The 229,581-nt window shown below is 70.1% G+C and carries 199 protein-coding genes, 1 tRNA gene and 2 pseudogenes (2 of these 202 running past the window's edge); 105 read left to right on the top strand and 97 right to left on the bottom strand.

Translation table 11 applies throughout. The features are described from left to right. Nucleotides 1-93: the 3' end of a hypothetical protein gene (locus Q9R33_RS01435; protein WP_311292630.1), read on the top strand. The gene continues 282 nt to the left of window position 1, outside the view; the window shows 93 of its 375 coding nt (coding positions 283-375); its start codon lies beyond the left edge, outside the window; the stop codon is at nt 91-93. Nucleotides 94-333: 240 nt separating this feature from the next. On the opposite strand, the gene Q9R33_RS01430 is transcribed toward Q9R33_RS01435, so the two are convergent. Then, complete coding sequence (locus Q9R33_RS01430; RefSeq protein WP_056370607.1) at nt 334-918, bottom strand: GNAT family N-acetyltransferase; 585 nt, start codon at nt 916-918, stop codon at nt 334-336. A 207-nt stretch (nt 919-1,125) separates the two neighbouring features. Here Q9R33_RS01430 and Q9R33_RS01425 point away from each other — a divergent pair, with 207 nt between their 5' ends. From Q9R33_RS01425 to Q9R33_RS01405, 5 genes are all read left to right on the top strand, one after another. After that, complete coding sequence (locus Q9R33_RS01425) at nt 1,126-2,691, top strand: ABC transporter substrate-binding protein (protein WP_311292629.1); 1,566 nt, start codon at nt 1,126-1,128, stop codon at nt 2,689-2,691. A 104-nt stretch (nt 2,692-2,795) separates the two neighbouring features. Further along, complete coding sequence (locus Q9R33_RS01420) at nt 2,796-3,755, top strand: ABC transporter permease (RefSeq protein ID WP_311292628.1); 960 nt, start codon at nt 2,796-2,798, stop codon at nt 3,753-3,755. After that, nucleotides 3,752-4,627, top strand: coding sequence for an ABC transporter permease (locus Q9R33_RS01415; protein ID WP_311292627.1), 876 nt, complete (start codon nt 3,752-3,754; stop codon nt 4,625-4,627). Before Q9R33_RS01420 ends, Q9R33_RS01415 begins: the two co-directional genes overlap by 4 nt. Beyond that, complete coding sequence (locus tag Q9R33_RS01410; RefSeq protein WP_311292626.1) at nt 4,624-5,445, top strand: ABC transporter ATP-binding protein; 822 nt, start codon at nt 4,624-4,626, stop codon at nt 5,443-5,445. Before Q9R33_RS01415 ends, Q9R33_RS01410 begins: the two co-directional genes overlap by 4 nt. Beyond that, a complete protein-coding gene (locus Q9R33_RS01405; protein WP_311292625.1) occupies nt 5,442-6,359 on the top strand; it encodes an ATP-binding cassette domain-containing protein in 918 nt (305 codons plus the stop codon). The genes Q9R33_RS01410 and Q9R33_RS01405 overlap by 4 nt, the downstream gene beginning before the upstream one ends. A gap of 163 nt (nt 6,360-6,522) precedes the next feature. Here the strand turns inward: Q9R33_RS01405 and Q9R33_RS01400 are convergent, their stop codons facing one another. Together Q9R33_RS01400 and Q9R33_RS01395 are read right to left on the bottom strand one after the other, a co-directional pair. Beyond that, nucleotides 6,523-8,679, bottom strand: a complete 2,157-nt coding sequence (locus Q9R33_RS01400) for a phospho-sugar mutase (RefSeq protein ID WP_396654054.1) — start codon at nt 8,677-8,679, stop codon at nt 6,523-6,525. Next, the gene (locus tag Q9R33_RS01395; RefSeq protein WP_056370599.1) at nt 8,676-9,509 is read right to left on the bottom strand and encodes a purine-nucleoside phosphorylase; all 834 of its coding nucleotides are present in this window, start codon (nt 9,507-9,509) and stop codon (nt 8,676-8,678) included. The genes Q9R33_RS01400 and Q9R33_RS01395 overlap by 4 nt, the downstream gene beginning before the upstream one ends. Before the next feature lie 103 nt (nt 9,510-9,612). Between Q9R33_RS01395 and Q9R33_RS01390 the strand changes: the two genes are divergently transcribed. Beyond that, nucleotides 9,613-11,070 carry an NAD(P)H-quinone dehydrogenase gene (locus Q9R33_RS01390; RefSeq protein ID WP_056370597.1) on the top strand — a complete coding sequence of 486 codons (1,458 nt, stop codon included), beginning with the start codon at nt 9,613-9,615 and terminating at the stop codon, nt 11,068-11,070. Between the two features lie 367 nt (nt 11,071-11,437). Here Q9R33_RS01390 and Q9R33_RS01385 read toward each other — a convergent pair whose 3' ends face one another. The 3 genes from Q9R33_RS01385 to Q9R33_RS01375 all read right to left on the bottom strand — a co-directional run bounded on the left by Q9R33_RS01385 (nt 11,438) and on the right by Q9R33_RS01375 (nt 14,553). Next, entirely contained in the window at nt 11,438-11,737 is a 300-nt protein-coding gene (locus Q9R33_RS01385) for a hypothetical protein (RefSeq protein WP_310247868.1), read from the bottom strand. 178 nt (nt 11,738-11,915) lie between these two features. Beyond that, on the bottom strand, nt 11,916-13,682 hold the full coding sequence (locus Q9R33_RS01380) for a biotin carboxylase N-terminal domain-containing protein (protein WP_310247870.1): 1,767 nt from the start codon (nt 13,680-13,682) through the stop codon (nt 11,916-11,918). Between the two features lie 163 nt (nt 13,683-13,845). Next, nucleotides 13,846-14,553: a nucleoside triphosphate pyrophosphatase gene (locus Q9R33_RS01375; RefSeq protein ID WP_311292624.1), complete on the bottom strand. Its 708-nt coding sequence runs from the start codon at nt 14,551-14,553 to the stop codon at nt 13,846-13,848. A gap of 37 nt (nt 14,554-14,590) precedes the next feature. Here Q9R33_RS01375 and Q9R33_RS01370 point away from each other — a divergent pair, with 37 nt between their 5' ends. The 4 genes from Q9R33_RS01370 to Q9R33_RS01355 are packed head-to-tail and all read left to right on the top strand — an operon-like array spanning nt 14,591 to nt 18,992. Beyond that, the gene (locus Q9R33_RS01370) at nt 14,591-15,937 is read left to right on the top strand and encodes a TRAM domain-containing protein (RefSeq protein WP_311292623.1); all 1,347 of its coding nucleotides are present in this window, start codon (nt 14,591-14,593) and stop codon (nt 15,935-15,937) included. Between the two features lie 22 nt (nt 15,938-15,959). Continuing rightward, a complete protein-coding gene (locus Q9R33_RS01365) occupies nt 15,960-16,637 on the top strand; it encodes a response regulator transcription factor (protein WP_056370586.1) in 678 nt (225 codons plus the stop codon). Further along, on the top strand, nt 16,627-17,877 hold the full coding sequence (locus Q9R33_RS01360) for a sensor histidine kinase (protein WP_200919500.1): 1,251 nt from the start codon (nt 16,627-16,629) through the stop codon (nt 17,875-17,877). Before Q9R33_RS01365 ends, Q9R33_RS01360 begins: the two co-directional genes overlap by 11 nt. Next, entirely contained in the window at nt 17,874-18,992 is a 1,119-nt protein-coding gene (locus Q9R33_RS01355; protein ID WP_311292622.1) for a hypothetical protein, read from the top strand. The genes Q9R33_RS01360 and Q9R33_RS01355 overlap by 4 nt, the downstream gene beginning before the upstream one ends. Before the next feature lie 369 nt (nt 18,993-19,361). Here the strand turns inward: Q9R33_RS01355 and Q9R33_RS01350 are convergent, their stop codons facing one another. Both Q9R33_RS01350 and Q9R33_RS01345 read right to left on the bottom strand, forming a co-directional pair. Then, entirely contained in the window at nt 19,362-19,613 is a 252-nt protein-coding gene (locus Q9R33_RS01350; RefSeq protein ID WP_235560255.1) for an acyl-CoA carboxylase subunit epsilon, read from the bottom strand. Next, nucleotides 19,610-21,217: an acyl-CoA carboxylase subunit beta gene (locus Q9R33_RS01345; protein WP_056370581.1), complete on the bottom strand. Its 1,608-nt coding sequence runs from the start codon at nt 21,215-21,217 to the stop codon at nt 19,610-19,612. The genes Q9R33_RS01350 and Q9R33_RS01345 overlap by 4 nt, the downstream gene beginning before the upstream one ends. 96 nt (nt 21,218-21,313) lie before the next feature. On the opposite strand from Q9R33_RS01345, the gene Q9R33_RS01340 reads away from it, so the two are divergent. From Q9R33_RS01340 to Q9R33_RS01310, 7 genes are all read left to right on the top strand, one after another. After that, nucleotides 21,314-22,123, top strand: a complete 810-nt coding sequence (locus tag Q9R33_RS01340; RefSeq protein WP_311292621.1) for a biotin--[acetyl-CoA-carboxylase] ligase — start codon at nt 21,314-21,316, stop codon at nt 22,121-22,123. Nucleotides 22,124-22,375: 252 nt separating this feature from the next. Next, a complete protein-coding gene (locus tag Q9R33_RS01335; protein WP_310247880.1) occupies nt 22,376-22,960 on the top strand; it encodes a PH domain-containing protein in 585 nt (194 codons plus the stop codon). A 64-nt stretch (nt 22,961-23,024) separates the two neighbouring features. Further along, nucleotides 23,025-24,161 carry a 5-(carboxyamino)imidazole ribonucleotide synthase gene (locus Q9R33_RS01330; RefSeq protein ID WP_056370578.1) on the top strand — a complete coding sequence of 379 codons (1,137 nt, stop codon included), beginning with the start codon at nt 23,025-23,027 and terminating at the stop codon, nt 24,159-24,161. Between the two features lie 106 nt (nt 24,162-24,267). Continuing rightward, a complete protein-coding gene (purE, locus tag Q9R33_RS01325; RefSeq protein WP_056370576.1) occupies nt 24,268-24,735 on the top strand; it encodes a 5-(carboxyamino)imidazole ribonucleotide mutase in 468 nt (155 codons plus the stop codon). Continuing rightward, nucleotides 24,732-26,210 (top strand): LCP family protein, encoded by a 1,479-nt coding sequence (locus Q9R33_RS01320; protein WP_311292620.1) that lies wholly within the window; start codon nt 24,732-24,734, stop codon nt 26,208-26,210. The genes purE and Q9R33_RS01320 overlap by 4 nt, the downstream gene beginning before the upstream one ends. Before the next feature lie 3 nt (nt 26,211-26,213). Further along, the gene (locus Q9R33_RS01315) at nt 26,214-27,344 is read left to right on the top strand and encodes a glycosyltransferase (RefSeq protein WP_311292619.1); all 1,131 of its coding nucleotides are present in this window, start codon (nt 26,214-26,216) and stop codon (nt 27,342-27,344) included. 147 nt (nt 27,345-27,491) lie between these two features. Further along, a complete protein-coding gene (locus tag Q9R33_RS01310; protein WP_311292618.1) occupies nt 27,492-29,870 on the top strand; it encodes an SH3 domain-containing protein in 2,379 nt (792 codons plus the stop codon). Between the two features lie 27 nt (nt 29,871-29,897). Here Q9R33_RS01310 and Q9R33_RS01305 read toward each other — a convergent pair. Continuing rightward, a pseudogene (locus tag Q9R33_RS01305) lies at nt 29,898-30,452 on the bottom strand (dTDP-4-dehydrorhamnose 3,5-epimerase family protein); the annotation flags it as partial. Next, entirely contained in the window at nt 30,449-31,447 is a 999-nt protein-coding gene (gene rfbB / locus Q9R33_RS01300; protein ID WP_311292617.1) for a dTDP-glucose 4,6-dehydratase, read from the bottom strand. The gene rfbB and the pseudogene Q9R33_RS01305, both read right to left, overlap by 4 nt. 69 nt (nt 31,448-31,516) lie before the next feature. On the opposite strand from rfbB, the gene rfbA reads away from it, so the two are divergent. From rfbA to Q9R33_RS01285, 3 genes are all read left to right on the top strand, one after another. Then, nucleotides 31,517-32,392, top strand: coding sequence for a glucose-1-phosphate thymidylyltransferase RfbA (gene rfbA, locus Q9R33_RS01295; protein WP_311292616.1), 876 nt, complete (start codon nt 31,517-31,519; stop codon nt 32,390-32,392). Nucleotides 32,393-32,481: 89 nt separating this feature from the next. Continuing rightward, nucleotides 32,482-34,509 carry a rhamnan synthesis F family protein gene (locus Q9R33_RS01290; protein ID WP_311292615.1) on the top strand — a complete coding sequence of 676 codons (2,028 nt, stop codon included), beginning with the start codon at nt 32,482-32,484 and terminating at the stop codon, nt 34,507-34,509. Beyond that, nucleotides 34,506-35,855 (top strand): hypothetical protein, encoded by a 1,350-nt coding sequence (locus Q9R33_RS01285; protein ID WP_311292614.1) that lies wholly within the window; start codon nt 34,506-34,508, stop codon nt 35,853-35,855. The genes Q9R33_RS01290 and Q9R33_RS01285 overlap by 4 nt, the downstream gene beginning before the upstream one ends. Before the next feature lie 5 nt (nt 35,856-35,860). Here Q9R33_RS01285 and Q9R33_RS01280 read toward each other — a convergent pair whose 3' ends face one another. Together Q9R33_RS01280 and Q9R33_RS01275 are read right to left on the bottom strand one after the other, a co-directional pair. Continuing rightward, nucleotides 35,861-37,705, bottom strand: a complete 1,845-nt coding sequence (locus tag Q9R33_RS01280) for a hypothetical protein (RefSeq protein WP_311292613.1) — start codon at nt 37,703-37,705, stop codon at nt 35,861-35,863. Nucleotides 37,706-37,818: 113 nt separating this feature from the next. Then, complete coding sequence (locus Q9R33_RS01275) at nt 37,819-38,670, bottom strand: NAD(P)-dependent oxidoreductase (protein WP_311292612.1); 852 nt, start codon at nt 38,668-38,670, stop codon at nt 37,819-37,821. 300 nt (nt 38,671-38,970) lie between these two features. On the opposite strand from Q9R33_RS01275, the gene Q9R33_RS01270 reads away from it, so the two are divergent. Together Q9R33_RS01270 and Q9R33_RS01265 are read left to right on the top strand one after the other, a co-directional pair. Then, a complete protein-coding gene (locus Q9R33_RS01270; RefSeq protein ID WP_311292611.1) occupies nt 38,971-39,756 on the top strand; it encodes an ABC transporter permease in 786 nt (261 codons plus the stop codon). Further along, nucleotides 39,756-40,949: an ABC transporter ATP-binding protein gene (locus tag Q9R33_RS01265; RefSeq protein ID WP_311292610.1), complete on the top strand. Its 1,194-nt coding sequence runs from the start codon at nt 39,756-39,758 to the stop codon at nt 40,947-40,949. Before Q9R33_RS01270 ends, Q9R33_RS01265 begins: the two co-directional genes overlap by 1 nt. Nucleotides 40,950-40,999: 50 nt before the next feature. Here the strand turns inward: Q9R33_RS01265 and Q9R33_RS01260 are convergent, their stop codons facing one another. Next, nucleotides 41,000-41,932, bottom strand: coding sequence for a glycosyltransferase (locus tag Q9R33_RS01260; RefSeq protein WP_311292609.1), 933 nt, complete (start codon nt 41,930-41,932; stop codon nt 41,000-41,002). Nucleotides 41,933-42,038: 106 nt separating this feature from the next. Here Q9R33_RS01260 and Q9R33_RS01255 point away from each other — a divergent pair, with 106 nt between their 5' ends. Next, nucleotides 42,039-42,515 carry a GtrA family protein gene (locus Q9R33_RS01255; protein WP_311292608.1) on the top strand — a complete coding sequence of 159 codons (477 nt, stop codon included), beginning with the start codon at nt 42,039-42,041 and terminating at the stop codon, nt 42,513-42,515. Nucleotides 42,516-42,538: 23 nt separating this feature from the next. On the opposite strand, the gene Q9R33_RS01250 is transcribed toward Q9R33_RS01255, so the two are convergent. From Q9R33_RS01250 to Q9R33_RS01235, 4 genes are all read right to left on the bottom strand, one after another. Continuing rightward, nucleotides 42,539-43,288: a polyprenol monophosphomannose synthase gene (locus Q9R33_RS01250; protein ID WP_311292607.1), complete on the bottom strand. Its 750-nt coding sequence runs from the start codon at nt 43,286-43,288 to the stop codon at nt 42,539-42,541. A gap of 43 nt (nt 43,289-43,331) precedes the next feature. Beyond that, complete coding sequence (locus Q9R33_RS01245) at nt 43,332-44,708, bottom strand: DUF6056 family protein (RefSeq protein ID WP_311292606.1); 1,377 nt, start codon at nt 44,706-44,708, stop codon at nt 43,332-43,334. Nucleotides 44,709-44,843: 135 nt separating this feature from the next. Next, nucleotides 44,844-45,890 carry a lysylphosphatidylglycerol synthase transmembrane domain-containing protein gene (locus tag Q9R33_RS01240; protein ID WP_311292605.1) on the bottom strand — a complete coding sequence of 349 codons (1,047 nt, stop codon included), beginning with the start codon at nt 45,888-45,890 and terminating at the stop codon, nt 44,844-44,846. A gap of 4 nt (nt 45,891-45,894) precedes the next feature. Then, a complete protein-coding gene (locus Q9R33_RS01235; protein WP_311292604.1) occupies nt 45,895-48,165 on the bottom strand; it encodes a glycosyltransferase in 2,271 nt (756 codons plus the stop codon). On the opposite strand from Q9R33_RS01235, the gene Q9R33_RS01230 reads away from it, so the two are divergent. The 4 genes from Q9R33_RS01230 (at nt 48,145) to Q9R33_RS01215 (ending at nt 54,196) form a co-directional block, all read left to right on the top strand. Then, nucleotides 48,145-49,053 carry a glycosyltransferase family 2 protein gene (locus Q9R33_RS01230; RefSeq protein WP_311292603.1) on the top strand — a complete coding sequence of 303 codons (909 nt, stop codon included), beginning with the start codon at nt 48,145-48,147 and terminating at the stop codon, nt 49,051-49,053. The genes Q9R33_RS01235 and Q9R33_RS01230 overlap by 21 nt on opposite strands. 117 nt (nt 49,054-49,170) lie before the next feature. Then, nucleotides 49,171-50,988 carry a glycosyltransferase gene (locus tag Q9R33_RS01225; protein ID WP_311292882.1) on the top strand — a complete coding sequence of 606 codons (1,818 nt, stop codon included), beginning with the start codon at nt 49,171-49,173 and terminating at the stop codon, nt 50,986-50,988. Between the two features lie 45 nt (nt 50,989-51,033). After that, entirely contained in the window at nt 51,034-52,170 is a 1,137-nt protein-coding gene (gene glf, locus Q9R33_RS01220) for a UDP-galactopyranose mutase (RefSeq protein ID WP_311292602.1), read from the top strand. Beyond that, the gene (locus tag Q9R33_RS01215; protein ID WP_311292601.1) at nt 52,052-54,196 is read left to right on the top strand and encodes a DUF6541 family protein; all 2,145 of its coding nucleotides are present in this window, start codon (nt 52,052-52,054) and stop codon (nt 54,194-54,196) included. The genes glf and Q9R33_RS01215 overlap by 119 nt, the downstream gene beginning before the upstream one ends. A 79-nt stretch (nt 54,197-54,275) precedes the next feature. On the opposite strand, the gene Q9R33_RS01210 is transcribed toward Q9R33_RS01215, so the two are convergent. Both Q9R33_RS01210 and Q9R33_RS01205 read right to left on the bottom strand, forming a co-directional pair. Further along, a complete protein-coding gene (locus Q9R33_RS01210; protein ID WP_311292600.1) occupies nt 54,276-55,409 on the bottom strand; it encodes an NAD-dependent epimerase/dehydratase family protein in 1,134 nt (377 codons plus the stop codon). Between the two features lie 359 nt (nt 55,410-55,768). Then, complete coding sequence (locus Q9R33_RS01205; RefSeq protein ID WP_311292599.1) at nt 55,769-57,823, bottom strand: acyltransferase family protein; 2,055 nt, start codon at nt 57,821-57,823, stop codon at nt 55,769-55,771. Between the two features lie 301 nt (nt 57,824-58,124). On the opposite strand from Q9R33_RS01205, the gene Q9R33_RS01200 reads away from it, so the two are divergent. Further along, entirely contained in the window at nt 58,125-58,931 is an 807-nt protein-coding gene (locus tag Q9R33_RS01200) for an ABC transporter permease (RefSeq protein WP_311292598.1), read from the top strand. Then, complete coding sequence (locus Q9R33_RS01195) at nt 58,931-59,680, top strand: ABC transporter ATP-binding protein (RefSeq protein ID WP_311292597.1); 750 nt, start codon at nt 58,931-58,933, stop codon at nt 59,678-59,680. The genes Q9R33_RS01200 and Q9R33_RS01195 overlap by 1 nt, the downstream gene beginning before the upstream one ends. Nucleotide 59,681: 1 nt before the next feature. Here the strand turns inward: Q9R33_RS01195 and Q9R33_RS01190 are convergent, their stop codons facing one another. From Q9R33_RS01190 to Q9R33_RS01180, 3 genes are read right to left on the bottom strand one after another with little or no spacing between them, the layout of a single operon-like run. Further along, entirely contained in the window at nt 59,682-60,668 is a 987-nt protein-coding gene (locus Q9R33_RS01190; RefSeq protein ID WP_311292596.1) for a glycosyltransferase, read from the bottom strand. Nucleotides 60,669-60,724: 56 nt separating this feature from the next. Continuing rightward, entirely contained in the window at nt 60,725-62,080 is a 1,356-nt protein-coding gene (locus Q9R33_RS01185; protein ID WP_311292595.1) for an O-antigen ligase family protein, read from the bottom strand. After that, nucleotides 62,077-63,549: an O-antigen ligase family protein gene (locus Q9R33_RS01180; protein WP_311292594.1), complete on the bottom strand. Its 1,473-nt coding sequence runs from the start codon at nt 63,547-63,549 to the stop codon at nt 62,077-62,079. Before Q9R33_RS01180 ends, Q9R33_RS01185 begins: the two co-directional genes overlap by 4 nt. 106 nt (nt 63,550-63,655) lie before the next feature. Between Q9R33_RS01180 and manA the strand changes: the two genes are divergently transcribed. The 4 genes from manA to Q9R33_RS01160 all read left to right on the top strand — a co-directional run bounded on the left by manA (nt 63,656) and on the right by Q9R33_RS01160 (nt 69,695). Then, nucleotides 63,656-64,804: a mannose-6-phosphate isomerase, class I gene (gene manA / locus Q9R33_RS01175; protein ID WP_311292593.1), complete on the top strand. Its 1,149-nt coding sequence runs from the start codon at nt 63,656-63,658 to the stop codon at nt 64,802-64,804. A gap of 198 nt (nt 64,805-65,002) precedes the next feature. Then, complete coding sequence (locus tag Q9R33_RS01170) at nt 65,003-65,329, top strand: WhiB family transcriptional regulator (RefSeq protein WP_082497093.1); 327 nt, start codon at nt 65,003-65,005, stop codon at nt 65,327-65,329. A gap of 86 nt (nt 65,330-65,415) precedes the next feature. Then, nucleotides 65,416-68,292: a glycosyltransferase gene (locus Q9R33_RS01165; protein WP_311292592.1), complete on the top strand. Its 2,877-nt coding sequence runs from the start codon at nt 65,416-65,418 to the stop codon at nt 68,290-68,292. Continuing rightward, the gene (locus Q9R33_RS01160) at nt 68,289-69,695 is read left to right on the top strand and encodes a DUF5719 family protein (RefSeq protein ID WP_311292591.1); all 1,407 of its coding nucleotides are present in this window, start codon (nt 68,289-68,291) and stop codon (nt 69,693-69,695) included. The genes Q9R33_RS01165 and Q9R33_RS01160 overlap by 4 nt, the downstream gene beginning before the upstream one ends. A gap of 22 nt (nt 69,696-69,717) precedes the next feature. On the opposite strand, the gene Q9R33_RS01155 is transcribed toward Q9R33_RS01160, so the two are convergent. Then, entirely contained in the window at nt 69,718-70,158 is a 441-nt protein-coding gene (locus Q9R33_RS01155; protein WP_310248003.1) for a metallopeptidase family protein, read from the bottom strand. A 190-nt stretch (nt 70,159-70,348) separates the two neighbouring features. Here Q9R33_RS01155 and Q9R33_RS01150 point away from each other — a divergent pair, with 190 nt between their 5' ends. Together Q9R33_RS01150 and ahcY are read left to right on the top strand one after the other, a co-directional pair. Beyond that, nucleotides 70,349-70,555 carry a DUF3499 family protein gene (locus Q9R33_RS01150; RefSeq protein WP_109210080.1) on the top strand — a complete coding sequence of 69 codons (207 nt, stop codon included), beginning with the start codon at nt 70,349-70,351 and terminating at the stop codon, nt 70,553-70,555. A 22-nt stretch (nt 70,556-70,577) separates the two neighbouring features. Further along, complete coding sequence (gene ahcY, locus Q9R33_RS01145; protein WP_311292590.1) at nt 70,578-72,077, top strand: adenosylhomocysteinase; 1,500 nt, start codon at nt 70,578-70,580, stop codon at nt 72,075-72,077. A gap of 16 nt (nt 72,078-72,093) precedes the next feature. Here ahcY and Q9R33_RS01140 read toward each other — a convergent pair whose 3' ends face one another. Further along, entirely contained in the window at nt 72,094-72,939 is an 846-nt protein-coding gene (locus Q9R33_RS01140) for an RDD family protein (protein WP_056370490.1), read from the bottom strand. 16 nt (nt 72,940-72,955) lie between these two features. On the opposite strand from Q9R33_RS01140, the gene Q9R33_RS01135 reads away from it, so the two are divergent. From Q9R33_RS01135 to katG, 3 genes are all read left to right on the top strand, one after another. After that, nucleotides 72,956-73,951, top strand: a complete 996-nt coding sequence (locus Q9R33_RS01135; RefSeq protein ID WP_310248020.1) for a stage II sporulation protein M — start codon at nt 72,956-72,958, stop codon at nt 73,949-73,951. 63 nt (nt 73,952-74,014) lie between these two features. Further along, nucleotides 74,015-74,497, top strand: a complete 483-nt coding sequence (locus tag Q9R33_RS01130) for a Fur family transcriptional regulator (RefSeq protein WP_056370486.1) — start codon at nt 74,015-74,017, stop codon at nt 74,495-74,497. Between the two features lie 38 nt (nt 74,498-74,535). Next, nucleotides 74,536-76,845 carry a catalase/peroxidase HPI gene (gene katG, locus Q9R33_RS01125; RefSeq protein WP_310248025.1) on the top strand — a complete coding sequence of 770 codons (2,310 nt, stop codon included), beginning with the start codon at nt 74,536-74,538 and terminating at the stop codon, nt 76,843-76,845. Between the two features lie 71 nt (nt 76,846-76,916). Here katG and aqpZ read toward each other — a convergent pair whose 3' ends face one another. From aqpZ to Q9R33_RS01095, 6 genes are all read right to left on the bottom strand, one after another. Beyond that, nucleotides 76,917-77,714, bottom strand: coding sequence for an aquaporin Z (gene aqpZ / locus Q9R33_RS01120; protein ID WP_310248027.1), 798 nt, complete (start codon nt 77,712-77,714; stop codon nt 76,917-76,919). Nucleotides 77,715-78,024: 310 nt separating this feature from the next. Beyond that, nucleotides 78,025-79,326 (bottom strand): DUF58 domain-containing protein, encoded by a 1,302-nt coding sequence (locus Q9R33_RS01115; protein WP_311292588.1) that lies wholly within the window; start codon nt 79,324-79,326, stop codon nt 78,025-78,027. 5 nt (nt 79,327-79,331) lie between these two features. Beyond that, nucleotides 79,332-80,348 carry a MoxR family ATPase gene (locus Q9R33_RS01110; protein ID WP_056370478.1) on the bottom strand — a complete coding sequence of 339 codons (1,017 nt, stop codon included), beginning with the start codon at nt 80,346-80,348 and terminating at the stop codon, nt 79,332-79,334. Then, a complete protein-coding gene (locus Q9R33_RS01105) occupies nt 80,345-81,589 on the bottom strand; it encodes a DUF4350 domain-containing protein (protein ID WP_157549704.1) in 1,245 nt (414 codons plus the stop codon). The genes Q9R33_RS01110 and Q9R33_RS01105 overlap by 4 nt, the downstream gene beginning before the upstream one ends. A gap of 118 nt (nt 81,590-81,707) precedes the next feature. Next, on the bottom strand, nt 81,708-82,394 hold the full coding sequence (locus Q9R33_RS01100; RefSeq protein WP_311292587.1) for a DUF4129 domain-containing protein: 687 nt from the start codon (nt 82,392-82,394) through the stop codon (nt 81,708-81,710). Beyond that, nucleotides 82,385-83,941, bottom strand: a complete 1,557-nt coding sequence (locus Q9R33_RS01095) for a glycerophosphoryl diester phosphodiesterase membrane domain-containing protein (protein ID WP_311292586.1) — start codon at nt 83,939-83,941, stop codon at nt 82,385-82,387. The genes Q9R33_RS01100 and Q9R33_RS01095 overlap by 10 nt, the downstream gene beginning before the upstream one ends. A 243-nt stretch (nt 83,942-84,184) precedes the next feature. Here Q9R33_RS01095 and mtrA point away from each other — a divergent pair, with 243 nt between their 5' ends. The 5 genes from mtrA to hpf all read left to right on the top strand — a co-directional run bounded on the left by mtrA (nt 84,185) and on the right by hpf (nt 89,827). Continuing rightward, nucleotides 84,185-84,865 (top strand): MtrAB system response regulator MtrA, encoded by a 681-nt coding sequence (mtrA, locus tag Q9R33_RS01090; RefSeq protein WP_056370471.1) that lies wholly within the window; start codon nt 84,185-84,187, stop codon nt 84,863-84,865. Between the two features lie 6 nt (nt 84,866-84,871). Then, a complete protein-coding gene (gene mtrB / locus Q9R33_RS01085) occupies nt 84,872-86,584 on the top strand; it encodes an MtrAB system histidine kinase MtrB (RefSeq protein WP_311292585.1) in 1,713 nt (570 codons plus the stop codon). Beyond that, nucleotides 86,581-88,290 carry a GerMN domain-containing protein gene (locus Q9R33_RS01080; RefSeq protein WP_311292584.1) on the top strand — a complete coding sequence of 570 codons (1,710 nt, stop codon included), beginning with the start codon at nt 86,581-86,583 and terminating at the stop codon, nt 88,288-88,290. Before mtrB ends, Q9R33_RS01080 begins: the two co-directional genes overlap by 4 nt. A 96-nt stretch (nt 88,291-88,386) precedes the next feature. Beyond that, nucleotides 88,387-89,046 (top strand): phosphoribosyltransferase family protein, encoded by a 660-nt coding sequence (locus tag Q9R33_RS01075; RefSeq protein WP_311292881.1) that lies wholly within the window; start codon nt 88,387-88,389, stop codon nt 89,044-89,046. 121 nt (nt 89,047-89,167) lie between these two features. Next, the gene (gene hpf / locus Q9R33_RS01070) at nt 89,168-89,827 is read left to right on the top strand and encodes a ribosome hibernation-promoting factor, HPF/YfiA family (RefSeq protein WP_045297400.1); all 660 of its coding nucleotides are present in this window, start codon (nt 89,168-89,170) and stop codon (nt 89,825-89,827) included. Here hpf and Q9R33_RS20460 read toward each other — a convergent pair. The 11 genes from Q9R33_RS20460 to Q9R33_RS01020 are packed head-to-tail and all read right to left on the bottom strand — an operon-like array spanning nt 89,773 to nt 103,064. Then, entirely contained in the window at nt 89,773-90,234 is a 462-nt protein-coding gene (locus tag Q9R33_RS20460; protein ID WP_396654062.1) for a hypothetical protein, read from the bottom strand. The two genes, hpf and Q9R33_RS20460, sit on opposite strands and share 55 nt — an antisense overlap. Before the next feature lie 29 nt (nt 90,235-90,263). Continuing rightward, nucleotides 90,264-91,265 (bottom strand): proline racemase family protein, encoded by a 1,002-nt coding sequence (locus Q9R33_RS01065; RefSeq protein WP_311292583.1) that lies wholly within the window; start codon nt 91,263-91,265, stop codon nt 90,264-90,266. A gap of 13 nt (nt 91,266-91,278) precedes the next feature. Further along, a complete protein-coding gene (locus Q9R33_RS01060; RefSeq protein ID WP_311292582.1) occupies nt 91,279-92,187 on the bottom strand; it encodes a dihydrodipicolinate synthase family protein in 909 nt (302 codons plus the stop codon). A gap of 57 nt (nt 92,188-92,244) precedes the next feature. Then, nucleotides 92,245-94,944 carry a beta-L-arabinofuranosidase domain-containing protein gene (locus tag Q9R33_RS01055; RefSeq protein WP_311292581.1) on the bottom strand — a complete coding sequence of 900 codons (2,700 nt, stop codon included), beginning with the start codon at nt 94,942-94,944 and terminating at the stop codon, nt 92,245-92,247. Continuing rightward, on the bottom strand, nt 94,941-96,389 hold the full coding sequence (locus Q9R33_RS01050) for an aminopeptidase P family protein (protein ID WP_311292580.1): 1,449 nt from the start codon (nt 96,387-96,389) through the stop codon (nt 94,941-94,943). The genes Q9R33_RS01055 and Q9R33_RS01050 overlap by 4 nt, the downstream gene beginning before the upstream one ends. Then, a complete protein-coding gene (locus tag Q9R33_RS01045; protein ID WP_310249727.1) occupies nt 96,386-97,669 on the bottom strand; it encodes an alpha/beta fold hydrolase in 1,284 nt (427 codons plus the stop codon). The genes Q9R33_RS01050 and Q9R33_RS01045 overlap by 4 nt, the downstream gene beginning before the upstream one ends. Further along, complete coding sequence (locus Q9R33_RS01040; RefSeq protein WP_310249729.1) at nt 97,666-98,526, bottom strand: ATP-binding cassette domain-containing protein; 861 nt, start codon at nt 98,524-98,526, stop codon at nt 97,666-97,668. Before Q9R33_RS01040 ends, Q9R33_RS01045 begins: the two co-directional genes overlap by 4 nt. Beyond that, nucleotides 98,523-99,383, bottom strand: a complete 861-nt coding sequence (locus tag Q9R33_RS01035; RefSeq protein ID WP_310249732.1) for an ABC transporter ATP-binding protein — start codon at nt 99,381-99,383, stop codon at nt 98,523-98,525. The genes Q9R33_RS01040 and Q9R33_RS01035 overlap by 4 nt, the downstream gene beginning before the upstream one ends. 11 nt (nt 99,384-99,394) lie before the next feature. Next, complete coding sequence (locus tag Q9R33_RS01030; protein WP_310249734.1) at nt 99,395-100,393, bottom strand: ABC transporter permease; 999 nt, start codon at nt 100,391-100,393, stop codon at nt 99,395-99,397. Then, a complete protein-coding gene (locus tag Q9R33_RS01025; RefSeq protein WP_310249736.1) occupies nt 100,390-101,364 on the bottom strand; it encodes an ABC transporter permease in 975 nt (324 codons plus the stop codon). The genes Q9R33_RS01030 and Q9R33_RS01025 overlap by 4 nt, the downstream gene beginning before the upstream one ends. A gap of 2 nt (nt 101,365-101,366) precedes the next feature. Continuing rightward, entirely contained in the window at nt 101,367-103,064 is a 1,698-nt protein-coding gene (locus Q9R33_RS01020) for an ABC transporter substrate-binding protein (RefSeq protein WP_311292579.1), read from the bottom strand. A 182-nt stretch (nt 103,065-103,246) separates the two neighbouring features. Between Q9R33_RS01020 and Q9R33_RS01015 the strand changes: the two genes are divergently transcribed. Then, nucleotides 103,247-104,362 carry an aminotransferase class V-fold PLP-dependent enzyme gene (locus Q9R33_RS01015; protein ID WP_311292578.1) on the top strand — a complete coding sequence of 372 codons (1,116 nt, stop codon included), beginning with the start codon at nt 103,247-103,249 and terminating at the stop codon, nt 104,360-104,362. Between the two features lie 13 nt (nt 104,363-104,375). On the opposite strand, the gene Q9R33_RS01010 is transcribed toward Q9R33_RS01015, so the two are convergent. The 4 genes from Q9R33_RS01010 to Q9R33_RS00995 all read right to left on the bottom strand — a co-directional run bounded on the left by Q9R33_RS01010 (nt 104,376) and on the right by Q9R33_RS00995 (nt 109,518). Then, nucleotides 104,376-106,322, bottom strand: coding sequence for a beta-L-arabinofuranosidase domain-containing protein (locus tag Q9R33_RS01010; RefSeq protein WP_311292577.1), 1,947 nt, complete (start codon nt 106,320-106,322; stop codon nt 104,376-104,378). Beyond that, entirely contained in the window at nt 106,319-107,212 is an 894-nt protein-coding gene (locus Q9R33_RS01005) for a carbohydrate ABC transporter permease (RefSeq protein ID WP_082496989.1), read from the bottom strand. The genes Q9R33_RS01010 and Q9R33_RS01005 overlap by 4 nt, the downstream gene beginning before the upstream one ends. A 1-nt stretch (nt 107,213) precedes the next feature. Then, nucleotides 107,214-108,137: a carbohydrate ABC transporter permease gene (locus Q9R33_RS01000; RefSeq protein WP_056368634.1), complete on the bottom strand. Its 924-nt coding sequence runs from the start codon at nt 108,135-108,137 to the stop codon at nt 107,214-107,216. Nucleotides 108,138-108,222: 85 nt separating this feature from the next. Continuing rightward, nucleotides 108,223-109,518 (bottom strand): sugar ABC transporter substrate-binding protein, encoded by a 1,296-nt coding sequence (locus Q9R33_RS00995; protein ID WP_311292576.1) that lies wholly within the window; start codon nt 109,516-109,518, stop codon nt 108,223-108,225. A 176-nt stretch (nt 109,519-109,694) separates the two neighbouring features. Here Q9R33_RS00995 and Q9R33_RS00990 point away from each other — a divergent pair, with 176 nt between their 5' ends. From Q9R33_RS00990 to Q9R33_RS00980, 3 genes are all read left to right on the top strand, one after another. Continuing rightward, nucleotides 109,695-110,720 (top strand): LacI family DNA-binding transcriptional regulator, encoded by a 1,026-nt coding sequence (locus Q9R33_RS00990; RefSeq protein WP_235560204.1) that lies wholly within the window; start codon nt 109,695-109,697, stop codon nt 110,718-110,720. A gap of 203 nt (nt 110,721-110,923) precedes the next feature. Continuing rightward, entirely contained in the window at nt 110,924-116,815 is a 5,892-nt protein-coding gene (locus Q9R33_RS00985; protein WP_310249749.1) for an OmpL47-type beta-barrel domain-containing protein, read from the top strand. A 31-nt stretch (nt 116,816-116,846) separates the two neighbouring features. Then, on the top strand, nt 116,847-120,713 hold the full coding sequence (locus tag Q9R33_RS00980; RefSeq protein WP_311292575.1) for a family 43 glycosylhydrolase: 3,867 nt from the start codon (nt 116,847-116,849) through the stop codon (nt 120,711-120,713). A 252-nt stretch (nt 120,714-120,965) separates the two neighbouring features. Here the strand turns inward: Q9R33_RS00980 and Q9R33_RS00975 are convergent, their stop codons facing one another. Beyond that, the gene (locus Q9R33_RS00975) at nt 120,966-121,562 is read right to left on the bottom strand and encodes a DUF1992 domain-containing protein (protein WP_311292574.1); all 597 of its coding nucleotides are present in this window, start codon (nt 121,560-121,562) and stop codon (nt 120,966-120,968) included. Next, nucleotides 121,559-122,410, bottom strand: a complete 852-nt coding sequence (locus tag Q9R33_RS00970; RefSeq protein ID WP_311292573.1) for an NAD(P)-dependent oxidoreductase — start codon at nt 122,408-122,410, stop codon at nt 121,559-121,561. The genes Q9R33_RS00975 and Q9R33_RS00970 overlap by 4 nt, the downstream gene beginning before the upstream one ends. 57 nt (nt 122,411-122,467) lie before the next feature. On the opposite strand from Q9R33_RS00970, the gene Q9R33_RS00965 reads away from it, so the two are divergent. The 5 genes from Q9R33_RS00965 to Q9R33_RS00945 all read left to right on the top strand — a co-directional run bounded on the left by Q9R33_RS00965 (nt 122,468) and on the right by Q9R33_RS00945 (nt 128,562). After that, complete coding sequence (locus Q9R33_RS00965) at nt 122,468-123,463, top strand: substrate-binding domain-containing protein (RefSeq protein WP_311292572.1); 996 nt, start codon at nt 122,468-122,470, stop codon at nt 123,461-123,463. 108 nt (nt 123,464-123,571) lie between these two features. Then, entirely contained in the window at nt 123,572-124,315 is a 744-nt protein-coding gene (locus Q9R33_RS00960) for an L-ribulose-5-phosphate 4-epimerase (protein ID WP_311292571.1), read from the top strand. After that, nucleotides 124,312-125,934: an FGGY-family carbohydrate kinase gene (locus tag Q9R33_RS00955; RefSeq protein WP_311292570.1), complete on the top strand. Its 1,623-nt coding sequence runs from the start codon at nt 124,312-124,314 to the stop codon at nt 125,932-125,934. Before Q9R33_RS00960 ends, Q9R33_RS00955 begins: the two co-directional genes overlap by 4 nt. 17 nt (nt 125,935-125,951) lie before the next feature. Further along, a complete protein-coding gene (gene araA / locus Q9R33_RS00950; RefSeq protein WP_311292569.1) occupies nt 125,952-127,463 on the top strand; it encodes an L-arabinose isomerase in 1,512 nt (503 codons plus the stop codon). 154 nt (nt 127,464-127,617) lie between these two features. Next, on the top strand, nt 127,618-128,562 hold the full coding sequence (locus Q9R33_RS00945) for an aldose 1-epimerase family protein (RefSeq protein WP_311292568.1): 945 nt from the start codon (nt 127,618-127,620) through the stop codon (nt 128,560-128,562). A gap of 63 nt (nt 128,563-128,625) precedes the next feature. Here the strand turns inward: Q9R33_RS00945 and Q9R33_RS00940 are convergent, their stop codons facing one another. Both Q9R33_RS00940 and Q9R33_RS00935 read right to left on the bottom strand, forming a co-directional pair. Next, on the bottom strand, nt 128,626-128,823 hold the full coding sequence (locus Q9R33_RS00940) for a hypothetical protein (RefSeq protein ID WP_056368652.1): 198 nt from the start codon (nt 128,821-128,823) through the stop codon (nt 128,626-128,628). A gap of 152 nt (nt 128,824-128,975) precedes the next feature. After that, the gene (locus tag Q9R33_RS00935) at nt 128,976-129,824 is read right to left on the bottom strand and encodes an SDR family NAD(P)-dependent oxidoreductase (RefSeq protein ID WP_311292567.1); all 849 of its coding nucleotides are present in this window, start codon (nt 129,822-129,824) and stop codon (nt 128,976-128,978) included. Between the two features lie 101 nt (nt 129,825-129,925). On the opposite strand from Q9R33_RS00935, the gene Q9R33_RS00930 reads away from it, so the two are divergent. The 6 genes from Q9R33_RS00930 (at nt 129,926) to Q9R33_RS00905 (ending at nt 133,265) form a co-directional block, all read left to right on the top strand. Further along, nucleotides 129,926-130,555: a hypothetical protein gene (locus Q9R33_RS00930; RefSeq protein ID WP_056368656.1), complete on the top strand. Its 630-nt coding sequence runs from the start codon at nt 129,926-129,928 to the stop codon at nt 130,553-130,555. A gap of 32 nt (nt 130,556-130,587) precedes the next feature. After that, nucleotides 130,588-130,980, top strand: a complete 393-nt coding sequence (locus Q9R33_RS00925) for an MmcQ/YjbR family DNA-binding protein (RefSeq protein WP_200919473.1) — start codon at nt 130,588-130,590, stop codon at nt 130,978-130,980. A 113-nt stretch (nt 130,981-131,093) separates the two neighbouring features. Next, nucleotides 131,094-131,166 (top strand) — tRNA-Arg (locus Q9R33_RS00920). A 380-nt stretch (nt 131,167-131,546) separates the two neighbouring features. Then, nucleotides 131,547-131,993 (top strand): SRPBCC family protein, encoded by a 447-nt coding sequence (locus tag Q9R33_RS00915; protein ID WP_311292566.1) that lies wholly within the window; start codon nt 131,547-131,549, stop codon nt 131,991-131,993. A gap of 116 nt (nt 131,994-132,109) precedes the next feature. Beyond that, the gene (locus Q9R33_RS00910; protein ID WP_311292565.1) at nt 132,110-132,820 is read left to right on the top strand and encodes a hypothetical protein; all 711 of its coding nucleotides are present in this window, start codon (nt 132,110-132,112) and stop codon (nt 132,818-132,820) included. Nucleotides 132,821-132,932: 112 nt separating this feature from the next. Next, nucleotides 132,933-133,265: a hypothetical protein gene (locus Q9R33_RS00905; RefSeq protein WP_311292564.1), complete on the top strand. Its 333-nt coding sequence runs from the start codon at nt 132,933-132,935 to the stop codon at nt 133,263-133,265. Nucleotides 133,266-133,346: 81 nt separating this feature from the next. On the opposite strand, the gene Q9R33_RS00900 is transcribed toward Q9R33_RS00905, so the two are convergent. Continuing rightward, nucleotides 133,347-134,030 carry a hypothetical protein gene (locus Q9R33_RS00900; protein ID WP_311292563.1) on the bottom strand — a complete coding sequence of 228 codons (684 nt, stop codon included), beginning with the start codon at nt 134,028-134,030 and terminating at the stop codon, nt 133,347-133,349. 171 nt (nt 134,031-134,201) lie between these two features. Beyond that, a complete protein-coding gene (locus tag Q9R33_RS00895) occupies nt 134,202-135,065 on the bottom strand; it encodes an SMP-30/gluconolactonase/LRE family protein (RefSeq protein ID WP_311292562.1) in 864 nt (287 codons plus the stop codon). A gap of 439 nt (nt 135,066-135,504) precedes the next feature. On the opposite strand from Q9R33_RS00895, the gene Q9R33_RS00890 reads away from it, so the two are divergent. The 6 genes from Q9R33_RS00890 (at nt 135,505) to Q9R33_RS00865 (ending at nt 144,127) form a co-directional block, all read left to right on the top strand. Beyond that, entirely contained in the window at nt 135,505-139,572 is a 4,068-nt protein-coding gene (locus tag Q9R33_RS00890; protein WP_311292561.1) for a carboxypeptidase regulatory-like domain-containing protein, read from the top strand. Between the two features lie 636 nt (nt 139,573-140,208). After that, the gene (locus tag Q9R33_RS00885) at nt 140,209-140,436 is read left to right on the top strand and encodes a hypothetical protein (RefSeq protein ID WP_056368668.1); all 228 of its coding nucleotides are present in this window, start codon (nt 140,209-140,211) and stop codon (nt 140,434-140,436) included. Between the two features lie 120 nt (nt 140,437-140,556). After that, nucleotides 140,557-141,066: an AAA family ATPase gene (locus Q9R33_RS00880; RefSeq protein WP_311292560.1), complete on the top strand. Its 510-nt coding sequence runs from the start codon at nt 140,557-140,559 to the stop codon at nt 141,064-141,066. 89 nt (nt 141,067-141,155) lie between these two features. After that, nucleotides 141,156-141,281, top strand: a complete 126-nt coding sequence (locus tag Q9R33_RS00875) for a hypothetical protein (protein WP_268776128.1) — start codon at nt 141,156-141,158, stop codon at nt 141,279-141,281. A gap of 324 nt (nt 141,282-141,605) precedes the next feature. Then, nucleotides 141,606-142,004, top strand: coding sequence for a Type 1 glutamine amidotransferase-like domain-containing protein (locus tag Q9R33_RS00870; protein ID WP_311292559.1), 399 nt, complete (start codon nt 141,606-141,608; stop codon nt 142,002-142,004). Nucleotides 142,005-142,120: 116 nt separating this feature from the next. Beyond that, a complete protein-coding gene (locus Q9R33_RS00865; protein ID WP_311292558.1) occupies nt 142,121-144,127 on the top strand; it encodes an ATP-dependent helicase in 2,007 nt (668 codons plus the stop codon). Nucleotides 144,128-144,183: 56 nt separating this feature from the next. Here the strand turns inward: Q9R33_RS00865 and Q9R33_RS00860 are convergent, their stop codons facing one another. Continuing rightward, nucleotides 144,184-144,825: an LON peptidase substrate-binding domain-containing protein gene (locus Q9R33_RS00860; protein ID WP_311292557.1), complete on the bottom strand. Its 642-nt coding sequence runs from the start codon at nt 144,823-144,825 to the stop codon at nt 144,184-144,186. A gap of 123 nt (nt 144,826-144,948) precedes the next feature. Between Q9R33_RS00860 and Q9R33_RS00855 the strand changes: the two genes are divergently transcribed. After that, a complete protein-coding gene (locus tag Q9R33_RS00855) occupies nt 144,949-145,548 on the top strand; it encodes a nuclease (RefSeq protein ID WP_396654053.1) in 600 nt (199 codons plus the stop codon). Between the two features lie 92 nt (nt 145,549-145,640). After that, complete coding sequence (locus Q9R33_RS00850) at nt 145,641-145,910, top strand: hypothetical protein (RefSeq protein WP_045297779.1); 270 nt, start codon at nt 145,641-145,643, stop codon at nt 145,908-145,910. A gap of 45 nt (nt 145,911-145,955) precedes the next feature. Here the strand turns inward: Q9R33_RS00850 and Q9R33_RS00845 are convergent, their stop codons facing one another. Genes Q9R33_RS00845 through Q9R33_RS00835 form a run of 3 tightly spaced genes read right to left on the bottom strand, consistent with a single transcriptional unit; the run spans nt 145,956 to nt 147,416 of the window. Then, a complete protein-coding gene (locus tag Q9R33_RS00845) occupies nt 145,956-146,417 on the bottom strand; it encodes an SRPBCC domain-containing protein (RefSeq protein ID WP_056368680.1) in 462 nt (153 codons plus the stop codon). Further along, nucleotides 146,414-147,076, bottom strand: a complete 663-nt coding sequence (locus Q9R33_RS00840; RefSeq protein ID WP_311292555.1) for a dihydrofolate reductase family protein — start codon at nt 147,074-147,076, stop codon at nt 146,414-146,416. Before Q9R33_RS00840 ends, Q9R33_RS00845 begins: the two co-directional genes overlap by 4 nt. A 1-nt stretch (nt 147,077) precedes the next feature. After that, complete coding sequence (locus Q9R33_RS00835; RefSeq protein WP_311292554.1) at nt 147,078-147,416, bottom strand: metalloregulator ArsR/SmtB family transcription factor; 339 nt, start codon at nt 147,414-147,416, stop codon at nt 147,078-147,080. Between the two features lie 216 nt (nt 147,417-147,632). Here Q9R33_RS00835 and Q9R33_RS00830 point away from each other — a divergent pair, with 216 nt between their 5' ends. Next, nucleotides 147,633-147,803, top strand: a complete 171-nt coding sequence (locus tag Q9R33_RS00830; protein ID WP_200919474.1) for a hypothetical protein — start codon at nt 147,633-147,635, stop codon at nt 147,801-147,803. 27 nt (nt 147,804-147,830) lie between these two features. On the opposite strand, the gene Q9R33_RS00825 is transcribed toward Q9R33_RS00830, so the two are convergent. The 3 genes from Q9R33_RS00825 to Q9R33_RS00815 all read right to left on the bottom strand — a co-directional run bounded on the left by Q9R33_RS00825 (nt 147,831) and on the right by Q9R33_RS00815 (nt 150,808). Next, the gene (locus Q9R33_RS00825) at nt 147,831-149,531 is read right to left on the bottom strand and encodes a VWA domain-containing protein (RefSeq protein WP_311292553.1); all 1,701 of its coding nucleotides are present in this window, start codon (nt 149,529-149,531) and stop codon (nt 147,831-147,833) included. A 146-nt stretch (nt 149,532-149,677) separates the two neighbouring features. After that, nucleotides 149,678-150,409: an alpha/beta fold hydrolase gene (locus Q9R33_RS00820; RefSeq protein ID WP_056368686.1), complete on the bottom strand. Its 732-nt coding sequence runs from the start codon at nt 150,407-150,409 to the stop codon at nt 149,678-149,680. Nucleotides 150,410-150,637: 228 nt separating this feature from the next. Then, nucleotides 150,638-150,808 carry a hypothetical protein gene (locus Q9R33_RS00815; RefSeq protein ID WP_157005434.1) on the bottom strand — a complete coding sequence of 57 codons (171 nt, stop codon included), beginning with the start codon at nt 150,806-150,808 and terminating at the stop codon, nt 150,638-150,640. A 104-nt stretch (nt 150,809-150,912) separates the two neighbouring features. On the opposite strand from Q9R33_RS00815, the gene Q9R33_RS00810 reads away from it, so the two are divergent. From Q9R33_RS00810 to Q9R33_RS00800, 3 genes are all read left to right on the top strand, one after another. Then, nucleotides 150,913-151,284: a VOC family protein gene (locus Q9R33_RS00810; protein WP_311292552.1), complete on the top strand. Its 372-nt coding sequence runs from the start codon at nt 150,913-150,915 to the stop codon at nt 151,282-151,284. Nucleotides 151,285-151,390: 106 nt separating this feature from the next. After that, nucleotides 151,391-152,992 carry an L-serine ammonia-lyase, iron-sulfur-dependent, subunit alpha gene (locus Q9R33_RS00805; RefSeq protein WP_310249810.1) on the top strand — a complete coding sequence of 534 codons (1,602 nt, stop codon included), beginning with the start codon at nt 151,391-151,393 and terminating at the stop codon, nt 152,990-152,992. Between the two features lie 143 nt (nt 152,993-153,135). Further along, complete coding sequence (locus tag Q9R33_RS00800) at nt 153,136-153,588, top strand: Hsp20/alpha crystallin family protein (protein ID WP_045297761.1); 453 nt, start codon at nt 153,136-153,138, stop codon at nt 153,586-153,588. Between the two features lie 56 nt (nt 153,589-153,644). Here Q9R33_RS00800 and Q9R33_RS00795 read toward each other — a convergent pair whose 3' ends face one another. Together Q9R33_RS00795 and Q9R33_RS00790 are read right to left on the bottom strand one after the other, a co-directional pair. Continuing rightward, on the bottom strand, nt 153,645-154,229 hold the full coding sequence (locus Q9R33_RS00795; protein ID WP_311292551.1) for a thymidine kinase: 585 nt from the start codon (nt 154,227-154,229) through the stop codon (nt 153,645-153,647). A gap of 91 nt (nt 154,230-154,320) precedes the next feature. Beyond that, on the bottom strand, nt 154,321-155,478 hold the full coding sequence (locus tag Q9R33_RS00790; protein ID WP_311292550.1) for a low temperature requirement protein A: 1,158 nt from the start codon (nt 155,476-155,478) through the stop codon (nt 154,321-154,323). A gap of 107 nt (nt 155,479-155,585) precedes the next feature. On the opposite strand from Q9R33_RS00790, the gene Q9R33_RS00785 reads away from it, so the two are divergent. Together Q9R33_RS00785 and Q9R33_RS00780 are read left to right on the top strand one after the other, a co-directional pair. Beyond that, nucleotides 155,586-156,410, top strand: a complete 825-nt coding sequence (locus Q9R33_RS00785; RefSeq protein WP_311292549.1) for an ABC transporter ATP-binding protein — start codon at nt 155,586-155,588, stop codon at nt 156,408-156,410. Then, nucleotides 156,407-157,141, top strand: coding sequence for an ABC transporter permease (locus tag Q9R33_RS00780; protein ID WP_056368701.1), 735 nt, complete (start codon nt 156,407-156,409; stop codon nt 157,139-157,141). The genes Q9R33_RS00785 and Q9R33_RS00780 overlap by 4 nt, the downstream gene beginning before the upstream one ends. Nucleotides 157,142-157,156: 15 nt before the next feature. On the opposite strand, the gene Q9R33_RS00775 is transcribed toward Q9R33_RS00780, so the two are convergent. After that, entirely contained in the window at nt 157,157-157,597 is a 441-nt protein-coding gene (locus tag Q9R33_RS00775) for a MarR family transcriptional regulator (RefSeq protein ID WP_310249817.1), read from the bottom strand. A gap of 42 nt (nt 157,598-157,639) precedes the next feature. Here Q9R33_RS00775 and Q9R33_RS00770 point away from each other — a divergent pair, with 42 nt between their 5' ends. Then, nucleotides 157,640-159,439, top strand: coding sequence for a DUF2207 domain-containing protein (locus tag Q9R33_RS00770; protein ID WP_311292548.1), 1,800 nt, complete (start codon nt 157,640-157,642; stop codon nt 159,437-159,439). Between the two features lie 34 nt (nt 159,440-159,473). Here Q9R33_RS00770 and Q9R33_RS00765 read toward each other — a convergent pair whose 3' ends face one another. From Q9R33_RS00765 to Q9R33_RS00750, 4 genes are read right to left on the bottom strand one after another with little or no spacing between them, the layout of a single operon-like run. Next, nucleotides 159,474-160,955, bottom strand: a complete 1,482-nt coding sequence (locus Q9R33_RS00765) for a cation acetate symporter (RefSeq protein ID WP_310249819.1) — start codon at nt 160,953-160,955, stop codon at nt 159,474-159,476. Then, entirely contained in the window at nt 160,952-161,365 is a 414-nt protein-coding gene (locus tag Q9R33_RS00760) for a hypothetical protein (RefSeq protein WP_310249820.1), read from the bottom strand. Before Q9R33_RS00760 ends, Q9R33_RS00765 begins: the two co-directional genes overlap by 4 nt. Beyond that, complete coding sequence (locus Q9R33_RS00755) at nt 161,362-162,105, bottom strand: LytTR family DNA-binding domain-containing protein (RefSeq protein WP_056368712.1); 744 nt, start codon at nt 162,103-162,105, stop codon at nt 161,362-161,364. Before Q9R33_RS00755 ends, Q9R33_RS00760 begins: the two co-directional genes overlap by 4 nt. Then, nucleotides 162,102-163,340 carry a sensor histidine kinase gene (locus tag Q9R33_RS00750; RefSeq protein WP_311292547.1) on the bottom strand — a complete coding sequence of 413 codons (1,239 nt, stop codon included), beginning with the start codon at nt 163,338-163,340 and terminating at the stop codon, nt 162,102-162,104. The genes Q9R33_RS00755 and Q9R33_RS00750 overlap by 4 nt, the downstream gene beginning before the upstream one ends. 180 nt (nt 163,341-163,520) lie before the next feature. On the opposite strand from Q9R33_RS00750, the gene Q9R33_RS00745 reads away from it, so the two are divergent. Then, nucleotides 163,521-163,889 carry a DUF485 domain-containing protein gene (locus tag Q9R33_RS00745; RefSeq protein WP_056368714.1) on the top strand — a complete coding sequence of 123 codons (369 nt, stop codon included), beginning with the start codon at nt 163,521-163,523 and terminating at the stop codon, nt 163,887-163,889. After that, on the top strand, nt 163,889-165,505 hold the full coding sequence (locus tag Q9R33_RS00740; RefSeq protein WP_310249822.1) for a sodium:solute symporter family transporter: 1,617 nt from the start codon (nt 163,889-163,891) through the stop codon (nt 165,503-165,505). Before Q9R33_RS00745 ends, Q9R33_RS00740 begins: the two co-directional genes overlap by 1 nt. A gap of 462 nt (nt 165,506-165,967) precedes the next feature. Here Q9R33_RS00740 and Q9R33_RS00735 read toward each other — a convergent pair whose 3' ends face one another. Next, nucleotides 165,968-167,566 carry a DUF5060 domain-containing protein gene (locus Q9R33_RS00735; protein ID WP_311292546.1) on the bottom strand — a complete coding sequence of 533 codons (1,599 nt, stop codon included), beginning with the start codon at nt 167,564-167,566 and terminating at the stop codon, nt 165,968-165,970. A gap of 175 nt (nt 167,567-167,741) precedes the next feature. Here Q9R33_RS00735 and Q9R33_RS00730 point away from each other — a divergent pair, with 175 nt between their 5' ends. Next, nucleotides 167,742-168,449, top strand: coding sequence for a DUF899 family protein (locus Q9R33_RS00730; protein ID WP_311292545.1), 708 nt, complete (start codon nt 167,742-167,744; stop codon nt 168,447-168,449). Between the two features lie 69 nt (nt 168,450-168,518). Here Q9R33_RS00730 and Q9R33_RS00725 read toward each other — a convergent pair whose 3' ends face one another. Then, nucleotides 168,519-169,412 carry a phospholipase gene (locus Q9R33_RS00725; RefSeq protein ID WP_311292544.1) on the bottom strand — a complete coding sequence of 298 codons (894 nt, stop codon included), beginning with the start codon at nt 169,410-169,412 and terminating at the stop codon, nt 168,519-168,521. A 304-nt stretch (nt 169,413-169,716) separates the two neighbouring features. On the opposite strand from Q9R33_RS00725, the gene Q9R33_RS00720 reads away from it, so the two are divergent. Together Q9R33_RS00720 and Q9R33_RS00715 are read left to right on the top strand one after the other, a co-directional pair. Continuing rightward, on the top strand, nt 169,717-171,672 hold the full coding sequence (locus Q9R33_RS00720; RefSeq protein ID WP_311292543.1) for a GMC family oxidoreductase N-terminal domain-containing protein: 1,956 nt from the start codon (nt 169,717-169,719) through the stop codon (nt 171,670-171,672). Between the two features lie 132 nt (nt 171,673-171,804). Next, nucleotides 171,805-173,907, top strand: a complete 2,103-nt coding sequence (locus Q9R33_RS00715; RefSeq protein ID WP_311292542.1) for a glucose PTS transporter subunit IIA — start codon at nt 171,805-171,807, stop codon at nt 173,905-173,907. A gap of 186 nt (nt 173,908-174,093) precedes the next feature. Here the strand turns inward: Q9R33_RS00715 and pgi are convergent, their stop codons facing one another. Then, a complete protein-coding gene (gene pgi / locus Q9R33_RS00710; protein WP_311292541.1) occupies nt 174,094-175,773 on the bottom strand; it encodes a glucose-6-phosphate isomerase in 1,680 nt (559 codons plus the stop codon). A 122-nt stretch (nt 175,774-175,895) separates the two neighbouring features. Here pgi and Q9R33_RS00705 point away from each other — a divergent pair, with 122 nt between their 5' ends. Genes Q9R33_RS00705 through Q9R33_RS00695 form a run of 3 tightly spaced genes read left to right on the top strand, consistent with a single transcriptional unit; the run spans nt 175,896 to nt 177,586 of the window. Then, entirely contained in the window at nt 175,896-176,726 is an 831-nt protein-coding gene (locus Q9R33_RS00705; protein WP_311292540.1) for a Cof-type HAD-IIB family hydrolase, read from the top strand. Nucleotides 176,727-176,747: 21 nt separating this feature from the next. Beyond that, a complete protein-coding gene (locus tag Q9R33_RS00700) occupies nt 176,748-177,116 on the top strand; it encodes an HNH endonuclease (RefSeq protein WP_311292539.1) in 369 nt (122 codons plus the stop codon). Then, entirely contained in the window at nt 177,113-177,586 is a 474-nt protein-coding gene (locus Q9R33_RS00695) for a GNAT family N-acetyltransferase (protein ID WP_056368732.1), read from the top strand. The genes Q9R33_RS00700 and Q9R33_RS00695 overlap by 4 nt, the downstream gene beginning before the upstream one ends. A 72-nt stretch (nt 177,587-177,658) precedes the next feature. Here the strand turns inward: Q9R33_RS00695 and Q9R33_RS00690 are convergent, their stop codons facing one another. Further along, a complete protein-coding gene (locus Q9R33_RS00690; protein ID WP_311292538.1) occupies nt 177,659-178,414 on the bottom strand; it encodes an SDR family NAD(P)-dependent oxidoreductase in 756 nt (251 codons plus the stop codon). A gap of 107 nt (nt 178,415-178,521) precedes the next feature. Between Q9R33_RS00690 and Q9R33_RS00685 the strand changes: the two genes are divergently transcribed. Then, entirely contained in the window at nt 178,522-179,103 is a 582-nt protein-coding gene (locus Q9R33_RS00685) for a TetR/AcrR family transcriptional regulator (RefSeq protein WP_310249841.1), read from the top strand. Nucleotides 179,104-179,109: 6 nt separating this feature from the next. On the opposite strand, the gene Q9R33_RS00680 is transcribed toward Q9R33_RS00685, so the two are convergent. The 3 genes from Q9R33_RS00680 to Q9R33_RS00670 all read right to left on the bottom strand — a co-directional run bounded on the left by Q9R33_RS00680 (nt 179,110) and on the right by Q9R33_RS00670 (nt 181,123). Then, a complete protein-coding gene (locus Q9R33_RS00680) occupies nt 179,110-179,949 on the bottom strand; it encodes a hypothetical protein (protein WP_311292537.1) in 840 nt (279 codons plus the stop codon). A 53-nt stretch (nt 179,950-180,002) separates the two neighbouring features. Further along, nucleotides 180,003-180,407: a DUF6855 family protein gene (locus Q9R33_RS00675; RefSeq protein ID WP_056369858.1), complete on the bottom strand. Its 405-nt coding sequence runs from the start codon at nt 180,405-180,407 to the stop codon at nt 180,003-180,005. Between the two features lie 62 nt (nt 180,408-180,469). After that, a complete protein-coding gene (locus Q9R33_RS00670; protein WP_311292536.1) occupies nt 180,470-181,123 on the bottom strand; it encodes a TetR/AcrR family transcriptional regulator in 654 nt (217 codons plus the stop codon). 114 nt (nt 181,124-181,237) lie between these two features. On the opposite strand from Q9R33_RS00670, the gene Q9R33_RS00665 reads away from it, so the two are divergent. Continuing rightward, the gene (locus Q9R33_RS00665; RefSeq protein ID WP_311292535.1) at nt 181,238-182,713 is read left to right on the top strand and encodes an MFS transporter; all 1,476 of its coding nucleotides are present in this window, start codon (nt 181,238-181,240) and stop codon (nt 182,711-182,713) included. Between the two features lie 9 nt (nt 182,714-182,722). On the opposite strand, the gene Q9R33_RS00660 is transcribed toward Q9R33_RS00665, so the two are convergent. From Q9R33_RS00660 to Q9R33_RS00650, 3 genes are read right to left on the bottom strand one after another with little or no spacing between them, the layout of a single operon-like run. Then, the gene (locus tag Q9R33_RS00660) at nt 182,723-183,793 is read right to left on the bottom strand and encodes a C45 family peptidase (RefSeq protein WP_311292534.1); all 1,071 of its coding nucleotides are present in this window, start codon (nt 183,791-183,793) and stop codon (nt 182,723-182,725) included. A 6-nt stretch (nt 183,794-183,799) separates the two neighbouring features. Next, nucleotides 183,800-185,530 carry an amidase gene (locus tag Q9R33_RS00655; protein ID WP_056368742.1) on the bottom strand — a complete coding sequence of 577 codons (1,731 nt, stop codon included), beginning with the start codon at nt 185,528-185,530 and terminating at the stop codon, nt 183,800-183,802. Continuing rightward, nucleotides 185,527-186,564, bottom strand: a complete 1,038-nt coding sequence (locus Q9R33_RS00650; protein WP_311292533.1) for an agmatine deiminase family protein — start codon at nt 186,562-186,564, stop codon at nt 185,527-185,529. The genes Q9R33_RS00655 and Q9R33_RS00650 overlap by 4 nt, the downstream gene beginning before the upstream one ends. 100 nt (nt 186,565-186,664) lie before the next feature. Here Q9R33_RS00650 and Q9R33_RS00645 point away from each other — a divergent pair, with 100 nt between their 5' ends. Next, nucleotides 186,665-187,294, top strand: a complete 630-nt coding sequence (locus Q9R33_RS00645) for a TetR family transcriptional regulator C-terminal domain-containing protein (RefSeq protein WP_311292532.1) — start codon at nt 186,665-186,667, stop codon at nt 187,292-187,294. Between the two features lie 216 nt (nt 187,295-187,510). After that, nucleotides 187,511-188,344, top strand: coding sequence for an aldo/keto reductase (locus tag Q9R33_RS00640; RefSeq protein ID WP_311292531.1), 834 nt, complete (start codon nt 187,511-187,513; stop codon nt 188,342-188,344). 56 nt (nt 188,345-188,400) lie between these two features. On the opposite strand, the gene Q9R33_RS00635 is transcribed toward Q9R33_RS00640, so the two are convergent. Both Q9R33_RS00635 and Q9R33_RS00630 read right to left on the bottom strand, forming a co-directional pair. After that, complete coding sequence (locus Q9R33_RS00635; protein ID WP_311292530.1) at nt 188,401-189,147, bottom strand: NAD(P)H-binding protein; 747 nt, start codon at nt 189,145-189,147, stop codon at nt 188,401-188,403. Nucleotides 189,148-189,332: 185 nt separating this feature from the next. Continuing rightward, the gene (locus Q9R33_RS00630; protein WP_311292529.1) at nt 189,333-190,076 is read right to left on the bottom strand and encodes an SDR family oxidoreductase; all 744 of its coding nucleotides are present in this window, start codon (nt 190,074-190,076) and stop codon (nt 189,333-189,335) included. A 127-nt stretch (nt 190,077-190,203) separates the two neighbouring features. Between Q9R33_RS00630 and sigJ the strand changes: the two genes are divergently transcribed. Continuing rightward, complete coding sequence (sigJ, locus tag Q9R33_RS00625; protein ID WP_311292528.1) at nt 190,204-191,085, top strand: RNA polymerase sigma factor SigJ; 882 nt, start codon at nt 190,204-190,206, stop codon at nt 191,083-191,085. Nucleotides 191,086-191,259: 174 nt separating this feature from the next. After that, a complete protein-coding gene (locus Q9R33_RS00620; RefSeq protein WP_311292527.1) occupies nt 191,260-193,398 on the top strand; it encodes an alpha/beta fold hydrolase in 2,139 nt (712 codons plus the stop codon). Between the two features lie 97 nt (nt 193,399-193,495). On the opposite strand, the gene Q9R33_RS00615 is transcribed toward Q9R33_RS00620, so the two are convergent. Together Q9R33_RS00615 and Q9R33_RS00610 are read right to left on the bottom strand one after the other, a co-directional pair. Next, complete coding sequence (locus tag Q9R33_RS00615; RefSeq protein WP_045297722.1) at nt 193,496-193,681, bottom strand: DUF1918 domain-containing protein; 186 nt, start codon at nt 193,679-193,681, stop codon at nt 193,496-193,498. Between the two features lie 71 nt (nt 193,682-193,752). Then, entirely contained in the window at nt 193,753-193,977 is a 225-nt protein-coding gene (locus Q9R33_RS00610; protein WP_056368759.1) for a hypothetical protein, read from the bottom strand. Between the two features lie 95 nt (nt 193,978-194,072). Between Q9R33_RS00610 and Q9R33_RS00605 the strand changes: the two genes are divergently transcribed. Then, nucleotides 194,073-194,990, top strand: coding sequence for an aldo/keto reductase (locus tag Q9R33_RS00605; protein WP_311292526.1), 918 nt, complete (start codon nt 194,073-194,075; stop codon nt 194,988-194,990). A 63-nt stretch (nt 194,991-195,053) separates the two neighbouring features. On the opposite strand, the gene Q9R33_RS00600 is transcribed toward Q9R33_RS00605, so the two are convergent. From Q9R33_RS00600 to Q9R33_RS00585, 4 genes are all read right to left on the bottom strand, one after another. Then, entirely contained in the window at nt 195,054-195,470 is a 417-nt protein-coding gene (locus Q9R33_RS00600) for a VOC family protein (protein WP_310249872.1), read from the bottom strand. Nucleotides 195,471-195,563: 93 nt separating this feature from the next. Next, on the bottom strand, nt 195,564-195,941 hold the full coding sequence (locus Q9R33_RS00595; RefSeq protein WP_311292525.1) for an STAS/SEC14 domain-containing protein: 378 nt from the start codon (nt 195,939-195,941) through the stop codon (nt 195,564-195,566). Nucleotides 195,942-195,992: 51 nt separating this feature from the next. Beyond that, the gene (locus tag Q9R33_RS00590) at nt 195,993-197,000 is read right to left on the bottom strand and encodes a DNA-3-methyladenine glycosylase 2 family protein (protein ID WP_311292524.1); all 1,008 of its coding nucleotides are present in this window, start codon (nt 196,998-197,000) and stop codon (nt 195,993-195,995) included. A 99-nt stretch (nt 197,001-197,099) separates the two neighbouring features. Beyond that, on the bottom strand, nt 197,100-197,849 hold the full coding sequence (locus Q9R33_RS00585) for a winged helix-turn-helix domain-containing protein (protein ID WP_056368768.1): 750 nt from the start codon (nt 197,847-197,849) through the stop codon (nt 197,100-197,102). 520 nt (nt 197,850-198,369) lie between these two features. On the opposite strand from Q9R33_RS00585, the gene Q9R33_RS00580 reads away from it, so the two are divergent. From Q9R33_RS00580 to Q9R33_RS00570, 3 genes are all read left to right on the top strand, one after another. Then, entirely contained in the window at nt 198,370-198,663 is a 294-nt protein-coding gene (locus tag Q9R33_RS00580) for a GNAT family N-acetyltransferase (RefSeq protein ID WP_056368771.1), read from the top strand. 99 nt (nt 198,664-198,762) lie between these two features. Beyond that, on the top strand, nt 198,763-199,215 hold the full coding sequence (locus Q9R33_RS00575; RefSeq protein ID WP_056368773.1) for a hypothetical protein: 453 nt from the start codon (nt 198,763-198,765) through the stop codon (nt 199,213-199,215). 56 nt (nt 199,216-199,271) lie between these two features. After that, on the top strand, nt 199,272-199,718 hold the full coding sequence (locus Q9R33_RS00570; protein ID WP_310249999.1) for a DUF1622 domain-containing protein: 447 nt from the start codon (nt 199,272-199,274) through the stop codon (nt 199,716-199,718). Nucleotides 199,719-199,727: 9 nt separating this feature from the next. Here Q9R33_RS00570 and Q9R33_RS00565 read toward each other — a convergent pair whose 3' ends face one another. The 4 genes from Q9R33_RS00565 to Q9R33_RS00550 form a co-directional block, all read right to left on the bottom strand. Next, a complete protein-coding gene (locus Q9R33_RS00565) occupies nt 199,728-199,943 on the bottom strand; it encodes a hypothetical protein (protein WP_311292523.1) in 216 nt (71 codons plus the stop codon). Nucleotides 199,944-200,053: 110 nt separating this feature from the next. Next, nucleotides 200,054-200,785 carry an alpha/beta hydrolase gene (locus tag Q9R33_RS00560; RefSeq protein WP_310249881.1) on the bottom strand — a complete coding sequence of 244 codons (732 nt, stop codon included), beginning with the start codon at nt 200,783-200,785 and terminating at the stop codon, nt 200,054-200,056. 3 nt (nt 200,786-200,788) lie between these two features. Beyond that, nucleotides 200,789-201,349, bottom strand: coding sequence for a hypothetical protein (locus Q9R33_RS00555; protein WP_056368780.1), 561 nt, complete (start codon nt 201,347-201,349; stop codon nt 200,789-200,791). Between the two features lie 88 nt (nt 201,350-201,437). Beyond that, complete coding sequence (locus Q9R33_RS00550; RefSeq protein WP_082496996.1) at nt 201,438-201,911, bottom strand: 8-oxo-dGTP diphosphatase; 474 nt, start codon at nt 201,909-201,911, stop codon at nt 201,438-201,440. Nucleotides 201,912-202,022: 111 nt separating this feature from the next. Between Q9R33_RS00550 and Q9R33_RS00545 the strand changes: the two genes are divergently transcribed. From Q9R33_RS00545 to Q9R33_RS00535, 3 genes are all read left to right on the top strand, one after another. Further along, nucleotides 202,023-203,171, top strand: a complete 1,149-nt coding sequence (locus Q9R33_RS00545) for an exonuclease SbcCD subunit D (protein WP_311292522.1) — start codon at nt 202,023-202,025, stop codon at nt 203,169-203,171. Then, the gene (locus tag Q9R33_RS00540) at nt 203,168-206,176 is read left to right on the top strand and encodes an SMC family ATPase (RefSeq protein ID WP_311292521.1); all 3,009 of its coding nucleotides are present in this window, start codon (nt 203,168-203,170) and stop codon (nt 206,174-206,176) included. Before Q9R33_RS00545 ends, Q9R33_RS00540 begins: the two co-directional genes overlap by 4 nt. A 187-nt stretch (nt 206,177-206,363) precedes the next feature. Continuing rightward, nucleotides 206,364-207,215 carry an SGNH/GDSL hydrolase family protein gene (locus tag Q9R33_RS00535; protein WP_311292519.1) on the top strand — a complete coding sequence of 284 codons (852 nt, stop codon included), beginning with the start codon at nt 206,364-206,366 and terminating at the stop codon, nt 207,213-207,215. Between the two features lie 7 nt (nt 207,216-207,222). On the opposite strand, the gene Q9R33_RS00530 is transcribed toward Q9R33_RS00535, so the two are convergent. After that, entirely contained in the window at nt 207,223-207,780 is a 558-nt protein-coding gene (locus tag Q9R33_RS00530; RefSeq protein ID WP_311292518.1) for a nucleoside phosphorylase, read from the bottom strand. Nucleotides 207,781-207,849: 69 nt separating this feature from the next. On the opposite strand from Q9R33_RS00530, the gene Q9R33_RS00525 reads away from it, so the two are divergent. Then, nucleotides 207,850-209,397 (top strand): MFS transporter, encoded by a 1,548-nt coding sequence (locus tag Q9R33_RS00525; protein WP_311292517.1) that lies wholly within the window; start codon nt 207,850-207,852, stop codon nt 209,395-209,397. Here the strand turns inward: Q9R33_RS00525 and Q9R33_RS00520 are convergent. Further along, nucleotides 209,369-210,853 carry a lipase maturation factor family protein gene (locus Q9R33_RS00520; protein ID WP_311292516.1) on the bottom strand — a complete coding sequence of 495 codons (1,485 nt, stop codon included), beginning with the start codon at nt 210,851-210,853 and terminating at the stop codon, nt 209,369-209,371. The two genes, Q9R33_RS00525 and Q9R33_RS00520, sit on opposite strands and share 29 nt — an antisense overlap. A 4-nt stretch (nt 210,854-210,857) precedes the next feature. Continuing rightward, entirely contained in the window at nt 210,858-212,318 is a 1,461-nt protein-coding gene (locus Q9R33_RS00515) for an NAD(P)/FAD-dependent oxidoreductase (RefSeq protein WP_311292515.1), read from the bottom strand. A gap of 261 nt (nt 212,319-212,579) precedes the next feature. On the opposite strand from Q9R33_RS00515, the gene Q9R33_RS00510 reads away from it, so the two are divergent. Continuing rightward, entirely contained in the window at nt 212,580-213,158 is a 579-nt protein-coding gene (locus Q9R33_RS00510) for a hypothetical protein (protein WP_310249905.1), read from the top strand. Nucleotides 213,159-213,207: 49 nt separating this feature from the next. Here Q9R33_RS00510 and Q9R33_RS00505 read toward each other — a convergent pair whose 3' ends face one another. After that, nucleotides 213,208-215,268: an NAD(+) synthase gene (locus Q9R33_RS00505; protein WP_311292514.1), complete on the bottom strand. Its 2,061-nt coding sequence runs from the start codon at nt 215,266-215,268 to the stop codon at nt 213,208-213,210. A 96-nt stretch (nt 215,269-215,364) separates the two neighbouring features. Here Q9R33_RS00505 and Q9R33_RS00500 point away from each other — a divergent pair, with 96 nt between their 5' ends. From Q9R33_RS00500 to Q9R33_RS00480, 5 genes and pseudogenes are all read left to right on the top strand, one after another. Continuing rightward, the gene (locus tag Q9R33_RS00500) at nt 215,365-218,994 is read left to right on the top strand and encodes an AAA domain-containing protein (RefSeq protein ID WP_311292513.1); all 3,630 of its coding nucleotides are present in this window, start codon (nt 215,365-215,367) and stop codon (nt 218,992-218,994) included. A gap of 92 nt (nt 218,995-219,086) precedes the next feature. Next, nucleotides 219,087-219,407, top strand: a complete 321-nt coding sequence (locus Q9R33_RS00495) for a DUF3467 domain-containing protein (RefSeq protein ID WP_045296530.1) — start codon at nt 219,087-219,089, stop codon at nt 219,405-219,407. A gap of 218 nt (nt 219,408-219,625) precedes the next feature. Beyond that, entirely contained in the window at nt 219,626-220,186 is a 561-nt protein-coding gene (locus tag Q9R33_RS00490; protein ID WP_311292512.1) for a hypothetical protein, read from the top strand. Then, a pseudogene (locus Q9R33_RS00485) lies at nt 220,183-220,758 on the top strand (type III PLP-dependent enzyme); the annotation flags it as partial. The gene Q9R33_RS00490 and the pseudogene Q9R33_RS00485, both read left to right, overlap by 4 nt. Before the next feature lie 89 nt (nt 220,759-220,847). Then, entirely contained in the window at nt 220,848-221,447 is a 600-nt protein-coding gene (locus tag Q9R33_RS00480) for a hypothetical protein (protein ID WP_311292511.1), read from the top strand. Between the two features lie 18 nt (nt 221,448-221,465). On the opposite strand, the gene upp is transcribed toward Q9R33_RS00480, so the two are convergent. Then, nucleotides 221,466-222,098, bottom strand: coding sequence for a uracil phosphoribosyltransferase (upp, locus tag Q9R33_RS00475; RefSeq protein WP_056368818.1), 633 nt, complete (start codon nt 222,096-222,098; stop codon nt 221,466-221,468). A gap of 99 nt (nt 222,099-222,197) precedes the next feature. On the opposite strand from upp, the gene Q9R33_RS00470 reads away from it, so the two are divergent. Further along, entirely contained in the window at nt 222,198-222,629 is a 432-nt protein-coding gene (locus Q9R33_RS00470; RefSeq protein ID WP_311292880.1) for a nucleoside deaminase, read from the top strand. Nucleotides 222,630-222,731: 102 nt separating this feature from the next. On the opposite strand, the gene Q9R33_RS00465 is transcribed toward Q9R33_RS00470, so the two are convergent. Next, the gene (locus Q9R33_RS00465; RefSeq protein WP_311292510.1) at nt 222,732-224,066 is read right to left on the bottom strand and encodes a DUF222 domain-containing protein; all 1,335 of its coding nucleotides are present in this window, start codon (nt 224,064-224,066) and stop codon (nt 222,732-222,734) included. 206 nt (nt 224,067-224,272) lie between these two features. Here Q9R33_RS00465 and Q9R33_RS00460 point away from each other — a divergent pair, with 206 nt between their 5' ends. Continuing rightward, the gene (locus Q9R33_RS00460; RefSeq protein ID WP_311292509.1) at nt 224,273-224,998 is read left to right on the top strand and encodes a DUF2306 domain-containing protein; all 726 of its coding nucleotides are present in this window, start codon (nt 224,273-224,275) and stop codon (nt 224,996-224,998) included. 89 nt (nt 224,999-225,087) lie between these two features. Here Q9R33_RS00460 and Q9R33_RS00455 read toward each other — a convergent pair whose 3' ends face one another. Further along, entirely contained in the window at nt 225,088-226,335 is a 1,248-nt protein-coding gene (locus tag Q9R33_RS00455) for a hypothetical protein (RefSeq protein ID WP_311292508.1), read from the bottom strand. Between the two features lie 141 nt (nt 226,336-226,476). Here Q9R33_RS00455 and Q9R33_RS00450 point away from each other — a divergent pair, with 141 nt between their 5' ends. Beyond that, nucleotides 226,477-226,827: a hypothetical protein gene (locus Q9R33_RS00450; RefSeq protein ID WP_311292507.1), complete on the top strand. Its 351-nt coding sequence runs from the start codon at nt 226,477-226,479 to the stop codon at nt 226,825-226,827. Between the two features lie 66 nt (nt 226,828-226,893). On the opposite strand, the gene Q9R33_RS00445 is transcribed toward Q9R33_RS00450, so the two are convergent. The 3 genes from Q9R33_RS00445 to Q9R33_RS00435 all read right to left on the bottom strand — a co-directional run. After that, nucleotides 226,894-227,820, bottom strand: coding sequence for an LLM class F420-dependent oxidoreductase (locus Q9R33_RS00445; RefSeq protein ID WP_311292506.1), 927 nt, complete (start codon nt 227,818-227,820; stop codon nt 226,894-226,896). 25 nt (nt 227,821-227,845) lie between these two features. Then, a complete protein-coding gene (locus Q9R33_RS00440) occupies nt 227,846-228,811 on the bottom strand; it encodes a cation diffusion facilitator family transporter (RefSeq protein WP_310249937.1) in 966 nt (321 codons plus the stop codon). A 66-nt stretch (nt 228,812-228,877) separates the two neighbouring features. After that, nucleotides 228,878-229,581 carry the 3' portion of an alpha/beta fold hydrolase gene (locus tag Q9R33_RS00435; protein ID WP_311292505.1) on the bottom strand. Its footprint extends 409 nt past the window's final position, so the window shows 704 of its 1,113 coding nt (coding positions 410-1,113); its start codon lies off the right edge, out of view; it ends in the stop codon at nt 228,878-228,880.

The raw sequence follows: 229,581 nt of genomic DNA, 5'->3' as shown, positions 1-229,581 counted from the left end.
CCCTCGCAGGAGCAGGTCGTCGTGCCGAAGGAGGCTAAAGACGGTCACACGTCGAGTCTTCGCAACGACGACGGGAGCGTGGTCGCCCGGTGACCACGCCGTGGACAACACGGCGGTGCGGCGCGGTGTGGACCCGATGGGGAGGAACCGGCCGCCGATCCCACTCTCGTCAGCGGGGACTCGGTCATCCCGCACGGGGTTTGGGGCGCAGCTTCTCCGTTGGGGCGGAGGATCTGCGCCCCAACGGAGAGATCGCGCCCCAAACCCGGAAGTGGCTGGATGCAGCGGGCCGGGCCGGCAAACGACGAGGGCGACGGATGCTGCGCCCCGGCGTCAGCCGCGGGCGAGGCGCTCGGTGAGGTCGAGGCGCACCGCGGGCCACTCGGCCGGGAGGATCGAGAACACCACGGTGTCGCGGAGGGTGCCGTCGGGGCCGAGGCGGTGGTTGCGGAGCACGCCGTCCTGCTTGGCGCCGAGGCGCGCGATGGCGGCACGGGACTGGCGGTTGTGCCAGTGCGTGCGGAACTCCACCGCGATGGCGTCGCACTGATCGAACGCGTGGGCGAGCAACAGCAGCTTCGAGGCGGTGTTCACGGCGGTGCGCTGCGCCTCGAGTCCGATCCACGTGTGCCCGATCTCGACGTGCCGGTTGGCCTGGTCGATGTTGCAGAACGTGGTCGTGCCGATCACCCGCCCGGTGTCCAGCCGGCGCACCGCCCACGGATTCATGTGGCCCTCGTCGCGCCACGCCAGGCGCTGCGCGATGTCGGCGGCGATGCCCTCCGGGCGCGGCACCGATGTGTACCAGGTGTGCTCCAGACCCGCGGCCGCGGCGGCCAGGTCGGCCTCATGCTCGGGGGAGAGGGGTTCCAGGCGCACGTGCGCGTTCTCGAGGGTGACCGGCGAGGTGAGGAGCATGCTTCGAGCGTAGGCCGCGGGTACGTCGAACCCTGCCGGATGGGCAACGTGCGAAGCATCCATATCGCGTTGACGTCCACATGCGCGCCCGCACGTCGTCATACTTCGCAATTGTTCGCCCCGCCCGGCCCTCGCCTCCGAAGCCCCGCCTAGGCTCGAACGGTGCGTCCATTCCGGCGCATGCACAGCGAAGAGGACTCGAAACAGATGAAGACGAAGAGGCGAGTGATCGCCCCCATCGCACTGGCACTGGCGGCGACCATCGGTCTGGCCGCCTGCGCGCAGGGCGATGCCGCACCCGAGACGTCCGGTGCCGAGGCCACCGGCCAGCTCACCTACGCGATCGCGAGCGACCCGTCGTCGCTCAACCCGATCAACGTCAGCGACCGCTGGGGCCTGACCGTCACCAACATCGTCTACTCGCCGCTCGCGCGCGTCGAGGGCGACGGCACCGTCGTCAACGAGCTGGCCGAGTCCATCGAGCCCGCCGATGACGGCCTCTCGGTCACCGTCACGCTCAAGGACGGCCTGACCTGGTCCGACGGCGAGCCCCTCACGGCCGACGACGTCGTCTTCACCTACACGAACAAGGCCGTCCGCGAGAACGGCAACGCCGACCTGCTGTACGTGGGCGACCAGCCGATCACCGCCGAGGCGACCGACGAGCGCACCGTGGTCTTCCACCTGCCGAGCGTGAGCGCCGCGGCCCTCAGCAACATCGCGACCGAGACGTACATCATCCCCGAGCACGTGTACGGCGACGTCACCGACTTCTCGGTGACCGAGCTCGACCCGCTCGCGGTCGGTTCGGGCCCGTACACGCTCACCGAGTACGAGCGCGGCCAGTACCTCACGTTCGAGGCGAACGAGAACTACTACGGCGAGGCGCCGAAGATCCCCGAGCTGACGCTGCGCATCGTGTCGGACCCGAACACGACCAAGACGGCGCTGCAGACGGGTGAGGTCGACGCATCGTTCGCCACGCCCGACGCGATCGCCGAGCTCGAGGGCGCGGGCCTGAACGTCTACCCGTACGCCGAGGGCCGCGTGGCCTACCTGGGCCTCAACGCCGCGAAGCTCACCGACCCGAAGGTGCGCCAGGCGATCTTCTTCGCCCTGAGCCGTGACGACATCAACACCGCCGCGTTCCTCAGTGACGACTACTACGAGAACGCCTACACGATCCTTCCGCCGAGCAACGCGTTCGCGACCGAGGACGTCGAGAAGTACGAGCAGGACACGGATGCCTCGGCAGCCCTCCTCGAGGAGGCCGGCGTCTCCGACCTCTCGTTCACGCTCGCGTACGCCGGGGCCGACCCCGCGCAGAAGACCGAGGCGACCCTCATCCAGCAGCAGCTGAAGGATGCCGGCATCACGGTGGAGCTCGCGGGCATCGAGCCCGCCGCGGTCTTCGAGGAGATCCAGAAGGGCGCCGACTCGCAGTACGACGCGTTCCTCGGCGGCTACATCATGGGCCAGGACCCCGACGCGTACAGCCTGCTGTACCGCACGGGCGCTTCGGCGAACTACTTCTCGTACTCGAACCCAGCCACGGACGCGCTGTTCGACCAGGGCGCCGTCGAGCTCGACCCCGAGGCCCGCACGGCGATCTACGCCGACCTGCAGGCGCAGATCGCCGAGGATGCGGTGGTCTTCCCGCTCGCCGACAACCTCAAGATCCTCGCCGTGAACCCGCGGATCGGCGGCGTCGAGGACGCCAAGCTGGTCCCGATCTACACGTTCGAGAACTTCGGGCTCCTCACCGAGCAGTAAGAGGCCGTCACGGGCGCTCGCAACCGGGTGCCCGTGACGTCGTCGTGTGTCCGGCGGGCGCTGCGTCGCAGCATCCCGCCGGACACAGCCGTGAAAGGAGAACGATGGCGGTCTACATCCTCCGCCGCCTGCTGCAGGTCGTGCCGATGCTGCTGCTCGTGACGTTCGTCGTCTTCGCGCTGCTGCACGCGGCGCCGTACGACGTGGTCGACACCATCACGACGCCGCAGATGTCGGAAGAGACCAAGGCCGCCATGCGCGAGCGGTACGGGCTCGACCAGCCCATCGTGGTGCAGTACGGCCTGTGGCTCGCCAACGTGCTGCAGGGCGACTTCGGCTACTCGCTCGCGAGCCGGCACTCGATCGCCGAGGAGCTGGCCGCGCGCATCCCCAACACGATCATGCTCGTGGCTCCCGCCTACGTCGCGGCGCTGCTGCTCGCGGTGGTGCTCGGGCTCATCGCGGGCTCGCGCCGCGGCACCGTCGTCGACAAGGCCATCGACTCTCTCGCCGGCATCGGCATCGCGACGCCGTCGTTCTGGTTCGCGCTGCTCGTGATCTACGTCTTCGGCTACCAGCTGCGATGGTTCCCGATCATCGGCATGCACTCCGTCGGCAAACAGGGCGACCCCGTCGACTTCCTGATGCACTTCGTCATGCCGTTCCTGGTACTCGTGGTCGCGTTCTTCCCCGAGCTCGCGCGGTACGTGCGCTCGGCGACGATCAGCCAGTTCTCGCAGGACTACGTGCTCGTGCAGCGCGGGTTCGGCGCCTCGCGGCGCCAGGTGCTGACCCGCCACGTCGGCCGCAACGTCATGCTCCCGATCATCACGCAGCTCGGTCTCGCCCTGCCGATCCTCGTCACGGGGGCCATCGTGACGGAGTCGATCTTCGGCTGGCCCGGGATCGGCCCCTACTTCCTCACGGCGACCCGCAGTCTCGACTACCCGGTCGTCCTCGCGGTGCTGCTGCTGTCGGCGGTGCTCGTGATCGTCGGCAACCTCATCGCCGACGTGCTGTACGTCGTGGTCGACCCGCGCATCCGGATCGGAGCGGGCTCATGACCACGACCACCACCCCCAACGTCGCGGCGGTCGTCGACGCGACCACGCTCGTGCATCGCACGCGCTCCTTCCGCTCGGTCTCGGCACTGCTCGCGATCGCGTTCCTGGCCGTCGTGGGCCTGATCGCGCTCCTCGCGCCGCTCCTGCCCCTCGACCCGTCGACCACCGACCTCGCGATCCGCTGGCAGCCGCCGAGCGCCGCGCACTGGTTCGGCACCGACGAGCTGGGCCGCGACTACTTCTCGCGCGTCGTCTACGGCGCCCGGATCTCGCTGACCGTCGGCATCCTCGCGATGGCCGCCGCGACCGCCATCGGCGTCATGGTCGGGCTCATCGCCGGGTACGCCGGCGGGCGCGTCGACGACGCCCTCATGCGGTTCGTCGACTTCCTCTCGTCCATCCCGTGGATGGTGCTCGTCATCGTCGCGAGCGTCTTCCTCAAGCCGGGTCTCTGGACGATCATCTTCGTGATCGGCGTCTTCTCGTGGATGGCGACGGCCCGCCTCGTGCGGGCCGAGGCCCTCACGCTGCGTGAGCGGGCGTTCGTCCGCTACGCGCGCTATATCGGCGTGCGCCGCGAGCTCGTGATGTGGCGGCACGTCGTGCCCGACGCGGCGCCGACGATCATCGTCGCCGCCACGGCGAGCATCTCCACGGCGATCCTCACCGAGTCGGCGCTCAGCTTCCTCGGGCTGGGGATCCAGCCGCCGATGGCGTCGTGGGGGAGCCTGCTCGAGAGCGCGCAGGGAAGCCTTCAGACCGCGCCGTACCTCGCGCTCATCCCGGGTGTGCTGATCCTGCTCACCGTGCTGTCGTTCAACGTGCTGGGTGACGCGCTGCGTCAGTCGGTCAGCGAAGGAGGAGCGTCATGACGTCGACGAGCGACGCGCTGCTCAGCGTCGACGGGCTCGACGTCGACCTGCCCGGGCGCACCGGCGGTCGCGTGACAGTGCTCGACGACGTCTCGTTCGACGTTCCGCGCGGGCGCGTGGTGGGCATCGTCGGCGAGTCGGGCTCGGGCAAGACGATGCTGCTGCGGGCGCTCATGGGGATCCTCCCCGAAGGTGCGAACCGCGAGTGGCGCCGCGTGCTCCTCGACGGAGAGGACGTCACGTCCTCGCGCCGGCGCCTGCCCGCGGCCATGGTCTTCCAGGATCCGATGACCTCGTTCAACCCGCTCGTGCGGATCGGCGCGCACCTCACCGAGGTGGCGCAGCGGTTCCAGAAGGTGGGCAGGCGCCAGGCGACCGCGCTCGCGCGCGAGGCGCTCGCCGCCGTGCGCATCCCCGAGCCCGATCGCGTGCTGTCGCGGTACCCGCACGAGCTCTCGGGCGGCATGCGCCAGCGGGCGATGATCGCGATGGCTCTGCTCGCGCAGCCCGAGCTGCTCCTCGCCGACGAGCCGACGACGGCGCTCGACGCCACGATCCAGGCGCAGATCCTCGCGCTCCTGCGCACCCTCCAGGCCGAGCGGTCGCTCACGGTGCTCATCGTGACGCACGACCTCGGCGTGGTCGCCGCGGTCTGCGACGACGTGCTCGTGATGAAGGACGGCCGCATCGTCGAATCGGGCGAGGTGGACCGCGTGTTCCGCGAGCCGCAGCATCCGTACACGAAGGAGCTGTTGGATGCTGCGCCCGACGCCCCCGCAGAACGCGGGGCGGCGGCCGACCAGGGAGGCGACGCGTGAGCCCGCAGACCCCGACCCGCACCGCCGACCTCGTCGACGTGCGCGGGCTCGTCAAGACGTTCCCGCAGCGCAACGCGTGGGGCAGGACGATCGGCACGACACGCGCCGTCGACGGGATCGACCTGACCATCCGCCGCGGCGAGACGCTGGCGCTCGTGGGGGAGTCCGGCAGCGGCAAATCCACGCTCGGGCGCTGCATCCTGCAGATGGACGAGCCCACGAGCGGCACCGTCACGTACGAGGGCGTCGACCTCACGGCGCTTCCCCGCGCGAAGCGCGCGCCGTACCACCGCTCGATGCAGGTGATCTTCCAGGACCCGTTCTCGTCGCTCAACCCGCACCGGACCGCACTCCAGAACGTGATGGAGCCGCTGACCGTGCTCGCCCCCGACTCCGATCCGCGGTCCCGCGCCATCGAGGCGCTCGCCGCCGTGGGGATCGACGGGGATGCCGTCAACCGCCGCCCGCGCGCGTTCTCGGGCGGTCAGCGCCAGCGCATCGTGATCGCCCGTGCGATCGCCGTGCGGCCCGGCTTCGTCGTCTGCGACGAGCCGCTGTCGGCGCTGGACATGTCGATCCAGGCGCAGGTGACCGACCTCCTCCTGCGGCTGCAGCGCGAGCTCGAGCTCACCTACCTGTTCATCTCGCACGACCTGTCGGTCGTGCGGGAGATCGCGACGCGCACCGCCGTCATGAACCGCGGGCGCATCGTCGAGCTCGGCCCCACTGCGGAGGTCTTCGCGTCACCGCAGCACCCGTACACACGGCACCTGCTCGACGCGGCGCTGTCGACCGACCCGGCAGAGGCGCGCCGCCGCCTCGAGCGCATCTCCACGCGCCCCGAGCCCGTCGGCCTCGAGCCCGACGGCACCGCGCTCGCCGAGGTCACGCCCGGCCACTTCGTGCTCCGCTGACCGAGGAGGGGACGGATGCTGCGGCCCGCAGCATCCGTCTTCTCCCGTCGTCGTTGCTGCCCGATGTCACCCCGGGTTCGGGGCGCAGATTCTCCGTCGGGGCGCAGAACGTGCGCCCCGACGGAGGAAATGCGCCCCAAACGCGAGGAGACGGGGACCGAGGTCAGCCGCCGTACTCGGCCAGCAGAGCGCGGGCGCCGTCGGCGAGGGCCGCGATGCGTGCGGCGGCGTCCTCGCGAGACTCGCCGCGCACGTCGAGGTACAGCTTGAGCTTGGGCTCGGTGCCGCTCGGGCGCACGATGACGCGCGAGCCGTCGGCGAGCCACAGGCGCAGCACGTCGCCCGGCGGCAGATCGTCGACGCCGTCGAGCAGGTCGTCGATGCGGTCGACCGCGACGTCGCCGACGGACGACGGATGCCGCTCCCGCAGCGCCGCCATGATCCGGGCGATCTGCGACACGTCCTCGACGCGGATCGAGACCTGATCGCTCGCGAAAGCACCGAACTGCTCGTCGAACTCGGTCAGCAGGTCGGCCAGCGTCGCGCCGCGTCCGCGGGCCTCGGCCACCAGGCCCAGCATCGCGACGGCGGCCGAGACGCCGTCCTTGTCGCGCACGGTCCCGGGGTTCACGAGGTAGCCGAGCGCCTCCTCGAAGCCGAAGACGATGCCCGGCGCGCGCGAGATCCACTTGAACCCGGTGAGCGTCGCGTGGAAGTCGAGACCGTAGTGCTGAGCCACCGCCTCGAGGCCGGGCGACGACACCAGCGAACACGCGAGCGAGGCACCGGTGCCGTCGGCTGAGGCAGGGGCGGCTCCGTCGGCGGTCGCGAGCCGGCCGGCGCGCCAGCCCAGCAGCAGGCCGATCTCGTTGCCCGTGAGGCGGCGCCAGCCGCCCTCGGCGGACTCGTCCGGCAGGGCGACGGCCAGGCGGTCGGCGTCGGGGTCGTTCGCGATGACGAGCTCGGCGCCTGCCTCGCGCGCGGCCTCGAACGCGAGGTCCATCGCGCCGGGCTCCTCGGGATTCGGGAACGCGACGGTCGGGAAGGCGCCGTCGGGCTCGAGCTGGGCCGCGACCGGCACCGGGGCGGGGTAGCCCGCGGTCTCGAGGATGCGCGAGAGCGTCTCCCACCCGACCCCGTGCATCGCCGTGTACACCCACGTGAGACCCTCGGCGCCCGCCGGGGCGGGCGCGACCGCAGCGGTCGCGGCGACGTACTCGTCGACGACGCTCTCGGTGGCCAGCTCGAACCCGAGCGACCGCGGAACCGTGCTGATGTCGCCGGCCTCCGCCACGCGCGCGATGTGCGCGGCGATCTCGGCGTCGGCAGGCGACACGATCTGCGAGCCGTCGTCGTCACCGCCCAGGTACACCTTGTAGCCGTTGTCGTCGGGCGGGTTGTGGCTCGCCGTGACCATGACGCCGGCCGCCGCACCGAAGTGGCGCACGGCGAACGCGAGCACCGGCGTCGGCAGCAGCCGCGGCATGAGGATCGCGCGGAGCCCCGCGCCGGCGAAGATCTCGGCCGAGTCGCGTGCGAACACGTCGGAGTTGCGGCGTCCGTCGTAGCCGATCACGACGATCGGGGCGTCGTCGAGGATTCCGGGCACCTCGGGCCCCTCCGCCTCCAGCGCGTCGGCCGAGGGGGTCTCGGTGAGCTCGGGCGCGGACGGCCCCGCGAGTTGGTCCGGAACGGATGCGGCGGCGCCCGCGTCGTGCGAATCGCCCCCGCCGTCCTCGGCGTCGGGCTCCTCGCCGTCGACGCCCGCTTCTGCGTCGTGATCCTCGCCGCGGGCGTCGCCGGCGGCCTGAGCATCCGTCTCCACCGGCTCCTCGACATCCGAGCCGCCATCCTCGGCGGAGGCCGCGTCGTCCGCCGGCACATCGCCCGCAGGTGCGACCGCGACACCGTCGTCCGGTGCGCCGTCGTGGGCGGCGGTCGCAGCATCCGCGTCGTCCTCATGCGAGCCGGCCTCGACGCCGACCGGCGGGAGTCCGGCCTGCTCACGCACGTACGCCGCGAGACCGGCGGCGGCCTGTGCGACGAGCACGCGGTTCATGCGGTTGCTGCCGGCGCCCAGGGCGCCGCGCAGTCCTGCGGTCCCGAAGGCGAGGCGCGCCGAGAAGCGGTCCCCGAGGTCTTCGACCGCGGCGGGGTTGCCCGACTCTGCGGCCTCGATCAGCGCGCGCAGCTCGGCGCGCGTCTCGCCGTCGGGGTCCTGTGCGAGCCACGCGTGTGCGCGCGCGAGGACGTCGGCCGCAGCATCCGCCCCCGTCGACACCTCGTCGGGAGCCGGCTCCTGCACCGCACCCCCGTTCACAGCGCCCCGATCACGCGCGCCAGCAGCGACGAGATGACGGGCTCGGCGTTGCGGCCGGCCTCGAGCACCTCCTGGTGGCTGAGCGGGTGCTTCTGGATGCCCGCGGCCATGTTCGTGATGAGCGAGAAGCCGAGGATCTCCATGCCGGCCTGACGCGCGGCGATCGCCTCGAGCGCGGTGGACATGCCGACGATGTGCCCGCCGAACGACTTGACCATCTGCACTTCGGCCGGCGTCTCGTACTGCGGTCCGCGGAACTGCGTGTAGACGCCCTCGTCGAGGCTCGCGTCGATGGAGCGGGCGAGGTCGCGCAGTCGCAGCGAGTACAGGTCGGTGAGGTCGATGAAGGTCGCGCCCTCGAGCGGGGTGTCGCCGGTCAGGTTGATGTGGTCGCTGATCAGCACCGGGCGCCCCGGGTGCCAGGTGTGCTTGATGCCGCCGGCGCCGTTCGTGAGCACCATCGTGCGCGCACCGGCTGCGGCGGCGGTGCGCACACTGTGCACCACCCGGCGGACGCCGTGCCCCTCGTAGTAGTGGGTGCGGGCGCCGATCACGAGCACGCGGCGCCCCTTCGGCGTGACGACGCTGCGGAGGGTTCCGACGTGGCCGGTGAGGGCCGGGGCGCTGAAGCCGGTCACCTCGGTGGCGGGGAACGTCGAGGTCGTCTCTCCGAGGAGCTCCGCGGCCTTGCCCCAGCCGCTGCCGAGCGTGAGCGCGATGTCGTGACGCTCGACGCCGGTGATGCGGGCGATGTCCTCTGCCGCGGCGGCGGCCACCGCGAACGGGTCGGCCGTGGGGTCGTCGAGAGGGTTGCCGGTGGTGTCTGACATGGGACCACTTTAGGAACGGACGGCGACGAGGGCCAGCGAAGCCGTATCCGGGCCGCACCCGGGAGTGTCGCGGTGTCGCCTCTGAGGCACGCGGCAGGGGAGAATGGAATTCATGTCGATCAGCTTCGAGACCACCCAGACCGTCGCCATCCTCGGCGGCGGACCCGGAGGCTACGAAGCGGCGCTGGCCGCCGCCCAGCTCGGAGCCGAGGTGACGGTGGTCGAGCGCGCCGGCATCGGCGGCTCGGCGGTCATCACCGACGTCGTCCCGTCGAAGTCGCTCATCGCGACCGCCGACGCGGCCGTCGCGATCGCGGGCGCCGGCGACCTGGGCGTGCAGCTGTTCGCCAAGGGCAAGGACGGCAAGCCGCTCAAGCCCGAGATCGCCATCAACCTCACCGCCGTCAACAAGCGCCTCCTCACGCTCGCCCGCCAGCAGTCCGACGACATGCGCGCGTCGCTCGCCGAGGCGGGAGTCCGCATCATCTCGGGCCACGGCCGCCTCGAGGGCGGCAACGCCGTCGTGGTGTCGACCGGCCCCGGCGGCACCGACTTCGACCGCATCGAGGCCGACACCCTCGTCGTCTCGGTGGGTGCGTCGCCCCGGGAGCTCGCCAGCGCGAAGCCCGACGGCGAGCGCATCCTCACGTGGACCCAGCTCTACAACATGACCGCGCTCCCCGAGCACCTCATCGTGGTCGGCTCCGGCGTCACGGGCGCCGAGTTCGCCGGCGCGTACATGAACCTCGGCGCGAAGGTCACCCTGGTGTCGAGCCGCGACCAGGTGCTCCCCGGCGAAGACAAGGATGCCGCCGCCGTCCTCGAGCGCGTGTTCAAGCGCGGCGGCATGAAGCTGCTGTCGAAGTCGCGCGCCGACAAGGTCGAGAACACCGGCGACGGCGTCGTCGTGACCCTCTCGGACGGCCGCACCGTCGAGGGCAGCCACTGCCTCATGGCGGTCGGCTCGATCCCGAACACGAAGGGCATCGGCCTCGAGCAGGCCGGCGTCCAGATGACCGAGTCCGGCCACATCCAGGTCAACCGCGTCGCGCGCACCTCGGTGCCGAACATCTACGCCGCCGGCGACTGCACCACGTTCGTGCCGCTCGCCTCCGTCGCCTCGATGCAGGGTCGCACCGCCGTCTTCCACGCACTCGGCGACGTCGTGATCCCGCTCGAGCGCCGCCGCATCACGTCGAACATCTTCACCGCCCCCGAGATCGCCACCGTCGGCTGGCAGGAGAACGACATCGAGGACGGCCACATCAACGGCGTCGTCCACAAGCTGCCCCTGGCGGCCAACCCGCGCGCCAAGATGATGGGCATCAAGGACGGCTTCGTCAAGATCATCGCCCGCGAGGGCAGCGGCACCGTCATCGGCGGCGTCATCGTCGGCCCCCGCGCCTCCGAGCTGATCTACCCGATCGCGATCGCCGTCGAGCGCCGCCTGACGGTCGACCAGGTCTCCCGCGTCTTCGCGGTCTACCCGTCGCTGTCGGGCAGCATCACGGATGCCGCGCGCGCGATGCACGTCGTCGACCACAACGTCTACGGCGGCTGACGCCCCCGTTCGGATCGTGTGCTCTCACCGAGCGCACACGATGTTCGCGCGCATGTCGTGTGCGCTCGGCGAGATCACGTGATGTGAACGGGATGCCGCGGCCCGCAGCATCCATCATCCGGCGTGAGCGGCGCGTGGAGGGGCCGTGGGGACCGCGATCCCGGGGTCATCCGAGGCCGGCGTTGCCGCGCCAGAGGTCCGCGGCGGCCGCGCCGAGGCATCCCTCACTCGCTGTCCCTTCCGTTCGACAGGTCAACCGGGACTCCGCACGACCCGCGAGGCGCTTCCTCTCCTGCGGAAGCCCGGTTGACCTGTGGAGGGCGGGGGCGACGGATGCCTCGGCGCCAGCGTGCCGGACGAACCCGGGTCAGCCGAGACCGGTGTTGCCGCGCCAGAGGTCCGCGGCGCGGTTCGCGGCGGCGTCGACCAGCGCCCGCAGCTCCGGACGGTCGGGCATCGCGAAGGAGACGTAGGCACCACGGCCGCCCGCGACCGGGCGGCCGTAGGCCTTCACCGCGACCGAGAGGTCGGGCAGCAGGCGGACAGTCAGCGTCTGCAGCTCGAACTCCTCGCCGCGGCGGAAGTCCCGCCAACGCAGCTGCGGCGGGATCACGACGTTGATCGCGAGCGCCGACACCTCCGGAGCATCGCCGTCTGGAGCATTCATCCCGCCATCCTGACACCCTCGCCGCCGCCGCGGGCCGAGGCATCCGTTCGCCCGTTCCGTGATGCCGAAACACGGGTCGATCACGGCGACACGCCGGTGATGGATGCTGCGCCCCGGAGTGTCGCGCGACGGACCCGTGTTTCGGCGCGCCCGACGACGCGAGACGACGGAACCGGGATCAGGAGATGGTGAGGAGCTGGTGCCCGGCCGACACCGTCGTGCCGGGGTCGGCGTTGATCGTGCCGATGACGCCGTCCTTATGGGCCTGGATGGGCTGCTCCATCTTCATCGCCTCGAGGACGATGACGAGGTCGCCCTTGACGACCTGCTGGCCCTCCTCGACGGCGACCTTCACCACCGTGGCCTGCATCGGCGACTTCACCGCGTCGCCCGAGGCGCCCGCGACGACCGAGGGGGCGTGCGAGCGGCGCGAGGGCGGCACGGCCGCGGGGCGTCCGGCGACCCCGACGGGCGCGACGACGCGGTCGGGCAGGCTCACCTCGAGGCGCCGGCCGGCGACCTCGACGACGACCGTGTGCCGCGCCTCGGCGGGAGTGGGCTCGCTGAGCTCGCCGTCCCACGGGGCGATGTCGTTGACGAATTCGGTCTCGATCCACCGCGTGTAGACGCCGAAGCGGCCGTCCTCCGCGGTGAACGCGGGGTCGCGCACGACGGCGCGGTGGAACGGCAGCACGGTCGGCAGGCCCGAGACCTCGAACTCGTCGAGCGCGCGGCGCGAGCGCTCGAGCGCCTCGGCGCGGTCGCGGCCGGTGACGATGATCTTCGCGAGCAGCGAGTCGAACGCACCCGACACGCTGTCGCCGGCGGTGACGCCGGAGTCGAGACGGATGCCGGGGCCGCCGAACGTCTTGAACACGTGGATCGGTCCGGGCTGGGGGAGGAATCCGCGGCCGGGGTCCTCGCCGTTGATGCGGAACTCGATCGAGTGGCCCTCGGGCTTCGGGTCGTCGTAGCCGAGCTCCTCACCCTCGGCGAGGCGGAACTGCTCGCGCACGAGGTCGATGCCGGTGACCTCTTCCGAGACCGGGTGCTCGACCTGCAGGCGCGTGTTCACCTCGAGGAACGAGATCGTGCCGTCGGCGCCGATCAGGAACTCGCAGGTGCCCGCGCCGACGTAGCCGACCTCCTTGAGGATGGCTTTCGACGATTCGTACAGAGTCTTGTTCTGCTCGTCGCTCAGGAACGGCGCGGGAGCCTCCTCGACGAGTTTCTGGTGCCGGCGCTGCAGTGAGCAGTCGCGCGTGGAGACGACGACGACGTTGCCGGCCGAATCCGCGAGGCACTGCGTCTCGACGTGACGGGGCTTGTCGAGGTACTTCTCGACGAAGCACTCGCCGCGACCGAAGGCGGTGATCGCCTCGCGGGTCGCCGACTCGAACAGCTCGGGCACCTCATCGATCGTGCGGGCGACCTTGAGGCCGCGTCCGCCGCCGCCGTATGCGGCCTTGATCGCGATGGGCAGACCCACCTCTTCAGCGAAGGCGACGACCTCGTCGGCACCGGCCACGGGGCCGGGGGTGCCCGGGGCGAGCGGCGCGCCCACCTTCTCGGCGACCGCGCGGGCGGTCACCTTGTCGCCGAGGGCCTCGATCGCCTCGGGCGACGGCCCGATCCAGACAAGGCCCGCCGCGATGACGGCACGGGCGAAGTCGGAGTTCTCGGCGAGGAAGCCGTAGCCGGGGTGCACCGCGTCGGCGCCGGAGCGCCGCGCGACGGAGAGGATCTTCTCGATCGACAGGTACGTCTCGGCGCTGGTCGCGCCCTCGAGGGCGTACGCCTCGTCGGCGAGGCGCGAGTGCATGGCGTCGCGGTCCTGATCGGCGTAGACGGCGACCGACGCCTTCCCGGCGTCGCGTGCGGCGCGGATGACGCGGACGGCGATCTCGCCGCGGTTGGCAACGAGAACCTTGGCGATCTGAGGCATGAGTGCCAGCCTACCGACGGCATCCCGAGGGCTTTTGAGCGGTTCGTACAAGAACCGACGAGAAACGTGGGATTCCTACTACAACGGTTACGCCCTCACTGCGCCCCGTACCCCACAACGGTTACGCCCTCACTGCGCCCCGTACCCCACAAAGGGAACGCCCTCACTGCGCCCCGTCTTCCACGAACGACTTCTCGTCGATCTCGGTGGGACCGAGCGACGGATCCGACGTGTTCCACAGCGATGTCCACTCCACGCCGACCTCGCGCACGAGCTGCCGCAACGTCGACACCGACATGCCGACGACCGTCGAGGGATCGCCCTCGACCCGCTCGATGAACGCGCCGCCGAGGCTGTCGACCGTGAACGCGCCCGCCACGTGCAAGGGCTCGCCGGTCGAGACGTACGCGTCGATCTCGGCGTCCGTCACGTCCGCGACGAAGGAGACGGATGCCGCAGCCGTCGCGTGCACCTCGCGCGGGGGTTCGCCCGGCTCGATGCGCACCACGGCGTGGCCCGAGTGCAGCACGCCGGTGCGCCCACGCATCGCGCGCCAGCGGGCGGCAGCCTTCTCGGGCGTGTAGGGCTTGCCGAGCACCTCGCCGTCGAGCTCGAACATCGAGTCGCCGCCGATCACGATGCCGTCGAACTCCGGGATGTCGTCGCGCAGCCGCGCCGCGACCTCCGCCGCCTTGCGGCGCGCGAGCAGCAGGACGTGCTCGTCGGGCGCGAGCGTGCGGGCCTCGGCCGCCTCGACCGCCGCGATGACGGCCTCCTCGTCCACGTCGGGGGCGATGGTGAGCGGACGGATGCCGAACTGCCCGAGCAGCATGAGCCGGGCGGGCGAGGTCGAGGCGAGGCAGACGCGCATCCCCTCACAGTACGGGGCGGGGACGTAGGCTCGTCGGGTGAGTGAAACCGGCGGCATCCTCGATCTCGACATCACGGGCGTCGCCCACGGCGGCGTCTTCGTCGCCCGGCACGAAGGCCGCGTCGTGTTCGTGCCCGACACGATCCCGGGGGAGCGCGTGCGCGTGCGGCTCACCGACACCGGGAAGAAGTCGTTCTGGCGCGGCGAGACGCTCGAGGTGCTCGAGGCGTCGCCGCACCGGCAGCTGCACGTCTGGCGCCAAGCCGATGTCGACATCCCACCGGAGCAGCGGCCCGGCGGTGCCGACTTCGGCCACATCGCGCTCGAGCACCAGCGTGCGCTCAAACTCGAGGTGCTGCTCGACGCGCTGCACCGGTTCGGCGGCATCACCGACCCGGTCGCCACGATGAGCGGCGTCGCGCCGGTTCCCGCCCTCGACGGTGCCGAAGCCGACGGCGAGTCGGTCGACGGCACCGGGTGGCGCACCCGGGTGAGCCTGCACGTGGACGCGGACGGCAACGTCGGCCAGTACGCCGCGCGCAGCCACCGTGTGGTCCCGCTCGAGGACCTGCCCCTCGCCACGCCGGCCGTCGAGCGCGCTGCGCTCGCGCTCGCCGCCAGCGAGCCCGGTCGCATCGATCTCATCCAGCCGGCGGACGGTCGCGTCCGCACGCTCCCACGGCCGGTACGGACATCGGATGCTGCGGCCCGCCGCGGACGTGGCGGTCGGGCGGCGACTCCCCGGCATCGCAAGGCGCCCGCTCCCGAGGTCGTCCTCGAGAGCGTCGGCGGCCGCGACTTCCGCGTCGACGCCGGCGGCTTCTGGCAGGTCCACCGTCTGGCGGCGCACACCCTCACCACCACCGTCGCCGCAGCGCTCGGCGCGCTCCCCGGCGATGCCGCCGCCGTCGACCCCGACGCCTGGCACCTGGACCTGTACGGCGGCGTCGGCCTCTTCGCCGCGACGCTCGGCGACCTGGGCGGATCCTCGACCCGCGTGACGAGCGTCGAGTCCGACGCGCGCGCGACCGAGCATGCGGGGGAGAACCTCGCCGAGTGGGTCGGGGCTCGCGCCGAGACCGGGCGCGTCGACCGGTGGCTCGCGCGGCTCGCGGCCGAGGCATCCGTCCCCGAACGCGAGCGGCTGTCGCGTGGGGTCGTCCTGCTCGACCCGCCCCGCTCGGGAGCCGGCCGCGAGGTCGTCGATCACCTGACCTCGCTCGCGCCCGCGACCGTCGTCTACGTCGCGTGCGACCCCGTGGCGCTCGCGCGCGACATCGCGACCTTCCGTGCCGGCGGGTACGAAGTCGCAAGTGTCGATGGCCTGGACCTTTTTCCGAATTCGCATCACGTCGAAGCCGTGGCGGTTCTCACCCGCGCGTGACACTCGTCGCTAGGCTGGCGGAATGACGCGGGTGGCCTTCATCGACGATCACGAGTCGGTCCGGCTCGGCCTCGAGGCGGCGTGCGCCCGCGCCGAGACGATGACCGTCGCCTTCTCGGGCAGCACCGTCACCGAGTACGTCGACTGGCGTGCGTTCTCGCGGCAGGCGCCCGCCGACGTGGTGGTGCTCGATCTGACGCTCGGCGACGGCACCACCGTCACCGAGAACGTGCGACGCCTCGTGCTCGACGGCTCGAGCGTCATCATCCACAGTGTCGCCGACCGGCCCGCGGCCGTGCGAGAGGCGCTCTCCGCCGGTGCCGCCGGCGTCGTCAGCAAGTCCTCGCCCATCGGCGACGTGATCGCGGCGGTGCACACGGTCGCGCGCGGCGAGCCGCTCAACAACGTCGAGTGGGCCAGTGCCGTCGAGGGTGACCGTGCCTTCGCCGATGCGCAGCTGTCGGCGCGCGAGCGCGACGTGCTCCGTCTGTACGCCGCCGGGCTGCCGCTCAAGGTGGTCGCCGATCGCCTCGGGGTCGCGTACTCGACGGCGAAGGAGAACATCACGCGCATCCGCGTCAAGTACGTCGAGGTCGGCAGGCCCGCACCGACGAAGATCGATCTGCTGCATCGCGCCGTCGAAGACGGGATCCTGGTCGAGCCCGCGGCGGACCCGGGAGACGTCACGCGTGGCCGCTGACGCACAGACCGGCGTGCTCGACACGGCGTGGGGGCAGATCGCGCACTCGCCGCAGACGACCGCCGGGATCGGGTCGTTCACCCGGTCCCGCGTCGAGCGCATCATCTCGCTCGTCGCCGGCGGCTTCGGCTCGCTGATCCTCGGACTCCAGTCGTTCCTGAGCGCTCTGGGTCCCGCCCCGGAACGCCCGGGCTGGCACGTGCCGCTCATGGTCGTGGTGTTCGGCGCGCTCGGCGTGATGGTGCTCGCGTGCGTGGTCGGCCGGGGTGTGCGCCCGGCGGCGGGCGTCTTCGCGATCATCTACGTCCTCGTGCTGCTCGCGTGGCCGATCGCCACGGCGGGCGTCGAACCTCCGACGCCGGACGAGCCGTGGATCTGGTACCTGCTCAACCTCGCGACGCTGGCGGCCGTCCTCGCCTTTCCCTTCCCGCTCCAGATCGCGTTCACGATCGCCCTGCCGCTGCTGTTCGGTGTCGTCCGGATGATCCAGGTCGGCTTCGAACCCGTCTACTGGCCGGTCGTGATCCTCGACGTGAGCTTCGCGCTCATCCTCGGCGGCATCATCCTCACCCTGGGGTGGCTGTTCCGATCGGTGGCGGTGAACGTCGACAAGACCCGGGCGCAGGCCGTCTCCTCGTACGCGAAGGCGGCTGCCGCCGACGCCGCGGAGCAGGAGCGCGTGGCGGTGGCGGCGCTCATGCATGACAGCGTGCTGGCTGCGCTGATCGCCGCGGAGCGGGCGACGACACCCCGGGAGCGCACGCTCGCGGCGACCATGGCGCGCGAGGCGCTCACCCGGCTGGCCAACACCGAGCAGGACGAGCACGAGGGGCCCGACGAGCCCTGGGCGCCGGCCGTGCTGTCCGAGGAGATCGCTCAGGCCGCCGACGAGCTGGGCGTCGACGTCGATGTGCAGAACGAGATCGACCCGGACGCCCCGTCCATCCCCGGGCGCGTGGCCCGAGCCCTCACCCTGGCCGCGACGCAGGCCATCGCCAACGCGGTCCAGCACGCGGGTGGCGCCGGGCTGGGCGTCGTGCTTCATGCCGCGTACGGGACGGTGCGCGTCGAAGTCCACGATGCGGGAGAGGGATTCGACCTGGATGCCGTCCCCGATGACCGCCTGGGCATCCGCGCGTCGATCGTCGCGCGCGTGGCCGCGGTGGGCGGGCGCGCCGAACTGGAGTCGGGACCCCACGGCACCGTCGTGCGGCTCATCTGGCGGGAGCCGTCGGCATGATCAGCGTCAAGAACGTCCTCACGGTGCTCGGTGTGGCCTTCACCGCCTACTTCGCCGCGAGAGGTCTGCTGTGGACCGGGCGGCCGATCCCGCAGCCGCTCATCATCGTCATCTCCGTCGGGATCTACCTCGCGGTGACCTGGCTGTGCATCTTCTGGCAGCCGTCATCGCAACGCTCGAGTCCGTCCCCTCGCGCGGCCCGCTCGGCCGACGGCGAGTCGCTCGAGAGTCTCGAGGCGCAGGCGGCGCCGCACCCCGCCGGGGAAGGCATCCGGGGCCCGCTGCCGTTGCCGGTGACAGCCCAGGTCCTCGCCCTCGCCTGCGCGGTGATCGTGCCGAACGCCATCCCCATCGCGGTCGGCGAGACCGCCCGCACGGTCTCCTTCGCGACGTGGTACCTCGGGGGGATCGGCGCTCTCATGACCATCGTCATGGTGCGCCGTCGTCCCTGGACGGCGTGGGCGGGGATCATCCTCCTCACGATCGCGTCGTTCCTCTGGATGGGCCCGTTCAATGCACTCGCCCTCGGGCTCGTCGGCTCGATCGTCTGGGTGACGTGCGCCCAGCTGCTGGTGTTCTCGATGGACCGTGCCGCGCGCGACACCTCGCGGCTCACGCGGCTCCAGCGCGCCGCGACGGGATGGCAGACCTCGCAGGTGGTCCGCCAGCGCGAGCGGCGCGTGCAGGTGCAGCGCGCGCTCGCCGTCGCCGGCCCCGTGCTCACACGTACTGTCGCTCATGCGGGCGTGCTCACCGAGGCTGATCGCCTCGAGGCGCGCATCGCCGAGGGGCGGCTGCGCGACGAGATGCGCGGCCCGCGGCTGCTCGACGACGAGGTGCGCGCGGAGCTCGAGCGGGCGCGCCGCCGCGGCGCCAACGTCACCGTGCTCGACGAGGGCGGACTCGACGACGTCGATGACGAGACGCTGGGCATCATCCGCGCGCAGCTGGCCGAGACCCTGCGATCGGCGAGCTCGGACCGTCTCTACATCCGCACGTCGCCCGACGAGCGCATCGCGGTCACCGTGGTCGGCCGCTCGCCCTCCGTGGGCGGACCCAGCGACGAGGACTCCGTCGACCTGTGGCGCGAGATCCCGCACCCGGGCAGAGCCTGACCCTCACCTCTCGACGGAGGGGGATGCTGCCACCCGGCGCGCCCGCGGACGTCTGATCCGTGCCGCTTCCGATGGCAGACTCGCTCCCCGCCGGAAAGGGGGAGGGGATTCCTGGCGGAGAGCGGGAAATGAAGGAGGCGAGGGGCGGCGAAGCCGCCCGCCCCTCGCCTGCGCGGAAGGTTACCCGAAAACCATCCGCATGGCCGGATCCGGGGCATCCGCTAAGCGGTGTCGGATCGACCGAACGCAGAAGCGTTCCAGCGAGTCAAGTATCTCGGGGTTGCAAGGGGTGTGTCTGTAGGTATTTCGGGGGACAAGCCCGCCGAGCGATGGACCGGGTCCATAAACCTCCGCTGACGGCGTTCACCCTCAGACGCTCCCGAACCGGCCCCAGCCGAGGTCCCGATCGAGTGGCTGCCGCAGCGCACGCTGCGAGAGCTCCCAGCCGGTGCGGCTCGTGCGGTCGTCCGCGACGGCTTCGGCTGCTTCACCGGTGTACGCCTCGCTCACGACGGCGATGAGCGCGGCGAGTTCCACCTCGGTGGGCGCGCCACGGAGGACCTCGATGGTCGGGCCCTGGGGCGCGGCATCCACGTCCATGCCCTCGTCTGCTGGGCTCACAGCGGGATGTTCCCGTGCTTCTTGGGCGGCAGGCTCGCGCGCTTGCCGCGGAGGGCGCGGAGGGCCTTGGCGATCGAGACGCGGGTCGCGGCCGGCTCGATGATGCCGTCGAGCTCGCCGCGCTCGGCGGCGAGGAACGGCGAGGCCACGTTGTAGGTGTACTCGTTCGCGAGGCGCGTGCGGACGGCGGCGACGTCTTCGCCGTTCTCCTCCGCCTTCTTGATCTCGCCGCGATAGAGGATGTTGACGGCACCCTGGCCGCCCATGACGGCGATCTCGGCCGTCGGCCACGCGAGGTTCACGTCGGCGCCGAGCTGCTTCGAGCCCATCACGATGTAGGCGCCGCCGTAGGCCTTGCGCAGGATCACGGTCACCAGCGGCACGGTCGCCTCGGCGTAGGCGTAGAGGAGCTTGGCGCCGCGGCGGATGACGCCCGTCCACTCCTGGTCGGTGCCGGGGAGGTAGCCGGGCACGTCGACGAGCGTGACGATCGGGATCGAGAAGGCGTCGCAGAACCGCACGAAGCGACTCGCCTTCTCGCCCGCCTCGATGTTGAGCGTTCCGGCCATCTGCGAGGGCTGGTTGGCGATGATGCCCACGGAGCGGCCCTCGACGCGGCCGAAGCCGATGACGATGTTCGGCGCGAACAGCGGCTGCACCTCGAGGAAGTCCTCGGCGTCGACGATGCCGCGGATCACCTGGTGGATGTCGTACGGCTGGTTCGGCGAGTCGGGGATGACCGCGTTCAGCGCGCGGTCAGCATCCGTCGTCTCGAATTCGAAGCCCGTCTCGTAGACCGGCAGCTCCGCCATGTTGTTGTCGGGGAGGAAGCCGAGCATCGAGCGCACGTAGTCGATCGCGTCGTCCTCGTCTTCGGCGAGGTAGTGCGCGACACCCGAGCGGGTGTTGTGCGTGTGCGCGCCGCCGAGCTCCTCCATGCCGACGTCCTCGCCGGTCACGGTCTTGATGACGTCGGGGCCGGTGACGAACATCTGGCTGGTCTTGTCGACCATCACGACGAAGTCGGTGAGAGCGGGGGAGTAGACCGCGCCACCCGCGGCCGGGCCCATGATGATCGAGATCTGGGGGATGACGCCCGATGCGCGGGTGTTGAGGCGGAAGATCTCGCCGTACTTGCCGAGGGCGACCACGCCCTCCTGGATGCGCGCGCCGCCGGAGTCGAGGATGCCGACGATGGGGATGCCGCTGCGGAGGGCGAACTCCATGACCTTGATGATCTTCTCGCCGGCGACCTCGCCGAGCGAGCCGCCGAACGTCGAGAAGTCCTGCGAGTACACCGCGACGGTGCGGCCGTGGATCGTGCCGACGCCGGTGACGACCGAGTCGCCGTACGGACGCGAGCGGTCCATGCCGAAGGCGGTCGTGCGGTGACGCACGTACTCGTCGAGCTCGACGAAGCTGCCGGTGTCGAGGAGCATCTCGATGCGCTCCCGCGCGGTGCCCTTGCCCTTCGCGTGCTGCTTCTCCTTCGCGACCTCCTCGGGATCGAGGACGGCCTCCTGGAAGCGTGCGCGGAGGTCGGCGATCTTGCCGGCGGTCGTCGACAGGTCGGGCTGATCTGGCGCTTGAGTCACGGATTCCACCCTATCGGCGGGCCCGGTCGATCTGTTGGAGGGTTCGCACAAGGGGTTGCGGCATCCGCTGTCCATCCCCGGAGCGAGGGGCGTAGCGTGAACGACATGACGTTCTCGTCCGAGGGGTTCCCGCTCACCGCCGCCGTGAGTCCGCGCGTCCAGGTCGTCGAGACCACGGACTCGACCAATGCCGACGTCATCCGGCACGTCATCGACGCGCCGCATGAATGGCCGCACCTGTCGCTGCTGCTCACGAACGATCAGCGAGCCGGTCGCGGGCGCCTCGACCGCACGTGGGTCACTCCGCCCGGATCGGCGCTCGCGGTCTCGGTCGCGGTCGACGCCTCGGCTCTTCCGGTCGCCGCCCGCGGGTGGATCCCGCTCATCGCGGGAGCGGCGATGACCCGCGCGATCGCCGCGCAGCTGGTCGGGTCGGTGCACAGCGCCACGCTCAAGTGGCCGAACGACGTGCTTCTCGACGGATCGAAGATCTGCGGCATCCTCGCGGAGGTCGTGCCGGGGCATGCCGACGTCGTCGTGATCGGCTCCGGAGTGAATACGCGGATGGCGGCAGTCGACCTCCCCGTCGCGACGGCGACCTCCTTCGCCGCCGCAGGGTTGGAGTGCGACGACGACCGCCTGCTCGCCGACTACCTCGGCGCGCTCGACGAGCAGCTGAAGGCGCTCGGCGCAGCCGGCGGAGACGCCGCCGCATCGGGCGTGCTCGGGGAGGTGGAGTCGCTCTGCAGCACGCTCGGAAGCGACGTCGCGGTGTCGCTGCCGAACGGTGAGACGCTGTGGGGCCGTGCACAGCGGATCGATCCCGACGGGCGCCTGGTGGTGGTCCAGGATGGGGAGTTCGAGAGCGTCGTCTCCGCCGGCGACGTCGTGCACGTGCGGAGCCGCTCCGCGTAGTCCGGTCGTTGAGCGAGCGCGCGAGTCGAAAAGCCGCGGGCGATCTCTCCTCTCGGTCGTAGAGCGAGCTTGCGAGTCGAAACGCCAGCGGACGGTCTCTCTTCTCGGTCGTTGAGCGAGCTTGCGAGTCGAAACGCAGCGGGCGATCTCTCCTCTCGGTCGTTGAGCGAGCGTGCGAGTCGAAACGCCGGCACATGGCGCAAAACGGCGGGTGATCAGCGCACTGTCGGCCGCTACCCGCACAATGGGGACATGACGCAGCCGACGAGCTACGGTGGCAGGCCGCTGACGCCCGCCCCCGGTGCGCCCACCCCGGAGCTGCTCGTCGCCCGCTTCCGCGCACACGCCCGGCGGCTCGCCTGGTCGGCACTGGTGCTGCTCGTCGTCGCCGGCGCCGTCGGCTACTTCTACGGCAACCTGCCGGCACCTTTCGAGAATTGGATGCTGCTGGCCGGTGCCGCGCTCGTGGTGCTGCTGCTCGTCGTGCTGCCGTATCTGTCGTGGCTCGGCCACGTGTACACGGTCACCACGCGGCGCGTGATGGAGCGCCGCGGCATCTTCGCCGTGAAGCGCCGGGAGCTGGCGCACGTCCGCGGTTACACCCTCAAGGTGCACCGCGGCCTGCTGCAGCGCATGTGGGGCGCCGGCACGATCACGCTGACGAACGGTGTCGACGAGCCGCTCCGGCTCGCGAACATCCCGAGCGCCGAGCTGGTGCACGAGGCGCTCGTCGACCAGGTCGAGGTGAACCAGATCCTCGCGCACCGCGACGCGCAGCCGCTTCCTCCCGGGCCGCAGCCCACCGTTCCCCCCAGGCCCCCGCTGCCGCAGGTGTGACCCCGGCTCGTTCGTCATCCCACGGGTGCGGGATGATGGACGGAGGCTGACGAGAGGGAATGGCATGGCGCTGCGAGTCGGAGTCGTCGGGGGTGGGCAGCTGGCCCGCATGATGATCGCGCCGGCGGTCGAGCTCGGAGTCGAGATCCGGGTGCTCGCCGAAGACGAGGGGATGTCGGCATCGCTCGCCGCGACCGCTGTCGGCGACTACCGCGATGCCGCCACCGTGCTCGCCTTCGCCCGCGAGGTCGATGTCGTCACCTTCGACCACGAGCACGTGCCGCAGGATGTGCTGGCGACCCTCGTCGGCGAGGGGATCTCCGTGCACCCCGGCCCCGATGCGCTGAAGTTCGCGCAGGACAAGCTCGTCATGCGCGCACGTCTGCAGGAGCTCGGGATGCCGCAGCCCGACTGGGCGGCGGTCACGAACGCCGACGAGCTGCAGGCCTTCATCGACGACCATGGCGGCCGCGCTGTCGTGAAGACCCCACGCGGTGGCTACGACGGCAAGGGCGTGCGGGTCGTGTCGGCGGGCACCGAGGCCGACGACTGGTTCGCGACGCTCGCCGAGGACACCCACGGCGGTGCCCTCCTCGTGGAGGAGCTCGTCGACTTCACGCGCGAACTCGCGCAGCAGGTCGCCCGTCGCCCGTCGGGCGCGGTCCGCGCCTACCCGGTGGTCGAGACCGTGCAGCGCGACGGCGTGTGCGCCGAGGTGATCGCGCCGGCCCCTCACTCCAGCGACCGCCTGCAGCAGGTGGCCGCGGGCATCGGCGTCTCGATCGCCGAGGGCCTGGGCGTGACCGGGATGCTGGCGGTCGAACTCTTCGAGACGACCGACGAGCGGCTCCTCGTGAACGAGCTCGCCATGCGCCCGCACAACAGCGGCCACTGGAGCCAGGACGGCGCCGTCACGAGCCAGTTCGAACAGCACCTCCGCGCCGTGCTCGATCTGCCCCTCGGCGACACCGACCCCGTCGCCGGATGGGCCGTGATGGTCAACATCCTCGGCGGCCCGGCGGAGGAGTCCCTCGACGCGCGGTTCGCCGCGGCGATGGACGAGCACCCCCAGGCGAAGGTCCACACCTACGGCAAGGCGCCGCGCCCTGGCCGCAAGGTCGGGCACGTCAACGTCGTGGGCGACGAGCTCGATGACGTGGCGTACCAGGCTCGCGCCGCAGCATCCTTCTTCCTGGACTGACATCCTCGGAAGCGCGCCGTTGCGGGGAGTTTCCAGCCACGCCCCCTAGCCTTGACGAGTGACTGCGCCCCTTCATTCCTCCGAGGCGCCGCTCGTCGGCGTCGTCATGGGCTCCGACTCCGACTGGCGGGTCATGAGCGACGCCTCTCAGGCGCTCACCGACTTCGGCATCCCGCACGAGGTCGAGGTCGTCTCGGCGCATCGCACGGTCGACAAGCTCGTCCGCTACGGGCGTGAGGCGCGGGCGCGCGGGCTGCGCGTCATCATCGCCGGCGCCGGAGGCGCTGCACACCTCCCCGGCATGCTGGCATCCCTCACCGCCCTCCCGGTGGTCGGCGTTCCCGTGCAGCTGGCGACCCTGGACGGCATGGACTCGCTCCTGAGCATCGTGCAGATGCCCGCCGGCATCCCGGTCGCCACCGTCTCCATCAACGGCGCCAAGAACGCCGGACTCCTCGCCGCCCGCATCCTCGGCAGCGCCGACGCAGAGGTCGCGGACCGCGTCGAGGCCTACGCCCGCGATCTCGAAGCGCAGGTCGAGCAGAAGAACCGGCGGCTCAAGGAGTCGCTGTGAGCGTCATGAGTGCACCTCGCACCACGGCCCGCCCGGTTCGTCCGGGTGTGGTCGAGGAGCGCCCGATGAGGAATCCGGATGCCTCGTCCCGCGCCGTGATGACCCGCCGAGGGTGGTGGCTGGTCGGGCTCAACTTCCTCATCCCGGGTTCTGCGCAGGTGCTCGCGGGCAACCGCAAGCTGGGCCGTTTCGGGATCGCCGCGACGCTGGTGATGTGGACGCTGCTCGTCGTCGCGCTGCTGTTCGCGCTGCTCGCCCCCACGGCGGGGCTGAGCATCGTGACGAGCGCGTGGCTTCCCGACTGGCTCGGGCTGCTGCGCCCGCTGCCGCTGCTGATCGCGCAGGGGCTGCTGATCGCGTACGCCGTGCTGTGGGTCGTGCTGACGATCGACACGCTGCGCCTGGTGCGGCTGGTCAAGACGGGGGGCATCGCACGGTTCGCCATCGCGCTGGTCGCCGTCGGACTTCTCGTGGTCGCGAGCGGAACCGCGGTGTACGCGTCGAACGCGGTCGGCACCGTGCGCTCGACGATCAGCAACATCTTCGGAGCGAGCGGGCCGACCGTGCCCCCGTCAGACGGCTACTACAACATCCTCCTGCTCGGCGCCGACAGCGGCGAGGGCCGCGACTCGATGAGGTTCGACAGCATCTCGGTGGTCTCGGTGAACGCCGTTACCGGTGCGACCACGATCACCGGCATCCCCCGTGACATGCCCAACTTCCCGTTCGCCGAGGGCCCGATGCAGGACGAGTACCCCAACGGCTTCGAAGGGCACGGCGACCCCACCTGCGGCTGGGGGAGCGGGATCAACCAGCTGACGAATGCCGTCGAGCAGTGTCGCGAAGATCGCGGGACCGGGCTGTATCCGGATGCTGAGGCTCAGGGTTCGACGCCGGCGATCGAGGCCACGAAGGACGCGGCTTCCGGGATCCTCGGCATCGAGATCCCCTACTACGTCTTCGTCGACATGCACGGGTTCGCGTCGCTGGTGGACGCGCTCGGCGGGGTGGACATCAACGTCGTCGAGCGGCTCCCGAAGGGCGGCCCGCCCGAGGGCGTCGACCCGCACAACGTCGACGCGTGGGCGACCGGCTGGATCGAGGCCGGCCAGCAGCACATGGACGGCGACACCGCCCAGTGGTACGCCCGCTCGCGGTACACGACCAGCGACTTCGATCGCATGAGGCGCCAGCGTGAGCTCCAGGAGGCGATCCTCGCCCAGTTCACGCCGCAGGTCGTGCTGACCCGCTTCCAGGACGTCGCGGCCGCCGGTGCCGACATCGTGGAGACGGACCTGCCGCAGTCGCTCATCCCGACGCTCGTCGACCTCGCGGTCAAGGCGAAGGAGGAGCCCGTGCAGACGCTCGAGCTGACGCCTGCCGAAGGCATCGACGAGTTCAGCCCCGACTGGGCGTACATCGCGGAGCTCGTGCAGACGACGCTTCACCCGCCGACCCCGACTCCGGCGGGCTGATCGATGGTCGCCACGCTGCGCGTCATGCTGGATCAGCTGGTAGCGCCTTCCGAGCCCGAGTTGGTCGAGGCGTCGCGCGAGCTCGCGCGGGCGCTGGTGCTCGGAGCGCCGTCGGGCTGCGAGGTCGAGGCGATCGCGCCGGCCGGCGGGGTGGATGGAGCTTTGGACGCGGTGCCGGGTCTGGCGGGCGTGCGTCGCACGGCCCTGCCGCGGCGCGAGCTCGCGGCTGCGCTGCAGTTGGGCGTGGGTACCGGCATTGGCGGTGGGATGATCCACTCGCCGACGCTGTTCGCGCCGCTGGTGCGCCACGATCGGGTGCACGACCACGATCAGGCCGTCGTCACGGTCTGGGACCTTCGGCCGTGGGAGTCGCCCTCGGAGCTGCCCCGGGCGGTGGTGGCGTGGCACAAGGCGATGCTGAAGCGCGCGGTGAAGCACGCGGACGCCCTGGTGGTGCCGACGCACTCGCTGGCAGCGCGGCTGTTGGAGATCGCACCCGACTTGAAAGACCGGGTGAGGGTCATCGCCGGGGCGTCCCCTCTCGAGTTCTCGGTTCCGACGGATGAGGTGGGGCGGCGTCGCTCGTTCGGTCTCCCGGAGGGGTATGTGCTGCTCGCGGGCGGACCTCTGGGGTCGGAGGGTCTGGATGCCGGGCTCGGGGCGGTGGCGGTATCCGGTGTCGATCTGCCGGTGGTCGTGATCGACGTCGAGGAGGGACACGAGCCGATGGTTGCCGATCTCGCGTCTGCGGCAGGGTTGCCAGAGCGCGCGCTGCACGTGCGTGGGGTTCTGGATGCCTCCGACCGGGCCGCGGTGTTTGGTGCCGCGGTCGCGTTCGTGGCGCCTTCGCGCCGGGCTGCGTTCCCATGGCGCGTGGTCGATGCCCTGACGCTCGGTGTGCCGGTGATCGCAGCTTCGTCAGCGGTGCACGACGAGGTCGTGTTCGACGGGGGAGAGCTGGTTTCGGGAACGGATGCCGCGAGCCTCACGGACGCGCTCGGCGCGGCGTTGGCGACGGGGCTCGGATCGACCGCCGCCGCCGAGCGTCTCGGCGTGCTCGCGGGGGATCGCGGTCGCGCGTTCTCGTGGCGCGAGGCCGCCGACAAGGTGTGGATGCTGCACGCCGAGCTCTGACAGCAGTGCGTTAAGCTCGCGGATCGGCCTATTCTTTCGGCGAGGCGCCGCGTTACCATGTGTCCCATGCGTCACACTGGTCGCGTGGCTGCAGGTTACAGGGGGGCACGTCGCGCGCCTGCGCGACGTCGGGTCGATGTTGTCGCGATGGTGGTGAGCCTCGTCGCGGGGTTGTTGTTGGCGCCGGCGACAGCGTCGGCGGTTCAGTCGGAGCAGGTCGATGCCGCGGTGGCGGCGGAAGCAGCGGCCAGTGGGATCGCCAAGATGGCGGACCTGTCGCAGTTTCAGCCTGGCAACATCATCAGCGACGCGAAGTTCTTCGATCGCGGAACGATGACGGAGGCCCAGATCCAGTCGTTCCTGCAGTCCAGGGTGCCCAGTTGCCAGTCCGGGTACACCTGCCTGAAGGACGCTTACGATACCTCCCGGACGACGAGCCCCGACGCCATGTGCGGCGCCTACTCCGGGGGGATCCGTGAACGGGCGTCGGCGATCATCTACAAGGTCGCGCAGGCGTGCGGCATCAACCCGCAGGTGATCCTGGTGATGCTCCAGAAGGAGCAGGGACTGGTGACCCATACCTGGCCGTCGGACTGGCGCTACACGATCGCGATGGGGCAGGGCTGCCCCGACACTGCGGCGTGCGACACCAGGTACTACGGGTTCTTCAACCAGGTCTACGGCGCTGCGTGGCAGCTGAAGCGGTACGCCAACCCGCCGGGAACGAGTCAATACTTCACGTGGTACGCCCCGGGCAAGACGTGGAATGTGCGCTGGCACCCGAATGCCGGGTGCGGCTCGTCACCCGTGTACATTCAGAACCAGGCTACGGCTGACCTCTATTACTACACGCCATACCAGCCCAACGCTGCTGCGCTGCGTGCCGGCTACGGCGAAGGCGACGGGTGCTCGAGCTACGGCAACCGCAACTTTTTCCAGTACTTCACGGATTGGTTCGGCTCGACAACAGACCCCTGCGCTCAGCCGCCGTTTGCGCAGGTGAGCAGCGCAGCGGGCATCCTGACCGCCGCGGCGACAGTGCCGGCCAGAATTGCGCCGAGCGAGGGCTGCAACAACGACGCGCTGTGGCTGCCCGCAGGGTTGGCAGTGAGCGTACAGGCCGAGTGGAACAGCTGGTACTGGGTCAATGTCGGCGGCAACATGCGTTGGATGCTGAAGTCGCACCTCAACGCATCCGATGCGTGTGCGCAGCCACCTTATACGCAGGTCCGCTCAGCCAGCGGGACGATGGTCACCGCCACGGCGGTCACCGGACGGGCGACGGCGAGCACCGGCTGCTCCGCCGGGTCTGCACAGCTCGCTGCGGGAGCCCGGGTCACGCTGGCGGCGGAGTGGTCGGATTGGTACTGGGCGGACTACCGAGGTGCGATGCTCTGGATCCCGAAGAGTCAGCTCGCGCCGCCTCCCGAGCCCTGCACGCAACCGCCCTATTCGGAAGTGGTGGGCGCCGCGGGAACCATGGTAACGACGGCGGGCGTCACGGCCCGGACGTCGGCGAACGTCGACTGCACCGCGGGGTCGGTCGCGCTCGCTAAGGGCACGCGCGTCACGCTGTCCGCGCAATGGTCCGACTGGTATTGGGTGTCGGCGAACGGCGCGATGCTCTGGGTGCCCAAGTCCCAGCTCGCAGCGGCGGCGGACCCCTGCACTCAGCCTCCGTACGAGCAGGTTCGCGGCGCAACGGGGACGATGGTGGCTGCGAGCGGCCTCACAGCTCGGGTCGCGCCCAATTCGTCCTGTACGGCGGGAGCCATCAACGTGACAGAGGGCGTGCGAGTCACGGTCTCGGCGGAATGGTCGGACTGGTACTGGGTGAGCGCTTCGGGATCGATGGTTTGGATCCCGAAGGCCCAGCTCAAGGCCTATGCCCCGTGCACTCAGCCGCCGTTCGCACAGGTCTCGAGCGCTTCCGGCGCCATGTTCGCCGCAACGACGATCACGGCCCGCCAGGCACCCGACGCGGCGTGCGAATCCGGGTCGACTCAGCTTTCGGCGGGTACGAGGGTAGATCTCCTCGCGAAGTGGTCGGACTGGTACTGGATTGAGTCGGGCGGCGCACAGCTGTGGGTCCGCGCCACCGATCTCGCGGCGGCTGCGCCGTCGACGTGCGTGCAGCCACGTTACGAGGAGGTCGTCGGCGCGTCCGGGACGGCTACGGCCCGCGAGGGGGCCACCGCGCGTCCGGCGCCGTCCACTTTGTGCACCGCAGGTGTCGTCTCCCCCGCCGCAGGCACATCGGTCACGCTGCACGCGCGCTGGTCGAGTTGGTACTGGGCGGAGGTCGGCGGGCAGATGCTGTGGATTCCCACCGACCGGCTGACGCTGTCCCAGACGGTGACGACGACGGCAGCGGTGAACCTGCGCTCCTCCGCCTCGACGACCGCTCCGGTGATCCTGATCATCCCCGCAGGAACGTCCCTCGACGTCCGTTCGCAGACGGCCGGATGGTACGAAGTGTCGTATCAAAACCGGTCAGGCTGGGTCAGCAGCCAGTACGTTCGCTGATACCGCCGACGATCGTATTCAGGAGGCCATCGGCACGACGTCACCGAGCCGCGGGTGCGCGCGGTCTTTGTCGGAGAGCTCAGCATCGCCGAGCGGGATCGGCCACGGGATGGCGACCGTCTCGTCGGCAAGGTTCAAGAAGGTGTACTCAGCGCCCGCCGACCAATGATCATTGACGAGGTACGTGTAGGCGGTCGCGTCCTCCAGCGTCTGGAAGGCGTTCCCGACTCCGCGCGGCACATAGATCGCGACCGATGGGTCGATGACCGTCGTGTAAACGGAGCCGAACCCCGGTCCTTCACGAAGATCCACCCAAGCACCGAACACGCTGCCACTGGCCACCGAGATGTACTTGTCCCAGGGCTCCGCGTGGATGCCACGGGTCGTCCCGGCAGTGCGGTTGAACGAGATGTTGTTCTGGACAGGACCGAGATCCGGTAGGCCCAATTCGACCATCTTCTGCCGCTGCCAGTTCTCCTTGAACCACCCTCGGTTGTCGCCGTGCACAGGGATGTCCCACCGCTGCAGCCCGGCGATGGGTGTTTCCTCCACGGAGAGCGACAGCCCGAACCGGATGGTCACTGGCCGACCTTCGCGTACTTGCTCTCGGTCTCGGCCTTCTGCGGACGCCACCATTCCTCATTCGCCCGGTACCAGGCGACGGTGTTCGCGAGTCCCGTGGCGAAGTCGCGGAACTGCGGCTGCCATCCGAGCTCGTCGTGGAGCTTGGACCAGTCGATCGCGTAGCGCTTGTCGTGGCCGGGCCGGTCGACCACCAGGTCGTACGCGTCGATGGGCTGCCCCATCACCCCAAGGATCAGCTCGACGACCTCGCGGTTTGTCTTCTCGCCGTCGGCGCCGATGAGATAAGTCTCGCCGATCGCACCGGCGTCGAGGATCCGCAACACAGCGGAGGAGTGGTCGTCGGCGTGGATCCAGTCGCGCACATTCAGACCGTCGCCGTAGAGGCGTGGGCGGACGCCGTCGATCACGTTGGTGATCTGACGCGGGATGAATTTCTCGACGTGCTGCCGTGGTCCGTAGTTGTTCGAGCAGTTGCTGATCGTCGCGCGGACCCCGAACGAGCGGACCCAGGCTCGCACGAGCAGGTCGGAGCCAGCCTTCGTCGACGAGTACGGGCTTGAGGGGTTGTAGGGCGTGCTCTCGGTGAAACGCTCGGGGTCGTCGAACTCGAGGTCGCCGTACACTTCATCGGTCGAGATGTGATGGAAGCGGATTCCCGTGAGTCGCGCGGCCTCGAGGAGCGTGAACGTCCCGACGACGTTCGTCTGGACGAACGGTGCGGGACCGGTGAGCGAGTTGTCGTTGTGCGACTCGGCGGCATAGTGCACGACGGCGTCGTGCTCGTCGAACAGCGCGTTGACCAGTTCGGCGTCGCAGATGTCGCCGTGGACGAGACGGAACCGATCGCTGGGGAGTCCCTCGAGGGACGCCGTGTTGCCGGCGTAGGTGAGCCGGTCGAGCACGGTGACGGTGTCGTCAGTGTGCTCCAGGACGTAGTGGACGAAGTCGGATCCGATGAAGCCGGCGCCCCCGGTCACGAGAAGTCTGCGCATCGTTCCAGAATACTGTGCCCGCCGACGTGGGTTTGGCGGGATCGCGCCCCATGGTCGAGACTAGACGGCATGCGTGGAATCATCCTGGCAGGCGGCACCGGTTCACGCTTGCATCCCATCACTCTCGGGGTCTCGAAGCAGCTCGTGCCGGTCTACGACAAGCCGATGATCTATTATCCACTGACGACGCTTATGCTCGCGGGCATCCGCGACATCCTCATCATCACGACCCCCCACGATGCGGAGCAGTTCGAGCGGCTCCTTGGCGACGGCTCGCGCTTCGGCATCTCGCTGACCTACGCCCAGCAGCCGTCGCCGGACGGACTCGCCCAGGCCTTTGTCATCGGCGCCGACCACATAGGAAGCGACTCCGTCGCGCTGGTGCTCGGCGACAACATCTTCTACGGCCCCGGCATGGGCACCAGATTGCGTCGCTATCAGAACCTGAACGGCGCGGCGGTCTTCGGCTATTGGGTCGCGGACCCGAGCGCATACGGCGTCGTCGAGTTCGACGCGCGCGGTCGCGCGCTCACGCTGGAAGAGAAGCCGACAGCGCCGCGCAGTCACTACGCGATCCCGGGTCTGTACTTCTACGACAACGACGTTGTCGCCATCGCGAAGGACCTTCGCCCCTCCGCGCGAGGAGAGCTTGAGATCACCGATCTGAATCGTGTGTATCTCGAGCGCGGCGCTCTTCAGGTTGAGGTGCTGCCTCGCGGCACCGCATGGCTCGATACCGGGACCTTCGACTCCCTGCGGGAGGCGACCGAGTTCATCGCCACCGTGCAGAAACGGCAGGGGCTGTCAATCGGTTGCCCCGAGGAAGTGGCATGGCGATTGGGCTTCCTCACGGACGACGAGCTGCGCGTCAGGGCAGAGCCGCTGGTGAAGAGCGGGTATGGGCGCTATCTCCTGGAGATCCTCGCTCAAGGTCTGCACAGTTAGGCAGGTAGAATCGCACGGGCCCATTTGCACTGCGTGGGCGGGTCCAGGCGCGCACGAGGGATGCGCCTGCCATGTCGAGGAGTGAGCTTTTGCAGATCGAGCAGCGCGCTGACGTAACGAGTCCTGCCCCGTTTCCCGCCGGGGGCCGGCGGGTCATCTTCTACTTCGTGTACGACCACCGGGGCGAGATCGACGACTACATCCCGTACAAGCTGGAAGCGCTGCGGGAGTACTCCGATCACATCTTCGTGGTCGTCAACGGCGATCTCACGGACACAGGGCGTGCGCGACTTGAAGCGGTCGCCGATACGGTGTGGCAACGCGAGAACACCGGCTTCGATGTCTGGGCGTACAAGGCGGCGATGGAGGAGTTCGGCGAAGAGAGGCTCGCGGAGTACGACGAGCTCGTACTGATGAACTACACGTTCTTCGGGCCCGTTCGTCCCTTCGGTCCCGTCTTCGACCGCATGAACGCCGAACCCGTCCACTTTTGGGGCATGACCGACTACGGTGAGGAAACACCGAACCCCTTCACCAAGGAGGGTGTCCTCCATCGCCACAACCAGTCCCACTGGAACGTCGTGCGTCGAGAGCTCTTCCTGTCCCAGCAGTGGCGGGACTACTGGCAGAAGATGCCGCCCATCACCACGTACGTTGACTCGATTCTGAACCACGAGTCGCGGTTCACCCATTACTTCGAGGAACTTGGATTCACTTCCGGCGTGGCTTTCCCGGAAGCCGACTATCCGTCAGGGCACCCCGCGCTGATAAACGCGGATCTGCTCCTGGACGACGGGTGCCCGGTGCTGAAGCGACGTCCGTTCTTCCACTATCCGCCGTACCTGGATCAACATGCGGTGATCGGGCGCTGGACCATCGAGAAAGCAGAGAGTTACGGCTATCCGGTCGCCATGATCTGGAGCAATCTCGTCCGCAATTCGCAGCCCAAGACCTTACACGCGGATGCAGCAATGCTCGAAGTGCTTCCGGACGTGGACGTCTCATACGACCCGCAGAATCCTCTGCGCATCGCTGCAGTCGTTCACATCTTCTATGACGACATGACCGATGAGTTGATGGATCGCCTGGTCATGCTCCCATCCGATTTCGACCTGTTCGTCACGACAACCGATCACGACAAGGCCGCCACCATCTCGGCGGCGCTGGAGCGGCGCGCGGACGCTCGCGTGGCGCATGCCGAGGTTCGCGTACTCCCTTCGAACCGCGGCCGTGACCTCAGCGCGTTCTTCATCGGGTGTCGTGACGTGCTCGAGGTCGGCCGCTACGACCTCGTGGTCAAGATCCACTCGAAGAAGACCGTCCAGGACTCGTTCAATGCGGGACGCTGGTTCAAGCTCCAACAGCTTGACAACGTCCTGAACTCGCCTGGGTTCGCCGCGAACGCCGTGGCTCTGTTCCAGCGTGAGCCCGGGCTCGGCCTCGCGTTTCCCCCGATGATTCATATCGGCTACCCCACGATGGGTCGTGGGTGGTACGCGAACAAGGAACCGGCACGTGAGCTGTGCGACGAACTCGGCATCAGCGTTCCCTTCGATGACGTCTCCCCCCTCGCCCCGTTCGGATGCATGTGGTTCGCTCGACCGGAGGCTCTGAAGATCCTCACGGATCGCGAATGGCGGTACGAGGACTATTCGCCCCCGACCCGCCATAAAGATGGCAGCCTCGCACATGTGCAGGAGCGGATCATCGCCTACGCCGCCGCTGAGCGGGGGTATCACACTCGAACAATTGCGAGTCTCGAGCAGATGTCGATCAGTCACACCGCACTGGACTTCAAGCTCGATCAGATGGGCGCAACGATGCCCGGGTATCCAATCGACCAGATCCAGTTCCTCCACCGCGCGGGTTGGCTGGGGCACGGCGGGATCGTGGCGCTCACGCGTGTTTACCTGAAGCTGAACCACCCCCGCTTAGCTCGTATGCTCAAGCCCCTCGATCGCCCCGCCCGAATCCTGCATCACTGGTTGTGGCGCATGCGGCATCCCGGCGAATGGCGGGAGATCGAGCGGCGCCAGATGGAGGACGCCCGCGACGAGGCCCTGGACGGCGTCGCGCAGACCGGCACCGACTGGGAGCCGGGCGCGATTCCCCGGTGAGCGGCACCCGTGCCGGCGGTGCCGGAGCACCCATCGGTCTGAGCGAGTGGCTCACCGCGGCGATCGTGGGCGTGCTGGGCACGGCCATGGTCCTGGTCCGCGTCCCCCGCGGCGAGTACGACGTGCCGTGGGCAGAGGACGGCTTCCTGTTCCTGCCCGAGTTCCTTCGGTTGGGACCGGCCTCTCTGGTCGAAGGATATGCGGGCTATCAGCACCTGCTGCCTCGTGCGATGACAGCGTTCATCGTGTCGGCGGTGCCCCTCGAGTACTACGCGATCACGGTGTTCGTCGCGTGCGCGGCCGTCACGGGGGTCCTGGCCGCAGTGGTCTACCTCCTCGCGCGATCGAGCGTGCCCTATCCTCCCGCCCGCCTCGCAATCGCGCTGATCACCGCGCTCGTTCCGCTCGCCGGCCAGGAGGTGCTCGGTAACATGGCGGACATTCACACCTACGCGATGTGGCTCGGGCTGTGGCTGCTGTGCGCACGTCCCAAGGCGTGGTGGAGCAGCGCGGTCCTCGCGGCAGCGATGTTCGTGGCAGCGGCCACGGAGGTGCAGCTCGCGCTGTACCTGTTGATCGCGCCGCTCCTCGTGCTGCGCGATCGGCGCCGCCTTCCCATCGCGGGTGCGCTCCTGGCGGGGGTGATCTGGCAGATGATCACGTTCCTCACCGTTCCGCGGCCGGGATCCGGGTTCGAATGGATCGGGCTCGCTTCCCTGGTGAAGGGCTGGTTGCTCAACGTCGTGCTTCCGATGGCCGTCCCCCACCTCGTCGCCCAGCGCGACGTCGTCGCGGCGACGGGCATACTCGTGCCGCTGCTCGCTCTCATCCCGTTCGCCCTCGCGATCGTGTACGTGGCGGTCAAGGGCACAGCCGATCAGCGGATCCTGCTCGGCATGCTCCTGCTCACGGCCGTCGCGGTGTACAGCGCTGGAGCGATCGTCGACGGAACGGACGCCTTCCGTTACGCGGACGGCCCGACCGGACTGGGAGAGCGCGCCCAGAACGCTCGCTACGGCGTGCTGCCTCAGATGGCAATGCTCACGACCATTCCACTCGCAGTGGCAGTCTGGGTTCAGGCGCGTCAGGCACGTGCCCGGCCTGCGCTCTCGACCGCGTTGGGCTCCACCGCGGTTCTCGCCGCTCTGATCGTGGTGATGGCTGTTGCGTCGGCCTCGACCGTGTCGATCCGCGGCTGGACGGCGTCGCAGTGGTCGTATGGTGTCGCCGTTGCGCTCGAATCGTGCAAGGATCTCGACGCCGCCGCCGTGCAGGCCATCCCGATCGCCCCGTTCCGCACGGCCGAGGTGACGTGTGGAGACCTGCGGGCACGGGCCTCCGGCTGACCTACTCAGTCGACGATCGCGTAGATGAAGTGATCTTCGCCCGACCAGCCGAACGAGCCGGCGGGCTCAAGACATGGCAGGTCAAGCTCGTGTGTCGAACTGATGTACGCGAGCTCGGGCATGCGCTCGCCGACGGTGCAGGGCGACGCAGACATGACGAGCGCGTCCAGATTCGTGTTCGTGAAGTCGATGCCGGGCTCTTCCCGCCAGTCGAACCGGTAGTACATGCCCGCGCGGTTCCAAGCGTCCTCGTGGGTCCCGCCGGGATCCAGCCGCAACCACTGCTCGACATTCGGCCCCATCTGCTGGCGCGCCGACAGCGAGGGGGTGCCCGTCGCCATCATCATCGCGTCGACGAAGCCCGAGTCGCTCGCCCAGACCGTGCCTTCGGCGCGGGACTCGGCTCCGTACTCCATGAAGAGCCGTGCAGTGTCGCTAGCCCTCAGATCGCCCAGACCGAAGAGGATCGGCACCGCCGTCGCCGTCATCGCAGCAGAGGCGGCCCCGGCCGCGATCATCGACAGCGCGCGCCCCGGCCAGTACAGGAGCGCGAAGACGACGGCGGCGGTGACGACCGCGCTGAGCACGACCATCCACGTCGTGAGGGCAGGGAGATAGCCCTGCTGCAGCGAGGCTCCTGCGTACGCCGAGAGGAACGCCGCCATCGTCGCGATAACGAGGGGAACGGCCAGTCGGTGCGAACGCTTCCACGTGGTCATGTAGAGGCAGAACGCGATGGTGGCGATGAAGCCTATCGCGTTGGTCGCGCGGTATGAGGGCACGCGGTTGGCGAGGGGGATCAGCTCGCCAATCGCCCCCCAATTGAGGGTGCACCACGCCAGCCAGAAGGCCGCCACTGCGACCAGGGGAACGAGGGCGGCCGCGGTGGAACGGCCGGCATTCCAGCGGCGTGCGACGAAAGCCATCGCCAGAACGATGAGAAGAACGGTGAACGAGCTCGCGATCTCCGTCTGATTGGTATCAACCGCTTCGGTGCCTACCGACTCGAGCCACCCGAGATTGGTGGCTCCGAATACGCGTCCGATGGTGTGAGCCTCACCGGTTGAGCGTCGATCGCCCGGGTAGAGCGTGCCGAACGTCGCCTGCAGCGACGACCAGTTCTCGAGCATCAGCATTCCCGTCCACAGCACCCCTGAGAGGAAGAGCGGTCCGAGCGCGAGCAGGCGGTCCCGCCACGTCGTGTACTGGAAGAGTAGATACCCGGCCGTCGCGAGCACGATCGGAATGCCGACGATTAACGCGAGCGGCTGGTAGTAGGACGGGAACCGAGCGAGGAGTACGCCTGCCCCGAGTACCGCGATGGTGCCGACTACGTAACGTCTTGCGATGAGCTTGCGCGCTGCGAAGATTCCGAGAGCGCACCCGGCGGCGATGAAGCCGATCGTGTTGACGGGGCGTCCGGACCACCAGATCGAGGACGGGGCGAGGAAGATGAGCACCGCGGCCAGGTATCCCCACCGCAGCGAGCCCGTGATCTGCCGGAACCACACCGGGAGCCCGATGAAGAGCAGCAGCGTGGGGAGCCACCACTTCATCGCGAAGAGCATGGCGTTCGGCAGCACCTGGCCCAGCATGAGCAACGAGCCGTCGAAGAAGACGATGCCGGAGACCAGCCCGACCGGCAGCTGCGCGAAGAATGCGGGTGAGACGCTCAAAGGGTCGATCAGGTGGCCGAACCCGGCAGCCATCTGGCCCAGCCACAGCGTCGACTCAGTGTTGTATTCGTCGGAGCGGATAGGCTGCGAGCCGCCGATCTGGAAGCCGAGCGGCTCGGACGGATCCTCGCGCAACAGGCCGACGCCGATGCTCGAAGTTGTGACTCCGAACAAGATCAGGATGAGGTAGGCGGCTAGCGGGACGACGAACACGGCATTGCGAACCGCGAAGTCACGTACACGTCGCAGCGGGGAGGCGTGGGTCGCCATAACCTCGGATGCCGCGGTCATGACGGGTGCGCCGCGAGGACCGCGTTGATGCGCGTCGCGTTCCCCCAGGTCGCCGGGGAATCGTAGGGACGGTCCGGGAAGGCGCCGTACTCCAGACGGATGGGGAGTTCGTTCTCCGCTATGAACTCCTCGACCTTCTCGGCGAGCGACACCGGGAGGCCGGTGCTGCAGTTGACAACCCCGTGCACCTCCTCCGCCGCAGTCAGCGCAGCGAGCTGTCGACCGAGCTCCTCGACGCGGATGAAGTCGTACTTGTTCTTTCCGGTGGTGAAGGGGAGGGTCTCGCGGCCTTCGTCGACGGCTTCGAGTAGGCGGGCGAAGATCGAGCGATTCCGGCGGTCGTCGCCATAGATGTAGTAGCAGCGCGCCCACGCCAGACTCGTCATCTCGGGCAGCGAAAGCGGCAGCGCCTTGCGGAGCGCGTCCTTGGCCACGCCGTACAGCGACAGGGGCTTAGTGGGTGTGTCCTCGTCGACCGCGCCCTCCCAATACCCCACTTCGTGCATCGTCCCGAGGGCGACGATGCGGCGGACGCCGCGTTCTGCCAGCGCGTTCAGGAGGGAATAGTGCCCCGACACCTGCCCCATGTGGGCTGGGGAGTTGTGTGTGAAGCCGTCCTTCCATGCGAGGTGCACGAGACGCGGCGCCGCGTCGGCGAGGACGGCGGGATCGAAGCCAGGAGCGAGGATGTCGGCTTCGAGGCGCTCCGCACGAGGATCTAGCTGCGTGGTGTTGCCGGGGCGGACGACCGCGACGACGTCCATGTCCCTCTCGAGCAGACCTCGTACGACGTGCGGGCCGATGTAACCGCCCGCACCGGTCACGACGACCTTCGGCCGTGCACTCATGGCTTGACTCCTGTGATCCGAGGGTGGGGCGGGAGAAAGACCTCACCGCTCGGCCCTGCCGACAAACGAGAGCGCATGCGAACGCCCCACGAGAGCCTACCGTGGGGTGTTCGCTCGAACGCGAAGGTTGCCCGGGTATAGTGAGGAAGTTGACCGCAACGTAGGTGGAGCTTCTTGGACACGACTGCCCGATTCACGCGTCTCGAGGCGACCCCATTCACGACGACTGACGTGCGTGGACTCAGCGGCCCCGGCCGCGGGGGGAAGCTGGGTGAGCTATACGCCCGACGCGACCTCTTGATGCTGCTCATCCGGCGGGACCTGCAGGCTCGCTACCGCGACAGCGTGCTGGGGTTCCTGTGGACCCTCATCCGGCCGATCGTGCAGTTCCTCATGTACTACCTCGTGCTCGGCCAATTCCTCCGAGCGGCCGAAGGCGTGCCGCAGTTCGCCATCTACCTCTTCTCGGGCCTCACGCTCTACGCGTTCTTCTCCGACATGGTGTTCGGAGCGACGGCGTCCATCCTCACCAATGCGGGTCTGGTCAAGAAGATCTACCTCCCCCGCGAGGTCTTCCCCTTGGCGAGCATCGGCGCCGCCGGCTTCATGTTCCTCGTGCAGACCACAGTCCTGCTGATAGGCGCCATCGTCTTCCAGGCGCTTCCCGCCCCCGCTCAAATGCTGTGGTTCTTCCCGTCGGTGCTGCTCATGCTGGTCTACGGGCTGGCTCTCGGGCTCCTGCTTGCCGCGCTGAACGTCTACCTCCGCGACATCCAATACATCATCGACGTGGTGATGATGCTCGCGATGTGGGGATCGCCGATCGTGTACACGTGGACGATGGTGACGCAGACCTTCGAGCAGTTCGGCGTGCCCGATTGGGTGCTCGAGGTCTACACCAACAACCCCGTGACGCTCGGAGTGCTGGGGTTCCACAAGGCTTTCTGGGGAGCTGGCACGCCCGCCGACTATCCGCCGGACCTGCTGATGCGCATGGGTATCGCCGGCGTGATCGGCCTCGTGCTGGTCGTCATCGCCCACCGCGTGTTCAGCCGCCTCCAGGGTAACTTCGCACAGGAGCTGTGATGGTCGTCTCGTCGAAACCCGGTCCGGATGTCGTTCGCGTCGAGAACGTCACCAAGCATTTCGTGGTGCGCAGGGACAACTCGCTCAAGGAGCGCGTCGTCCACTTCGGCCGACGAGGCCGTGCGCACCGGGAGCAGTTCACGGCTGTGTCGGACGTGGATCTCGTCATCCACGCAGGGACGACGGTCGGTCTGCTGGGCCCGAACGGCTCCGGCAAGAGCACGTTGCTCAAGCTCATCGGCGGGATCGTGTCGCCGTCGTCAGGGGCCATCCTCACGCGCGGTCGCATGGCAGCCCTGCTCGAGCTCGGTGCCGGCTTCCATCCGGACCTCAGTGGTCGCGAGAACGTCTATCTCAACGCCGCGATCATGGGGATGACTCGGTCCGAGACCGAAGAGCGGTTCGCGGAGATCGTGGAGTTCAGCGGGATCGGCGACTTCATCGACACACAGGTCAAGTTCTACTCGTCCGGCATGTTCGTCCGGCTGGCTTTCGCGGTAGCAGTGCACACCGACCCTGACGTCCTGCTGGTCGACGAAGTCCTCGCCGTGGGAGACGAGGCGTTCCAGCGCAAGTGCATGGAGCGAATCGCGCGGTTCCGCCAAGAGGGTCGCACCATCATCCTCGTGTCCCATTCCGCCGCGCAGGTCGCCGAGTTGTGCGATCGCGGCATCGTCCTCAAGGACGGCCAGCTGGTGTTCGACGGCGACACCAACGACGCGATCGGAGCACTCCGAGACGTCCTCGAAGGGCGCCGCATCGGGGAGAAGCCTCTCGACGACGCCGACAAACCGATCCAGCTGCAGAGGATCGAGCTCCTCGACGAGAACCAGCGGCCGGTCACCGTCGTGGAGGCGGGGCGACCCCTCACCATCCGACTCCACGTCCGCGCCCACAAGGACATGCCGCAGTGGGCTGCCGGCTTCAGCATCGACACACCGATGGGTCAGATGGTGCTCGCATCGAACACCCAGCGACTGTCGAAAGAGCTTCCCGCGATCGCTGCTGGAGATGCGCACGTGGACTTCCACATCCAGAGCGCGGGCTTTGGGGCGGGGCAGTACTTTGTCAACGCCAACACCTCAGAGGTGATCGACATCGACTCCCACATCCTCTGGCAGGGCGCCCGCTTCACGGTGAAGACGCACGAAGAGAACCTCGGAACGGTCGCGGCCGCCATCAGCATTTCGTGATGGCGGCGCCCGTGGCGCCGACTCGTGACCGCGATGCCGATGGGCGCCCCTCAGCGGGGCGGCGCCGAGTACGTGAGGTAATTGAGCCGGCTCAGCTCGCGGCGGGCCTTGAGCACGCCGTCGAGGATCAGACCGATCGTCCATGAGAGGACTGCCAGGATCACGACACCGACGGCCATCACCGCCGTCGGAAGGCGGGGGACCAGGCCCGTGTCGAAGAACTCGATCACGACCGGGAGCCCGACCAGGAGGGCGACGACGGTGAGCAGGGCGCCCACGATCCCGTAGAACAACATCGGACGCTCGTGCCGGATGAGGCCGATGATAAGCGACAGGATGCGGAAGCCGTCGTGATACGTGCGGAGCTTGCTCTCACTGCCGGCGGGCCGGTCCTTGAAGCCAACCGGCACCTCGGCTTGGGGAACGCGAAGGCTCATTGCGTGCACAGTAAGTTCAGTTTCGATTTCGAACTCTCGGGACAGCGCAGGAAAGCTCTTCACGAAGCGTCGCGAGAAGACCCGGTAGCCGCTCAGCATGTCGCTGACCGGGGAGTTGAAGACGCTGCCGACGAACCAGTTGAAACCGCGGTTGCCGAGTTCATGGCCCGGGCGATACGCGCTGGTCGTCGTCTGGCGGCGCACTCCGAGCACGTGGTCGTAGGGCCCAGACCGGAGGGTGTGGATCATCTCGGGCAAGTCGGCGGCCGCATAGGTGTCATCGCCGTCGATCAGCACATAGATGTCGGCGTCGACGTCGGCAAAGGCTCTGCGAACGACGTTCCCCTTGCCTTTCGAAGACTCGCGACGGACGATCGCCCCTGCTGTGGTCGCCACGCGGACGGTGTCGTCCGTGCTGTTGTTGTCGTAGACGTAGATGGCCATCTCCGGAACCGCGGCGCGCAGATCGGCGACAACCTGCGCAATCGCCGCCTCCTCGTTGTAGCAGGGCACGATGGCGGCGATCGTGGATGATGGCGTGGTCAAGCAGCTCTCCTTGCCTCTCAGCCGCCCGGGACCCGCCGGGCGCAAGCGGCATCCAAGCTATCATGGGCGGTCGGCCCATCCTGCCGTGGCGGCCGAGAGGAGTGACATGACCGAGCCGACCCGACTCGGCGGTTTCCTGCGCAAGAGCGGCGCATTCCTCGTCGTCGGCGGTGCAGCGTTCGTTGTCGACGCAGTCGCCTTCAACCTTCTGGCCTTCGGCATCGACGGTCACGGCCCCCTCTACGACATGCCGCTCGTTGCGAAGGTCATCGCCATCGTCGTAGCGACCGTCGTCACGTACGTCGGCAACCGCTACTGGACGTTCGGCACCCGCGCCCTGCAGCGCAAGTTCTCGCGGTACGTGATCTTCGTCGCCCTCAACATCGCTGCGATCGGAATCCAGCTCGGTTGCCTGGCGTTCTCGCGGTACGTCCTCGGATTCGAGGGAATCCTCGCCGACAACATCGCGGGGACCTTCATCGGTCAGGCGCTGGCGACTGCGTTCAGGTTCGTCACTTACGACCGCTGGGTATTCCCCGACGACCACGAGAGCTCCGCACGCACGGCGATCGAGTCCGCCTGACACTCTCGGGACGACTCGGTGGGTCAGCCGCGCTGGCCGAACACCCGGCTCGTCCCACCGGCGGCGCGCTGGAACCCCCAGACCGTCACGCGCCACATCGCCTCGACGACGATCGCGCCGCTCATCTTCGACTGGCCGAGTTCGCGCTCCCGGAACTCGATCGGCAGTTCGACGATCCGCAGCCCCGCTCCGTGGACCCGCCGCGTCATGTCGATCTGGAAGCAGTAGCCCTTCGATTCGATCGAACCCAGATCCAGTCGCTGTAGTACGGCCGTCGGGTATACGCGGTAGCCCGCGGTCACGTCGCGCACCGGTACACCGAGCATGAGGCGGGCGTAGAGGCTGCCTGCGCGGCTGATGAGTCGTCGGTGTGCCGGCCAGTTCACGACGCTCCCGCCCTTCACCCAGCGGGATCCGATTACGCAGCCGAGGTCGGAGGCGTCGTGGTCGAACCGCGCGATCATCGCATCCAGCCGCTCGGGCGGGTGCGAGCCGTCCGCGTCCATCTCGACGACGAGTTCATAGCCGCGTTCATGGGCGTAGGCGAACCCGGCGGTGTACGCGGCCCCGAGGCCGCCCTTGCCTGCTCTGCGCATGAGCGAGATGCGGTCGTCGGCCCGAGCCATCGCGTCGACGATGTCGGCCGTCCCGTCCGGGCTGCCGTCGTCGACCACGAGGACGTCGACCTGGGCGGACCCCAGAGCACGTCGGACGATCGACTCGATGTTCTCTCGCTCGTCGTAGGTCGGGATGATCACGAGCGTGCGGTTCATCGAGCAGTCTCCTGAAGGTAGAGGTGGCGGGCGAGGACGTGATTCACGGCAGTGTCGTAACTGTGAAGACGTACTGGGTCGTGGCGATCAGCAGCACGAGCGCCAGAGCCGCAGTCCCGATGCGCTCGGGTACGGAGAAGGCGCGCCAGAAGAGCGCGTAACCCGCCAGTAGAAGGAACAGCGTCGGCACGAACATGACGCGAGGTCCGGACGCGTACATGGACGCGGAGAGCGAGATCGCGGCGAGGCTCGCGTACGCGCCGAGGATGAGAAGCGTGAGGAAGCCACCCATGCGGTTCCTGAGGAGCGCCAAAGGAAGCAGAGCTGTCGCGAGAAGTACCGCGAGCCACAGCACCAGCACGAGCACCGGCACGGGCTCATCAGGGACGCCCTTCCACACGGCGTGGAGATTGAAGAAGACGGCGCCGGATTCGAGCGGACGGATCGCGGTCAGGGCGAGCCCCGTCAGCGACACTCCGAGGGCTGCCGCCGAAAGGCCGTCCCACGTGCGGCGGCGGACCAGCATCAGCGTGATGAGAACCCACACCATGGGCAGTGCGAGACCGGTGTGGTTGACGAGTCCGTCCGTCACGAACCGAACTGCGTATCCGAATCGCTCGGGGCCGGGAGTCGTGAAGAAGTCGGGCAGCCAGATTTGGGCGTCGCGGACCGCCCGCTTGCTGTTTCCCGGCGCGAGCATGAGGACCAGGAACGCGGCCACAGTGGCGGCGCTCAATCCGGCGAGAACCAACGGGCCGCGGAGGGACATGCCGGTGCGTCGTGCGGCGATCGTGCGGTCGATCGTCACGACGACCATGAGCACCACCAGCACCGCGCCCACCTGCTCCGCTGAGCATCCCGCGACCACCGCCGCGACACCCGCCACTACGTTGATCGCGGGATGCGGCAGCCTTCCGCGCACGGCGTAGCGGGCGAAAGGATAGAACCCGATCAGCGCGAAGGGTACGAGCCAGAAGTAGTTCATGCTCCCGGTCACCCAGGTGAACCCGCCCCGCAGCACCCCCGCATCCATCAGGAAGAGCAAGGCCCCGGCGAGCAGCGCGGCTGCCGCATCGGCGGCCGGACTCGTGCGCGGACGCAGAAGGCGGGCGTAGGCGATGAGAGCCGCGACGAATGCGGCGACGAGGATCAGCGAGGTCAGTCGCCACAAGTTGAGGGGTGCCGTCGTAAAGAGGTACAGCCACGATTCCGGCAGCAGGCGCCCGCTCCACGTCTCGTAGCGATAAGCGACCCACTCGATCACCGAGTCGAACGGCTCGACGTGCTCGGCGAAGGTGAAGTCGTCGGTGCCGGGCACGCGGTGCACGCTCCGGAGGAGGTATGCGTACGCCACCGTGATGACGGCGAGCGCGACGATGAGGGGCGCCTGACGGCGCGCGAAGCGCACGAAGTTCTGCACGTCTTTCCGGTCTCCTGCTCGGGATGGGCACTCTCCGCGCCCGCTCCCGGGATCAGGAGATCGCTGATCGGGTTCCGTGAGTGGCGATGTAGCCGGGCCAATACTAACCGAGCGTCCGGCGCGCTCCGAATGCCGCTAGGGCCGCTCGGCAGCGACGTCCGCGTACTCGGCCGTGCGGACGTCCTCGCGATGGAGGCGGCGGTGCATGAAGGTGGCGGCGAGCGCTGCGGTACCTGCCATCAGCAGGTCACCGGCAGTGAACATGCCCCGAGAGACCAGGGCCACGGCCGAGGCCTCTGCGGTGGTCATCGCCGCGCCCATCAGCCCGATGAGCACGGCTTCGCGCACGCCGACTCCCGAAGGGAGGACGAATGCGAGCAGTCCCGCGGTGAAGCCGAGGCCGATCGCCGCGGACATCAGCCCGACGTTCGAGATCTCCACGCCCTCGCCGGAGAGAAGCCAGAGATGTGCGCCATAGGCAAGGTAGGACGCGAGACACCAGGCGACGGCGACTGCGATCGTCTTGAGTTGCACACGGTGCTCCAGCGGAGGGCGGCGGAAGATCCTCAGGGCCAGGTTCGCAAGCCATGTCATGACCGCCGGGTGCAGGCACACGAGCCCGATCGGGAGGAGGGCGAACAGCCACAGCAGTTCAGGGTGGCCGGACGCGATGTGCGGCAACGCCACCGCGCCGAGGAGGAGTGAGCACACCACCCCGATACCCACGGCGTACAACGACGTCACCAGCACCCGCGCGCGTGCGACGCCGTGTTGACGGCCCAGCTCCATCTGCGCGAGATACGCCCACACGGATCCGGGAACGTATTTGCCCAACTGCCCTACGAGCATGATCTGCGCGCCGCGGACCACAGGCACCGGGTGACCAAGCCCGCGCAGGATTGTCGTCCAGCTGAGGACGTTGAGTGCCATGCCGATGAGGAGGACGAAGAAGGACGCGGCGAGGCGCCAGGGTTGCATCTCCTGGATCGCCACCTGCATATCGCCCCAGATCCGCACGAAGTACCACACGGCGAATGCGACGACCGCCGTGATGAGCAGATACCGGACGATTATCAGGACCACGGACAGCCCCCTCCGGCGAGGCTTGTTCTCCGGTGGTGACGCGGGGTCTCGAGGTGAAGCGACGCCTGTCGCCATCGGCAGATCGGCGCCTTCGGTCATCGCGTCAGTCTACCTGCCGCACCGTCACGCTCCCTGAGCGACCCCCCTGCGCCTCAAGGGAGTCGGCCGCGGCGACGAGCGACCTTGCGCGAGCGTCGAACGAATCCCGTTCGCGGATGATCGCGCCTGCTTCGGTGAGCTCTGCCTCGTCCGGAAAGAGCGTGTCGAGGTCGTCCTGGAACAGTGCAACCAGCTCACGTGTCGTCCGAAACGTCTGCACCGCGGCGCCGAAGATCTCGTCGATGCCGTCGACGTCGTCCGAGATCGCGCGTCCGCCAGAGGCCACGACGTCATAGAGACGATTGGAGACGAAACCTTCACGTCGCATCGCCGGCCAATGATCATTGAGGACCACCGCCGCGCGCTCGTACAGGCGGGGGAGGAGGTGATTGGGAATGCCTGTGGCGGCGATCGCCGTCGCGGGGATGTAGCCGCGCCAATCCGGTCCGTATACGCGGACGGGAACACCAGCGGCGAGCGGTTCCACTACGACAGGGCGGGCGATGCCGCGCGCCGTGCCGACGAAGACGATCTCGTCGGTACGCGCAGCGCCAGAGGGGTGGAAACGGGTGACGTCTGTGCACTGGAGCAGCGGCTCGATCCGACGGTCGAAGAGTTCCCCCGCCTTTGCCGCCCAGCTCGTCGAAGCCGCGAACACTACATCGAAACCATGGACTTCCTCCCGTGTGATCTCGTCAGGGTGGCTGATGATCCAGAGCACCGATCGGCCTGTCGGCGGCGATTCGATCCTCTTCGGACCGCGCAGGGTAAGCGTGACATCGTCGAGGTTCGTCGTCGGCCGGTTCCGAGCGTCGTACGCATCGATGACGACCTCCTCCCCGAGGCGCCGCAACGCGTCCGCTATGCCGCGCGCGAAATGTGTGTCCCCCCACGACTCGCCCGCCGTGCCCGCGGGGGAGGCGGTCTTGATGGCCCATCGGCGACGCAGCCGTCCGTGCGCGCCTGCCGGCGCAACGCGACGGTAGCGCACGCCGCCGTCAGTTGTGCGATCCGCGACCGCAAGTCCCGCAGGTGCCAGGATCGCGTCGACGTCGGTATCCGGCGTCGCAGCCGCATCGTTAGGCGGAACATGCGCGTTCGCAGCCATCACGACCGTCTTGGTGAGCGTCCTTCCGGCTGCCGTCGGAGAAGATCCCGCAGGCCAGGCGCGTGCGGGGCCGGCAAGCTCCGGTACGTCGATCAGTGAGCCGACGCGGTATGCATCCTCAGCAGGGTGTCCGTTCAGCAGCGCAGTGCGACGCCCCTTCACGAAGACGGTTCCGGCCGACGCGATGACGCCGTCGGGTGCCAGCCACAGGGCAGCCGCGGGCCTCACCGAGCCCTCCCTCGCGAGATGGCGGAGGCCGTCTCCGGTGAGCTCGGCTCCCGGTCCACGGAAGACGGTCGTCAGATGAGACGGAGCCCCTGGCGGAACCGACGAGGCTACCGGATCGCCCCGCCGCACCGTGACCGCCGTCAGTCGCATCGCAAGCAGCGCAGCCTGTGCCATCTCCTCGAACGATTCTCCCGTGAGAATGAGATCGACGTTGGCACCCAGTTCCGTCGCGGCGATCGCAGCCAGCGTGAGCGCGCGATCGGGGTCCTGCTCCTCTGGGCCGAGCACGCAAACGAATCGCGTTGACGAGCCGCTGGGCACCGCACCCGTCGATGCGGGAGTGCGGGACGTCGTCGCGTGGATCACATCGCGCCACCCCACGCGCACGGGAGCCTCGCTGGGGCCGAGGTCGATCCAACCATTCCGGCGGGCGCGCCGCCAGGCGAATCCGAGCGGTCCCGCGGGGTCCTCCAGGGACTCGGGCACGGCTGATGCGAGCCCGGGCGCATCCCAGTTAGGACTTGTGTCGAGCTCGCTCCGGTCGTTCACCAGATATGCGTAGAGCGCGGGCACACGATCCGCGTCCGAGAGTTGGCGTGAGACCGTCCGCTCCATGAACAGCGGATTCAGGGCGAAGCCGGAGCGGAAGCCTCCTCGCACATAGCGCCTTATCGCCGCGCGCGATGACATGGCGTGCCCCTGGCCGGCGACGAACTCGAGGTCGACGATGTCGGCCCGTCGGATCGTGTTCGCCCACCAGAGCCGGTCGATCCCGGCGAGAGCCGCGCCGATGAGGGGAAGCGTTCTTGAGGCGCGCCACAACGCGCGTGCCCGGCTCAGCATCCCCCGAGTATAGGCAACCGTCGGGCTGAGGCCCGGTGGTAAGGTCGGCGGGACATGCGCCGACGAAGGGAATCGATGGCCGGCCAGCCCCTGCATCCTGCCCGTGTCGGTGTCGTCGTGCGAACCAAGAACCGTCCGTGGTTCCTCCGTAGGACCCTCCGCGACATTCTCGCCCAGGACTATGCCGACTGGGAGATCTGCATCGTCAACGACGGGGGACCTCCCGAGCCGGTCGAGGCGGCGATCTCGGAAACGGCAGCGGCCGCGCGACAACGGATCACGGTCTGCCACAATCCGGTCGCGACGGGTCGCTCAGCCGCGGCGAACCTGGGGATCCGCGCTCTGATGACCGAGTTCGTTGTGCTGCACGACGACGACGACCTCTGGCATCCGTCATTCCTCAGCCGGACGGTTGGTCATCTGGACGCGACGCCGCTCGACATCGGGGTGATGACACGGACCGAGATCGTCTACGAGCGCGCGGACGGTGAGGAATTCGTCGAGGTCGGAAGGTCGCCTTTCTGGGCGGACTTGACCGAGATCACGTATGCCGACCTGCTCCAGGTCAATCGAGCGGTACCGATCTCGTACCTTTATAGACGCGCGCTACATGACGAGGTCGGGTATTACCGCGAGGATCTCCACGCGGTGGAGGACTGGGAGTTCAATCTTCGCACCGCGCTGCGGCATCACATCGGCTTTTTGGGTGGCGAACCGCTCGCGTTCTGGATGCAACGTCAGGGCGTCCAGGGCGAGCTCGGAAACAGCATGTTCGCACTCGCCGCCGAGCATGAGCACTATGACAAACTCGTGCGCGACGAAGCCCTGCGCGCATATGTCCTGCAGAATGGCCCGGGGTTGCCGCTCTATCTGACCCGCTTCATTCAGGACGAGGTCTCACGACAGCTCGACGAGCGTCGATCGCTCGGGCAGCACCTGACCGCAGCTGTGCGCGACTGGCGTCGCTCACGCCGTGGGCGTTGAGCTAGCGATCTACGGCTGAACCGGTTGCGGTGCCGATGACGGCCGCCCATCTGCCGCGGGATACCCTCGAAACCGAGTCGGACCCGAGCAGGAACTGAGGAACAGGCCTTGAGCGAGATGATCGATGGCGCCCAGGTGTTGTGGAGGACGGTGCTGCCATCCGAAGCCGAAGAGTCCCCCGCCTCTTTGTATCTGCGGGGAGCCGGGGACTGCACCTGGTCGCGGGACAGGGTCGTGCTCGGAGAAGGTGCAACAGTCTCCTTCGCCACTTACTTCGGCGCGTTCCCGAGCGGGTATTGGCGGCATTGGACCGGACTCGCCTCCGTGCGGCTGGAGATGGATGTCGACGGTTCAGCCGACATCGTCGTGCGACGCACGAACGCGCACGGCGAGATCACGCAGGCCGCGCGGATGCAGGCCGCGAGCGGCATCGTCAGCCTGGATATCCGGATCGACACGGACGACGAAGGCGGCTGGCTCTGGCTCGAGGCAGCGGCCCCGAGTGGGAGAGCGGAGCTGCGCAGCATCGCCTGGTGCGGTGAGACTCCCGTTGTTCGGCCGGGTACCGCGACCGTCTGCGTCACGACCTTCGACCGGGAGGCCGACTGCATTGCTCTGCTCGCCCGCCTGGGTCGGGACGAGACGGTCAAGGCCGCGGTCGAGCGGATCGTCGTGGTCGACCAGGGGACTCGCCGGTTGGCGGAGGCTGAGGGCTTTTCGGACGTTGCGCAGACGCTCGGCGATCGTCTTCGTCTCGAGCGGCAGCCGAACCTCGGTGGCTCCGGCGGATTCAGCAGGGGCATGGTCGAGACCGTGGAGGGGGAGTCCACCCCATTCGTCCTGCTGCTCGATGACGACGTCCGCATCGAGCCTGAATCCGTGCTTCGCCTGCTCGAGTTCGGCAGGCGCACCCTCGCTCCTGCGATCGTCGGCGGCCACATGCTCAGCCTGGTGGATCCGACCAGGCTCCACTCGTTCGGCGAACGCGTCGCGGCGCGTGGATTCTGGTGGGAACCGGTCGACCCGACGCTGTCGGGGATCGATCTCGCCGTGCACACGATCGACCGCACGCCGCAGCTCAGTCGTCGCATAGAGGTCGACTTCAACGGCTGGTGGATGTGCCTGGTCCCGGCTTCATTGGTGCGCGACCACGGCGCGTCTCTGCCCTACTTCATCAAGTGGGACGACGCCGAGTTCGGGCTTCGCGCGGCAGCGAGCGGGGTACGCACCGTGAGTCTGCCGGGCGCCGCGATCTGGCACATGCCATGGACCGCGAAGGACGACGGACTCGACTGGCAGGCGTACTTCCAGCTGCGCAATCGCGTCGTGACTGCGCTCCTGCATGGCGGGCGGGGAGTGCTGGCCTGGTCGCTGGCTCAGGACGTGAATCACATCATCTGCGCACAGTACGGCTCCGCGCGACTGCGGAACACCGCGTTGCGGGACATCCTCTCGGGACCGGGCCATCTGGAGCCAGTGCTCCGCGCCGGGCCTGCGCGTGCAGCGGCAATCCTCAGCCAGCTCGGCCAGCGGCCGGTCGAGCGTGGGGCTGCCCCGCCGGCTGAGCGCGTAAAGGTCGCGCGCCCGAGCGGCCTGGGAGGAGCGGCCGTGCGGGCAGCGCGCGTCCTCATGCACCAGCTCCGCCGAGGCAACGACGGACGCCACGCAAGCCTTCGAAGGCAAGAGGGAAAGTGGTGGGCGATCGGGCTGCTGGACCTCGCTGTCGTCGATTCGGCATCAGGAAACGGTGTGTTCGTTTTCCAGCGCGACCGGTCGCGTGCGATCGGGGAGCTGAAGGCGGCCGTGGCCGCGCGCTGGAAGCTCTGGTGGCGCTGGAGGCGACTGGCGCGAACATACCGGGCCGCCGCACCGGGATCGTCATCGGCGCGCGCCTGGCGCTCTCGATTTTCCGGGGAGGCCCCCACGTCTCCGTAGACTGTCGTGGGCGCCGAAAGCGCCGGGAAGGCACGGCACACTCGTATGGATCTCCTCATCGTCGGATCCGGCTTCTTCGGTCTCACGATCGCCGAACGGGCGGCCGAGTCTGGGCGGAAGGTCACCGTCATCGATCGACGTCCTCACATCGGAGGCAACGCCTACAGCGAGGATGAGGCCACGACGGGGATCGAAGTCCACCGGTACGGCGCGCATCTCTTCCACACCTCCAACGCGAGCGTATGGGCTTACGTCAACCGCTTCACGACGTTCACCGACTACGTGCACCGTGTGTACACGACGCACCGTGGCGTCGTGTACCCGCTGCCGATCAATCTGGGCACGATCAATCAGTTCTTCCGGGCCGCCTACGGCCCCGACGCCGCCCGGGAGCTCGTGCACGAGCTCGCGGGGGAGTACGACGCACGCTCGGCTGGGAATCTCGAACAGCGTGCGATCGGGCTGATCGGCCGCCCGTTGTACGAGGCGTTCATTCGCGATTACACCGCCAAGCAGTGGCAGACCCCGCCGACTGAGCTGCCCGCAGAGATCATCAGCCGGCTGCCGGTTCGCTACACGTACGACAACCGCTACTTCAACGACACGTGGGAAGGTCTGCCCGTCGACGGGTACACCGCTTGGCTGGAACGCATGGCCGACCACACGAACATCGATGTCCGCCTCGACACCGACTTCTTCGACCCGGCGCAACCGTTCAATAAAGCCGACACCGTAGGCCGCGTGCCGATCGTCTACACGGGTCCGGTGGACCGCTACTTCGATTTCGCGGAGGGGGCCCTCTCGTGGCGCACTCTCGACTTCGAGCAGGAGGTGTTGGAGATCGGCGACTACCAGGGAACCAGTGTCATGAATTATGCGGACGCGGATGTGCCCTTCACTCGCATTCACGAGTTCAAGCACTTCCACCCGGAGCGTGCCGACCGGTACCCGAAGGACAAGACAGTCATCGTCCGCGAGTACTCCAGGTTCGCCTCCCGCGACGACGAGCCGTATTATCCGGTGAACGCACCCGAGGATCGCGCCCGACTCCTGGCGTACCGCGATGCGACGACAGACGAACCCGACGTCCATTTCGGTGGGCGCCTGGGGACGTACCAGTACCTGGACATGCACATGGCGATCGGCTCGGCGCTGTCGATGTGGAACAACCAGCTCGCTTGACGTGACAGACGACGGCTGGATCTCAGCGCTGCCCGCGCTGTTCGCTGCGGCGGCGTTCCTGCAGTTGCCCGGGCAGATCGCCCTCGCGCCCCTCCGCCTCGGACTCGTCGCGCGTACCGCCCTGGCGGGCGCGGTCTCCATCGTCTCCATCGGAGCGGCAGGAGTGGTGTTCTCGTTCGCAGGAGTCCCGTTCGCAGCGTGGCAGGCACTCATAATCGCCGCCATTCTCGCGGCGGCATGCTGGTTCATAGCTCGTCGGGCGCCGCTCCCGCTGGTACCTCGGACGAACCGCCCGGTGCCGACACTGGTGTCGTGGGTCCTGGCATCGGCGCTGATCGGCGTGGTCGCGTTCGCCGCAGTGCCCCAGCCGTCCCTCGTCAGCCAAACCTACGACAACGTCTTCCATCTGTCGGCCATTGCCTCGATCCTCGATCACGGGGACGCGTCGTCCGCGACCTTGCGTGGGCTCATCGAGACCGACCGTTCCTTCGCCTTCTATCCCTCAGCGTGGCATTCGCTGGCGACGGCGGTCATCCAGACGACTGGGGCCCCCATCGGGACCGCCGTCAATGCCGGCTGGCTCGCAACGACCGCAGTGGTATGGCTGCCCGGCGCGGCTTGGCTCGCTGAGGTGGTGATCCCGCGTGCCCACGGCACGACCGTGGCGCTGGTAGCGCTGCCGCTGGGTGCGGCCTTCGGCGCGATGCCGTATGCCCTGCTGGCGTGGGGAACCCTCTATCCCACTTTCCTCGCGACCGCCCTCCTGCCCGTTGCGATCGCCGTTCCCGTGCTGGGGTGGCGTGCGATGCGCAACGCCGCCCCGGCGGAAGGAGCACGCATCATCGGCTGGACGGCGGTAGGCACGGTGATGGCATTGTCCGCGGTCATGTTCAGTCAGCCCCGCGTCGTGGCGACGTGGGCACTTCTCCTCGCCCCGCCGGCGATCGGAATCGCCGGCGGGGCTTTTCGCAGGGGACGCCGTGCCTCTCTTCGCCGTACGGTCGGATTCACCCTCATCGTCCTCGCCGTCGTCGTGAGTGTCGCGGTCGCGGCGCTGTGGTATCTGATCGCGCGTGTGGATCTGCTGGAGCGCCCGGTGGACGATCGCCTCGGCGGGCCACAGGCACAGGCGATGCAGTCGATCTGGCAAGGCGTCTGGCAGGTGCTCTCGCAGTCGTGGCTCACCGGCGTCGGAGCCGCGCCGACGTGGCCGGCGTTGCTGCTCGCGGCCGCCGTGATCTGCGGTGCGATCGGCGCGTGGCGGGGCCGGTTGCGGTGGGTGATCGTCTCCTATGCGCTGCTGGCCGTCCTCTTCGTCTTCGCCGCCGGCTCGGACGACATACTGACGAAGTTCGCGACTGGCCTCTGGTACAAGGACAAGTACCGGCTCAGCTCGGCGCTACCCGTGCTCGGCGTGGCACTTGCGGCCTTCGGCGTGCTGACAGTGGCGGCCGCGATCGCGCGATCGAGACGATCGCGCCGGGTGGGCGTCGGTAGCGGCCCGCTCGCGGTTGCGCTCGCGTGGGTCATCACCGCCGCATCCGCGCTGACGATGGCGCTGACGGGAGTCTCAGCCTCGATCGGCGCCGTCTTCGCGCTCCCCGAGCATGACGCGGGGCAGCAGGTGGTGTCGCGCGCGCAGATCGAGTTCTTCGATGGGATGGGCGACGTCGTCCCCGAGGGGCAGCGCGTGTTGGGCGATCCTTGGGACGGATCCGCATGGACACTCGTCTTCGGCGGCGTGGAACCCGTCTTCCCCCACGTCAACGGTCAATGGGACGCGGATCGGCTCACCCTCGCGTGGCGGTTGGCCGACATCGAGGAGGACCCGGCGGTCTGTACCGCGCTGGACGCGCTGCGAGTGAGATATCTGGTCTACGACACGCACGAGTTGGGAGGGGGCGACCCATCGGGCAACCACTTCCCCGGTCCGCGCGAAGCGGTTGCAGCGGGGCTGTTCACTCTCGTCGCCTCGGAAGGATCGACGCGGCTGTACCGGATCGACCAGTGCGGCGAGCTCGATTGATCGCCGATGGCTCTGCGCGGGTTCCGCAGGCGGATGCGAGCGCGTGCCGCGATCTGGGCGAGCAGGGGTTGGGCGCGTTCTACTTCAGCAGGCGGCGCTTCGTCAGCTCTTCCAGTGAGCGCTCATAGGAGTCATCTGGGGCGGGCTCGTTCTGTACCCATTCGGCGAATGCTGCGACCCCCTGGGCGAAATCGACAGAGGCCTCGAAACCGAGGACGTCGCGGATCCGGCGGGTATCCGCGACATTGTGCCTGATGTCGCCGACGCGGTAGCTGCCCGAGATGCGGGTGGGAACTTCTACGCCGAACGCGTCCATGAGGCCGGTCACGACGTCCGTGACAGCAATAGGTACGCCCGAGCCGACATTGAACACCGAGCCTGCGGCAGCGGGCTCGACGACCGCGAGGTAGGTCGCCTCGACGACGTCGTCGATGAAGATGAAGTCGCGGGACTCCCGGCCGTCTTCGAAGATGTTGATCTCCTTGCCCTGGCGAATGAGCGTCGAGAAGATCGAGAGGATGCCGGTATAGGGGTTCTTCAACGACTGTCCAGGCCCGTATACGTTCTGATACCTCAGCGCGACGGCCTCAACATCCCGGGCGGGCGCGACCGTCATCACGAGGGATTCCTGCGCCTGCTTGGTGATGCCGTACACGCTCGCAGGCTGGATCCGAGCGTTCTCCGCCGTGGGGATCAGGGTGAGAGGACCTTCCCCGGGCACGACCACTTCGAATCGTCCGGCGGCCAGGTCGCGCTCGGAACGGTGCGGCGGGTAGACCACCTTTCCCCTCGCGGTGACGTAAGCGCCTTCGCCGTAGATCGCCCGAGACGATGCGACCACCACTCGCCGAACGGCATGGCCGCCGTCACCGATCAAATCCAGCAGCTTCGCTGTGCCGCCCACATTCGTGGAGACATACCGGTCGACCTCGTACATGGACTGCGCAGTTCCGGTCTCCGCGGCAAGGTGCACGACGGCCGTCGTCCCACGTAGCGCGTGACGCAGATCGTCCGCCGACGCGACGGAGCCGCGCACGACGTTCGCGAACCCCTCGAGGAACCGCTGGTGCGCCAGACAGGCCTCCGGGCCGCCATGCACCTGTGGGATGAACGCGTCCAGGATCGTCACCCGGTGGCCAGCTTCGTGGAACCGGCGTGCGAGATGCGAGCCGATGAAGCCCGCGCCGCCCGTAATCAGGACATGCTCAGTCATGGGACCTCCGCCGCGGTCAGGAGCCTCGCGCTGTGTTCGTGGCGGGCGAGTGGGACTCCCATACTAATGGTCCGTGATGGCCTGCTTGCGACAGGTGCCCGTGCCCGCGCGCGTCACTTCGGCGTCCGTGCCCTCGAGTCGAGGGATTGGCTGACAGGACGCAGCATTCGCGATGCTCCGTCCATCACGCAGACCGCGGATCAGGTTCGAGGTGCCGCGGAACGTGCGCTCGAGGCTCGGGTCCCGGGAGAACACGGACGGCCCGTAGACGTCGAGTCTGCGGTCGCGATTCTCGACGCATGCACCGTTGCGCACGCGTCGAGGGTACGCGTTGCTCGGGGGCTACACGTCGCTGTCCGCTATCGGCTCGTCGGCGTGACGCGCATCTCATCCAGTGATTCGCCAAGCGGCCCTGCGAGCATTGTCGAGACGGTGTTCGTGAGGTGAGAACCGGGCGTGTCCTGGTATACCACGACATTTCCGAGTACGGCCTTGCAGCCCGAGTCGTCGCAGAAGTTGCTGGTGAGATCGACGAACGGGACGCCGAGGTCTGTGCTGAGGGTCGGGATGGCATCCGGATAGACATCAAGTGCGTCAGCCCGTGAGGTTGTGCAACTTGCCGCGGCGGCGGCGGACCCCCCGCTGTTGTCGACGCACTCCTGCGAGTCGGCGGGGTTGTAGGGGACATCCGCGACGAGAACCAGTGGCACGCCCGCATCCCTCAGCGCAGCGACAAAAGCGACTCGATCATCTGCCGGCGTCGCCGAGTTCCTGAACGCGCTGTAGAGGACGAGATCGTAGTCCCCCTCAGCGATCGAGCCCAACCACTCCGGGCTGCCCGGACACGAGTCGCGAAGGCCATCGTCGCAACTCATACCGACGTATGTGGTGAGGCGCCACCCACGCTGTTCGGCAAGGGACTTCGCTGCGGGAATCAGATGAGCGGCGTGCGAATCGCCGACAATTGCCACGGAGAACTCGGAGTCAGGACTTCCGTACTCGCACGACAGGGGCTCCTTGCCTGCCATGTCGAAGCAGTCGTACATGACGCCGAAGTCCTGCTTGCGGTCGGCGACCAGTGGGGTCAGCGGGGTGTCAGGGGCCGTAGTCGCAGCGACGCTCGGCGCCGGCATCGCTGCCTGTTGCCGTGCTGCCGCCGCTGACGCTTGGTCCATGCCGACGATGACGGACCCCGTCAGTGCGGTAACGGCGAGCATCCCGACGGCCGCGGGATAAAAGGATCTGCGCACGGTGACTCGCCACACCGCGCCGAATCGGAACGGATCCTCGATCGTGATCTTGCTGACTGCGGCCAGCGCGATTGTGAGGGCGATGACCGCCAGCTTGCCGAACGTGTCCGGCGGCCGGCCGAGAACGAAGGGGGCGACGATGATCAACGGCCAGTGCCAAAGATAGATCCCGTACGAGATATCACCGAGGTAGGTGAGCGGGCGTATGCGGGATGTCGCTGCAGGCGAGAGTGGTCCCGGTACGTTGCCTGCCCAAAGGAACAGACACGTCCCCACCACAGGCACAAGAGCGGCGGTGCCAGGGAATGGCGTCGTCTCGGAAATGAGGAAGGCGGAGCCCAAAATGAGGACGACCGATGCCCATGATGCGGCCGTCCGGGCCACAAGCGCGCGCCGAGGTGGTGCGGTTTCAAAACCCGCGTGGGGGACGAAGGCAAGTAAGCCGCCAGCGGCGAACTCCCATGCGCGAGTCGTCGTGGCGAAGTAGGCGAGACCGGGCTCAGCGTGGGTCAGCCACAGCGAGGCGAGCAGAGATAGTGCGAAAACCAATCCGATCGCGACGAGCCCGAAGAGACGGATGCGTGTTTCGAGCCGGGCGCCCGCGGAGTCGAACGTCGATCGTCGGCCAACACCTCGGTGCATCTTTCGTGCCAGAAAGATCGCGAACAGCAGCAGGAGAGGCCACACGATGTAGAACTGCTCTTCAGCTGAGAGTGACCAGAAGTGCTGTGAGATCACAGGCTGCTGATCCTGCTCGAGGTAGTTCACAGAGCTGCTGGCCAGTGCCCAGTTCTCGACATACAACGCGGCGGCGATGATGTTGCGCAAGTTCGCGCGCCACTCGGATTGCGGGAGAAACGCCAGGACCAGCCCGACCGAGACCACAAGGACCACGCTTGCAAGCGGAAGCAGGCGGCGGGCGCGATTTCCCCAGAACGAGAACAGGCGAAGTCCGCCCGGTCGCATGCTGCTGCGCAGGAGGTGTGCCGTGATCAAGTAGCCGGAGATCACGAAGAAGACGTCGACGCCGACGAAGCCGCCTGGCAAGCGACCGGGCCAGAGGTGGTAAACCACGACGACGCCGACGGCGATCGCCCGCAAGACCTGGATCTCGGGACGGAAGCCTGACTTGGCCGCTTTGCGGCTCGGAACTTGTGCACTCACGATCGGAACAGGATGCTTCCACCTCGGGCACAACGAGATGGACTACCGGTGACCTCCACCATCACGCCCCTCCAGCCTTCCGCTTCGCGCCACCGAGCGGAATGCGCGGGTTCGTCCGAGAAGGATTCTAGCCGGGGCGGTTCTGGGAGAAGACCTGGATCGCGGGCGATCTGGGAGCTGGTGCGTAACACTCGAACGCGGCGCAGTGGACCGTGGCGGACGTCCTCTCAAGCGAGGCGTCGATGTAGTCGCCGCATCCCTCGGGCAACCTGGTGTCTACCGTCCGAATAGACTCGTCACTGTGACCACAGCCGCCGTCGGCGCCCCCGGATCCGCCCGGCGCTACCTCCACTCGCTGTGGTTGCTCTCGGCGCGCGACCTCAAGGTGCGCTACGCCACGAGCGCTCTCGGATACCTCTGGTCCATCCTCGATCCGCTCGTGATGAGCGCCATCTACTGGTTCGTGTTCACTCAGGTGTTCCAGCGGACGGTCGGACATGAGCCGTACATCGTGTTCCTCATCACCGCTCTGCTGCCGTGGGTCTGGTTCAATTCGTCGGTGTCGGACTTCACGCGCGCGTTCAACAAGGACGCGCGCCTGGTGCGCTCCACCGCTATCCCACGCTCGATCTGGGTCAATCGCATCGTGCTCAGCAAGGGCATCGAGTTCCTGTGCTCGCTGCCGGTGCTGGCGCTCTTCGTGCTCCTCTCGGGATTCTCCGACACACCCGCTCAACTCAACTGGGGCCTTCTCTGGATCCCCGTCGCGATCGCGCTGCAGACGGTGCTCCTCGTCGGGCTCGGTCTGCTGGTCGCGCCGCTCTGTGTGCTCTGGACAGATCTCGAGCGCACGACGAAGCTCATCCTGCGCGCGCTCTTCTATGCATCGCCCGTGATCTACGGCGTGGAGGACCTTCCCGGCGCATTCGCGACACTCGCTGCGTTCAACCCGCTCTCGGGCATCTTCGCCCTCTACCGAGTCGGGTTTTTCGCGGAGGAGTGGGATCCGTGGGTCATCGGCATAGGGGCGATCATGTCTTTCCTGTTCCTCGCCCTCGGGATCGTCGTCTTCCGGCGGCTCGAGCGCCCCGTGCTGAAGGAGCTGTGATGACCGCATCCGATCGGGCGATCGAGGTGCGGGGCCTCGGCGTGCGCTTCCGCCGCAATCGGCGGGGGCGGCGCAGCATCAAAGATCTGTTCTCGGACTCGACGCGACGATCGAAGCCGGGGGAGTTCTGGGCGCTGCGCGATGTCAGTTTCGACGTGAAACCTGGGGAATCCATCGGCGTGGTCGGACGCAACGGCCAAGGCAAGTCGACGCTGCTGAAGCTCGTCGCCGGGGTGCTTCTGGCGGACGAAGGATCCGTCTCGGTCAACGGCGGCGTCGCACCGCTCATCGAGATCACCGGCGGCTTCGTCGGCGACCTCACGGTGCGCGAGAATGTGCGCCTGACCTCGGGCTTGCACGGGATGTCGAAGGCCGAAGTCGCGCGTCGATTCGACGGGATCATCGACTTCGCCGAACTCGACGACTTCGTCGACACACCGTACAAGCACCTGAGCAACGGCATGAAGGTGCGCTTGGCCTTCTCTGTCGTGTCGCAACTCGAAGAGCCGATCCTCCTCGTCGACGAGGTTCTCGCGGTCGGGGACAAAGCTTTCCGTGAGAAGTGCTACCAGCGCATCGACGAACTTCTCGCCGACGGGCGGACGTTGTTCTTCGTGTCACACAGCGAACGTGACCTGCGCCGCTTCTGCACGCGCGGTCTTTACCTCGACAAGCACCATCTGGCGATGGACGCACCGATCGACGAAGTGCTCGACCGGTACAACGCCGACTATCCGACGGGCGTGTGAATCAGGCTTCAGCCGTCGCTGCCTCGAGCGGCGGCATCGGCTGCCACGAGGCATCCTTCGCGATCTTGCGTCCGTCGCGGAGCCCGCGGAACAGATTGGACGTGCCGCGGATGGTGCGCTCCACGAACACGAGTCGGACGAGTTCCTTGATGAACGTCAACGTTGTGCCGAGACCGAAGAGCACCGGGTTGTAGACCCGCAGCGACCGGTAATAGCGCTTGATGATCGACCGGTTGCGCATGATGTAGTAGCGGTACGCGTTGCTGGACGCGTTCATGTGGCGGATGCCCATGTCCCACTGCTTGATCTCGCGGGTGCGGCGCAGCACGAATTCGTCGACGATGACCGACTGCGTCTTCCGCGAGGCCAGCCAGCCGTACGTCTGGTCGTCCCAGTAGATGAAGAAGCGGGGGTCGGGTAGCCCGATCTGCTGCACGATGTCGCGATGGATGAACATGCCCTCGAAGCATCCGGAGTTCATCGGCTTGTACCCCGATGCGTCGAACGTCGCGGGCGCGAACGGGATCGGGATCCCCATGCGTTCGGCGACGCGGTACTGCCAGTAGAACTCGCTGCCGTCGTAGTCGTAGCGGCGGCCCTGGATGCTCTTGAAGCGGGGAGCCCACTTGCCCATCTTGGCGAGGCCGTCGGGGAGGACCTCGACGTCGTCGTCCATCAGCCAGATCCACTCGGAGCCGAGCTCATACGCGACTCGCATGCCCTCACTGAAGCCGCCCGAGCCGCCGGTGTTGCTCTCCATGCGGTGGTAGACCAGCGTCGACGGCTCAAGGCGCTCGCGAAACGACTCGACGACATCGGTCGTATCGTCGGTCGAAGCGTTGTCGATGACGACGATGTGACCGGGCTTCGGGTCCATCGTCGTCATGCTCGTCAGCAGCCGCGTCAGAAGGCCTGACCTGTTGTAGGTCACGACGGCGATGGTCGCGGAGGAAGGGTCGAACTGCGCGGCAGACGGAACGTGGGTCACGGGGATGATCTCCGGAAAACGATGGCTGGCGCCGAGACGTCGGGCCGGAGAGAAGCCTACCCTGCCGTCCCTTGCTCTCCCTGGGCGTGCGGCAGCCCTGACCCCTCCGCAGAACCCCCATCCCCAGCATCCGTCCCGCGGTCCAGCGTCTCGCGCCACGAACGCGACTGGCCCGCGCGCACCGCGCACAGGACGAGCATGAGCCACCCGAGCCCTGTGAGCGTGAAGCTCTCGAACATCGAGTCCACGAGGAGCGCCACGAGCATCAACGGCGTCCACGCGTACACCACCGACCGCCGCTCGCCGGCGACCAGCCAGGACCGCCCCAAGGCCAGCGCCCCGAGCGCGAGGAACAGCACCAATCCGACCCACCCGAGCTGCAGCGCCACGTCGAAGTACGCGTTCAACCCGGTGGCGTGATCCTTGTCGAGCCAGAAGTTGATGGCGTTGAAGGGGTACTCGCCCCGGTCCCAGGCGCCGAACCACCCGAAGCCCTGCACGGGCTTCTGGCGGAGGATGTCGACCATGAAGTTCCACAGCTCGACGCGCATCGAGAAGTCGGTGCCGGCGCCGAGCAGCGCGATGATCTGGTGCCGTGCCGTGTAGCCCACGACCACTCCGACCACGACAAGGGCGCCGAGAGCGAGCTGCAGGCCGGCGCGGCGCTCGGGCCGGGTGTGGCGCACGAGGGCGAGGGCGCCGACGGCGAGTCCGACGCCCAGGGCGAGCACGACGACGGTGGGGGAGTCGCTCAGGGCAGCGAGGCCCCCCGCCAGGACCACCGACGCCACTGAGACGCCGGGGCGCACCGACTGCGTGCGGTACTCGATGAGGAAGGTGATGAGCGCCATCACGGCGACGAAGCCGAGCAGGTTGCGTGTGCCGAAGATGCCCTGCACCGGTCCGAGCTCGGCGATCTTGCCCTGGATGCCGAGGAACGTGAACGGCACGTCGAGCAGGATGCCCGAGAGCACCTCGAGCGCGAGCGAGACGCCGAGGAGCACGCGCAGCACATCGCCGAGAGCGCGCACCGTCTGCAGCGTGTCACGGACGTGGCCGATCACGACCGCGAGGAACGCGAGTGCGGCCATCGACACCCAGTTCCAGAACGAGGTGGTGGCATCGCTCGACCAGAAGATGCTGGCGAAAGCCCAGGCGATGAACATCAGGACCGTCGTCGGCACGAGCCTCAGCAGCGAGAGCTCGCGGCGGCGCGAGATCATCACGGCGAGACCGAAGACGCAGAGCCCGGTGACGATGGTGACGTAGGTGACGCGGCCCGCGATCCGCTCGATCGCGTACGCCGAGAAGACGGTGGCGAAGACGACGAGAGTGAACGCGCGGGCGAAGGATGCCGAGGCCAGCAGTGTGCCCAGCCACCCGGGAGCTGCGGCATGCGGCGAGTCGGTCACGCGCCGCGCCCTGAAGCCCGGGGCCGGCGGTCCGCCGTGGCCGCGGTGGTCCCCGGCTCGCGTCCACCGGGTTCGTCACGCGCGACGGCCTCGCCGCGCTCGATCGCGGCCGTCTCCTCGGCGGGGCCGACGCCGACGTGCGGCGACTGCTTGATCTTGGAGCCGAGCATCACGAGGAACAGCCAGCCCCACAGCAGCAGCGGGCTCGACTCGGCCAGTCCCTGAACCAGGAGGATGGCGCCCACCAGCGTGGGCAGCAGGGTCAGCGGCGAGTAGGGGCGATCGGCGCGGAGGTCCCATCGCGGCCTGTCGATCGCGAAGAACCATGCGCGCCACACGAACGCGAGGTAGAGGAGCGCGAGCAGCACGACGCCGATGATGCCGAGCTGCATCGAGACGTCGACCCACATGTTGTGGGCCTGCATGACGAGTTGCCCGTGGTCGATGATGCGGATGTCGAACGCCGGGTCGGCCGTGACCCAGGGAGTCGCGAAGCCCCACCCGGTCCACGGGCGCTCGCCGGTGCGTGCCAGCACCTCCTCCCAGATGCCCTCGCGGCCCGTGAGGTCGGCGCTGCGGCCCAGGGACGAGAAGATCAGGTCGCGCGTGAGCCACAAGGCCACGAGTCCACCCAAGCCCACGACGACGTAGGCGACGTAGTACTTCGTGCGCTCGCCGGGTTTCGTCGCCGTCCTCATCAGCAGCACCGTGACCAGCACGACGACCACCGCGGCGGCAGTGAGGTACGCGGTCGCCGACCCCGCGCGCACGAACAGGAAGGCCGACAGCCCGATCCAGATCCACAGGAAGGTGCGTCGCGGGGCACCGGAGGCGAGACGGATGCCGAACACGATGATCGCCAGCAGGGCCACCGGGGCGAGCAGATTGGCGTTGCCCATGATGCCCTGGATGCGCTTGTCCCACTCGAACAGGTTGCCGCGCGACCAGTACTCGATCGGGTCGTCGGCCTTCTCGATGATCCAGCCCGGCATGATCGGCCCGCGGATGAACACCCAGACCCACAGCTCGAACACGAAGGAGAGCGCCACCACCCATTTGAGGGCCGAGGCGGCGGCGCGCACGAGCTCGCGCCAGGTCAGCACGCTGCCGATGAAGAGCGCCTGCAGCGTGGTGATCCACAGGAGAAGCAGTGTGAGCGCGGTCGTTCCGGGCCAGGCCGACCACGTCATCGAAAGCGTGGCCCACGCGACGTACGCGACCACGAACCAGGGCAGTCGCCGCCACTGCACGGGCGGCCGCAGCACGATCCACAGGACGGCGGAAAGAACGCCGCCCGCGATCGTGATGACCGTCGCCGCCGTCTGACCGAAGGCATTCACCCACGCGGTGCCCGACAGCGACATGAAGAGCACGAAGATGCACCAGCCGCGCAGCATGAGGTGGCCGGTGTTCTCGCGGACCGGCGGTTCCGGCGGCGCCGACGCCGGATGCTTCGAATGGACGGCCATCGCTCTCAGGTTACCCCGGGCGTTTCGACTCGCTTCGCTCGCTCGACGAGCGGGGGCGGCCGGGGGAGGACGGGGCAAGGTTCCCCCGGCTGGCTAGGCTGTTCGGGTGCTGATCCCGCTCGCGAACGACCCCCGTGATTACGCCTGGGGCTCGACTTCCCTGCTCGCCGATCTCGAGGGGCGCGAGGCGTCCGGTCGTCCCGAGGCGGAGGTGTGGTTCGGTGACCACCCCGGCGATCCGTCCGAGACCGCCGACGGTCGCACGCTCGACCAGTGGATCGCGGACGAGGGCGCCGCATCGGGTGTCGGCGAACCGCTGCCGTACCTGCTCAAGCTGCTGGCCGCAGCATCCGCTCTCTCCATTCAGGCTCACCCGTCGAAGGCTCAGGCCGAGGAGGGCTTCGCGCGCGAAGAGGCCGCGGGCATCCCGCGCGACGCCGGCGATCGCACCTACCGCGACGCGAACCACAAGCCCGAGCTCATCGTCGCGCTGAGCGACCAGTTCCGCGCGCTCGCGGGTCTTCGCGACCTGGCGGCGACACGACGGCTCGTCGCAGAGCTGGGGCCGGGTGCAGCGCCGCTCGCCGAGCGTCTGCAGGCGACGGATGCCTCACTCGCGACCGTCATCGGCTGGCTGCTGTCCGACGGCGCCGACGCCGCTCGCGACGTGATCGCCGCAGCCGTCGCCGCCGAGTCCGACGAGTTCGCCGCCGAGCTCGCACTCGCACGCACGCTGGACGCGGCGTTCCCCGGCGACCCCGGAATCGTCGTCGCGCTCCTCATGAACCTCGTGACCCTGCAGCGCGGCGAGGGCCTCTTCGTTCCGGCAGGTGTGCTGCACGCCTACCTCGAAGGCCTCGGCGTCGAGCTGATGGCGGCGAGCGACAACGTCCTGCGCGGCGGCCTCACCCCCAAGCACGTCGATGCGGCGGAGCTCGTCAGCGTGCTCGACCCGACGCCGGGGCTGCCACCCGTGATCCGGCCTCGCGAGGTCGCGGCGGGCGTGCGCCGTTACGACGTCCCGGTCGCCGACTTCGCGCTGCTCGCGGTCTCGCCGAGCGCCGAGGGCGTCGAGGTGGCGCTCGAGGGCCCGGCGATCGCGGTCGCGACCGCGGGCGCTCCGGCGGTGGTGGGATTGACCAGCGAGGAGGCGACGACGCTCTCCCCGGGTGCCGCCGTGCTCGTCACTCCGAACGAGGGCGGCCTGCGCGTGCGGGGTGGAGGCGAGCTCTTCATCGCCCTTCCCGGACGCTGACCCGCCGCGCCTCTCCGCCGCCTCATCGCTTTCTCATCGGACCGTTATGACAGAGCGACACGCCGTCGGCGCGTCGTGAAGGTTCAAGAGACGGTTGAGCATTTACTATCTGCGACTTGACCTCGTCGAACTACACGGGTGTAATTAGCCGTACAACACGCACCAGCGTGGAGCAGGATCACGGGGGGTGAGAACGACATGACGGTTTCGCAATTCCGTTCCGGCGTTCCCGACGACTGGTTCGTCGATCCGGTTCAACTGGGGGTTCCGGGGGTACGCCGCAACATCGATGCGGAAGAAGACAATCCGCTCGCCTGGCAGACCGACGCACTGTGTGCGCAGACCGATCCGGAGGCGTTCTTCCCCGAGAAGGGCGGCTCCACGCGTGATGCGAAGCGCATCTGCACGTCGTGCGACGTGCGAGGCGAATGCCTCGAGTATGCGCTGCAGAACGACGAGCGGTTCGGCATCTGGGGCGGTCTCAGCGAGCGCGAGCGTCGCAAGCTGAAGCGCCGAGCGGGCTGACGCGCACGCTGGGCGGCCGGTCGATCCGGCCGACCCGGCGCGTGCGCCCGGCGTGAGCTTCGAGCGCGACCTAGGCTGACCAGGACATGCCCACCGCCACGTCGAACACCGTCACCTCCAACCGCGTCCACGCCATCCTGGTGGTTCGTCCCGACGGTCGTACCCCGGCGGCATTCCATCTGAAGCGCACCCTTGCGGCGCTTCGCGAGCAGACGCGTCCTGTCGACATCCTCACGATCGTGGTGTGCGGGGGCGACGACCATCTCTTCGAGATCGCGGATGCTGCGGGCGCCGAGTTCGTCTTCCGGGCCGGCGCGTCGACCGCCTACGCCGCAGCGACCGCCCTGGTCGCGCCGCGTCTCGACGGCGACGCCGTATGGCTTCTCGCGCAGGACACCGCGCCGGAGCCCGACGCGCTCGCGCGCCTGGCCGGCGCGCTCGAGCTGTCGCCGTCGGTCGCCTTCGTCGCGCCCAAGCTGGTGCGCTGGGACGACCGCACGGAGATCGTCTCGCTCGGGGTCGGGATGACGCGGTTCGGCCGCACGGTCGGGCTCGCCGACGACGAACTCGACCAGGGTCAGCACGACGCGCGGGAGGACGTGCTCGGCGCCGACGTCCGCGGCATCCTGGTCCGTGCCGACGCCTGGAAGCGGCTGGGCGGCCTCGATCGGGGACTCTCCGGCGCCGACGAGGGGCTGGACCTCGGCGTTCGGGCCCGCCTGGCGGGCGGGCGCGTCTCGCTCGTGCCGAGTGCACTCGTCGCCACGGCGGGCGACGGCGTCGCGGGTCTGCCGACACCCCTCACACCTCAGCGACAGCGCCGCGCCGTGTATGCGCAGCGCGTCGCGCAGCTGCACCGCCGGCTCGTGTACGCGCCGGCGGTCGTCGCACCGCTGCACTGGCTCACCATCCTTCCGCTCGCGCTGTGGCGCTCGATCGTGGATCTGGCCCGCAAACAGCCCGGACGCATCGCCGCGGAGTGGGCGGCGGCGGCCGTCGCCGTCGTTCGCCTGGTGCCCGTCTGGCGCGCACGCCGTCACCTCGCGCACACGCGCACGGGGTCATGGGCGCAGGTGGCGCCCCTGCGCACGACGCGGGGCGAGCTGCGTGAACGACTGGACGACGACCCCGAGGTCATGCTCGGTGGTCACCGCCGCAGCGATCTGAGGTTCTTCGCGGGCGGCGCGGCGTGGCTCGTGCTCGCAGCGCTCGCCGTCTCGGTCGCGGCGTTCCCTGCGCTGCTGGCGTGGCCGGTCCTCGGTGGGGGAGCGCTCCAGCCGCTGGCGACCACGGTGGGGCAGCTCTGGGACGACGCGATGTACGGCCAGCGGGCTCTCGGCATCGACACGATCGGTCCCGCCGATCCGTTCGCCGCCGTGGTCGCCGTGCTCGGCTCGCTCTGGGCCTGGGCGCCGTCCCGCGCGCTGGTGCTGCTCTGGGTGCTGGCTCTGCCCCTCGCCGCGCTCGGCGGATGGTTCGCCGCGACGCGGGTGACCGAACGGGCGAGCCTCCGACTTCTCGGGGGAGCGGTCTGGGCGCTGTCGCCCACGCTGCTGGTCGCCCTGACGCAGGGGCGCCCGACCGGCGTGATCCTCCACCTGCTGCTGCCGTGGCTGTTCTATGCGGGCGCGGTCGCGCACCGCTCATGGGCCGGCGCCGGTGCGGCGTCCATCTTGCTGGCGGCGGTGGCGGCCACCGCTCCTTCGCTCGCGCCGGCGATGCTGGTGGTGTGGGTGGGCGCGGTGCTCGCCGCCGTCATCCTGCGCGCGGGTCGTGGCGTCGCACGTCTGATCTGGACGCTCATCCCCTCCGCCGCGCTGGCGCTCCCGCTCGTCTGGAACGCCCTCGCGAACGGCCAGGCGTGGAGCCTCGTCGCCGACCCCGGCGTGCCGTGGGCGGGCCCGCAGGTGGCCGCGGACGCCGCTGGGCGTGCGCTGCTGGCAGCCGGCATCCCGACCCCTGACCTCGCCGGGTGGGCGACGATCCTGCCTGACGGGCCCACGTGGTGGGTACCGCTGCTCACCGTGCCGCCCGCGCTGCTCGCCCTCGCCGCACCCCTCACCCAGCGCTGGGCAGCCGGGATCGTGCTACTCGTCGTCACGGCGCTCGGCCTCGGTACCGCGTTCGCCGCCGTGGGGATCTCGGTCGCATTCGCGCAGTCGATCACCGTGCCGCTCTGGCCGGGCGCCGGGTTGAGTCTTGCGTGGCTCGGCGGCCTCGGCGGTGCACTCGTGGCGCTCGACGCCGGGCTGGCGCCCCGCGTCGCGCTGGTACGCGGCGTGGCGGCCGCGCTCGTGTTCGCGGCCGCGGTGGCGCTCGCGGTTCCCTCGCTCACCGCATTCACGCGAGGGGTGGCCACCATCGCCGACGGTCCGGCGAGTACGCTTCCCGCGTTCGTGGCCGCGGAAGGGCGCGAGGATCCCGACGTCGGGACGATCGTGCTCACCCCCCAGGCGGACGCCGGGGTCGCCGCCCAGGTGGTGTGGGGCGCGAGCGAGACCATCGGCGGGCAGACGACGCTGCTGTCCACGCGCACCGAGCCGACCCCGCAGGACGACGAACTCGCGAAGCTCGCCGCCGATCTCGTCACCCCTTCCTCGGAGGACGTCGTCGGACAGCTCGCCGCCCGGGGAGTCGGCTTCATCCTGCTCGCACCGAGTACGCAGCCGGAGACGGATGCCGCGCGCACGATGCGGCTCTCGGCCATGACCGCGCTCGGCCAGCGGGACACCCTCGTCGTGGTGGGCGACACCGCCAAAGGCGAGTTGTGGCGCGTCGTCGACGAGATCGCGCCGAGAGCCGAGGAGGCGGCATCCGTCTCGATTCTGGGCCGCTGGATCGCGTTCGGACAGCTTGCGATCTTCGGCATCGCGCTGCTGCTGGCCGTGCCCACTGCCGCTTCGATCCGCGAGGCGCGGCGCACCCCGCGTGTCGTGGGACCCCACTGGCAGGAGGGCCGATGAGCGACCGACGCGTGTTCCGGTGGGCGACGACGAGCGCGCGCCTGCTGATCGGCACTGCCGTATCGGTCATGGCCGTGGTCGCGGTGGTGACCGCGGTCTCGGTGCCGTGGCCGACGGTCGTGCGCGAACCCCTCAGCATCCCCGCGACTCCGGCACCGGCCGCATCGGTGATCGCCTGCGACGGCGGGCTGCTGTCGATCGGACGCAACCCCACCGCAGCGTCCACGGTGACCCTCGCCGCGCCCCAGTCGGTCATCGGAGGCACCGCCGACGGCGAGGGAGCCGCGGAGCAGCAGCTGCAGACGACCGGGGTCGGACCCGGCCCGCTCGCGTACACGGCGGAGCCTCGTGGCGGCCAAGCGGTCGACATCGCCGCGACCGGTGCGGCGACGGCCAACGCCGACGACCTCTCGGGCTTCGCGGTCTCCGCCTGCCGCCCCCCGCTCCTCGACTCGTGGCTGGTCGGCGGATCGGGAGCCACCGGCGCCGCGGATCTGGTGCTGCTCGCCAACCCGGGCGCGGTTCCCGCCACCGTGCAGCTGACGGTGTACGGGGTGGACGGAGCGGAGACGCCGCCCGGCGGCGCGGACCTCGTGATCGCACCGGGAACGCAGCGCGTGGTGCCGCTGGCCGGCCTCGCGCTCGGTGAGGAGACGCCGGTCGTCCGCGTTTCGGCGATCGGTGCGCCGATCCACGCATCGCTGCAGACGAGCATCACCCGCACCCTCACACCCGGCGGGGTCGATCAGGTCGGGCCGATCGCCCACACCGAGGACACGCAGGTGATCACGGGGATCACGGTCACGCGTCCGACCGACGAGGACGGCGCGACGAACGAGACGACGGTGCTGCGGATGCTGTCGCCCAACCTTCCCGCGACGGCGCGCGTGTCGGTCAACTCCGCGGGCCGCACCGAGACGGTCGGAGAGCCCCAGGAACTGTCCCTCGAGACCGGCAAGCCGCTCGAGCTCGCGCTGAACGGGCTGCCACCCGGTGCCTACACGGTCACGGTCGAGGCGGACGCCCCCGTGGTCGCAGCCGTGTGGCAGGCGACGGGCATCGCGGCGGGCGACGACTTCGCCTGGTACACCCCGGCGCCCGAGGTGACGGTGCCATCGCTGTTCGCGACGCCCGGTGGCCCGACGCCCTCGCTCACGGTGGTGAACCCTTCCGGCGAGCCCGTGACGGTGAACGTGACCCCGACGGACGGCGGTTCGGCCATCAGCCTGACCGTTCCGGCGAACGGGTCGGTCGCGGTGCGTCTGGCGACGCGAACGCTGTACCTGTTCGATCCTGCGGCTCCGGTGCGCGCAGGATTGTCGTTCGCGGGCGATGGCGCGCTCGCCGGTGTGCCGGTGTGGCCGGCCGACGTCGCGACCCCGGAGATCGTCGTCTACCCCTGACTCGGAGCCCGACCCCGGGGAGTCAGAAGTACCGGAAGCGCTCCGGGCCGAGGTCCCACGGGTCGCGATCGAGATACTCCGCCGCCGCACGGAACACGGCGCCCTCCACGAGCATGCGCCGGTGCAGATCGTCGTCGCGATGCATGTGGCTGAGGCGCTCGATCGGCAGGCGATAGAGGATGATGCGGCCCGCGTCGGGCAGTACCGTCCACCGCGGGATCCCGTCGTCGTCGGTCGCGGCGGGCATGTCGGCGACCTCGAAGCGGACGTCGCGCAGCTCCGGCCAGGCCGACCGCAGGAATTCGGCCGCGGTGCCGACCGACAGGTCGAACCGGTCGACGCGGGTGTCGAGCGGGGGCAGCGGCGGGCGGACGACGGAGCTGCGCCCCTCGCGTCCGTGGCGTCCGTGACGGGACGCGCGCCGCGGCGCACGCTCGTTGGTCTTGCTCCGACGCCACGCCATGCCCCCATCCTAGGTCTGCGAGGGGCGTCCTCGGCTGAGGGCCAGAGCCGAAATGAGGGGCGGCCCGCCGCGATCGGCTCCGCAGCTCGGCTCTCGTCCTCAGCTGAGGATCCGGCGACGCGGAACAGTCGCGACGTCGTGCGGCGCGGCATCCGTTCCCCTGTCGGTCGTGCGCGATAGCGTCTACCCGATGCGCGAGAGAGTCTGCTCCAAGGTCGGATGCGCCCGTGAGGCGGTGTCCACGCTCACCTACGACTACGGCGACCAGATGGCGGCCCTCGGCCCCCTCGGCGCCGTCGGCGATCCGCACGCCCACGACCTCTGCGCGATCCACACCGACCGCCTCTCCGTACCCAAGGGCTGGGTCGTCGTCAGGCACGAGACCCTCCGCGCCTGAGCCGGCGTGGGAGAATGGGCGGATGCCGACCCACACGCCCGTCGCCACGCCTGCTGCCACCGAGGTCACCGAGTCCCGCGAGGGGTTCGAGTACGAGGTCGCCGACCTCTCGCTCGCCGAAACGGGGCGCCATCAGCTGCGCCTCGCCGAGAACGAGATGCCGGGGCTCATGGCGCTGCGCGAGGAGTTCGGAGCGTCGCAGCCGCTGAAGGGCGCACGCATCGCGGGGTCGCTGCATATGACGGTGCAGACCGCGGTGCTCATCGAAACCCTCGTCGCCCTCGGCGCGCAGGTGCGCTGGGCCAGCTGCAACATCTTCTCCACGCAGGACGAAGCAGCCGCCGCCGTCGTGGTCGGCCCGGCAGGCACGGTCGACGCCCCCGCCGGAGTCCCCGTCTTCGCCTGGAAGGGCGAGACCCTCGAGGAGTACTGGCGACTCGCCGACCGCATCTTCGACTGGACCGCGGAGGGCTTCGACGGCCCCAACATGATCCTCGACGACGGCGGCGACGCGACCCTCCTCGTGCACAAGGGCGTCGAATTCGAGAAGGAGGGTTCGGTTCCGGATGCTGCGGCCGACGACTCCGCCGAGTACCGCATCGTCCTCGAGACCCTGCGCGCCAGCCTCGCGCGCGATCCGCAGCGCTTCACGCGCATGGCCGAGGGTCTTCTCGGTGTCACGGAGGAGACCACCACGGGCGTTCACCGCCTCTACGAGCTCGCGGCATCCGGCGATCTGCTGTTCCCCGCGATCAACGTGAACGACTCGGTGACGAAGTCGAAGTTCGACAACAAGTACGGCATCCGCCATTCGCTCCCCGACGGCATCAACCGCGCCACCGACGTGCTGATGGGCGGCAAGGTCGCGTTCGTGTGCGGCTACGGCGACGTGGGCAAGGGCGCCGCGGAGGCCCTGCGCGGGCAGGGTGCGCGCGTCATCGTCAGCGAGGTCGACCCGATCTGCGCGCTGCAGGCCGCGATGGACGGCTACCAGGTCGCGCGGCTCGCGGATGTCGCCGACCAGGTCGACATCCTCATCACCGGCACCGGCAACAAGGACGTCGTGACCGTCGACGACCTGCTGGGGCTCAAGCACCTCGCGATCGTCGGCAACGTCGGCCACTTCGACAACGAGATCGACATGGCGGGCCTCGAGTCCCTCGCCGGGGTCGAGAAGATCGAGATCAAGCCCCAGGTGCACGAGTGGCGTCTTCCGAACGGGCGCAGCGTGCTGGTGCTGAGCGAGGGCCGTCTGCTGAACCTGGGCAACGCGACGGGCCACCCGTCGTTCGTCATGAGCGCGTCGTTCACGAACCAGGTTCTCGCCCAGCTCGAGCTCTTCACCAAGCGCGACGAGTACCCGACCGCGGTCTACGTGCTCCCCAAGCACCTCGATGAGAAGGTCGCGCGCCTCCACCTCGACGCGCTCGGCGTGCAGCTCACCGAGCTCACCCCCAAGCAGGCGTCGTACATCGGCGTGCCGGTCGAGGGCCCCTACAAGCTCGAGCACTACCGGTACTGAGCGCGGGCCCCCGTGCTCAGCGCTCGGGGAATCCGCGCGGCGGCGCCGACACCGGCCCCGCGAGGGCGTCCGCGCGTGCGGTCTCGAGCCGCAGCGCTCGCAGCTCGCGCTCCCGGCGTACGGCGACGACCCCGATGAGGAACGTCTCGGGGTCGACGGACGGCACCGGTGAGACGTGCTCGGCGGCTTCTCGGGCGAGGGATGCTGCCACCCGCGCGCGTGCGGACGGCTCCATGCTCGCCGCCGATCGGGCGAACTGCGCCAAGCGTCGAGAGAGGCGTTCGGGGAGTCGCGCGACGTCCGCGACGGCGGCCCATTCGGCGAGCTGAGGCGGGATCCCGAGTTGCGGGTCGGGCAGGCGCGGTGTGCGCGTGCGCTCGGAGTAGGTTCCGGCCAGGAGGTCGCCGAGGCGCTGCGAGCGAGGGGTGAAGGCGCCCACGAGCGCGGCGACGGCGCCCACCGTGAACCACAGCTCGAACACGCCCACGAGGGCGCGGATGAAGGCGTGACGGAAGCCCGAGGCGCCGCCGTCGGCCCGCACGATGCGGCCGCCGACGGCGAGCTTGCCGAGGCTGCGCCCATGGCTGGTGGTCTCGACGACGGTCGGGATCACCACCATGACGAGCACGAGCAGCACAATCGTGAGGATCGGCATCACCGCCTCGTCGACGGCGCCGATCCCCGCGAGCCAGGTGATGCCCCACACCACCAGGAGGAACACCACGACGCCGAGGATCATGTCGATGATCACCCCGAGTGCACGCATGAAGAAGCCGAGCGGCTGCACGTCGAGCGCGACCGCCTCGCCGGTGAGCACCTCGTCCTGGTGGATGTCGACGATGGCGGGCTGCTCGGCGGGCATGGCTACAGTAAAGCGCATGGACCTCGACGCGCTGACGGCGGCTCGGCGCGAGGAGTGGGCGCGCCTCGACGAGCTCAGCCGCGCACGCCGTCTCTCGGGCGCCGAGGTGGACGAGCTCGTCACCCGGTATCGCGCGGCCTCCGCCGACCTCGCCGATGCGAAGACGTCGGCGGGCCGCAGCATCCAGGGTGATCACATCTCGACCATGCTGGGCCGCGCACGGTTGCGACTGACCGGCGCGCCCGAGAATGTCATGCGCCAGATCCCGCGTTTCTTCGCGCTGCAGCTGCCCGCCGCGCTGTACCGCGTGCGCTGGACCACGCTCGCGATCGCCGTCGGCTTCGTCATCGTGATGGTCGTCGTCGCGCTGTGGGTCTCCGGTGACCCTGCGCTGGTCGCGAGCCTCGGGAGTCAGGCGCAGCTCGAGCAGTACGCCGAGAACCAGTTCACGGACTACTACAGCGAGAACCCCGCGGCGGTGTTCGCCGGCACGGTGTGGACCAACAACGCCTGGATCGCCGCGCAGTGCGTGCTGTTCGGCATCACCGGCATCTGGCCGATCATGGTGCTCGTGCAGAACGCGGTGGGCGTGGGCACCGCAGCGGCGATCATGGCGGCGTTCGACCGCGGCGACGTGTTCGTGCTGTACATCCTCCCGCACGGCCTGCTGGAGCTCACGTGCATCTTCGTGGCCGGGGCTGCGGGGCTGCAGATCTTCTGGGCCTGGGTCGCCCCCGGGCCGCGTTCGCGCGGCGAAGCGCTCGCCGCGGCGGGTCGTTCCCTCGCGACCATCGCGATCGGCCTCGTCATCGCGCTGGGCGTGTCGGGCGTCATCGAGGGCTTCGTGACGGCACAGCCCTGGCCCTGGCCGGTCAAGATCGGCATCGGTGCTGCCGCGCTCGCCCTCTTCCTCGTCTACATGCTCGTGGTCGGCCGCCGTGCGCACCGGCTGGGGGAGACCGGCGACCTCACCGAGTACGAGGCAGGCACCCCGACGCTCGTCGCGGGCTGAGTCCCGAGACGGATGCCGCATATCACTGTTTTGAGTCACTCAAAACAAAGCTAAGCTCAGCGTATGACCCCGCACACCGACGTCGATGCGCGTGCCGTCGACACGGCGGCGCGCCTGCGTGCCGCCGGCCTGCGGGTCACCGATTCGCGGCGCGCCGTCGTCGATGCGCTGATCGAGCGTCCTCACGCGAGCGCCGACGAGCTGTTCGCCGTCGTCGCCCGGACGCTCCCCGCCACGAGCCTGCAGTCGGTGTACAACGCCCTCGGCGACTTCGTCGACGCCGGCCTCGCACGCCGCATCGAGCCCGCGGGACGCCCCGGTCTGTTCGAGCTGCGGGTCGACGACAACCACCACCACCTCATCTGCTCGCAGTGCGGCGCCGTCGAAGACGTCGACTGCGTCGTCGGAGCGGCACCGTGCCTGACGCCCGCCGACGCGCACGGTTACGCCGTGCAGGTGGCCGAGGTGACCTTCTGGGGCATCTGTCCCGCATGCTCGACGGCCGACGCCGGGGCGGGCGCGCGGGCCGAGGCCGCAGCATCCTGATCTGTCCGATTCCCAGCCCATCCGATTGGAAGGAAGCCATGACCGACACCAACGACACGATCCCGGAGATCGGTGAGAACCCGACCGACGCCGATCAGGCGGTCACCCCGATCGACACCCCGGTCGACGAGCGAGAGGACGGCGAGACCCGTCCGCGCCCGAACGAGACCGAAGGCTGCCCCGTCATCCACGGCGGTCAGCCGCATCCGACCACGGGCAACGCCAACAGCGTCTGGTGGCCGAACCAGCTGAACCTCAAGATCCTCGCCAAGAACCCGGCGATCGCCAACCCGCTGGGCGAGGACTTCGACTACAAGGCGGCCTTCGAGGCGCTCGACCTGGCCGCGGTCAAGGCCGACATCGCCGAGACCCTCACCACGTCGCAGGACTGGTGGCCCGCCGACTTCGGCAACTACGGCCCGCTCATGATCCGCATGGCGTGGCACAGCGCCGGCACGTACCGCGTGACCGACGGCCGCGGCGGCGGCGGCGCCGGTCAGCAGCGGTTCGCGCCGCTGAACAGCTGGCCCGACAACGTCAACCTCGACAAGGCGCGCCGCCTGCTCTGGCCGGTCAAGAAGAAGTACGGCCAGTCGCTGTCGTGGGCCGACCTCATGATCCTCGCGGGCAACGTGGCGCTCGAGTCGATGGGCTTCGAGACCTTCGGCTACGCGGGTGGCCGCGCCGACGTGTGGGAGCCGGACGCCGACGTGTACTGGGGTCCCGAGACCACGTGGCTCGCCGACGAGCGCTACTCGGGCGACCGCGACCTCGAGCGGCCGCTCGCCGCCGTGCAGATGGGTCTCATCTACGTGAACCCGGAGGGCCCGAACGGTGAGCCCGACCCGCTGAAGTCCGCGCGCGACATCCGTGAGACGTTCGGCCGCATGGCGATGGACGACGAGGAGACCGTCGCCCTGATCGCCGGTGGCCACACCTTCGGCAAGACCCACGGCGCCGCACCCGACACGAACGTCGGCGACAACCCCGAGGCTGCCGGCCTCGAGGAGCAGGGCCTCGGCTGGAAGAACGGCCACGGCACCGGCCACGGCGACGACACCATCACGTCGGGCCTCGAGGTGACGTGGACGTACCACCCGACGCGCTGGGACAACGAGTTCTTCCACATCCTCTACGCCTACGAGTGGGAGCTCATGCGCAGCCCGGGCGGGGGTCACCAGTGGCGCCCGATCAACGGCGGCGGCGCCGACATGGTGCCCATGGCGCACTCGAACGGCCGTCGCGAGCCCCGCATGCTCACCAGCGACCTCGCCCTGCGCACCGACCCGGCGTACGACGCGATCTCGCGGAAGTTCAAGGACGACCCCGAGGCCTTCGCCGACGCGTTCGCGCGCGCCTGGTTCAAGCTGACCCACCGCGACATGGGCCCGATCGAGCGCTACCTGGGCACTGAGGTCCCCGCCGAGGAGCTGCTCTGGCAGGACCGCGTGCCCGCGGTCGACCACGAGCTCATCGACGCGGCGGACGCGGCGGCGCTGAAGGCGCAGATCCTCGACAGCGGGCTGAGCGTGTCGGAGCTCGTCGAGACCACGTGGGCGGCAGCATCCTCGTTCCGCGGCAGCGACAAGCGCGGCGGCGTCAACGGCGCCCGCATCCGCCTCGCCCCGCAGAAGGACTGGGAGGTCAACAAGCCCGCCCAGCTCGCGACGGTGCTCGCGAAGCTCGAGCAGATCCAGGCGTCGTTCAACGACGCCCAGGCCTCCGGCAAGAAGGTGTCGCTGGCCGACCTCATCGTGCTCGCGGGCAACGCGGCGGTCGAGAAGGCGGCGAAGGACGCCGGCGTCGACGCCGAGGTGGTCTTCCACCCGGGCCGCACCGACGCCACGCAGGAGCAGACCGACGTCACGTCGTTCGCGTTCCTCGAGCCGACCACCGACGGGTTCCGCAACTACTACGGGCCGCAGGCGTTCATGCCCGAGGAGCACCACCTCATCGACCGCGCGAACCTGCTCACGCTGAGCGCGCCGGAGCTGACGGTCCTCGTCGGCGGCCTGCGCGTCCTCGGTGCGAACTGGGACGACTCGGAGTACGGCGTGTTCACCGACCGCAAGGGCGTGCTCACGAACGACTTCTTCGTGAACCTGCTCGACCTGGGCACGACCTGGAAGCCGCTCGACCGGGGTGCGCACGCCTTCGCCGGCGTCAAGGACGGCTCGGGCGCGCCGGTGGGCATCGGCACGCGCGTCGACCTGCTGTTCGCGTCGAACTCGGAGCTGCGCGCCGTCGCCGAGGTGTACGCCTCCGACGACGCGAACGAGAAGTTCGTGCGCGACTTCGTCAAGGCCTGGGGCAAGGTCACCGAGCTGGACCGGTTCGACCTCGTCTGACACTCGCTGAACAGAGAAGCGGCCCGTCCCCGGAAAAGGGGGCGGGCCGCTTCTCGTGGTGCGTGCGGTGCCTACTTGACCCGCGCCTCGGCCTGAACCGGGGGCAGCGTGCCCTTGGGCTCGAAGAGCGCCCGGTGCAGGACACCGGCGATGAGGCCGCCGACGATCGGGAACACGATGAACACCCACAGCTGCGACAGCGGGCCGGGGCCGCCGTAGATCGCCGCCGCGATCGAGCGGGCCGGGTTCACCGACGTGTTGTCGATCGGGATCGAGATCAGGTGGATGAGCGTCAGCGTGAGCCCGATCGCAAGCGGCGCGAGAGCCGCCGTGCCGCGCGTGGAATGGGTGACGCCGAGGATGATGAGCACGAAGATCGCCGTCAGCACGACCTCTGCGATGATCGCCGCGCCGAGCTCGAAGCCGCCGGGCGAACCGAAATCGCCGGTGCCGTAGCCGTTGGACGCGAAGCCGCCGTCCTGTGCGTTGGCGAGCCAGTTATCCGTGCCGAAGATGCCGATCAGCACGATGAGGGTCGTGCCGAGGGCGCCGCCGATCACCTGGGCGATGATGTAGCCGATCGTGTTCTTCCACTCGAATCGACCGGCCGCGGCGAGACCGAGCGTGATGGCGGGGTTGAAGTGGCCGCCCGAGATCGGTCCCCATGCGTAGGCGCCCGCGACGACGGTCAGGCCGAACGCCAGCGAGACGCCGACGAACGCGATGCCGAGCGGGTTGCCCTCGTCTCCGGCCGGGAAGTTGGCCGCGAACAGCGCCGCGCCGACACCGCCGAAGACGAGCAGAAACGTTCCCAATGCCTCCGCGACGAGCCTGTTCACCGTGGTGGGCGGGATGGTGGTATCCGACATGGCGGACTCCTTTCCTCGCCGCGAGGCTAGCGGCATGTTCAGCGGTTTCCCAGGAACCGCGCGCGGAGTGTCCGCGTATAACGCCTGATCTCCCCAAGTTTCCCCCGTGGTTCAGGCGATGGTCGCCACCCGTTTGCGGTGTCGGATGCTGTCGCCCGCGGCATCCGTCCCCTCCGCTGGTCCGCTCTGCGTGGCGTCGCCCGCGGTTCGGGGCGCACGGGCTGCGTTCGGGGCGCATGCGGTGCGCCCGAAGGCGCGGGGCGCGCCCCAAACCCGGAGAGGCGGCTCCTGGTGCGGCGAGTCCGGTGCCTCACAGGCGACCGGCGGCCTTCAGCGCGAGGTAGCGGTCGGCGATCCGCGGCGGCAGGTCTTCGGGTGTCGCGGCGATCGCCTCACCGCCGGCCCGGCCGATCGCTGCCGCGACGGCGGCGGCGTCGTGGGCGCTCTGCTCGATGGCGGCGGCGCGGTACACGTCGGCGGCGTCGGGACGCTCCGGCAGCGGGTCCTCTTCGTCGGTGACGGTGCCGACCAGCACGTGCGCCCCGCGGGCGAGAGCGGGCAGAGACCCGAGGAATCCGCGCGCCGCCTCCGCCGCGTCCTGCGCGGTCAGGAGCACCACCAGGGACGGGCGGGAGGTGAGCACGCGCACCTGCGCGAACGCGGCATCCCAGTCGGTGTCGATCAGCTGGGGTTCGACGGGCGCCATCGCGTCCACCAGCGCGGGCAGCAGACCGGGTCCGTCCACGCGTGTGACGCGGGCGCGGATCGTGCGGTCGAACATCAGCAGGTGCACGTGGTCGCCCGCCCGGGTGGCCAGCGCCGAGAGGAGGAGCGCCGCCTCCATCGCGGCATCCATCCGCACCCCGTCGCCGACGCGCGCGGCCGCCGTGCGTCCGGTGTCGATCACGATCACGACGTGCCGGTCGCGCTCGGGGCGCCAGGTGCGGAGCATGGTCGTGCTCGCCCGCGCCGTCGCTCGCCAGTCGATCGATCGCACGTCGTCGCCGCGGACGTACTCGCGCAGGCTGTCGAACTCCGTGCCTTGACCGCGCACCTGCACGCTGGTGTTGCCGTCGAGCTCGCGCAGTCGGGCGAGCCGCGACGGCAGATGACGGCGGGCGGTGAACGGCGGCAGCACGCGCACGGCGCCGGGCTCGTCGAGGCGGGCCTGGCGTCCGGCGAGGCGCAGCGGTCCGTCGGACCGTACGACGACGAAGCGTGAGCGCAGCTCGCCGCGGCGGCGGGGGAGGAGCGCGACGGCGATGGTCCGGGCCTCGCCGGGCGGGATGACGACGGCCGGCCGTTCCGCCGGAGCCCCCGCCGTCGGCTGCCACGCGTCGCGGATCCGGCCGCGCAGCGTGCGCTCGCCGCCGTTGCGCAGGACGAGTTCGGCGACCACGGGCTGGCCGAGGAGCGCGCGCCCGGGCATGCGCCGCGTCACGGCGATCCGGCGGGGGTCCGGTGCCGCCACGGCGTCGCCGAGCAGCGCGACGAGGCACAGCAGCACCCACCCCGCGGCCGCGATCCACGCGTCGACGCCCGCCGCCGAGAGCAGCGCGACGGGCAGCGCGCCGAGGGCGACGAGCAGCGGCAGACGACCGGTGACGTACATGCGGCTCAGATCGGGACGCGGGTCTGCTGCAGCACCGAGCCCAGCACGGCGTCGACGGACACGCCCTCGAGCTCCGCGTCGGGGCGCAGCCGGATCCGATGGCGCCACGTGGGCAGCAGCATCGTCTGCACGTGGTCGGGCGTGATCGCCGGGTACCCGCCGAGCCACGCCCACGCCTTCGACGCCGCAAGCAGCGCGGTCGCCGCGCGCGGGCTCACCCCGAGCTGCACCGAGGGGCTCCGGCGCGTGGCCTGCGCGAGATCCACCACGTAGCCGAGCACATCGTCCGAGACGGTGACGGATGCCGCGGCCCGCTGTGCCGCGCGGATCTCGTCGGCGCTCGCCGCACGGCGCAGGCCCGCACCCGCGAGGTCGCGCGGGTCGAAGCCGCTCGCGTGGCGCCGCAGCACCGCGAGCTCGGCATCCCGTGCCGGCACCTCGACGATGAGCTTCAGCAGGAACCGGTCGAGCTGCGCCTCGGGCAGCGTGTAGGTGCCCTCGTGCTCGATCGGGTTCTGGGTGGCCGCGACGAGGAACGGGTCGGGCAAGGGGCGGGTCACCCCGTCGGTCGAGACCTGGCGCTCCTCCATCGCCTCGAGCAGAGCCGCCTGCGTCTTGGGCGGCGTGCGGTTGATCTCGTCCGCGAGCACGACGTTCGTGAAGACCGGACCTGCGCGGAACTCGAACTCGCCGGTCTTCGCGTCGTACACGAGCGACCCCGATACATCGCCCGGCATGAGATCGGGCGTGAACTGGATGCGCTTCGTGTCGAGACCCAGCGCTGTCGAGAACGCGCGGACGAGGAGGGTCTTCGCGACGCCGGGCACCCCCTCGAGGAGCACGTGACCACGCGACAGCAGGGCGATCAGCAGGCCCGTCACCGTGCCGTCCTGCCCGACCACGGCCTTGCCCACCTCCAGACGCACGCGGTTCATCGCCTCGCGCAGGGCGGCGTCGTCGAGGGGAGGGCGGTCCGTCGCGGCGGGCGCCTCGGTGCTCGCAGTGGCGGGCGTGTCCGTCATCGGGGACTCCTTTCGGGGCGGACGGCCGTACGCACGGCGTCCTCGAGGTCTCTCAAGCGGGTGCTCAGGGCGACGAGATCCGCGTCGCTGCGGGGGATGTCGTCGATCAGGATGCTGCGCGCGATCCTGCGGTCGAGCCCGGTGCGGCCCGCGGCGGCGTCGGCGATCTCGGGGGCGGCGGCGTTCGCGCCGAGGCCGAGGAGAGCCGCGATGCGCCGCAGTGCGCCGATGCGCAGGCGGTCCGCGGCGTGCAGCGGATCGCCGGCGCGCGCGTAGAGGCGGGCGCGCCCCTCGGTCGTCTCGGAGGCGCGCACCGTCACGGGCAGGGTCTCCGCCACGAGCGGGCCGAACCGGCGGCCGCGCCAGACGCCCGCGGCGATGCCCGCGATCAGGAGGAGGACGATGACCGCGCTCACCCAGGGCGGCGTGAGGTCGCCGAGCGACGGGTTCGCGTTCGCGAGGTCGGTGTCGCCGGGATTCGGGACGTACCAGACGACGAGCGGATGCCGCCCCAGCAGGTTCACCGCGAGCGCCGCGTTGCCGTTCTGGGCGAGGTGCTCGTTGGCGAAGAGCGGTCGGGCATCGACCGCGGCGACGCGGCCGTCATCGGCGGAACGGACGAGGAGAGCGGAGCCGGCCTCCGCCGGGTAGCACGCCTCGGAATCGCCTGCGCTGTAGACCGCCCCCGGAGCGACGGACCCGGCGCGCAGCGCCGCGTCGACGTCGCAGTCGGGCTCGATCGCCGTGTCGGGGGCGACCCCGGCGGGCGCCGAGCCCGGGAGCAGGAGATCGAGCGTGCGGGCACGGGGCTCGATGAGCACGATGTCCGTGGCCTCGGCGGCGAGGTCGGCGATCGCGTCGTCCGAGAGCGCCGGCGCGTCGGGGAGGACGAGGGTTGCGGGTGCCGTGGCCAGGATCTCCGATGCGGCCGCGCGATCTCGCACCACCCGCACGTCGACGCCGTGGCCGCGCAGGATCTCGGCGAGAGCGCGGGTGCCGCCCGGGCCGGTCGAGTCCGGGTCGAGCGCGTCGCGCTGCGCCCACTGGTTGGCCGCCGACACCGCCCCGCCGATCCCGCCGATCACGAGCAGGGCGAGCCCGATCGAGACCCACGCCGCCCACCGGCGGCCGCGCCGGGGCCCAGCTGGACCCACGCGCCCGGAGGATCCGCCCGGCGCGCCGCCGCCGGGCGGAGGGGACGCGGGGACCGGAGTCGACGTGTCGAGCGCCGCCGCCGTCATGCGGTGCCTCGGCAGCTCGTGGCGGGTGCACAGAATCGGAGGCACTCGGCGACACGCCGCCCGGTGGTCGCGCCACACGGGGTGTCGACCAGAATCTCCGATTCTGTGTGCGGGAGTCTCATGCGGGGACCTCCTCCCGGGCGACCGGGCGGGCGGCGGAGACGGCGTCGTCGGCGGACTCGACGAGACGGTAGAGGTCTTCGCTCCCCGGACGCCGCAGGTAGCGGACGTCGTCGAACGCGGTGGCCGCAGCTTCGAGCCGGGCCTCGAGCGCGGGGAAGGCCGCGCCTGCGGCTCGAGCGAACGCGTGCACGGTCGCGCCGGGCGGCGGGTCGACGACACCGCGTTCGAGGCAGCCGCGGGCGAGGGCGCGGAAACGCAGCACGATCGCCGCGTCCCAGTCCGCCGCACGGGCGCGCTCCGCGGCGGCCGCACGAAGCTCGGCGGCCGAGCGGTGCTCGGCCTCGCCGAACAGGAGCGGCGTCCGCGACGCGGCGCGCCGGGTCACCCGCGGCACGCCCCACAGCAGGAACGCCGCGATGATGACGACGGCGACGACGATCGCGGCGACGAGCGCGAACGTCGAGCCCCATCCGCCGGAGAGGTCCGGATTCAGCAGCGACGCGATGAAGTCGCCGACGGCGCGCGCGATGCGGTCGAACGGCGTCGGTTCGGCCACGTCGTACGCCGGGTCCGACAGTTCCTGTTCCGCCCACCGCCGCGCGGCGTCACCGTCCGGCGTGAGCGGCGGGACGGCGTCGGACGCGCGCGCGAGCGCGCGCACAGCGGCGGGGATCAGGCCCACGGCGACTCGCGGTCGGTGCCGTCGGGTGCGGCGCCGGGGGCGGTCCAGCGGGTGGGGGAGGGCTCGTCCGCGGGCGCCGGCGGTGCGGGGGCTGCGGCGGGCGTGGCCGCGGGCGGCTGCGCGGGCGCCGGGGCCGCGGGGCGGTCGGCGGGCGCACCGTAGGCGGGTTGCGTGGGCGCACCATACGCCGGCTGCGCGGGCGCACCGTAGGCAGGCTGTGCCGGGGCACCGTACGCTGGCTGCGCCGGCGCTCCGTGCGCAGGCTGGGCCGGCGCGCCGTACCCGGGCGGCACGCCGTAGCCCGGCTGCGCCGGTGCTCCGTACGCCGGCGGCACGCCGTGGCCCGGCTGCGGTCCGTACCCTGCGGGTGGCCCGTAGCCCGGCTGCGCCGGCGCCGTGGAGAACACCGCGCCGGCCGGCGCGGGCGGGTACCCCGGGATCGCATACCCGGGCGGGTACGGTGCGTGACCGGGCACCGGATATGCCCCGGGAACACCCCGCGGCGCGATCTCGCGCCCGATGTGCTCGCGATAGGGATCGGCGAGAGCGGTGGCGCCGGCATCCCGTCGCTCCACGTACGCCAGCAGGTCGAGGTCGAGCCCTTCGCGGCGCATGCGGCAGTCGATGTAGATGAGCGCCGTCGCGGTGGACTGCACGACGACGGCGACCGACTGCAGGAGCAGCGTGAGCACCTGCGTGAGCAGGGTCGCGGCGATGAAGCCGATGATGGCCGTCGGCTCGGGATCGCCCGTGGGAGCGATGATCGTCGTCAGCCCCATCGAGAGGAAGCTCATGGGCAGGCTCACGACCTGCGCGACGGCCGCGAAGATGACGCTGATCACGAGGATGATGCCCAGGGCCGGCCAGAAGCGCCGACGCGTGAGGGTCCACGAGCGCGACAGTGCCTGGAGGATCGTGGCGTGCTCGATGATGATGGCGGCCGGCACCAGCAGGAGCTTGATCATCAGCCACCACGTGAGAGGGATCGCGGCGAGGATCACGAGGATCGTCAGCAGGATCGCCGCCGGCGGCGCCGCCATCGCGATGCCCACGATCCCGAGCACGACCACCGCGACGACGGCGATGACCGCCAGGACGACGAGCAGCGAGTAACCGATGAGCCGCCACGCGATCGGCTTGACCTGACGCCAGAGCGCGCCGAGGGTCTGCTTCTCGGCGACGGCGGCGTGTGTCACCTCGACGACGACGATGCCCTGCACGATGACGCTGAGCGCGCCCGCGGCCAGCGACAGCACGATGCCGGCGACGGCGGTGAGCGCGATCGACCCCGCCATGACGGTGTCGTACTCCTCCGTGCCCGGCCGCAGTGTGTCAAGGCGCGAGAACGACGCCCACCCGATGGCGAGCACACCGCCGAGGACGACGATGTACGCGAGCGTCTGCACGACGAGCGCGAAGCCCAGCAGCACGCGCGGGTTCTGCCGCAGCGCCGAGAACGAGCGGCCCAGGATCGTGCCGAACGACAGCGGGTGCAGCGGGATGATCCCGGGGCGTGACGCCGGCGTCCAGGCCGGGTATGCGGACACGATTCCCCTCTCGGTCGGCGGCGCGTCGCGGGCTGTGCGGCGCGTCGGCCGCGCCCTCAGGACGGCGCTTGCCCCTATCGTTCCATATCGGACGGATGCCGCAGCCGCCGTGTGGATGAGCTTCTCGGTATGCGTTCGGGCGAGCTTCGGCCGGTCCACAGCCCAGGTCGACTACTCTGTGGGAAGCGCACGGGGACGCGCACGTCGTCCTCTGCGCCTGGACAGAAGGAACGAACGCGCGCGATGACTTCACGCATCCTGGTGGTCGACGATGACACCGCCCTTGCCGAGATGATCGGGATCGTGCTGCGCACGGAGGGATTCGAGACGGTCTTCTGCGCGGACGGTGCAGAGGCTGTCGACGCGTGGCGCACCGAGCGTCCTGATCTCATCCTCCTCGACCTGATGCTGCCGGGCATGGACGGCATCGAGATCTGCACCCGGATCCGCGCGGAGTCCGGCATCCCGATCATCATGCTCACCGCCCGCACCGACACCGCCGACGTCGTGAAGGGCCTCGAGTCGGGCGCCGACGACTACATCGTCAAGCCGTTCAACCCGAAGGAGCTCGTCGCCCGCATCCGCACCCGGCTGCGCCCGGCGAGTCAGCCGGCGAACGACTCGCTGCGGATCGGCGACCTCACCGTCGACGTCGCCGCGCACGAGGTGCGCCGCGGCGACGGGCCGATCGCCCTGACCCCCCTCGAATTCGAACTGCTCGTCGCCCTGGCATCCAAGCCGCAGCAGGTGTTCTCGCGCGAGATGCTGCTCGAGCAGGTGTGGGGCTACCACTACAAGGCCGACACGCGCCTGGTGAACGTCCACGTGCAGCGGTTGCGGGCGAAGGTCGAGATGGACCCCGACAACCCCAAGATCGTGACGACCGTGCGCGGTGTCGGATACCGCGCCGGCGCCGTCGTCTAGACGGCCATGACCGCGCCCATCACGGCCGTGACGCCGGCGCGCGCCCGCGTGCGGTGGTGGCGCCTCTGGCGGGCCTGGCCGGCTGACATCGCGGGCCTGTGGCGGCGCTCCCTCCGGTTCCGCACCCTCCTCGTCACGATCGGTCTCACGGCGCTCGCCGTCGTGGTCGCCTGCGTCTGGATGACCCTCGCCATCCAGAACGATCTCTTCGCCTCGCGCAAGGACCAGGTGCTGTTGGACGCCGAGCAGGCGCGCGCCGCGGCGCAGCGGACCCTCGACGCCTCGGTGCAGAACGACTCCATCCAGCTGCAGAACGTCATGGCTCTGGCATTCACGGCGCTTCGCGATCAGTCCTCGGCCGTGATCGTGGGCGCTTACCGCATCGGGCCGCTGGTGCCCAACGCGCCGCAGGACTTCAGCACGAACGAGGAGGTGATGAACGAGCTGCTCACCACGCCGATGCGTGCGCTCGTGCGCACCAACCCCGATCAGCAGATCTGGCAGCCGGTCGCCCTTCCCGACGGCGACGACACGACGGTCCCGGGAATCCTGGTCGGGCAGCAGCTCACCATCGAGGGCGTCGCGTCGTACGAGCTGTACCTCGCGTACGACCTCGCGAACGCACCCGAGACGCTCACCTTCGTGCAGCGGACGCTGTGGGTCGTCGGCATCGGCCTCGTGCTCCTGATCAGCGGCATCGCGTGGTTCGTGCTGCGGTCCGTGACCACTCCGATCAGCGAGGCCGCCGACACGAGCGCGAAGCTCGCGGCGGGTCGTCTCGACGTGCGTCTGGAGGTGCGCGGCGAGGACGAGCTGGCGACCCTCGGCCGGTCGTTCAACGCGATGGCCGACAGCATGGAGTCGCAGATCAAGGAGCTCGCCGACCTTTCTCTGGTGCAGCAGCGCTTCGTCTCCGACGTGTCGCACGAGCTGCGCACCCCGATGACGACGATCCGCCTCGCCGCGGACATGATCAACGACCAGCGGGAGGACTTCGATCCGGCCACGGCGCGCGCGGCCGAGCTGCTGAACGCGCAGGTGCAGCGCTTCGAGACCCTGCTCACCGACCTGCTCGAGATCAGCCGCTACGACGCGGGTTCGGTGCAGCTCGAACTGGAGCCGACGAGCCTCGCCCACCTCGCCGAAGACGTGATCGGGTCTATGCAGCAGCTCGCCGAACAGCACGGCACGGACGTGCGTCTCGTGGCTCCCGGGGGATATTCCCCGGTCGACATGGACCCGCGGCGGGTGCGGCGCGTGGTGCGCAACCTGCTGGGCAACGCGATCGAGCACGGCGAGGGGCGTCCCATCGTCGTCAGCGTCGACAGCAACCAGCAGGCCGTCGCCATCGGCGTGCGCGACTACGGCATGGGGATGAAGCCCGAGGACGTCGAGCACGTCTTCGACCGCTTCTGGCGCGCGGACCCCTCGCGCAAGCGCACGATCGGCGGCACCGGCCTCGGCCTGTCGATCGCGCTCGGCGATGCGAAGCTCCACGGCGGCGAACTGGCGGTGTGGTCGGAGGTCGGCCGCGGCACGAACTTCGTCCTGACCCTCCCGAGACAGGCGATACCGCTTGCGGGAGAGTCGCCGATCCCGGTCGATCCGGGCGACGACGCGGTCGCCGCCCTCGACGACCTCGGCCTCACCGCGCCGATCGAGCTGCCCCGCGACGGCGCGACCGACACGGATGCCGGCACCCGAGGAGGATCCGCATGACCCGGGTTCGCGGCATCCTGGCCCTCGTCCTGGCGCTGTGCGCGGTCGTCGTGACCGGCTGCGCGGGCTTCCCCACGAGCGGGCCGCCGGAGTACGGGCTGGAGAACGGCAACACCGGCAACGGCTCGCAGAACGTGGTGTTCATCCCGAACCGGCCGCAGCCCGGCGCCACGCCGCAGCAGATCGTCGAGGGGTTCATCGATGCAGGCTCGGGTCCCGGCGTGCGTGGCAACTGGGCCGTCGCCCGCGAGTTCCTGGCACCTTCCCTCGCCGAGACATGGAATCCGGATGCGGGGGTGATCGTCGACGAGCGAGCCGAGCGGGACTACGTCGAGACTGGTGAGGGCATCGTCGATTTCGCCTCGGAGGTGGCAGGGACGGTCGACGACAGCGGCGCCTACCAGCGGGCGGACCTGTCTCCCGGGAACTGGACGTTCGAACTCGCACAGCAGGACGATGGCGAGTGGCGCATCACCGAGGCCCCCGACGGGGTCTGGCTCGACGAGGCGCAGTTCCCACAGGTGTTCCACCGCTACCCGCTCATGTACTTCGACCCGTCGTACCAGTACCTCGTGCCCGACGTGCGCTGGTTCCCGGTGACGAAGGCGGCGGGGAGCATCGCTCTCGCGCTGGTGAACAAGCCGAAGAGCGAGTGGCTGGCCGAATCGGTCGAGACCGCGTTCCCCGATGGCGTGTCAGCGGTCACCGTCGTGCCGACCGCCGAGGAGGGCGTGTCCGACGTCGCTCTCACAGGCGAAGCGATGCTGGCCGCGAGCAGTGACGCCCGCAACCGCATGCTGACGCAGCTCGAAGAGAGCCTGCGGGCCGCCGGCGTGGCCGAGGTCGTGATGACCGTGGACTCCGCCCCGATCGACGCGGAGCCCGTCGCCGTGCGTTCCACCCGCGTGCCGGCCACGCCCCTGGTGCTGACGGAGGCCGGATTCGGATTCCTCACGGGCGATGAGATCGACAAGATCCCCGGGCTCTCGGCTGCCGTCGAAGCCGCGTCGCCGCTGAGCGTGCAGGTCGGGGCCGAGCGCGACCTCGCCGCGGCACGCCTCGCCTCGGGAGCGGTGGTGAGGCTGAACTCGGCCGGGACCGAGCCCGAGGTGCTGGACACCCGGCCCGGATTGGTCGATCCCGTGATCGACCCGTACGGAGTCGTATGGAGCGTCCCCCAGGACGACCCGGCCGCGCTGCGGGCGTACCTGCCCAACGGCGATGTGATCGAGGTCGCCGAGGCGTGGGGCGAAGGGACGGCCATCGCCGGCATGGCGCTGTCGCGCGACGGCACGCGCCTGGCCGCCCTGGTGAGCGCGGGCGGGCGGTCGGTGGTGTCGGTGGCGGGCGTCATCCGTGACGACATCGCGCCGGTGCGCCTCGGTCCGTCCATGCAGCTCGCCGTCGCCGGTGGTGCGGTGATCGGCGTCACACGGATCGGCGTCACGTGGATCGACGACGTCTCGGTCGGCGTGCTGACCAGCGGCGCCGACGCCGACTCGACGGTCATCGAGCAGGTGGTCGGCGCGCCGACCTCCACGTCGACGGCACCTTCGGGCGTGGCCTCGATCGCGGGTGGCAGTGGCATCTCGAGTCTGCGGCTTCGGGCCGAGGACGGCACGCTCTACGTCAAGCGCGGCACGAGCTGGCAGCCCACCGCGACGGGCATCGGGGTCCTCGCGACCCAGCAGGGCGCCCCGCAGTAGGAGGTTCCTCCCCAGGCCGGCACCGGCGACGGCGGTCCACCGATCCGACACGCCGGCACCGAGACCACCGCGCGTGCCCGCGATGCTGGGGCGGTGATGCCGGAGATCCTCGTCGCCGTGCGGGAGGCGTGCGCCGATGCGCTGGCGCTGCTGCTTCCCGTCTCGTGCGCGGGGTGCGACGAGCCCGACGTCGCCCTGTGCGAGCGCTGCGCGCTCGCCCTGGCTCCCGCCCCCCGGAGGCAGTCCATCGAGGCGCCGGGCGGCGTCGTCGCGGTGTGGAGCGGCCTGGCCTTCGAGGGGGTCGCGGCGCGCGTCCTGCGCGCGATCAAGGAGGAGGGGCGCACGAGCCTCGCCGAGGCGCTCGCTCCCGCTCTCGCGGCGGCGCTGGCCCGCGCCGGTGCCGGAGACGCCGTGCTGGTGCCCCTGCCGACCTCGCGCCGGTCGTATCGCCGGCGCGGCTACCGAGTGCCCGATCTGCTCGTGCGTCGCGTCGGCCGGCGGCCGAGCCGCCTGCTCCGGTACGCCCGGCGCACCGGGGACCAGCGCGGGCTCGACCGCGACGCCCGGGCGCGGAACGTCGCGCAGAGCCTCGTGGCCACGGGCGGCGCGGGGCAGCGGGTCGTGGTCGTCGACGACGTCGTGACCACCGGTGCGAGTCTCAGCGAAGCGGTGCGGGCACTGCGTGCGGGGGGCGCCGTGGTGGTGGCCGCGGTCACCGTCGCAGCCACTCCGCGGAGGCGTGCAACACGTCGGTGAACGGCTTCCCGACGCAATCGAAACTCACAGGTGACAGAGTCCGAACGCCCGGCTAGCGTGGGGGGACAAGGCGACTGATGGTCCGCCCTTGGCCGGGCGGACCGGAACAAGGAGGTCAAGGATGGAAACCAGCATCGTCGGCGTGGGAGTGGGGATCACAGATCGCTTCCGCGGTGTCGTCGAGGAGAAGGCCCTCCGCATCGAGAACCTCGCGCCCCGCGCTCAACGCGTGGAGGTCAAGGTGACGCATCGCGCGTATCACAACGGTCGCATGGAGGATGAGACCGTCGAGCTCACCGTCAACGGCAAGGGCCCTGTCATCCGGGCCGAGGCGACGGACGGCGACAAGTTCACCGCCCTCGACCTCGCGGTCGACAAGCTGTGCGAACAGCTGCGCCGCGCGAAGGACAAGCGCGTCGACGCGCGCAACCACCCCCGCGGCGCCAAGTTCGAGAAGGGCAGCGGTGCGCTCCAGGGGATCGATCTGCAGCCGGCATCCGTCGACGTGCTCCGCGCCGTCGCCACCGGCGAGATCCCGATCATCACGGGCAACGAGGAGGAAGAGGGCTACACACCCGTCGTCATCCGCACGAAGGAGTTCCACCCCGAATGGATGTCGGTGGAGGAGGCCGTCGACCGCATGGAGCTGGTCGGCCATGACTTCTTCCTGTTCATCGACGCCCGCACCGACCACCCCAGCGTCGTATACCGCCGCAAGGGCTGGGACTACGGCGTGATCTCGCTGACCACGCAGGCGCAGCCGGACGAACTGGCGTCCTGACACGTACTCCGAGGGGTGGGGGGGGGGGGGGGCGCGGCCCCCCCCCCCCCCCCCCCCCGCCGACCGGGGGCGCCGCCCCCCCGGCCGCGCCGGGGGGGGTTGCGGGGGGCCGCCCCCCCGGCGCCCCCCCCCCCCCCCCACGGCTCGAGGGTCTCCCGGTCGAACAGGAGGTACCATGCGTGGACCTTCGGCAGGCCTCGCCGAGTGTTGCCGGGGGCGATGGTGGCGACCTTGATGCCTGCGGAGGACGCGGACTCGGCCGGCATCAGCAGGAACTCGCCGCCGGTCAGTGGTGCGAAGAGGCGGTCGTGGTCGTGCTCGATGTCCCACCCTGCCCGCAGCGCCGTCGTGATCGCCTCGATCGCGTCCGTGCGTGAGAAGGCCGCGTCGATCTCGGCCGCGCTCACGACCGGGATGCCGATGGTGGATGAGACGGTCACAGCACGAACCCCCGCGGGAACGGATCCGACGGGTCGAGCATGTACTGCGCGGTGCCCGTGACCCACGCCCTGCCCGTGATCGTGGGGACCACCGCCGGGATGCCGGCGACCGAGGTCTCCTCGACGAGCCGCCCCGTGAACGAGGTGCCGATGTAGGACTCGTTCACGAAGTCGGTGCCGAGCGGCAGCAGGCCCCGTGCATGCAGCTGGGCCATGCGCGCGCTCGTCCCGGTCCCGCACGGTGAGCGGTCGAACCACCCCGGGTGGATCGCCATCGCGTGACGGGAGTGGCGCGCGGTGGAGCCGGGCGCTTCGAGGTACACGTGGTGGCAGCCGTGGATCGTGGGGTCGACCGGATGCCTCGGAGAATCGGCGTCGTCGATCGCCGCCATGATCGCGAGGCCCGCGGCGAGCAGGTCGTCCTTGCGGGCGCGGTCGAACGGCAGTCCCAGGCGCTCGAGCGACACGATGGCGTAGAAGTTGCCGCCGAACGCCAGGTCGTACGACACCTCGCCGTACCCGGGGACCTCGACGGTGCGATCGAGCCCGACCACGAACGACGGCACGTTGCGGATCGTGACGCGCTCGGCGTGCCCGTCCGCGACGGCGACGTCGGCGATGACGAGACCGGCCGGGGTGTCGAGCCGGATCGTCGTCACCGGCTCGACCACCGGCACCATCCCGGTCTCGACCAGTACCGTCGCGACGCCGATCGTGCCGTGCCCGCACATCGGGAGGCAGCCCGACACCTCGATGTACAGCACGCCGAAGTCGGCGTCGGGGCGCGTCGGCGGCTGGAGGATCGCGCCGCTCATCGCACTGTGCCCGCGCGGCTCGTTCATCAGAAGGGTGCGGACGTCGTCGCTGTTCGCCATGAACCACTGACGACGCTCTTCCATGGTCGCGCCCGGAAGCACGCCCATCCCGCCGACGATGACGCGGGTGGGCATGCCCTCGGTGTGGGAGTCGACGGCGTGGAACACGCGCTGCGATCGCATTCGGGTCCTCGGATCAGCGGTAGCCCTTGGCCAGCACGGCCTCGGTGTCGGAGATGATACGCGCGCGCACGTCGGCGGGAAGCGGCAGGCGGGGCGGGCGCGTGGTGATGCCCGCGGGCGCGACGCCGGCGACCTCCTGCGAGAGCTTGATCGCCTGGACGAACCAGGTCTTCGAGTCCCAGCGCAGCAGCGCGTGCAGGTCGCGGTAGATGTCGCGCGCCTTCATCCAGTCCGCGGGATCGCCGGACGTCGACAGGTTGTACAGTTCCACGGTCGAGGCGGGGATCGCGTTCGGGTAGCCGGCGACCCAACCGACGGCGCCGTTGATCCCGAGCTCGAGCACGACGTCGTCGGAGCCGATGGAGATGTCGAGGCCCGGCGCGAGCTCGCGGATCTCGAACGCGTGGCGCACGTCGCCCGAGAACTCCTTCACCGAGACGATCAGACCCTCCTGGTACAACCGCGCCAGCAGGTCGGGGCGCAGGTCGACCTTCGTGTCGATGGGGTTGTTGTAGGCCAGCACAGGCAGGCCCACCGCCGCGACGCGGCGGAAGTGGTCGACCACCTCGTCGTCGCTCGCGCGGTACGCGTTCGGCGGGAGCAGCATCACGGCGGGGGCTCCGTGTTCGGCCGCATGCTCGGTGAGGCGGACGCTCTCCAGCGCGCCGTAGGCGCCGACGCCCGGGATGACGGCGGTGCCCGCCGGAGCCGCCTCGACGGCGGTGAGGTAGACCTGTCGACGCTCGTCATCGGTGAGCGTCTGGTACTCGCCGAGCGACCCGTTCGGAATGATCCCCGTGACGCCGTTCGAGGTGGTGAAGCGCACGTGCTCGGCGTACGCGTCGTAGTTCACCGAGAAGTCGGGGTTGAAGGGGAGGGTCGTGGCGAGGTTCACACCGTGCCAGGGCTTGCGGTCGGTCATCGTGTCTCCAGTGTCGAAGGTGCAATTGCAATTGTAATCGGATGGGGGCAACCGCGTCTACCCGGGTGGGCGGGCAGGCAGCACGAGCCTCCGACGCGGCTCCTCGTTGCCGGCGCGGTCGGTCGCGGCGTACTCGATGATCTGCTCCTCGTCGGTGAGCGCGCGCACGAAAGCCTCCTGGAACGTCGCCCAGAACGTGCCGGGGCCCGCCCACTGGACGCGTTCCGCGCCCGAGACGTCGTCGCGCGCGACGAACGTGATCTCCACGCTGGAACCCAGCGTCTTCACGCGGGCCTCGGTGGTCGGGGGAGACGTGTCGATATGCAGCGTGCGCGCCGCGAATCCCGTGCGGCCCGCTGCCGTCGCGCGCGCCTCGACGCGTACCGATCCCTCGACCTCGATGGAGAACGCCCCGTCGTACGCCCGCCAGTCGCGCTCGCCGACGCGCACCTCGACGTCGTCGACGCTCGAGGGGCCGGCCGTCGCGCGCACGCCGATCCGCGGCGGCGACGTGTGCCAACCGGACGAAGCGGGCTCGGGGGTGAGGATCTCGACGATGGGGACGGATGCCGCGTCCTCGGCGTCTGCCGTCTGCTCGAGCCATTCCTGGGCGGGGCCGAGATCCGGCGCGTTCTCGGCCGTCGCGCGCAGGGCCGCCGCATCCACTTCCATCGCACCGAGGAGGACCGTCCGCGCCTCGCCGAGACCGAGCAGACCCTCGGCATGACCGCGGCGCACCGCATCCAGCACGCGCGCGACGAACGCGCTGCGCGTTCGGGGAAGCGGCGCGGCCCACACGTCGGCGAGGATCGTGGTGTCATCCTCGCGACGGCGTGCGGCGACGCCGGTGTCGACACCCGCGAAGCCGATCGTGGCATCCGCCGAGCGCACATACATGTGGTACCTGGCGTCGGATCCCGTCCACACGGGCTCGAAGGCGATGCCGTCGACCCGCACGGCACCGGACGAGAGCAGCGACCCGCGCGGATCGGGGTCGTCGGCGAGGATCGTGCCGTCGAGGAGGCGCCGGCGATCCAGCGCCAGCTCGAGCCACGTGGTGCTGTCGGAGCGGGCGACCAGCACGTTCGGGCCGAACGCGAGGTGACGCACCTGGGCGTCGTCGACGGCGGCGTGCGCCTGCAGGCTCATCGGCAGGTCGAGGACCAGCTCATCGCCCGGCGTCCAGTCGCGCTCGACGTCCGCGTACCGGCCGGGCTTCGCGTCGAGGGCGAGCGGCTCGGCGCCGATGCGGGCGGACGCGGCGCCCGCGACCCATCCTGGGACGCGCACGTGCACGGTCAGCGGCACTGGGTCGAGGCATCCGTCGATCCGTTCCACGCGCACGCGCACCTCGGACGCGAGGGGGAGCGCGGACTCGACGACGACGCGGAGGCCCTGCGCGCGCCACGTGAGCTCGGCCGACGTGTGGGGATTGATCCATAGCTCGGCGCGGGCGGCCGCGCCGCGGAAGAACACCGAGTCCTGGTACTTGACGTGGTTCTCGAGGCCTGTCCCACCGCAGCAGGTGCCGATGTTGTCGAACTCGGGAAGGGCGCCCGGGTGGACCGGGAACATGTAGGCGACCTCGGGGCTCGTGTCGGAGCGCACGTCGCGGCGCGACGCGAGGATGTGGTTGAGGGCCCCTCGCTCGTAGTACTCCATGTACTTCGGGTCGAGCGTGTGCTGGAAGAGCAGGCGGGAGAGCTTCAGCAGGTTGTACGTCGCGCAGGTCTCGGCGTTGCGGTGCCCGATGTCGCCCGCGACGCGCCCGGCGGGTCCCCAGATCTCGCTCTCGCCGGTGCCGCCGTGCGCGTACATGCGCCCGGGCACCACCTGATCCCAGAGTCCCGCGGCCGCCTCGAGGTATGCGCGGTCGCCGGTCGCCTCGTACTCGTGGACGTAGCCGATCAGCTGCGGCAGGTGCTGATTGGCGTGCATGCCGTCGAGGATGTCGCGGCGCGCGGCGCCCGCGGCGATGAGGTCGTGCTGATCGAACATGCGCGCCGTGGCGAGGAAGACCGGCTCGTCGGCGACGACGGCGAGGCGGGCCATCGTCTCGTTCATGCCGCCGAACTCGCCGGCGATATAGAGCGACCACATGTGCTGTCGCGTGATGTCGTCGAGCCGCGACAGCCGGCCGTGCACCCAGTGGCCCATCGACGTGGCGACGCGCAGCGCCTCCTCGTTGCCTGCGAGTTCGTACGCGTCCAGCAGCCCGGCCATGATCTTGTGGCACGTGTAGTACGGAGCCCAGATCTCGCCATAGGGAGCGCCGTGCTCGAGACGTGAGAACTGCCATTCCCCGTAGGCCGCGAGGAACCCGGGGTGGGAGTAGCGGCCGGTGGCCGCGAGCGCCGCCTGCACTTCGGCCAGGCCGGAGACGAACTCGTCGGTCTTCGCGCGCAGCGCCGGGTCGGCCTCGCCCGCGGCAGCCATCGCGAGCATCGAGAGGAAATGGCCGGCGTAGTGGCCGCGCAGCAGATTCGCGGTCTGTGCCGCCTCACGTCCGGGGTAGTCGTGCTCGCTCCACGCGTCTTCTGCGGGGTGTCCGAAGTCCTCCCATGCCCCCGGAGGCAGGGCGCCGCGCGTGTCGAGCCCGGCGTTCGCGCGGAACACGGCGAGCAGCCGGTCCACGGGATAGACCCGGGCCAGGTGCAGCATCTCGACGAGGGCGCGCTGGAAGACGCTGGTGTCGCCGAGCCGTACGTCGGAGAGTGGGAAGTCCAGGGCGCGCGGCGTAGTCGTCGCGGTCGTCATGCGCCGGACCCGAGGTGCCCGCGCGTCCACTGCTCGATGCCGTCTGCGTCGATCGGGAGGCCGTCGGAGAGCACCTCCGAGCCGGACTCCGTGACGAGGATGTCGTCCTCGAGCCGCACGCCGATCCCGCGCAGCTCGGGCGGCAGCGTGAGGTCGTGCGCGTGGAAGTACAGCCCCGGTTCGACCGTCATCACGACGCCCGGCTCGAGGTCCGCACCCATGTAGTCCTCGTAGTGCGCCTGGCTGCAGTCGTGCACGTCGAGGCCCAGGTGATGCCCGATCCCGCACGCCAGGTAGCGGCGGTGCTGCTGCCCCTCAGGTGAAAGGGCCTCGTCGACGGACACCGGCAGCAGACCCCAGTCGTGCAGACCCTGCGCGACGACCTCCATGGCCGCGAAGTGGAAGTCGAGGTACGGCGTGCCGGGACGGATCTGCTCGAGGCCCGCGCGATGCGCCTTCTCGACGAGGTCGTGCACGGCGCGCTGGGCGCTGGTGAACGTGCCGCCGGCGGGGACCGTGCGCGTGACGTCGGCGGTGTACAGCGAATGCGTCTCGACGCCCATGTCGAGCAGGAGCGCGGCGTGGGGCAGGATCGGCCCGTCGCAGCGGACCCAGTGCAGGATCGGGGCGTGCGCGCCCGAGCCGACGATGGTCGAGTAGCCTGGGCCGTTGCCGAACGTTCGGGCGTGGCGGTCGAACGTCCCCTGCAGCCATCGCTCGCCGAGACTGTCGGCGATCGCCCGCGGCACCTCGGCGACGACGGCAGCGAACCCGCCGACCGTCGCGTCCACCGCCGCTCGCAGCTGCGTGATCTCCCACTCGTCCTTCACCATGCGCAGGCGCGACAGCGTGCGCTCGAGCTCGGGCGACACGCTCGCTCCCGCCGTCGTCGCCAGCGGGGCGGCCGAGCGGGCGGCCTGCGCGCCCCGCAGGTCGGCGTGACGGACCTCGAGTGACTCGAGCGGTTCGACGGTCACCTGCAGGGCATCGCTCCACTCCGGCAGGCCGGCCGAGGGGCCGACCCACAGTTCCCCGTGCGCAGCGTCCGAGAAGAAGCCGGCGTCGCCGGGCCGGAACGGCCGCGGGAGGTAGAGCACCGCGTCGTGTCCCCCGGCGGCGGGCCACATCACGAGCAGGGCCCCCTCGACCTGACAACCGGTGAGCCACACGAAGCTGCTGTCGGCGCGGAAGCCGTAGGCGGCGTCGTCGTTGCGGATGGGCGCGGCGCCCGCCGCGACCACGAGCGTCTTCCCCGGCAGCGCCGCGCTCAGACGGGCGCGGTGGGACGCGGCGGCCGCCGCGGTCCCCGCCGGGAGCGTCGGGTGCACGGCCACGTCGTCCCAGCCGGACGCGATGAACTCGGTGAAGGCGGGGATCTCGGCCAGCCGCGGATAGCGGGTGCCCGCGAACCGCGGGCGCACGGGAGCGGTGTGGTGGTGCGTCATCGTGTCTCTCCTCCGCGGTCGCGCACGAGTTCCCGCAGCGCGGTGAACGTCCGGCCCGACCCGATTCCGTCGTGTTCGTATTCGTTGGTGACCCAGTACTGCGCATTGCCGATGCGCGACAGCGAGTCGAGCTGCAGCCCCGCATCGACGAACATGTCGTCGTAGTACACGACCGCCGCGAGCGGCACCTCCGAGTCGGCCAGTCTTGCGGCGTCGTACAGCGGGCTCCATTCCGTCCGCTCGGCGAGCGCGTGGACGGCGTCGCGGAAGCCGCGCAGCAGCCGGACCTCGTCGAACATCCAGGGGAACGCCATCTCGCCGGTGAACAGCAGCGGCCGCCGGTCCGGGCCGAACTCCGGCCGCGCCTCGCGGGCGGCCTGCGCCGCCCACGCGGTCGGTCCGCTGCCGGGGTCGCCGTAGATCGACTCCTGCAACGTCCAGAACAGCGGGTTGCCCGCGCTCGAGGTGAGGGTCATCGCATCCTGCAGGAACGCGGTCGAGAGTCGCCCCGCTCTCGTGAACGCCTTCTCGACGAGCCAGTGCAGACGCTCGTGCCCGGGCTTCATGCCGAGGTCGATGCCGAGTGACTGGAACCGGTGCACCGTCAGCAGATCGCCGTCGGGGAGGACGACGTCCTCCTGCGAGAGCACGTCGGCGATGCGGCCGACTGCTTCGGCGTCCTCGGGGAAGCGCCGGTAGAGCTCGGCCGTCTTCTGGGCCACGCGGTCGAACGTTCGCGCGTACACCTCGTCCGCGCGTGGCGGGGTGCCCGGGATGCCGCCGCAGACGTAGCAGGCGGCGAGGGCCTCGGGGGCGATCGAGAGATACGTCAGCGTGAGGAATCCGCCGTAGCTCTGCGCCAGGGTCGCCCACCGCCGGCCGTCGTACCGCGTCACGCGCACGTGCTCGAGATCGCGGACGATCGAGTCTGCGCGGAACTTCGCGAGCAGCTCCGCGCCGGCCTCTGCGCCCAGCGGTGCGACGTCGGCCGCTTCGAGGGGGTGGCTGCGCCCGGTTCCGCGCTGGTCGACAAGCACGACGCGATAGTGCGCGAGCGCCTCCTCGAGCCATCCGTCCCGCTTGAGCGGACGGGGGTTTGCGCCGCCCGGACCTCCCTGCAGATAGGTGAGGAGCGGCAGGTCGTCGCCTGCGCGATCGGGATCGACGAGTTCGCGCACGAAAACCGCGATCGACGGTCCGGTCGGCTCGTCCCAGTCCAGGGGGACGTCGACATGCGTCTCGGTGACGCGGATGCCGGGCAGATGGTACGTCGTCGTCATGAGGCCTCCGATGCCATCGCCGCGCGGCGTCGCTCCGCCTCGCGTCGGCGCGCGTCCCACTCGGGATCGATGCGCGGCACCGCCGCGAGGAGCGTGCGCGTGTACTCGTGGTGGGGATCTGCGAAGATGCGGTCCCGCTCGCCCTGCTCGACGATCCGGCCGCGGCTCATGACCGCCACACGGGTCGCGATCTGGCGCACGACCGCGAGGTCGTGCGCGATGAACAGGTAGCCGAACCCCTCGTCGCGCTGGAGCGAACGCAGCAGGTTGATGACCTGCGCCTGGACCGACACGTCGAGCGCCGACACGGCCTCGTCGCAGATGACCAGCTTCGGGCTCACCGCGAGTGCACGCGCGATGCCGATGCGCTGCGCCTGCCCTCCCGAGAACTGCGCCGGATAGCGACCAGAGTGGTCGGGGTTGAGCCCCACCCGCTCCATCAGGCTGCGCGTGAACGCGCGGGCGCCGCCGGGGATCCGGCGCTTCTGGTAGCGCAGCGGCGCCGTCACGAGGCCCTCGACGGTGTGCCGGGGATTGAGCGAGGAGTAAGGGTCCTGGAAGATCACCTGGACGTCGCTGCGGAACGAGTGCAGTGCGCGGCCCTTCAGGCTCGTGACATCCTGACCCTCGAACTCGACCGTTCCGGAGGTGGGCTCCATCAGCCGTGCGACGAGGCGAGCCGTGGTCGACTTGCCTGAGCCGGATTCCCCGACGAGTGCGAGGGTCTCGCCACGGAACACCTCGAACGAGACGTCGTCGACCGCGCGGAAGGTCGTGGGGCGGCTGAGCATCGGTCCATGGCTGGTGAACTCCTTCACCAGAGCCGTCGCTCGGCACAGGGGCGCAGCATCCGTCATCGCTTCTCCATTCCGGGCAGGACCGGGATCGCCGTCGTGCGGAGCTCGCCGATCTCGTCGTCGATGCGGGGCACAGCGTCGAGCAGTCGCCGTGTGTACTCGTGCTGGGGGTCGCTGAAGACGTCCTCGACCGACCCCTGTTCGACGAGGCGTCCGCCGCGCATCACGACGATGCGGTCAGCCACCTCGCTCACGACGGCCAGGTCGTGCGTGATCAGGATCAGCCCGGCGCCGGTGTCGCGCCGGATCTCGGCCAGCAGAGCGAGGATCTGGGCCTGCACCGTGACATCGAGCGCCGTCGTCGGCTCGTCGGCGATGATGAGGTCGGGCTCCATGCTCAGGGCCATCGCGATCATGATGCGCTGGCGCATGCCGCCCGAGAACTGGTGCGGGTAGTGGTCCGCCCGACGGGCCGCGTCGTGGATGTGGACGCGCTCCATCGCCTCGATGGCGACCTTCTTCGCGGCGCGCGCCGAGACGCCGGAGCGGTGCGAGCGGTACGCCTCGGCGATCTGGACGCCGACCGTGTAGTAAGGGTTCAGCGACGACAGCGGATCCTGGAAGATCATCGCGATGCGATCGCCGCGGATGCGGCGCATCGCGCTCTCGCGCTGCGCCAGCAGATCCTTCCCGTCGAAGACGATGGAGCCCGTCGCGGTGCCGCCCTTCGGGAGCAGCCCCATGATCGCCAGGCTCGTCATGGACTTGCCCGAGCCGGACTCTCCCACGATGCCGAGGGCTCCGCCGCGCGGCACCGCGAAGCCGACGGAGTCGACGACGCGCGTCGCACCGGCGGCGGTGCGGAACTCGACGCTCAGATCCTCGACGCGCAGCAGGTCGCCGGTCGTGTCGTTCACGTTCTCTCCCGTCATGCGCGTGCCGCCGTCCGCACGCGCGGGTCGATGGCCGTGTACAGCAGGTCGACCACGAGGTTTCCGACGATCACGAAGAACGCCGACAGCAGGGTCACGGCCATGATCACCGGCTGGTCGTTCGACGAGATCGAGTCGGCGGTGAGCTTGCCCACGCCGTTGAGGCCGAAGACCGTCTCGGTGATGACGGCCCCGCCGAGGAGTCCAGCGATGTCCATGCCGAAGATCGTGACGATGGGCGTGAGCGCCGGGCGGAGCGCGTGACGCCGCCACACCAGCGAGGAGCTGAGGCCCTTCGCGTTCGCGGTGCGGACGAAGTTCTCCTGCAGTGTCTCGATGACGTTCGCGCGCGTGAGCCGCGTGTACACGGCGGCGTAGCCGACCGCCAGCACGATCCACGGCATGAGGAAGTTCAGGAACCACTGGCCGGGGTCTTCTGCGAAGGGCACCGCCTGCGGGAAGGGCAGCCAGCCGAGCGCGACCACGAGCACGAACTGCAGCACGAGCGCGAGCACGTAGTTCGGGATCGACATCGCGCCGAGGGTGAGTCCGGCGAAGAACTTGTCGGTGAACTTCCCCTCGTGCACGGCGCTCAGGACGCCGCCGACGAGCCCGCCGATGAGCCACAGGATGGCGGCGCCGATGGCGATCGTCGCCGAGATGGGCAGGCGCTGAACGATCATCTCGCTCACGAGCTGGCCCGTCTGGAACGAGTAGCCGAGGCAAGGGGCGGGGCACGAGACCACGGCACCCGCGACGACGTACTCCCGCCCCGTGAACAGACCCGAGACGTACTCCCAGAACTGCTGCCAGAACGGCAGGTCGAGGCCGAGGTTGACGCGGATCTGCTCGATGCGCTCGGGCGTGCAGTTCTTGCCGCAGATCTGCACCGCAGGGTCCGGCGACAGCACGAAGAAGATGACGTAGGTGAACAGGGTCACCAGGAAGAGCACGACGAGCATGCCCAGGACGCGGGAGCCGACGAAGCGGATCATGCGCGCACCTCCGAACTGCCGATGAGGGCGCGGATGCGGTCGCCCAGCGTCGTGAACGACAGCACGAGCAGGAAGAGGAAGGTGCCGGGGATGAGGAAGTACATCGGATCTACGGCGTACCAGGGGGCGGCCGCTGCGATCATCTGACCCCAGCTGGGGGTCGGCGGAACCACGCCGACGCCGAGGAACGACAGGCCGGCCTCCGTGCCGATGTAGCCGGGCACCGCGAGGGTCGCCATCACCACGATCGTCGACATCAGGTTGGGGAGGATCTCGCGGAAGATGATGTGCGCGCCCGAGGCGCCCGACGCTCGCGCGGACTCCACGAACTCCCGCTCCTTGAGGGACAGGGTCTGCGACCGCACGATGCGCGCGAGGTACGGCCACCCGAACAGCGAGATCACGACCACGAGCAGGACGATGCGGTTGTCGGACGGCAGTGCCGAGAGGATCGCGATCATGAAGATGAGCGCGGGGAACGCCATGAGGAACTCCATGACGCGCGAGATCGCGGTGTCGATCCAGCCCCCGAAGTAGCCGGCGAGCAGTCCGAACACCACGCCGAGGATCGTGGTGAGGAACGTGGCAGACAGGGCGACCGTCATCGACACGCGCGCGCCGTAGGCGATGCGGGCGAAGATGTCGCGGCCGCTGCCGGGCTCCACGCCGAACCAGTGCTCGGCGCTGATGCCGCCGAGCGGACCGAGGGGGATAGCGCCCATGTTCGGGTCGATCGCGCTCTGGTCGAACTCGTACGGTCCCCAGCCGCTCACCAGGACGATGAGCGGCGCGAAGATCGCCATGAGCAGGATCAGGACGATGTAGCCGAGCGAGAGCATCGCCGGCACATCGGTGAGGAATCCGCGCAGAAGCTTCCGGCCAGTGGCCGGGCGGGACTCCAGTGACTCTTCGAGTACTGGGTCGCCGCCCGGCGTGGCCTCGACCTCGATGACGGTCGAGGGGATGGTCATGCTCAGCCCTTCGAGGGGTCCTTCAGACCGATGATCGTGAGATCGGTCATGTTGGTGCTGGGGAAGTAGCCCGCGATGTTCGTGCCCGGCAGGAAGATGCCGTTCTCGAACACGAGCGGCGCGATCGGAGCGAGCTCCATGATCTGCTCGTCGAGGTCGCCCCACGCGGCGTTGGCCTCGTCGACGTCGGTCATGGCGCGCACCTCGGCGATGCGCTCGTTCACGGCCGGATCGTTCAGCTGCGCCAGGTTCTGGTTGCCCTTCTCGGTGATCATGGCGCCGTCGAACAGCGGCGGGATGAACGTGCTGGCGCTCGAAGCCCAGTCGGGGCACCAGCCGGTGATGGCGGCGTCGTTCTGCTTCGCCGGCGTCGCGATGGTCTCGTAGTAGATCGCGGTGTCGATCACGTTGAGGTTCACGGTGATGCCGACCTTTTCGAGCGACTCCTGGACCGCCTCGGCCTGAGCCTGCATGGCCGGCTGCGACCGGATGTCGAGCGTGAACTCGAAGCCGTCGGCCAGGCCCGCCTCCGCGAGCAGTGCCTGCGCCTCTTCGGCGTTGCCGCCTTCGTCGGTGGCGGGGTACAGGTCGAAGTCGCGGTGACCGTTGACCGCCGGCGGGATGATCGTCGTCGCGACGTCGGCCAGCTGGTTGCCGCCCGAGGCGTTCTGCACGGTGGTGCGGTCCAGAGCCCAGTTGACGGCCTGGCGCACGCGCACGTCGTCGAACGGCGCCTTGGTCGTGTTCATCGACATGTAGGTCGTGCAGAACGCCGGCGCCTTGATCGCCCGCTCCTGCAGCTCGGGCGTCTGGATGCGCGGCAGCGCGGCGCCGCTGATCTTGCCCGCGATCGCGTTGACGTCGTCGCCCTGGCCGGCGATCATGCGCTCCTCGATCGTCGCGGCGTCGATGCCCATGTCGAACTGCCACGCGTCGGGATAGGCCTTGCGGACGTCGTCGGTGTCGGGGTTCCAGTGCTCGTTTCGCACGAGCTTGATGGTGCTTCCCGGGGTGTAGCTGTCGACGGTGTAGGGGCCCGAGGCGATCACGTCGTTGATGAACTCGTCGCCGCCGCCGGTGCCGAGGGGGAACGGCACGGCGTTCGACTGCGCGAGCACGTTGTCGAACTCGGGGAAGGGCTCCTTGAGGTGGAAGACGATCGTCTTCTCGTCCGGCGTCTCGATCGTGGGGATCTCACCGGAGACGTAGGGGCCCTCATAGTCGGCGGGAGCGTCGATCACGTTCTTCAGGTAGGGGGAGCCGATGCCGATCTGCGGGTCCCACGCACGTGAGATGCCGAACTTGACCTCTGCCGAGGTGATCGGGTCGCCGTTGTCGAAGGCGAGGTCGTCCTTGAGCGTGTAAGTCCACGTCAGACCGTCGTCGGATGCCGTGCCCAGCGATTCGGCCAGATCCGGGACGATCGCGTTCGGGTCGTCCGCGTCTCCGGCCGCCTGCATTGTGAGGCCGCGGTAGAGCAGGCGGTAGAACGCGTTGACCCCGCCATCCCAGCCGCGGGCAGGGTCGAGGTACGAGAAGTCGGCGTTCTGCAGCATGTGCACGGTGCCGCCCTTCTGCGGCTCGCCGGACGCGGCCTCGGTGGGGGCGGAGGAGGACGTTCCTCCCGAGCATCCGGCCAGCAGCAGGGCTGCGGTCATGCCGGCGGCGAGTAGTCCGGCGGCTCTCATCTTGGCGGTCATCTGGTCGACCATTCCTTCCTCTTGCTCCGTTGCGTCGAGTGACTCAACAATGAAACAACATGACGGTGCAATGTACAACTGCACTTAATACCCAATGTTTTCTATCTCGTCGGGCGGCCGTCTTGCAGCGGCTGTGACCGAATCGTCATTCTGGAGGTCCGATGTTTACACCCGCGAAACACGTGGCGGGCGCCGCCCCGATGGAGCGCTACCTCGGGGCGTTCGAGCCCACTCCGGGCCACCTGGACTTCGCGCGCTTCGGTCCGCCCTCACGCGGCGTGTGCGAGGCCGCGTCGGAGGTCTGGAGCGCCGCGGCCACCGGCGACGTCGACGAGGCGGCTGAAGACCTCGCCGCGCGCGAGCAGGTCGCGCGGCTCCTCGCGATGCCGGCCGCCGACGTCGCCCTGGTGTCGAGCACGTCGCTCGGGCTGTTCCACGTCGCCTTCGCGCTGGGAGGCGCCGAGGTGCTGGTGTCGCGGGGGGAGTTCCCCGCCAACCTGTACCCGTGGTGGCGTGCCCAGGAGGTCGGGATCCTGCGCGTGCGCGATCTGCCGGGCGACAGCCTGACGTCGCCCGTCACCCCGGAGCGGGTCGCTGCGGCGCTCGCTCACTCGACGACGGCGGTCGCGGTCAGCGCCGTGGACTTCCGCACCGGGTGGCGCGCCGACCTGGCGGGCATCCGGGAAGCCATCGGCGACCGTCTGCTGATCGTGGACGCCATCCAGGCGGCCGGCGCCGTCGACCTCCCGCTCGCGTGCGCCGACATCGTGATCGCGGGCGGACAGAAATGGCTCCGCGCGGGCTGGGGCACCGGCTTCGTCGCAGCGTCTCCCCGTGCGCTCGCCGCGATGGTGCCGCGCCTGAGCGGGTGGACCGGCGTCGAGCGGCCGGCCGGATACGACGGCGTGCGGCATCCCGTGCTCCCCGGGGCGAAGCACCTCGGCCTCACGAATGGATCGCCCGCCTCCGCCCGCATGCTCGCGCAGGCGCTCGAGCTGGTCGGCACTGTCGGGGTCGCCGCGGTCGAGCGGCGGATCTCGGAGCGCGTCGAGACGCTGATCTCGGAGCTCGACGCCGTTGGCGTCGACGTCCTCTCTCCCCGGCGGCCCGCCGACCGCGCCGGGATCGTGGTGGCGCGGTGGGCGGACGGCTCGGCCCCCGAGCGCCGCAGCCGGCTCGCCGAGCACGGCGTGGCCGTCACGGTGCACGGCGACGATCGGCTGCGGTTCGCGGTGCATGCCACGACAGGACTCGACGACCTCCCGCGGGTCGCGGAGCTCGTGAGCGCGCCGCTCTGACGGGTCCGCACGCTCAGCTGGCAGCCGGGATCCACACCCGCATCGTCGAGGGTCCTCGCTCGGCCCACTCGTGATAAGGCACGAGTGGAACCTGAACGGATGCTGCGCCTCCGAGCCCGTCACCGGGCTCGCCGTACGGCCAGCGGGCGTCGCTCTCGCCGTGTCGCACGACGTCGATCCACACGCGGCCGTCGCGCTCGACGGGCGCGGCGCCGGGTGCGAGTGCGACCTGGGCCACGTCGTCGACGCCGGCGACGGCGAGGTCCACCGATTCGAGGGCGAAGACCTCCGGGCCGCGCTCGATGACGAGGCATCCGCGCACGGCGTCGATGCGCTCGTCGGGAGCGGTCAGGCGGGGCGCCATGGGGAGGTCGAGCTCGACCACGTCTCCCGCCCGGAAGGCCCGTCGCACCTCGACGGCACCGGGCGCGGCATCCGACTCGCCGGCGACATCGCCGCTCGTGGGAACGACCCGCAGGCGCGCACCGTCGGCCCACCCGGGCACGCGGAGCGTGAGCGTCCAATCGGCGTCGGGCGCAGCATCCGTCACGATCACCCGGACACGCCCCGACACCGGATAGTCCGTCTCGACATCGAACGCGATCACACGGCCGTCGGGCAGCGTGGTGCGAACGGACGCCGGGGCGTACTGCTGCAGCTGCACCCCCTCGTCGTCGGCGGTCGCGAGGTACGTGTCGAGGCTCGCCAGTGTGCGGGCGACGTTCGGCGGGCAGCACGACACCTCGAACCACGGCGCGCGCAGCGACGACGAGGCGCGCGGCGACGTCGTGTCGGGGTCGGCGGGGATGCCGGGCACGCGCTGGTGCAGCGTGTTGGCGTAGAAGAACGAGCGGCCGTCGGGCGCGGGTGAGGTCGCCACCACGTTGTACAGGGTTCGCTCGATGAGGTCGGCGTGGCGCGGGGCGCCCTCCGCCAGCAGCAGTCGCCACGAGAACATGATCGATCCGACGCCCGCGCAGGTCTCGGAGTAGGCGCGGTCTGCGGGCAGCTCCCAGTCCTCGCCGAACGCCTCGTCCTGGTGGTGGGAGCCCTGGCCGCCCGTGATGTAGGTGCGGCGTGCGATTGTGCGGTCCCATTGACGGCGCAGGGACTCGAGCAGCTCGACGTCGCCCGTGTCGACCGCGACGTCCGTGGCGCCCGCCGAGAGGTAGTTCGCCCGGACGGCGTGGCCCCGCAGCGCCTCGGCGTCCCGGACCGGGACATCGTCCTGGTAGTACTTGCGGCCCCACTCGATGTCGCGGAGGGTCCCGCGGCCGTGCCGCTCGACGAACAGCCGCGCCTGCTCGAGGTAGCGGTCGTCGCCCGTGACGCGGGCGAGTTCGGCGAGGCCGACCTCGACGACCGCGTGGCCGCAGATCGCGTCGCGCCCGTCGGCGCCGAACTCGCGGCACACCATGTCGGCGGCACGCCGCGCCACCTCGAGCAGCCCGTCGTCGGCATCGGGGCGGGTGCGTGCCCGCGCCACCGCCGCCTGGAAGAGGTGGCCGAGGCAGTACAGTTCGTGGCCCCACTCCAGATCGGACCACCGTGCGCCCTGACCCGGGCGGCCGAACCTGGTGTTGAGGTAGCCGTCCGGCTCCTGGGCCGCGGACACCCGCGACACGACCTCGCGGAAACGCTGCTCGAGCTCGGGGGAGCCCGTGCGACCGATCTCCCAGGCGAGGCCCTCGAGGTACTTGTAGACCTCGGAGTCCGAGAACTCGCGGCCGCGGCGCCCCTCGGGCAGCCCGCCCGAGACGGCCAGGTCGAAGTTCGGCAGCCAGCCCTCCGACTCGAGTCGTGCGCCGATGTGGGCTAACGTGCCCGCCGCGTTGACCGCCTGGCGGTCACCCCAGAAGCCGCCGGTGATGCGGACCTCGTCCTGGCCCAATGGGCGCAGGCGGCCGCGCGAGGGCGCGACGGGGGCGTGAGGGGCGGTGGTGGTGATCTGCATGGTCATCCCTTGAAGGCTCCCGACATGAATCCGCGGACGTAGTGGCGCTGAAGCACCAGGAAGAGCACCACGCACGGCAGCGCGAGCACGACGACGCCTGCTTCCGTCGCGCCGTAGTCGACGACGCCCATCACCTGACCCCGGAGGTTCGCGACTGCCAGTGGCAGCGTCATCCGGTTCGTGTCGTTGATGAGGATGAGGGGTGCGATGAAGTCGTTCCAGGCCGTGAGGAAGGCGAACAGGCCGACGGTGATGAGTCCGGGTTTGACCGCCGGAAGCAGCACCCGCCACAGCGCCGAGAAGCTGTTGCAGCCGTCGACGAGGGCGGCCTCGTCCATCTCGCGCGGGATCGACTCGAACGAGATGCGCATCATGAACATCGAGAACGGCAGCTGGAACATCGTGAGCACGAGCGCTACGCCTACCAGCGAGTTGTTGAGGCCGATCGCGTTGAGGATCACGTACAGCGGGATGAGCAGCGTCGCGTACGGCACCATCAGGATCGCGAGCACGAGCAGGAACAGCAGGTTCTTGCCGGGGAACGAGAACCGCGCGAACGCGTAGCCGCCGAGGAACGACGTGATGAGTGTCAGCACGACGGTGAGCAGCGACACGAACAGCGAGTTGCCGAGGTAGACCCAGATGCCCGCCTGGAAGTTCGCGAGCGAGACGTAGTTGCCGAAGCCCCAGCCCTCTGTCTGCGCGGAGCCGGCCTGCGGGCTGAACGACGAGACGGTCGTCCACACCAGCGGGTAGAGGAAGATGATCGCGAGCGCGCCGGTGAAGACGGCATAAGGGATGCCGAGCACCCGGCGTCCGGCGCCGTGATGAGCGCGCGTCGGCCGATGGTCGGGAGCGACGATCGTGCGGGTCGAGGTGGTGTCGGTGAGGGCCATGTCACGCCTCCTCAGGCTTGCGGAACGCCCGCAGCTGGATCACGTTGATGACGATGAGCGCCAGGAGCACGATGACCGACAGAGCGGCGGCGATGCCGAGGTCGTTGCGGCCCTGGAAGGCGACGTTGTAGATGAGCTGCACGATGGTCATGGTGCTGTTGTCGGGTCCGCCCTTTGTCAGGATGTAGAACTGGTCGAACGCCAGCAGCGACCCCGTCACGCAGAGCACGATCGTGAGCGCGAAGGTGGGACGCAGCAGCGGGACCGTGATGTGCCGGAAGGTCTGCCAGCGTGAGGCGCCGTCGATGCGCGCGGCCTCGAAGACGTCGTCGGGGATGCCCTGGAGGCCGACGAGCATCAGGAGCATGTAGAACCCCGCGTAGCGCCACACGATGAGGAACACCGTCGACCACAGCGCACCCTCGGGCGTGCCCAGGAAGGTGAATCCCCACTTCTGCATGAGATCGGCGAACGGCCCGGCGAACGGGGAGTACAGCACATAGAAGAGGAGGGATGCCGAGGCCAGGCCCAGTGCGCTGGGGATGAGGAACGACGTGCGGAGGAAGCCCTTCCACGCCGTGGACTCCTGGACGAGCATGGCGAGTCCGAGTCCGAGGCCGATGAGGAGCACGGTCGTGATGATCGTGTACTTCAGCGTGAACCAGATCGAGTCCCAGAACAGCCGCAGGTCGACGGCCTCGGTGTAGTTCTGCGGGAAGTTCCAGCCCTGGTTCCCGCGCAGCAGCGGCCAGTCCGACCCCGACATCTGCAGCACGAGCAGCAGCGGTATGAGGAACAGGGCGGCCACGAACAGCGCCGTCGGCAGGGCGTAGAGCCAACCCTGCAGTGGGCCGCCGAGGGCCGACCGGCTCGGGCGGTTCTTGCGCGGTGCTCTCGCTCGGCGCGCAACGGTGGAGAAGGCCACGTCGCTCCTTCGGGTGGGGAATGCGGGAGGGGAGGGAGAAGAAGGGCGGTGCGCATCGCCGTGCGATGCGCACCGCCCGCGAGGATCACTGGCTGAGGACCGCCGTGATCTCGTCGTTGTCGGCGTCGACCGTGTCGGTGCCTTCGAGCACGGCGTTGCGCACCAGCGTCAGCCACGGGCTTCCGGGGGCGTTGAACGCCTGCTGGAACTGCAGCGCCACGGGCGTGTCACCCTGGCCGGCCACCTCGTTGATGGTGACGAGGCGCGGGTCCTCGGCGGCGTACTCGTTGTCAGCGAGGTCGGAGCGCGAGACGGCGTTGCCCGCCTTGGCGAGCACCTGCACCTGGGCGTCCTCCGACATCATCCACGCGAGGAAGTTCCACGCCTGGGGCGACAGCTTCGAGTCTTTCGAGATGCCGATGCCGTCACCGCCGACGAACGTCGAGGCTCCGCTGTCGATACCCGGAAGGCCGGCCACGCCGGCGTCGAACTCGAGCCCCGAGAGGAGCGTCGCCGGGTACGGCATGATGCCGACCTTGCCCTCCTGGAAGCCTGCGACCCAGGTGGGTCCGGTCTCATCGGCAGAACCCGGTGCCACCGCGCCCGCGTCGTAGAGGTCCTTCCATGTGGAGTAGACCTCCTGCGCGGCGTCGCTGTTGAGGAGGGACTCGGTGCCGTCTTCGTTCATCACCTCGTCGCCCGAGGCCCAGATCGTCGGGAACCAGGTGAAGACGAGGCATCCGCCGCAGTTCAGGCCCGCCGAAGTGCCCGACACGCCGTCCTTGCCGAGGTCCTGGATCGCCTTCGCGGCGTCGGCGAACTCGGCGAGCGTCTCCGGGGCCTTCTCGGGGTCGAGGCCCGCCTCCTCGAAGAGTTCCTTGTTCCACATGAGCATCGACAGGTCGAGCACGAAAGGCAGCACGTGCTCGGCGCCCTCGTAGGTGCCCGCGGACAGGTGGCCCTGGTTGATCGAATCCTTGAAGGAAAGGCCGTCGATCTGCTCCGTGATGTCGGCGAACAGCCCCTGCTGCACCCAGTTGGGCACGTAGACGATGTCGGCGGCGAACAGATCGGGGAGACCCCCGGATCCGGCGGCCGCGCCGACCTTCGCGACGTAGTCGTCGTTGGGCACGACGGTCAGTTCGACCTGGTTCTCGTGGCTCTCGTTGTACGCGTCGACCAGGAGGTTCGCCTGGGCCTCCATCGGGGCGCGGGTCCACAGCGTCAGCGTCGAACCGTCGTCGACGCCCTCAGCGGGGATGGACTCGGCCGGGGCGGGGGTGTCGCTGCCGGCGCAGGCGGCGAGGCCTCCGATGAGCGCGCCCGCCGTGACGAGGGCCGTGGCCGCTCGCAGCGCGGCACGACGTCGGGTGGTGTTCATGCAACTGTCTCCTCTGGCTCTTCTTCGAGCGGATGACGCCGATCGGGTCGGCACCGCTGCGGTGGGGTGCACGGGCTCTCGAAATGAGCGAAAGCCATTTCGAGCAAGTTATCGCGGCGATTATCATGACGTCAAGTAGGTTCTTCGATAACGTTTCAGCACCGAAGGAGGTGCCCGTGGCAGCGAACGAGACCGGCTCCAAGGCCGCGACCCTGAGCGATGTGGCTCGACGGGCGGGAGTGTCGATAGCTACCGCTTCGAAGGCGCTCAACAACCGCGACGACGTCGCCGTCGCCACCCGGCAGCGCGTGCTGCGCGCCGCGGAAGAGTTGGCGTTCACGCCGAACGCGATGGCGAAAGGCCTTCTCGCCGGTCGCACGGGAACGGTCGGACTCCTGACGAGCGACCTCGAAGGTCGCTTCATGATCCCGATCCTGATGGGTGCCGAGGATGCGTTCGGCGCGGGCCAGGTCAGCGTCTTCCTGTGCGACGCTCGCGGCGACGCGATCCGCGAGCAGCACCACCTCAGGGCGCTGCTCAGCCGCCGCGTGGACGGGATCATCGTCGTCGGCCGGCAGACCGATCCGCGGCCGTCGCTCGGTCAAGAGATCCCGGTGCCCGTCGTCTACGCGTACGCGCCGTCGGACGACCCCCGCGACCTGTCCCTCACCCCCGACAACTACACCGGCGGTCGCATGGCGGTGGAGCACCTCATCTCGTGTGGGCGCACGCGCATCGCCCACATCACGGGCGACCCGTCTTACGCCGCCGCGCAAGATCGCATCGCGGGAGCCAGGGCGGCGCTGGCGGCGGGGGGGCTCGAGCTCGTCGGCGAGCCGATGTTCGCGGAGTGGACCGAGCATTGGGGAAGGGATGCTGCGGCCCTGCTGCTGCAGCGTCACCCCGAGGTTGACGCGATCTTCTGCGGCTCGGATCAGATCGCGCGCGGCGTGCTCGACACGGCCCGCGACCTCGGGCGAAGCGTTCCGGAGGATCTCGCGGTGATCGGCTACGACAACTGGGAGGTGCTGTCGACGAACTCGCGCCCCCAGCTGACGAGCATCGACGCGAACCTCCAGCAGCTCGGGCGTCAGGCCGCGCAGCGCGTGTTCGACGCGATCGACGGCGTCGACATCGGTGACGGAACACACCATCTGCCGGTCCGTCTGGTCATCAGGGGGTCGACGATCCCGCGTCGCTGACGCGGGGTTCCCTCATCGGCGGTCCTGAGTTTCGAAATCTTCGAAAACCATTGCGCTCACGATGGGGACACTGCCAAACTGCCGCTCACGCGTGATCTCAGCGTCGAGAGGTGGCCATTGTGAGCGTCCCCCATTCCCCGAACCGCCGCCGGCGGTCTTTGAATCTCATCGCGGTATCAACGGTTTCGGTCCTTGTCGGATCGTTGCTGGCGACCGCCGCTGCACCCGCGGCGGTCGCCGTCCCGGGCGCCGAGGTGTCCCAGAGCGCTCTGGGGTACCCGGCGTTCGTCGGTTCGGCCGAGCCCATTCCCGACACGGGCGTCGCGTTCGCGCCGGGCGGCTATCTGTCGTCCGTCTTCGCGGCCGACCTCGCCGCCGGCGCCGGCTCGGCGCCGGGTCAGGACTTCTGGCTCGACCGGATGCTCGCCCGCACCGGAACGATGTTCGACGGCACCGAGAACGCCGTCGCCTTCACGCGGGGGCGCACGGCGTTCATGAAGACGCACAACCCCGCCGGGCTCGGCTGGCGCGGCGACACCGCGTACGTCGACACCACCGGCAAGGGTGACGGCTTCGCCTACACCGTGACGGTCGACGGCACGCCCGTGACCCTTGCCGAGCAGAGCGGCCAGCGCCGCCAGACTCCGAGCTACTTCACCTCGGTGTTCACGGGCGGCGGCATCACGCTGACCCAGACGAAGTACATCACCGACCAGAACGTCATGGTCGCCGGCATCCGTGTCACCGGCGCGTCCGCGCACACCGTGAAGATCACGGCCACGTCTCCCCACGCCACCCGGGCCGAGGGCGATGAGCTTGTCGGCGTCGTGAGCGCGTACAACCAGCTCACGACCCTCTTCCCACGTCTCTCGGGTGACGGGTTCGCGGCCGATGGCAGCTCGCTGGTCGCGACGCTCGACGTGCCCGCGGGCGGGCTGGTCGCCACGAAGCTGCAACTCGGCCTCATCGCCGAGGAGGTGCCGGCCTCGACCACCGAATACCAGCACTACCGGGCCCTCACTCCCGACGCCGCGTACATCGAGCACGTGCGCGCCTACAACCAGTGGTGGGTCGACAACATCCCGTACCTCGACACCCCCGAGGACAACATCGACAAGACGCTCTTCTACCGCTGGTGGCTGATGCGCTACAACTTCCTCGACGCCGACATCCCGGGCAACGACTACCAGTTCCCCACGTCGATGGAGGGCGTGCTCGGGTACAACAACGCCATCGTCCTCACCGTCGGCATGTTCATCGACGACCTCAAGTACTTCCGCGACCCGGCCTACTCGTACGGTCCCGCGGTGTCGGTCGGCGAGACGTCGAAGGGCGGCAAGTTCGTCGACAACCCCGGCGACCCGGCGAACTGGTCCAACAGCTACACGCAGTACATCACCGAGGCTGCGTGGCGTGCCTATGAGCTGCACGGCGGCCCCGGCGCGATCGGTGAGAAGCTCGGCGACCACTCGCGCGACGACGTCGAGGGCCTGCTCGAGGCCTACGACGGCAACGACAACGGCCTCATCGAGTACTCGTGGGGCGCGATGACCGGCAACGACGCCGACGCCGTGTCGTTCCACTGGCGCCCGAACAACCCCAACATGGACCGCACCGAGAGCGCCTACCTCTACTCGAATGCGAAGGCGGCGGCGGAGTTCTACCGCGTCGCCGGCGACACCGAGGGCGCCGAGCACATGGACGCGCTCGCGGAGCGCGTGAAGACAGCCGTACTGGAGTACCTGTGGGAGCCCGAGCAGGCCACAGCCGACCAGGTCGGGCTCAAGGGCAACCTGCTCAAGCACCGCATGACCAGCGACGGGGCGCTGAACCCGTGGAAGGAGATCAACAACTACTACCCGTTCTCGGTGGGCCTCATGCCCAAGCCCGGAGAAGCGGACTACGACCAGCCGTACGTCGAGGCTCTGCGCCTGTTCGCCGACGCCGACCAGTACCCGGTGTTCCCCTTCTACACGGCCAACCAGGTCGACCAGGCGGACTACGGCGGGCCGGGATCGAACAACTTCTCGGTGATCAACTCGACGGTGTGGTTCCGGATGCTGTCGTCCGTGCTCCGTGATTACCCCCAGGATTACGTCACCCCCGAGATGTACAAGCAGCTCCTGTACTGGAACGCGTGGGCGCACTACCAGAACGGCGACAACCGCCTGCCCAACCAGAACGAGTTCTGGTCGAACGGCTCGGCCGAGGACGGCGGATCGATCGGCTACCGTTCGTGGATCCACCACACCATCCTGGGCGCGACCAACTTCACCGTGATCGAGGACGCGATGGGCGTGCGCTCCCGCGCCGACGCGAAGATCGAGCTCGACCCGATCGACATCGGGTGGCCGAGCTTCGCCGTCGACAACATCCGCTACCACGACCGCGACCTCGCCGTCGTGTGGGACGAGGACGGCTCGGCCTACGGTGGACCTGCCGGGTACTCCGTGTACCTCGACGGTGCGCTCGCCTTCACCGTGAGCGACCTCGCCCACGTCGTCTACGACCCCGCGACGGGCACGGTCGAACTGCCGGAGGACGGCGCGACCGTCGTCACGCAGCAGCCCGGTGCCCTGTCGAGCGCCGCCGACATCCGGTTCGCCGACGACGCACGCGTCGTGGACATGTTCGCGAAGGCTGGCGCCGACATCGCGACGGCCACCACCGCCGCCCCCAACCTCGCCGAGGGCGCCGCGATCACCGCGACGTTCGCGGCGAACGGACGCCCCGTCGAGGGCGCGGTCGACGGGTCCACCGCGAACGAGCCCTTCTGGGGCACGGCCGGGTCGCCGAACACGAGCGACAGCCTCGTCGTCGACCTCGGTTCGGCGAAGGAGATCGACGAGGTGCGACTCGACTTCTACAAGACGTCGACGTCCGCGACGGTGTCGGGCTACGAGCTGCCTCAGATGTACGGACTGGAGTACGAGTCGGGCGGCGAGTGGGTCGCCGTGCCGGGTCAGTCCCGCACGCCCTCGCACGTCACCGCCAATGGAAACGTCGTGCGATTCCCCGAGGTCACCGCGAGCAAGGTGCGTCTGACGGTCACGCACGCCGCCGGAGCGCGAACGGGTCTCAAGGAGATCCAGGTGCGCGCCACGGGCGCCGAGGCGCCGCCGTCGACGAACGCCGCACCCAGCGTGAGCGCGTACGTCGATCCGACGTTCTCGCAGCCCTCGCAGGCGCGCATCATCGGCACGGTGTCGGACGACGGCCTGCCGTCGCTGGCGCTGATCTCGTCGTGGACGCTCGCGTCGGGCCCCGAGGGCGGCGAGGCGATCTTCGCCAACCCGGCGAGCGCGACCACCGTCGTCCAGTTCACCGAAGCCGGCACTTATACGGTCCGCCTCACGGCGAACGACGGCGAGCTCAGCTCGAGCCGCGATGTCACGCTGGACGTGACGGGCGGCGAGACCGAGAAGACCAACATCGCCGTCGACGCGACGGCCTCGGCATCCGCCGTGACCGGCTGGAACCGCGTCGCGGCCATCAACGACGGCAATGCGCCGTACCCGGTGTCGGCCGAGACCGACGCCTGGGGCACGTGGGGAACCGCGGCGACGAACAACTCGTACGCCGCGACCCTCACGTGGCCGACGCCGGTGCGGGTCGACGAGAGCCGCATCCTGTTCCACAGCAACGGCGCGTCCGACGGCGTGCTCCCGCCCTCGTCGTGGAAGCTCGAGTACCTCGACGGCTCGACGTGGCGCGACGTGCCCGACGCGAGCGCGTACGGCACGACTGCCGGCGTCTTCAACTCGGTGACGCACGCGCCCGTCGTGACGACGGCGCTGCGCGCGACGCTCGTCCGAGACGGCGCGTCGTACCCGGGAATCGTGGAGTGGCAGGCGCTCGCCGAGGCGCCGGTCTCGGTGGAGTCCGTGGCCGTGCGCACCGTGCCGGGCACGGCACCTGCGATGCCCGCCGAGGTGGAGGTCGCCTTCGCCGACGGCTCCCGCGAGCAGCGGGAGGTGAGCTGGCAGGCCATCGACCCCGCGTCCTACGCGGGGGAGTCGTCCTTCCCGGTGCTCGGCTTCGTCGAGGGCACCTCGACGCTCGCCCGGGCCACCGTGTGGGTGCGTGCCAACACCGCGGTGCAGATCAACACCTTCGAGCCGGTCGAGGTCTCGACGGCACGGGGCGCCGCGCCGGTGCTGCCCGCCCGTGTGATCGCCGTGTACAACGACGGCGGCCAGGCGTCGCTGTCGGCGGCGTGGGACCAGATCGACCCCGCCTCGTACGGGACGGTCGGCACGTTCACGGTCGAAGGCGCGGTCGAGGGCACCGACAAGCGCCCCGTGGCCACGGTCACCGTGCGTGCGACCGCCGATCAGGCGCCCGTCGTGACGCTCTCGACCGCGCCGGCGGCGCCCGCGTCCGGCTGGTTCGCCGGACCGGTCACAGTGTCGGCGACCGCGGTCGACGACGACGACGCGTCGCCGGCGATCGAGGTGCAGACGGGCACGGAGTGGGTCGCCTACTCCGGTCCGGTCGAGGTGACGGCGCAGGGTGCCACCACCCTCCGTGCCCGTGCGACCGACGACAGCGGTCTGGTGTCGTCGGTGGTCTCGGTCGTCGTGAGCATCGACACCGTGGCGCCCGAGGTGAGCGCTGCGTTCGACACCGCGACCCGCAGCCTCACGATCGCGGCGGTCGAGGGCGGTTCGGGGCTCGCCAAGCGCGAGTACCGGATCGGTGGCGGCGAGTGGCGCACGTACACCGGCGCCGTCACCCTGACCGATGCCGGCACCGTGACCTACCGGGCCGTCGACGTCGCCGGGAACCTCTCCGAGCAGAAGACCATCGAGGTGCCCGAGCGTGAGCCCGGTCAGTCGCTCAACGTCGCAGGCAACGCAACGGCGACCGTTTCGGCTTCGACATCGTGGAACCGTGCCGCCGGCATCAACGACGGAGTGGCGAACCACCCGGTCACGGTGCAGTCGACCGCGTGGGGCACGTGGGGTCTCACCGGTGACACGCAGTGGGCGCAGCTCACGTGGGATCAACCGGTCACGGTGGGCACCAGCCGCATCCTCTTCTTCGACGACGGGGGCGGCATGGGCCTCCCGAGCGCATGGAAGCTGGAGTACCGCGACGGCGACTCGTGGGTCGAGGTGCCCGAGCCGTCGGGCTACACCACGACGGTGGGCCAGTTCGATGTGCTGACGCACGGGACGGTGACGACGACGGCGCTGCGGGCGACGCTCACCAAGCCCACGTCCGCCTATGTCGGCATCGTGGAGTGGCAGGTGCTCGATGTGCCCGCCGCCGCCGAGCCCACACTCGAGGTGCCGGCCGGACCCGTCACCGCGGGCACCGGGTTCCCGGTGACCCTCACCGACGGCACCGCCGACGCCGACTATGCGGTGACGCTGGAGCCCGGCGGGATCGAGCTCGGCACGCTGACGACCGGGTCGAACGGTGCGGGCGTCCTCTACACCTCGGCGTTGCCGAAGGGCCTCGACGCCGGGGAGTACACGGTGCGGGCGAGCCGCGGCGACGAGCGGTACGAGGCGACCATCACGGTCGAAGAGTCCGACGAGCCGCGCCAGGTCGTGGCAGGCTCCGTCTCGATCACCGGATCGGCGACGATCGGCGGCGTGCTCGCCGCGGACGTGACCGGCTTCGAGCCCGCCGACGTGTCGTACGCCTACCAGTGGTTCGTGGACGGCTCGATCGTGGACGGCGCCGACGGCCCGACCTTCGTGCCCCGGGCGCAGGACAGCGGAAAGAGCGTCGTGGTCCGGGTGACCGGCTTCGCCGACGGCATGCTGTCGGCGTCGGCCGAGTCCGCTCCCGCGGGCCCGGTCACGCTGCCGGCGCTGGAGGCGGGGCAGGTCTCGATCGAGGGCACTCCGCGGCAGGGCGCCAAGCTCACGGCAGCGGTCAGCGACTGGCCCGAGGGCGTGAAGCTCGAGTACCGCTGGCGCTCCAACGGCCTGCTCGTTCCGGGCGCCAAGAAGGACACCTTCTCGCCGCGCGGCGCCGACGTCGGCAAGTCCGTCGTCGTGGAGGTGCGCGCGACGCAGAAGGGCTTCGCGTCGACCGAGTGGGTGGCTTCCGACCCGGTCCAGGTCCAGCCGAAGCGCTGATCCGATCGATCCGACGAACAAGGTGGTTCAGATGGTGAAACACGTCCTCTCGCGGGCTGCGGTGGCCACGGCCGCCGCCGCAGCCCTGGTCCTGACGGCTGCGGCGGCTCCGGCATCCGCTGCCGATGCCCCTCCGCCGACGCGGACCGTCACGTCCGACGGAAACCCGATCATCGCCGACGGCTCGCTGTACACGGCAGATGCCGCACCCCTCGTGGGCGCGGACGGCCGACTGTACATCTACACCGGGCACGACGAGGCGGCGCCGCAGCAAGCGGGCTTCGAGATGCACGACTACGCCGTGCTTGCCACGGACGACGTCGCCTCGGGGGAGTGGGACGTCTACGAAGACGCGCTCGACCCCGACGAGGTGTTCGCGTGGGCCTCGGGCAACTCCGCGTATGCGGGCCACGCCGTGCGGGGCGTTGACGGCAAGTACTACTGGTACGTGCCCGTCGAATCGAAGGACACGACCCAGGCCAACCGCATGGCGATCGGCGTGGCGGTCTCGGACTCGCCCGTCGGGCCGTGGACCGACGCCGTCGGTGAGCCGCTCGTGACGTGGTCGGACGTGTTCGGCTCGAGCACGAACGGCCAGGAGGTCATCGACCCGCACGTCTTCACCGATGCCGACGGCACCGTCTACCTCTACTGGGGTTCGTGGGGCGTCGCGCGGGTCGTGAAGCTGACGTCGTCGATGACCGCCCTGGACGGCGCGATCTCGACCATGTCGGGCCTCACCTCGTTCTACGAGGCGCCGTGGGTGTTCGCGAAGAACGGCCGGTACTACCTGCTGTACGACTGGAAGGCCGGCGGCAGCGAGTGCACCCCGTCGAATTACCAGGCGTGCATCGCGTACGCGACCTCGGCGAGCCCGACGGGTCCGTGGACCTACCAGGGCATCATCCTGTCGGGCACGTCGGCGACCACCGTGCACCCGTCGCTGATCGACTTCGAGGGGAAGTCGTACCTGACCTATCACACGAAGGATGCTGCGGGCGGGGGCCATTTCCGCCGCTCGGTCGCCATCGACGAGGTGCAGTGGGACGGTGCGAAGATCCTGCCGGTGACGCAGACCCTCGCGAAGGATCCCGCACTCATCCCGTCGGCGAACCTCGCGCTGGACGCGCAGGCGAAGGCCTCGTTCACCGAGCAGCCGCCGATGCGCCTCGGCGCGGTGAACGACGGATTCCGCGCGACGACGGCGCTGCTGCCGCCCGACCAGTGGGGCAACTACCGGGGCACGACGAGCGCCAACGAGACCGACTGGGTGTCGTACCAGTGGTCGACGCCGGTGCGCACGGACTCGGTCGGCATCCAGTTCCATCAGGACTCCAACTGGATCCGTACGCCCGCGTCGTGGAACCTCGAGTTCCTCGACACGGAGGGCGATTGGCGGCCAGTCGAGGGCGCGACCTATCCGACGACGGTGAACACGTGGCTCACCGTCAGCTTCACGCCGGTCACGACGACCGCGCTGCGCGCGACCTTCGCCGGCCAGGCCAACGGGGCGTACTTCCACTCGGTGTCGGTATCGGAGTGGGAGGTCTACGCTCGCGAGGCGGCAGCCCCCGCGCCCGTCGAGGTCCACACGAAGCCGGGCGTCGCGCCTTCGCTGCCCGCGGCCGTGCGGATCACGGTCGACGGCACGCCGCAGTGGGCACCCGTCACCTGGCTGCCGGTCGAGGCATCGGACTACGCGCAGGCGGGAACCTTCACCGCGACCGGTCGCGCGCTGGGCGTCGCGGCCGGGCTGGTCGAGGCATCCGTCACCGTCGCCGCGGGCGACCCGCCTCCGCCGCCCGCCGACCACGACGCGCCGGCGGTCACGCTGTCGGCATCGGGCGCGTCGGGAGCCGACGGATGGTTCGCCTCGAATGTCACGGTGCGCGCCTCCGCCGAGGACGCGGTCGACTACCTGACGACGGTGTCGACGCGGATCGGTGCCGGTGACTGGACGTCGACGCCGAATGCGCGGTTCGCAGAGGTGTCGCTGACGGCCGAGGGCACGAGCACCGTCACCGCGCGCGCCGAGGACTCGTCGGGCAACGTGTCGAGCGAGGTGAGCCGTACGGTCAAGATCGACAAGACGGCCCCGACGGCGGATGCCGCGTGGGATGCTGCGGCCCGCACCGTGTCGATCACCGCGAGCGACGCCGGCTCTGGCGTGGCCGCGGTCGAGTACCGCTTCGACGGCGCCGGCGCGTGGCAGCAGACCACCGCCGGGGCGGTGATCGCGGCACCCGATGCGCTGCCGCACCATCTCATGTACCGCGTGCGCGACACGGCGGGCAACGCGGCCAACGGCACCGTGACGATCCCGAAGGACGACAACGCGCAGCTCACGGGCAACCTCTCGTCGTACGCGACGGCCACGGCGTCGTTCACCAGCGGCTGGGAGAACGTCAACGGCCTCAAGGACGGCACCAACGCGCCGTTCGAGAACGCCGCCGGCAAGTACGGGTCGAGTTGGGGAACGTGGCCGCAGGTCGGCGAGCAGACCGCTCGTCTGACGTGGTCTTTCGCGGTCGACGTCGACTCGATCGGCGTGTGGTGGTATCGCGACAGCCCCGACACGGCGAATGCGGGCATGATCCCGCCGGCCAGCTGGGTGCTGCAGTACCTCGACGCCGACGGCACGACCTGGCGCGAGGTCACGCTCGACAGCGGCCAGGAGTACGGACGCACCGGCACCGGGTTCGACCGCGTCGACTTCGCGCCGGTCACGACGACCGCGCTGCGGATCGTGTCGCAGTCGTGGGGTGCCGCGAGCGCGGGCGGCTCGACGGGCATCCGCGAATGGCAGGTGATCGCCGCCGAGCAGACGTCGACGGTGGTCACGCCGGCCGCCCCGACGTTCACCGAGTCGCCCGGCTGTGTCGACGGCACGATGGCAACGGCCACGGTGGCCCTGCCGGCGGTCACCGGCGTGGTCTACCGCGTCGACGGCTCCATCGCCTCGGGAACGGTCGAGATCGGCGCGAACGCGCAGACCACGGTCGTCGCAGAAGCAGCGGAGGGCTACACGCTCGCTGAAGGGGCGCAGGCCGAGTGGACACACGCGTTCGCGGCTGAGCCCTGCCCCGTGCCTGATGTCGTCGTGGCGCCGAAGGCGCCCACGTCGACGGCCGTGAAGTGCGATGGGGGAGCACCCACCACCGGAACGCTGACGATCCCGACGGTCGAGGGCGTGCGCTACACGATCGGCGGGACGGAGGTCACCGGCGCGCTGCCGATGGCGCCCGCCACGTCGGCCTCGGTGCAGGCGCGGCCTGTCACCGGGTACGTCTTCGACGGCGTGACGCAGGTCGTGACGTACTCCTACGCGTTCCCTGTGCCTGACTGCGCACCGGCGCCTCAGCAGGTCGCCGTCGGATCGGTGAGGGTCACGGGAGCCCCGATCGTCGGCGGATCGCTCACGGCGACCGCGACGGGCTGGGGCCCGGCGGGCGTGAAGCTCACCTACCAGTGGCAGGCCGACGGAGCCGACATCGCCGGCGCGACGGGTTCGACGCTGTCGATCGGTCCGTCCCTCGAGGGCGCCGTGCTGCGCGTGCGCGTCAGCGGCTACGGCGACCGGCTCGTCGGCGCCTCGGCACTCTCGGCCGACGTCGGCCCGGTTTCGCCCGCCGCTTTCACCGCGGCGACGCCGAAGATCAGCGGCAATGCGAAGGCGGGAACGACGCTCAAGGTCACCGTCGGCACGTGGACACCGCAGCCGACGACGCTCGCATACCAGTGGTACGCCGACGGCGCCGAGATCGCCGGGGCCACCGGCGCGAGCCTCGTCGTCCCGTCGGGTCTCGGCGGCAAGGCACTGACCGTCGCGGTGACCGGCTCCCGCGCCGGCTACGCCACCCTGACGGTCTCGTCGGGGGCGGTGACTATCCGCAAGTGACGCCGACCTCAGCCGCGCCGCCACCATGAGCGGCGCGGCTGAGCCGTGCCCGGAGACCGGTGCGCCGTTCGTCAGCGCCGGGCCGCTTCCGGGCTCGGTCGTCGGGTTTGGGGCGCAGCGTGTGCATTCGGGGCGCACGGTCCGCGCCCCGAACGCACGGGACGCGCCCCAAACCGAGGAATAGACCGCGAGACCGCTTTGCGGACGCCGATGCGCGCCGGACTCACTCTGGGCGCGGTGAAGTGACGGCCGTCACCCCCGCGGACGCCGCCACCATGGCCGGCGACGTCGGGCCGCGGCATCCGATTCCTGGTGAGCTCTCACCACTCGCGCTGCGCGGCGCTCGCGCCACGCGGTCACCTCGGCCTCGACGTCCCGAGTGGGCGTCACGACCGGCGGGCCGCCGAGCAGCTGCCGCCTGGCCTCGATGACGCGCCGGTTGAAGTCCTCGACTGCCTCGCGCACGTCGACCTCGCGCGACAGCTCGTCGAGCCGCGCGTCGAACTCGGCGTCCTCGACCCGCAGCCTCAGAGCGGGCGGGCCGAGGCCGGTGAGCTTCTCGGACTCGATCTTGCGGCGGATCCACCAGTCGGGATCGTGACTCCCGCCGAGGCCCGGGATCGGCTTGCCCGCACCGGGAAGGTCGTCGAAGTCGCCGCGCCGCATGGCCTGCTGGATCGCGGTCTCGACCACGGCGGCGCGATCGGCCGCCGAGTACGCCCGAGCGGCCTTCGACGCCGGCGCGGCCGCATCCGTCTCCTCGCCTTCATCTTCGGACGCGAACCCCTGCTCGCGCTGCCACTTCTCGAAGCGGTAGCGCTCGGCGGCTTCACGGGGGTTCTCGGTCATGAGCCCGAGACGTGGTCCCGCCAGGAGTGCTGCGGGTCGTAGCCCAGGAGTCGCCGGGCCTTCTCGATCGACAGGAGGGTGTCGTGCTCGCCGAACTCGCGGGTCTCGACGCCGGGGAAGACCTCGGCGACGAGCTCGGCGTTCGGGCGCGACATCACGGTGTCGGCCGCGGCGATGATGTACGTCTCGAAGCCCGTCGGCGCGACCTCGAGCGCGCGCTGCACCGCCTGCGCGCCGTCGCGCGCGTCGATGTAGCCCCACAGGTTCCACTTGCGCTTCAGCGCGTCGTCGTCGTACGACGGGAACGCCTCGTAGTCCTCCGGCACCATCACGTTCGAGAACCGCAGGCCCGTGATCGACAGATCGGGGTGCCAGCGCACGAGTTCGACGGCCATGCGCTCCTCGAGCGTCTTCACGAGCGAGTACACGGACTCCGGCCGCGGCGGGTACTCCTCGTCGACCGGGATGTACGGCGGGGGCACGTCGAACGGGAGTCCCAGCACCGTCTCGCTCGACGCGTACACGATGCGACGGATGCCGAGCCTCACGGCCGCCCAGAACACGTTGAACGTCGCGTTCATGTTGTTGTGGAACGTCGCGACATCGGAACGGATGCCGGGGGCCGGGATCGCGCCGAGATGCACGACCGCGTCGACCCCGTCGTGGCGGTCGTTCACGGCGGAGAGGGCGTCGACGACCTGGCCGTAGTCGGTGAGGTCGACCTGCACGAAGTCGGGGCCGCGCGTGCCGACGACGTCGATGCCGATGACGTCGTAGCCGGCCGCGCGCAGTTCGCGGGCGACGACGGTTCCGAGCTTTCCGGACGAACCGGTGAGAGCGATGCGCATGGATCCAGCCTGCCACTGCGCCGAGGCGCGCGGGGCGCGAGGGCTAAGGTTGCCGCGATGGACGACAGCGACGCGGCGCCCGGCGCCCGGGTGGGAGTGCGTGACGTCGCGCGCGCCGCGGGGGTCTCGACCCAGACGGTGTCGCGCGTGATCAACCAGCACCCGAACATCCGACCCGAGACCCGCGACCGCGTGCTGCGGGTGATCGACGACCTGGGCTATCGCGTCAACAACGCCGCGCGGACTCTCGGCACGCGGACCACGCGCACGCTCGGCGTCATCGCGTCCGACGCGACGCTGTACGGCCCGGCGGTCGGCATCGCGGCGCTGGAGGCGGCGGCGCGCGACGCGGGGCGGTGGATCGCGACGGCCTACGCCGATGCCTCGGTCGAGGCATCCGTCCGCGACGCGGCCGACCGCCTGCTCGCGCAGGGGGTCGACGGCCTCATCGTGCTCGCGCCCCACGCGGCGACGCTCACCGCGCTGACCGACGCGCATCCCGGCGTCGCGATCGCGGCGTTGCACACCGGATCCGGCGCCGAGCGCCAGGAAGCCGGTGCGGCGCTCGCGATCTCGCACCTCGTCGCCCTGGGGCACCGGCGCATCGGCCGGGTGGCCGGGCCCGGAGAGTGGCTCGAGGCGCGCTCCCGCGAGGCGGGCATGCTGCGCGCGCTCGCCGACGCCGGGGTCGAGCCGGGCCCGCGCTGGAGCGGCGACTGGACGGCGGCCGACGGCGCCGCCCTGGCCCCCGCGATCGTGGCGGAGGTGCGCACTGCCGGCGGCCCGACCGCGATCGCCGCGGCCAACGATCAGATGGCCCTCGGGCTGATCGCCGGGCTCCGCGAGGCGGGCGTCGACGTGCCGGGTGACGTGAGCATCGTCGGCTTCGACGACAACCCGGATGCCGCGTACTACCGTCCGGCGCTCACCACGGTCGGTCTCGACCTCCGAGGAGAGGCGCGCCGCGCCGTCGCCGAGGTGCTCGGGGAGGCGGCATCCGTCCCCGCTCCGCCGCGTCTCGTCGTGCGGGCCTCGACCGCGCCGCCGCGCTGACCTCGAAGGCGGGAAAGCGACGGTGCGAATCGTCGTTGTTACCGGTAACATAGATCGCCGAGGCCCGATGGGCCCGCCCTCTTCACACGAGACCCGACGGAGGACCCCGTGACCAGCCCCGAACCGGCGACCGCTGCCTTCAGCCCGGAGGTCGAGGCATCCATCGCCGCCGTCCGCGCCGACGTCGCAACCCTCCACGCCGAGCTCGTCCGCTACAACCTGATCGTCTGGACCGGCGGCAACGTCTCGGGTCGAGTGCCCGGCGCCGACCTGTTCGTCATCAAGCCCTCGGGCGTCTCGTACGACGACCTCGCGCCCGAGAACATGATCCTGTGCGACCTCGACGGCAACGTCGTCGCGGGCAGCCTCGGCAGCGAGCGGAGCCCGTCGAGTGACACCGCCGCGCACGCCTACGTGTACCGCAACATGCCCGAGGTCGGGGGAGTGGTGCACACGCACTCGACGTTCGCCGTCGCGTGGGCGGCGCGCGGCGAGGAGATCCCCTGCGTCATCACGGCGATGGCCGACGAGTTCGGCGGGCCGATCCCGATCGGTCCGTTCGCGATCATCGGCGACGACTCGATCGGCCGCGGCATCGTCGAGACGCTCACCGGCCACCGCTCGCGCGCGGTGCTGATGCAGAACCACGGCCCGTTCACGATCGGCGTCTCCGCCAAGGACGCGGTGAAGGCCGCCGTGATGGTCGAGGACGTCGCCCGCACCGTGCACTACGCGCGGGAGGCGGGCCCGCTGATCCCGATCCCGCAGGAGGCGATCGACAGCCTCTACGACCGGTATCAGAACGTGTACGGGCAGAGTTCGGACGAGCGTCGCGAAGAGGGCGAGCGATGATGGATGCTGCGGCCGAGGCCATCCGCGAAGGCCGCACCGCACTCGGCATCGAGCTCGGCTCGACCCGCATCAAGGCCTGCCTCGTCGACGCCGACGATCCGGCGACGGTGCTCGCGGTCGGCTCGCACGCCTGGGAGAACCGGCTCGAGGACGGCCTCTGGACCTACTCCCTCGAGGACGTGTGGTCAGGACTGCAGGCCGCCTACACCGACCTCGTCGCCGACGCGCAGCAGCGCCACGGCGTCGCGCCCGACTCGTTCGGGGCGATCGGCGTCTCGGCGATGATGCACGGCTACCTCGCGTTCGACGAGGCCGGCGAGCTGCTCGCGCCGTTCCGCACCTGGCGCAACACGAACACGGGCGTGGCCGCCGCCGAGCTCACCGATGCCTTCGGCGTGAACATCCCGCTCCGCTGGTCGATCGCGCACCTGCACCAGGTCGTGCTCGACGCCGAGGAGCACGTGTCCGACATCCGGTTCGTCACGACGCTCGCGGGCTACGTGCACTGGAGACTGACGGGCGAGAAGGTGCTCGGCGTCGGCGACGCGTCGGGCATGTTCCCGATCGACTCGGCGACACAGGATTACGACGCCGACCTCCTCGCACGGTACGACGCGCTGGCAGCCGACCGGCTGCCGGTCGCGCACGTCGCCGAGCTCCTGCCCACGTCGCTCGTCGCCGGCGCGCCGGCGGGCGCGCTCACGGCGGAGGGCGCGGCGCTGCTCGACGCTTCCGGAACCCTGCGTCCCGGCATCCCGTTCTGCGCTCCCGAGGGCGACGCGGGCACCGGCATGGTCGCGACCAACGCCGTGGCACCACGGTCGGGCAACGTCAGCGCCGGCACGAGCATCTTCGCGATGGTCGTGCTCGAGCGTCCGCTCGCCGAGGTGCACCACGAGCTCGACCTCGTCACGACCCCGGTCGGCGACACCGTCGCGATGGTGCACTGCAACAACGGCGCGAGCGAGCTCGCGGCCTGGGCCGGCATGTTCGCCCGGTTCGCGGAGGCGGCCGGAACCCCGCTGACCGACGACGCGGTGTACGAGACCCTCTTCCGCGAAGCGCTCGACGGCGAGGCCGACGGCGGCGGGCTGCTCGCGTACAACCACCTCGCGGGCGAGCCGATCGCCGGGCTCACCGAGGGGCGTCCGCTCTTCGTCCGCACGCCCGACAGCCGCCTCACGCTCGCCAACGCGATCCGCGCGCAGCTCTACGGCGTGTTCGGCACGCTCGCGCTCGGCATGCGCGTGCTCGACGACGAGGGTGTCGCCCTCGACCGCATGTTCGCGCACGGGGGGATGTTCCGCACCGCCGGCGTCGCGCAGCGCTTCCTCGCCGGCGCGCTCGGTGCTCCCGTGTCGGTCGGCGACACCGCCTCGGAGGGCGGCGCGTGGGGCATCGCGGTGCTCGCCGCGTACGCACGGGCAGTGAGGAACGAGGATGCTGCGGCCGCAGCATCCGGAATCACCCTCGCCTCCTTCCTCGACGACCGCGTGTTCGCCGACGCGGCCATCTCCACCGCCGAACCCGACCCCGCCGACGTCGCCGGGTTCGGCGCCTACCTCGACCGCTATCGCGCCGGCCTCGCCGTCGAAGCCGCCGCCGTCTCCGCTCTCTGACCCACGAAGGACCCACGATGACCCGCACGCCCCTGTCCACCACGCTCGACGCCTACGAGATCTGGTTCGTCACCGGCAGCCAGACGCTGTACGGCGAAGAGACGCTCCGCCAGGTCGCCGAGCAGTCCCAGGCCGTCGCGGCCGGCCTCGATGGCCTTCCCGTCAAGGTCGTGTGGAAGCCCGTTCTCAAGGACTCCGACTCGATCCGCCGACTCGCCCTCGACGTGAACGCCCGCGACGAGGTCATCGGCGTCGTCGCCTGGATGCACACGTTCAGCCCGGCGAAGATGTGGATCGCCGGCCTCGACGCGCTGCAGAAGCCGCTGCTGCACCTGCACACGCAGGCGAACGTCGAGCTGCCGTGGGCCGACATCGACTTCGACTTCATGAACCTCAACCAGGCCGCGCACGGCGACCGGGAGTTCGGCTACATCCAGACGCGCCTCGGTGTGGCCCGCAAGACGGTCGTCGGCCACGTGTCGAACCCCGTCGTGCTGCAGCAGATCGAGGACTGGCAGCGCGCCGCCGCAGGCTGGGCCGCCTCGCGCTCGCTCAAGCTCGCGCGCTTCGGCGACAACATGCGCTACGTCGCGGTGACCGAGGGTGACAAGACCGAGGCAGAACTGCGGTTCGGCGTGCAGGTCAACACGTGGGGCGTCAACGAGCTCGTCGCCGCCGTTGAGGCGCAGACCGACGGCGACGTCGACGCACTCGTCGGGGTCTACCTCGCCGAATACGACGTGGCGGAAGAGCTGCTGCCCGGTGGCGACCGCCACCAGTCGCTGCGCGACGGCGCCGCGATCGAGCTCGGCCTGCGCTCGTTCCTCGAGGAGGGCGGCTTCGGCGCCTTCACGACCTCGTTCGAGGACCTCGGCGCACTGAAGCAGCTCCCGGGTCTCGCGGTGCAGCGCCTCATGGCCGAGGGCTACGGCTTCGGCGCCGAGGGCGACTGGAAGACCGCGATCCTCGTACGCGTCTCCAACGTGATGGGCGCGGGCCTCCCCGGCGGCGCGAGCCTCATGGAGGACTACACCTACGACCTCGTGCCGGGCGGCGAGCGGATCCTCGGCGCGCACATGCTCGAGGTGTCGCCGTCGCTGACGACCGCCAAGCCGCGCCTCGAGGTGCACGCGCTCGGCATCGGCGGCAAGGAGGACCCGGTGCGCCTGGTCTTCACCGCTGACCCCGGCCCCGCGCTCGTCGTCGCGATGAGCGACATGCGCGACCGCTTCCGTCTCGTCGCCAACGTCGTCGAGAACGTCGACGCCCCCGACCTGCCGAAGCTGCCCGTCGGCCGCGCGGTGTGGAAGCCCGCGCCCGATTTCGCGACGAGCGCCGCCTGCTGGCTCGCCGCCGGCGCCGCCCACCACACCGTCATGACGACGGCGGTCGGCATCGACGTCTTCCGCGACTTCGCCGACATCGCCGCCACCGAGCTCGTCGTCATCGACGACGACACCACGGTGCGCGGCTTCCAGCGGGAGCTGCGCTGGAACCAGGCGTACTACCGCCTCGCCCAGGGCTTCTGACCCCGGCGCGGAATCCCCGGTCTCGACGAGACCGGGGATTCCGCACGAACCCGAGGGCATCGCCCTCGGTCTCAGCGCGAATCCCTTGGTTCGAAGCGTCCCACGCCTCGCCGCTACTCTGGTTGGCGGCATCCCCGATCCCCAAGGAGCCCTCATGGCACGTCCCCCCGCATCCGGAACCCAGCACGCACTCCGCGCCGGCGACTACGAGGCCGTCGTGGCGAGCGTCGGCGCGACGCTCCGCTCGCTCGCGTATCGCGGTCGCGACCTCGTCGTGCCGTTCGAGGCCGACGAGGTTCGTCCCGCGCATCGCGGCGCGACCCTCGCCCCCTGGCCGAACCGCGTGGTCGACGGGCGCTACTCGTTCGGCGGCCGCGACTTCCAGCTGCCGCTCACCGAGCCCGCGCGTTCGCACGCGCTGCACGGCCTCGCCACGTGGCTCGACTTCGAGGCGATCGACAAGGGCCCCGACCATGTGACCCTGGCGGCCGTCATCCAGCCGCAGACGTTCTTCCCGTGGCGCCTCGTCATCACCACGACGTTCTCGCTCGGCCCTGACGGGCTCACGCAGTCGGTGACGGCGCACAACGAGAGCGACGAGCCCGCCCCGTGGGGCACCGGCCCGCACCCCTACCTCGTCGCCGGTGACGGCCGCGTCGACGGCTGGACGCTCGAGCTGCCCGCCGCCCGGGTGCTGGCCGTCACGCCCGACCGACTCATCCCGACCGACCTCGTCGCCGTCGACGTCGACGACCCGCAGCGCTTCGACTTCCGCTCCGCCCGCGAGATCGGCGCCGCCGAGATCGACCACGCGTACTCGGGCCTGATCCGCGACGCCGACGGCACCGCGACGGTGCGCGTGACCGATGCCGCGGGCTCGGGTGTCGAGATGTCGTGGGATGCCGCGTGCCCGTGGGTACAGGTCCACACCGCCGACAAGCCCGACCCCGCGCAGAGCCGCCTGGGCCTCGCCGTGGAGCCCATGACGTGCGCGCCCGATGCGTTCAACGCCGGGTCGTACGACTACGACGCAGGGCTCATCGTCATCGAGCCCGAGGCATCCGTCACGGCTTCGTGGCGCATCGCCGCCATCGACTGAGTCTCGTGACGCAGCGAAAGCGGAGCCGGCCCCCCGGTCGGCTCCGCTTTCATCGTCTGCGGATCAGCTGTCCCGCAGGTCTTCCTTGATTTCGTTGCGCGTTTTCACCGAGTCGCGCTCCGCTTCGGCCTTCTTGACGTCGGCATCAGCCTTCATCTCGTCGACCTTGTCCCCGACTCGATCGGTGGTGTCTTCCCACGCGTCCTGGATCTTCTCGCCGACGGCCTTGGCCGTCTCCTTCGCGTCTTCCATGAATCCCATCGATCTCTCCTCTCATGAGGGATGACACCGACGCTACGCGTGAGGGGCAGGACCGGTCAGGGGGTTGATTCGGCGCGTGACCATTGATAACGGACGCACGGATGCTGCCGCCCCGGCCGCGTCGCTGAGAGCTCTGCGCGTGGGTGGCGCCGTCAGCGGACCGGTGTCGTGGTGTCGATCGCGTCGCGCAGCGGGCGGCGCATCGGCGCCCAGTAGTGCGTCGGGGTGACCCGGGCCAGCACGTCGACCAGGCGCGCCTCGCGGCCGATCATCGTGCGCGGACGCCGGCGGATCGTCGCCTCGACGATGCGCGCCGCCGCGTCCGCGGGCTCGGTGTGGTACATCGCGGCCTGAGCGGCCGCCGCGCGCTGCGCGACCGCGGGATCGATCGCCGCGGCGTACCGGCCATGCAGGATGATGCCGGTCTTCACCCCCGCAGGGTAGACCGCGCCGACGGTGATCGTGGAGCGCTCGAGCTCGTGACGCAGCGACTCGGTGAACCCGCGCACCGCGAACTTGCTCATGGCATAGGGGATGCGCCCTGCAGGAGCCGCGAGCCCGTAGATCGAGACGAGATGCGTGATGTGGGCGGCCGGCTCGCGCCGAAGTGCAGGAAGCAGCGCCTGGGTGACGTTGACGGTGCCCCACAGGTTCACGTCCATGAGCCAGCGCATCTCGGCCATTGTCACCTGGTCGATGTCGCCGAGCATCGACGATCCGGCGCATGTCACGAGCGCCTGGATGCGTGAATGGGATGCCTCGACCTCCGCCACGGCCGCCGAGACCGCGTCGTCGTCGGTGAGGTCGATCACGTGCGTGGTGTGCCCGGTGCCGTCGAGGGTGGCGGCCACCGCGGCGAGGCCCTCGGGGTTGCGGTCGAGCAGGGCGATGCGCGCTCCGCGCGCGGCCAGCTGCCGTGCGACATCGGCACCCATTCCCGCGGCGGCGCCGGTGATGACGGTGGTGCGCCCGCGCACGTCCAGCGGTGGCTGCTTCGCCATGTGATGCCTCTCGGTCCGGTCGTCGCCGTCGACGAGCCGCGCATACGATTCTCGCTGACTCGGGAGTGCCCGACGGACGCTAGCCTTCAAGGGGAGGTTCGATGGGCAAGACCGCAGAGGCGATCGCCGAAGGGGTGTCCATCGCGTCCGCCGCAGCGCGCCTGGCGATCCGCAACCGCATCCTCGTCGAGACGATCGCGCACGATGAGGCGTTCGACGTGGTGGCCTTCACGCCGTTCGCGCGAGAGACCCTTCTCGGCCTCGCCGACGAGCAGGAGCAGGCTGCCGCGCTCGTGAAGCGTCAGCGCAAGAAGGCGTGGGGCAAGTTCACCGATCCCGACGGCACCCACGACTACCGCGACCGCGACACCCGCAACCTCCGCCGGCGCGGCCGGCAGTACGCCGGCGTCGCGACGGCACTCCGGCGCATGGCCGACGACCCTCACGTCGTGCGCACGTTCATCGAGCAGTCGCGTGACGCCGCGTGGGGCGACGTCGAGGCCAATCTCCAGCGCCGCTTGCGGGTCGAGGGCATGCGCCCCGAGCTCGACCCCGACTACGACCGCATGCGCGCCGCCCGCATGCAGTCGATCCGCCTCGTCGACCTCCCGCGCCTCGCCGCCCACAAGCGTCATCAGGACGATCCGGAGACGGATGCTGCGCCCCCGGCCGAGCCCGCAGCACACTCGCCGCGCATCTCGGGCATCGATGTGAGCGAGCTCGACTCCTGACGCGTGTCTGTGCCCGGGCGTAGCCTCGAGCCGTGGCCGACGCAGCCCCACCGCATCCGATGCGCTTTCCTCCGGATCATCCGCTGACCGAGCGGGTGCGCGCCATCTGCCTGCCCTACCCTGAGGCGGCAGAAGTGCCGGCGCACGGCCGCTCGACCTTCCGAGCGGGCAAGCGCCAGTTCGCGATCGTCGGCGCCGCCCACGACGACGCCGGAGCAGTCGAGTTCATCCCCGACGGCCTGGAGCGTCCGGTGCTGCTCGAACGCGACGACGTCTTCGTGCCGCCCTACGAGGGCGCGTACGGGTGGCTCGCGCTGCGTGTGGAACCGGATGCCGGTGACTGGGAGCTCCTTGCCGAGCTCATCGACACCTCGTATCGACAGGTCGCGCTGCAACGACAGCTGCGTGCTCTCGACGGCGAGTAGGGGAGTGCTGATGAGTGCGGACACGCCCGGGAAACCAGCATCCGACCGCCGATTCGCGCGGCGCGCATCCGTCAGGTATTCTTGACGACGTTGTGCGCGAGAGCAAGCAACATGCGCCCGTAGCTCAATGGATAGAGCATCTGACTACGGATCAGAAGGTTAGGGGTTCGAGTCCCTTCGGGCGCGCACTGTGTTGAGACAGTAACCATCGAAAACCCGCGGATTTCCGCGGGTTTTCGTGTTTCTGGTGCCGGTCGCATCCCTCTGATCCTGCGGGCGTTTCCGTCTGACCGCGAATCGCAGGGTCTGCCGGCAGAGCTGTGGATTTCCAAGGATGCCGCGAGTCGACATCGTCGGAATCAGAAGGGGCGCCGTCCGGTGTGTGCACGCATGTGTGCACTAGAAGGTGGCCGCTGTGCAGTGGCCGTGGCCGATGTTTCGGGGGAGCGCTAGGGATTCCTTTGCGTGCATCTCGGGCCTCACAACACTGTGGCGGCGTCCGCCTTGTTCGCCGCTGTTCACTTCGTGTGAGGCTGAGATCTCAATCGTCGCCCGCTGGGAGCCCCATGTTCACCGTCACTGAGACGATCTTGATCGAACGACCCACTCAGGAGGTCTTCGACTTCCTCACCGACGCCGCGTCGCGATCGCAGTGGGACGAGTCGGTGGTCTTCGAGGAACTCACCTCGCCGCTGCCCGTGGGCGTCGGGACCACCATCCATTCACGCCTTCGTGCGATGGGTCGCGAGAACGACTTTCGCTGGCGGGTGATGCAGTTCGATCCGCCCGCGCGGATGGCAACGGTGAGTACCTCCGGGCCGGTGCCGACAACGCTGGTGATGGACTTCATTGCCTCTGGCAACGCCTGCGACGTGCGCGCGACCATCGAAGCCACGCCCGAGGGCCTGATGCAGTTCGTCGAACCGTTGATCCGCGAGATGGTGCGCACCAACCTGAGCACCGGGCTTGCTCGCGCGAAAGCGCTCCTCGAGGGGCACGCGATCCTCGGCTGAAGGCGCCGTCACGCCCTCTCTCGACCGCGGGCGCAGCCTGCACCGGCACAGCTACCTCCTGCACCGGCGCAGCTCCGGTCTACCAGGGCGAGTTGTTCGTGCGGCACGCTGTACAGGTGTCCAAGGTCAATGAGCGAGCAGCGTCGGCGGTCGACCCGAGCACTCCTCCGTCGATTCTGCGGGAACTCGCATCCGATGCTTCCCCCAGAGTGCGCGAGGCAGTCGCGAGCAATCCCGCGACCCCTGCCGACGCACTGCAGATGCTCGTCGCCGATCACAAGCCCGCGGTCAGTTGGGCGGTCGCGATGAACCCCAGCCCGCTCGCACGTCCGATCGCGATCGCCGCGTCCGATGCGCGTACCCGTGAGCTCGCGGCTGCGCGGGATGACGTCGATGCGGAAGACCTTCGCAGGCTGGTCAGCGATCCCGTTCGCAGTGTCCGCGAGCAGGTAGCGGACGTCACTACAAGCGGCGAGCTCGCTCGCGCGCTCGCTCAAGACGAGGATCCGCGCATGCGCGGACGGATCATCCACAACCCCGCACTGCCAGTCGAGGATGTCGAACGGCTCGCACACGATCCGGTGGCCGCGGTTCGATCCTCCGCCGCGGCTTCACGGCGGCTGGCGCCGGAGACGCTGGCGATGCTGGCGGTCGACAGATCAGCGGTGGTCCGGTGGAACGTGCTTGTGAACAATCCGGAGCGGCTCGACCTTGCACGCTTGATCGCCGACGACTCGGACGAGATGAACTCCCGTCAGGCGGCAGCGCAACTGGCGAGCCCCCGCGACTTCACGGCCTTCCTCGGCCCTATCGACCTCGTCGATTAGCCGACCCGCGAAAGCGCGGACCGGATGCCGGTCCTTGCGCGTGCACGGCCGGCTGGAAGTTGAAGAGTTTGGCGCCCCTGACGGCCGACGGTTGGCGGCATAGGATCGCGGCATGCCCGATCGAATCATGTTCGTCCAGCTCAAGACTGGTTACAACACCGATGCCGGGCCGTCTTGGATCAGCATGGTGACGTTCACGAACACATGGCGGACCGCCTACTTTCACGGACGCACGCTCCGAAGGGTCACGGGCACCGCCTACGCGAACTACGACAGCAACTTCTACGACGTCGAGTCCGACGAGCGCTACTGGGTTTCGGGACCGAAGCGGGATCAGACCGATGCGCGCTATCGCCATCACAAACCGGTCGTCGACGAGGACTGCCGTGAGCAGTACGAGGCGTTTCTCGTTGGGGTGGCTCTGCCCGGGCGCGAACGCGGGTAAGTGTCGGGACGCTACGGAACGAGCCCTTCGTCCGCCGTGCGAATATCGGTCGTCCTGCGGGCGCTGTGCGTGACGTGGGTGTCAGCGGGGGCGCTGCACGAACGCAAGCGTGAGGTACGGCAGGTGATCTCGCGGAACGACGGCGGTAAGGGCGCCGCCGCTGGGGAGCTTTGCACCTACTGCGTAGGCGAATGGGTCGGTGTCGATCTCCGAACCCGAGACGACAGTCCCATCGATCGACACGGCGACACCGCGACGCACAACCCGCTCTGAGGTCAGGGCGGCCGACGACCAATCGTGCACACCAAGCCCGAGCTGCTCGCGGAACTGGTTCATGAGGACGTGGTTCGTGTGCTGCACCAGCAACGAATCGAGGGTGCTGCGATCGGTCTCCTCACGATGCCAGGTCGTCTGCACAGCCTCCCAGAGCATCGGATACCGCATCCGCTCGACGGACTCGACCAACCAGGCCGGGCGCGGCCAGGGCGGCACCTCGTCGAGCGCACGGCGGGTGGCCTCGTCGAGGTCCGCGAGGTTCACCGGGTCGGACTTGTTCACCGGGTTCCGCCACAGCGTCGCCGACATGCTGACAGTCATCGCATCGACGCCGCTACCGCTACTGGTGGTGGAGATACCGAAATCCACGAACTCCACGGACGGCTGCGGAACGAGGCCGACAATCGGGACCGGCATGTCCTTCAGCCGCTCCTCGCGTTCGAGCCGCGGGTCAGGCGCATCCTCGGGAAGAACTCCGGCGAACTGCATGACGCCATCCTTAGCGAAAATCTACGCAATCCGCCAGAGTGCAATCCCTGCCGGGCCTCGCAGGTCCCCAAGCATTCGCGAGCTGTGACCAGCCCAGGGATCAGATATCCCCCGACGCGCCAGGTCGCCCCACCACGACGATCCGCATACTGGACCTCCCGGTCCTCGGCGTTACAGGTTGATGTGGATGCGGTAGAGGCTGGTGGATGCGGTGATGTAAAGCGTCGCACCGTCCTCGCCTCCGAAGCAGACGTTGGACACGATCTCGGGAACGGGGATCACGCCGACACGGGCACCCTCCGCATCGAAGACGACGACGCCGGTGGCGCTGGATGCCCAGACGCGCCCGCGGGCGTCGACGCGCAGGCCGTCGCACACTCCGTCCCCGATCAGCGCGAAGGTCTCTCCCTGATCACATGCGCCGTCGCGCACGCGGTAGCGGCGGATGTGGCGGGGGACGCCGGGCTGCGTGGCCCCTGCCGTGTCCGACACGTAGAGGACCGTCTCATCCGGTGAGAACGCGAGTCCGTTCGGATGCACCATATCGGTGATCACCGGCCGCAGCTCTCCCCTCCGCTCGTCGAAGCGGAACACGAAGCATCCTTCGTACTCGGGCGCCGCGGAGTGTCCTTCGTGATCGGAGAGGATGCCGTAGGGCGGATCGGTGAACCAGATCGCGCCGTCTGAAGCGACCACCACGTCGTTCGGCGAATTGAAGCGCACACCGTCCCACCGATCGACGATCGGCGTCACGACCCCGTCGACGTCGCGCTCGATTCGGCGCAGTCCGTGCGAGCACTGCACGACCCGACCCTCGAGATCGAGGGTCCGACCGTTCGTGAACTCGACTCCGGCTCGATACACGTCTACGCGCCCGGTCGCGGCGTCGAACTGCAGGATCCTGTCGTTCGGGATATCGCTCCAGCGCACGGCTCCAGCATCCGGGAGCCAGACCGGTCCCTCGGCCCACGCCATACCGGTGTACAGGCGCTCCAGCTGTGCGCCCGACTGAATCAGAGGCGTGGTCTCGGTCATTCCAGGGTCAACTCTGTCATGTTGCTGCCGAACGCGCCGACGGGCCCGGGGATCCTCGGAGCCGAAACCGCGTCGGGGTGCGCGGCGTCGTCGATGAGGTCGTCCGGCCGGTCGCGGGGGTCCTCAACGGGGTCCATCGGCGGGCATCGGGTATGGGGTGACACCATGCTCACGGTTCAGCGCCGCGTCCGCCGCCCGACGTTCGGGCGCGCGATTGCGCCGTTCGAGTCTGGCCTGATACGGGTTCGGGACGTGTCGGTGTCGATGTGCGCGAAGTGCATCGAGCGGGGCTCTCGTTGCTTCCTGCTCCCAACGGGCGACGGCGCGTTCTGAGGTTCGCTCCTGCCTTGGTGATCCTTGACGAGCTGAGTGATCGATCACTATTGTCGTCGGCAGGCCTTAAGTGAACGTTCACTGTAGAACGCCGAAAGGAACATCGATGTCCCTGTCTTTCTCCAGACGACCCTCGGTCCTGTCGATAGGACTCGCCGTCGGCGCCATGCTGACAGTGGGTCTGCCCGCATTGACCGCACCGGCCTCCGCCACCACCGCTGAAGCCTCCTTCGTCGGTTTCACCGACAAGTCCGAACTGCGTGCCGACGGCCGATCAGTCGTCGCCGGGGAGGAGCTCCTCGTCGCGGACGGCTCGGCGCCACAGGGCTTCGGAACGACGTACTACGTCGACGCGCAGTCCGGCGACGACGCGGCATCCGGCACCTCCGCAGGCACGGCATGGCGCACGTTCGCGAACGTCAACGGCACCGAGTTCGAGCCGGGCGACCGCATTCTCCTCAGGGCGGGCAGCTCATGGTCGGCGTCGGGGACTGAGGTCGCTCGTGAGGCGTACGACTACACAACCTGGACCGGCGGTCAGCCGACGCACGTGGCGGGCCCGGACGGAACGGCGCTGCTCGCTCCCCGCGGGTCGGGAACCGCCGAGGCTCCGATCGTCCTCTCGAGCTACGGCGACGGCGCCGCGCCCGAGCTTGACGGCCGCGGTGTCGTCAACGACGTCCTGCAGCTCACGAACCAGGAGCACTGGGACATCTCGAACCTCGAGATCAGCAACGAGACCGAAGGGTTCGACGCGACGACGTTCCAGCCCGCCCGCAACAACGGCCAGGCCCCCGGAGAAGAGAATCCCGAGACCGGCGACCTGCGCGGCATCCACGTCCAAGCCGAGAACGCGGGCACGCTGCGCGGCTTCGACATCCACAACGTGTTCATCCGCGACGTCACCGGCTACACGTGGTCGGTCAGCGCGGCGGGTCTGGATCGCTCCAAGCGCACCGGAGGCATCCTCTTCGAAGGGCTGAAGGGTGACGCGCAGACCGTGTCGCAGTTCGAGGACATCTCGATCCGCGACAACTACATCGCCAACACTGCCTTCGCGAATCTCGTCTTCAAGCAGTTCGCAGGCATGGGGACCAACCGATACCAGGACCTGCCCCCGGGCTGGGGCGATCGGGCCGCCGGCCGTGCCGCTCCCGACGGGACGATCACCGAGGATCCGGACTGGCGGCCCCACTCGAACGTTGAGATCACGGGCAACTACCTGACCAACCGCGAGACCCAGTACGGCTGGGACTCGATGTACCTCACGAGTGTGCGGGGCGCGCATGTCGAGGACAACATGATCGACGGCGCGGGGGTGTCGGGCATCGAGATGTACTACGCCGACGACATCGTCGTGCAGAACAACGAGGTCGCCGAGCTCGAGGGACGCACAGGCGCCGCCGACTCCAACGGGATCGATCCCGACCGCGGCACGTCGAACATCCTCATTCAGGGCAACTACATCCACGAGTCCGGCGAAGGCATTCTGCTGTGCGGCTTCGGCTTCAGCACCGCCGTCGTGCGCTACAACATCATCCGCGACATCGAGCGCAACTACATCAACCCGCACGGCGACACCGGCGTGAACGTCGTCTACAACAACCTGATGTACAACTCGGTGCAGCCCATCCGGAACAACACCGTCGGCTTCTTCGAGTCGTCGGGAAATGCCGCAACGTACCTGAACGCTCGCAACCCGCACTATGTCTTCAACAACGTCTTCCTCAACACGCGTGCAGACGTCGCAGGCGCCGCCTTCCGCACCCAGTTCCCGGGAGTGAGCTTCGACAACAACTCCTACTTCGGGCCGGGAGTGACGGCGCCCAGCGCCGACGAGCATGCCACCATCGCGGACCCGCTGCTGAAGGGCGACCTCGTATCGGGCGTCGCCAACGCCATGCTCGGCTCCGGCGACTCCCCACTCATCAACGCGGGTCGAACGGTCGATCTCGCACAGATCGCTCCGGGATTCGATGTGACCGGCAACCGTGACGAGAGCCAGGTGCCGCTCGACGTCGACTTCTTCGGGCGGTCGCTGTCGACGCCGCCGCACATCGGTCCGACGTCGTACGAGCCCGCGGAGGGGCACGGTGTCGTCTCCGGCATCGTGACAGCCGCTGACGGCCAGCCGGTTCCCGGTGCCACCGTCTCGTACGGCGCGGGCACGACGACGGCTGATGCGCGCGGCCGGTACTCGCTGGAGATCCCCGCCGGCGATTACTCCCTTGTCGCCTCGGCCGACGGCTACACCGACGGTGCCCCCGTCACCGTGACCCTGGCCGACCGTCAGACGCTGGCCGCGCCGCTCGTGCTCGGCGCGACGACGGCCACCGAGGGGACGATCGCCGGTGCCGTAACGTCTTCGGGAGCGGGGCTCGCCGGCGTCGCGGTCGAGGTCCTCAAGGGCGATGAGATCGTCGCGAGCGCGACGACCGACGCGGCAGGGGCATACTCGCTTCCCGGCGTCGCGATGGGCGGTGGCTACACCGTTGTCGCGACGAAGGATGGCTACGACCCCGCGTCGCAGGCCGAGGTCGAAGTCGTCCCCGCGCGCACGGTCACCATCAACCTCGTGCTGCGCAGGGAAGCGGGGGAGACCCGCTACGTGATCAACGAGACCTTCGACGACGAGGCGACGGGCGCCTTCGCTGGGACCGCGGACGGAGTGTTCACCGCTCGCACCGCCCCGGTGGCCGGGACGATCGAGGTCGTAGCCGACGCCGCGGAGGAAGGGAACAAGTACCTGCGCATCAACAAGGCCAGCGGCACGTCGGCCACCCTGGGTCTGCACAACACTGCCGAGCTCAATCTCACGGGCACCGTCACGGTCGAAGCGCGCCTGCAGCGCACGACGACCAACGGCACGCCGAACCAGCTGGCGCTGTACTCGTATACCGAGAGCAGTTGGAATGCCGCAAACCCGGCAGGGTCGTCCAACCCGTCGGCGACGATCGGCTTCGCGGGCGGCAACATCATCACGCACAACGTCACCGGCTCGAGTTCGGTGCGCACGGTGGCGCCGTACAGCGTTGGCCAGTGGTACACCGTTCGCAACGTCGTTCATCTCGACACCGGCACCTTCGACTTCTACGTCGACGACATGTCGAAGCCGGTGCTGGCGGACCAGCCGCTGCGGACGAATGTCGACGACCTCGACTACTTCCTGTTCTTCATCAACGGGTCCAACGTCGGCGATCTGCTGGTCGACTACTTCCGGGTCAACACCGGCACACCGTTCGACTACGCCGACGCCTCCCTCGCGACGGTCAGCGCCACCACCGCCGATGGCGAGGTCGAGCTCACCCCATCCGGCGACGGACGCATCTTCAGCGGCGAAGTCGACGCCTTCGTCGAGGAGGTCGCGATTTCGGCCGCGGCGCGCAGTGATTTCGCGACCGTGGAAGTCAACGGCACTGCCGTCGAACCGGGCGAATCCGTGACGGTGCCGCTGGCAGCCGGATCGCCCAGCGACCCGGACGTCGTCACGACGATCCCCGTCGTCGTGCAAGCCGAGGACGGCTCGGAGCGCACGCACACCGTGTCGATCTCGCGCGTCAATCCCAGCCAGCTGGCCGCCTTGCGCGACCTGCAGGTGGTGGGCCACCTCTTGACGCCCGAGTTCGCCCGCGACCGCACCGGCGGCGACAACCCGTACCGCATCGACGGTGAGCTCGACGCCTCCGTGGCCTCGGTCGATCTCTCGTGGCGACGGGGCTGGGAGGGTCAGCAGGTGCAGGTCAACGGCGTGGACGTCGACGCCGGCGCGACCGGCGCAACACTTCCGCTCGAGGACGGCGAGAACCGCTTCGAGGTGACAGTGAGCTCCTTCGCCGGCGAGTCCGCAATCTACGTCGTCGTCATCGACCGGGCTGCCGCCGAGCCGCAGCTCGCGGTCACCACCGAGATCGACACCCGATGCGTCGCGCGAAAGGTCGTGCTGGTGATCACTGTGACGAACGGCGAGGAGGTGCCGGTATCGGTGAGGCTGGAGACTCCGTACGGGTCGAAGCAGCTGCCGGTCCTTCCAGCCGACAAGAGCAGATCGCAGTCGTTCACGACCCGCCTCGCGGAGATGCCGGCCGGCAGCGTCGCGGTCAGCGCGGCGGCCACGGTCGACGGCGAGGAGCTCCAGCTCTCCCGGAGTGTGCAGTACGACGGGGCCGGATGCTGAGGTGAGGGGCTGGGTGCTCGACGGCGCCCGCCCGAACAGCTGAGCGTCCGTCTCCCGATCCGGCGGGGACGGGCGCTCCGGCCCGTTGCAGCCTCGAGAGCGTCGCCACCATCACGTCGGCGTCGGCGTCGGCGTCGGTGATCGCGTGAACGCCCATGACTCCACGCTCAGGCACGGGATACCGCGGAAGCCCTGCTGGAGCAGGGGACGTCACCCGCACTGTCCAGTCAGCCCGCCTCGCCGGGAGGTCAGTCCCACGCGCGCCGAACGGCCAGGGCTGTGGGCGGTCCCGACGCCACCCGTCCGCGGAGCCGCGTCTGCCACGGCAAGTGCGACGGGCTCTGCTACCTCAGCTCAGACGCGGAACCGCGTGTCTCCAGGGTGTGGGACTTCCGCCACTCGAGCACCGAATGGAGAAACAACACCGCGGCCGCGGTGAAGACGACGACGACCGTGGCGATCGACCACCAGACCGGCTGAAAGTCAGTCAACACGAAGGCGCCGGCCAGGAGGAACAAGAGTCCACCGAGGAAGTGAGCGCTCGAACGGGCCATGCGTGCCGTCGACATGACGAGTCGACGACGAACGTGGAAGGACACCCTTATGTCGGCGGTCTCGGCATGAGACCCTACGTCGGTGGAGAGCATCGAATGGTGGCCGTCGTTGGATGCGGCGACCAAGGACTGGCTGATCACGCACAACGGTGAGGCGCTGCCGGCCGAAGTGCTCGGCAGGATTGTTGCAGCCGGCGGCATCGTGACGTCGAATGCGTGGTGGATCGGCGAAGACGGACCTGACGGCTTCTTCCTGTCCGACGAGGCCGTGGACTGGATCGAAGCTGTCGGGAACGCCGAAGAGCCGTAGGCGCGTGCGCCGAGGGATCGGCATCGGCGCAACGCGGCCGAGCTCGCGGATCTGCTGTCGTCCGGAGCTCAGCGTGCACACGCCCATCGCCGGTGCCGGCTCGAGTCCGATAATGGGCGGATGCTACTTGTCCTGTCAGGGCTGCCCGGCACGGGAAAGAGCGCCGTGGCGACCGAGGTCGCGCGCCTCACCGGCGCGGTTCATCTGTCGGTCGACGCGATCGAAGACGCGCTTCTCGGCGCCGGGCTGGAAAGCTCGTGGACCACGGGGGTCGCTGCCTACGAGGCGGTGCGGGCGGCCGCGGAACAGAACCTGACGCTCGGCCGCTCTGTCATCGTCGATGCAGTCAATGACAGCGAGATCGCTCGCGCGACGTGGCGCCACGCCGCGACGGCGACGGGGGTCTCGCTGACCTTCGTGCTGCTGACCCTCGACGATGAGGCCGAGCACCATCGTCGCCTCCGAGGTCGACGCCGCGATCTGAGCCACATTGCAGAACCCACCTGGAACGACGTCCGACGACGCGCCGCGGAGTTCGAGCCGTGGGGCGGTGCACATGAGCATCTGGACGCGAACGCACCGCTCGAGCAGCTGGCCGGGTCGGTCGCGAAGCTGATCAGCCAAGGCTGACCGCCGGCACAAGGCGGACGACCGGGTTGCGAACGGGGCCGGTCAGGGGTCTGCTCGGTGGTGCGCGACGCCCCGCGTAGGCTCTTCGGATGACCTTCGATGCGAACGACGCGGGCGCCGGCGTCGACGGATTCCGCCGCGAGATCCTCTGCGGGGACCGGTTCGGCGATGCGGCACCAACGCTTGCCATCGCGGCTGAGAGCGGTGTCGCGTGAGCGTGCACCTCATCGGCGGCGGCGCGACCACGGCTGCGGATGCCCCGCTCTACGCGCCGTTCGTCGCCGAAGCGGCGCTGCGAGCGGCCGACGCGGGCCGCGCGCGGCCGCGCATCGCGGTGATCTCACTGCACCCCGAGGCCGAGGAGAAGGCGGCGGCGCTCGGCGAGCTTCTGATCGAGGCGGGAACCGGATCCGCGATCGAGCTGCACCTGACGGCGGGTCGGCCGGACGAGCCGATCGGGCTCGGCGCGGTCGCCGACGTCGACGGCATTGCGGTGGGGGGGCGGCGTCGTCGAGGACGTGCGTGCAGGGCTCGAGCCGGTGTTCAGCGAGTTGCGTCGGCTGGTTGCCGACGGTGTGCCCTACCTCGGCGTTTCGGCCGGTGCGATGATCGCGGCGGAGGGCTCGCTCGGGGGTGGCTCCCGCATCGGCGGCGTGGTCGTCTCACCGGAGGACCCCGACGAAGCGGGCGACGAGCTGGAGATCGAAGCCGGCATCGGCCTCGTCGACGTGGCCATCGAAGTGCACGTGGCCCAGCGCGGAATGCTGTCCCGGCTGGTCGCCGCCGTCGAGTCCGGGCTGATCGCGGGCGGGCTCGGCATCGACGAGCGCACGGCCCTGATCGTTGGCGACGGCACGCTCCGGGTTGAAGGCAATGGCAGCGTCTGGCGGGTGCTGCCGATCGACGGCGGCGTGCTGGTCTCCACGATCGGCACCTGAGGACGCTCCGAGGTCTCTCGCATCTGCAAGATCTCCCACCCGTCGTGGATTCCGACAGGCCACGCGAGAACAGAGCCGATGACTGGATGTCGGGGGTTCTCGTTACGGTCACCTCCGTGGCAGTAAGTGATGCACTTGCCGGGCTGGATCCGGCGCAGCTTCAGGCCGTCGAACACGGTGAGGGGCCGCTGGTGGTCGCGGCGGGCGCGGGCACCGGGAAGACCCGCGTGCTCACCGCTCGGGTGGCGCGGCTGCTCGAGGCGGGGGTCGTCCCGGAACGGATGCTGCTGCTGACGTTCACCCGGCGTGCGGCGTCCGCGATGCTCTCTCGAGCTGCGGTGATGTGCGGCGACGCGCAGGCTGCGCAGCGCATCGCCGGCGGCACGTTCCATGCCGTCGCGCACCGCATCGTCGCCGAGCACGCACAGCACCTGGGGCTGGAGGACGTGACGGTGATCGATCCCGACGACGTCATCGACCTGCTCGACCTGCTGCGCGCGGAGCACGGGCTCGACGGCACCGAGGTACGGCTGCCCACGACGCGCACCATCGCGGACATCGCCTCCCGCACGATCAACACCGCGACCCCGGCCCGCACCGTCATCGAAGAGCAGTTCCCGTGGGCGCTCGAGCAGGCGGACGCGATCGCCGGCCTGCTGCGTCATTACCGCGACCGCAAGCGCGAGCGCGGCCTGCTCGACCTCGATGATCTGCTCATCGCCTGGCGGGCGCTGGTCGCTGATCCCGATGTCGGGGCGCGGCTGCGGGCACGCTGGGACTGGGTGCTGGTCGACGAGTACCAGGACGTCAATCAGCTGCAGGTCGACATCGTGCGCGGGCTCAGTCCCGACGGCCGCGGGCTCACGGTCGTCGGCGACGACGCGCAGGCGATCTACGCGTTCCGGGGCGCGAGCGCCGGGCACCTGCTCGAACTCATGGAGGCGTACCCGGACGCCACGCTGGTGCGGCTCGAACGCAACTTCCGTTCCACCGGACCGATCCTCGACCTCGCGAACCAGGTGCGCCCGGGCGAACTGAAGCTGAGGCTCGTCGCCGACCGTCCACTGCCAGGCGCCTGGCCGACGCTGGTCACCTGCCGCAACGCCGACGACGAGGCCCGCACGATCGCGGACCGCATCCTCGCCGCGCACGTCGACGGCACGCCGCTGCGCTCACAGGCCGTGCTGATGCGCACCGGATCCCACAGCGCGCAGCTCGAGGTCGAGCTCAAAGTACGCAGCATCCCGTTCCACAAGTTCGGCGGGATCGGCTACCTCGAGACGTCGCATGTGCGCGACCTGCTGGCGAGTTTCCGCGTGGTGCTCAACCCGGCGGACGAGGTGTCCTGGTATCGCCTGCTCACCCGGCACCGCGCGATCGGCAAGGCGAGCGCCCGCGGGTTGGCCAGGATCCTCGCGGACGGGGGCGTCGACCGCGCGGCCGATGCGGTCGCGGCGGCACCGGCGAAGGCGCGCACCGGGCTCGCGTCGACCCTGTCGCTGCTCGGCGGCGTCGACTCCACGACCGCCGTGCCGGAGCTGGTCGAGGCATGCAGAGGTGCGGTGGATCCGCTGTTGCGCGCGCACTACCCGGATTGGCACCGTCGGGTGACCGAAGTCGACGGCATCGCGCAGGCCGCCGCCGGGCAGAGCGATCTCCGCACGTTCGTGAGCGAGCAGGCGATCGACCCCGTGAACGTCGCCGGCGACTGGGCGAAGCAGCCACACCTCGACGAGGACTGGCTGACGCTGTCGACGATCCACTCCGCGAAGGGCCTGGAATGGGACACGGTCCACCTCCTGCGCGCCAACGACGGCGCAATGCCCTCGGACATGGCACTCACCTCGCGCGCCGGCCTCGCCGAGGAACAGCGCCTCTTCTACGTCGCGATCACCCGCGCACGCGACACCCTCGACGTGTACGTGCCCTCGCAGCTGCCGACGCACCCCACCGCGTTCCTGGCCAAGCACGTCGCCGCCAAGCCCAGCAGGTTCCTGACCGAGCCCGCACGCGCTCTCATGGAGCCGGTGAGCACCGCCGCCGTCACCCCCGAGGCCGCGATCAAGCGAGCCGTCGCGGCGCCGCGCGTGCGCACAGACGCGTTCGACGAACTGTTCGCCTGATCTGCATCCGCTCGGGTCTCCGCGAGCATGCGGACGCGCTTGCTCCAGCTACGTGATCAGGGGTCGCCGGCATCCGCATCCCGCGCATCGGCGACGCGCGCGATGAGCGCTGGCTCCTCCTCGAGGCAGAGGTCGAGGATGCCGCGCAGCAGGCCTCCGAGGCTGGTCGAGTTCAGCAGGCGGAACCGGTCGTACTCGCCCAGCGGCGCGATCGCGGCGAGCTGCCAGGACGACTCCACTGGATCTTCGGACAGGTCCGTCGCGGGGTCCCATCGAGCCTCATCGAGGACGGAGGCGAGCGTCGCGAGCCGGCGCACGACCTGCTCAGCCTCGCGGTGGAGTGGCGCGAGCGCCTCGTCCCACACGAGCGGGGCCATCGTCGACACGTCGGCCACGGGGTGCGGGTCGTCTTCGCCCCATCGGTCGACAATGATCCGCTCCCCGCCTACGGCGATCACGTACAGGTCCGCGGCGCCTGCCTCGATCTGCAGGATCCGCGCCATGGTGCCGATGGAGGAGCGCTGATCCCCTCCGCCTGCCTCGAGCCCCCGCTCGATGAGGACAACCCCGAACTCCGGATCCTCCACATCGAGCAGGCGTCCCATCATGGTGAGGTATCTCGGTTCGAACACCCTCAGCACCAGTGGCGTGTATGGCAGCAGGACACTACCGAGCGGGAACATCGCGACGGCGTCCATGGGCAACAGTCAATCAGCTGGACGCGCCTCAGCGCCCCCGTCATGACCCAGGATCCGGTCGACGACCGGACCCTCGCGAAGCGGGCCGTCTACGCCAGAGTTCGGCGGATCCGTGCTCCACATATGATTCGCTCTGAAGCGTTCACGAAGGAGACGGATTTGTCAGCGGCAGACTCTCGAACAACATGGGTGCTCGTGGACGGCGAGAACATCGACGCGACTCTCGGCACTTCGATCCTCAACCGGCGGCCGCAGCCGGACGAGCGGCCACGGTGGGATCGACTCCTCGCTTTCGCCGGAAGGGAGTGGGCCCAGCCGGCGCGGGGCGTCTTCTTCCTCAACGCGTCATCGGGTATTCCCATGGCGTTCGTCCAGGCGCTCAAGGCGATGGACTACGTCGTCGTCCCGCTGTCCGGCGAGCCTGACGAGAAGGTCGTCGACATCGCCATCCAGCGCACACTGCGCGCTCTCGACAGCCGTTCCGCCGACGTGATGCTCGTCAGCCACGACGGCGACTTCATCCAAGACATCGCGGGCCTGATCGGTCCACCGCGGCGGGTCGGCGTCGTCTCCTTCGCAGAGTTCCGAAACATCGGCTTCAACTCGCTCGCCGGGCTGGAGAAGTTCGACCTCGAGTACGACGCGCGGGTCTTCGACGCTCCACTGTCACGGATCCGGGTGATCCCCATCGGCGAATTCGACCCGACCACGTTCCTGGATTGAGAACCGCCCCGGCGGCTTGCTCGGCGACCGGCACGCGCATTCGCGGTGAGCCGCGTGCCGCCGGTGATTCCCCGGCACGCGATGATGGAGCCATGTCTTCCTCCGTCGAACGCCGTTCCAACCCGACGGCCTGGGCCGCGTTCTGGTTCGCGCTGGCCGGCCTCGTGCTCATGCCCATTCCGCTGTTCATCGGGCTGATACTGGGCGGCGGCCTTTCCATCGTCGCTGCCGTCCTCGCGGTGATCGGCCTTCTCAAGGGCCTCGCACGCGGCGGTACGGGCATCGCGCCGGTCGTCTTCGCCGCCATCTTCATCGCGCTCACGTGGGGCGGGATCTCGATCGGCGGCGGCACCGTCTGGTAGGTCTGCTCCCCAGACGCGAGGGCGCAGCATCCTGCCGCCCCGACGCTAGCCGAGGTGACGGGCGAGGGCTTCGAGCAGGCCTCGGGTGCCTTCTTCGCGGTTCGGGCCGTCGGCCCAGAACCTGTCGAAGAAGATGCCGTGCTCGACATGCGTGAGCCTGGTGCCGCCCGCTACCTGCTCGAACTCGAAGGACGCCACCGACGTGGACATGTGCGTGCCATCGAGCCACATGTCGTAGGTCGTGACGATGCGGACGTGTTCGACGATGTCGGTGTAGACGGCCTCGTACCGCGAGAGCGGGCCTCCGTGGAACTTCGCCTCGTCGATGTCGCGTCCGCCGACGCGGAAGTCGAACGTCCACTCGCCGGACTCGAACGCGTCTCCGTCGCTGAGCCAGCGACGCTTCTGCTCCCCGTCGGCGAACGCCTGCCAGACCCTGGTGACGGGCGCGGGGTACTCGCGCGTGAGGGTGAAACCGGAGTGGGCGAGGCGCCGATCGACCGTCATCGGGCTGTGTCCTCGCGGGTGAAGGTGACGTGGATCGTGCCGCTCTCGGCGACCAGGGTCCGCACCCGGTGGGTCGATTCGAGGCCTCGCAGGTCGTCCCATACGCGGACGCCCCGGCCGAGCACGATCGGCGCGATCGCGACGTGAAGGTCGTCGACGAGTCCGTCGCGGAGGAACTCGCGCGCGGTGCGTATGCCGCCCCCGACTCGGACGTCGAGACCGCCGGCGGCGGTGGTCGCCTCGGCGAGCACGTCCTCGATGGCGCCGGCGCGGAACTCGAACGTCGTCCCGCCGGCCATCGGGATCGACGGCCGTGGCGCGGAGTGCGTGAGCACGTAGACGGGGTACCCGAACGGCGGCTGGTCGCCCCACCACCCCTTCCAGTCCGGGTCATCGGAATACGCGTGCAGACCGAACATGGCCGCGCCCATGATCTCGGCGCCCACGCCCGTGAAGAACGAGGCGGCGAACGATTCGTCGATCCCGGTGGTTCCCGCGCCGCTCGTGTCGCCGAAGACCTTCTGCCGGAAGGTGCGCGTGGCTGCGTAGGCCGCGGTCAGGGGTCCCCAGTCCTCGCCCATGGGGTTGTCGGCCTCGGGATCGGGCGCAGCGGTGTAGCCGTCGAGTGACGAGAACAGGTCGACGCGGACACGGGTCATTTCAGATCTCCTTCGGGGTGGTGCGGGCCAGGTGGATGCCAAGGCGGTCCGCCTGGCGTTCCGCAGAGGTTCGCTGCTCGCCGAGCCAGAGGTGCAGGACGTCGAGTGCGCCCGGTCGCAGGCTCACGGTCCGGACGCGCCCCTGCTTGCTCGACGTGACGACTCGGGCGTCCTCGAGGATCCGCAAGTGCTGAAGCAGCGACGGCAGCGCCATCGAGAACAGTGCCATCAGGTCGGACACGACGGCCGGGGACTTCGCCAGGCGCTCCACGACCGTGCGGCGAGTGGGGTCCGCGAGAGCTCGGAGCACAGCATCCAGCTCTCCGGAATAGTTAGGCATATGCCTAACTATTCCTCACTGGTCGGCGCCCGTCAACTGCCCGCCGAACGAGCGTGCGGGTTGTGCGACGGACTCGACGCGACGACCCGCCCGGGTCTCGCCAGCGTGCAGAGCCCGCAACCGAAGCAGTTCGACGTCGACGAGTACCTCGCGCCGGGACGAAATCCTCCTCACGGGGGAGGCGAGCCGAGACCTGCCGCTCGTAGCATCCGAGGTATGACCGATTCCGTCTTCAAGCCGGGTGACGACGTCTTCACCACGAACGCACGCGGCATCGTCATCGATGTCCGCGCAACGCCCTCGGGCAAGTGGGTCTTCGGAGTCGAGGACGCCCGCGGTGAGGTGAACTACTTCACCGCCGCGGCGCTCCGCCCGGCACAGCGCTAGCGACTGCCGCCGCGCGGACTGCGGCCCTCAGCCGCAGTTCGGGCGACAGCCGCGCTGGGTGACCGCATCGATCAGCACGGTGCCGATGTCGGTCGGCTGGAAGGCTTGATACGCCGCGCCGTCGGTGGCGGCCGCAATCTGCTCCAGAGCGGCCTGGTCGGTGTCGGGTCCGTAGCCGATCGCGATGACGGCGACGGGTTTCGCCGGATCGCGCAGAGTCTCGAGCTGCGCAAGCAGTCCCGGCAGGTCCAGGCCGTCATCATCCTCGTTGACCCCGTCGGTGTTGAGCAGCACCAGATGCACCTGCCCGGGGACATAGGTGTCGCGCATGTACTGCACCGCGGCGAGCACGCTGTCGTACAGGCCTGTGCCGCCGCCCACGAGACTGTCGAGCCCGTTGGCCGTGTCGATCGTGCGCTGCTTGTGCGCCGGATCGCCGAGCGGGCCGAACGGGACGATCTCCTGCCAGTCCTGTCCGCCGATCCGCCGGCTCGAGAACACCCAGGTCGCGAGCGACGAGTCGTCCGACAGCGAGTTGACGGCGCGCACGGCGGCCTGCTCGAACAGGTCGATGCGCCGCATGTCGGCGGTCGCCGGCTGAAGCATGGAGCCCGAGACGTCGTTGAGCGAGAGCATCCTCGACGGCGCGGTGAGCATCTGCCAGGTGCGCAGCGCTTCGGCTTGGTTGGCGCTGTCGATGGGCTCGGCGACCACGGCGGCGTCGTCAGAGTCCGCAAGCGAGTCCGGCGCGTTCCCCGCCGCGTCGCGCAGGCCGTGCTCGGCCAGGTGGTCGCTTCCGCTCGCCACGGCGGCGGCGAACATCTCGACGGCGTCGAGGGTGTCGGCCGAAGTGTCTGCGAGCGTCACGAGGGGCACGCCGAGCACAGGCTTCACATCGGCGGGGTAGATCGGCACGAGTGCGGTCTGCGCTTCGCGGCCGTACTCCAGCAGCGCCTGCTCCGTGGTCACGGCGATCGTCGGCGTCGCCGCCGCCGATACTGCCGCGAGCGCATCGGCGGCGGTCGGGACGACGCCGGTGTCGAGGCCGAGCACGAGCGCCGTGAATGCACGCGCATCCCCGCCGACCGCCGTCTGCAGCGCGAGCAGCGCGGCGGAGCTCGCCGCGACCGCCGCCGGATCCGGCAGCACGGCGGCGACCGCGCGCCCCGCGAGGCTCGAGAACCCAGCGCCTGCGGACTCGAGCGCAGCCGCCGTGGGCTCCGTCGCCGCGAACACGACCGGGGTGCTGGCCACGGGGGCACTGACGACCAGCTCCGCCGCGTCGACGCCGGTGAGCTCCGCCTGGCGGGTCGCTCGCTCGGGCCACATCGCGGAGTCTGGCACCCAGACGTCGAAGTCCGGCGATGACCCGGCAGCCAGCGCCGCCGCGGTGACGGAGCTGTCTTCGGCGACGATCGTCACATCGGGGCAGTCGGCGCGGGTGTCGGGCAGATCGGCGACGATCGCCTCGAGCGCTGCCGCGAGCGCTGGGTCCGCGGTGACGCGCAAGCTCGAAGGCACGCACCCGCCCGTCGACGCAGGTTGGTCGTCGGGCTCGGTGCCGGTCCCGCGCGTGAGGAAGATGCCGAGGACGACCGCGATCGCCACGACGAGGACGAGGATCACTCCGAGCAGCAGCAGGGAGCGCCGCCGCCTCTGTGCGGCGCGGACGGCCGCCCGCGTGGGGGCGTCGCTGTTGATGGGCGTGTTCGGCTGCACTCGAACCACATGCACTCCGATGGACGGCGGGTGGGGCCCGCTTCGGGGATACGTCGACGTATCTGAGGAATACGGCGTCGTATTTGGGGGGATACTTCAGTGGAGTATAGGGGACGGGCAGTCTCGATGCCTGGTGAGCTGGGCCCTCCGCGTGATCAGCTGATCGAGGCCGCCGCCGCGCGGATCGCGTCCAGTGTCGCCTGCGGCTGCGACACCATCGAGACGTGGGATGCATCCACCTCGGTGATCGTGGCACCGGCACGCTCTGCCATACGACGCTGCGTGTCGATCGGGATGACGCGGTCGTCGGTGCCGAGGACGGCCCAGCTCGGGATCGTCTTCCACGCCGGCGCCGCCGACGGCGTCACGTTCGCGACGAACGACGCCGGACGCTGCGTCGCGACGATGGTCCATCGGTCGGCCTCGGGGAGGTCCTGTGCGAACGCGTCATGCACGGTCTGCGGCTTGAGGAATGCCTCGGCCGCGCCCTCCGGAGCTCCTGGGTAGCCCGCGACGTCGAGGACCGTGGTCGGATCCGCGACCGCCAAGGCGGAACCCGATCCCTCGAGGATGCCGACGACGGTCTCGCCCTCGTCGGGGATGAACGCGTCGACGTACACCAGCGCCTTCACGTCGCCGCCGTGGGCGCCGGCGTTCGTGATGACCGCGCCGCCGTACGAGTGGCCGACGAGCACGACGGGCCCGCTCGTCCGCTGCGCGAGGAACGACGCGATGTAGGCGGCGTCGGACGTCAGCCCGCGCAGCTCGTTCGGCGGTGCCAGGACGGTGAATCCCTCGGCCTGAAGTGGAACGCTGACGGCGTTCCAGCTCGAGGCGTCAGCCCACGCGCCGTGCACGAGGACGATGGTCGGCTTGCTCTCTGACATTCGACTTCCCATCTGTTGCGCCGCCCCCAGGCGGCTGCGGATGATCAAAGTCGCGTCGTGTGCTGTCCTGGACGCGCTGACCGACACCTTAGGGCCGCCCGCCGCGCCGGCGCCAGCGCGAAGTTCACAGGTGGGGGACCGCGTCCGCCACTGCTCCCGATCGTCGCACCGCTCGGCGCGGCGTACGAGGGGTGCACCGCGAGCAGGCGCCGGCTGCTCGGGCGCTCGCTACCGGCGTTGTTCGAAGGCTCCCGCGGTGACCGGAATCGCGACGGCCGCCACGATGCAGAGCAGGCCCACGACGAACACCAGCGCAGGCAGGACCGGTGACGCGAACGACAGCCCCAGGATCACCATTCCGCCGACCATCAGGATCAGATAGAGCACGAAAAGCAGCATCGCCAACCTCCAGGATCGCCTCCCTCATTGATACTCCTCACCGGCCCGCCGCGGGAAGGGCCGTGTCCCTGGCATCGGTCTCGGGCGGGCGCGAGAATGGCGCCATGAGACTCGTGCAGGTTGCTCAGCACGCCGACGACCTCGAGCGCGCCGCAGGCTTCTACACCTCCCTCCTCGGCAGCGACGCGACGGCGGTGTTCGATCCGCCGGGCCTGCTGTTCTTCGACCTCGACGGCGTGCGGCTGCTGCTGGACCGCAACGCCCCGACCGCGCTGCTGTACCTGCATGTCGACGACGTCACGGCGGCCCTCGAGCGGATCGGCGATCGGGCCGAGGTCGTCTCACCGCCGCACGTGATCTTCACCCACGAGGACGACACTCTCGGGCCGGCAGGGCACGACGAGTGGCAGGCCTTCGTCGAGGACTCCGAGGGCAACACCGTCGGCCTCGTCTCGTTCCGGCCCGTCGCTTCCTGAGACCGCCAGGCTGCACGATGGATGCCCGCGTGATGAGGCATCCTGCTCGTATCGAGTCGGTAACGGGAGTCAGAGTGCACGCTCCTGTCGGGTTAGCCTGGTCGCGATGAGCGCCTACGTCTCGGCGTTCGAGCTGTTCTCCATCGGCGTAGGACCCTCGAGCTCCCACACGGTCGGTCCCATGCGGGCCGCCCACGATTTCGTCGTCCGCCTGCGCGAAAGCGGGGTTCTGCCGCAGGTCGGCCGCGTCACCTGCACGCTGTACGGCTCGCTCGGCGCCACGGGCATCGGCCACGGCACACCCGACGCCGTCGTCGCGGGGCTGCAGGGCCTCGAACCCGAGACGGTGGATCCGGATGCTGTGCGCTCCGCCTGGAGCGCCTGGCCCGACGATCGCGCGCTCGAGCTCGCCGGGAGGCACGCGGTCCCGTTCCGGCGCGGCGACGTCGTGTTCGCGCCGCGCACCAGGCTGCCTGGCCACCCCAACGCCATGACCCTCGAAGCGTGGACCTCGCCCGACGACGGACCTGCGCGTGCGCTCTCCGCGCCCGGAGTGCGCGAGACGGGCTCGCCTGCGGCTCTCGAACCTGTGGCGGCGACGGATGCCGGACTCCTCGTCCGCGAGACCTACTACTCCGTCGGCGGCGGTTTCATCCGCCGCGAAGGTGAGTCTGCGCCCGGCTCAGCGGCCGCAGGGGAGCCCCCGCGCGCGTTCCCCCTGGACTTCTCCAGCGCCGAGGAGCTGCTCGCCGTGTGCGACGAGCGGGGCATCACGATCGCCGAGGCCGCGCGCATCAACGAGGAGTCGCTGCGCCCCGACGAGGACATCGCCGAGGGGCTGGATGCGATCTGGGACGCGATGGCCGCGTGCGTCGAGGCCGGCCTGCAGGCGGGGGGCGTTCTCCCCGGGATGCTGGGGGTCAAGCGCCGCGCAGCATCCATCCGCGAGCAGCTCGAGGCCGCCGAGGCCGACGGCCGTCGCGAGCTGCCGGGGGAGTGGCTGGGCGCCTTCGCGCTCGCGGTCAACGAGGAGAACGCCGCAGGCGGGCGGGTCGTGACCGCTCCGACGAACGGTGCTGCCGGGATCCTGCCCGCCGTCGCGATGTACTGGTGGCGCTTCCTCGCCGATTCCGGCCTCGGCGCCGGCAACGCGGTGACGCCCTACGGCGAGCTGGTCGGCAGCGCACTGCTCGGCTATCACGGTCACGCGGCGACCACCGAAGAGGCTGCAGGCTGGGACGACGAACAGGTGGCGGAGGCGAACCGTCGCCGAGGCATCCGTCGATTCCTCCTCACAGCGACCGCGCTGGGCTCGCTGTTCAAGGCCAACGCGTCGATCTCGGGCGCAGAGGGCGGCTGCCAGGCCGAGGTGGGATCGGCGTGCGCGATGGCCGCGGGCGGCCTCACCGCCGTGATGGGCGGCACGAACCGGCAGATCGAGAACGCCGCCGAGATCGCGATGGAGCACCACCTCGGCCTCACCTGCGACCCGGTCGGCGGACTCGTGCAGATCCCGTGCATCGAGCGCAACGCGATCGCCGCGTCCACGGCGGTGACGGCCGCGCGGCTCGCGCTGCGTGGCGACGGTTCGCACTACGTCTCGCTCGACGCGGTCGTCGAGACCATGCGCCAGACCGGCATCGACATGTCGCACAAGTACAAGGAGACGAGCGAAGGCGGTCTCGCGGTCAACGTCATCGAGTGCTGAAGCCGAGTGCTGACCTCCGGAGCCCGGTGGCGGTCTCGTTCGTTCACGGCGAACGCTCGGCGGCTTAGCACTCGCATATCGAGAGTGCTAATCTGGTGACAGTTGAGCCGGTGAGGCTCAACTTTCGACGAGAGGAGATAATCATGGCCACCAACGACCCGTTCCGGGACCTCGACCGCCTTGCTGCCGGTCTCTTCGACACGCGCCGCGGCCCCCGCCGCATGCCGATGGACCTGTACCGCGACGGCGACCATTACATCCTGACGGCCGACCTTCCGGGCATCGACCCGGGTTCGGTCGACATCGACGTCGACGGACAGCTGCTGACCATCCGCGCGGAGCGCACGCTGACGAGCGGCGACGACGTCAAGTGGATCACGCGCGAACGAGAGGCGGCGAGCTTCCTGCGCCAGCTCAATCTGGGCCAGGGCATCGACACCGAGCGCATCTCCGCGAGCTACAACAACGGCGTGCTGAGCGTGACGATCCCGGTCAGCGAGAAGGCGAAGCCGCGCAAGATCGAGGTGATGTCCGAGGGCGGCGCGCCGACGATCACGGCGCACGAGTCCGACGCGCCCCAGCCGATCGAGCAGTAGGACCATTCCAGAACGGATGCCTCGCCGACGCGGCGGCGAGGCATCCGTTCTGTCGTCTACGCTCGTGCGGTTCCGGTGAAGTGCCTGCGGCACCGGGCCTGGTAGGACTCGATCCCTCCGACGTGCGCAGGCGCCGGCACACCGGCATCGCCGGTGGGAGCCTCGGCGATGCGCTGGTGGAACGCGGCATCCTCGCCACAGACCGCGCACACAGCGGTGAGCTTGACGACGTCCTCGGCGATCGCCATCAGCGCCGGCAGCGGCTCGAACGGCCGGCCGTCGAACATGACGCACAGCCCTGACACCACCACGGTCACGCCGTCGGCGACCAGCCCGTCGACGGCGGGGACGAGGTCGGTGCCGAAGAACTGCGCCTCGTCGATGGCGACGAGGTCGAGCCCGCGGCCCTTGACGCCCGCGACGAGCGTCGCCACGTCGGGCACCGAGCGCGAGGGCACGCTCAGCCCGGAGTGCGAGCTCACCAGTCCCTCGCCCCGCCGATCGTCCAGCGCGTGGCTCACCACCTCGACCTCGAGCCCCGCGATGCGCGCGCGGCGGACGCGGCGCAGCAGCTCCTCCGACTTTCCGGCGAACATCGGGCCGCACACCACCTGTAGCCGGGACTGCCTGGTTGCACGCATGCCGCCACCCTATGTCCGGTTCTGCGCGAGGCGCACGAGACGACGCGCGAACGACGGTGGCCGGGGGGCACCCGGGAGCGAGGACGGCGGATCAGCCCCCCGCGCGGCGTCCTCGCCGCACACGCCCGACCGTTTCCCCGACGGCGACGCCGGTGAGCACGAGGCCCGCGGCGACCGAGAGGGTGAGCGTGTCGAGCACGCTCGCGGCGGCCGCGAGGAGCGCGAGCGCGAGCATCCCCGCGAGCTGTGCGCGCGCCCAGCGCCGCTCCAGCAGGTGGCGGAACAGCACCGTGCCCGCGAGGAACAGCATCGGCCCCCCGATGACCGCGATCGTCGCGGCGACGTCGTGGTCGTGCGGGTGCGAGAGGGCGTCCTTGTCGCCCACGCTGATCACGACGATCCCGGCCACGATCGGGAGGTGCATCCACGTGTAGGCGGTGCGTGCCAGGCGACCCGGTGTGTCCGACGCCTCGATGGTCTCGGCGCCGACCCGCTCGCCGTGGTCGAAGTAGATCCACCACGCTGCGGCAGCGGTCGCGAACGCGGCGACGAGCGCGGCGACCGATGCCGGGGACGACTCGGTCTCGGCGAAGACGAGGCCGGTGACGAGCATGCCCTCGCCGAGGGCGATCAGGACGAAGAGCGCGGTCCGCTCGGCGATGTGGGGACCCGACAGATCCCAGCGATCGAGGCGCACCTTGCCGAGGCCCGGGACGGGGAACGCGAGTAGCGTTCCCGCGAGTTCGATCCCGAGCGCGATCGCCCACAGCGGCAGCTGCCACGGGAGAGGCAGCAGTGCGCCGACCAACCAGAAGACAGCGCTCGCGACCGTCCACGCGAGCACCGCGGTGAAGTCCCTGGACACGGCCGGATCGTGGCGGGCGGTCGCCCAGACGATGAACGCCGTACGCCCCACCTGAAGGATGACGTAGGCGATCGCGAAGGCCCACGCCCGCTCGCCGAAGGCTTCGGCGATCGAGACGCTCATGACGAGCGACACGAACGCGAGGCCGATGACCGCGCCGCGAACCGGCAGCGTCACCGGGTCGAGCCAGTTCGTGACCCAGGTCGTCGACACCCACGCCCACCACAGCGCGCACACGACGATCACGCCCTCGAGGACTCCGAGCGGGCTTTGGTTCTCGTAGAGGTAGGCCGACAGCTGCGTCAGCGCGAACACGAACACGAGGTCGAAGAAGAGCTCTATGTACGTCACCCGGTCGGCGCGCGGAGTGTCCGTCGGCCTCATCACGTTCCGCGTCATCCCGAAGGGCATGCCCCATCCTGGCATCACGCCGGCGCGGATCTCGATCTCGCCCCTGGACGGCATGCCGGCCGCGGGGCACTATTCATCTCGTGACGAACAATGCGGAGACGGATGCTGTGAGCGTGCGTGGTCTGCACGTCACGCGCGGCAGGACCGAGGTGTTCACGGGGCTCGATCTGCACATTCCGCGGGGGCAGATCACCGGCCTGCTCGGCCCGTCGGGGTGCGGCAAGACCACGCTGATGCGCTCGATCGTGGGCGTGCAGAAGGTGGCGGGCGGCCACGTGACGGTGCTCGGCGAACCCGCCGGTTCGCGCGCGCTGCGCAAGCGCGTCGCGTACGACACGCAGGCTGCCTCGGTCTACGGCGATCTCACGATCCAGCAGAACCTGCGCTACTTCGCGCGCCTCGTCGACGCGCCCCGCACCGACGTCGATCGCGTCATCGAGCAGGTCGGCCTCGCCGACCAGCGCGACCAGACCATCGACTCGCTCTCGGGCGGACAGGAGAGCCGCGTCTCGCTCGCGGTCGCCATGCTCGGGGTGCCCGAGCTGCTCGTGCTCGACGAGCCCACGGTGGGCCTGGATCCGCTGCTGCGCGCCGAGCTGTGGGAGGTCTTCCGCGGCCTCGCCGACGCCGGCGCGACGCTCATCGTCTCGAGCCACGTCATGGACGAGGCCCTCCGGTGCGACCGCATCGTGCTCATGCGCGCGGGCCGCATCATCGCCGACACGACACCCGACGGTCTCTTCGCCGACACCGGGACGACGGACCCGGATGCCGCGTTCCTCACGCTCATCGAGCGCGACGCGAACGCTCGCGCCGCGGCCGAGGCGCCGCATCCGCTCACGCGGCGTGAGGCGCGCGAGCAGGCCGAGCATGCGCACCACGCGGACGAGGGGAGCGCCTCATGAACGGCGTGCTGACCCTCGCGACCGCGGGGCGGGTGCTCCGGCAGCTCAGCCACGACCCGCGCTCGATCGCGCTCATGCTCGTCGCGCCGAGCCTGCTCGTGGGCCTGTTCGCGTGGCTGTTCAGCGATCAGGAGGGCGTGTTCGACCAGTTCGGCGGACCGATCCTGGCGCTGTTCCCCTTCATCGTGATGTTCCTGATCACCTCGATCACGACGCTCCGCGAGCGACGGTCGGGGACCCTCGAGCGGCTGATGACGACGCCGATCGCGAAGGCCGACTTCATCGTCGGCTACGGGCTGGCGTTCGGGCTCATGGCGACGCTGCAGGCGGTCATCACCGTGACCTTCGCGGTGTGGGTGTGCGGACTGCAGGTCGACGGCCCGCTCTGGCAGCTCGGGCTCGTCGCCGTCGTCGACGCGATCCTCGGCACCGCGCTCGGGCTCCTGGCGAGCGCCTTCGCACGCACCGAGTTCCAGGCGGTGCAGTTCATGCCGCTCATCGTGTTCCCGCAGATCATCCTGGGCGGGCTGTTCATGCCCCGCGAGGACATGCCCGAGGCGCTGTACCAGATCTCGAAGATCCTGCCGCTGAGCTACGCCATCGACACGATCAACGCGGTCACCGACGGCGACGAGGGCTGGGAGGTCTTCGGGCCTCTGCTCATCGTGGTCGCGTTCGCCGTGGGTGCGCTGATCCTCGCGTCGCTCACGCTCCGGCGCCGGACGCCATAGCCCGACGCCCCGAGGTCAGCAGCTGGGCTGCTTCTTGCGCAGCTTCGCGGTGAGGTCGCGCAGCTGGCAGAGCTCGTCGTCCGAGAGCAGCGACATGCGCTCGGCGATCGCCTTGCCGTGGGCACTGGCGATGCGGCGGAACAAGGAGGCCCCGGCATCCGTCGCGTGCACGAGCGCTCCGCGCCCGTCGTCGGGGTCGGCGCACTTGGTGATCAGTCCGCGCGCGACCATGCGGTCGACGAGCCGTGAGACACTCGGCTGGCTGATCAGCATGTTCGCCGTCACGTCGCGCAGACGCGCGGTGAGGTCATCGGCGCGGGTGACCGTGAGGAGCACGTCGTACTCGGCCTGGCTCAGCGTCTCGTCGTCGAAGTCGTCGTTGATGTCGCCGAACACCTCGTGCTGCGCGCGGAAGAGACTCTCCCACGCGTCGATGGCGAGACGGCGATCGGTCATAGCGTCAAGATTAGAGCCTCGCACCGACCCTAGGCTGGCCCCATGGCGTCTTCTGCAGTCGCGTCGTGGCGCACGCATCGTCTCGGATCCGTGGGTCTGGTGCTCGCCCTGCTCGCCGGAGTGCTGCTCGCCGGCCTGACCCCGAGCCCGGCGCACGCGGGCGTCGACGACTTCTCGTTCGAGAGCCTCGACGTGGAGTACCAGCTGGGCCGCGCCGAGGATGGCACGAGCACCCTGACGGTCGTCGAGACGTTCGTGGCACTGTTCCCCGAGTTCGACCAGAACCGGGGCATGCGCCGCGCCATCCCCGACAGCTACCTGGGCGCCCCGCTGCACCCCGAGCTCGTCTCGATCACCGACGAGACCGGCGCTCCCCGTGCCGAGGAGACGGAATCAGAGGACGGCTACTACTCCATGACGTCGCGCGCCGACGACTTCGTCCACGGCCGGCAGACGTACGTCTTCACCTACACGCTCCAGAACGTCACGCACCACTTCGCCGACACCGGGGTCGACGAGTTCTACTGGAACGTCAACGGCGTCGAGTGGCGGCAGCCTTTCGGCCGCATCACCGCGCGTGTGACGATGCCCGACGACCTCGAGGCCGCGCGCACCGGTGCGCAGGCCTGCTACATCGGCTCCCAGGGCTCGACCCAGACCTGCGCGATCGAAGATGCCGACGGGACGATCGCGGCCTCGGCCGAGAACGTGCAGCCGTACCAGACGATGACGATCGCGATCGGGTTCGCCCCTGACACGTTCACCGAGTTCGACCCGAACTATCTCGCCTCGCCGTGGGGCTGGCTGCAGAGCGGGGTGGCCGTGCTCGGACTCGGCACCGCCCTCGTGCTGGCGGCGGTCACGCGCCGTCGCCATCTCCGCGACGAGCCCGGGCGCCCCGTCATCATCGCGGAGTACACGCCACCGCGCGGCATCGACGCGCTCGAGAGCGCCGTGCTGCTCGGCCGCACCACGAAGGCGATCCCGGCCGAGGTGCTCGAGCAGGCGGTGGTGGGCAGCATCCGTATCGAAGAAGGCCCGCCCAAGTGGTTCGGCGGCACGAAGCTGAAGGCCGTGCTCGTGGACCCGTCCCTCGCCGACGGGGACGGACGGATGCTGCTGCCCGGCCTGTTCCCTCAGGGCCTCCCGGGCGAGGAGTTCGAGTTCGGCCGCTCCGACACGAGGTTCTCGACGACGGCGCAGAAGGTGCTGAAGGCGGCGTCGGCGGAGCTGTCGTCGAGGGGACTGCGGCGGAAGGTGCCGCTGGGCGCCCGGGCCTGGCCGGTCGTCATCGCGATCCTGTCCGCGGTCCTCGTGCTGCTCTTCGGCATCGGCGCGCTGGCGGGTTACGTGACGGCGTGGGTGCCGATCCTGCTGATCATCGGCTCCGTGCTCGTCGTGCTGCTGGTGGCGGCGATGGTGTCGCGCAAGCCCCTCACCGCCGCCGGTGCCGAGACGCGCGACCACCTGCTCGGGCTGAAGGAGTTCATCGAGTGGGCCGAGGCCGACCGCATCCGCATGCTGCAGTCTCCGCAGGGCGCGGAGCGGGTGCGCGTCGACGTCTCGGACCCGCGCATGAAGCTGAAGCTGTACGAGAAGCTGCTGCCGTACGCGGTGGTGTTCGGCCAGGAGAAGAAGTGGGCCGAAGAGCTCGCCGTGCTCTACGGTTCGGGCAACTCCCCGGGCTGGTACTCGGGCTCGACCGGATTCAACGCGGCGGCGTTCTCGGCCGGGATCTCGAACCTGTCGACGTCGGCCTCGTCGTCGTCCACGTCCGGCGGGTCGTCGGGCGGCGGCTCCGCGGGCGGCGGTGGCGGCGGAGGCGGGGGCGGCGGCGTCTGATCCGGGATGCTGCCCCTCGGGGACCGCGCTCGCTTCAGCCTTCGTGCGGGTGAGCGGCCGTCGGCTCCGGCACGTGGAGCCGGGTGAGGAACCGGTCGGTGCCGCGCGGGATGCCGCGGCGATCGCCGAGTGAGACGACCACGGTCACGACCACCGCGATCGGGACGGTCCACGCGGCGGGCTGCTCGAGGAACGGACGCAGGGCGGGCAATCCCGCCGTCACGAGTCCGCCGCCCAGGATCGCGACGCCGGAGAGGACCGCGCCGGTGAGCATGCCCGCGATCGCGCCGCGTGCCGTGAGGCCCCGCCACCAGATGCCGAGCAGCAGCACGGGGCACAGGGTCGACGCGGTGAACGCGAAGACCAGGCCGACGCTGCCGGCGAGCCCCGCCGGCTCGGTGGCCAGCGCGACGACCAGGGGGACGAACGACGAGAGCACCGCGGCGATGCGGAAGCCGCGCACGCTGCCGCCGAGCAGGTCCTGGCTGATCACTCCGGCGAGCGACACCACGAGCCCCGACGATGTGGAGAGGAACGCCGCGAACGCGCCCGCGATGACGAGGGCCGTCAGCACCTCGCCGAGCGGCCCCGCGATCAGTCGGTCGGGCAGCAGCAGGATGAGCGCGTCGGCATCGCCCGACTGCGCGAGGTCGGGCGCGAACGCGCGGCCGAGGAACCCGAACGCGGTCGGGAACAGATAGAACACCGACAGGAGCACGAGCACGATGACCGTCGTGCGCCGTGCGGCGACACCGTCGGGGTTCGTGTAGAAGCGCACGAGCACGTGGGGGAGTCCGAGCGTGCCGAGCAGCAGCGCCACCATCAGCGACACGGTGCGGTAGACCTCGAGGTCGCCGGGGCCCGCGCTCGGCGGGAACGCCTCGACCGGCGGCAATGCGGGCCGCACGTCGCCGACGAGGAGCAGGATCGCGACCACCGGGATCGCGAGGGCTGTGAGCTTCAGCCAGAACTGGAACGCCTGCACGAAGGTGATCGAGCGCATGCCGCCCGCCGCGACCACCACCGCCACGATGACCGCGACGGCGAGCGACCCCACCCAGGAGGGCAGGCCGGTCGTGATCCGCACGGTGAGGGCCGCACCCTGCAGCTGGGGCACGATGTAGAACCACCCGATGACGATCACGAGCGTGCTCGTCACGCGCCGTGCCCACAGGGAGTCCAGCCGCGCCTCGGTGAAGTCGGGGATCGTGTACGCCCCCGAGCGGCGCAGCGGCGCGGCCACGAACAGCAGCAGCATGAGGTATCCCGCCGTGTATCCGATCGGGAACCACAGCGCCGACGATCCGGTGAGCAGGATGAGGCCGGCGATGCCCAGGAACGACGCCGCCGACAGATACTCCCCGCCGATCGCCGACGCGTTCCACCAGGGACGCACCGTGCGGCTCGCGACGTAGAAGTCGCTCGTCGTGCGCGACACCCGCAGGCCGTAGAAGCCGATGAGCGCCGACGCCACAGCCACCGCGGCGATCGCGACGTAGCCGATCGCGGGGTTCACCTGTCTTCCGCCAGTGCCCGGTAGCGCGCCTCGTTGCGTGACGCCGCACGCACGTAGAGTCCGCCGACCGTGATGGCGAGCGGGTACACGCCGACCCCCAGCAGCAGCCACGACAGCGGCACGCCGAGGACGAACGTCGTGTCGAGCTGGGGCACGAGCGCGATGGCCAGCACGAACAGGGCGGTGGCGACGACGAATCCCAGCGCGAACACGATCCCGAGGCGCAGCTGCGAACGGATCAGAGAGCGCACGTACACGCCGGCGATGTCGCTCGTGGGACCGCCCTCCGCCTCCGGCGACGACGAGCGGACGGATGCTGCGGGGGAGCCCGCGTGCGGAGCGGTGACGCGTACCCGGCCCGGCGAGGGCGGGCGCGGGTCGGGGGGTGCGTCGGCGTCGCCCGAGGTCATGCGCGCGGCCGGATCGTCGTCGACTCCAGCCTCTCGCGGAGCGCCGGCAGGCACCGCCGGCTCACCGGCAACTCGGCGCCGCCGACCGTGACGCTGGGGTGGTCGCCCCCGAGCCGGAGGCGCGCGAGGTGGGGGATCGCAACGAGGTAGGAGCGGTGGATCCGCACGAAAGCGTCGGACCACTGCCGCTCGAGATCCGACATCGGCACGCGCACGAGGTAGCTCGCTTCCTCGGTGTGCAGCCGCGCGTAGTCGCCCTGGGCCTGCACGTACCGCACCTCGTCACGCCGGATCATGCGCGTCGTCCCGCCGAGCGTGACGGCGATGAGCTCCGGCTGGGCGGAGGCCGCGGCATCCGTCGCCGGCGCAGCCTGCGCCTTCATCGCCTCGAGGACGCGCGTGACCGACCGGTGAAGCCGTTCGGTGCGCACCGGCTTGAGGAGGTAGTCCACCGCCGCGAGGTCGAAGGCCTCCAGGGCGCTCTCCTCGTCAGCCGTGACGAAGACGAGTGCGGGCCGGCGCTCGAACCGCTGCAGGGCGCGCGCGAGGTCGAAGCCGCTCAGGCCGGGCATGTGGATGTCGAGGAACGCGGCATCGACGCTCTCCCGCGTCAGCAGCCGGATCGCCTCGGCCCCCGAGGGTGCCTGGTGGATGACGCCGATGCGCGGGTCCTGTCCGAGCAGGAACGCGAGCTCGTCGATCGCGGGCTGCTCGTCGTCGGCGATGAGCACGGAGATCACGGTTCGCGCCTCCCCTCGGGCCGCTCGAGGGTCGCCGTCGCACGGACGGGACCCGTGGATGCCGCGACCCGGCCGGGCTGTGACTTCGGCACGCGCATCCGCACCAGCGTGCCCGCGCCGACGTTCGTGTCCACGACGAGGCCGTGCTCGTCGCCGTAGACCTGCCGGAGCCGTGCGTCGACGTTGCGAAGGCCCACGTGTTCACCCGGCGCGCCGCCGGCGAGTGCGCGCTCGAGCACGACCGGGTCGATGCCGACGCCGTCGTCCTCGACGCTGATCTCGGCGAACGCCCCCTGATCGGAGGCCTCGATCGTGATGCGTCCGCCGCCCTCCTTGCCCTCGAGCCCGTGGCGCACCGCGTTCTCGACGAGCGGCTGGATCGACAGGAACGGCACCACCGTCGACAGCACCTCGGGTGCGATCTGCAGGGTCACCTTCAGGCGCTCGCCGAACCGCGCGCGCTCGAGCTTCAGGTAGCTGTCGATCGAGCGGAGCTCCTCGGCGACGGTGGTGAAATCCCCGTGCCGGCGGAACGAGTACCGCGTGAAGTCGGCGAACTCGAGCACGAGGTCGCGGGCCTTCGCAGGGTCGGTGTTGATGAAGGAGGCGATGGCGTTGAGCGAGTTGTAGATGAAGTGCGGGCTGATCTGCGCGCGAAGCGCGCGCACCTCGGCTTCGGCGAGGGCCGCGCGCGATGCGTCGAGCTCGCCGAGCTCCACCTGGGCGGCCACCCAGTCCGCCACCTCGCCGGTCGCGCGCACGAGCCCGGCCCGCACGCGGGGCGCGAACGCGACGATGGCCCCCGCAGGCGCGCCGCTCGCGAGGATCGGTGCGGCGACAGCATCCGTCTCCGGCTCGCCGATCCGCGCCCGTCGCTGCATCTGCGTGCGACCCGACGCACGGGCCTCCGCGGCCAGCCGTCCGGCGACCTCGCGCACGGCGTCGTCGCCTTCGACGGTGACGTGACCCGACGGGTCCACGAGTGCGAGTGTCTCGCACCCGAGGAGGGCCTTGAGATGGCGGCCGGCCCGGGTCGCGTCGCCTTCGGCCATGCCGCCGCGCAGGTGCTTGGCGGCGCGGCTCGCGAGGTGGAGCGTCTGGTACGTGGCCTGCTCGACGTCGGTGCCGAGCTCCTTGGATGCCACCACGATGCGCCGGAGCAGGATCACGACGCCGACCGCGAGCGCCCCGGCGAGGACGCCGGCGGCAGCGGCGAGCAGCATCGACTCGGGCATGCGGCCAGCGTAGCCGTCGTTCGTCGTCAGCCGACCGCCGTTCGTCGCACCGTGGACGCCGCTCACCGACGACGAACGGCGACCGCCCCCGGCCGCACCTGCCGAACGCGAGCATGGTCGCACTGTCAACGCAGCGGCGCGGCCGACGGGCGCGCCGACCCCCCTCGAAGGAGAGACGCCATGGGCAACGAAGCCCCCAGCGCCGCGACGGACCTCGCAGAGGTCGACTACGGCGCGGTGCAAGCATCACCTGATTTCCAACGGCTCCGGCGCACGCATCGGAGCTTCGTCTTCCCGGTGCTGGGCGCGTGCCTGGCCTGGTACTTCGCGTACGTCCTCCTCGCCAGCTACGCCCACGACTTCATGTCGATCCGGGTGTTCGGCAGCGTCAACGTCGCGATGGTCCTCGGCATGGCGCAGGTCGTCACGACGTTCGCCGTCACGACCTGGTACGTCCACTACGCCAACAAGCGCCTCGACCCGCTCGCGGAGGAGATCCGCGACGAGATCGAGACCGGCGAGTTCGAGAAGGCGGGGGAGACGCGCTGATGCGGCACTTCACAGAAGCGGCGACCACGTCGCCCGGTGAGCCCTGGCTCAACATCGCCATCTTCGGCGCGTTCGTCGCCGTCACGATGGTGATCGTGTTCCGCGCCAGCCGGAACAACAAGACCGCGGCGGACTACTACGCCGCCGGCCGCTCGTTCACGGGCGGCCAGAACGGCTCCGCGATCGCGGGCGACTACCTGTCGGCGGCGTCGTTCCTCGGCATCGTCGGCGCGATCGCGATGACCGGCTACGACGGGTTCCTCTACTCGATCGGATTCCTCGTCGCATGGCTCGTGGCGCTCCTGCTCGTCGCGGAGCTGCTGCGCAACACCGGCAAGTTCACGATGGCCGACGTGCTGTCGTTCCGGCTCAAGCAGCGTCCGGTGCGCATCGCGGCGGCGACCACCACGCTCGTCGTGTGCTTCTTCTACCTGCTCGCGCAGATGGCGGGCGCCGGTGGCCTGGTGTCGCTGCTGCTCGGCATCGGCGACCAGCTGGGCCAGGCTGTCGTCATCACGGTGGTGGGCGCGCTCATGATCCTCTACGTGCTCATCGGAGGCATGAAGGGCACCACCTGGGTCCAGATCATCAAGGCCGTGCTGCTCATCGCGGGCGCCGGTGTGATGACGGTGTGGGTGCTCGCGCTCAACGGCTTCGACTTCTCGGCGCTCCTCGACAAGGCCGTGGCCGTCGCCGAGAACCCGGCGATCCTCGACCCGGGCCTGAAGTACGGCGTCTCGGACACCTCGAAGATCGACTTCCTGTCGCTGGGTCTCGCCCTGGTGCTCGGCACCGCGGCGCTGCCTCACGTGCTGATGCGCTTCTACACCGTGCCCACGGCCAAAGAGGCGCGCAAGTCCGTCGTCTGGGCCATCTGGCTGATCGGCATCTTCTACGTCTTCACGCTGGTCCTCGGCTACGGTGCCGCCGCTCTCGTCGGCCCGGCGGTCATCGCCGCGGCGCCCGGCGGCCCGAACTCGGCGGCCCCGCTGCTCGCGTTCTCGCTGGGCGGACCGCTGCTGCTCGGCCTCATCTCGGCGATCGCGTTCGCCACGATCCTCGCGGTCGTCGCCGGCCTCACCATCACCGCCGCCGCGTCGTTCGCGCACGACATCTACGCGTCGGTCGTGAAGAAGGGCAAGCCCGAGCCGGGTGCCGAGGTCAAGGTCGCGCGCCGCACGGTGGTCATCATCGGCATCGTCGCGATCATCGGCGGCATCGGAGCGAACGGTCAGAACGTCGCGTTCCTCGTGGCCCTCGCGTTCGCCGTCGCGGCCTCGGCGAACCTCCCGACGATCGTGTACTCGCTGTTCTGGAAGCGGTTCACGACCAAGGGCGCTCTGTGGAGCATGTACGGCGGTCTCGCCTCGGCGATCCTGCTCATCGTGTTCTCGCCGGTGGTCTCGGGCTCCGAGACGTCGATGCTGAAGACCGACGCGATCGACTTCGCGTGGTTCCCGCTGTCGAACCCCGGCATCGTCTCGATCCCACTCGCGTTCTTCCTCGGCTGGATCGTCAGCGTGCTCGACAAGACGCCGGAGGACCCGAAGAAGCAGTCCGAGATGGAGGTGCGCTCGCTCACCGGCATCGGCGCGGAGAAGGCGGTCAGCCACTGACGCAGAGGGCAAGAGTAAGGGCCGGTCGGAGAGGCTACCGACCGGCCCTTGTCCCTTGCACCAAGAGTGTCCTGCAATCACATGCCGGTAGCTGCCACAGCAAAACAACTACCGTGCAAGCACTCTATAACGGTGAGATAACGCTGACAAGCGTTTTCTGTGATCTTTTCGTGATCTTCCCAGGCGCCGCTCGACAGGCGGGCGTCGGGGCGTCGAGGGTCGTCGCCGAAGAGCGGCCGAGTGATCTCAGATGTCCTGGTAAATAGGCAAAAGTGAAGGGCCGGTCGGAGAGGCTACCGACCGGCCCTTGTCCCTTGCACCAAGAGTGTCCTGCAATCACATGCCGGTAGCTGCCACAGCAAAACAACTACCGTGCACGCACTCTATAACGGCCAGATAACGCTGACAAGAGTCCGCTGTTATGTTTTCGTGATCGGTTTCCTGAGAGGTCCGCGGGGCCGATCAGGCCTGCGTGAACCTCACCGCGATCCACTGCTTTCCGGGCAGACCGATGGACGGACGCGCGGGGTCCTGCGCGCCGCGAGGGACCTTCGCCATGTTGAACACGCCGGCGGGGGTGACCGTCATGTTCCAGGTGTCGATGATGTCGACCTTGTAGGAACGGCCCGCACCGCTCGGCAGGATGGCTTCCCACTCTGTCGGGGTGTCCTCACCGAAGTACTTCACGTAGTACTGGTTGTCGACGCCCGCGATGTCGTAGTCCCAGTCCGGCTGGAGAGCGTTGATGCCGGGCGCCGGGCCGTCTTCCATGACCTGCTTGAGGAAGGCCAGTCGGGGCGCGCTGTTCCCGTTGAGCGTGCCGCCCTGCCCGAGCCATGAGATGCTCGGCTTCTGCTCGGGGTTGAGCGTCTCGCCGTGCCCGCAGTAGGTGCCGCCGACGAAGGTGTTCCAGAACCGGTGGGTCATCTGCTCGCCGGAGAGCTGGCCCCAGCGCTCGCTGATGTTGCCCTCGTATGCCACTTCGTCGAAGATCACCGGCTTCAAGGCGAACTGGCGGTGGAAGTGGGCGCGGAGGCCGTCCAATGCGGCACCGGCGCTCTGGATGCTCGCGTGCGTGATCCAGGGCTTGCGGTGGTCGTAGTAGATGTTCTTGTTGTGGATCGATCGGAGTCGGTTGTGCGGATCGGCTGACTGCAGGACCTGGAACAGGTGGTCCCAGTCGTCGAGCTTCTTCGTCTTGATGCCGTCGTACTCGTTCGCCATCGACCACCACACGTTGCGGTACGCACCGAACCGGGCGGCGATGTAGCGCACGTAGCGCTCATCGTGCTCGCGTGCCATGTCGGAGTAGCCGCGAGCGGTGTCGTAGGGCTGGTAGAGCACGACATCGGCCTGGATCCCGAGCTCGAGCAGTCTCTGGATGCGGCTCTCATAGCGGCGGAAGTAGGCGGGGTCGATGCGCGTCGGGTCCCAGTCCTTGAGTCCCGGGCCGGTGCGGACGAAGGGGTCGGTCGCTTCGGCGGGCACGTTGGGGAACACCAGCATGCGGATCTTGTTGAAGGGTGACGTGCTGAGGGTGTCGAGCGTCACCTCGCACTTCTCGTCGGACTGCAGCGCCCACGAGTACGACGTGGTGCCGATCTGGCGGTAGGGCGAGCCGTCGGCGTAGACGAAGTGGTACCCGTTCGGGACGACCAGCACAGGGCCGTGGTTCCCCGCGGACGGCTCCACCACGGTGAGTCGGCCCGTCTGGCGCAGCGCAGGCTGGTTGCTGTCGACGGCCCAGGTCCACTCGCCCGTCTGAGGTGGCGAGAACCGCACCCGGAAGGTGCCGTCGCCGTCGTAGAAGCCGGGCACTGTGATCGTCTGGCCCGCGCCCTGGTACACGGCCGCGAGCGCGACATCGACGTAGGGGTTGCCCTTGTCGGGACCGCGCAGAACGATCTCGTGCATGCCCCAGCGCTCGACCGTCTTGGGATTGTTCGCACTCTCTCCCTGCGCCCCGGGCGTCGCCGCGGTCGCGGGGTTCGGTGCCCCGATCGCCGCAGCGGCGCCCAGAATGGCTGCGCCGGTCAAGACCGTTCGTCGTGTGATCTCCATCGATCATCCTCCAGATGATTCTCCGAGGTGGATTTACTGCCTCCCAGGCTATGAACACGGCGAGTATTATCGCTACCCCGTATAAAAATGCAGGTACTTGATCGGCTGTATGCCTTGACGATGAAACCTAGATGTGTACAGTGTGAACATACGCACTCGACACTCGGAGGTTCCGATGCAGAGCTCGACCCAGAATGCCCTTCCGCCCGTCGTCGATGCCGAGCAATGGCGACGCGAGCTCGATGAGCTCCGCGTGCGCGAGAAAGCGGCGACGCGAGAGCTCGACGCCATCGCGGCGCAGCGCCGGAGGCTGCCGATGGTGCAGATGCCCGACTACACGCTGATGGGCGAGTACGGACCGGTGCGCCTCGTCGACGTCTTCGAGGGAAAGTCGCAGCTCATCGTCTACAACCACATGTGGTTCGAGGGGAAGCAATGGCACTGCCCGGGCTGCACCGGCTACACGTCGCAGTTCACCCGGCTCGACTTCCTCGACGCGTACGACGCCCGGTTCGTCATCGTGACGCAGGGTCCGATCGATGAAGCGCTCGAGTACAAGGAGCGCACGGGCAACCGCATGGAGTGGTACTCCACCGCCGGGAGCCCGTTCGGCGCCGACGTCGACGCGCCCGCCGGAGGCGGCTTCGCGGTGAACGTCTTCCTCCGCGACGGCGACACCGTTTATCGCACCTGGCACACGAACGGCCGGGGCACGGAGCAGCTGAGCCACACGTTCCCACTCATCGACGTGCTCCCGTACGGCCGTCAGGAGGAATGGCAGGACTCGCCGGAAGGGTGGCCGAAGACCGACGCCTACGACGGGTGGTTCACGTCGCAGAAGGTCGCGGAGCTGTACGGACCCGGCGCGCACACGCACGCATGAAGAAGACGAATGCCGCACCCCGCGACTGCGGCCGGGGTGCGGCATCCGTCTCAGATCGAAGCCGGCTGATCAGTACCAGTCGGTGGTCTGCGAGTGGCCCCAGGCGGCGCACGGCGTGCCGTACGAGCCGGCGATGTAGCCGAGGCCCCACGCGATCTGGGTTGCGGCGTTGGTCTGCCAGTCGGCGCCGGCGCTGGCCATCTTGTTGCCGGGCAGCGACTGCGGGATGCCGGTGGCGCCGCTGCCGGCGTTGTAGGCCTGGTAATTCCAGTTCGACTCCTTCTCCCAGAGCGACTCGAGGCACGAGAACTGGCCGTCGCCCCAGCCGTACTGCGAGGCGGCCATCTGACGCGCGGTCGCCTTGGCGCCCTCGGGTGTGTTCGCGGCGGCGAGGGCGGCGGCGGCCGCTTCGGCCTGGCGCTGCGCCTCGGCGGCAGCGGCGGCAGCGGCAGCCGCCGCCTCTTCCGCGGCCTTCTTCTCCTTGGCGGCGTCGAGGTGCTCGCGGAGCTCTGCCACCCGGGCCTTCACCGTCTCGGTGGCGCCGCTCGCGTCGGCGGTGAGTCCCGGAATGAGGAGCATGGGAACGAGGTCGAGCTTCGCGAGGCGGTCGGCCGCCTGCTCGAGGCCGGCGGTGTCGACGGACGTGTCGCCGATGCCCAGGTCGAGGCCCGCGGCGGCGATGTCGGTGGTGACCGAGGCGGCGTCGCTCAGCGCGACGCGGGCCGAGAGGAGGGTGCCCTGCGCATCGACGCGGATGTCGCGGAAGGAGTCTGCGGTCGCTTCGGGCGCGGCGGCCGAGGCGATCGCGGTGGCGGCCAGCGGAGCGGCGGCAGCGAGGGCCGGGGAAGCGAGCGTGAGGCCCGTCGTGAGGAGCACGCCGAGCGCGGCCCCGGTGGCGACGGCGGGCACGAAGAAGCGGCGGCGTGAACGGCGGGCAGGCGTGGGTGACTGGTCTGAATGCATGACGAACGTACGATCCTTCGGGTTTCGCGCCGCGGGTATCGGCGCCCGTGCGTCTTCGGGTCGGACGCACAAGTCCCCGAGTCTGCCTCATCGTGTCTGGACGGTTCCCGGTGTTTTCCTGGACGGAACGTGAGAGCGCTTTTGCAGGAAAGGCCTGATCGGACAATGAGAATCTTCTCATTCAGGTGCATCGGATGGCATCAGCGTGCAGTCGACGGCAGTGAATTTCAGTTCACTTAACCCTTGTCCGGAGCCTGACGGATGGTGCATGCTGGCCGCAGCAACGGCGCACCTGGAGGCACCCATGACGTTGACCGCAGCGCAGCGGGCGACATTCGAGTCCATCTTCGACACCTTCGCTCCCGGCGACGGCAACGGCATCCCCTCGGCCACCCGGCTGGGTGCGGTCCCGATCGCCGAGGGCATGCTCGAGGCGAACCCGCGCAAGGAGGAGGCGGAGCTCCTCGCCCGCGTGCTGTCGCTGTGGGACACGCCGCTCGGCGGCGTGCTCCTGGGCATCGGCCCGCGCCGGTTCTCGACGCTGCCGGCCGCGAAGCGCGAGGCCGCGCTCATCGCGCTGTCGGACTCGCGCGTGCCCCTCAAGCGCGTGCTGTTCCAGAACCTGAAGTCCGCCGCGATGCTGTCGTACTACGTCGCCCCCGGAGCCGACGGCGCCTCACCCCTCTGGACGTCGATGGGCTATCCCGCTCCTCCCGGTCCGCGCACCGATGCGACGCCTCCGCCGCTGCACCCGCAGACGCCGGAGTCCGACCTCTCGCTCGACTGCGACGTGGTCGTCGTCGGCTCGGGCGCGGGCGGCGGGACGGCCGCCGCGGTGCTCGCCGCGCGGGGGCTCGACGTGATCGTGCTCGAGAAGGGCGGCTACTACGACGATCGGGACTTCGACGGCAGCGAGCTCGGCGGCCTCGCCCGCCTGTACGCGCCAGGGCCCTCGGCCACGGCGGAGGGGCAGCTCAGCATCCTGTCGGCGCAATGCCTCGGCGGTGGCACCGTCGTGAACTTCTCGACCTCGTTCCGCACGCCCGACCACGTGCGGGAGGAATGGGCCGCGCACGGGGTGCCGCAATTCACGTCGCCCGAGTACGACGCCGCCCTCGACGCGGTGTGGGCGCGGCTCGGCGTGAACGGCGCGTACAGCGCGCCGTCGGCGCGCGACCGCATCATGGAGCGCGGACTCACGAGCCTCGGCTGGCATGTCGGCGCGCTCGAGCGCAACGTCGTCGGCTGCGACACCGGTCTCGAATGCGGCCGCTGCGGCTACGGGTGCCGCATCGGCGCGAAGCAGTCGGTCACGAAGACATGGCTGACGGATGCCGAGACCTCCGGTGCGCGGCTCTACACCGGCGTCGACGTGCGAAAGGTGGAGACTTCGGAGGGCCGGGCGACAGGGGTGACGGGCCGCACCGCGGCCGGGCACTCCGTCACGGTCCGTGCCCGCGCGGTCGTGGTCGCGGGCGGAGCGGTCCAGACGCCGGCGCTGCTGCGTCGCTCGGGATTGACGAATCAGAACATCGGCAAGCACCTCCGTCTGCACCCGGCGACGGCGGTGTGGGCGGAGTTCGACGAGGAGGTTCGCCCGTGGGAGGGTGCCATGCAGGCGCGCTACTCCGCCCAGCACGCCGACCTCGACGGCTCGGGCTACGGCGCCGTCTACGAGACCGCGGCCGCCAACCCGGGACTCTCGGTGGCGTTCCAGTCGTGGCGCGGCGCGCAGTCCCACCTCGACGTGATGAAGCGCCTCGCGCACTACTCGAGCGTCGGAGTCATCACGCGAGACCAGGACTCCGGTGAGGTGCGGGTCGACAAGTCCGGCGAACCGACGATGCACTACCTCCTGTCGGACCGCGACGCCGCCCGCGTGCAGGCGGGCGTGGCGGGCGCGTCCCGCATCCTCGAGGCGGCGGGAGCGCTGCGCATGTTCTCGGGGCACCAGGCGGGCATCGAGTGGACCCGAGCAGGCGGCGAGCCGCTCGACGCCTTCATCGCGCGCTGCGCCGCGGCGGGTTACGGTCCCGGTCGGTGTTCCATGGCGGCGCTGCACATCATGGGGTCATCGCGCATGGGCGGCTCCGCGGCCACGAGCGCGGTCGACCCCGACGGCGCCACCTGGGAGGTGCCCAACCTCGTCGTCGCGGACGCTTCGACGTTCCCCACGGCCTCCGGCGTCAACCCGATGATCTCCATCGAGGCCATCGCCTACATGACGGCGACCCGTCTCGCCGGCCGTCTGGGGGCATGACTGCGTAACGAAGATCCTGGCGTGTGGGTGTTTCCCGCGCCACCAGGCGAGCGCTAGCGTTGCGCTCGACGGGGCACGGCGTGGTGCGGTGCGTCGTCGGTGCGCGCACGACACCTCGCGAAGGAGAGATCCATGGCTACATCGTCCGCAGCAGACATCGTCAAGGCCGTCGGCGGCGCCGGCAACATCGAGAGCCTCACGCACTGCGCCACCCGGCTGAGATTCCAGCTCCATGACGCGTCCGGCGTCGACGCCAAGGCCGTCGAGGCGATCCCCGGAGTCATGGGCGCCGTGCCGCAGGCCGGCGAGCGGTTCCAGGTCGTCATCGGCGGCGGCGTGCAGAACGTCTACAACGACATCATGGCGCTGCCCGAGATGAAGGACGGCGGCGGGGCTGCAGCATCCGATGCCGACGATATCGACGCGATCAAAGCACGGGAGCGTGCGAAGGGGGTGCGCGGGAAGGTCGCGTGGATCGACTCCTTCTTCGAGTTCCTGTCGGACTCGTTCCGGCCGCTCCTGGGCGCCCTCCTCGGCGCGTCGTTCTTCATCACGTTCATGGCGCTGCTCGCGACCGTGGGCGCCATCCCGGACTGGAATGCCCCGGGCGTGACGCTGGAGCCGTCGTGGGCGTTCGTCAACCTGATGTGGCAGTGCATCTTCGTGTTCCTGCCGCTGATGGTCGCGTACAACGCGACGAAGAAGGTGGGCGCCGACCCCTGGGTGGGCTTCGGCATCATGGCGGTGCTGATGCTGCCCGGGTTCCTCGCACTCGGCGAGGGCGTCGAGCCGACGCAGATCTTCGGCGTCGACGTCACGATCGTGCCGATCTTCGGCTTCCCGCTGACGATCTTCGACTACAGCTCGCAGGTGTTCCCGCCGCTGCTGATGGCGGGCGTGCTCGGTCCGCTGTACAAGCTGCTGCGCAAGCTCATCCCCGCGAACGTGCAGCTCATCTTCGTGCCGTTCTTCGCGATGCTCGTCATGATCCCGCTGACGGCGTTCATCATCGGCCCGATCGGCGTCTACGCGGGCGCCGCCCTCGCGCAGGCCCTCGCGGCGATCAACAACTTCTCGCCGTTCATCTTCGCGATCGTGATCCCGCTGGCCTATCCGTTCATGGTTCCGCTGGGTCTGCACTGGCCGATCAACGCGGTCATGCTCCTCAACATCCAGACCCTCGGGTACGACTTCATCCAGGGCCCGATGGGCGCGTGGAACTTCGCCTGCTTCGGCGCCACCGCCGGCGTGCTCGTGCTCTCGCTCCGTCACCGCGACACGCAGATGCGCCAGACCGCGACGGGCGCGCTCGCGGCAGGTCTTCTAGGCGGGATCTCCGAGCCGTCGCTGTACGGCATCCATCTGCGGTTCAAGCGGATCTATCCACGCATGCTCGTCGGCTGCTTCGTCGGCGGACTCACGATCGGCATCGGCAGCCTCATCATGGGCCTGCCCGACGGCGTGACCACGCAGGCGTTCGTGTTCACGTCGCTGCTGACGATCCCGGCGTTCAACCCGATCGGGCTGTACGCGATCGCGATCGGCCTCGCGTTCTTCACGTCGATGTTCCTCGTCATCTGGTCGAACTTCCGCACGCCCGAGCAGCAGGCCGAGTTCGAGGCGGCGCGCGACGCGGCCGAGGCTGCGGCGGCGGCCGAGCACATCGCGCCCGCGGTCGTCGAGGCGAGCGAGCCGCGTGCCATCGACGCGTCGGAGGCGGCCCCGGCTGCGGCCGCCGTCCCGGTGGCCACCGCCGTGCTCGAGAAGGCGTCGATCGAGGTGCTGTCGCCGCTGGCGGGCAAGGTCGTTCCGCTGTCGGAGGTCCCCGACCCGGTGTTCGCGGGCGGAGTCATGGGCCCGGGCGCGGCCATCGAACCGGTCGGCGACACGGTGTTCTCGCCCGGGGCGGGCGTGATCGCGGCGGCACAGCCCACCGGGCATGCCTTCGGCATCGTCCTCGACGGCGGCGTCGAACTGCTGATCCACGTCGGCATCGACACGGTCAACCTGAAGGGCGAAGGCTTCGACGTCAAGGTGAAGAACGGCGATCGCGTCGAGCTCGGCACGCCGCTGGTGACGTTCGATCGCGCGGTGATCGAGAAGGCCGGCTACCCGCTCATCACGCCCGTCATCGTGCTCAACGCCGACGACTTCGGCGAGGTGTCGCCGGTGCTCGAAGGCGACATCGCTGTGGGCGGCTCACTGATCACGGTGGAGCCCAAGCCCGCGTCGTAGGCCGGTGTCGGCTTCGCGCTAGCGAAATCGGCATCCGCGGCTGTGTGAAACAACCGCGGATGCCGATTCCTATAGCGCGGGCGAATGGGGTCGGGCGAGAACGGCAGCGGCTGCGGGAATCGGCCGCGGGAACGACGGAGGGGTGGGTGCCGAGACCTCGGCATCCACCCCTCGACGTCGTGTGGCCTACTTGCGATGCGTGGCGTAGTAGGCGAGGAGCGCCCGGGTCGAGGCATCCTGTGTCGCGATCGCCGCCTCGTCGCCCTCGATGGCCGGCGCGATCTGCAGCGCCAGCTGCTTGCCGAGCTCGACGCCCCACTGGTCGAACGAGTTGACGCCCCAGATCACGCCCTGCGTGAAGGTGATGTGCTCGTACAGTGCGACGAGCTGGCCGAGCACGGCGGGCGTGAGCGCCGGAGCGAAGATCGACGTGGTCGGCTTGTTGCCCGCGAACGTGCGCGCGGCGACGAGGGCGCCGGTGGTGCCCTCGGCCTCGACCTCTTCGGCCGTCTTGCCGAAGGCGAGGGCCTTGGTCTGCGCGAGGAAGTTCGACAGGAACAGGCCGTGCACGTCGCGGCCGCCGTCTTCGAGCGGGTACGCGGGGTTCGCGAAGGCGATGAAGTCCGCGGGGATGAGGCGCGTGCCCTGGTGGATCAGCTGGTAGAACGCGTGCTGGCCGTTGGTTCCGGGCTCGCCCCAGAACACCTCGCCGGTGTCGGTGGTGACAGGGGAGCCGTCCCAGCGGACCGACTTGCCGTTGGACTCCATGGTCAGCTGCTGCAGGTACGCGGCGAAGCGCGAGAGCTGCTGGGCGTAGGGGAGCACCGCGTGCGACTGGGCGCCGAGGAAGTTCGAGTACCAGATGTTGAGCAGGCCCATCAGCACCGGCACGTTGCGCTCGAGCGGCGTGCTCGCCACGTGCTCGTCGACCGCGTGGAATCCGGCGAGCAGCTCGCGGAACACGTCGGGGCCGAGCTCGATCATGAGCGAGAGACCGATGGCCGAGTCCACGGAGTAGCGGCCGCCGACCCAGTCCCAGAAGCCGAACGCGTTGTCGGTGTCGATGCCGAACGCGGCGACCTTGTCGAGAGCGGTCGAGACGGCGACGAAGTGGTGGGCGACGGCATCCGTCTTCGCCTCGTCCGAACCGTCGATCGCACCCGACGCCGCGAGACCGGCCCACAGCCAGTCGCGCGCGAGGCGCGCGTTGGTCAGCGTCTCGAGGGTGGTGAAGGTCTTCGACGCGACGATGAAGAGCGTGGTCTCGGGGTCGAGGTCCTTGGTCTTGTTCGCGATGTCGAACGGGTCGATGTTCGAGACGAACCGGGCCTGGATGCCGGCGGTGGCATACGGCTCGAGCGCGGCCGAGATCATGACCGGGCCGAGGTCGGAGCCGCCGATGCCGATGTTGACGATGTGCGTGACCTTCTTGCCGGTCACGCCCTGCCACTCGCCCGAGCGCACCCGGTCGGCGAAAGCGGTCATCGCGGTGAGCACCGACTGCACGTCGGCGTCGACGTCCTGGCCGTCGACCACCAGCGCCGGTGAAGCGCCGGGGGGCCGGCGGAGCGCGGTGTGGAGCACCGCGCGGTCCTCGGTCGTGTTGATGTGCTCGCCGGCGAGCATCGCGGCGTAGCGCTCGGCGACGCCGGTCTCGGCGGCGAGCTTCACGAGCGCCGCGAGGATCTCGTCGGTCACGAGGTTCTTCGACAGGTCGACGTGCAGGTCGGCGAGCTCGAAGCTGAGGCGCTCGGCGCGACGCGGATCGATGGCGAACCAGTCGCGCAGATCGGGGGCGAACGAGTCGCGGAGCGAGCTGAGCTCGGCCCAGGCGGACGTGGTGGTGGCATCGATGGGAGCTGTCACGCACCCCAAGGTACCCGCGCGGGTGTGCGTGTTGGTTACGCGTTACTCACCGACCTCCGGCGGCTGTTGTGAGCAGGAGTCCCGCCCGGCGTTCAGGAAGCCGACCGTAGGGTGGAAGCACCATGCCCTTTCCCTCGCCCGACCTTCGCCTGATCGCCGTCGACATGGACGGCACCCTGCTCGACGGCGACGGCCGCATCCCCGAGGCCCTCTGGCCGCTGCTGGACCGCCTGCACGCGGACGGCATCCGCTTCGCGCCGGCGAGCGGACGCCAGCTCGCGACGCTGCAGCGTGCGTTCGCCGAGCACCTCGACGACATGGTGTTCATCGCCGAGAACGGCGCGTACGTCGTCGAGGGCGACACCGAGATCAGCTCGGACGCAATGGATGCCTCGTTCACGGCGTCCCTCGTCACGCGCCTGCGTGCGCTCGCCGCCGAGGGGCGCGACCTCGGCGTCGTCGTGTGCGGCAAGCGGTCCGCCTATATCGAGCGCGCCGGCGACGCGTTCCTCCCCGAGGCCGAGAAGTACTACGCCCGCCTCGAGGCCGTGCCCGACCTGCTCGCGGTCGACGACCAGATCCTCAAGGTCGCGATCTTCGACTTCGCGGATGCCGCGGCCACCGCCCCCGCGCTCGACGACCTGCGAGCCACGCACCAGGTGGTGGTGTCGGGCGAGCACTGGATCGACGTGATGAACCAGGGCGTCAACAAAGGCGTCGCGCTCGGGCGGCTGCAGGCGGCGACGGGCATCGCGCCCGAGCAGACGGCGGTGTTCGGCGACTACCTCAACGACCTCGAGATGATGGATGCCGCGTCCCTGTCATTCGCGATGGCCAACGCGCACCCGCTCGTCGCGGCCAGGGCGCGCTTCCGCGCCCCGTCGAACCTCGACCACGGTGTGATCACCACGATCGAGAAGCTCCTCGACGGCGTGCCCGACCCCGTCGCCTGACGGAGTCGGTAGCCTTCGGGCATGGCGGTGAGTCAGACCAGGCGTGCGCGCGCAGCGAGACGCCGCGCCCGCCGGGTGGCCGCTGCCGACAACGACCTCACGCTCGACGAGTGGGAGGCCCTGGTCGAGGCGTGGGGAGCGTGCGCCTATTGCGGCATGACGGCGGGTCCGTTCCAGAAGGACTGCGTGCTGCCCATCTCTCGCGGCGGTCGCTACACGTTCGAGAACGTCGTGCCCGCGTGCCGCTCCTGCAACGCGAGCAAGAGCAACGACGAGGTGACCGGATGGCTGCGGCGCAAGCGGCTCGACGAGCGCGCGTTCCTGTTGCGCCACGTCGAGGTGCTCGCCGCGTGGCGCGGCAACGCCTCCGTGCCTCAGGCGACACCATGACCGTCAGCATCCGTCCATACGAAAGCGCCGACTGGGGCGACATCCAGCGCATCCACGACGCCGCCCGGCTCGACGAGCTCCGCGGCGCCGGTCTCCTCGAGGCCTACCTCGACCTCGCCGCCACGTACGAGAACGAGGGCCTCTTCGACGACGAGGTCTGGGTCGCCGAGACCGACGGTGCGGTCGCGGGCTTCATCGCCGGCAGTGTCGGCCCTGACGGCGGCGAGATCACCTGGATCTATGTCGACCCCGGCCTCTATCGCCGCGGTGTCGGCCGCGCGCTCGTCGAGCACTTCGTCGCGCGCTCCGGCGGACGGGTCGAGCTCGAGGTGCTCGACGGAAACGCGGCGCGCGCCTTCTATGAGGCGCTAGGCTTCGTGCTCGAGTCGACCACGACCGGCAAGCTCGCCGGTAACGAGATGTTCACCGCGACCGGACACACTCTCGTCTGGACCCCGCCGCAGCTGTAGACATCGCGCGGAATGGGAGGCGGCCCGCGTGCTTCGGGTGCACGCGGGCCGCCGGTTCCGGAGGGACGGATGCTACTGCGCGGCGTATCCGCCGTCGACGAGGTGGTAGCTGCCGCTGACGAAGGTCGCGGCGTCCGACGCGAGGAAGGCCACGAGGTTGGCGACCTCCTGCGGGTCGCCGAGGCGGCCCAGCGCGTGCTTGGCGGCGAGAGCCGTCTGCGCGTCGGCATCGAGGTTCGCGTCGACCAGCGGCGTGTGGATGAAGCCGGGGCCGACCGCGTTCACGCGCACGCCCTGCGTGCCGTACTCGAGGGCGGCGTTCTTGGTGAGGCCGACCACACCGTGCTTGGCTGCGACGTACGCGGACGACATGGGGATGCCGACCGAGCCGAGCACGGAGGAGATGTTGACGATCGAGCCGCCGCCGTTCTTCGCGATCGCGGGCGCCTGCGCGCGCGTGCCGTAGAACACGGCGTTCAGGTTGATCTCGATGACCTTCTGCCATGAGTCGATCGGGTACTCGCCGATCGGTGCCGCCGCGCCGCCGATGCCGGCGTTGTTGACCGCGATCCGCAGGGGAGCGAGGGTCTCTGCGGCCTCGACGGCCGCCTGCCCGACCGCGGGGTCCGACACGTCGCCGACGAACGCGGCGGCCACGCCGCCCGCGCCGGTGATCTCGGCGACGACCGCGTCCGCGGCCTCCTGTCGCACGTCCGCGACGAGGACTGCCGCGCCGTTGGCGGCGAGGGTGAGGGCGACCGCCCGGCCGATGCCGGATCCTGCGCCGGTGACGATGGCGGAACGCTCCGCGACATCGTACGTAGCCATGATTACCTCCGTTGGTGGCGTCATCGCGTGGCGCCGATCACTTCTCCGACATTTGTCGGTTCTGTATGAGTTAACCTACACCTGTCGGAAACATTCCCGGAGGCGCGATGGACCCCCGAAAGCAGCGCAGTCGCGAGCGCCTGTACGCCGCCGCGCTCACTCTCGCGGCGGATCAGCCGATCTCGAGCCTGACGGTGACCCAGATCGCCGACGCGGCCGGCGTGCACCGCTCGACGTTCTACGAGCACGCCGATTCGGCGCAAGGGCTCATCGAGGCCGCGCTCACTGCGGAGCTCGACGTGCTGCGCAGCGACCTCATGAAGGACCGGGCGGATGCCGCCACCGCCGTCGCGACCGTGACCGAAGGTGTGCTGCACCACATCCTGCGGCACGTCGACATCTACCGCCGCGAGCTCGCGGACGGCGGCGGAGCGCTGCACGCGATGCTCAGCCGGCACTTCCGCGGCACCACCGAGACGCTGCTGGACCGCGGGCGCGTCGAGATCGCGGTCCCGGTCGCCGGCGCGACCGCCGCGAGCGTCTCGGACGCCGCCGCGCGCTTCCTCGCGGACGGCACCGTGGGGATCATCGATGGGTGGCTGCGGCATCCGTCCCCGCGGGTCGAGGACTTCCTCCGGGTGTATCTCGCGCTGCTGCCGGACTGGTGGCCGCACCGCCCCGAGGTGTGACCGGGGCTACTCGACGGGTCCCGTCCCGGTGAGGACGGCGATGCCGTCGAGCACGGCGCGCGCGGTCGAGCGGGCTCCGAGCACCCGGAAGTGGCCCGACGTCGGGACCGCGATGTTCGTCGCGCCGTCGAGGGCGCTCCCCTCGGGGATGTGGGGGTCCCACGGCCCGAACACCGACACGATGCGGCCGTTGACCGAGGTCTCGCGGCCGAGAGTGAGGATGGTCTCGTCCTTGGGACTGAAGGCGCGGATGCTCGGGACGACGAAGAGACGGGCGAGCCGTGAGCCGCCGAACGGCGTCGCCACGGCGACCAGTCCGAGAAGGCCGAGCGGGCGCCCGCCGTCGGTCGCGGCCGCGGCACCCTCGGCGGGGTCCCCGCCCGCGGCCGCCTCCGCGGCGGCGCGCGCGGCGGCGCCGGACGAGACGAGCAGGTGCTTGCCGATGAGTCCGCCCTTGCTGTGGGCCACGAGCACGCGCCCGGCGTCGGGAGCCGGCGTGCGGGCGAGCAGCTCGCGGAGGCGGTCGGCGGTCGACGGGATGGTCCGGCGGTTCACTCCCAAGCCGTGGACGACCGTGACACGGTGACCCGCGGCCGCGAGCGCGTCGCCGAGCGGGCGCAGGAACGTCCAGTGCTCGTACACGCCGGGGATGAGATAGACCTCGGGCAGCGCGGGGTCGCCGCGGCGCCACGACGGCGGAACGGGGCGCGGTCGCCCGATCGCCCACGGGAGCGAGAGCACGGCGAGCTGCCGGCGACCGGCGTAGAGGTAGTCGGCGACCCACGACAGGCCGCGCCCCACCATCGACGGGCGCACGAACGTGTTCGCTTCCGGCGAGGGCGGCATGGGCGAAAGTCTAGAAGCCCCCGCGCCCGCGGTACCGGTCGTGTCGATGCGGGTCACGCGGCGCGGACGCTGTTGTTGCGCTTGTCGTGCGTCAGCTCGGCGAGGCCGAGCTCTTCGAGCAGCGGCGGGAGGTACATCCCGAACCGTCCGCGGTATCCCTTCCGGAGTCCGTACCAGCCGCCGACCGGGTTGCCCTCGTCACGGCCCCACGCCTCGACGGTGCCGTCGGCCGCCGGCTTCTGCTCATCGGCGGCGCCGAGGGGCACCCAGTCGCCCTGCTCGCGCAGCCAGGCCGCGAGGTCGTCGATCGCGCTCAGGTGGTACTTCAGTGTCGTCGAGCCCACCTGGCAGACGAGTGCGGGCGGGTCCGCCGCCTCGTCGCGGTACATCGTGTACTCGCTGGTCCCCGGCGCCGTGGTGAGCAGCCACGGGTCCTCGGCGGTCCCTGAACCTGCCATCTGCATCCCCCTCCGTCGGTGCGAGTCTGGCCGGATCGCGGGGCGACGGCAAGGGGCGCAGGTCAGTCCGCGGCCGGGGCGTCGGGCGTGCCGCGGACGCCCGTGATGGCCGACTCCACGACGGATGCCGCGAGGGCATCGATCACGGATGCCGGCTGCCACCGCACCGGGCCGTGCACGGCGATGTCGGCGAAGCCGTGCACCGCCGACCAGCATGCCCACTCGGCGTACGGTCGGCGGTCGGGCGACAGTGCGCCGGCCTCCACCATGGCGTCGAGCGTGTCCATCAGGAGCCGGAAGGGGGCGACGATCTCGTCGTCGAGGGTGACGATGCCGTCGTTCGCGTCCGTGTCCTGAGTGAAGAAGGCGGTCTCGAACCAGCCGCGCTCGGTGCGCGCGAAGTCGATGTACGCGAGGCCGACGCGGCGCAGCCGCTCGATCGCGGCCGCCGCGGGCGAGCGGCCGGCCGGCGTGGACTCGACGCGTGCGGTGATCGCGGCGGCCAGTGCCAGCTGCGCCTCGCGCGCGACGGTGCGCACCAGTGCGTCGCGATCGGCGAAGTGACGGTAGGCGGCGTTGGGCGAGACCCCGACGGCGCGGGTCGCCTCGCGCAGGGTCACCGCGGCCGGGCCCCCGGTGCGCGCGAGCTGCAGGCCCTCGCCGATCAGCGCGTGTCGGAGGTCGCCATGATGATAGGTGCGCACGGGCGAAGTCATTGCGTCCTCCCGGCCGGGTGTGTACGTTGTGAACACCGAATGTGAACAGTGTCCACATTCACCATAGACCCTCGCCCCCACTGCCTGTTCCGCGAACACGCCGAAGGAATCGTCATGAGCCAGCCGAGCCCCGCCGGGCCCGCAGCATCCGAAGATCCCGTCCAGCACCGCCCCGATGCGCGCACGCTCCGCGCGTTCCACCAGGTGCTCGTCAACACCGCACTCGCCAACGTGACCTCGAGCTACCTCTGGTTCGCGCTGACCTTCTGGGTGTATCTCGAGACGAAGTCGGTGCTCGCGACGGCGATCATCGGCGGGTCGTACATGCTGCTCGTCGCGGTCTTCGGCGTCGTGTTCGGCGTGATCGTCGACCACATGAAGAAAAAGTCGGTCATGCTGCTCTCGAGCATCGTGACGGCATCGGCGTACGTCGTCGCCGGAGCGATGTTCCTGGCATTCCCCGAGAGCGCGCTGCTCGATTGGACCGGTCCGTGGTTCTGGGCGTTCGCCGGCGTGATCCTCATCGGCGGGGTCGTCGAGAACCTGCGGAACATCGCGTTGTCGACGACCGTGACCCTGCTGGTGCCGGGGGATCGGCGAGACAAGGCGAACGGCCTCGTCGGTGCGGTGCAGGGCATCGCCTTCATGGTGACGAGCGTGTTCTCGGGGCTGTCGATCGGGCTGCTCGGCATGGGCTGGACGGTCGCCATCGCGATCGCCGCCACCGGGGTGGCGCTGATCCACCTGATCTTCGTCCCGATCCCCGAGCGCGGCGTCGCCCACGTCGAGGGGGAGGCGCCGAAGGGGTTCAGCTTCAGGGGCGTGATCCCGGCGGTCATGGCGGTGCCTGGCCTGCTCGCCCTCATCCTCTTCTCCACGTTCAACAACCTCGTGGGCGGGGTCTTCATGGCCCTCATGGACCCGTACGGACTCACGCTCTTCTCGGTCGAGATGTGGGGGATCGTCCTCGGAGTGACGAGCTTCGGGTTCATCATCGGCGGCGCGCTCGTGGCGAAGTTCGGCCTGGGCAAGAACCCGGTGCGCACGATGCTGCTCGTGAACATCGGCATCGCGCTGCTCGGCATGACCTTCGCGATCCGTGAGTGGTGGTGGCTGTATGGGCTGGGCATCCTGATCTTCATGGCTCTCATGCCGATCGCCGAGGCCTCCGAGCAGACGATCGTGCAGCGCGTCGTGCCCTTCGAGAAGCAGGGACGCGTGTTCGGCTTCGCCGCGAGCGTGGAATCCGCGGCGGCGCCGGTCTCCGCCTTCCTCATCGGACCCATCGCGCAGTTCTGGCTCATCCCGTACATGAATTCGCCCGAGGGTCAGCAGGCGTGGGGCTGGCTGCTCGGCGAGGGTGAGGCCCGCGGCATCGCGCTGGCGTTCGTCGGCGCGAGCCTGGTGCTCCTGCTGGTCGTGCTGCTCGCCTTCGTGTCGAAGCCCTATCGCGAGCTGTCCGACGCGTACGCGGCAGCGCCGCCGTCGCTCCACACCGACGCCGAGGGGACGGCTGCTGCGCCCGCCGTGCCGTCGCCGGCGTCGGCCATCGGCGAGGCCGGAGAGGACCTGCGCTCGGGGCTGCGCTGACCCCTCGGGTCAGAAGCGGGCGAGGCCCGCGGCCGCCTCGTCGGGTCGGCCGGGGAACACCTCCAGCGCGAAGCCCTCGGTGTCGACAGCGACCGTGAGCAGGGTCGCCCACTGATCGACGCGGGGGAGGGTCGGGTCGGGCGTCATGCAGATCTCGGCGGCGGCGCCGTGTCCGCCGCACGCCGCGAGCGCCCGCGCGGTGGGATCCAGGCCGGCGAGGGCGTCCCGCACGTCGTCGAGATGCGCGAAGCGCTCCACGGTCGTGGAATCGGCGGGCATCGTGTCGCCGACGTACAGCGCCTGGTCGAGGAAGTGGTTCGTGTGGAAGAGCCAGCCGTCCGCGGCGGGCTCGACCACGCCGAGACCCGCGGGCGACAGTTCGAGCGACGCCGCTCGCGATCCGGCACCGTCGGTCGTGAAGACCGTCAGCACCGTCGAGGCGCTCACCGGCGCGCTCGCCGCGATGTCGCGCGCATCCTCGATGGTCCTGGCCTCCTCGAGCACGCGGCGCGCGATCGCGTGGACGGGAACGCCGCCGGCGTCCGAGTCCGTCTGGTGCGACAGGATGTTGAAGTGCAGGCCGAGTCCGGCGCTGTTGACGCCGATCTTCGCCGCGGTGCCGAACTCGGTGAACATCTTCACGCGCATCCCGCCGGCGGCGGTGAACTCCACGAGCAGCCCCTGGGGCACCAGGAAGTCGTGCCAGTCCCACGTCTGCAGGGTCTCGGCGGCGTGCCCGGGGCCGACATGCACCGCGGTCGAGCATTCGCCCTCCCGCGGAGGTGGCGCCACCGCGAGGATCTCGGTGCGTCCGCCGACGGCGGCGAGCCGCCACGGCTCGAGGCCGGCCGCCGCGGCGATGGCCTCGGCCTCCGCCGCCAGGCCCGGTGCCCAGCCGGTGAGCGAGGCGTGGGTGCGTTCGGCGATGGCCCTCACCGCGTCGGACGCGATCCCGAGCTCGGCGAAGTGCGCGAGGTACAGCTCCGCCGTGCGGCGGTACTGGGGTGCGAAAGCCGCTCCCAGCTCGGCGCCACGCGTGGAGGCATCGGGGGTCGTGGACGTGAAGGTGCGGAGCTCCATGGGTTCTCAGCCGAGCTCGGGCGTGCGCGGGGGAGCGGTGCGGCGCGGGCGCAGGGCCTCGAACGCCGCGGCCCACGCGAGCAGGTCGGTGTCGCTGTACGCGCGCCCCGCGATCGTCAGGCCCACCGGCATCCCGATGTCGTCCATCGTCCCCATCGGCACGGTGACCGTCGGGATGCCGAGGTGGCGGATCGCGAGGTTGCCGTTGGCGACCCACACGCCGTTGCGCCAGCCGAGGTCGGCGGATGCCTCGTTCACGTCCATGTCGGCGGGGCCCACGTCGGCGACCGCGGGGAAGAGCACGGCGTCGAGACCCAGGATCGACATCCAGTCCTCGAGGTCGATGCGCCGGGTCTCCTCGAGGCCGCGGACGCCGTCGGCCATCTCGGGGATGTCGGCGAACGAGCGGTACGGGTGCTCGCGCACCTGCGCCGGATAGGTCGCGATGTCGTCGTCGAAGCCGGTGTACCGGTCGGGCAGTGCGCCGTCGGGGTGCGGGAAGATCGTCGCGCCGTCCACGCCGTCGAGTCGATCGAGCGCCGGGTCGCCGTTCGCTCGCAGGAAGTCATCCCACGCCCACGCCGACAGGTCGACGATCTCGCGCTGGAGGAAGGCCTCGGTCACGAGCCCGCGCGTCGTGATCGTCGGGGCGCCCGGGCGGTCGCCCTCGTAGTTCGTGACCGCCGGGAAGTCGACCTCCACGACCTCGGCGCCGGCCGCCTCCAGGTCGAGCCGCGCCTTCTCCCACAACGCCAGCACCGAGGGGCGGGTCTCGATGCGGGTGCCGGTCGGTCCGCCGATCCCGCCGTCGGGGTCGGTTCCGGCCTCCGGATCGGCGTTGATGTACATGCGCGGCACGCCGAATCGACGCCCGGCGAGGGTCGCGGCGGCGGCGTCGGCATCGCCCGACGCGAGCGCCGGGTACGACGCCGGGCGCTGAGCCGAGGCATCCGGGATCGCGATCCAGGGCTGCGCGCGCCAGAAGTCTCCTCGGGTCTCGGGGTCGTCGGCGACCATCACGTCGAGGATCTCGAGCAGGTCGGCCATCGTGCGGGTGTGGGGCACGACGACGTCCATGGTGGGCACGAGCGGCCAGTTGCCGCGCACCGAGATGACGCCGCGCGACGGGGTGTAGGCGCACAGTGCGTTGTTCGAGGCGGGGGCGCGCCCGCTCGACCAGGTCTCCTCGCCGAGGCCGAACGCGGCGAAGCTCGCCGCGGTGGCCGTGCCCGAGCCGTTCGACGACCCCGACCCGAACGCCGAGGTGAGGTAGTCGGCGTTGTAGGGGCTCTCGGCGCGGCCGTACACCCCGCGCTGCATGCCGCCGTTCGCCATCGGGGGCATGTTGGTGAGCCCGATGAGCACGGCTCCGGCGGCGCGCAGCCGCTCGATCGAGAACGCGTCGCGCTGCGCGACGAGGTCGGCGAACGCGGGCGAACCCGCCGCGACGGTCAGGCCCTTCGCCATGAACGAGTCCTTGGCGGTGTACGGGATGCCGTCGAGCGGCCCGAGCGCGCGCCCTTCGGCGCGACGGAGATCGGATGCCTCGGCTTCGGCCCGCGCGTCGGGATTGCGCACGACCACCGCGGTGAGAGCGGTCGCCGTGCCGGGCGCGTCGTACGCGTCGATCCGGGCCAGGTACGCGTCCACGAGCTCGACGCTCGTCACGGCGCCGGACTCGAGGGCCTCGCGGAGCTCGGCGATCGTCTTCTCGACGACCGGGTAGTGGCGGCTCATCGGGTCACCACCGTGGGCTGCTGCTGCGTGATGCAGTGGATGCCGCCGCCGCCGGCGAAGATCTGCCGGGCGTCGACCGTCACCGCGCGGCGCCCCGGGTACGCGGCCTCGAGGATCTCGCGCGCCTGCGCGTCGGCGCGGTCTTCGCCGAACCCGCACGCGATGATCCCGCCGTTCACGACCAGATGGTTGACGTAGCTGTAGTCGACGAACCCCTCATGATCCCGGAGCGTCTCAGGGGCGGGGAGGTCGATGATCTCGAAGGTTCGGCCCGCGGCATCCGTCTGCGCCGAAAGGAAGGCGCGGAGGTCCCGCGACACCTCGAAGTCGGGGTGCTCGGGGTTCTGCTGCGCGTGCAGCAGAACGCGACCGGGGGCCGGGATCGTGGCCACGATGTCGACGTGGCCGTTCGTGCCGAACTCGTCGTAGTCGCGGGTGAGGCCGCGGGGGAGCCACACGACCTTCGTCGCGCCGATCGTGCGGTTGAGTTCCGCCTCGACGCGTGCCCGGTCGGCGAAACGGTTGCGGCGCGGGTCGAGCTGAACCGTCTCGGTGACCAGCACCGTGCCTTCGCCGTCGACGTGGATGCCGCCGCCCTCGTTGACCAGCAGCGAGCTCACGACCTCGGCGCCGACGAGGTCGGCGGTGAAGCGGGCATGCTGCGCGGCCTTCTCCCACGAGGCCCACTCGGGCGCGCCCCAGCCGTTGAAGATCCAGTCGACGGCGCCGAGTGCGCCGGGACGATCGTCGTCCACGACGAACGTCGGGCCGTGATCGCGGAACCAGAACTCGTCGACCGGGGTCTCGACGAGGTCGATGGCGGAGTCGAGCAGGCGCCGGGCGCGCTCGGCCTTCGACGGATCGACGAGCATCGTCACCGGCTCGAAGCCGGCGACGGCGTTCGCCACCGCGCTCCAGGCCGCGTAGAAGCGCTCCTGCTCCGAGGGATCGTCGCCGAGCGTCGGCCCCTCGTTCGGGAACGCCATCCACGTGCGCTCGTGCGGATCGCCCTCGTGCGGCATCCTCCAGGCCATCGTCGCCCCTTCATTCGGTGTTGTCGCGGTGGCGATCGATGCGCCTCACGACGTAATTGATCTAGCGATCAATAGGAAAGATACCTATGCTGGCGAGACCATGTCAAGCACATCGTCCCGGCCGCGCACCCGCAAGGCTCCTGCCGAACGGGCTGCGGAGATCGTCGCCGCGGCGACCGCGATCGCGCGTGAGCAGGGGCTGAGCGCCCTCACGCTGCGCGCCGTCGCCGAGCGGGCGGGGGTCGCCTCCGGTCTCGTCGCCCACTACCAGCCGGCGATGGACGACCTCGTGGCCCGCGTCTACGCCCACCTCGTCGACGAGGAGGTGCGCGACGTCGAACGCGTCGTCGGCGCCGTCGCCGATCCGGCCGCGCGGCTCGGGGCCCTGATCGACACCCTCATGGACGGCGGGCGCGAGGAGCTCACCGTGGTGTGGGTCGAGGGCTGGGCGATGGCCCGCCGCAACGACGCCCTCGCGCGCGCCGTGGCGGCGCAGATGGAGCGCTGGCAGACTCTCGTCGAGTCGATCATCGAGGACGGATGCCGCACGGGCGCGTTCTCGACGACCGAGCCCGGCGAGGTGGCGTGGGAGCTCATCGGCATGATCGACGGACTCAACGCGCAGTCCCTCGCGCGCGGCACCGACACGACCCGGTTCGCCGCCCGCACGGCCCGCGCGGCGGAGGCTCTGGTCGGCGCCCGGCCCGGATCGGTGGCGGTGAGGTCGTGAGCCGCCGCCCGCGGCGCGAGAACGCGCGATAGCACCACCCGGCGGCGCCTCGAAGTGCATTCGTGCGGTCTCGTCGCCGCAACGGCCCTCACCGTGGTCCCGCAGCTGCGCAAGCCCTCCGCTCCACGGGTGGATCGCCCTCGACGTCGACGACCGCCCGTGACGCCCCGCGCAGGACACGCGCCGCGCGCGGCGAACTACGGCCAGGATGGAGCCATGAGTGCGATCCCCACCGTGACCTTGAACGACGGCGCCTGGTTCCCCGAGCTGGGCCTGGGCACCTACGACCTGCGGGGCGAGGAGGGGATCGCGGCCATCGTCGCCGCGATCGACTCCGGCTACCGGCTGCTCGACACCGCGGTCAATTACGAGAACGAGCGCGAGGTCGGCGAGGCCGTCCGCCGCAGCGATGTGGACCGCGGCACGCTGCTCGTCGCGTCGAAGATCCCCGGTCGCCACCACGGCCGGCAGGAGGCGGTCGACAGCATCAAGGGCTCGCTCGATCGGCTGGGCCTCGACCGCATCGACCTGCAGCTGATCCACTGGCCGAACCCCAGCGTCGGCAAGTACGTCGACACGTGGCGCGGCCTGATCGAGGCGCGCGAACTCGGCCTCGTCCGCTCGATCGGCGTCTCCAACTTCACCGAGGGCCAGCTCACCGAGCTCATCGAGGAGACGGGCGTCGTCCCCTCGGTGAACCAGGTCGAGCTGCACCCGTACTTCCCGCAGGCGGAGCTGCGCGCATTCCACGCGACGCACGGCATCCGCACCGAGAGCTGGAGCCCGCTCGCCAAGCGCAGCGAGCTGCTCACCGAGCAGATCCTCACCGAGCTGGCGACGATCCACGACGTGACGCCGACGCAGGTGGTCCTTCGCTGGCACACGCAGATCGGCAGCACGCCGATCCCCAAGTCGGCCGACGCCGACCGGCAGCGCGAGAACGCCGACGTCTTCGGGTTCACCCTCACCGACGACCAGCTCACCGCGATCAGCGCCCTCGAGCGCGGTCGGCTGTGGGACGGCGATCCGAACACCCACGAAGAGATGTGACGGAACGGATGCTGCGGCCCGGCGCACGGCGCCGGGCCGCAGCATCCGTTCCCCCTTCACGCGTCGGGGAGGGCGTCGAGCCACTCGGCGAAGGTCTGGGTGCCGCGCAGCGCCTCGGGGCCGGGAAGGAGCGCTCCCGACCGGAGCGCGCGGCCGAGGGCGCCCGGGGTGTTCACGACGGGCACCGGCGTGCGGTGGCCGATCGCGTGGGCGTAGCGGTGCACCATGTCGGCGAGGCTCTCCTCCTGCGGTCCGGCGAGGTCGGTCACGCGACCGGCCGGACGCTGCTCGGCGAGGTCGACGAGGTGCGCGGCGACCTCGTGCACGGCGACCGGCTGCACGCGGCCGGACGGCGCGACGTGGGCGCCGGCGTGGCCGCGGTGGTACATCATCGCCGCGTACTCGTGGAACTGCGTCGTGCGCAGGATGGTCCACGGCACGTCGCCGCCGGCGACCAGCCGCTCCTGTACGAGCTTCCCGGCGTAGTAGCCGTCGGGCGCCGCCTCGGCGCCGACGATCGTGAGCACCAGGTGGTGCGCGACCCCCGCTGCGCGCTCGGCCGCCAGCAGGCTCTTCGTGGCGCCGGCGAAGAACATCACCGACACGTCGGGCTTCGCGGTCGTCACGTTGGTCACGTCGATCAGCGCGTCGACCCCGTCCACGGCGCCGGCGAGACCGGCGCCGCTCAGGAGCTCGACTCCTGTGCGGCGCGACAGGCTCACGACATCGTGGCCGCGCCCGCGCGCGATCTCCGCGATGTGCCCGCCCGTCATGCCGGTGCCGCCGGCGATGGCGAGTCTCACGAATCCTCCTGGTGCGTGTGACCCCGACCCCCGCCCAGCGTAGACCCGCGGTCCTGCTGCACGATACGAGCGGCTCGGGCCCGTTCGGGGGAGAGTCCGCACCCGAGCCGCTCACGAGGCGGCCCGACGAGCGCACCGCCTCGATCGGAGGGAGGCGCGCTGCCGCCGCTCAGATACCCACGGGCTCAGCCGATTCCGTCGAGCCACTGCGCGAAGGTCTCCGTGCCGAGCACTGCGCCCGGGCCCGGCAGGCCGAGCCCCGCACGCATGCCCTTCATCTGTCCGCCGGGCAGGCTCACCGAGGGGATCCAGCCGCCGTGGCCCGTGCGTCGCGCGTACGCCTTGACCATGTCGTCGAGCCGCTCCTCGCGGGGTCCCGCGAGATCCGCCGCGCGCCCCTGGGGTGCGCCGGCGGCCAGCGCGGCGAGGTGGGCGCCCACCTCGCGAGCCGCGACCGGCTGCACCCGCCCACGTGGGGCGACGTGGAGGGGGCCGACCTTCGCGCGCTCGAACACCTGGCCCGCGAATTCGTGGAACTGCGTGGCGCGCAGGATCGTCCACGGCACGGTGCCGGTCTCGACGACGCGCTCCTGCGCGAGCTTTCCCGCCAGGTAGTCGTGCGGGATGCGGTCGATCCCCACGATCGACAGCAGCACGACATGCGCGACCCGCGCCCGGGCGGCCGCGGCGACGAGATTCCCCGTTGCCGCCTCGAAGAACCGGGTCGCGACACCGGCCGACACCGTCGTGACGTTCGCGGTGTCGATCACCGCGTCGACGCCGTCGAGCGCGGCGTCGAGCCCCGCGCCCGCGGTGAGGTCGACGCCGGTGCGGCGACTGAGAACGACGGCGTCGTTCCCTTCCGCGCGCAGCGCGTCCACGACGTGGCTTCCGACGACGCCCGTTCCTCCGGCGACCGCGATCCTCATGACATTGCTCCTCTCGTCCCCCCGGTGGGGATCTCTCGATGGTTCGACGACGCGGAGCGTGAGAATGTGAGCGTGCGACTCACCTTCTTGACGCGTGCGTCGTCGGAACTTCGAGGAGTGATCACGGATGCCGCCCACCGATGAGGTCGAGAGCCAGCGCCGCGCCCTGCTCGGCCTCTGCTACCGCATGCTCGGCACCGTGGCCGACGCCGAGGACGCGGTGCAGGAGACGTACGTCCGATGGCTGCGGCTGTCGGACGCGGAGCGAGTCGCGATCCGCAACCCCGCTGCGTGGCTCACGCGTGTCGCCGGGCGCGTGTGCCTCGACATGCTCGGCTCGGCGCGCGCCCGCCGCGAGCGCTACGTGGGGGAGTGGCTGCCCGAACCCGTACCGCAGGACTCGCCGCTCGCAGCATCCGTCCCTCTCGACCCGATCGAGCAGGTCACGCTCGACGACTCCGTCTCGATGGCCCTGCTCGTGCTGCTCGAGTCGCTCACGCCCGCCGAGCGCGTCGCCTTCGTGCTGCACGACGTCTTCGGTGTGCCGTTCGCCGAGATCGCCGAGACGGTCGGACGGAGTCCGGACGCGGTGCGCCAGCTGGCGTCGCAGGCGCGGCGTCGCGTGCGCGAGCATCGTGCGGGGGCGGCCTCGCGGGAGCAGCACGACGCGGTCGCCCGCGCCTTCGCGGCGGCGACAGCCACCGGTGAGCTCGACGCCCTCGTCGCCGTGCTCGACCCCGGCGTCGTGCTGCGCTCCGACGGCGGCGGCCGCGTCTCGGCGGCGCTGCGTCCCGTGCGGGGCGCCGACCGCGTGGGGAGGTTCCTCCTCGGCCTGCCCCGCCTGGTACCCGACGCGGTGCTCGTCGCGGTCGAGACTCCCGACGGGCTCGGGTTCCTCGCGACGCTCGACAACGAGCCGAACGCGCTGCTGTCGCTCGAGGTGCGCGACGGCCGGGTGACCGACGTCTACATCATGCGCAACCCCGACAAGCTCACCCAGTGGAGCTGACGCGGGACCGTCCGGCCGCCGGCGGCACGCCCCACTCCCACCAGCTCCCACCAGCTCCCACCAGTGAGACCACAGTCGGCGGACGAGACCGCGGGGTTCGCCCACGGTCTCGTCCGTCCACTGTCGTCTCACCGGAAGCCTCGTGCCCGCGGGCGCGTCGGTTAGCGTGGAGCCATGGCGACCCCCACCCCCTTCGATTCGCTGACCGACTACATCGCCCTTCCTCGCGTGGAGGCGCTCGCCCTCTCGCCCGACGGGACGACCGCCGTGCTCACCGTCGCCGCCCTGAAGAAGGACGGCACCGGCTACGACCGGTCGCTGTGGGCGGTGCCGGCGACGGGCGGCGGCACGCCTCGACGCCTGACGCGGTCGGCGAAGGGCGAGGCCGGCGCCGCGTTCACCGCCGCCGGCGACATCCTGTTCGTCTCGGCCCGCCCCGATGCCGACGGCGACGCCGACGACGAGTCCGGCCAGCTGTGGCTGCTGCCCGCCACCGGTGGTGAAGCCCGTCCCGTGACGCGACTGGCGGGTGGGGTCGACGGCATCGCCGCGACCGCCGATGCCTCCGCGCGGCTCGTGATCTCGGCCTCCCTGCTGCCGGGCGCCGACACGCTCGAGGCCGAGGCGGCGCTGCGCGCCAAGCGCAAGGAGAAGAAGGTGTCGGCGATCCTCCACGACACCTACCCCGTGCGCTACTGGGACCACGACCTCGGTCCCGCCGAGCCGCACCTGCTCGCGATCGACATCGACGCCCTCGAGGACACCATCGCCGCGGCGGTGGCGGACACTGCGGCGTCAGACGCGTCGGGAACGGATGCTGCGACCTCCGGCACGGACGCCGAGTCCGCGGCATCCGGGAACGAGGGGAAGCCGTACCCGGCGACCCTGCCGCGTCCGAGCGACCTCACGCCGAAGCCGGTGCGGTCGCTCGACCACGCGGAGGCCGCGCTCACTCCGGACGGGTCGACGCTCGTGGTGTCGCTCGAGCACCGTGAGCAGCGCGCCGGACGCCGGGTGATCGTCTCGATCGACACGGCGACGGGCGAGCGCACGACGCTGTTCGACGAGGTCGACGTGGACTACGAGATGCCGGCGATCAGCCACGACGGCACGCGCATCGCGTACCTCCGCACCGTCAAGAGCAGCCCGGCCGCGCCCACGGACTACGAGATCTGGGTCGCCGGCATCGACGGCAGCGGCGCACGGCGCGTCGCGGCCGAGTGGGACCACTGGGCGTCGTCGCTGGCGTTCGCAGCCGACGACTCGGCGCTCATCGCGACCGCCGACCACGACGGCCGCGCACCGGTGTTCCGCATCCCCGTCGACGGCGGCGCGCCCGACAAGCTCACCGACGACGACTTCGCGTACGCGAACGTCCTGGTCGACCGTGGCACGGGAGAGGTCGTCGCGCTCCGTTCGTCGTGGGTCGTGCCGCCGCACCCGGTCCGCATCGCACGCGACGGCGCGGTGACGCCGCTCGCGACTCCCGCGCCGACACCGGCCGCTCCGGGCTCGATCACCGAGGTCGAGACGACCGCCGAGGACGGCGCGCGCGTGCGCGGCTGGCTGCTGCTGCCCGAGGGCGCGTCAGCCGCGGCGCCGGCGCCGCTGCTGCTGTGGATCCACGGCGGACCGCTGAACAGCTGGAACGCGTGGAGCTGGCGCTGGGCGCCGCTGCTCGCGGTCGCCCGCGGGTACGCCGTGCTGCTGCCCGACCCCGCCCTGTCGACCGGCTACGGCCTGGACTTCATCGCGCGCGGCTGGAACAGCTGGGGCGGGAAGCCCTACACCGACCTGCTGTCGATCACCGACGCCACCGTGGCGCGCGACGACATCGACCAGACGCGCACCGCCGCGATGGGCGGATCGTTCGGCGGCTACATGGCCAACTGGGTCGCCGGGCACACCGACCGGTTCCGGGCGATCGTGACCCACGCGAGCCTGTGGGCGCTCGACCAGTTCTCCGGAACGACTGACAGCTCCGAGTACTGGCAGCGCATCTTCACGCCCGAGGCGATGATCGAGCACTCGCCGCACCAGTTCGTCCGCGAGATCCGCACGCCGCTGCTGGTCGTGCACGGCGACAAGGACTACCGCGTACCGGTCGGCGAGGGGCTGCGGCTCTGGTCGGAGCTCGCCGAGCACCACGCCGACGAGGACGGGCGCATGCCGCACCGCTTCCTGTACTTCCCCGACGAGAACCACTGGGTCCTCAAGCCCCAGCACGCCGTCGTCTGGTACGAGACGGTGTTCGCGTTCCTGGGCGAGCACGTGCTGGGCGCGGAGCCGTCGCGGTACGAACTGCTGGGGTAGCACGCGCACACCGGATCGGAGGTCTTCCTCGACACGCCGGAAGACGGATGCCACGTCCCGGCGTGTCGGGCGGATCCTCCGATTCTGTGCACGCGACTCAGGACGCGTGCCGGACTTCGCAGTCGCTTCCGGGCGACAGGATCGCCTCGTGCCCGTCGTCGTAGCGGACCACGAGCAGCGGGTTGTCCCCGGTGCCGCGGACCTCGATGACCTCACCCGCGCGCTCCACTGCGCCGACGACGCGGCCGTGGATGATCACGCGATCGCCGACGCTCGCTTGCATGGCGGACCACCTCCTGGCGCTCACGATACGACGCGGCGGCGGTCAGGGGTAGGGGTGGACCGGCTCGACCCCTACAGCTGCGCGCCGTCGTCGTCGCGATCCTCGAGCCCGACGCTGCGACCGCGCCAGGACTCGTACGCCATGAGCCAGCCGATCGAGACCGCGGCGGCGAGCACCACGCCCAGCAGCACGTTCCCCCAGATGAGCCCGAAGACGATCCCCAGCGTGAACATGAGGGCCGTGCCGAGCGCCCAGCCGGAGTGCCCGCGCGTCCAGCCCTTCCGCGTCGTGGTCATGTCGAAAGCCTACGGCTGCGGCGGAGCCCGTGGGCCGCCTGTGGCCCTGAGCCTCTCGGTAGGTTGGAAGGACCCACCCCAACGGAACGGACGCCATGACCCTCAACGTCAGCCCGCTCACCCTCGGCACGTCGCCCCTCGGCCGCGGCACCGAGCCCGGTTCCCCGGAAGAGGACGCCGCCGTCCGATTCGCGGAGCAGCTGTTCGACAGCAGCCACGCCTTCATCGACACCTCCAACAACTACGCCGGCGGGCGGTCCGAGGCGGTGCTGGGCCGTGCGATCGCACGGAAGGGAACGGATGCCGCCACCCGCGTGATCTCCAAGGTCGATTGCGATCCCGAGACCGGCGCCTTCGACCGCGACCGCGTCCTGCGCTCGTTCGAAGAGACGACGGCGCGCCTCGGCGTCGAGCGTCTGCCGTTGCTGCACCTGCATGACCCCTACACCGTCACCTTCGACGAGGCGATCGGCCGCGGCGGCGCGGTCGAGGGGCTCATCGAGCTGCGCGAATCGGGTCGCGTCGACGCGATCGGCGTGGCCGCGGGACCGGTCGGGATGATGGCCCGCTACGTCGAGACCGGCGTGTTCGACGCCGTGCTCATCCACAACCGCTTCACGGTCGTCGACCACTCCGCCGCGCCGGTGTTCGCCGACGCGCACGAGCGCGGCATGACGGTGTTCAACGCGGCGCCGTTCGGTGCCGGCATCCTCGCCACCGGGACGCGCGAGGGCGCGATGTACGGCTACCGTCCGGCGACGCCCGAGCTGCAGGAATGGGTGTCGCGCCTGGAGCGTGTCGCCGCCTCGTTCGGCGTCAGCCTCCCGGCGGTGGCGCTGCACTTCTCGCTGCGGTCGCCGCTGATCGACTCGACCGTCGTCGGCATCTCGTCGGCGCAGCGTCTCGCACAGCTCGACGAGCTCGCCGCGACGCCGATCCCCGACGAGGTGTGGGCGGACCTCGAAGCACTCGGCCCCGCGCCGTCGCCCGTCGACGACAGCGCCTACGCCTGATCGCTCGCGCTCTGCGTCGAGCGAGCGCGGACCCCGGATCCAGGCGGGGTCCGCGCTCCGGCCTCACGCCTGCGGGGCGTTGACCGCGACCATCCAGTCGATGCCGAAGCGGTCGGTGAGCATGCCGAACTTGCCGCCCCACGGCGGGGTGTCGTACGGCATCGTGATGGTGCCGCCGTCGGCGAGCTTGTCCCAGAAGCCCTGCAGAGCGGACTCGTCGTCACCGCTGACCGAGACGGAGATGCCGGCCGGCTTCTCGTAACTCATTCCGGTGGGCGTATCCGAGCCCATGAGGATGAAGCCGTCGGGGCTCGTGAGCTGCGCGTGCATCACGAGGTCGTTCTCGGCCGGGTCCTGCACCATCCCCTCGTACTCGCCGAACGTCGAGATGTCGAGGTCGCCCCCGAACACGCTCTGGTAGAAGGTCATCGCCTCACGGGCTTCGTTCCTGAAGGAGAGATACGGGTTGAGGCTGGGCATGTCGAACTCCTGAATGGGTGGTGGATGCCGCGCCCGGCCGCGTGGCGCGTCCCAGTGTCGTCGTGGCCTCCGACATCCACAAGGGAGTCCGCGTCAGGCCTCCTTGGGCCCTTCCGCCGCCCACGCGATCGCGTCGTCGAGCGCCGACACGGCGAAGATGCGCAGCTCGCAGGGGAACAGGAACGAGATCCCGTGGATCACCTCGCCGATGAGGCTGTGGTCGGTGACGAGCGCGATGCGCCCCCACACGTGGGCCGGCTTGCCCTCGAGCTTGGCGTCCTGCCACAGCGCGCCGAGGGAGTAGCGCTCGAACTCGTCGCCCAGGACGTAGACCAGGTTGACCTTGCGGCCGGTCTCGACCGCCGCGTCGATGGCCGGGTCGAGGGACCCGACGTAGTCGGATGCGTCGACGGCGCCGACAGCGCGGAACCCGATGACGCCGTCGGGAAGGCCGTGCAGAGACTCGATCATGCGTCCATCCTGTCCTCGGACGCGCTGACCGCAGGGCGGACGCGCGGAGAGTCAGCGGTCGCGGTGGTCCTCGGGGTGCAGGCGCGCGCCACGCCGGGGCTCGCGCACACCACTCGCCCCGATCAGGCGGATGACGCGCTGACGCTGACCCGGCCACTCGGCCAGGAGCCGCAGCATCCCATCGTCGTCCGTGCGGTGGCCGGTCAGCGCGTAGCCCACCTCGTGGGCCACGTGATAGTCGCCGACGCTCACGGCATCGGCGTCGCCGAGTGCCCGGATGCGGGTCTCAGCGGAAGTCCATGGACCGATGCCGGGCTGGCTCACGAGTACGCGGTCGACGGCCTCGCCGTCGTGGGCGGCGCGCACGGACCGCACGATCGCATCGCCGCGGCGGGCAGCGCGTACGACGGTCTTCGACTGCGGCGGTTCGAGCCCCGCGCGGTGCCACACCCACGAGGGGACGTGCTGCCATCCGTCGATCGTCGGCGGCGCGAACATCGGCGCCGGTGTCGGGCCGGGGGCACGCTCGCCGCACCACGTCACGACGCGCCGCCACGCGCCGAAGGCCTGCATGCCGGTGACCTTCTGCTCGAAGATCGCGCTCACCAGGGCGTCGAACACGAGATCGGTGCGCGAGAGGCGCAGACCCGGGTTGCGGTGATGGGCGTCGGCGATGAGCGGATGCCGCGACGCGTCGAAGCCGGCCGGGTCGTCGTCCGCACCGCACAGCGCAGGAAGCTGCGCGAGCGCCCAGTCGCTCCCCGGACCCCAGGCCGCGCCGCGGATCACGCCCGGATGCGTCTCGCGGATCGCGAGCGTCGCGATGCCTGCCGGCGTACGGCTCACCCGCCAGATGACCGCGCCCGAGACCGCCATCGTCGGGTCGCCGGCTCCGCGTCGCTGATACAGCACGGTGCGCCGGAGGTCGAGCGGATGCCGCGGCCGGTACTCCGTCTCGAGCGGCCGGCCATGATCGGGGCGGGGATCGCGGGTCGTCGCCCCCGGACCGAAGCGCCCGGCATCCCTCGTCCGAGGAATGCGCGAGAGCGAGGTGGTCATGCCGCCCACCCTACGCCGACGCCTCCGACATCGAACCGTGCTCGCCTGTCGCGACGTGCCGGTGCGTGCAGCCCGATGCGACAGGTGAACGGGGTGGGATCAGAAGCGGTCGGGCGACGGGGTGCCGTGGCCGTAGCGGATGACGACGTCGGCGTGACGGTCGAAGCGGTAGCCGACGCCGCGCACGGTGCGGACGATGTCCTCGTAGCGGCCCAGCTTGGCGCGCAGGCGGCGGACGTGCACGTCGATGGTGCGTTCGCCCGGGGCGTCCTCGTCCGTCGCGCCCTGCCAGAGCGAGGTCACCAGCTCGGTGCGCTCGATCGTGCGGCCCTCGCGGAGCACGAGGTACTGCAGCAGCTCGAACTCCTTGAAGGTGAAGGCGGCGGACTCGCCGTCGATGAGCACGCGCTTGCGCGAGATGTCGACGACGACGCCGCCCGAGGCGGGCTCTTCGTCTTCGGGCTCCTCCTCCTTGGTGCGGGCGACGGCCGACGGCTCGTGCAGCGCGAGGCGCACGACATCGACGTCGCGCCCGCCCGAGCCGACCGGCGCGAGGGCGACGGTGGCGTAGGTTTCGGCCGACGGTGCCAGCTCGGCGAGCGTGCGGCGCAGGGCGTCGACGAGCACACCGAGGTTCACTCCGGAGGCGGCGGCCTTGGCCTCGTCGATGCCGACGTACAGGGCGAAGCCGCGCGGCGCCGTGCCCGCGGGGAGGGCGCGCCCGGCCGGCTGTGCGGGCTCGGGGGCCGGCGCCGTGGGCGCCTCGACCGCGGCCGGGTGATTCACGGCGCGGAGGTGGCGGACGGGGGCGGTGGTGGTGGGGCGGTCGAGGAGAGCGGTGGTCGACATGATGATGGTCCTTGCGGGAGGAACCCGGGTGGCGGAAACCGGGTTGAATGATGTGCTGCGGCCCTGGTCGTCGGTGGCGAGAAAGGCCGTAGGCCGGGTGAGGCCTGTGCCCGACGCTGGGCGGTGTGCGAAGCGGGTCCGGGTGCGCGTGATCGACGCACGAAACCGGTGCTTCGGGGGACTCCGTACGATCCGTGTTCAGAAGCGGAGGAGGAGTCCGACGGGGGTCACCGTGCTAGTGGCACATTCGACAACACATGGCAACGCGACCGGCCATCATCATGCCGGCAGTCCTGTTCGCCTCCCGGGCGGACAGATACAGCGCGTTGTCAGTCATGAGCCCGATTATTACCGACTTTGTCCAAAAACGTCAAATCGCACGGGTTCTGGGCCCAGATCGTTTCGGAATGTGACAGATTGCTCAGTTCCACGTCGGGTGAGACCGAGTGTCAGCTGGACGATCACTGCGACATACCAAGAGACGCGTCCCGACGCTGCGCCGCGGGCGTAGCCTGGCGGCGTGACCGACCTCCGCTTCACGAAAGAGCCCGATGCCTCGCGGTACACCCTGCACCGCGGCGAAGACCTCGTGAGCGTGCTCGACTACCGCGACGACGGACGCACGGTGGCGATGACCCGCGCCTACACGGTTCCGACCTTCCGCGGGCACGGGTACGCCGGCGAGCTCGTCGAACGCGCGGTCGAGGAGCTCGAGGAGCGCGGCGATCGCAAGGTCATCCCGGTGTGCTGGTACGTCGCGGACTGGTTCGATGCGAACCCGTCGCGCCGCGGCATCCTGACTCCGCGTCCGTAGCCGCATCGTGCCCCGCCGACACCGTCGGCATTCCTTGTCAACCCCATGTCGCCGTGCGGCCCCGCGACGGAGGCTGGGGGAGGACGAGAGGAGCACGCCATGGATCGCGATCGAGCGAGAAGTCAGGACCTGCCCGACGGCGTCGTGAACGCCGACTCGGTGCCGGCGGCACCCCCGCCGAGCCACGAGGCGGTCGGCATCGGGGTCGTGGAGGACGGCATCGACCACCACGGTCAGGACGGCGCCCGCGACACCCAGACCGCGGGGGAGGCGCAGCGCACCCCCGGTGCACTCGGGACCGAGCAGGAACAGCGGCTGCCCGCGATGGCGCAGAACAACGCCTCCGACATCGACAAGGTGGCGGGCATCGTCGCGCAGACACGTCAGGACGTCGGCACCGACCCGCTGGAGCACATCGCGCACGTCCTGCGCCAGCGACTGACGCAGTCCGGCATCGATCTTCCGGAGAGCGACATCGAGGAGCTCGCGCGACAGGTGTCGGTCGGGGACGCGGACGATCCCGCGCACCCGCGGCGCGGCGCGGCGAGCTGACTCCGCGATTCGACCGCGGATGTGCACGCGCCCGGCCCTAGGCTGGGCGCGTGCACATGGAGGCAGTGTTCACCGCCGTCGCCGTCGGTTTCGAGGCCGTCGGCGCTGCCGCCATGATCGTCGGCTTCGTGATCGCGCTCGTGCTGGGCGGACGGTCGCTCGCGCGCCACGAGGGCGGTCAGACCGCGTTCACGACGCTGCGCACGACCCTCGGAGGCGCGATCCTGCTCGGGCTCGAGGTGCTCGTCGCTGCGGACCTCATCCGCACGATCACCTCGAAGCCGTCGCTCGAGGACGCGGCCATCCTGGGCCTCATCGTGCTCATCCGGACCATCCTGTCGATCTCGATCCAGATCGAGATCGAAGGCACACTGCCGTGGCGTCGCGCCCTCCTGCGCAGCGGGGGTCAGATGATCAGCGACGCCGTGGCGAAGGACCGCGCGGCCCAGCAGGCGGCCGTCGCCGCGCCCGCGCCCGCTCCCACGGACCCGCGCGCGTCCTGACCTCGACGGCTACGCGACGGCGCACACCGCGGGGTCGTGCTCCGAGACGTGCAGTCCGATCGGCCGAGCCCAGGCGACGCGCTGGGGGGCGTCGATGACGCGGGCCGGGCGGCGCGGGGCGACAGCGATCTTCCGCTCGCGGATGGAGGCGAGGATCGCGTGCTCGCGGTCTCGCGACCAGGTGTCGTGGCGGTACTGCTGTTCGGCGGCGTATACAGCGAACATGGTTTCCTCCGTTGGTTCCGACAGTGTGAAACCTACGCGGGGGTTCCGACATTGCCGGCTGCGACGGGGATGGCAGGATTCCGGCGAGACCAGGCAGTCGTGAGCCGTCGTCACACCGATCCGGCGAACTCGCGGATGACCCGCGCGGCGGGTGCGGCATCCCGGATCATCGTCTCGTGGCCATGCCCCGCCACCTCGGCCAGCCGGCCCTCCGGCAGGGTGTCGGCGATCCGTCGGCACCACTGCTGCGGCGCCACGATGTCGTCCTCGCCGCGGAGCACCAGCGCGGGCATCCGCACGCGCGGCAGCACGTCCTCGGGACGGTGCCGGAGCACCGCGCGGAACTTGGCGCGCAGCCGCGGTCCGGCGCGCAGGTACTCCCGGGCGCCCCGCGCGATCACCACCGGGCTCTCGACGGCGATGTCGCGCAGGAGCCGCCACAGCTGCCGCGGCGCCGTCCGCGCCGTGGGGTCGACGGTCGGTCCGATGAGCACGATGCGCTCGGCGAGTGCGGGGTGGCGCACGGCGACCTCCAGCGCGACCTGCGCTCCCATCGAGTGCCCGATGACGACGGCGGGTGTGCGCACCCGGGCCCGGAGGTAGGCGGCGACGAGGTCGGCGGTGCGCTCGATCGTGAGCACCCGGCGCGGTTCGGGAGCCTCGCCGTAGCCGGGGAGGTCGAACGCGACCACCTCGCCGTCGCCCAGATGGCGCTCGAGATCGGCGAAGACGCTGCGGCCCATGCCGATGCCGTGGATGAGCACGTACACGCGCTCGCCGCGGCCGCGCCGCTCGGCGACGAGCGTCGCGCCGGCGTGCGCGAACCTCTCGACCTCCGTCATGGATCAGGCGGCGCCCGGCTGATCGCGCAGGCCGACGCGATCGGGGATGTCGAACTGCACGCGCGGCAGCCACGCCTCGGGCTCGGGCCACGGCCGCGAGGCGGGCAGCGTGCGCAGCCTCGCCCGCAGAGCGGTGCCGGATGCCTCGACCGGGAGCACGCGCGACGGCGCGTGATGGGCGAGCGCCCCGAGCCACCAGTGCCGCCAGGCGCCCTCGATCGCCTCCGGTCCCGCGACGACGTAGTAGTCGGGCATGACGGCCTCACCCGACGCGAACAGCGACAGCAGCGCCCCGACCTCCGCCTCGAGGGAGCCGAGCGTGGCGCGCTCCTCGTACAGCTCGACCCAGGCCGACGCGACGTGCTCCAGCGGGTCGGCGTCGTGGACGACGTACGGCATGGAGACCGAGGCGACGAGGTGCGCGGCGACTGCGGGGTCGGCCTCGCGCAGCGACAGCGCGACGAGCGCGGGAACATCGGCGAGACCGGTCAGCAGTTCGTCGCTGTCGGACCCGACGAGCGCGACCACGGTCGATCGCGGAGCGGTGTCTGCGTTGTGCGCCATGTTCCACGATACGTCCGGCGGAGGACCGAGGGGAGGGTGCACCGCCGGAAGACGCGCGAACCCGGCCGGCGGCGACGCCGCCGCGCGGTCACTCCGCGGTGAGCACCACCGTCGCGAGATCCGCCCCGAACGTGAAGCGCGCGTCGACCGTGCCGCCGCGGAGCACGCCCGGCAGCCACCGCGAGGCGTCGTCCCACATGCGTGCGTAGGGCACGGCGTCGAGGCCGTACCACTGCGGCGTCATCCCGTCGCGCTCGACGGGATCGCCCTGCCACCGTCGGCACACGAACACCGTCGCCTGCTGGGACCACGCGCGCCGGGTGGGGAAGTGGTACTCGACCGTTCCGGCGACCTGCAGATCGGATGCCGCGACCCGCACGCCGACCGACTCCCGGGCCTCGCGGACGGCGGCTTCGTCGGCGCCCTCGCCGGGATCGACCCAGCCGCAGATGCCGACGACCTTCCCCTGGCCGAGCCCGGTGCGCTTGCGGCCCAGCAGCACCTCGGCGCCCTGCGGTCCGCGGCGCAGCAGGAACACCACGCAGACCCCGGGCAAGGACATGGCTCGAGGGTACGCGCCGGAGGCGCCGCACCGACGCGGAAACCCCGGTGGTTCGCGGGTCCGCGGCCTGCCTGGCGGGCGATGTCAGGGGCCGAACGTACCGTGTTGAGCATGCGGATCCTGCACACCTCGGACTGGCACATCGGGCGGTCGTTCCACGGCCACTCGACGCTCGATGCGCTGCGTGGTGTGCTGCAGGCGCTGGTCGCGCAGGTGGCGGAGCGCGACGTCGACCTCGTGATCGTCGCGGGCGACGTGTTCGACTCCGCGACCCCCGCGGCGGGCGCCTACACGCTCCTGACCGACGCGCTGCGGGGCCTCGCCGACGCGGGTGCGACCGTCGTCGTCACGAGCGGCAACCACGACTCGGCGGCCCGGCTCGGCTTCCAGTCGCGCCTCCTCCGCGACGGCGTCCACGTCGTCACCGATCCCGCCACCATCGGGACCCCCGTCACCGTCCACGACGAGCACGGCCCGGTGCATGTGTACGGCATCCCGTACCTCGAGCCCGTGCTCCTGCGCGGTGCCTGGCCCGGCGTGCGCACACAGGCCGACGTGCTCGCGCGGGCGATGGACCTGGTGCGGACGGATGCTGCGGCCCGGGGCGCGCGCTCGATCGCGGTCGCGCACTGCTTCGCGGCGGGGGTCGAGCCGACGCCGCACCTCGAGCGCGACATCCAGCAGGGCGGGCTCGACATCGTTCCGCTGACCACCTTCGACGGTGTGGATTACATGGCCCTCGGCCACATCCACGGGCGTCAGCAGCTCTCGCCGCGCGTGCGATACGCCGGGGCTCCCCTGCACTACAGCTTCGACGAGGGGCACAAGCCGCGCGGGTCGTGGCTCGTCGAGCTCGGCGCCGACGGCCTCGGCGATGTGGAGTGGCTGCCGCTGCCGGTGCCGCGCACCCTCACCACGCTGACCGCGACGCTCGACGAGCTGCTCGCCGACGAGCGCTTCGCGACCCACGCCGACGACTGGGTGCGCGCCGAATACACCGATCCGCTGCCGCAGCGCGACCCGATGCGGCGACTGCTCGCCCGATTCCCCTTCTGCGCCGAGGTGCGTCACGCTCCGGTCGCGACGCGCATCGACGACGGCCGCACCTACGCCGAGCGCGTGCGCTCCGCGCGCAACGACGCCGAGCTCGTCGACGCCTTCCTCTCCCATGTGCGCGAGGGAGAGGGCGCGTCGATCCGCGAGGCGGAGCTCGTCGGCGAGCTGCTGGAGCAGCGCGCGCGGGTGGAGGCGACGGCGTGAGGCTGCACCGCCTCGAGCTCACCGGCTTCGGGCCGTTCCGCGAGAAGCAGAGCGTCGACTTCGAGTCGTTCGAGCACGACGGCATCTTCCTCATCGCCGGTCGCACCGGCGCGGGCAAATCGAGCATCCTCGACGGCGTCTGCTTCGCGCTGTACGGCAGCGTGCCCCGCTACGAGACGGGCGACAAGCGCCTGCGCAGCGACCACTGCGCACCCGAGGATCCCACCGAGGTCCGCCTCGAGTTCACCGTCGGCGACCGCCGCTGGCGCGTCACCCGTGCCCCGGAGTACCAGCGGCCGGCACGCCGCGGCGGCGGGCTCACCACCGAGCCCACGCGCGCGGAGCTCGAAGAGCTCGTCGATGGCGCGTGGACCGGCCGCGCGGCGAAACCCCGCGACGTCGGGCTGTTCCTCGACGAGGTGCTCGGGCTCAACGCCCAGCAGTTCCAGCAGGTGATCCTGCTCGCGCAGAACCGGTTCTCGAGGTTCCTCCTCGCCTCCGGCACGGAGCGGCAGTCACTGCTGCGCGCCCTCTTCGGCACGCGTCGCTACGAGGAGTACGCGCGCGAGCTGGGTGAGCGCAGCAAGGCGGCGCAGCACGAGCTCGACGCGCTCGGCGAACGGGCCCGCACCCTGCTCGATCAGGCGGAGCGCCTGATCGCGGCGCACGAGCTGGTGCCCGCCGAGGAGGCCGAGGCCGAGGCTCCGCTCGACCTGGCGGCGCGGCGCGCGGCGGTCGACCTCGGTCAGCAGCGTGCGTCGTACCGCCTCGACACGCTGACGCGCGAGCGCGTCGCTGCGGACGACGCCCGCACCGTCGCGGAGGCGGCACACGCCGAGCGGGTCGCGCTGGCGAAGGCGCAGGCCGAGCTCGGCCGCGCACGGGAACGACTGGCCACGCTCGAAGAGGCCGGCCCGCAGATCGCCGACGACCGTCGGCGACTGACCCGGGCGCGCTCCGCTGAGGCGCTGCGGGCGCCACTCGAGACGGCACGCCGAGCCGAGCGCAGCGCGGCGACGACGGCCGAGCTGGCCGCGTCGGCCGCCGCGGCATGGGGCCGTGCCGTCGCCGGCACCGACGACGCGGGCGCCCCCGATCTCTCTGCGGTGGTCGAGCGTCTCACCGGCGAGCTGGCCGTGTGGACCGCCGCCCTCGCGCAGGAGGCGGCCCTGGCCGACGGCGAATCGCGGAAGACGGCTGCCGCAGCGGAGGTGGCCCGGCTCGAGGCGGATGTCGTCGCCCTCGATGCGCAGCGGGCGCAGGTGCCGGCCGAGCTCGAGCGCATCGACACGGAACTCGAGGCCGAGCGCGCGGCGGCCTCCCGCCGCGATCCCGCGCGCGAGCGCCACGAAGAGCTCACCGGGCGCCTTGCGGCCGCCGTCGAGGCCGAAGGGCTCGCCGCCACCCAGCGCGCCGCCGAGATCGACCACCGCGACGCGGCCGCAGCTGCCGCTGCCGCCGCGGCAAGGGTGGCCGCGCTGCTCCAACTCCGTCTCGACGGCTACGCGGGCGAGCTCGCGACGACGCTCGTCGAGGGCGAGCCCTGCGCCGTGTGCGGGGCCACGGCGCATCCGTCGCCTGCCGCGCCGGCCGACGAGCCGGTGACCGATGAGCTCCTCGCTGCTGCCGAATCCGAGCGTGATGCGGCGGCCGCGCACGAGCGCACCGCGGCGGACGCGGCGAAGACCGCCCGGGAACGCCAGGGCGCGGCGGCCGCTCGCGCCGGCGGCGAAGGCGTCGAGGCGCTCCGCGGGCAGCTGGCCGCCGCCACCGCCGACCTGGCCGCAGCCGAGCGCGCCGTCGAACGCCGCGATGCACTCGCGGCCCGGCGCACCGAGCTGGCGGCGCTCGACCACGAGGCCGAGGCATCCCGCGCGTCCCTGACAGAGCGGCTCGCCGAGGCACGCACCCGTATCGCGGCGCTGGAGGAGCGGGTCGCGGCTGCCCGCGAGGCGGTCGACGCGGCCCGCGGCGGGCACGTCAGCGTCGCGGACCGCGTCGCGCACGCCACCTCGATCCGCGACGCGGGTCGGGCGGCGGTCGATGCCCGCGCCGAGGCGCACCGCGCGGCGACCCTGGCCGCGCAGGCGCGCACCGACGTCGAAGAGCGAGTCGCAGCATCCGTGTTCGCCGATGCCGCCGAGGCGAACGCCGCCCTTGCCGCACCTCGCGACGTGGAAGCTCTCGCCGAGCGGATCTCGGCGCACGACACGCAGCTCGGCGCGGCGCGGGCACGGATGCTCGAGCTCGAGCTCGAACTCGCGGGCGCGCCGACCGAGCCTGTCGACACCGAGGCGTCGCAGGCCGCGCTCGCGGCCGCCGACGAAGGACGCACCGAGGCGCTCCGGGCAGAGAGCGACGCCCGCACGCTGGTGGCCGGACTCCGCGATCTCGCGATGCAGATCGATCAGGCGTACGCCGGCGTCGCGGCGCGGGCCGCAGATGCCGCGGCCATCGCCCGGCTCGCCGACACCGTCGCCGGGCGCGCCCCCAACACGATGAAGATGGACCTCGAGACGTTCGTGCTGGCCGCCGAGCTCGAAGAGATCGTGGCCGCCGCGAACCTGCGGCTCAGCGACATGTCGTCGGGGCGCTACCGGCTGCAGCACACCGATGCGCGGGCCGCGCGCGGCGCCGCCTCGGGCCTCGGCCTCGAGATCATGGACGCCTTCACCGGCCAGTCACGTCCAGCCCAGTCGCTCTCGGGCGGCGAGACGTTCCTCGCGTCGCTCGCGCTCGCCCTCGGGCTCGCCGAGGTGGTCACCGCCCGGGCGGGCGGTGTGCGGCTCGACACCCTGTTCGTCGACGAAGGCTTCGGCTCGCTCGACGAGGAGACACTCGACCTCGCGATGCGCACCCTCGACGAGCTGAGGCAGGGCGGGCGCACCGTGGGCGTCATCAGCCATGTGGCCGCGATGAAGGAGCAGCTGCCCGCGCAGCTCGCGGTCGAGGCGACACCTGCCGGGCCGAGCGTCATCCGGCAGGACGCAGCCGCCCGCGTCTGAGCCACGGCTCGGCCCCCATCCCGCGCGGCAATCTGGGTCTTCTCCCTCTGTCGCCCGGGCGATGCACGGGTGTATCGTTCGCGGCAGATCGCTTCCTGGGGGAATCGCGATCCCGCCCGACCGCCGGCGCTCGTCCGGCCGCGGCTGTTCGCCGCGCCCTCTCGTTACGACGACGTACGGAGTCGACATGCGTTCCACCACACGGGCGCGCCGCGCCCTCGCCGCGTTCGCGGCATCCGCCCTCCTTCTCACCGGCACTCTCAGCGCCGCCTCTGCCGCGCATGCCGCACCCGCGCCGGCGACGATCACTCGCATGGCCGCGCTGGGGGACTCGATCACCCAGGCGGCGATGACGTGTTCGAGCCTCACGACGTGTCCGACCAACAGCTGGTCCACGGGATCCACGACGTCGGTCAACTCACACCTGCAGCGGCTGCGGGCGGCCGGGGCTACGGGCCTCGTCAACGTCTTCAACGACGCCAAGTCGGGTGCGGGATCGTCGGCGCTCCCCGCCCAGGCGCAGATGGCCGCCGGACAGGGGGCCCAGTACGTCACGATCGAGATCGGCGCGATCGACGCCTGCACCCGGACCGTGGCGCAGATGACGACGGTCGATGCGTTCCGGACCAACGTGCAGTCGGCGCTCTCCACCCTTGCGGCGAGTGCCGCGGCGCCGGAGATCTTCGTCGCGAGCATCCCGAGCCTGCAGCGCCTCTACGACATCAACAGATCGAGTCTGTCCGCCCGTCTCGCGTGGTCGCTGCTCGGCACCTGCCAGTCGATGCTCGCCAACCCGAGCAGCAGCGCGACCGCCGACGTGCAGCGCCGCACGCTGGTTCAGCAGCGGGTGACCGATTTCAACAAGGTGCTGGAGGCCGCCTGCGCAGCCACTGCGAAGTGCCGGTTCGACGGATACGCGGTCGCGAACTATGCGTTCGTGAAGTCCGACATCTCGACGCGGGACTACTTCCACCCGTCCCTGTCGGGCCAGGCGACGCTGGCGAACATCACGTGGGCGAAGACGCAGTGGGTGTCGTGAGTCGGGGTCAGACGCCGTAGTCGGCGCGGATGCGGTCGCGCAGCTGGTGGCTGCAGGCGGTCACGGCGGTGCGCCAGTCGGTGATCGCGCCGTCCTGGGCGCGATCTGAGACGGCCTTGAGCACGCGGATCGGCACGCCGAAGCGCTCTGCGACCCAGATGTAGGCGTACGTCTCCATGTCGACGAGGACGGCGCCGAGCGGACGGATGACCTCCACGGCCTCGGAGTCGTCGACGAAGTGGTCGCCGGTGGCGATCGTCACGCCGTCGGCGGCGAGCTCGACGCGCGTCGGCAGCGACACGTGCTGGCCGACGATGCCGTCGATGTCGGTGACGTCGTGCTGCAGGGCGGCCGAGATCTCGTAGACGGATGCGTCGAGCCGCGCGTCGATCGCCCCCGCGGTGCCGACCACCACGATCTCGTCGTAGGCGGTCGCGTCGAGCGCGCGGGTGAGCGCGTAGGTCGCCTGCAGCTTGCCGGGGCCGGTCACGAGGCGGTCGAATCCGTCGAGGTCTTCCGGGAAGGCGACGAGCTCGGAGTCGAGGGCGGCGACGAGAAGTCTCACCCTCCCATCATCTCCCGCGCGCCGGGGTTTGCGCCCGCCACTCTGCGGAACGGGGCTAGCCTGGGCGAGATGTCCCAGCCACAGCCGACGCCGCAGAGTTCTTCGAGCAAGGCGCGCGCCGTGCCGGCCACGACTGCTGTCATCCCCCTCTCGCACGGTGCCCGCTGGCGTGCGTTCTGGGTCTGCGTCTCGGTCGCCGCGATCACCATCCTCGACATGACGAAGGTCAACGTCGCGCTGCCGTCGATCGGCGAGGTGCTCGGTGCGAGCTCGACGCAGCTGCAGCTGATCGTGTCGGGGTTCGTCCTCACCTTCGGGCTCGTGCTCGTGCCGATGGGCCGCCTGGGCGATCAGCGCTCGCGGAGGACGCTGTTCGTCGTGGGCCTTTCGCTCTACACGGTCACGAGTGTGCTGTGCGCGCTCGCGCCGACCGCCGAGGTGCTGCTGATCGGGCGACTCCTGCAGGGCGTGGCCGCGGGCATCCAGATGCCCCAGGTGCTCGGCATGGCCCAGGAGCTGTTCCAGGGCAAGGAGCGCGCCCGCGCCTTCGGACTCTTCGGCGCGACGATCGGCATCGCGACGGCCTTCGGCCCGACGCTCGGCGGTCTGCTCATCGCCCTCGGCGGGCCGACGAACGGCTGGCGGCTCATCTTCTGGATGAACGTGCCGCTGTGCCTCATCGCGATCGCCCTCGCGCTGTGGCTGCTGCCCGACACCCGCACGAACTCCCAGCGCAAAGTGCAGCTCGACCCCGTCGGTGTGCTGCTGTTCGGCGCGAGCGTGATCTCGCTGATGTGGCCCTTCCTCTTCACCACCGGTGCGCCCAGCGACAACCCGGCGCGGTGGTGGCTGCTCGTCGCCTTCGCCCTGTTCGCCTCCGCCTTCATCGCGTGGGAGCGCCGCTACGCGAAGCGCGGCCGCAAGCCGCTCATCCCGCTCGGCCTCTTCCGCATCACGTCGTATCGCAACGGCACGCTGCTGCAGACGGCGTACTTCACCGCGGCCCCGGCGATGTTCCTCGTGACGACGCTGTTCCTGCAGCTCGGCCTCGGGCTCGCGCCGGTGTACGCGGGCATGGTGTCGATCGGGTTCGCACTCGCCTCCGCTGTCACCTCGTGGGTCGGCGGCAACCTCGTCAGCACGCACGGCCGCGTGGTCGTGGTGTGGGGTCTCGCCGGCATGCTGCTGTGCGTCGGCGGGCTGGTGCTCGCGGCGCTCTACAGCGACCCCGCGTGGACCCCCTACATCGCCGCCGCGGTCATGACCGTCGGCGGCGCGGGCGGCGGTCTCGTGATCGCGCCCAACCAGGCGCTCACGCTCGGCGACATCCCCGTCAAACAGGGTGGCCTCGCCGGCTCCGTCGGCCAGCTGGGCCAGCGCATCGGCGCGGCGGTCGGCACGGCGGTCGCGCTGTCGCTGTTCTACGCCGCGATCTACCGTGAGTCCGGCTCCCACGACAGCCTCGTCGTCTACCACGACGCGTACGCCTTCGGGATGCTGTCGGTCGCGGTCTTCCTCGCCCTCGCGTTCCTGGTGGCCATCGTCGACCTCACCGCGCGCCGCACCGCGCGCGAGCGCAAGGCCGCCGTCAGCGGCGCAGAGACGCCGGTCCCATGACCGGGCGCCGCCGGTCGCGCTTCCACCGGGCGTGCGACTCGCGGAACTCCGCGCGCGTCGTGAAGCGGTAGCGATACGACACCGCACGCACCCATCGCGGCTTTTCACCCGCGAACGGATCGTGGGCGAGCAGGCGCAGGGTCGCAGCATCCGCTTCCAGAAGCCGCACCAGGAACACCGTGAACCAGTCGTCGAGCGACCGGCCGAGTGGGAGGAACCACATCAGCCAGTCCAGGCGCAGATGGTACGGCGCGAACTGCCGCGGGATGCGGTGCACCTCGCCGGGCTTGCCCTTGAAGGCGTACTCGTGCCAGGTGGCCGTGTCGGGGTCGTCGTCCATCGTGCCCTCGACGACGATCTCGATGCGCTCCTTCGTGACCGTGCCGAATGCGCCGTAGGCGTTGGCGAGCTGCCACCGGTTGAACGAGGCGTTCATGAGCTGCCGCCGCGCGAACAGGTTCCGCAGCGGCCACCAGCTGATCACGAGGTACAGCGCGCCGATCGCGCACGTGATGACGAGCCAGTACACGGGGATCCCGGTGAACACGCCCGGAGCCTGCGATGCTGCGCCCTCGGGCGCGGCGCCGATGCCCGGCAGTCCGATGGCCGAGAAGGCGAGCACGATCGTCATCCAGTTGAGCCATGCAAAGTTGCCGGTGACGACGAGCCAGGCCTGCGTCGCGATGACGATCGCGGCCGCCACTGTCCCGACGACGGCGGGCACCGGTCCGGGCGCGAACAGTCCGACGAGTGGTGCGAACAGGAACCACGGCACCACCAGCTGCGCGAAGTGGTTGCCGAGCACCTCGCCCTTGTGGAACCAGCGGGGGAGGAGGTGCGCCTGGCGGCTGAGCGGCCCGGGCATCGGCTGGGTCTCGTGGTGGTACGTGAGCGCGGTGAGGTCGCGCCACTCGCGGCCGCCGCGGATCTTGATCATGCCCGCGCCGAACTCGAGCCGGAACACCAGCCACCAGAACAGCACGATCACGACGACCGGCGGCGGCTGGTCATCCGAGCCCAGGAACGCCGCGAGGAAGCCGGCCTCGAGCAGCAGCATCTCCCAGCCGAACCCGTAGAAGGTCTGCCCGATGCTCGTGATCGACATGTAGCCGAGCCACAGCGCGAGGAAGCACAGCATCGGCACCCACGGCGGACCGAGCTGGGCGAGGCCGATGACCAGCGTCGCCGCGATCACGATGCCCGCCCAGCACAGGGCGGCGAGCCTGCGGTCGGTGTACCGCAGGCGGCGGAAGACGGTGGGGCGCAGCATCCGCTGTCCTCTCTTCGAGGTGCGCACCCACTCGAGGAGGTCGGGCGCGGGCAGAAGCCCGTGCTCGCCGAGAAGCGGACGGAACTGGTTCAGCGACGAGATGAACGCGACGACGAACAGGGCCGCGACGCCCCGCTGCAGCACCTGTCGAGCGAACTCGAAGTCGACCGCGGCGAAGGCGTCCACCCGGTCACGCTCCGAAGAGGTCCCCGAGATCGAGCCGCCGGCCGCTGTCGCGCAGCGCCTGGCGCGCGGCGTACCAGCCCGGCATGCCGGTGACGCCGGGTCCGGGCGGGGTCGACGCCGACGCGAGGTACACGCCGCGCAGCGGCGTGCGCCACGGCGTCGTCGAGACGATGGGGCGCCGGATCGCCTGTGCGAACGTGAAGGCGCCGCCGAGGATGTCGCCGCCGATGTCGGCGGGGTTGTATGCGGCGCGCTGGGCGGCCGTCATCGCGTGGCTCGCGAGGATGCGGTGCCGGAATCCCGGCGCGAAGCGCTCGACCTGCCGCACGACGGCTTCGGTGGGGTCGAACGTCGACCCCGCCGGGACGTGGATGTACGCCCACAGCACGTGCTTGCCGGCAGGGGCGCGCGTGCCGTCGAGCACGCTCGGCTGCACCGTCAAGACGTACGGCCGATCGGTCAGTCCGCCCCGCGCCACCGCGTTCTCGCTCGCCTCGACCTCCTCCCGTGTGCCGCCGAGGTGCACGGTGGGGGCCAGAGCGACGTCGGGGTGCGCCCACGGCACCGGTCCGTCGAGGGCGAAGTCGACCTTCGCGGCGGCCGGGCCGTACCGGTAGTGACGGACCGCCCGCGCGTAGCGGTCGGGCAGGTCCGGATGCGTGAGCAGGAGGCGCGGTGTCGTGTCGAGCAGCAGCAGGTCGCCGGCATCCGGATCGCCCCAGTCCAGGTCCGCGAGGGTCTGCACATGGTTGCCCGTCTCGACGACGCCGCCGTGCGCCTTCAGGTCGGCCACCAGCGCGTCCGCGATCGCCTGCGAGCCGCCGCGGGGGAACGCCCAGCCGTCGGCCGAGTGCCCGTGCGCCGCGAGGAAGAGCCCGGACGCCGCCCCTCCGAGCGACGGCAGCGGGGTGTTCGCGTGCGCGAGCACACCCGTGAGCAGCGCGCTCGCCTCCTCCGTGCGGAAGGTCTCGCGGCCCAGGCGCGTGCCGAGCTGCAGGGCGCGCAGCCCGAACCGGACGGTGGTGACCGGATGCCGCGGCCACCGCAGCAGCTGGGACCCGGTGAAGTCCACCAATCCGCCGAGGTGACGGCTGAGGGGGCGAAGGACGCCTCGCCACGCGCGGCCGTCGGGGCCGAGGGCATCGGCCGTGCGCTCGATGTCGCGCCACGCGATCGCCGCGCGCCCGCCGTCGAGCGGCTGCGCGTACGAGGCGAGCGGGTGGATCCAGCCGACCCGCTCGTGGATGCCGAACGCCCGGAAGAAGGGCGACGACAGCGCCGCGGGATGCACCGCCGAGCACACGTCGTGGCGGAAGCCGGGGAGGGTGAGCGCCGCCGTGCGGACGCCGCCGCCGATGGTCGCGGCGGCCTCGAGCACGCGCACCTCGTACCCGGCGCGCGCCAGCGCGACCGCGGCCGACAGCCCGTTGGGCCCGCTGCCGATCACCGTCGCGCGCCTCGTCATAGGCCCCATCCTTCCATCGCCCCGCGGTCCTCGGAGGGGGGTTGACGGCCCGCCTCGTGCGAAAAGACGGGCGCGTGACGCGACACGCCGGGCGGCAGCATCCGTCATCGGCGTGTCGTCGTCACCGACCCGTGTTCCCGCGCAGGCGACCGCATCGTCGGGACGCGATCGGGTGGGACGAAGGGGCGTGGCGATCTTCCTCACCGCTCGCCGCCGCGACAGGATGGAGGTGCGGACGGGCCGCGGAGAATGAGGTGGATCATGCAATCGGTGCTTCTCGAGACTCCGGCGGGGATCACGGCGCGGCTCGGCTGGGATCCCAAGCTCCCCGAGCACGACCGCAAGCGCGCGCTCGCCAAGGAGATCGTCGCGACGAAGCTCGGCGTCGACGCGAAGGATGTGCGCGTCGAGCGCGAGGCCCCTCGCACGTTCGGGTTCCACACCCAGCTGATCGCCGAGGTGGGCGGTGCGGAGGTGCCGCTCAAGATCCGCAACGTCAACTTCCGCGCTGCCACGGTCGTCGCCGTGAGCGACCCGGACGTGTCGCTGGGCCTCGACCTGCGCGACGCCCATCCCGACGACGCCGAGCTGCACCTCATGCAGCGCCACTCGCATCTGCTCGACGAATCGAACCTCGACAAGCTTCTCGCCCACTGGACGCGGGTGCAGGCGGTGCGCGACGCCGACGGGCGCGGTGCGCTCGTGGCGCCCGACCATGTGCGCCTCGACAGCCCGCTCACGCGAGGATGGATCCCGGACCGCAAGACGTGGTACCAGCTGGCGGACCTGTCGCGCGACAGCTGGATCATCACGCTCGCCTACACCCAGCCGCCCGCCTGAGAACGGACACCGGAGAGAGCGGATGCCGCGGGCCGCGGCATCCGCTCCGTCAGTCCTTGACGAGATCGGGGAGGGCGGCCTTCAGCTCCGCGAGCCACACGCGGGCGTTGCCGTCGGAGGGGGCGCGCCAGTCGCCGCGCGGTGACAGCGACCCCGCGGGCGAGACCTTCGGACCGTTCGGGATCGCGGAGCGCTTGAACTGCGCGAACGCGAAGTAGCGCTTCAGGAACACCTGCAGCCACTTCGCGACCGTGGGCAGGTCGTAGGCGTAGCGGTCCTCATCGGGGAAGCCGGGGGGCCACGCGCCCGCCTGGGCATCGCCCCACGCGTGGGCGGCGAGGTAGGCGATCTTCGACGGGCGGAACCCGTACCGCAGGATGTGGAACAGCGCGAAGTCGTGCAGCGCGTAGGGGCCGATGCGGTCCTCGGTCGACTGCATCTTGCCGTCCTGGCCCATGGGCACGAGCTCGGGCGAGATCTCGGTGTCGAGCACAGACTGCAGCACCTCGGCCTCGCGGTCGTCGACGCCCTCGCGCTCGGAGATCACCCAGCGGATCACGTGCTGGATGAGGGTCTTGGGCACCCCGGCGTTCACGGCGTAGTGGCTCATGTGGTCGCCGACGCCGTAGGTGGCCCAGCCGAGGGCGAGCTCGGACAGGTCGGACGTGCCGATGACCATGCCGCCGTGGTGGTTGGCGAGGCGGAAGAGGTAGTCGGTGCGCAGACCCGCCTGCACGTTCTCGAACGTGATGTCGTGCACGGGCTCGCCGTCGGCGAACGGGTGCCCGAGGCGCTCGAGCATCTCGATCGCGAGCGGGCGGATGTCGATCGTCTCGATCGACGCGCCGACCGATTCGGCGAGGGCGATCGCGTTGGACTTCGTGTGCTCGCTCGTCGCGAAGCCGGGCATCGTGTACGCGAGGATGTCGCTGCGCGGGCGCCCCATCAGGTCCATGGCGCGCGCGACCACGAGCAGCGCGTGGGTCGAGTCGAGTCCGCCGCTCACGCCGATCACCGGCTTCGGGCCGCCGATCGCGCGCATGCGCTGCACGAGACCTGAGACCTGGATGTTGAACGCCTCGTAGCAGTCCTGCGCGAGGCGCGCGGGGTCGTCGGGCACGAACGGGAACCGGTCGAGCGTGCGGCGCAGCCCCACGTCGGTGCGGGGCGGGTCGAGCCGGAAGTGGACGGTGCGGAACGAGGCATCCGCCCCCGTCGCGCGGCGGTTGTCGTCGAAGGTGCCCTGGCGCAGGCGATCCTGGCGCAGGCGGTCGAGGTCGACGTCGGCGATCGAGCGGCGCGGCCCGTCGGGGAACCGCTCGGTCTCGACGAGCAGGTTGCCGGCCTCGTAGATCATGGTCTGGCCGTCCCACGAGAGGTCGTTCGTGGATTCACCGGCGCCCGCCGCGGCGTACGCGTAGGCGGCGAGGCAGCGGAGGGACTGCGACTGGCAGAGGTCCTTGCGGTCCTCCGCGCGCGCGATCGTGATCGGGCTGCCGCTGAGGTTGAGGAGCAGCGTGGCCCCCGCGAGCGCCGCGCGCGACGACGGGGGTATCGGGACCCACACGTCCTCGCAGACCTCGGCGTGCACGACGAGACCGGGGACGTCGAGCGCCTCGAACAGCAGGTCGGGTCCGAACGGCGCCTCGAGCTCGCCCACGCGGATGTCCTGGCCCGCCTGGTCGTCGCCCGGCGCATACCAGCGGCGCTCGTAGAACTCGCGGTAGGTCGGCAGGTAGGACTTGGGTGCGACGCCCAGCAGCTCTCCGCGGTGGATCACGACCGCGCAGTTGTACAGGCGGTTGCGGTGGCGCAGCGGCGCGCCGACGACGAGCACCGGAAGGAGATCGACGGATGCCTCGACCAGCCCCTCGATCGCGGTGACGACCGCGTCGAGAACGGGGTCCTGCATGACGAGGTCGTCGATCGCGTAGCCGGTCAGGCACAGCTCGGGGAAGACCGCGACGGCGACCGCGTCGGCATCGCACACGCGCGCGGCCTCGAGCACGGCGTCGGCGTTGGCGGCGGGGTCGGCGATCTCCACCGGGATCGTGCACGCGGCGACGCGGGCGAACCCGTGCCGGTACGCGCTGTCGAAGGGCAGGCTCATGGGGTCAAGTCTGGCAGGTGGGGCATGGGGGCGGAGGTGGGGCATGGGGCAGAGGTGTCGGGGGGCGCGGCTATCGTCGTGGAAGAAGGGCGGGGTATGCGATACATCGAGGACGAAGGCCGGATCGTCTGGAGCGCGAGCGATCTCAAGACCGCTGCGGAGTGCGAGTTCGCGTGGCTGCGCGCGATCGACGCGCGACTCGGTCGCGTGGCCGCGGTCGAAGATCCGGAAGACCTCACCCTCGAGCGCGCGGGGCGCCTCGGCACGGTGCACGAGCGCCGGGTGCTCGCCGACTACATCGAGCGCTACGGGGATCGCGTGGTCGAGATCCCCGAGACGCGGTCGTCGGATGCTGCGGCCCTCGCCGACGCGGTCGCCCAGACGAACGCCGCCCTCGCCTCGGATGCCGAAGTCGTCTACCAGGCCGCGTTCTCGACGGAGTCGTTCGTCGGTTTCGCGGACTTCCTCGTCCGCGACGAGTCCGGGCGCTGGCTCGTGCAGGACACCAAGCTCGCGCGCCACGCCCGCGTGACCGCGCTCATGCAGCTGGCCGCATACGTCGACCAGCTCGACCGCCTCGGGGTCGCGCGCTCCGGCCGGGTGCAGCTGCTGCTCGGCGACGGCAGCGTCAGCGAGCACGAGGTCGACGACCTGCTGCCCGTGTTCGCGCTGCGGCGCGAACGGCTCGCCGCGCTCATCGCGGACCGCCGCCTCGACCTCCGAGCGGCGGGGGAGCCGATCGCGTGGGGCGACCCGCGGGGCGAGCTCGGCGTCGTCGCGTGCGGGCGCTGCGCGACGTGCGACGCGGAGGTCGTGGCAACGCGCGATCTGCTGCTCGTGGCGGGGATGCGCCCCGTGCAGCGCGAGCGGCTGCGCGCCGCCGGGATCGAGACGATCGAACAGCTCGCCGGGGCGCCGAGCGGGCCGGCGGGCATGAACCCCGACGTGTTCGCGTCGCTGCGCACGCAGGCGCGCCTGCAGCTCGAGAGCCCGGCGGGCACGCCGCCGCTCATCGCGCCGAAGACCGTGCCGCACGAGGTCGTCGTGGCGGGGAGCGTGCTCGCCACCGACGGCGCGTCGGTCGCCCAGGCGACGGTGGCGGCCGTGCTGGAGGCCCCTGCGGCCGTTCCTGCTCCGCCGATCCCGGTGTTCGAGGTCGTCGCCCCCCAGGCGCTCGGCGCGCTTCCGCGGCCCGACCACGGCGACCTGTTCTTCGATTTCGAGGGCGACCCGCTGCACACCGAGCCGCCGACGCCGGGGGAGCCCACGCAGTGGGGCATCGACTACCTGTTCGGGTGGGTCGACACCCGCGAGCAGTACACCGCGCTGTGGGCGCACTCGTTCGCCGACGAGAAGCGGGCGCTCGAGACGTTCCTCGACCTCGTGAACCTCCGCCGACAGCAGTTCCCCGGCATGCACATCTACCACTACGCGCCGTACGAGCCGACGCATCTGCTCGCGATGGCGGCGCGCCACGGCGTGCGCGAGGCCGACGTCGATCGCCTCCTGCGCGACGGCGTGTTCGTCGACCTGTACCCGATCGTGCGCCGGGCGCTGCGCGTCGGCTCCCGCTCGTACTCGATCAAGAAGCTCGAGCCGCTCTATATGGGCGATGAGGTGCGCACGAGCGACGTGCAGAAGGGCGACGACTCGATCGTCCGCTACGTCGAGGCGCGTGCGCTGCAGGCCGACGGCGCCGAGGCCGAGGCAGGTCTCGTGTTCGATGACCTCGCGGACTACAACCGCTACGACTGCGTCTCGACCCGGCGCCTGCGCGACTGGCTCGTCGACCGTGCGCGCGAGGCGAAGCTCGTGCCGTCGCCGAATCCCGAGCCCGACGAGCGGGCGTACGAGCCGTCGCCGCGCGCGACGCTGCTCGATGCGCTCGCCCTCGGTCACCCTGACGACTCGATGGCCGCGCGATCGCTGCGGCTCGGCGCTGCCGCGATCGACTACTACCCGCGGGAGGCGAAATCGTTCTGGGCCACGCACTTCCTGCGGCTACGCGAGCCCGTCTCGCTGTGGGAGGAGACCCGCGACGTCGTCGCGATCGACCCCGCGCGCAGCGTCGTGCGCGAGGACTGGCACTTCCTCGAGAGCGGCAAGGGCGGCGAGCGGCGCATCGTCGAGCTGCGGGGCGACCTCGCCCCCGGCACACGGCTCAGCGAGGGCACGAACCCGTTCGCGCTGTACGAGCTGCCCGCACCGTTCCCGTTCGAGGCATCGCCGCGTTGGATCCATGCGTACCGGTCGGTGACCGTCGTCGAGGTGCTCGACGACGGCGCGGTGATCGAAGAGACCGCGGTCGACGGAGTGACCTGGAGCGAACTGCCCCTCGCGCTCACCCCGCAGGCGCCGCCCGCCGCCGGCAACCAGCAGAAGGCGATCGACGCGTGGGCCGACGCCGTCATCGCGGCTGCGCCGGAGCTTCCGGCCGACCCGGCCACCGACATCCTGTGCCGTCGTCCGCCGCGCACCCTCACGGGAACCCTTCCCGCGGTGGGGGACGACGCGGTCGACGCCATCGCACGCGCTGTGCGCGACCTCGACCGCAGCTACCTCGCCGTGCAGGGCCCGCCAGGAACCGGCAAGACGTACGTCGGCTCCCACGTGATCGCCCGCCTCGTGCGGGACCACGGGTACAAGGTCGGCGTGGTCGCCCAGGGGCACGCGACCATCGAGCACCTCCTGGACCGCGTCATCGCGGCGGGGGTGCCTGCGGTCCAGGTGGGCAAGGCGCCGAAGGACGCGACGGCCGGGCACGCGTTCACCGTGCTCCCCAAGAACGGCGTGGCTGCCTTCACGGCCGAGCACGAGGCATCCGGTTACGTCATCGGCGGCACCGCGTGGGACTTCAGCCACGAGGGCCGCGTGCCGCGCGGGAGCCTCGACCTCCTCGTCGTCGACGAGGCCGGCCAGTTCTCACTCGCGTCGACGATCGCCGTGTCGCTCGCCGCGCCCCGGCTGCTGCTGCTCGGCGATCCGCAGCAGCTGCCGCAGGTGAGCCAGGGCACGCACCCCGCCCCCGTCGACACGTCGGCGCTCGGCTGGGTGATGGACGGTGCCGACGTCATCCCGCCCGAGTACGGGTACTTCCTCGCCGAGACCCGGCGCATGCGTCCCGAGGTCGCGGCGCCCGTGTCGACGCTGTCGTATCGCGGCGAGCTCGAAGCGCACCCCTCGACGGCGCTGCGGCGCCTCGGCGGCATCGCCGCGGGCCTCGTGCCGATCGCGTTGCGCCACCACGGCAACGCCACGCAGTCGCTCGAAGAGGCTGCAGAGGTCGCCCGCCTGGTCACCGATCTGATCGGACGGGAGTGGACGGATGCCGCCACCTCCGACACGGACGGCTCCTCGGTCGCGCTGCCGCCGCGGCCGCTCGAGCAGCAGGACCTCATCGTCGTCACGCCGTACAACGCGCAGCAGGTCGCGGTCGAGGAGGCTCTCGCCGCCGCAGGATTCCCCGATGTGCCCGTCGGCACGGTCGACAAGTTCCAGGGCAAGGAGGCTGCCGTCGCGATCGTGTCGCTGGCGGCCTCGAGCGGGCGCGACGCCCCGCGCGGGCTCGAGTTCCTGCTGCTGCGCAACCGCCTGAACGTCGCGATCTCGCGCGCGATGCACACGGCGTACGTCGTGTACTCGCCGGGGCTCCTCGACGACCTGCCCTACACCCCTGAGGGCGTGGCTCGGCTGAGCGGTTTCGCGCGACTGGTCGGCCGGGGCTGAGGCCCGCGTAGACTCGCGCACACGTCGCACACGACAGCCCCCGAGCGTCTCGCACCGGTCTGGGACGAGACACCCGCCGAACAGGAGCACGCATGGCCGACGACGCCTCGCAGCAGTTCGAGATCGACCTCCCGCCCGAGCTCATCGGCGGCAACTACGCCGACTTCGCGAACGTCTGGCACACGCCGACGGTGTTCGTGATGGACTTCCTCACCCTCGCACAGCCGCCGCGCGAGCAGGTCGACGCCGAGACCGGCCAGCGCCACACGGTCGTCCCGGCGCGCGTGGTCAGCCGCATCCGCATCCCACCCGACCAGGTGTTCGAACTCGCGAAGGCGCTGACCCAGCAGCTGGAGTTCTGGGAGCGGGAAACCGGTCGCCGCAACCCGCAGGAGCCCCCGCTCGGCGACTGAGGCGGTACCCGGACGACGCGTCCGAGTGGTGGATCGTTACACTGCCGACGCGTCCGAAGTCAACCCCTTTGGGTGGAAAATTCCGGCCACGTAGCCTTGCCACGCGTCGTAAAAAGCGCACTGGCGCGGTATCCGTTCGGCGAGGGGCGGATGCCGCGCCGTCGCGTGTCCGGTATCACTGCCTGTGCTTCCTCCTCTGACACACGGAGGAGGACGACATGACCACGATCGACCAGCCGCTCGCGACGATCGCGACCACGCATGAGGCGGCAGCTCAGACCCCGACGACGACGGATGCTGCGCCCCGGCGCCGCGGGATCGTCTTCTGGATCGTCCGCTATCTGCCCGCCGAGGTCGCCGGAACGGCCGCGATGGTGGTCGGGGGACTTCTCGCCACCCTCTGGACCGACGCGGCACCGCTCATCGCCGTGGCGGCCCTCCTCGGCGAGATCATCGGCTTCTATGCCGTGCTCGCGGTCACGATCTACATCGAGCAGGCGCCCGTCTCGGCGACACGACGGCGGGCTGCCGGCCGCACGGCGGTACTGCTGGTGGCGGAGTTCGGCGCGGCCGAGCTGCTCGACACCTTCCTGGTGCGCCCGGCGGCACTGATGCTCGGCGTGTGGCTCATCCCCGATCCGCTCTGGGGCATGCTCGCCGGCAAGATCGCCGCCGACATCGTGTTCTACGCGGTCGCCGCCGGCGCCTTCACCGTCACCGCCAGGACCGGCCTGCGCGACGCACGCAGCCCTTTGGGCGCGAAGGAGGTGTCGACGTGAACCTCGCGGCCCTCCGACGTGAGCCCCGCACGACCCGGGCACTCGAGAGCAGGCGCCGGGCCGAGGCATCCGCTCTGCTGTCGTCCGTCGCGGCTCGCGCGGCCATCGCGCTGCACGGCACACCGCTGCTGCTGCTCGATCCGGAGCGCGTGCGCCGCCAGCACCGGCACCTCCGCAACGCGCTGCCGTTCGTCGGGTTCCACTACGCGGTCAAGGCGCTCGCCCACGACGCCGTGCTCGACGTCCTCGACGATGCCGGCTGCGGGTTCGACGTGGCGACCGGCGAGGAGCTGGCGATGCTGACGCGACGCGGTGTCGCGGCATCCCGCATCATCCACACCCACCCGATCAAGAAGCCCGCCGAGATCGCCGAGGCGCTGGCCGCGGGGGTGCGCACCTTCGTCGTCGACAACGACGTCGAGATCGAGAAGTTCCGCGGCGCGCCGAGCGACACGCGACTGCTCGTGCGTCTCGCCTACCGCAGCCCGCACGCGAAGAGCGACCTGTCGAGCAAGTTCGGCGTCGGGCCGTTCGAGGCGGCGCATCTCGTCGAGCGTGCGCATGCCGCGGGCATCACGGTCGCCGGCTTCAGCTATCACGTGGGCAGCCAGCTGGACGATCCGGCCCGCTTCCCACGGCCGCCGCCGACACGCTCGAGCTCATGGGCATCCTCGAGCGGCGCCTCAACGTGCAGTTCGACACCCTCGACATCGGCGGTGGCTTTCCGGCGTCGTACGACTCCGAGTCGGCGGCCATCGAAGACGTCGCCGCGGTGCTCCGTCCGGTGCTCGAGCCGCATGCGCGGCGGCTCGACATCATCGCCGAGCCCGGACGGGTGATGGTGGCCGACGCGATGACCCTGGTCACGAGCGTCGTGGGCATCGCCGAGCGCGGCGACGGTCGCTGGTACTACCTGGACGACGGGCTCTACGGCTCGTACTCGAACGTGCTCACCGAGGACGTGCACCCGCTCGTGTTCGCCGAGCGGGATCTCAGAGGCACGACGGACGCGGCGAACCACCGCTGGGCGACCCTCGGAGGCCCGACCTGCGACTCGTCGGACGTGATCGCACGCGAGGTGCTGCTGCCCGACCTGGCGGTCGGTGACCTGCTGGTGAGTCCGACGATGGGTGCGTACACGACGGTCACCGCGACGCGGTTCAACGGTCGCCCGTTCACACCGGTCGCCGTGGTCGGTCGCGGTGCGACGACCGCCGAGGTCGCCGTGGCATCGGATGTGCGCCGCGTGCCGATCGTATGATCGCGCGGATGTCGCGGGTCAGACCGTGCCGTACAGCCGGTCGCCGGCGTCGCCGAGCCCGGGCACGATGTAGCCCTTCTCGTTGAGGCGCTCGTCGAGCGCACCCAGCACGAGGGTGACGTCGCGGCCGGCGACCTGCTTCTCGATCGCCGCGACGCCCTCGGGGGCGCCGAGGATGCAGATCGCGGTGACGTCCTGCGCCCCGCGGTTGAACAGGAAGTCGATGGCCGCGCCCAGCGAGCCGCCGGTCGCGAGCATGGGGTCGAGGACGAAGCACTGGCGGTCGCTCAGGTCGTCGGGCAGACGCTCGGCGTACGTCGTGGGCTCGAGGGTCTCTTCGTTGCGCGCCATGCCGAGGAAACCGACCTCCGCAGTGGGCAGGAGCTTGACCATGCCCTCGAGCATGCCGAGGCCGGCGCGAAGGATCGGCACGACGAGCGGCCGCGGGTCGTCGATGCGCACACCGGTCGTCGTCGTGACGGGCGTCTGGATCTCGATCGGCGCCACTCGGACGTTGCGCGTCGCCTCGTAGGCGAGCAGCGTCACGAGTTCCTCGGTGAGCTGGCGGAACACCGGCGACGGGGTGCGCTGGTCGCGCAGCACCGTGAGCTTGTGGGTGATGAGGGGGTGGTCGGCGACGTGCAGGCGCATAGAGACAGGTTAGTGCGTCGGCACGCCCGAACCCGGGGCGACTTCTTCGCGGGCGGCTACGCTCGTGCTGTGCTTCCCGCCCCCGCCGACCTCACAGCGATGGACCGCGCGCTCGCGCTCGCCGCGGCCGCGGGTGACGCGGGCGACGTTCCCGTGGGGGCGGTGGTGACGGATGCCGCCGGCACGGTGATCGGCGAAGGCCGCAACCTTCGCGAGGCCCTGCACGACCCGACCGCGCACGCAGAGGTCGTGGCTCTTCGCGCAGCGGCAGCGACGCGCGGCAACTGGAACCTCGAGGGGTGCACGCTCGTCGTGACCCTCGAGCCCTGCGTGATGTGCGCGGGCGCGGTGCTCCAATCGCGCGTCTCGCGGCTCGTCTTCGGCGCTTGGGACGAGAAGGCCGGCGCCGCGGGCTCGGTGTACGACGTCGTGCGCGACCGGCGCCTGCCCTATCGGGCAGAGGTCGTCGCCGGCGTGCGCGAGGCCGAGGCATCCGCTCTCCTGCGCAGCTTCTTCGACGCGCGCCGTTGATTCGACTGATCCTGCGGCGCATTGAGCTCGTGTTGCGCGGGCGTGCTCGAGCCCCGGTGATGATCGTGGCACGCCAGTTCTCAGTCGGCCGTCTGCCGTCGGTCAGAAGGGCGCCTGTGCGTCTCGCGGATCGTCGCCTACTTGACGCCCGGAGGGTCGTACGGTGAATGTGGGGACTTTGCGTTCGGGGTGCACGACGTAGCGTCGCCCGGTGGGGGATGTCCAGGCCACCGCGCCGCCGGAGCCTTCGATCTGGCGGACCTGCCAGCCGGTGTTGTCTTTGACGAGGTGGTGCCCTTTGCAGAAGGGCAGGGTGTTGTCGAGGGCGGTTTCGCCGCCGTCGGCCCATCGGATCTGGTGGTCGATCTCGCACCGGGAGGCCGGCATCGAGCAGCCCGGGCCCATGCATCGGTCGGCGCGCCATCTGACGAGCCTCTTCAGCGGGGCGGGTGGTGGATAGGCGTCGCGGCCGACGGAGAGCACGAGACCGGTCTCGGGGTGGGTGAGCACCCGCATCCACCGGCTGTCGCCGCCGCCCAGTTCGCGGGCCTTGGACAGCGGGATGGGGCCGATACCCTCCACCACCGGCGGGTCGCCCGCATCGGCGTACTGCTCGTCGAGGAGGGCGAGCACCGGTACGGTCACGACCACCTGGGCACGGATGCCCGACGCCGCCGCCGGAAGGTGGTCAGTGGTGCCGTCGATCAGGAGGTCGGCGGCGACATCAGCACGGAGCTGGTCGAGGGTGCGGGTCCCGCCCGCGACGGGTGCGATCGCTTTCGCCATCTGGGTGAGACGGCCATGGATCGCGTGGATCTCGACCGCGGGCGCGAAGATCCACAGCCCGGCCATGCCGTCCTGCCCGCGCTCGACGACGACGCGCCGCGCTCGGAGCGCGCGCTGGTGCCGTTCCTCCAGGGTCGTCGCCTGCGCGGTCTCGATCAGAGTGCACAGCACCCGCCGGAAGGTGCCCACCGGTTCCGATTCGGCCAGCGGCACCGCGCGTTCGAGCAGTCTCTCCCGCAGCTCCGGCGGCGCCTCGTCGAGGAGGTCCGCGATGATCTCGGCGTGCTTGTCGGTGATCCGACCGGAACCCAGGGCCTCGAGCGCCGGCCGATAGCGCCGCACCAAGGCCTCGGCCTGCGCGATCAGACGCCCGGCGGCGTACTCGGTGACGCGCATCGCCGCCGCGAGCTCGAGCCGGATCGATCGTTCGACGATATCGCGCACTCCGTCGCCGCGGCCGGTGGCCTCGCGCAGCAGCTCGCGCCGCATCGCGTCGATCCGCATCAGTCGCTCCGCCGCGAACACCGACATCATCGTCGCGGTCTCCACGACCAGATCCACCGCATCCGGCACTGGCGGCACGAACTCTCCGTCAGCCTCGAACGCCCACGCGTCGTCCTCGCGCTCGGGCGGAGGAGACATTTTGGACATGACTCCACCCTAGAACAAATATTCGAATCTCGCAATCATCAGAATCAAGAATCGCAGGGCCCGAGGGCCGGGTTTCGCAGAAGTCGGCGACCGCACCCGACTGCTGCGCGCGGCCGCGGCGCGCCGCTGATACGGGGGACAGCCCCGCGGGTTCGGGGGGACAGCACCCTGCTGGGCCGCTCGGCCGCGGGCCTAGCGTGACGGCCATGACCCGCCTCATCGAACCCGTCCGGACCGCCCCCGCCGTCGCACGGCCGGGCGGTATCCGTTCCCGCGTCGGCTGGACGTTCGTCCTGCTGACGGCGCTCGCGATCGTCGCATACTCCGCCGTGCCGTACTTCACCGCGTCGCTGGCCGACCTCGCCGGGCAGGACGTCGGCCTCGCGCCGACGTACGCCGCCGTGCACCCGTTCGTGCAGGGCGCGCTGTACGTCCACATCGTCGGCGGGGCGACGGCGCTCGTCACCGGACCGCTGCAGTTCTGGCGCGGCTTGCGCGCCCGCGCCCCGCGCGTGCACCGCTGGATCGGTCGCGTGTACCTAGTCGCAGTGGGGATCGGCGCGATCGGCGGCCTCGTCATCGCGCCCTCGAGTCCCGCCGGCTATGTCGGCTTCTTCGGATTCGGCGCGCTCGCGGTGCTGTGGCTCATCACCGGCTGGCGCGCGTACCGTGCGATCCGCCGCCGCGACGTGCCCAGCCACCAGGCCTGGATGATCCGCAACTACGCGTTGACCTACTCCGGCGTCATGCTGCGCGTCTGGCTCCCGCTGCTGCTGATGGTGCCGCTCGTGCTCGGGCAGCCGTGGGAACTCGACTCCGCCTTCGCGAACGCCTACGCCGCGGTGCCGTTCCTGTGCTGGCTCCCGAACCTCGTCTTCGCCGAGTGGCTGATCCGCCGTCGGGGGCTGCCCTCGTACCGCCTGCCGGTCTGACTCCCGACGGGGCCGACCCCTGAACCAGCGACGGATCACAACGGCCGCCGTCGTGCACCGCGCGGAGACCCGTCGGGATCGATGCGCGCTCAGCCCTCACGACGTCGCGTCACAGCCCACATGATGAGCCCGGCGGCGGCACCGACGGCGATGCCGGCGAGCATCCCGAAGGTCCACCCCTGATCTACGGGTCGGTCCTCCACCACCCACTCGCGGATCAGGTCCCGTGGGAGGTCGGCGGAGCCGATCGATGCCGCGGTGAACCCGGATTCGTAGGTCGCGAAGGTGTGCGCCGCGCCCGTGTCGGCGTCGACCCACTGGAACTCGGAGCTGTTGTCTTCGGCGTAGGTCTGAAGCACGACGGTGTCGTCGTCGCGCCAGCCCAGGGCCGCCGCATACTCGACGCCCGCCAGTGCGAACGTCTGCGTCGTGCCGGCCGAGAGTGCGGAGATCTGCAGCGTCGCGGAGCTGGTCAGCGTCCTGCCCGTGGGCTTGTCCACCCACACGGGGTCGTGGACGAGCGTCACCAGGCGGGTGCCGTCCGGTGACCACGCGTCGTCGCCGAACGCCTGCCCCGTCAGCTCCGCGGGGAGTTCATGGATGCTGTGCCCCGCGGCATCCATCATCACGGCGCCCTGCGACGTCTGCGCGACGACGCGAGATGCATCGGGGGCCAATGCCGCGGATGTCACCGCGTCCAGCGAGTACTCGAGCAGGTCGCCGCTCGACAGGTCGAGCAAGGCGAGTGCGCCGCTGAACGGCGGGTCGGTGTACCGGCTCAGCTCACCGTCGCCGAGCAGCACCAGGACGTGGTCGCCGTCGGAGGCGATGCTCAATGGCACGGCGCTGCGCCCGACACCGATCGACACCTCTCGGTCGGTGCCGTCGACGAGGGAACGGACGAGGACGCTGCCGTGGCCGTTCGCGCCGGCGATCACCGCGAACGTCCCGTCGGCTGACAGCACCATGGCGGCGGGGTCGCCCTGGTCGGTCGGCACCGAGCGCTGCTCGGCGGCACCGAAGCGCCGGTATGTGCTGCCGTCGACGCCGAGCGCGACCGCCTGCGGGGAGTCCATGAATTCGACCCCGATGCCGTTCTGGTAGATCATCGTCGCCGGCATGTCGAGGTCGCCGTGCGAGACGAACCACGAGTAGGTGGCGACCGCCGTGGGAAACGCGGGGGAGCTCGAAGGAAGCGGGGTCCAGGAGGCGATCACCGCGGGAACCGCGACCGCGGAGAATCCGACCGCACCCGCGATCAGCGCAGGCAGGAGCGGCTTCCGCTTCTTCGGCCGCGGTACGGCCGGTGCGTCGTCAGCAACCGTCACGGTGGTCATCGCAGCCCCTGCCTGCACGCTAGCGGTGAAGAGCGATCGGCGGAACGACCGGGAAGTGAACAGGGGTTCCCTGTGGACGGCCGACGGGCGGGGCACGCAGTGGTGGTCGACACCTCCCAGGCGTGCCACTAGTGTTCCGGTGTGTACCGGGCGACGTCGCGCGATCGGCTGACGACAGCCGGAGCCGTCGCGCCCGCATCGGCAGCCGGCGCCGTGCTCGCTCTCTGGGTCTACCGCGTGCTCTGGGTGCAGAACTCCGGGACCCCGGCTGCACTGGACGCGAATGAGAACGCGGCCGTGTTCGCCTGGCTCGTCGGCTGGCTGCTGCTGATCTGTGCAGCGGGTGCGGCTGTCGTGCTACTCGCGAGCGTGATCGGGCGGATCAGCGCCCGAAGGCCGCCCCTCATCGATCTCGTCGCACTCGGAGCCACGGCGGCCCTGATCATGGCGGCGATCGCACTGGCTCCGCTGTGGGCCACGACCTCGGTCTGAGCCTGGCCGCCGGGCGAGGGTTTCGTGATGCTCTTCAGCCCCGAGGAATGGGCCGTGCCCTGAACGTCAGCGGGGCAGGTGGGGGAGCACCTCGCCGAGGTACTCGACGTGTGAGACGTCCTGCAGGTCCATGAGCTGGAAGTACACGCGCTGCGCGCCGATCCCCACCAGCCGCTCGACCTTCGCGACGATCTCGTCGCGGGTGCCGACGATGTTCACGTCGCCGCGCAGCTCGTCGACGGTGCGGCCGAGGTTCTCGGCACGCCGGTCGAGATCCGAAGCGGATGCCCCGGCCAGCGTCGGCAGCGCCACCGAGAGTTTGAGTGATTCGGGGTCGCGACCGATGCGCTCGCACGCGGCGCGCACGCCGGCGAACTTCTCCGCCGACTCCGCCTCCGACCGGAAGCCGATGTTGAACTCCGTCGCGAACCGCGCCGCGAGCTCGGGGGTGCGCTTCGGCCCGCCGCCGCCCACGATGACGGGAACCCGGGACTGCACCGGCTTCGGCAGCGCCGGGGCATCCGTCAGCCGATAGTGCTCACCCGCGAAGCTGTAGGTCTCGTTGACCGGGGTCGACCACAGGCCGGTCACGACCGCGAGCTGCTCCTCGAGGATCCCGAACCGCTTGGCCGGGAACGGGATGCCGTAGGCCTCGTGCTCGCGGCCGAACCACCCGGTGCCGAGGCCGAGCTCGACACGGCCGCCCGACATCGCGTCGACCTGAGCCACCTGGATCGCCAGCAGCCCCGGAACCCGGTACGTCACCGACGACACGAGTGTGCCGAGGCGGATGCGCGAGGTCTCGCGTGCGAGCCCTGCCAGCGTGGTCCACGCGTCGGTGGGACCGGGAAGTCCGTCGCCGTCGCCCATGTGCAGGTAGTGGTCGGAGCGGAAGAACCCGTCGAAGCCGAGCCGCTCGGCCGCCTGCGCGAAGGCGAGCTGATCGTGGTAGCTCGCTCCCTGCTGGGGCTCGGTGAAGATGCAGTATTCCATGGCGGTTGCTGTGCCTGTCGAGCGGTCAGTCGGTCGACTTGATGACGAACTCCGACGTGGGCGGAGTCGCGTCGTCGCCGGGCCGGTAGACGTCGGGCTCGAAGTAGATGATGCGCGCCGCCGGCACTGCCGCACGCACGCGCGCCTCGACACGGTCGATGGCGGACGCGATGTGGACGAGCGGCGCATCCGACGCGAAGCCGAGCTTGGCCGCCACGAGCAGTTCGTCGGGGCCGAGATAGAGCGTCTTGATGTGGATGATCTTCTCGACCTCGGGCCCGTCGTTGATGGCGTCCACGATGCGGTCGTGGTCGGCATCGGTCGCACCCTCGCCGACGAGGAGGCTCTTGGTCTCGATGCCGAGCGTGATGGCCACGAGGATCAGGAGCGTGCCGATCATGAGCGTGCCGATCGCGTCGAACACCGGGTTGTGCGTGATCACGGTCATGCCGACGCCGAACAGCGCGAACACGAGGCCGGTGAGCGCGGCGATGTCTTCGAGGAGGACGACGGGGAGCTCGGGCGCCTTCGCGTGCCGCACGAACGAGACCCACGACTGCCCCTTGGCCCGCACGTGGTTGCTCTCCTTCACGGCCGTGCGCAGCGAGAACGACTCGAGCACGATCGCGACGACGAGCACCGCGATCGGGATCCACGCGTTCTCGAGCTCGTGCGGGTGGGTGAGCTTGTCGATGCCCTCGTAGATCGAGAACAGACCGCCGACCGAGAACAGGATGATCGACACGACGAACGCATACACGTACCGCTCGCGGCCGTAGCCGAACGGGTGCTCGCGGTCGGCCTTCTTCTTCGCCTGGCGCCCACCGAGCATGAGGAGCAGCTGGTTGCCCGAATCGGCGACCGAGTGGATGGCCTCGGCGAGCATCGACGCCGAGCCCGACAGGAACCATGCGATGAACTTCGCCAGGGCGATGCCCATATTGGCCAGGAACGCCGCGAGGATCGCCTTGCCGCCACCGGAAGCACTCATGCGGATGAGTCTACGGATGCTGCGACCCGCGCTCCGCACCTCGTGCGCGCCGGCGTCTGCCCTGCGTCAGTCGGAGGACCGCAGGATGATCGCCTCGGTCGGCGGGGCCGGATTGTGCGGGTGCCCGACGTACCCGATGACCTCGAGCAGCGCGTGGCGGAACTCGGCCGGCCGCTCCAGGTGCGGCGTGTGGGCGGTGTCGACGAGATCGATCTCGGTCACCTCGCCGCCGGCGTCGGCGTAGCGGGCGAGGACGTCGCGCATCTGCGACACCATCTCCTGGGGCGGGGCGACATCGTCGCCGGGCCAGTCCGGCACGATGCCGAGCTTGCCGAGGTTGTTGTAGTCGTACAGGGAGGCGTCCGACACGATGAGGTCGAGCGCCCCGTGGATCCAGAGGATCGGCGGCTTCTCGGAGAGCTCGACGATGCCCGACACGTTGTGATTGCCGGGGACGAGCGTGTTGAGCACACCGATCGTGCCGGCGGCGAAGCCCGGCCAGTTCTCGCTCGGGACCGAGTCGCCCGGATAGTTGCCGGTCGCGGTCGAGGTCGTGAGCATCGACTCGACCCAGACGTCCTCGTGATCGGTCTCGAATCCCGCGGCGACGTAGTGGGCCCGGAAGACGTTGCGAGGCGACGTCGGCGCGTCGGTCGACGTGTCGTGGTCGATGAGCCGCTGCACGAAATCGAGGTTGCCGGCGCCCCCGCCCGTGCCGGCGTCGTCAGCGGTGAGACGTGTGCCGTCGCGACGGGTGCCGCCGAAGCCGT

Source organism: Microbacterium sp. PRC9 (assembly GCF_031844125.1).
GTDB lineage: Bacteria > Actinomycetota > Actinomycetes > Actinomycetales > Microbacteriaceae > Microbacterium.
Note: the sequence above shows the minus strand (reverse complement) of the source record. Positions and strands in the feature narration are given on the sequence as shown.

Bases quoted from the DNA above. Each gene is read 5' to 3' on its own strand.
- Q9R33_RS01430 (WP_056370607.1), bottom strand. From the start codon at position 918: ATGCTCCTCACCTCGCCGGTCACCCTCGAGAACGCGCACGTGCGCCTG.
- Q9R33_RS01425 (WP_311292629.1), top strand. From the start codon at position 1,126: ATGAAGACGAAGAGGCGAGTGATCGCCCCCATCGCACTGGCACTGGCG.
- Q9R33_RS01420 (WP_311292628.1), top strand. From the start codon at position 2,796: ATGGCGGTCTACATCCTCCGCCGCCTGCTGCAGGTCGTGCCGATGCTG.
- Q9R33_RS01415 (WP_311292627.1), top strand. From the start codon at position 3,752: ATGACCACGACCACCACCCCCAACGTCGCGGCGGTCGTCGACGCGACC.
- Q9R33_RS01410 (WP_311292626.1), top strand. From the start codon at position 4,624: ATGACGTCGACGAGCGACGCGCTGCTCAGCGTCGACGGGCTCGACGTC.
- Q9R33_RS01395 (WP_056370599.1), bottom strand. From the start codon at position 9,509: ATGTCAGACACCACCGGCAACCCTCTCGACGACCCCACGGCCGACCCG.
- Q9R33_RS01390 (WP_056370597.1), top strand. From the start codon at position 9,613: ATGGAATTCATGTCGATCAGCTTCGAGACCACCCAGACCGTCGCCATC.
- Q9R33_RS01385 (WP_310247868.1), bottom strand. From the start codon at position 11,737: ATGAATGCTCCAGACGGCGATGCTCCGGAGGTGTCGGCGCTCGCGATC.
- Q9R33_RS01380 (WP_310247870.1), bottom strand. From the start codon at position 13,682: ATGCCTCAGATCGCCAAGGTTCTCGTTGCCAACCGCGGCGAGATCGCC.
- Q9R33_RS01375 (WP_311292624.1), bottom strand. From the start codon at position 14,553: ATGCGCGTCTGCCTCGCCTCGACCTCGCCCGCCCGGCTCATGCTGCTC.
- Q9R33_RS01365 (WP_056370586.1), top strand. From the start codon at position 15,960: ATGACGCGGGTGGCCTTCATCGACGATCACGAGTCGGTCCGGCTCGGC.
- Q9R33_RS01355 (WP_311292622.1), top strand. From the start codon at position 17,874: ATGATCAGCGTCAAGAACGTCCTCACGGTGCTCGGTGTGGCCTTCACC.
- Q9R33_RS01340 (WP_311292621.1), top strand. From the start codon at position 21,314: ATGACGTTCTCGTCCGAGGGGTTCCCGCTCACCGCCGCCGTGAGTCCG.
- Q9R33_RS01335 (WP_310247880.1), top strand. From the start codon at position 22,376: ATGACGCAGCCGACGAGCTACGGTGGCAGGCCGCTGACGCCCGCCCCC.
- Q9R33_RS01330 (WP_056370578.1), top strand. From the start codon at position 23,025: ATGGCGCTGCGAGTCGGAGTCGTCGGGGGTGGGCAGCTGGCCCGCATG.
- purE (WP_056370576.1), top strand. From the start codon at position 24,268: ATGGGCTCCGACTCCGACTGGCGGGTCATGAGCGACGCCTCTCAGGCG.
- Q9R33_RS01315 (WP_311292619.1), top strand. From the start codon at position 26,214: ATGGTCGCCACGCTGCGCGTCATGCTGGATCAGCTGGTAGCGCCTTCC.
- Q9R33_RS01310 (WP_311292618.1), top strand. From the start codon at position 27,492: ATGGTGGTGAGCCTCGTCGCGGGGTTGTTGTTGGCGCCGGCGACAGCG.
- rfbB (WP_311292617.1), bottom strand. From the start codon at position 31,447: ATGCGCAGACTTCTCGTGACCGGGGGCGCCGGCTTCATCGGATCCGAC.
- rfbA (WP_311292616.1), top strand. From the start codon at position 31,517: ATGCGTGGAATCATCCTGGCAGGCGGCACCGGTTCACGCTTGCATCCC.
- Q9R33_RS01275 (WP_311292612.1), bottom strand. From the start codon at position 38,670: ATGAGTGCACGGCCGAAGGTCGTCGTGACCGGTGCGGGCGGTTACATC.
- Q9R33_RS01270 (WP_311292611.1), top strand. From the start codon at position 38,971: ATGCTGCTCATCCGGCGGGACCTGCAGGCTCGCTACCGCGACAGCGTG.
- Q9R33_RS01265 (WP_311292610.1), top strand. From the start codon at position 39,756: ATGGTCGTCTCGTCGAAACCCGGTCCGGATGTCGTTCGCGTCGAGAAC.
- Q9R33_RS01255 (WP_311292608.1), top strand. From the start codon at position 42,039: ATGACCGAGCCGACCCGACTCGGCGGTTTCCTGCGCAAGAGCGGCGCA.
- Q9R33_RS01250 (WP_311292607.1), bottom strand. From the start codon at position 43,288: ATGAACCGCACGCTCGTGATCATCCCGACCTACGACGAGCGAGAGAAC.
- Q9R33_RS01240 (WP_311292605.1), bottom strand. From the start codon at position 45,890: ATGACCGAAGGCGCCGATCTGCCGATGGCGACAGGCGTCGCTTCACCT.
- Q9R33_RS01230 (WP_311292603.1), top strand. From the start codon at position 48,145: ATGGCCGGCCAGCCCCTGCATCCTGCCCGTGTCGGTGTCGTCGTGCGA.
- Q9R33_RS01235 (WP_311292604.1), bottom strand. From the start codon at position 48,165: ATGCAGGGGCTGGCCGGCCATCGATTCCCTTCGTCGGCGCATGTCCCG.
- Q9R33_RS01225 (WP_311292882.1), top strand. From the start codon at position 49,171: ATGATCGATGGCGCCCAGGTGTTGTGGAGGACGGTGCTGCCATCCGAA.
- glf (WP_311292602.1), top strand. From the start codon at position 51,034: ATGGATCTCCTCATCGTCGGATCCGGCTTCTTCGGTCTCACGATCGCC.
- Q9R33_RS01215 (WP_311292601.1), top strand. From the start codon at position 52,052: ATGCGACGACAGACGAACCCGACGTCCATTTCGGTGGGCGCCTGGGGA.
- Q9R33_RS01210 (WP_311292600.1), bottom strand. From the start codon at position 55,409: ATGACTGAGCATGTCCTGATTACGGGCGGCGCGGGCTTCATCGGCTCG.
- Q9R33_RS01195 (WP_311292597.1), top strand. From the start codon at position 58,931: ATGACCGCATCCGATCGGGCGATCGAGGTGCGGGGCCTCGGCGTGCGC.
- Q9R33_RS01180 (WP_311292594.1), bottom strand. From the start codon at position 63,549: ATGGCCGTCCATTCGAAGCATCCGGCGTCGGCGCCGCCGGAACCGCCG.
- Q9R33_RS01170 (WP_082497093.1), top strand. From the start codon at position 65,003: ATGACGGTTTCGCAATTCCGTTCCGGCGTTCCCGACGACTGGTTCGTC.
- Q9R33_RS01165 (WP_311292592.1), top strand. From the start codon at position 65,416: ATGCCCACCGCCACGTCGAACACCGTCACCTCCAACCGCGTCCACGCC.
- Q9R33_RS01160 (WP_311292591.1), top strand. From the start codon at position 68,289: ATGAGCGACCGACGCGTGTTCCGGTGGGCGACGACGAGCGCGCGCCTG.
- Q9R33_RS01155 (WP_310248003.1), bottom strand. From the start codon at position 70,158: ATGGCGTGGCGTCGGAGCAAGACCAACGAGCGTGCGCCGCGGCGCGCG.
- Q9R33_RS01150 (WP_109210080.1), top strand. From the start codon at position 70,349: ATGCGCGAGAGAGTCTGCTCCAAGGTCGGATGCGCCCGTGAGGCGGTG.
- ahcY (WP_311292590.1), top strand. From the start codon at position 70,578: ATGCCGACCCACACGCCCGTCGCCACGCCTGCTGCCACCGAGGTCACC.
- Q9R33_RS01140 (WP_056370490.1), bottom strand. From the start codon at position 72,939: ATGCCCGCCGAGCAGCCCGCCATCGTCGACATCCACCAGGACGAGGTG.
- Q9R33_RS01135 (WP_310248020.1), top strand. From the start codon at position 72,956: ATGGACCTCGACGCGCTGACGGCGGCTCGGCGCGAGGAGTGGGCGCGC.
- Q9R33_RS01130 (WP_056370486.1), top strand. From the start codon at position 74,015: ATGACCCCGCACACCGACGTCGATGCGCGTGCCGTCGACACGGCGGCG.
- katG (WP_310248025.1), top strand. From the start codon at position 74,536: ATGACCGACACCAACGACACGATCCCGGAGATCGGTGAGAACCCGACC.
- aqpZ (WP_310248027.1), bottom strand. From the start codon at position 77,714: ATGTCGGATACCACCATCCCGCCCACCACGGTGAACAGGCTCGTCGCG.
- Q9R33_RS01115 (WP_311292588.1), bottom strand. From the start codon at position 79,326: ATGTACGTCACCGGTCGTCTGCCGCTGCTCGTCGCCCTCGGCGCGCTG.
- Q9R33_RS01110 (WP_056370478.1), bottom strand. From the start codon at position 80,348: ATGACGGACACGCCCGCCACTGCGAGCACCGAGGCGCCCGCCGCGACG.
- Q9R33_RS01105 (WP_157549704.1), bottom strand. From the start codon at position 81,589: ATGACGGCGGCGGCGCTCGACACGTCGACTCCGGTCCCCGCGTCCCCT.
- mtrA (WP_056370471.1), top strand. From the start codon at position 84,185: ATGACTTCACGCATCCTGGTGGTCGACGATGACACCGCCCTTGCCGAG.
- mtrB (WP_311292585.1), top strand. From the start codon at position 84,872: ATGACCGCGCCCATCACGGCCGTGACGCCGGCGCGCGCCCGCGTGCGG.
- Q9R33_RS01080 (WP_311292584.1), top strand. From the start codon at position 86,581: ATGACCCGGGTTCGCGGCATCCTGGCCCTCGTCCTGGCGCTGTGCGCG.
- Q9R33_RS01075 (WP_311292881.1), top strand. From the start codon at position 88,387: ATGCCGGAGATCCTCGTCGCCGTGCGGGAGGCGTGCGCCGATGCGCTG.
- hpf (WP_045297400.1), top strand. From the start codon at position 89,168: ATGGAAACCAGCATCGTCGGCGTGGGAGTGGGGATCACAGATCGCTTC.
- Q9R33_RS01065 (WP_311292583.1), bottom strand. From the start codon at position 91,265: ATGCGATCGCAGCGCGTGTTCCACGCCGTCGACTCCCACACCGAGGGC.
- Q9R33_RS01060 (WP_311292582.1), bottom strand. From the start codon at position 92,187: ATGACCGACCGCAAGCCCTGGCACGGTGTGAACCTCGCCACGACCCTC.
- Q9R33_RS01055 (WP_311292581.1), bottom strand. From the start codon at position 94,944: ATGACGACCGCGACGACTACGCCGCGCGCCCTGGACTTCCCACTCTCC.
- Q9R33_RS01050 (WP_311292580.1), bottom strand. From the start codon at position 96,389: ATGACGCACCACCACACCGCTCCCGTGCGCCCGCGGTTCGCGGGCACC.
- Q9R33_RS01045 (WP_310249727.1), bottom strand. From the start codon at position 97,669: ATGACGACGACGTACCATCTGCCCGGCATCCGCGTCACCGAGACGCAT.
- Q9R33_RS01040 (WP_310249729.1), bottom strand. From the start codon at position 98,526: ATGACGGATGCTGCGCCCCTGTGCCGAGCGACGGCTCTGGTGAAGGAG.
- Q9R33_RS01030 (WP_310249734.1), bottom strand. From the start codon at position 100,393: ATGATCCGCTTCGTCGGCTCCCGCGTCCTGGGCATGCTCGTCGTGCTC.
- Q9R33_RS01025 (WP_310249736.1), bottom strand. From the start codon at position 101,364: ATGACCATCCCCTCGACCGTCATCGAGGTCGAGGCCACGCCGGGCGGC.
- Q9R33_RS01020 (WP_311292579.1), bottom strand. From the start codon at position 103,064: ATGACCGCCAAGATGAGAGCCGCCGGACTACTCGCCGCCGGCATGACC.
- Q9R33_RS01010 (WP_311292577.1), bottom strand. From the start codon at position 106,322: ATGACCATGCAGATCACCACCACCGCCCCTCACGCCCCCGTCGCGCCC.
- Q9R33_RS01005 (WP_082496989.1), bottom strand. From the start codon at position 107,212: ATGGCCCTCACCGACACCACCTCGACCCGCACGATCGTCGCTCCCGAC.
- Q9R33_RS00995 (WP_311292576.1), bottom strand. From the start codon at position 109,518: ATGAACACCACCCGACGTCGTGCCGCGCTGCGAGCGGCCACGGCCCTC.
- Q9R33_RS00980 (WP_311292575.1), top strand. From the start codon at position 116,847: ATGGTGAAACACGTCCTCTCGCGGGCTGCGGTGGCCACGGCCGCCGCC.
- Q9R33_RS00975 (WP_311292574.1), bottom strand. From the start codon at position 121,562: ATGACCGAGAACCCCCGTGAAGCCGCCGAGCGCTACCGCTTCGAGAAG.
- Q9R33_RS00970 (WP_311292573.1), bottom strand. From the start codon at position 122,410: ATGCGCATCGCTCTCACCGGTTCGTCCGGAAAGCTCGGAACCGTCGTC.
- Q9R33_RS00965 (WP_311292572.1), top strand. From the start codon at position 122,468: ATGGACGACAGCGACGCGGCGCCCGGCGCCCGGGTGGGAGTGCGTGAC.
- Q9R33_RS00955 (WP_311292570.1), top strand. From the start codon at position 124,312: ATGATGGATGCTGCGGCCGAGGCCATCCGCGAAGGCCGCACCGCACTC.
- araA (WP_311292569.1), top strand. From the start codon at position 125,952: ATGACCCGCACGCCCCTGTCCACCACGCTCGACGCCTACGAGATCTGG.
- Q9R33_RS00945 (WP_311292568.1), top strand. From the start codon at position 127,618: ATGGCACGTCCCCCCGCATCCGGAACCCAGCACGCACTCCGCGCCGGC.
- Q9R33_RS00940 (WP_056368652.1), bottom strand. From the start codon at position 128,823: ATGGGATTCATGGAAGACGCGAAGGAGACGGCCAAGGCCGTCGGCGAG.
- Q9R33_RS00935 (WP_311292567.1), bottom strand. From the start codon at position 129,824: ATGGCGAAGCAGCCACCGCTGGACGTGCGCGGGCGCACCACCGTCATC.
- Q9R33_RS00930 (WP_056368656.1), top strand. From the start codon at position 129,926: ATGGGCAAGACCGCAGAGGCGATCGCCGAAGGGGTGTCCATCGCGTCC.
- Q9R33_RS00915 (WP_311292566.1), top strand. From the start codon at position 131,547: ATGTTCACCGTCACTGAGACGATCTTGATCGAACGACCCACTCAGGAG.
- Q9R33_RS00905 (WP_311292564.1), top strand. From the start codon at position 132,933: ATGCCCGATCGAATCATGTTCGTCCAGCTCAAGACTGGTTACAACACC.
- Q9R33_RS00900 (WP_311292563.1), bottom strand. From the start codon at position 134,030: ATGCAGTTCGCCGGAGTTCTTCCCGAGGATGCGCCTGACCCGCGGCTC.
- Q9R33_RS00895 (WP_311292562.1), bottom strand. From the start codon at position 135,065: ATGACCGAGACCACGCCTCTGATTCAGTCGGGCGCACAGCTGGAGCGC.
- Q9R33_RS00890 (WP_311292561.1), top strand. From the start codon at position 135,505: ATGTCCCTGTCTTTCTCCAGACGACCCTCGGTCCTGTCGATAGGACTC.
- Q9R33_RS00880 (WP_311292560.1), top strand. From the start codon at position 140,557: ATGCTACTTGTCCTGTCAGGGCTGCCCGGCACGGGAAAGAGCGCCGTG.
- Q9R33_RS00875 (WP_268776128.1), top strand. From the start codon at position 141,156: ATGACCTTCGATGCGAACGACGCGGGCGCCGGCGTCGACGGATTCCGC.
- Q9R33_RS00860 (WP_311292557.1), bottom strand. From the start codon at position 144,825: ATGGACGCCGTCGCGATGTTCCCGCTCGGTAGTGTCCTGCTGCCATAC.
- Q9R33_RS00855 (WP_396654053.1), top strand. From the start codon at position 144,949: ATGATTCGCTCTGAAGCGTTCACGAAGGAGACGGATTTGTCAGCGGCA.
- Q9R33_RS00850 (WP_045297779.1), top strand. From the start codon at position 145,641: ATGTCTTCCTCCGTCGAACGCCGTTCCAACCCGACGGCCTGGGCCGCG.
- Q9R33_RS00845 (WP_056368680.1), bottom strand. From the start codon at position 146,417: ATGACGGTCGATCGGCGCCTCGCCCACTCCGGTTTCACCCTCACGCGC.
- Q9R33_RS00840 (WP_311292555.1), bottom strand. From the start codon at position 147,076: ATGACCCGTGTCCGCGTCGACCTGTTCTCGTCACTCGACGGCTACACC.
- Q9R33_RS00835 (WP_311292554.1), bottom strand. From the start codon at position 147,416: ATGCCTAACTATTCCGGAGAGCTGGATGCTGTGCTCCGAGCTCTCGCG.
- Q9R33_RS00830 (WP_200919474.1), top strand. From the start codon at position 147,633: ATGACCGATTCCGTCTTCAAGCCGGGTGACGACGTCTTCACCACGAAC.
- Q9R33_RS00820 (WP_056368686.1), bottom strand. From the start codon at position 150,409: ATGTCAGAGAGCAAGCCGACCATCGTCCTCGTGCACGGCGCGTGGGCT.
- Q9R33_RS00815 (WP_157005434.1), bottom strand. From the start codon at position 150,808: ATGCTGCTTTTCGTGCTCTATCTGATCCTGATGGTCGGCGGAATGGTG.
- Q9R33_RS00810 (WP_311292552.1), top strand. From the start codon at position 150,913: ATGAGACTCGTGCAGGTTGCTCAGCACGCCGACGACCTCGAGCGCGCC.
- Q9R33_RS00805 (WP_310249810.1), top strand. From the start codon at position 151,391: ATGAGCGCCTACGTCTCGGCGTTCGAGCTGTTCTCCATCGGCGTAGGA.
- Q9R33_RS00800 (WP_045297761.1), top strand. From the start codon at position 153,136: ATGGCCACCAACGACCCGTTCCGGGACCTCGACCGCCTTGCTGCCGGT.
- Q9R33_RS00795 (WP_311292551.1), bottom strand. From the start codon at position 154,229: ATGCGTGCAACCAGGCAGTCCCGGCTACAGGTGGTGTGCGGCCCGATG.
- Q9R33_RS00790 (WP_311292550.1), bottom strand. From the start codon at position 155,478: ATGAGGCCGACGGACACTCCGCGCGCCGACCGGGTGACGTACATAGAG.
- Q9R33_RS00780 (WP_056368701.1), top strand. From the start codon at position 156,407: ATGAACGGCGTGCTGACCCTCGCGACCGCGGGGCGGGTGCTCCGGCAG.
- Q9R33_RS00775 (WP_310249817.1), bottom strand. From the start codon at position 157,597: ATGACCGATCGCCGTCTCGCCATCGACGCGTGGGAGAGTCTCTTCCGC.
- Q9R33_RS00770 (WP_311292548.1), top strand. From the start codon at position 157,640: ATGGCGTCTTCTGCAGTCGCGTCGTGGCGCACGCATCGTCTCGGATCC.
- Q9R33_RS00760 (WP_310249820.1), bottom strand. From the start codon at position 161,365: ATGACCTCGGGCGACGCCGACGCACCCCCCGACCCGCGCCCGCCCTCG.
- Q9R33_RS00750 (WP_311292547.1), bottom strand. From the start codon at position 163,340: ATGCCCGAGTCGATGCTGCTCGCCGCTGCCGCCGGCGTCCTCGCCGGG.
- Q9R33_RS00745 (WP_056368714.1), top strand. From the start codon at position 163,521: ATGGGCAACGAAGCCCCCAGCGCCGCGACGGACCTCGCAGAGGTCGAC.
- Q9R33_RS00740 (WP_310249822.1), top strand. From the start codon at position 163,889: ATGCGGCACTTCACAGAAGCGGCGACCACGTCGCCCGGTGAGCCCTGG.
- Q9R33_RS00735 (WP_311292546.1), bottom strand. From the start codon at position 167,566: ATGGAGATCACACGACGAACGGTCTTGACCGGCGCAGCCATTCTGGGC.
- Q9R33_RS00730 (WP_311292545.1), top strand. From the start codon at position 167,742: ATGCAGAGCTCGACCCAGAATGCCCTTCCGCCCGTCGTCGATGCCGAG.
- Q9R33_RS00725 (WP_311292544.1), bottom strand. From the start codon at position 169,412: ATGCATTCAGACCAGTCACCCACGCCTGCCCGCCGTTCACGCCGCCGC.
- Q9R33_RS00720 (WP_311292543.1), top strand. From the start codon at position 169,717: ATGACGTTGACCGCAGCGCAGCGGGCGACATTCGAGTCCATCTTCGAC.
- Q9R33_RS00715 (WP_311292542.1), top strand. From the start codon at position 171,805: ATGGCTACATCGTCCGCAGCAGACATCGTCAAGGCCGTCGGCGGCGCC.
- Q9R33_RS00705 (WP_311292540.1), top strand. From the start codon at position 175,896: ATGCCCTTTCCCTCGCCCGACCTTCGCCTGATCGCCGTCGACATGGAC.
- Q9R33_RS00700 (WP_311292539.1), top strand. From the start codon at position 176,748: ATGGCGGTGAGTCAGACCAGGCGTGCGCGCGCAGCGAGACGCCGCGCC.
- Q9R33_RS00695 (WP_056368732.1), top strand. From the start codon at position 177,113: ATGACCGTCAGCATCCGTCCATACGAAAGCGCCGACTGGGGCGACATC.
- Q9R33_RS00690 (WP_311292538.1), bottom strand. From the start codon at position 178,414: ATGGCTACGTACGATGTCGCGGAGCGTTCCGCCATCGTCACCGGCGCA.
- Q9R33_RS00685 (WP_310249841.1), top strand. From the start codon at position 178,522: ATGGACCCCCGAAAGCAGCGCAGTCGCGAGCGCCTGTACGCCGCCGCG.
- Q9R33_RS00680 (WP_311292537.1), bottom strand. From the start codon at position 179,949: ATGCCGCCCTCGCCGGAAGCGAACACGTTCGTGCGCCCGTCGATGGTG.
- Q9R33_RS00675 (WP_056369858.1), bottom strand. From the start codon at position 180,407: ATGGCAGGTTCAGGGACCGCCGAGGACCCGTGGCTGCTCACCACGGCG.
- Q9R33_RS00670 (WP_311292536.1), bottom strand. From the start codon at position 181,123: ATGACTTCGCCCGTGCGCACCTATCATCATGGCGACCTCCGACACGCG.
- Q9R33_RS00665 (WP_311292535.1), top strand. From the start codon at position 181,238: ATGAGCCAGCCGAGCCCCGCCGGGCCCGCAGCATCCGAAGATCCCGTC.
- Q9R33_RS00660 (WP_311292534.1), bottom strand. From the start codon at position 183,793: ATGGAGCTCCGCACCTTCACGTCCACGACCCCCGATGCCTCCACGCGT.
- Q9R33_RS00655 (WP_056368742.1), bottom strand. From the start codon at position 185,530: ATGAGCCGCCACTACCCGGTCGTCGAGAAGACGATCGCCGAGCTCCGC.
- Q9R33_RS00650 (WP_311292533.1), bottom strand. From the start codon at position 186,564: ATGGCCTGGAGGATGCCGCACGAGGGCGATCCGCACGAGCGCACGTGG.
- Q9R33_RS00645 (WP_311292532.1), top strand. From the start codon at position 186,665: ATGTCAAGCACATCGTCCCGGCCGCGCACCCGCAAGGCTCCTGCCGAA.
- Q9R33_RS00640 (WP_311292531.1), top strand. From the start codon at position 187,511: ATGAGTGCGATCCCCACCGTGACCTTGAACGACGGCGCCTGGTTCCCC.
- Q9R33_RS00630 (WP_311292529.1), bottom strand. From the start codon at position 190,076: ATGAGGATCGCGGTCGCCGGAGGAACGGGCGTCGTCGGAAGCCACGTC.
- sigJ (WP_311292528.1), top strand. From the start codon at position 190,204: ATGCCGCCCACCGATGAGGTCGAGAGCCAGCGCCGCGCCCTGCTCGGC.
- Q9R33_RS00620 (WP_311292527.1), top strand. From the start codon at position 191,260: ATGGCGACCCCCACCCCCTTCGATTCGCTGACCGACTACATCGCCCTT.
- Q9R33_RS00615 (WP_045297722.1), bottom strand. From the start codon at position 193,681: ATGCAAGCGAGCGTCGGCGATCGCGTGATCATCCACGGCCGCGTCGTC.
- Q9R33_RS00610 (WP_056368759.1), bottom strand. From the start codon at position 193,977: ATGACCACGACGCGGAAGGGCTGGACGCGCGGGCACTCCGGCTGGGCG.
- Q9R33_RS00605 (WP_311292526.1), top strand. From the start codon at position 194,073: ATGACCCTCAACGTCAGCCCGCTCACCCTCGGCACGTCGCCCCTCGGC.
- Q9R33_RS00600 (WP_310249872.1), bottom strand. From the start codon at position 195,470: ATGCCCAGCCTCAACCCGTATCTCTCCTTCAGGAACGAAGCCCGTGAG.
- Q9R33_RS00595 (WP_311292525.1), bottom strand. From the start codon at position 195,941: ATGATCGAGTCTCTGCACGGCCTTCCCGACGGCGTCATCGGGTTCCGC.
- Q9R33_RS00590 (WP_311292524.1), bottom strand. From the start codon at position 197,000: ATGACCACCTCGCTCTCGCGCATTCCTCGGACGAGGGATGCCGGGCGC.
- Q9R33_RS00585 (WP_056368768.1), bottom strand. From the start codon at position 197,849: ATGTCGACCACCGCTCTCCTCGACCGCCCCACCACCACCGCCCCCGTC.
- Q9R33_RS00575 (WP_056368773.1), top strand. From the start codon at position 198,763: ATGGATCGCGATCGAGCGAGAAGTCAGGACCTGCCCGACGGCGTCGTG.
- Q9R33_RS00570 (WP_310249999.1), top strand. From the start codon at position 199,272: ATGGAGGCAGTGTTCACCGCCGTCGCCGTCGGTTTCGAGGCCGTCGGC.
- Q9R33_RS00565 (WP_311292523.1), bottom strand. From the start codon at position 199,943: ATGTTCGCTGTATACGCCGCCGAACAGCAGTACCGCCACGACACCTGG.
- Q9R33_RS00560 (WP_310249881.1), bottom strand. From the start codon at position 200,785: ATGACGGAGGTCGAGAGGTTCGCGCACGCCGGCGCGACGCTCGTCGCC.
- Q9R33_RS00555 (WP_056368780.1), bottom strand. From the start codon at position 201,349: ATGGCGCACAACGCAGACACCGCTCCGCGATCGACCGTGGTCGCGCTC.
- Q9R33_RS00550 (WP_082496996.1), bottom strand. From the start codon at position 201,911: ATGTCCTTGCCCGGGGTCTGCGTGGTGTTCCTGCTGCGCCGCGGACCG.
- Q9R33_RS00545 (WP_311292522.1), top strand. From the start codon at position 202,023: ATGCGGATCCTGCACACCTCGGACTGGCACATCGGGCGGTCGTTCCAC.
- Q9R33_RS00535 (WP_311292519.1), top strand. From the start codon at position 206,364: ATGCGTTCCACCACACGGGCGCGCCGCGCCCTCGCCGCGTTCGCGGCA.
- Q9R33_RS00525 (WP_311292517.1), top strand. From the start codon at position 207,850: ATGTCCCAGCCACAGCCGACGCCGCAGAGTTCTTCGAGCAAGGCGCGC.
- Q9R33_RS00515 (WP_311292515.1), bottom strand. From the start codon at position 212,318: ATGACGAGGCGCGCGACGGTGATCGGCAGCGGGCCCAACGGGCTGTCG.
- Q9R33_RS00510 (WP_310249905.1), top strand. From the start codon at position 212,580: ATGCAATCGGTGCTTCTCGAGACTCCGGCGGGGATCACGGCGCGGCTC.
- Q9R33_RS00505 (WP_311292514.1), bottom strand. From the start codon at position 215,268: ATGAGCCTGCCCTTCGACAGCGCGTACCGGCACGGGTTCGCCCGCGTC.
- Q9R33_RS00500 (WP_311292513.1), top strand. From the start codon at position 215,365: ATGCGATACATCGAGGACGAAGGCCGGATCGTCTGGAGCGCGAGCGAT.
- Q9R33_RS00495 (WP_045296530.1), top strand. From the start codon at position 219,087: ATGGCCGACGACGCCTCGCAGCAGTTCGAGATCGACCTCCCGCCCGAG.
- Q9R33_RS00490 (WP_311292512.1), top strand. From the start codon at position 219,626: ATGACCACGATCGACCAGCCGCTCGCGACGATCGCGACCACGCATGAG.
- Q9R33_RS00480 (WP_311292511.1), top strand. From the start codon at position 220,848: ATGGGCATCCTCGAGCGGCGCCTCAACGTGCAGTTCGACACCCTCGAC.
- upp (WP_056368818.1), bottom strand. From the start codon at position 222,098: ATGCGCCTGCACGTCGCCGACCACCCCCTCATCACCCACAAGCTCACG.
- Q9R33_RS00470 (WP_311292880.1), top strand. From the start codon at position 222,198: ATGGACCGCGCGCTCGCGCTCGCCGCGGCCGCGGGTGACGCGGGCGAC.
- Q9R33_RS00465 (WP_311292510.1), bottom strand. From the start codon at position 224,066: ATGTCCAAAATGTCTCCTCCGCCCGAGCGCGAGGACGACGCGTGGGCG.
- Q9R33_RS00460 (WP_311292509.1), top strand. From the start codon at position 224,273: ATGACCCGCCTCATCGAACCCGTCCGGACCGCCCCCGCCGTCGCACGG.
- Q9R33_RS00455 (WP_311292508.1), bottom strand. From the start codon at position 226,335: ATGACCACCGTGACGGTTGCTGACGACGCACCGGCCGTACCGCGGCCG.
- Q9R33_RS00445 (WP_311292506.1), bottom strand. From the start codon at position 227,820: ATGGAATACTGCATCTTCACCGAGCCCCAGCAGGGAGCGAGCTACCAC.
- Q9R33_RS00440 (WP_310249937.1), bottom strand. From the start codon at position 228,811: ATGAGTGCTTCCGGTGGCGGCAAGGCGATCCTCGCGGCGTTCCTGGCC.